196 protein-coding genes, 4 tRNA genes and 1 pseudogene (1 of these 201 running past the window's edge) are annotated in these 229,742 nt (G+C 65.0%); 112 read left to right on the top strand and 89 right to left on the bottom strand.

Annotated elements, in window-relative coordinates; all coding sequences use genetic code 11:
* From ASE39_RS19675 to nudB, 13 genes are all read left to right on the top strand, one after another.
* On the top strand, positions 1-2,142 hold the 3' portion of the coding sequence (locus tag ASE39_RS19675) for an FAD/FMN-binding oxidoreductase (RefSeq protein ID WP_057272330.1). It extends 1,785 nt beyond the left edge of the window; the window shows 2,142 of its 3,927 coding nt (coding positions 1,786-3,927); its start codon lies off the left edge, out of view; the stop codon is at positions 2,140-2,142.
* On the top strand, positions 2,142-2,573 hold the full coding sequence (locus ASE39_RS19670; protein WP_057272249.1) for an HIT family protein: 432 nt from the start codon (positions 2,142-2,144) through the stop codon (positions 2,571-2,573). The genes ASE39_RS19675 and ASE39_RS19670 overlap by 1 nt, the downstream gene beginning before the upstream one ends.
* Before the next feature lie 114 nt (positions 2,574-2,687).
* A complete protein-coding gene (locus ASE39_RS19665) occupies positions 2,688-3,110 on the top strand; it encodes a DUF971 domain-containing protein (protein ID WP_057228835.1) in 423 nt (140 codons plus the stop codon).
* Positions 3,111-3,324: 214 nt separating this feature from the next.
* Positions 3,325-4,056, top strand: coding sequence for a bifunctional demethylmenaquinone methyltransferase/2-methoxy-6-polyprenyl-1,4-benzoquinol methylase UbiE (ubiE, locus tag ASE39_RS19660; RefSeq protein WP_010461955.1), 732 nt, complete (start codon positions 3,325-3,327; stop codon positions 4,054-4,056).
* A 36-nt stretch (positions 4,057-4,092) separates the two neighbouring features.
* Entirely contained in the window at positions 4,093-5,124 is a 1,032-nt protein-coding gene (locus ASE39_RS19655; RefSeq protein WP_057272248.1) for a TIM44-like domain-containing protein, read from the top strand.
* 54 nt (positions 5,125-5,178) lie between these two features.
* Positions 5,179-5,790: a hypothetical protein gene (locus ASE39_RS19650; RefSeq protein ID WP_057228833.1), complete on the top strand. Its 612-nt coding sequence runs from the start codon at positions 5,179-5,181 to the stop codon at positions 5,788-5,790.
* The gene (ubiB, locus tag ASE39_RS19645) at positions 5,787-7,352 is read left to right on the top strand and encodes a ubiquinone biosynthesis regulatory protein kinase UbiB (RefSeq protein ID WP_010461949.1); all 1,566 of its coding nucleotides are present in this window, start codon (positions 5,787-5,789) and stop codon (positions 7,350-7,352) included. The genes ASE39_RS19650 and ubiB overlap by 4 nt, the downstream gene beginning before the upstream one ends.
* A gap of 97 nt (positions 7,353-7,449) precedes the next feature.
* Positions 7,450-8,895: a sodium:solute symporter family protein gene (locus ASE39_RS19640; protein ID WP_057272247.1), complete on the top strand. Its 1,446-nt coding sequence runs from the start codon at positions 7,450-7,452 to the stop codon at positions 8,893-8,895.
* Between the two features lie 63 nt (positions 8,896-8,958).
* On the top strand, positions 8,959-9,303 hold the full coding sequence (locus ASE39_RS19635) for an FmdB family zinc ribbon protein (RefSeq protein ID WP_057272246.1): 345 nt from the start codon (positions 8,959-8,961) through the stop codon (positions 9,301-9,303).
* 9 nt (positions 9,304-9,312) lie between these two features.
* On the top strand, positions 9,313-9,936 hold the full coding sequence (locus ASE39_RS19630) for a DUF502 domain-containing protein (RefSeq protein ID WP_010461944.1): 624 nt from the start codon (positions 9,313-9,315) through the stop codon (positions 9,934-9,936).
* 41 nt (positions 9,937-9,977) lie between these two features.
* Complete coding sequence (gene aspS / locus ASE39_RS19625; RefSeq protein ID WP_010461942.1) at positions 9,978-11,780, top strand: aspartate--tRNA ligase; 1,803 nt, start codon at positions 9,978-9,980, stop codon at positions 11,778-11,780.
* Positions 11,781-11,926: 146 nt separating this feature from the next.
* Positions 11,927-12,745 carry a CsgG/HfaB family protein gene (locus tag ASE39_RS19620; RefSeq protein ID WP_140426846.1) on the top strand — a complete coding sequence of 273 codons (819 nt, stop codon included), beginning with the start codon at positions 11,927-11,929 and terminating at the stop codon, positions 12,743-12,745.
* A gap of 7 nt (positions 12,746-12,752) precedes the next feature.
* Positions 12,753-13,217 (top strand): dihydroneopterin triphosphate diphosphatase, encoded by a 465-nt coding sequence (gene nudB / locus ASE39_RS19615; RefSeq protein WP_010461940.1) that lies wholly within the window; start codon positions 12,753-12,755, stop codon positions 13,215-13,217.
* Between the two features lie 48 nt (positions 13,218-13,265).
* Here nudB and ASE39_RS19610 read toward each other — a convergent pair whose 3' ends face one another.
* Positions 13,266-14,171, bottom strand: a complete 906-nt coding sequence (locus ASE39_RS19610; protein ID WP_057272245.1) for a LysR family transcriptional regulator — start codon at positions 14,169-14,171, stop codon at positions 13,266-13,268.
* A 155-nt stretch (positions 14,172-14,326) separates the two neighbouring features.
* On the opposite strand from ASE39_RS19610, the gene ASE39_RS19605 reads away from it, so the two are divergent.
* The 6 genes from ASE39_RS19605 to ASE39_RS19580 are packed head-to-tail and all read left to right on the top strand — an operon-like array spanning position 14,327 to position 20,374.
* Positions 14,327-15,802, top strand: coding sequence for an aldehyde dehydrogenase family protein (locus tag ASE39_RS19605; RefSeq protein WP_057272244.1), 1,476 nt, complete (start codon positions 14,327-14,329; stop codon positions 15,800-15,802).
* Between the two features lie 23 nt (positions 15,803-15,825).
* The gene (locus tag ASE39_RS19600; protein ID WP_057272243.1) at positions 15,826-16,725 is read left to right on the top strand and encodes an extradiol ring-cleavage dioxygenase; all 900 of its coding nucleotides are present in this window, start codon (positions 15,826-15,828) and stop codon (positions 16,723-16,725) included.
* Complete coding sequence (locus ASE39_RS19595) at positions 16,722-17,666, top strand: fumarylacetoacetate hydrolase family protein (RefSeq protein WP_057272242.1); 945 nt, start codon at positions 16,722-16,724, stop codon at positions 17,664-17,666. The genes ASE39_RS19600 and ASE39_RS19595 overlap by 4 nt, the downstream gene beginning before the upstream one ends.
* Before the next feature lie 27 nt (positions 17,667-17,693).
* On the top strand, positions 17,694-18,689 hold the full coding sequence (locus ASE39_RS19590; RefSeq protein WP_057272241.1) for a Bug family tripartite tricarboxylate transporter substrate binding protein: 996 nt from the start codon (positions 17,694-17,696) through the stop codon (positions 18,687-18,689).
* Between the two features lie 10 nt (positions 18,690-18,699).
* Entirely contained in the window at positions 18,700-19,515 is an 816-nt protein-coding gene (gene hpaH, locus ASE39_RS19585; RefSeq protein ID WP_057272240.1) for a 2-oxo-hept-4-ene-1,7-dioate hydratase, read from the top strand.
* 10 nt (positions 19,516-19,525) lie between these two features.
* Positions 19,526-20,374 carry an aldolase/citrate lyase family protein gene (locus ASE39_RS19580; RefSeq protein ID WP_057272239.1) on the top strand — a complete coding sequence of 283 codons (849 nt, stop codon included), beginning with the start codon at positions 19,526-19,528 and terminating at the stop codon, positions 20,372-20,374.
* A gap of 34 nt (positions 20,375-20,408) precedes the next feature.
* Here the strand turns inward: ASE39_RS19580 and ASE39_RS19575 are convergent, their stop codons facing one another.
* A complete protein-coding gene (locus ASE39_RS19575) occupies positions 20,409-22,160 on the bottom strand; it encodes a tetratricopeptide repeat-containing response regulator (RefSeq protein WP_057272238.1) in 1,752 nt (583 codons plus the stop codon).
* Positions 22,161-22,280: 120 nt separating this feature from the next.
* On the opposite strand from ASE39_RS19575, the gene ASE39_RS19570 reads away from it, so the two are divergent.
* The 11 genes from ASE39_RS19570 (at position 22,281) to ASE39_RS19520 (ending at position 33,231) form a co-directional block, all read left to right on the top strand.
* Positions 22,281-23,018, top strand: coding sequence for an endonuclease/exonuclease/phosphatase family protein (locus ASE39_RS19570; RefSeq protein WP_010461924.1), 738 nt, complete (start codon positions 22,281-22,283; stop codon positions 23,016-23,018).
* A gap of 142 nt (positions 23,019-23,160) precedes the next feature.
* A complete protein-coding gene (clsB, locus tag ASE39_RS19565) occupies positions 23,161-24,399 on the top strand; it encodes a cardiolipin synthase ClsB (protein WP_010461922.1) in 1,239 nt (412 codons plus the stop codon).
* A gap of 238 nt (positions 24,400-24,637) precedes the next feature.
* Positions 24,638-25,366 carry a GTP cyclohydrolase I gene (gene folE / locus ASE39_RS19560; RefSeq protein ID WP_057272237.1) on the top strand — a complete coding sequence of 243 codons (729 nt, stop codon included), beginning with the start codon at positions 24,638-24,640 and terminating at the stop codon, positions 25,364-25,366.
* Positions 25,367-25,369: 3 nt separating this feature from the next.
* Complete coding sequence (locus tag ASE39_RS19555; protein ID WP_010461918.1) at positions 25,370-25,792, top strand: BLUF domain-containing protein; 423 nt, start codon at positions 25,370-25,372, stop codon at positions 25,790-25,792.
* 208 nt (positions 25,793-26,000) lie between these two features.
* The gene (locus ASE39_RS19550) at positions 26,001-26,882 is read left to right on the top strand and encodes a DMT family transporter (RefSeq protein ID WP_057272236.1); all 882 of its coding nucleotides are present in this window, start codon (positions 26,001-26,003) and stop codon (positions 26,880-26,882) included.
* The gene (locus tag ASE39_RS19545; RefSeq protein ID WP_057272235.1) at positions 26,879-27,763 is read left to right on the top strand and encodes a DUF429 domain-containing protein; all 885 of its coding nucleotides are present in this window, start codon (positions 26,879-26,881) and stop codon (positions 27,761-27,763) included. Before ASE39_RS19550 ends, ASE39_RS19545 begins: the two co-directional genes overlap by 4 nt.
* A 36-nt stretch (positions 27,764-27,799) precedes the next feature.
* Complete coding sequence (locus tag ASE39_RS19540) at positions 27,800-28,024, top strand: hypothetical protein (protein WP_057272234.1); 225 nt, start codon at positions 27,800-27,802, stop codon at positions 28,022-28,024.
* 136 nt (positions 28,025-28,160) lie between these two features.
* Positions 28,161-28,832 carry a histidine phosphatase family protein gene (locus tag ASE39_RS19535; protein WP_010461910.1) on the top strand — a complete coding sequence of 224 codons (672 nt, stop codon included), beginning with the start codon at positions 28,161-28,163 and terminating at the stop codon, positions 28,830-28,832.
* 489 nt (positions 28,833-29,321) lie between these two features.
* Positions 29,322-30,095 carry a hypothetical protein gene (locus ASE39_RS19530; protein ID WP_140426840.1) on the top strand — a complete coding sequence of 258 codons (774 nt, stop codon included), beginning with the start codon at positions 29,322-29,324 and terminating at the stop codon, positions 30,093-30,095.
* Positions 30,095-31,858 (top strand): ABC transporter permease subunit, encoded by a 1,764-nt coding sequence (locus tag ASE39_RS19525; RefSeq protein ID WP_242421501.1) that lies wholly within the window; start codon positions 30,095-30,097, stop codon positions 31,856-31,858. Before ASE39_RS19530 ends, ASE39_RS19525 begins: the two co-directional genes overlap by 1 nt.
* A 5-nt stretch (positions 31,859-31,863) precedes the next feature.
* Positions 31,864-33,231, top strand: coding sequence for a nitrate/sulfonate/bicarbonate ABC transporter ATP-binding protein (locus tag ASE39_RS19520; RefSeq protein ID WP_140426839.1), 1,368 nt, complete (start codon positions 31,864-31,866; stop codon positions 33,229-33,231).
* Positions 33,232-33,907: 676 nt separating this feature from the next.
* Here ASE39_RS19520 and ASE39_RS19515 read toward each other — a convergent pair.
* The 8 genes from ASE39_RS19515 to ASE39_RS19480 form a co-directional block, all read right to left on the bottom strand.
* Positions 33,908-35,254, bottom strand: a complete 1,347-nt coding sequence (locus tag ASE39_RS19515; RefSeq protein WP_057272232.1) for a tetratricopeptide repeat protein — start codon at positions 35,252-35,254, stop codon at positions 33,908-33,910.
* Positions 35,255-35,277: 23 nt separating this feature from the next.
* Positions 35,278-35,886 (bottom strand): hypothetical protein, encoded by a 609-nt coding sequence (locus ASE39_RS19510; protein ID WP_010461896.1) that lies wholly within the window; start codon positions 35,884-35,886, stop codon positions 35,278-35,280.
* Positions 35,887-36,011: 125 nt separating this feature from the next.
* Positions 36,012-37,415: an amidase gene (locus ASE39_RS19505; RefSeq protein ID WP_057272231.1), complete on the bottom strand. Its 1,404-nt coding sequence runs from the start codon at positions 37,413-37,415 to the stop codon at positions 36,012-36,014.
* A gap of 263 nt (positions 37,416-37,678) precedes the next feature.
* On the bottom strand, positions 37,679-39,169 hold the full coding sequence (locus tag ASE39_RS19500; RefSeq protein WP_057272230.1) for an ABC transporter substrate-binding protein: 1,491 nt from the start codon (positions 39,167-39,169) through the stop codon (positions 37,679-37,681).
* Between the two features lie 108 nt (positions 39,170-39,277).
* Entirely contained in the window at positions 39,278-40,159 is an 882-nt protein-coding gene (locus ASE39_RS19495; protein ID WP_057272229.1) for an ATP-binding cassette domain-containing protein, read from the bottom strand.
* Entirely contained in the window at positions 40,156-41,193 is a 1,038-nt protein-coding gene (locus ASE39_RS19490; protein WP_057272228.1) for an ABC transporter ATP-binding protein, read from the bottom strand. Before ASE39_RS19490 ends, ASE39_RS19495 begins: the two co-directional genes overlap by 4 nt.
* 30 nt (positions 41,194-41,223) lie before the next feature.
* A complete protein-coding gene (locus tag ASE39_RS19485) occupies positions 41,224-42,096 on the bottom strand; it encodes an ABC transporter permease (RefSeq protein WP_057272227.1) in 873 nt (290 codons plus the stop codon).
* A gap of 142 nt (positions 42,097-42,238) precedes the next feature.
* Positions 42,239-43,201, bottom strand: a complete 963-nt coding sequence (locus ASE39_RS19480) for an ABC transporter permease (RefSeq protein ID WP_057272226.1) — start codon at positions 43,199-43,201, stop codon at positions 42,239-42,241.
* Positions 43,202-43,409: 208 nt separating this feature from the next.
* Between ASE39_RS19480 and ASE39_RS19475 the strand changes: the two genes are divergently transcribed.
* Entirely contained in the window at positions 43,410-43,667 is a 258-nt protein-coding gene (locus ASE39_RS19475; protein ID WP_057272225.1) for a YfhL family 4Fe-4S dicluster ferredoxin, read from the top strand.
* A 74-nt stretch (positions 43,668-43,741) separates the two neighbouring features.
* Here the strand turns inward: ASE39_RS19475 and pth are convergent, their stop codons facing one another.
* The 7 genes from pth to ASE39_RS19440 form a co-directional block, all read right to left on the bottom strand.
* Positions 43,742-44,350: an aminoacyl-tRNA hydrolase gene (gene pth, locus ASE39_RS19470; protein WP_057272224.1), complete on the bottom strand. Its 609-nt coding sequence runs from the start codon at positions 44,348-44,350 to the stop codon at positions 43,742-43,744.
* A 158-nt stretch (positions 44,351-44,508) separates the two neighbouring features.
* Positions 44,509-45,141: a 50S ribosomal protein L25/general stress protein Ctc gene (locus tag ASE39_RS19465; RefSeq protein ID WP_010461878.1), complete on the bottom strand. Its 633-nt coding sequence runs from the start codon at positions 45,139-45,141 to the stop codon at positions 44,509-44,511.
* 164 nt (positions 45,142-45,305) lie between these two features.
* On the bottom strand, positions 45,306-46,280 hold the full coding sequence (locus ASE39_RS19460; protein ID WP_010461875.1) for a ribose-phosphate pyrophosphokinase: 975 nt from the start codon (positions 46,278-46,280) through the stop codon (positions 45,306-45,308).
* A 56-nt stretch (positions 46,281-46,336) separates the two neighbouring features.
* Positions 46,337-46,413 (bottom strand) — tRNA-Gln (locus ASE39_RS19455).
* Between the two features lie 30 nt (positions 46,414-46,443).
* Positions 46,444-47,301: a 4-(cytidine 5'-diphospho)-2-C-methyl-D-erythritol kinase gene (gene ispE, locus ASE39_RS19450; RefSeq protein WP_057272223.1), complete on the bottom strand. Its 858-nt coding sequence runs from the start codon at positions 47,299-47,301 to the stop codon at positions 46,444-46,446.
* Positions 47,302-47,337: 36 nt separating this feature from the next.
* On the bottom strand, positions 47,338-47,856 hold the full coding sequence (locus ASE39_RS19445; protein WP_010461870.1) for a lipoprotein insertase outer membrane protein LolB: 519 nt from the start codon (positions 47,854-47,856) through the stop codon (positions 47,338-47,340).
* 17 nt (positions 47,857-47,873) lie between these two features.
* Positions 47,874-49,652 (bottom strand): tetratricopeptide repeat protein, encoded by a 1,779-nt coding sequence (locus ASE39_RS19440; protein WP_029413880.1) that lies wholly within the window; start codon positions 49,650-49,652, stop codon positions 47,874-47,876.
* A gap of 29 nt (positions 49,653-49,681) precedes the next feature.
* On the opposite strand from ASE39_RS19440, the gene mutM reads away from it, so the two are divergent.
* The 3 genes from mutM (at position 49,682) to mutY (ending at position 53,632) form a co-directional block, all read left to right on the top strand.
* Positions 49,682-50,497, top strand: a complete 816-nt coding sequence (gene mutM / locus ASE39_RS19435; protein ID WP_057228783.1) for a bifunctional DNA-formamidopyrimidine glycosylase/DNA-(apurinic or apyrimidinic site) lyase — start codon at positions 49,682-49,684, stop codon at positions 50,495-50,497.
* A 106-nt stretch (positions 50,498-50,603) separates the two neighbouring features.
* On the top strand, positions 50,604-52,565 hold the full coding sequence (locus tag ASE39_RS19430; protein ID WP_010461864.1) for a dynamin family protein: 1,962 nt from the start codon (positions 50,604-50,606) through the stop codon (positions 52,563-52,565).
* Entirely contained in the window at positions 52,562-53,632 is a 1,071-nt protein-coding gene (mutY, locus tag ASE39_RS19425) for an A/G-specific adenine glycosylase (protein WP_057272222.1), read from the top strand. The genes ASE39_RS19430 and mutY overlap by 4 nt, the downstream gene beginning before the upstream one ends.
* Before the next feature lie 21 nt (positions 53,633-53,653).
* Here the strand turns inward: mutY and rapZ are convergent, their stop codons facing one another.
* Genes rapZ through ASE39_RS19410 form a run of 3 tightly spaced genes read right to left on the bottom strand, consistent with a single transcriptional unit; the run spans position 53,654 to position 57,086 of the window.
* Positions 53,654-54,517, bottom strand: coding sequence for an RNase adapter RapZ (gene rapZ, locus ASE39_RS19420; RefSeq protein WP_010461862.1), 864 nt, complete (start codon positions 54,515-54,517; stop codon positions 53,654-53,656).
* Positions 54,517-56,187 (bottom strand): DNA repair protein RecN, encoded by a 1,671-nt coding sequence (gene recN, locus ASE39_RS19415; RefSeq protein ID WP_057228780.1) that lies wholly within the window; start codon positions 56,185-56,187, stop codon positions 54,517-54,519. Before recN ends, rapZ begins: the two co-directional genes overlap by 1 nt.
* A gap of 2 nt (positions 56,188-56,189) precedes the next feature.
* Entirely contained in the window at positions 56,190-57,086 is an 897-nt protein-coding gene (locus ASE39_RS19410) for an NAD kinase (RefSeq protein ID WP_057228779.1), read from the bottom strand.
* A gap of 28 nt (positions 57,087-57,114) precedes the next feature.
* On the opposite strand from ASE39_RS19410, the gene hrcA reads away from it, so the two are divergent.
* The 4 genes from hrcA to greB all read left to right on the top strand — a co-directional run bounded on the left by hrcA (position 57,115) and on the right by greB (position 59,172).
* Positions 57,115-58,119, top strand: a complete 1,005-nt coding sequence (gene hrcA / locus ASE39_RS19405) for a heat-inducible transcriptional repressor HrcA (RefSeq protein ID WP_010461859.1) — start codon at positions 57,115-57,117, stop codon at positions 58,117-58,119.
* Positions 58,120-58,171: 52 nt separating this feature from the next.
* Positions 58,172-58,248 (top strand) — tRNA-Ile (locus ASE39_RS19400).
* Between the two features lie 207 nt (positions 58,249-58,455).
* A tRNA-Arg gene (locus tag ASE39_RS19395) sits at positions 58,456-58,532 on the top strand.
* A gap of 79 nt (positions 58,533-58,611) precedes the next feature.
* Positions 58,612-59,172, top strand: a complete 561-nt coding sequence (gene greB / locus ASE39_RS19390) for a transcription elongation factor GreB (RefSeq protein WP_057272221.1) — start codon at positions 58,612-58,614, stop codon at positions 59,170-59,172.
* 66 nt (positions 59,173-59,238) lie between these two features.
* On the opposite strand, the gene ASE39_RS19385 is transcribed toward greB, so the two are convergent.
* From ASE39_RS19385 to ASE39_RS19370, 4 genes are all read right to left on the bottom strand, one after another.
* Positions 59,239-61,518 carry a bifunctional (p)ppGpp synthetase/guanosine-3',5'-bis(diphosphate) 3'-pyrophosphohydrolase gene (locus ASE39_RS19385; protein WP_029413878.1) on the bottom strand — a complete coding sequence of 760 codons (2,280 nt, stop codon included), beginning with the start codon at positions 61,516-61,518 and terminating at the stop codon, positions 59,239-59,241.
* Positions 61,519-61,614: 96 nt separating this feature from the next.
* Complete coding sequence (gene rpoZ, locus ASE39_RS19380) at positions 61,615-61,818, bottom strand: DNA-directed RNA polymerase subunit omega (RefSeq protein WP_005794722.1); 204 nt, start codon at positions 61,816-61,818, stop codon at positions 61,615-61,617.
* 16 nt (positions 61,819-61,834) lie between these two features.
* Positions 61,835-62,455, bottom strand: coding sequence for a guanylate kinase (gmk, locus tag ASE39_RS19375; protein ID WP_057272220.1), 621 nt, complete (start codon positions 62,453-62,455; stop codon positions 61,835-61,837).
* A 36-nt stretch (positions 62,456-62,491) separates the two neighbouring features.
* Complete coding sequence (locus ASE39_RS19370; protein ID WP_082615515.1) at positions 62,492-63,409, bottom strand: YicC/YloC family endoribonuclease; 918 nt, start codon at positions 63,407-63,409, stop codon at positions 62,492-62,494.
* A gap of 75 nt (positions 63,410-63,484) precedes the next feature.
* Between ASE39_RS19370 and ASE39_RS19365 the strand changes: the two genes are divergently transcribed.
* From ASE39_RS19365 to hemW, 5 genes are all read left to right on the top strand, one after another.
* Positions 63,485-64,501 (top strand): serine/threonine-protein kinase, encoded by a 1,017-nt coding sequence (locus ASE39_RS19365; protein WP_007855567.1) that lies wholly within the window; start codon positions 63,485-63,487, stop codon positions 64,499-64,501.
* Positions 64,502-64,583: 82 nt separating this feature from the next.
* On the top strand, positions 64,584-65,486 hold the full coding sequence (locus ASE39_RS19360; RefSeq protein WP_010461845.1) for a PP2C family serine/threonine-protein phosphatase: 903 nt from the start codon (positions 64,584-64,586) through the stop codon (positions 65,484-65,486).
* A gap of 277 nt (positions 65,487-65,763) precedes the next feature.
* Positions 65,764-66,498 (top strand): ribonuclease PH, encoded by a 735-nt coding sequence (gene rph, locus ASE39_RS19355; protein WP_057272218.1) that lies wholly within the window; start codon positions 65,764-65,766, stop codon positions 66,496-66,498.
* Between the two features lie 69 nt (positions 66,499-66,567).
* Positions 66,568-67,167, top strand: coding sequence for an RdgB/HAM1 family non-canonical purine NTP pyrophosphatase (rdgB, locus tag ASE39_RS19350; RefSeq protein WP_057272217.1), 600 nt, complete (start codon positions 66,568-66,570; stop codon positions 67,165-67,167).
* A gap of 13 nt (positions 67,168-67,180) precedes the next feature.
* Positions 67,181-68,437 carry a radical SAM family heme chaperone HemW gene (gene hemW / locus ASE39_RS19345; protein WP_057272216.1) on the top strand — a complete coding sequence of 419 codons (1,257 nt, stop codon included), beginning with the start codon at positions 67,181-67,183 and terminating at the stop codon, positions 68,435-68,437.
* 76 nt (positions 68,438-68,513) lie between these two features.
* On the opposite strand, the gene ASE39_RS19340 is transcribed toward hemW, so the two are convergent.
* On the bottom strand, positions 68,514-68,843 hold the full coding sequence (locus tag ASE39_RS19340; RefSeq protein WP_057272215.1) for an I78 family peptidase inhibitor: 330 nt from the start codon (positions 68,841-68,843) through the stop codon (positions 68,514-68,516).
* A gap of 307 nt (positions 68,844-69,150) precedes the next feature.
* On the opposite strand from ASE39_RS19340, the gene ASE39_RS27195 reads away from it, so the two are divergent.
* The 5 genes from ASE39_RS27195 (at position 69,151) to ASE39_RS27190 (ending at position 73,041) form a co-directional block, all read left to right on the top strand.
* Positions 69,151-69,537: a hypothetical protein gene (locus ASE39_RS27195; protein ID WP_242421500.1), complete on the top strand. Its 387-nt coding sequence runs from the start codon at positions 69,151-69,153 to the stop codon at positions 69,535-69,537.
* Complete coding sequence (locus ASE39_RS19335; protein WP_242421507.1) at positions 69,537-70,787, top strand: sensor domain-containing diguanylate cyclase; 1,251 nt, start codon at positions 69,537-69,539, stop codon at positions 70,785-70,787. The genes ASE39_RS27195 and ASE39_RS19335 overlap by 1 nt, the downstream gene beginning before the upstream one ends.
* 473 nt (positions 70,788-71,260) lie before the next feature.
* Complete coding sequence (locus tag ASE39_RS19330) at positions 71,261-71,944, top strand: IPTL-CTERM sorting domain-containing protein (protein ID WP_082615514.1); 684 nt, start codon at positions 71,261-71,263, stop codon at positions 71,942-71,944.
* A gap of 23 nt (positions 71,945-71,967) precedes the next feature.
* Positions 71,968-72,657: an IPTL-CTERM sorting domain-containing protein gene (locus ASE39_RS26050; RefSeq protein WP_242421499.1), complete on the top strand. Its 690-nt coding sequence runs from the start codon at positions 71,968-71,970 to the stop codon at positions 72,655-72,657.
* Between the two features lie 219 nt (positions 72,658-72,876).
* Complete coding sequence (locus ASE39_RS27190; protein WP_242421498.1) at positions 72,877-73,041, top strand: hypothetical protein; 165 nt, start codon at positions 72,877-72,879, stop codon at positions 73,039-73,041.
* A 245-nt stretch (positions 73,042-73,286) separates the two neighbouring features.
* Here ASE39_RS27190 and ASE39_RS19325 read toward each other — a convergent pair.
* From ASE39_RS19325 to ASE39_RS19285, 9 genes are all read right to left on the bottom strand, one after another.
* Positions 73,287-73,374: transfer RNA gene (locus ASE39_RS19325), tRNA-Ser, on the bottom strand.
* A 20-nt stretch (positions 73,375-73,394) separates the two neighbouring features.
* The gene (gene ureG / locus ASE39_RS19320; RefSeq protein WP_057272213.1) at positions 73,395-74,096 is read right to left on the bottom strand and encodes an urease accessory protein UreG; all 702 of its coding nucleotides are present in this window, start codon (positions 74,094-74,096) and stop codon (positions 73,395-73,397) included.
* Positions 74,093-74,812, bottom strand: coding sequence for an urease accessory UreF family protein (locus ASE39_RS19315; protein ID WP_057272212.1), 720 nt, complete (start codon positions 74,810-74,812; stop codon positions 74,093-74,095). Before ASE39_RS19315 ends, ureG begins: the two co-directional genes overlap by 4 nt.
* Positions 74,813-74,822: 10 nt before the next feature.
* Positions 74,823-75,485 carry an urease accessory protein UreE gene (gene ureE / locus ASE39_RS19310; protein ID WP_057272211.1) on the bottom strand — a complete coding sequence of 221 codons (663 nt, stop codon included), beginning with the start codon at positions 75,483-75,485 and terminating at the stop codon, positions 74,823-74,825.
* A 79-nt stretch (positions 75,486-75,564) separates the two neighbouring features.
* Positions 75,565-76,053: a GNAT family N-acetyltransferase gene (locus tag ASE39_RS19305; protein WP_057272210.1), complete on the bottom strand. Its 489-nt coding sequence runs from the start codon at positions 76,051-76,053 to the stop codon at positions 75,565-75,567.
* A gap of 7 nt (positions 76,054-76,060) precedes the next feature.
* A complete protein-coding gene (gene ureC / locus ASE39_RS19300) occupies positions 76,061-77,779 on the bottom strand; it encodes an urease subunit alpha (RefSeq protein WP_057272209.1) in 1,719 nt (572 codons plus the stop codon).
* Between the two features lie 90 nt (positions 77,780-77,869).
* Positions 77,870-78,175: an urease subunit beta gene (locus ASE39_RS19295; RefSeq protein WP_057228769.1), complete on the bottom strand. Its 306-nt coding sequence runs from the start codon at positions 78,173-78,175 to the stop codon at positions 77,870-77,872.
* 22 nt (positions 78,176-78,197) lie between these two features.
* Positions 78,198-78,812: a HupE/UreJ family protein gene (locus tag ASE39_RS19290; protein ID WP_057228768.1), complete on the bottom strand. Its 615-nt coding sequence runs from the start codon at positions 78,810-78,812 to the stop codon at positions 78,198-78,200.
* A gap of 47 nt (positions 78,813-78,859) precedes the next feature.
* Positions 78,860-79,162 carry an urease subunit gamma gene (locus ASE39_RS19285; RefSeq protein WP_055399013.1) on the bottom strand — a complete coding sequence of 101 codons (303 nt, stop codon included), beginning with the start codon at positions 79,160-79,162 and terminating at the stop codon, positions 78,860-78,862.
* Between the two features lie 276 nt (positions 79,163-79,438).
* Here ASE39_RS19285 and ASE39_RS19280 point away from each other — a divergent pair, with 276 nt between their 5' ends.
* Entirely contained in the window at positions 79,439-83,023 is a 3,585-nt protein-coding gene (locus ASE39_RS19280; RefSeq protein ID WP_242421506.1) for an ATP-binding protein, read from the top strand.
* Positions 83,023-84,093, top strand: coding sequence for a response regulator (locus ASE39_RS19275; RefSeq protein WP_057272207.1), 1,071 nt, complete (start codon positions 83,023-83,025; stop codon positions 84,091-84,093). Before ASE39_RS19280 ends, ASE39_RS19275 begins: the two co-directional genes overlap by 1 nt.
* A 136-nt stretch (positions 84,094-84,229) precedes the next feature.
* Here ASE39_RS19275 and ASE39_RS19270 read toward each other — a convergent pair whose 3' ends face one another.
* From ASE39_RS19270 to ASE39_RS19260, 3 genes are all read right to left on the bottom strand, one after another.
* A complete protein-coding gene (locus ASE39_RS19270; protein ID WP_057272206.1) occupies positions 84,230-84,556 on the bottom strand; it encodes a hypothetical protein in 327 nt (108 codons plus the stop codon).
* Between the two features lie 156 nt (positions 84,557-84,712).
* A complete protein-coding gene (locus ASE39_RS19265; protein WP_082615511.1) occupies positions 84,713-85,258 on the bottom strand; it encodes a DUF4184 family protein in 546 nt (181 codons plus the stop codon).
* 143 nt (positions 85,259-85,401) lie between these two features.
* The gene (locus tag ASE39_RS19260) at positions 85,402-86,088 is read right to left on the bottom strand and encodes a DUF3334 family protein (RefSeq protein ID WP_010461806.1); all 687 of its coding nucleotides are present in this window, start codon (positions 86,086-86,088) and stop codon (positions 85,402-85,404) included.
* A gap of 270 nt (positions 86,089-86,358) precedes the next feature.
* Here ASE39_RS19260 and ASE39_RS19255 point away from each other — a divergent pair, with 270 nt between their 5' ends.
* The 3 genes from ASE39_RS19255 (at position 86,359) to ASE39_RS19245 (ending at position 89,468) form a co-directional block, all read left to right on the top strand.
* On the top strand, positions 86,359-87,543 hold the full coding sequence (locus ASE39_RS19255; protein ID WP_057272204.1) for a DUF917 family protein: 1,185 nt from the start codon (positions 86,359-86,361) through the stop codon (positions 87,541-87,543).
* A 21-nt stretch (positions 87,544-87,564) separates the two neighbouring features.
* Positions 87,565-88,623 carry a sensor domain-containing diguanylate cyclase gene (locus ASE39_RS19250; protein ID WP_057272203.1) on the top strand — a complete coding sequence of 353 codons (1,059 nt, stop codon included), beginning with the start codon at positions 87,565-87,567 and terminating at the stop codon, positions 88,621-88,623.
* 353 nt (positions 88,624-88,976) lie between these two features.
* On the top strand, positions 88,977-89,468 hold the full coding sequence (locus ASE39_RS19245) for a nuclear transport factor 2 family protein (RefSeq protein ID WP_057272202.1): 492 nt from the start codon (positions 88,977-88,979) through the stop codon (positions 89,466-89,468).
* A 148-nt stretch (positions 89,469-89,616) separates the two neighbouring features.
* Here ASE39_RS19245 and ASE39_RS19240 read toward each other — a convergent pair whose 3' ends face one another.
* The 3 genes from ASE39_RS19240 to ASE39_RS19230 all read right to left on the bottom strand — a co-directional run bounded on the left by ASE39_RS19240 (position 89,617) and on the right by ASE39_RS19230 (position 93,873).
* A complete protein-coding gene (locus ASE39_RS19240) occupies positions 89,617-90,918 on the bottom strand; it encodes a UDP-N-acetylglucosamine 1-carboxyvinyltransferase (RefSeq protein ID WP_057272201.1) in 1,302 nt (433 codons plus the stop codon).
* Positions 90,919-91,117: 199 nt separating this feature from the next.
* On the bottom strand, positions 91,118-91,594 hold the full coding sequence (locus ASE39_RS19235) for a (2Fe-2S)-binding protein (RefSeq protein WP_010461796.1): 477 nt from the start codon (positions 91,592-91,594) through the stop codon (positions 91,118-91,120).
* 8 nt (positions 91,595-91,602) lie between these two features.
* On the bottom strand, positions 91,603-93,873 hold the full coding sequence (locus tag ASE39_RS19230) for a xanthine dehydrogenase family protein molybdopterin-binding subunit (RefSeq protein ID WP_057272200.1): 2,271 nt from the start codon (positions 93,871-93,873) through the stop codon (positions 91,603-91,605).
* 394 nt (positions 93,874-94,267) lie between these two features.
* Here ASE39_RS19230 and urtA point away from each other — a divergent pair, with 394 nt between their 5' ends.
* The 5 genes from urtA (at position 94,268) to urtE (ending at position 100,152) form a co-directional block, all read left to right on the top strand.
* The gene (gene urtA / locus ASE39_RS19225; RefSeq protein WP_057272199.1) at positions 94,268-95,539 is read left to right on the top strand and encodes an urea ABC transporter substrate-binding protein; all 1,272 of its coding nucleotides are present in this window, start codon (positions 94,268-94,270) and stop codon (positions 95,537-95,539) included.
* Between the two features lie 164 nt (positions 95,540-95,703).
* Positions 95,704-97,284 carry an urea ABC transporter permease subunit UrtB gene (gene urtB, locus ASE39_RS19220; RefSeq protein WP_057272198.1) on the top strand — a complete coding sequence of 527 codons (1,581 nt, stop codon included), beginning with the start codon at positions 95,704-95,706 and terminating at the stop codon, positions 97,282-97,284.
* A 7-nt stretch (positions 97,285-97,291) separates the two neighbouring features.
* Positions 97,292-98,419 (top strand): urea ABC transporter permease subunit UrtC, encoded by a 1,128-nt coding sequence (urtC, locus tag ASE39_RS19215; RefSeq protein WP_057272197.1) that lies wholly within the window; start codon positions 97,292-97,294, stop codon positions 98,417-98,419.
* A complete protein-coding gene (urtD, locus tag ASE39_RS19210) occupies positions 98,416-99,291 on the top strand; it encodes an urea ABC transporter ATP-binding protein UrtD (protein ID WP_010461788.1) in 876 nt (291 codons plus the stop codon). The genes urtC and urtD overlap by 4 nt, the downstream gene beginning before the upstream one ends.
* A gap of 168 nt (positions 99,292-99,459) precedes the next feature.
* Positions 99,460-100,152: an urea ABC transporter ATP-binding subunit UrtE gene (gene urtE / locus ASE39_RS19205; RefSeq protein ID WP_057228753.1), complete on the top strand. Its 693-nt coding sequence runs from the start codon at positions 99,460-99,462 to the stop codon at positions 100,150-100,152.
* A gap of 120 nt (positions 100,153-100,272) precedes the next feature.
* Here urtE and ASE39_RS19200 read toward each other — a convergent pair whose 3' ends face one another.
* Positions 100,273-101,193, bottom strand: coding sequence for a LysR family transcriptional regulator (locus ASE39_RS19200; RefSeq protein WP_057272196.1), 921 nt, complete (start codon positions 101,191-101,193; stop codon positions 100,273-100,275).
* 199 nt (positions 101,194-101,392) lie between these two features.
* Here ASE39_RS19200 and ASE39_RS19195 point away from each other — a divergent pair, with 199 nt between their 5' ends.
* Genes ASE39_RS19195 through ASE39_RS19185 form a run of 3 tightly spaced genes read left to right on the top strand, consistent with a single transcriptional unit; the run spans position 101,393 to position 105,320 of the window.
* Positions 101,393-102,406 (top strand): porin, encoded by a 1,014-nt coding sequence (locus ASE39_RS19195; protein WP_057272195.1) that lies wholly within the window; start codon positions 101,393-101,395, stop codon positions 102,404-102,406.
* Complete coding sequence (locus ASE39_RS19190; RefSeq protein WP_010461782.1) at positions 102,396-103,418, top strand: tripartite tricarboxylate transporter substrate binding protein; 1,023 nt, start codon at positions 102,396-102,398, stop codon at positions 103,416-103,418. The genes ASE39_RS19195 and ASE39_RS19190 overlap by 11 nt, the downstream gene beginning before the upstream one ends.
* Before the next feature lie 33 nt (positions 103,419-103,451).
* A complete protein-coding gene (locus ASE39_RS19185; RefSeq protein WP_057272194.1) occupies positions 103,452-105,320 on the top strand; it encodes a CocE/NonD family hydrolase in 1,869 nt (622 codons plus the stop codon).
* 135 nt (positions 105,321-105,455) lie between these two features.
* Here the strand turns inward: ASE39_RS19185 and ASE39_RS19180 are convergent, their stop codons facing one another.
* A complete protein-coding gene (locus ASE39_RS19180; RefSeq protein WP_057272193.1) occupies positions 105,456-106,283 on the bottom strand; it encodes a phosphatase PAP2 family protein in 828 nt (275 codons plus the stop codon).
* Between the two features lie 316 nt (positions 106,284-106,599).
* Here ASE39_RS19180 and ASE39_RS19175 point away from each other — a divergent pair, with 316 nt between their 5' ends.
* Both ASE39_RS19175 and ASE39_RS19170 read left to right on the top strand, forming a co-directional pair.
* Complete coding sequence (locus ASE39_RS19175; RefSeq protein WP_057272192.1) at positions 106,600-107,667, top strand: diacylglycerol kinase family protein; 1,068 nt, start codon at positions 106,600-106,602, stop codon at positions 107,665-107,667.
* Positions 107,668-107,699: 32 nt separating this feature from the next.
* Positions 107,700-108,494 carry a metallophosphoesterase gene (locus tag ASE39_RS19170; RefSeq protein ID WP_057228743.1) on the top strand — a complete coding sequence of 265 codons (795 nt, stop codon included), beginning with the start codon at positions 107,700-107,702 and terminating at the stop codon, positions 108,492-108,494.
* A gap of 67 nt (positions 108,495-108,561) precedes the next feature.
* Here the strand turns inward: ASE39_RS19170 and ASE39_RS19165 are convergent, their stop codons facing one another.
* From ASE39_RS19165 to ASE39_RS19160, 3 genes are all read right to left on the bottom strand, one after another.
* The gene (locus tag ASE39_RS19165) at positions 108,562-109,740 is read right to left on the bottom strand and encodes a porin (protein WP_242421497.1); all 1,179 of its coding nucleotides are present in this window, start codon (positions 109,738-109,740) and stop codon (positions 108,562-108,564) included.
* A gap of 134 nt (positions 109,741-109,874) precedes the next feature.
* A complete protein-coding gene (locus ASE39_RS27310; protein ID WP_010461771.1) occupies positions 109,875-110,000 on the bottom strand; it encodes a hypothetical protein in 126 nt (41 codons plus the stop codon).
* Between the two features lie 39 nt (positions 110,001-110,039).
* A complete protein-coding gene (locus tag ASE39_RS19160) occupies positions 110,040-110,777 on the bottom strand; it encodes a TetR family transcriptional regulator (protein WP_010461769.1) in 738 nt (245 codons plus the stop codon).
* A 170-nt stretch (positions 110,778-110,947) separates the two neighbouring features.
* On the opposite strand from ASE39_RS19160, the gene ASE39_RS19155 reads away from it, so the two are divergent.
* The 4 genes from ASE39_RS19155 (at position 110,948) to ASE39_RS19140 (ending at position 115,108) form a co-directional block, all read left to right on the top strand.
* A complete protein-coding gene (locus tag ASE39_RS19155) occupies positions 110,948-111,937 on the top strand; it encodes a tripartite tricarboxylate transporter substrate-binding protein (protein ID WP_057272190.1) in 990 nt (329 codons plus the stop codon).
* Positions 111,938-111,974: 37 nt separating this feature from the next.
* Entirely contained in the window at positions 111,975-112,799 is an 825-nt protein-coding gene (locus ASE39_RS19150) for a cyclase family protein (RefSeq protein WP_057228733.1), read from the top strand.
* Complete coding sequence (locus ASE39_RS19145) at positions 112,796-113,842, top strand: fumarylacetoacetate hydrolase family protein (RefSeq protein ID WP_057272189.1); 1,047 nt, start codon at positions 112,796-112,798, stop codon at positions 113,840-113,842. Before ASE39_RS19150 ends, ASE39_RS19145 begins: the two co-directional genes overlap by 4 nt.
* A 183-nt stretch (positions 113,843-114,025) precedes the next feature.
* Positions 114,026-115,108, top strand: a complete 1,083-nt coding sequence (locus tag ASE39_RS19140; protein ID WP_010461758.1) for an adenylate/guanylate cyclase domain-containing protein — start codon at positions 114,026-114,028, stop codon at positions 115,106-115,108.
* Positions 115,109-115,152: 44 nt separating this feature from the next.
* Here ASE39_RS19140 and ASE39_RS19135 read toward each other — a convergent pair whose 3' ends face one another.
* The gene (locus tag ASE39_RS19135; protein WP_057272188.1) at positions 115,153-115,881 is read right to left on the bottom strand and encodes a haloacid dehalogenase type II; all 729 of its coding nucleotides are present in this window, start codon (positions 115,879-115,881) and stop codon (positions 115,153-115,155) included.
* 221 nt (positions 115,882-116,102) lie between these two features.
* On the opposite strand from ASE39_RS19135, the gene ASE39_RS19130 reads away from it, so the two are divergent.
* Both ASE39_RS19130 and alaC read left to right on the top strand, forming a co-directional pair.
* Entirely contained in the window at positions 116,103-117,329 is a 1,227-nt protein-coding gene (locus ASE39_RS19130; RefSeq protein WP_057272187.1) for an MFS transporter, read from the top strand.
* A 134-nt stretch (positions 117,330-117,463) separates the two neighbouring features.
* Positions 117,464-118,690: an alanine transaminase gene (gene alaC, locus ASE39_RS19125; protein ID WP_057272186.1), complete on the top strand. Its 1,227-nt coding sequence runs from the start codon at positions 117,464-117,466 to the stop codon at positions 118,688-118,690.
* Positions 118,691-118,813: 123 nt separating this feature from the next.
* On the opposite strand, the gene ASE39_RS19120 is transcribed toward alaC, so the two are convergent.
* On the bottom strand, positions 118,814-119,281 hold the full coding sequence (locus ASE39_RS19120; protein WP_057272185.1) for an SRPBCC family protein: 468 nt from the start codon (positions 119,279-119,281) through the stop codon (positions 118,814-118,816).
* 65 nt (positions 119,282-119,346) lie between these two features.
* Here ASE39_RS19120 and ASE39_RS19115 point away from each other — a divergent pair, with 65 nt between their 5' ends.
* Positions 119,347-119,721, top strand: coding sequence for a MerR family transcriptional regulator (locus tag ASE39_RS19115; RefSeq protein WP_057272184.1), 375 nt, complete (start codon positions 119,347-119,349; stop codon positions 119,719-119,721).
* Between the two features lie 211 nt (positions 119,722-119,932).
* Here ASE39_RS19115 and ASE39_RS19110 read toward each other — a convergent pair whose 3' ends face one another.
* Positions 119,933-122,824: an IPTL-CTERM sorting domain-containing protein gene (locus tag ASE39_RS19110; protein WP_140426838.1), complete on the bottom strand. Its 2,892-nt coding sequence runs from the start codon at positions 122,822-122,824 to the stop codon at positions 119,933-119,935.
* Between the two features lie 418 nt (positions 122,825-123,242).
* On the opposite strand from ASE39_RS19110, the gene ASE39_RS19105 reads away from it, so the two are divergent.
* The 8 genes from ASE39_RS19105 (at position 123,243) to ASE39_RS19065 (ending at position 137,415) form a co-directional block, all read left to right on the top strand.
* Complete coding sequence (locus tag ASE39_RS19105) at positions 123,243-123,992, top strand: response regulator transcription factor (RefSeq protein WP_050812494.1); 750 nt, start codon at positions 123,243-123,245, stop codon at positions 123,990-123,992.
* The gene (locus tag ASE39_RS19100) at positions 123,982-125,961 is read left to right on the top strand and encodes an ATP-binding protein (RefSeq protein ID WP_057272182.1); all 1,980 of its coding nucleotides are present in this window, start codon (positions 123,982-123,984) and stop codon (positions 125,959-125,961) included. Before ASE39_RS19105 ends, ASE39_RS19100 begins: the two co-directional genes overlap by 11 nt.
* Positions 125,962-126,189: 228 nt before the next feature.
* A complete protein-coding gene (locus ASE39_RS19095; protein ID WP_057272181.1) occupies positions 126,190-126,717 on the top strand; it encodes a sigma-70 family RNA polymerase sigma factor in 528 nt (175 codons plus the stop codon).
* Positions 126,718-126,789: 72 nt separating this feature from the next.
* On the top strand, positions 126,790-127,998 hold the full coding sequence (locus tag ASE39_RS19085; protein WP_082615510.1) for a FecR domain-containing protein: 1,209 nt from the start codon (positions 126,790-126,792) through the stop codon (positions 127,996-127,998).
* Positions 127,999-128,181: 183 nt separating this feature from the next.
* Positions 128,182-130,581, top strand: a complete 2,400-nt coding sequence (locus ASE39_RS19080) for a TonB-dependent receptor (protein WP_140426837.1) — start codon at positions 128,182-128,184, stop codon at positions 130,579-130,581.
* Between the two features lie 115 nt (positions 130,582-130,696).
* On the top strand, positions 130,697-132,931 hold the full coding sequence (locus tag ASE39_RS19075; protein ID WP_140426836.1) for an ankyrin repeat domain-containing protein: 2,235 nt from the start codon (positions 130,697-130,699) through the stop codon (positions 132,929-132,931).
* 279 nt (positions 132,932-133,210) lie between these two features.
* The gene (locus tag ASE39_RS19070; protein WP_057272176.1) at positions 133,211-136,192 is read left to right on the top strand and encodes an MASE4 domain-containing protein; all 2,982 of its coding nucleotides are present in this window, start codon (positions 133,211-133,213) and stop codon (positions 136,190-136,192) included.
* Entirely contained in the window at positions 136,189-137,415 is a 1,227-nt protein-coding gene (locus ASE39_RS19065; protein ID WP_057272175.1) for an EAL domain-containing response regulator, read from the top strand. The genes ASE39_RS19070 and ASE39_RS19065 overlap by 4 nt, the downstream gene beginning before the upstream one ends.
* Before the next feature lie 131 nt (positions 137,416-137,546).
* On the opposite strand, the gene ASE39_RS19060 is transcribed toward ASE39_RS19065, so the two are convergent.
* The 3 genes from ASE39_RS19060 to ASE39_RS19050 form a co-directional block, all read right to left on the bottom strand.
* Positions 137,547-138,377 (bottom strand): urease accessory protein UreD, encoded by an 831-nt coding sequence (locus ASE39_RS19060; RefSeq protein ID WP_057272174.1) that lies wholly within the window; start codon positions 138,375-138,377, stop codon positions 137,547-137,549.
* 96 nt (positions 138,378-138,473) lie between these two features.
* Positions 138,474-139,010, bottom strand: coding sequence for a nucleoside deaminase (locus tag ASE39_RS19055; protein ID WP_057272173.1), 537 nt, complete (start codon positions 139,008-139,010; stop codon positions 138,474-138,476).
* 231 nt (positions 139,011-139,241) lie between these two features.
* A complete protein-coding gene (locus ASE39_RS19050; RefSeq protein WP_057272172.1) occupies positions 139,242-140,291 on the bottom strand; it encodes a patatin-like phospholipase family protein in 1,050 nt (349 codons plus the stop codon).
* A gap of 491 nt (positions 140,292-140,782) precedes the next feature.
* Between ASE39_RS19050 and ASE39_RS19045 the strand changes: the two genes are divergently transcribed.
* Entirely contained in the window at positions 140,783-141,766 is a 984-nt protein-coding gene (locus ASE39_RS19045; protein WP_057272171.1) for a hypothetical protein, read from the top strand.
* A gap of 91 nt (positions 141,767-141,857) precedes the next feature.
* Here the strand turns inward: ASE39_RS19045 and ASE39_RS19040 are convergent, their stop codons facing one another.
* The 9 genes from ASE39_RS19040 to ASE39_RS19000 form a co-directional block, all read right to left on the bottom strand.
* The gene (locus tag ASE39_RS19040; protein WP_010461728.1) at positions 141,858-142,625 is read right to left on the bottom strand and encodes an ABC transporter permease; all 768 of its coding nucleotides are present in this window, start codon (positions 142,623-142,625) and stop codon (positions 141,858-141,860) included.
* A 24-nt stretch (positions 142,626-142,649) separates the two neighbouring features.
* Complete coding sequence (locus ASE39_RS19035; protein ID WP_010461726.1) at positions 142,650-143,474, bottom strand: ABC transporter ATP-binding protein; 825 nt, start codon at positions 143,472-143,474, stop codon at positions 142,650-142,652.
* Positions 143,475-143,581: 107 nt separating this feature from the next.
* Positions 143,582-144,613, bottom strand: a complete 1,032-nt coding sequence (locus tag ASE39_RS19030) for an ABC transporter substrate-binding protein (protein WP_057272170.1) — start codon at positions 144,611-144,613, stop codon at positions 143,582-143,584.
* Positions 144,614-144,853: 240 nt separating this feature from the next.
* On the bottom strand, positions 144,854-147,160 hold the full coding sequence (locus ASE39_RS19025) for an NADP-dependent malic enzyme (RefSeq protein WP_057228694.1): 2,307 nt from the start codon (positions 147,158-147,160) through the stop codon (positions 144,854-144,856).
* 195 nt (positions 147,161-147,355) lie between these two features.
* Positions 147,356-148,843, bottom strand: coding sequence for a nucleobase:cation symporter-2 family protein (locus tag ASE39_RS19020; protein ID WP_057228692.1), 1,488 nt, complete (start codon positions 148,841-148,843; stop codon positions 147,356-147,358).
* A 204-nt stretch (positions 148,844-149,047) separates the two neighbouring features.
* Complete coding sequence (locus tag ASE39_RS19015; protein WP_057228691.1) at positions 149,048-149,752, bottom strand: GntR family transcriptional regulator; 705 nt, start codon at positions 149,750-149,752, stop codon at positions 149,048-149,050.
* Positions 149,753-149,765: 13 nt separating this feature from the next.
* Entirely contained in the window at positions 149,766-151,607 is a 1,842-nt protein-coding gene (locus ASE39_RS19010; protein WP_057228689.1) for a methyl-accepting chemotaxis protein, read from the bottom strand.
* Between the two features lie 84 nt (positions 151,608-151,691).
* Complete coding sequence (locus ASE39_RS19005) at positions 151,692-152,525, bottom strand: transporter substrate-binding domain-containing protein (protein ID WP_010461720.1); 834 nt, start codon at positions 152,523-152,525, stop codon at positions 151,692-151,694.
* Positions 152,526-152,576: 51 nt separating this feature from the next.
* Positions 152,577-153,857: a C4-dicarboxylate transporter DctA gene (locus tag ASE39_RS19000; protein ID WP_057272169.1), complete on the bottom strand. Its 1,281-nt coding sequence runs from the start codon at positions 153,855-153,857 to the stop codon at positions 152,577-152,579.
* A gap of 213 nt (positions 153,858-154,070) precedes the next feature.
* On the opposite strand from ASE39_RS19000, the gene ASE39_RS18995 reads away from it, so the two are divergent.
* On the top strand, positions 154,071-155,441 hold the full coding sequence (locus ASE39_RS18995) for a glycerate kinase (RefSeq protein ID WP_057228685.1): 1,371 nt from the start codon (positions 154,071-154,073) through the stop codon (positions 155,439-155,441).
* Between the two features lie 318 nt (positions 155,442-155,759).
* On the opposite strand, the gene ASE39_RS18990 is transcribed toward ASE39_RS18995, so the two are convergent.
* Positions 155,760-156,689: a LysR family transcriptional regulator gene (locus ASE39_RS18990; protein WP_057228683.1), complete on the bottom strand. Its 930-nt coding sequence runs from the start codon at positions 156,687-156,689 to the stop codon at positions 155,760-155,762.
* A gap of 153 nt (positions 156,690-156,842) precedes the next feature.
* Between ASE39_RS18990 and gcl the strand changes: the two genes are divergently transcribed.
* The 3 genes from gcl to glxR all read left to right on the top strand — a co-directional run bounded on the left by gcl (position 156,843) and on the right by glxR (position 160,531).
* A complete protein-coding gene (gcl, locus tag ASE39_RS18985) occupies positions 156,843-158,633 on the top strand; it encodes a glyoxylate carboligase (protein WP_057228680.1) in 1,791 nt (596 codons plus the stop codon).
* Positions 158,634-158,786: 153 nt separating this feature from the next.
* Entirely contained in the window at positions 158,787-159,566 is a 780-nt protein-coding gene (gene hyi / locus ASE39_RS18980; protein ID WP_057272168.1) for a hydroxypyruvate isomerase, read from the top strand.
* A gap of 50 nt (positions 159,567-159,616) precedes the next feature.
* Entirely contained in the window at positions 159,617-160,531 is a 915-nt protein-coding gene (gene glxR / locus ASE39_RS18975; RefSeq protein ID WP_057272326.1) for a 2-hydroxy-3-oxopropionate reductase, read from the top strand.
* 110 nt (positions 160,532-160,641) lie between these two features.
* Here the strand turns inward: glxR and ggt are convergent, their stop codons facing one another.
* Both ggt and ASE39_RS18965 read right to left on the bottom strand, forming a co-directional pair.
* The gene (ggt, locus tag ASE39_RS18970; protein ID WP_057272167.1) at positions 160,642-162,426 is read right to left on the bottom strand and encodes a gamma-glutamyltransferase; all 1,785 of its coding nucleotides are present in this window, start codon (positions 162,424-162,426) and stop codon (positions 160,642-160,644) included.
* Positions 162,427-162,630: 204 nt separating this feature from the next.
* A complete protein-coding gene (locus tag ASE39_RS18965) occupies positions 162,631-163,371 on the bottom strand; it encodes a GNAT family protein (RefSeq protein WP_057272166.1) in 741 nt (246 codons plus the stop codon).
* 142 nt (positions 163,372-163,513) lie between these two features.
* Between ASE39_RS18965 and ASE39_RS18960 the strand changes: the two genes are divergently transcribed.
* Positions 163,514-165,010 (top strand): PLP-dependent aminotransferase family protein, encoded by a 1,497-nt coding sequence (locus ASE39_RS18960; protein WP_057272325.1) that lies wholly within the window; start codon positions 163,514-163,516, stop codon positions 165,008-165,010.
* 13 nt (positions 165,011-165,023) lie between these two features.
* Here the strand turns inward: ASE39_RS18960 and ASE39_RS18955 are convergent, their stop codons facing one another.
* Genes ASE39_RS18955 through ASE39_RS18940 form a run of 4 tightly spaced genes read right to left on the bottom strand, consistent with a single transcriptional unit; the run spans position 165,024 to position 169,717 of the window.
* On the bottom strand, positions 165,024-166,262 hold the full coding sequence (locus ASE39_RS18955) for an ArgE/DapE family deacylase (protein ID WP_057272165.1): 1,239 nt from the start codon (positions 166,260-166,262) through the stop codon (positions 165,024-165,026).
* The gene (uraD, locus tag ASE39_RS18950; protein WP_057272324.1) at positions 166,259-168,037 is read right to left on the bottom strand and encodes a 2-oxo-4-hydroxy-4-carboxy-5-ureidoimidazoline decarboxylase; all 1,779 of its coding nucleotides are present in this window, start codon (positions 168,035-168,037) and stop codon (positions 166,259-166,261) included. The genes ASE39_RS18955 and uraD overlap by 4 nt, the downstream gene beginning before the upstream one ends.
* 10 nt (positions 168,038-168,047) lie before the next feature.
* Positions 168,048-169,007, bottom strand: coding sequence for an allantoinase PuuE (gene puuE / locus ASE39_RS18945; protein WP_057272323.1), 960 nt, complete (start codon positions 169,005-169,007; stop codon positions 168,048-168,050).
* A gap of 41 nt (positions 169,008-169,048) precedes the next feature.
* The gene (locus ASE39_RS18940; RefSeq protein WP_057228665.1) at positions 169,049-169,717 is read right to left on the bottom strand and encodes a GntR family transcriptional regulator; all 669 of its coding nucleotides are present in this window, start codon (positions 169,715-169,717) and stop codon (positions 169,049-169,051) included.
* A 108-nt stretch (positions 169,718-169,825) separates the two neighbouring features.
* Here ASE39_RS18940 and uraH point away from each other — a divergent pair, with 108 nt between their 5' ends.
* On the top strand, positions 169,826-170,176 hold the full coding sequence (gene uraH, locus ASE39_RS18935) for a hydroxyisourate hydrolase (RefSeq protein WP_057228663.1): 351 nt from the start codon (positions 169,826-169,828) through the stop codon (positions 170,174-170,176).
* A gap of 27 nt (positions 170,177-170,203) precedes the next feature.
* Here uraH and ASE39_RS18930 read toward each other — a convergent pair whose 3' ends face one another.
* On the bottom strand, positions 170,204-170,746 hold the full coding sequence (locus tag ASE39_RS18930; protein ID WP_082606960.1) for a hypothetical protein: 543 nt from the start codon (positions 170,744-170,746) through the stop codon (positions 170,204-170,206).
* 68 nt (positions 170,747-170,814) lie between these two features.
* Between ASE39_RS18930 and xdhC the strand changes: the two genes are divergently transcribed.
* On the top strand, positions 170,815-171,651 hold the full coding sequence (gene xdhC / locus ASE39_RS18925) for a xanthine dehydrogenase accessory protein XdhC (protein ID WP_057228661.1): 837 nt from the start codon (positions 170,815-170,817) through the stop codon (positions 171,649-171,651).
* A 470-nt stretch (positions 171,652-172,121) separates the two neighbouring features.
* On the top strand, positions 172,122-173,393 hold the full coding sequence (locus ASE39_RS18920) for a urate hydroxylase PuuD (protein WP_057228659.1): 1,272 nt from the start codon (positions 172,122-172,124) through the stop codon (positions 173,391-173,393).
* Positions 173,394-173,433: 40 nt separating this feature from the next.
* On the opposite strand, the gene ASE39_RS18915 is transcribed toward ASE39_RS18920, so the two are convergent.
* The 6 genes from ASE39_RS18915 to ASE39_RS18895 form a co-directional block, all read right to left on the bottom strand.
* Positions 173,434-173,817 carry a RidA family protein gene (locus tag ASE39_RS18915; protein ID WP_057272164.1) on the bottom strand — a complete coding sequence of 128 codons (384 nt, stop codon included), beginning with the start codon at positions 173,815-173,817 and terminating at the stop codon, positions 173,434-173,436.
* Between the two features lie 84 nt (positions 173,818-173,901).
* A complete protein-coding gene (locus ASE39_RS26820) occupies positions 173,902-174,390 on the bottom strand; it encodes a hypothetical protein (RefSeq protein ID WP_057228654.1) in 489 nt (162 codons plus the stop codon).
* A gap of 7 nt (positions 174,391-174,397) precedes the next feature.
* The gene (locus tag ASE39_RS18905) at positions 174,398-174,952 is read right to left on the bottom strand and encodes an AacA4 family aminoglycoside N(6')-acetyltransferase (RefSeq protein ID WP_057272322.1); all 555 of its coding nucleotides are present in this window, start codon (positions 174,950-174,952) and stop codon (positions 174,398-174,400) included.
* A 31-nt stretch (positions 174,953-174,983) separates the two neighbouring features.
* The gene (locus ASE39_RS18900) at positions 174,984-175,466 is read right to left on the bottom strand and encodes an ASCH domain-containing protein (RefSeq protein WP_057272163.1); all 483 of its coding nucleotides are present in this window, start codon (positions 175,464-175,466) and stop codon (positions 174,984-174,986) included.
* 97 nt (positions 175,467-175,563) lie between these two features.
* The gene (locus ASE39_RS26605; RefSeq protein ID WP_140426835.1) at positions 175,564-175,896 is read right to left on the bottom strand and encodes a hypothetical protein; all 333 of its coding nucleotides are present in this window, start codon (positions 175,894-175,896) and stop codon (positions 175,564-175,566) included.
* Between the two features lie 214 nt (positions 175,897-176,110).
* Positions 176,111-177,955, bottom strand: a complete 1,845-nt coding sequence (locus tag ASE39_RS18895) for a phosphodiesterase (protein WP_082615508.1) — start codon at positions 177,953-177,955, stop codon at positions 176,111-176,113.
* 268 nt (positions 177,956-178,223) lie between these two features.
* On the opposite strand from ASE39_RS18895, the gene ASE39_RS18890 reads away from it, so the two are divergent.
* Both ASE39_RS18890 and ASE39_RS18885 read left to right on the top strand, forming a co-directional pair.
* Positions 178,224-178,847 carry a Crp/Fnr family transcriptional regulator gene (locus tag ASE39_RS18890; RefSeq protein WP_010461669.1) on the top strand — a complete coding sequence of 208 codons (624 nt, stop codon included), beginning with the start codon at positions 178,224-178,226 and terminating at the stop codon, positions 178,845-178,847.
* 317 nt (positions 178,848-179,164) lie between these two features.
* Positions 179,165-181,273, top strand: coding sequence for a diguanylate cyclase (locus ASE39_RS18885; RefSeq protein ID WP_057272161.1), 2,109 nt, complete (start codon positions 179,165-179,167; stop codon positions 181,271-181,273).
* Between the two features lie 191 nt (positions 181,274-181,464).
* On the opposite strand, the gene xdhB is transcribed toward ASE39_RS18885, so the two are convergent.
* Positions 181,465-183,897: a xanthine dehydrogenase molybdopterin binding subunit gene (gene xdhB / locus ASE39_RS18880; RefSeq protein WP_057272160.1), complete on the bottom strand. Its 2,433-nt coding sequence runs from the start codon at positions 183,895-183,897 to the stop codon at positions 181,465-181,467.
* Positions 183,894-185,402 (bottom strand): xanthine dehydrogenase small subunit, encoded by a 1,509-nt coding sequence (gene xdhA / locus ASE39_RS18875; protein WP_057272159.1) that lies wholly within the window; start codon positions 185,400-185,402, stop codon positions 183,894-183,896. Before xdhA ends, xdhB begins: the two co-directional genes overlap by 4 nt.
* Positions 185,403-185,593: 191 nt before the next feature.
* On the opposite strand from xdhA, the gene ASE39_RS18870 reads away from it, so the two are divergent.
* The 12 genes from ASE39_RS18870 (at position 185,594) to ASE39_RS26925 (ending at position 199,235) form a co-directional block, all read left to right on the top strand.
* Entirely contained in the window at positions 185,594-186,526 is a 933-nt protein-coding gene (locus ASE39_RS18870) for a LysR family transcriptional regulator (protein ID WP_082615507.1), read from the top strand.
* A 79-nt stretch (positions 186,527-186,605) separates the two neighbouring features.
* Positions 186,606-188,204, top strand: a complete 1,599-nt coding sequence (locus ASE39_RS18865; protein ID WP_057272158.1) for an ABC transporter ATP-binding protein — start codon at positions 186,606-186,608, stop codon at positions 188,202-188,204.
* Complete coding sequence (locus ASE39_RS18860) at positions 188,197-189,270, top strand: ABC transporter permease (protein ID WP_010461650.1); 1,074 nt, start codon at positions 188,197-188,199, stop codon at positions 189,268-189,270. The genes ASE39_RS18865 and ASE39_RS18860 overlap by 8 nt, the downstream gene beginning before the upstream one ends.
* Complete coding sequence (locus tag ASE39_RS18855; RefSeq protein ID WP_057228637.1) at positions 189,270-190,190, top strand: ABC transporter permease; 921 nt, start codon at positions 189,270-189,272, stop codon at positions 190,188-190,190. Before ASE39_RS18860 ends, ASE39_RS18855 begins: the two co-directional genes overlap by 1 nt.
* 111 nt (positions 190,191-190,301) lie before the next feature.
* Entirely contained in the window at positions 190,302-191,468 is a 1,167-nt protein-coding gene (locus tag ASE39_RS18850; protein WP_010461648.1) for a BMP family ABC transporter substrate-binding protein, read from the top strand.
* A 98-nt stretch (positions 191,469-191,566) separates the two neighbouring features.
* On the top strand, positions 191,567-192,547 hold the full coding sequence (locus ASE39_RS18845; RefSeq protein WP_057272157.1) for an aromatic ring-hydroxylating dioxygenase subunit alpha: 981 nt from the start codon (positions 191,567-191,569) through the stop codon (positions 192,545-192,547).
* The gene (locus ASE39_RS18840) at positions 192,547-193,599 is read left to right on the top strand and encodes an adenosine deaminase (RefSeq protein ID WP_057272156.1); all 1,053 of its coding nucleotides are present in this window, start codon (positions 192,547-192,549) and stop codon (positions 193,597-193,599) included. Before ASE39_RS18845 ends, ASE39_RS18840 begins: the two co-directional genes overlap by 1 nt.
* 276 nt (positions 193,600-193,875) lie before the next feature.
* Positions 193,876-195,450 carry a methyl-accepting chemotaxis protein gene (locus ASE39_RS18835; protein WP_057272155.1) on the top strand — a complete coding sequence of 525 codons (1,575 nt, stop codon included), beginning with the start codon at positions 193,876-193,878 and terminating at the stop codon, positions 195,448-195,450.
* A 117-nt stretch (positions 195,451-195,567) separates the two neighbouring features.
* Positions 195,568-196,689: a BMP family ABC transporter substrate-binding protein gene (locus ASE39_RS18830; protein ID WP_057272154.1), complete on the top strand. Its 1,122-nt coding sequence runs from the start codon at positions 195,568-195,570 to the stop codon at positions 196,687-196,689.
* Positions 196,690-196,797: 108 nt separating this feature from the next.
* The gene (gene guaD, locus ASE39_RS18825; RefSeq protein WP_057272153.1) at positions 196,798-198,096 is read left to right on the top strand and encodes a guanine deaminase; all 1,299 of its coding nucleotides are present in this window, start codon (positions 196,798-196,800) and stop codon (positions 198,094-198,096) included.
* An 81-nt stretch (positions 198,097-198,177) separates the two neighbouring features.
* On the top strand, positions 198,178-198,750 hold the full coding sequence (gene dcd, locus ASE39_RS18820; protein WP_010461637.1) for a dCTP deaminase: 573 nt from the start codon (positions 198,178-198,180) through the stop codon (positions 198,748-198,750).
* Between the two features lie 116 nt (positions 198,751-198,866).
* On the top strand, positions 198,867-199,235 hold the full coding sequence (locus tag ASE39_RS26925; RefSeq protein WP_057272320.1) for a hypothetical protein: 369 nt from the start codon (positions 198,867-198,869) through the stop codon (positions 199,233-199,235).
* Between the two features lie 71 nt (positions 199,236-199,306).
* On the opposite strand, the gene ASE39_RS18810 is transcribed toward ASE39_RS26925, so the two are convergent.
* From ASE39_RS18810 to pcp, 3 genes are all read right to left on the bottom strand, one after another.
* Entirely contained in the window at positions 199,307-201,004 is a 1,698-nt protein-coding gene (locus ASE39_RS18810) for a diguanylate cyclase (RefSeq protein ID WP_057272152.1), read from the bottom strand.
* Positions 201,001-201,984 carry a delta(1)-pyrroline-2-carboxylate reductase family protein gene (locus ASE39_RS18805; protein WP_199864306.1) on the bottom strand — a complete coding sequence of 328 codons (984 nt, stop codon included), beginning with the start codon at positions 201,982-201,984 and terminating at the stop codon, positions 201,001-201,003. The genes ASE39_RS18810 and ASE39_RS18805 overlap by 4 nt, the downstream gene beginning before the upstream one ends.
* 67 nt (positions 201,985-202,051) lie before the next feature.
* Complete coding sequence (gene pcp, locus ASE39_RS18800; protein WP_057272318.1) at positions 202,052-202,729, bottom strand: pyroglutamyl-peptidase I; 678 nt, start codon at positions 202,727-202,729, stop codon at positions 202,052-202,054.
* A 148-nt stretch (positions 202,730-202,877) separates the two neighbouring features.
* Between pcp and ASE39_RS18795 the strand changes: the two genes are divergently transcribed.
* The 3 genes from ASE39_RS18795 to ASE39_RS18785 all read left to right on the top strand — a co-directional run bounded on the left by ASE39_RS18795 (position 202,878) and on the right by ASE39_RS18785 (position 207,714).
* Positions 202,878-203,750: a neutral zinc metallopeptidase gene (locus tag ASE39_RS18795; protein ID WP_010461628.1), complete on the top strand. Its 873-nt coding sequence runs from the start codon at positions 202,878-202,880 to the stop codon at positions 203,748-203,750.
* Positions 203,751-203,918: 168 nt separating this feature from the next.
* Complete coding sequence (locus tag ASE39_RS18790) at positions 203,919-206,054, top strand: SulP family inorganic anion transporter (protein WP_057228622.1); 2,136 nt, start codon at positions 203,919-203,921, stop codon at positions 206,052-206,054.
* A gap of 163 nt (positions 206,055-206,217) precedes the next feature.
* Positions 206,218-207,714, top strand: coding sequence for a DEAD/DEAH box helicase (locus tag ASE39_RS18785; protein WP_057272151.1), 1,497 nt, complete (start codon positions 206,218-206,220; stop codon positions 207,712-207,714).
* 81 nt (positions 207,715-207,795) lie between these two features.
* On the opposite strand, the gene ASE39_RS18780 is transcribed toward ASE39_RS18785, so the two are convergent.
* From ASE39_RS18780 to ASE39_RS18745, 8 genes are all read right to left on the bottom strand, one after another.
* On the bottom strand, positions 207,796-208,437 hold the full coding sequence (locus ASE39_RS18780; protein WP_242421495.1) for a nitrous oxide reductase accessory protein NosL: 642 nt from the start codon (positions 208,435-208,437) through the stop codon (positions 207,796-207,798).
* Positions 208,438-208,456: 19 nt separating this feature from the next.
* Positions 208,457-209,038: a nitrous oxide reductase accessory protein NosL gene (locus ASE39_RS18775; RefSeq protein ID WP_057272150.1), complete on the bottom strand. Its 582-nt coding sequence runs from the start codon at positions 209,036-209,038 to the stop codon at positions 208,457-208,459.
* Entirely contained in the window at positions 209,035-209,850 is an 816-nt protein-coding gene (locus tag ASE39_RS18770) for an ABC transporter permease subunit (RefSeq protein ID WP_057228618.1), read from the bottom strand. The genes ASE39_RS18775 and ASE39_RS18770 overlap by 4 nt, the downstream gene beginning before the upstream one ends.
* A 2-nt stretch (positions 209,851-209,852) precedes the next feature.
* A complete protein-coding gene (locus ASE39_RS18765; RefSeq protein WP_010461612.1) occupies positions 209,853-210,797 on the bottom strand; it encodes an ABC transporter ATP-binding protein in 945 nt (314 codons plus the stop codon).
* Complete coding sequence (locus ASE39_RS18760) at positions 210,772-212,049, bottom strand: nitrous oxide reductase family maturation protein NosD (protein WP_057272149.1); 1,278 nt, start codon at positions 212,047-212,049, stop codon at positions 210,772-210,774. Before ASE39_RS18760 ends, ASE39_RS18765 begins: the two co-directional genes overlap by 26 nt.
* Positions 212,049-214,670 (bottom strand): NosR/NirI family protein, encoded by a 2,622-nt coding sequence (locus tag ASE39_RS18755; protein WP_057272148.1) that lies wholly within the window; start codon positions 214,668-214,670, stop codon positions 212,049-212,051. Before ASE39_RS18755 ends, ASE39_RS18760 begins: the two co-directional genes overlap by 1 nt.
* 207 nt (positions 214,671-214,877) lie before the next feature.
* On the bottom strand, positions 214,878-216,803 hold the full coding sequence (nosZ, locus tag ASE39_RS18750) for a TAT-dependent nitrous-oxide reductase (RefSeq protein WP_057272147.1): 1,926 nt from the start codon (positions 216,801-216,803) through the stop codon (positions 214,878-214,880).
* 21 nt (positions 216,804-216,824) lie between these two features.
* Positions 216,825-217,187: a hypothetical protein gene (locus ASE39_RS18745; RefSeq protein WP_057272146.1), complete on the bottom strand. Its 363-nt coding sequence runs from the start codon at positions 217,185-217,187 to the stop codon at positions 216,825-216,827.
* Positions 217,188-217,426: 239 nt separating this feature from the next.
* On the opposite strand from ASE39_RS18745, the gene ASE39_RS18740 reads away from it, so the two are divergent.
* Both ASE39_RS18740 and ASE39_RS18735 read left to right on the top strand, forming a co-directional pair.
* Complete coding sequence (locus ASE39_RS18740) at positions 217,427-217,828, top strand: c-type cytochrome (protein ID WP_057272316.1); 402 nt, start codon at positions 217,427-217,429, stop codon at positions 217,826-217,828.
* A gap of 11 nt (positions 217,829-217,839) precedes the next feature.
* Positions 217,840-218,886 carry an FAD:protein FMN transferase gene (locus tag ASE39_RS18735; RefSeq protein ID WP_057272145.1) on the top strand — a complete coding sequence of 349 codons (1,047 nt, stop codon included), beginning with the start codon at positions 217,840-217,842 and terminating at the stop codon, positions 218,884-218,886.
* Positions 218,887-218,902: 16 nt separating this feature from the next.
* Here the strand turns inward: ASE39_RS18735 and ASE39_RS18730 are convergent, their stop codons facing one another.
* Complete coding sequence (locus ASE39_RS18730; protein ID WP_057272144.1) at positions 218,903-219,745, bottom strand: symmetrical bis(5'-nucleosyl)-tetraphosphatase; 843 nt, start codon at positions 219,743-219,745, stop codon at positions 218,903-218,905.
* A gap of 21 nt (positions 219,746-219,766) precedes the next feature.
* Between ASE39_RS18730 and ASE39_RS18725 the strand changes: the two genes are divergently transcribed.
* Positions 219,767-221,071 (top strand): hemolysin family protein, encoded by a 1,305-nt coding sequence (locus ASE39_RS18725; protein ID WP_057272143.1) that lies wholly within the window; start codon positions 219,767-219,769, stop codon positions 221,069-221,071.
* Positions 221,072-221,240: 169 nt separating this feature from the next.
* Entirely contained in the window at positions 221,241-221,543 is a 303-nt protein-coding gene (locus ASE39_RS18720) for an H-NS histone family protein (RefSeq protein WP_010461589.1), read from the top strand.
* Between the two features lie 279 nt (positions 221,544-221,822).
* Here the strand turns inward: ASE39_RS18720 and ASE39_RS18715 are convergent, their stop codons facing one another.
* Positions 221,823-222,704: a helix-turn-helix transcriptional regulator gene (locus tag ASE39_RS18715; protein ID WP_057272142.1), complete on the bottom strand. Its 882-nt coding sequence runs from the start codon at positions 222,702-222,704 to the stop codon at positions 221,823-221,825.
* 114 nt (positions 222,705-222,818) lie between these two features.
* Between ASE39_RS18715 and ASE39_RS18710 the strand changes: the two genes are divergently transcribed.
* The 4 genes and pseudogenes from ASE39_RS18710 to ASE39_RS27180 form a co-directional block, all read left to right on the top strand.
* Complete coding sequence (locus ASE39_RS18710; RefSeq protein ID WP_010461585.1) at positions 222,819-223,226, top strand: hypothetical protein; 408 nt, start codon at positions 222,819-222,821, stop codon at positions 223,224-223,226.
* Between the two features lie 215 nt (positions 223,227-223,441).
* A complete protein-coding gene (locus ASE39_RS18705; RefSeq protein WP_057272141.1) occupies positions 223,442-226,381 on the top strand; it encodes an aconitate hydratase in 2,940 nt (979 codons plus the stop codon).
* 281 nt (positions 226,382-226,662) lie between these two features.
* A pseudogene (locus ASE39_RS27185) lies at positions 226,663-228,695 on the top strand (PAS domain-containing protein); the annotation flags it as partial.
* Between the two features lies 1 nt (position 228,696).
* Positions 228,697-229,742, top strand: a 1,046-nt coding sequence (locus ASE39_RS27180; RefSeq protein WP_242421494.1) for a diguanylate cyclase, incomplete at both ends; no start/stop codon positions are given.

Below are 229,742 nucleotides of genomic sequence, written 5' to 3'. Positions count from 1 at the left end.
AAACACGACGCCGATGACGAGGTGCCCTCGCCGGAGCTGCTGCAGGAGCGCGTGGCCCAGGCCATCGGTTTGGTGGAGGAGGTCCGCGCGCTGTGGCAAGGCTGGCTGCACGGTGTGGAAACCCTGTTTCCCCAACTGCAGGACCACACGCTGCGCGCGAGCTGGAAGATCCAGCTGCGGGCGCCGCTGCAAGGCATCTTCACCGGCGCGGCGTTCAAGCCCATCCTGGACGAGGCTGTGGCCATCCACAAGCGCGTGCTCAAGGGCCGGGTGTGGGTGGCGCTGCACATGCATGCGGGCGACGGCAATGTGCACACCAACCTGCCCGTCAACAGCGACGACTATGAGATGCTGCAGACCGCGCACGAGGCCGTGGCGCGCATCATGGTGCTGGCGCGCAGCCTGGACGGCGTGATTTCGGGCGAACACGGCATTGGCATCACCAAGCTGGAGTTCTTGACCGACGAAGAGCTGCTGCCGTTTGCGCAGTACAAGCAGCGGGTGGACCCCGAGGGCCGCTTCAATAAGGGTAAGTTGCTCCGGAATCAGGAGCTACCAGCGGTTGATGGACAAGCGCTGGAGGCCAATTTGGCTTCAAATTCGGCGTCGAAGCCCGCCTTGCAGGCCGACCTGACGAATGCCTACACCCCCAGTTTCGGCCTCATGGGGCACGAGTCGCTGATCATGCAGCAGAGCGACATCGGCGCGATTGCCGATTCGGTCAAGGACTGCCTGCGCTGCGGCAAGTGCAAGCCCGTGTGCTCCACGCACGTGCCACGCGCCAATTTGCTCTACAGCCCGCGCAACAAGATCCTGGCCACCTCGCTGCTGGTCGAGGCGTTTTTGTACGAAGAGCAGACCCGCCGGGGTGTGAGCATCAAGCACTGGCAGGAGTTTGAGGACGTGGCCGACCATTGCACGGTGTGCCACAAGTGCGAAAGCCCCTGCCCGGTGAAGATCGACTTCGGCGACGTCACCATGAACATGCGCAACCTGCTGCGCAAGATGGGCAAGAAGACGTTCCGGCCTGGCAACGCGCTGGCGATGACCATGCTCAACGCCACCAACCCGGACACCATCAAGTTCATGCGTTCGGCCATGGTGGATGTGGGCTTCAAGGCTCAGCGCCTGGCCGTGGATCTGCTGCGCAAGGTGGGCCGCAAGCAGACGGCCAAGCCGCCGGCGACGGTGGGCACGGCTCCGATCAAGGAGCAGGTGATCCATTTCATCAACAAGAAGCTGCCGGGGGGATTGCCCAAGAAGACGGCGCGCGCACTGCTCGATATCGAGGACAAGGACTACGTGCCCATCATCCGCAACCCGGCCACCACCACGGCCGAGACGGAAGCGGTGTTCTATTTCCCGGGGTGTGGCTCGGAGCGCCTGTTCAGCCAGGTCGGCCTGGCCACGCAGGCCATGCTGTGGCACACCGGGGTGCAAACCGTGCTGCCCCCGGGCTACCTGTGCTGCGGCTACCCCCAGCGCGGCTCGGGCCAGTTCGACAAGGCCGAGAAGATGATCACCGACAACCGGGTGCTCTTCCACCGCGTGGCCAACACGCTCAACTACCTTGACATCAAGACCGTGGTGGTGAGCTGTGGCACCTGCTACGACCAGCTGCAGGGCTACGAATTCGACAAGATCTTCCCGGGCAGCCGGATCATCGACATCCACGAGTACCTGCTGGAGAAGGGTGTCAGCCTGCAGGGCAAGGGGGCGTACCTGTACCACGAGCCTTGCCACAACCCGATGAAGCTTCAGGACTCGATGAAGACCGTGAAGGCGCTGGTGGGCGAGCAGGTCCTGAAGAGCGAACGCTGCTGCGGAGAGTCCGGCACGCTGGGCGTGACGCGCCCGGATGTGTCCACGCAAGTGCGCTTTCGCAAGGAAGAAGAAATCAAGAAGGGCGAGGCCCAGCTGCGTGCCAGCGGCGCAGTGGGCGCGCAGGACAACGTGAAGATCCTCACCAGCTGCCCGAGCTGCCTGCAGGGCCTGAACCGCTACGAAGGCGACCTGAACAACGGTCTGCTCGAAGCCGACTACATCGTGGTCGAGATGGCGCGCGAAATCCTGGGCGAGAACTGGATGCCCGACTATGTCCAGCGCGCCAACCAGGGCGGCATTGAGCGGGTGCTGGTCTGATGGTCTGCCCTTTGTGCGCCGAAGACGGTGGCGCATTGGTCTGGCGCGGTGAGCGCCTGCGTGTCATCCGTGCGCAGGAGGCGGGGTTTCCTGCCTTCTACCGCGTGGTCTGGAATGCGCATGTGGCCGAGTTCTCGGACCTGGCTGCTACCGAACGCGCCCACTGCATGGAGGCCGTGACGGTGGTGGAGCAGGCCCTGCGCCAGCACCTGTCGCCCACCAAGGTCAACATTGCGGCACTGGGCAACATGGTGCCGCACCTGCACTGGCATGTGATTGCGCGGTTTGACTGGGATACGCACTTCCCCTCACCCGTGTGGGCGGCTGCGCAGCGGCCCAGCCCTGCGGCGCAAGAGGCTGCAGTGCAGGCGCTGCTGCCAGCGCTGGAAACCGCCTTGCGTCTACAGCTGGCGCCCCTGGCTGCTGCGTGACTGGCGCTCTGCCAGGTGATGGAGCGTCTCCCGGCCCTCTGGGTGGTGGGGTCTGCGGCGAGTGGGACAATCATGGCCGTCGTTTCTGACAACAGTTTTCTCACAGGTGAATCCATGGCAGGTTTGAAAGCGGGCGCGCCCACGCCGCAGGCAATCACGGTGCACGAGGCATCGCGGGTGCTCGAAGTGGGGTTCTCCGATGGCGCCACGTTCCGCATTCCGTTTGAGCTGATGCGCGTGTATTCACCGTCGGCCGAAGTGCAGGGCCATGGCCCGGGCCAGGAAGTGCTGCAGACGGGCAAGCGGGAGGTCACGCTGGTCCACCTGGAGCCCGTGGGCAACTACGCGGTCAAGCCCACGTTTTCCGACGGGCACGAGAGTGGCATCTTTAGCTGGGATTACCTCTACGAATTGGGCCAGCAGCAAGACGCGCTGTGGACCCAATACACCGAGCGGCTGGCCGCCGCAGGGGCCGACCGCGATGCGCCCATGGCGCCCAAGGGTGGTGCCGGGGGCCATGCCTGCGGCAGCCATTGAGGCGGAAAGCCGGGTGGTTTTCTGGCGGAGCACAGAACGCGGCGGAAGCCCTTGTCCGTCAAGGTGCTATTGAAATGATAGCTGTTGGCGCAATATAGATAAGCGCTAGCGGCTGATTTTTCTTCAATAGTGTTGTCTAAATTGCGACAGATGCCCCATTTCAGTGCGGGGTTGTCGCTGTACCTCTGGCGTTCACGCGCCTAGCATGATTCTTATGAGTACCACGCATTTTGGTTTTCAGTCGGTGGATGAGCAGGAAAAGGCACGCCGCGTGCGGGGTGTGTTCGACTCCGTGGCCTCCAAGTACGACGTGATGAACGACCTCATGTCGGCGGGCCTGCACCGCGCCTGGAAGGCCTACACAGTGATGGTGGCCAACCTGCGCGAAGGCAGCCAGGTGCTGGACATTGCAGGCGGCACGGGCGACCTGGCGCTGGCGTTCTCCAAGAAGGTGGGTGCCACCGGCCGCGTGGTGCATACCGACATCAACGAAGCCATGCTGCGCGTGGGGCGTGACCGCCTGATCGATGCGGGTGTGGTGTTGCCGACGACGGTTTGCGATGCCGAAAAGCTGCCGTTCCCGGACGGGCATTTCGATGTGGTGAGCGTGGCCTTCGGCCTGCGCAACATGACGCACAAGGACCAGGCGATTGCCGAGATGTGCCGTGTGCTCAAGCCCGGCGGCAAGCTGCTGGTGCTCGAGTTTTCCAAGGTGGCCAAGCCGCTGGAGAAAGCGTACGACTGGTATTCGTTCAAGGTGCTGCCCCAGCTGGGCAAGCTGGTGGCCGGTGACGACGCGAGTTACCGGTATCTGGCTGAATCGATCCGCATGCATCCGGGCCAGGAAGAACTCAAAAGCCTCATGCAAAAAAATGGCTTTGGGCATGTGGACTATCACAACATGACAGGGGGCATTGTGGCCTTGCATGTTGGAATCAAGTGCTGAGCGTTTCGCTTGGTCATTAACGGAGACGGAGAAGTCATGATGAAACTGTGGTCTGTGGTGTTGGTCGCGATGCTGGCGTTTGCGCACGCCGATGCCGACGCCCGGCGACTGGGTGGTGGAAAATCGACGGGTCAGCAGTCGAACAACGTAACGCAACGCGAGTCGGCAACGCCGCCCGCGACGCCAGGTGCTCCGGCCCAGAGCGCTACCAATGCGGCTGCCAAGCCCGCCGCTGCGGGTGCGGCAGCCCCTGCGGCCGCAGCCGCCAAGAAGCCTTGGGGTGCGATGCTGGGTGGCCTGGCCGCCGGTCTGGGCCTGGCGTGGCTGGCCCACTCCCTGGGGCTGGGCGCAGGGTTCGGCAATATTCTGATGATCGCGCTGCTGGCGCTGGCCGCGTTTGCCATCTTCAAGATGGTGATGCGTGCACGCAGTGGTGGTGGTGGCGGCAATGGCGGTGCTGCTGCCGGCGGTGCTCCGTTCGCTTTCCAGGGGGCGGGTGCTGCAACGCCTGCCGCCGCGCAGGTGCCTCCACAGTACAGCCCGAACAACGTGGGCAACGACGCCTCGGCGCGCCCCTGGGAGCGCAGCAGCATGGCGTTCGACGCCTCGCGAGCTGCGCAGGGCGGGGTGGGCACGGGTGTGGTCATTGGCTCGGGCCTGTCGGGTTCCCAGAACTGGGGCATCCCGGAAGGCTTTGATACCGAGGGCTTCCTGTCTGCTGCCAAGCGCAATTTCGTCACTCTGCAAGCCGCCTGGGACCGTTCGGACATCAACACGCTGCGGTCCATGATGACCGACAGCATGTTGGGCGAGATCCGCACCCAGCTGACAGAGCGCGAAGACCACCGTGGCGTGCAGCCCAACCACACCGATGTGGTCATGATCGAAGCCCAGTTGCTGGGCATTGAAGACCTGGGTGATGGCTACATGGCCAGCGTCGAGTTCTCCGGCATGATCCGCGAAGAGCCTTCGGCGGGCCCGAGCCCCTTCCGTGAGGTCTGGAACATGACCAAACCCAAGGCCGGCAGCAGCGGCTGGCTGGTGGCGGGTGTGCAGGCCCTGCAGTAATAAAGGAAATGCCCCGCAGTGGGGCTATCCCAGTTCAGGGAATAATCGGGGACTATGGCAACACCACAGTCCCCTTTTTCGTTTCTGGACGGCCTCTTTGAGCGCGTGGCCGCCGGCCCCCAGCCCCCCCAATGGCTCGTGCACGAGATGCAGCAGCGGATCGTGCTGTTCCTCAACCACGTGCTGATGCAGGAAAAAGAGGCGATGGACCGTCTGGTGCGCCAGAAGGGCAGCATCGCCCGCGTACAGTGGCGCGCCTATTCGATGGCCCTGGCCATCACACCGGCCGGGCTGTTCAATCTCGCGCCGGAGGCCGCCGTGGCCGATCTGCGGCTGGAAGTGACCGAGACCTCTCCCTTCGCGCTGGCCCAGACCGCGCTGCGGGGTGACAAGCCCTCCATCCGCATCGAAGGCGATGTGCAGTTGGCCGCCGAGATCAACTGGCTGGTCGACCATGTGCGTTGGGATGTCGAGGAAGACCTCGCACGCGTGATGGGCGACGCCCCTGCCCATACCGTGGCGCAGGTTGCGCGCCGCGCCGCGCAGGCGCTGCGCCAGTTTGTGGGCGCACGCGTGGCACCATCGTCGTCGGCCTTGGTGCCCGTGCCCCCCGAGCCTGCCACGCCAGCTGCGCCGAACGGCGGATCCGAGCGGGCGGGGGCATGAAGCAGTTCCTCCGGGGGGGCGCCATCCTTTGGGTGGTGTTCCGGTACGGCCTGGATGCCATGGTGCTGGACAGCTTCCAGAAACCCTGGCTGCGCTCGGCATCACGGGTCCTGTCGTTCGGGCGCAACCTGGATGCACCACGCGGCCAGCGGCTGCGCCTGGCGCTGGAGCGCCTGGGGCCCATCTTCGTCAAGTTCGGCCAGGTGCTTTCGACGCGCCGCGACCTCCTTCCACCAGATGTGGCCGACGAGCTGGCCCGGCTGCAGGACCGCGTGCCCCCGTTCGACCCGGAAATTGCGATGGCCACCATCGAGCGGGCATTCCGCCGTCCGGTGGATGAAGTCTTCACTTCCTTTGAACGTGTGCCGGTGGCCAGCGCGTCGATTGCACAGGTGCATTTCGCCACGCTGCGCGACCGCAACGGCATCGAGCGCGAGGTGGCGGTCAAGGTGCTGCGCCCGGGCATGCTGCCCGTGATCGAGAAAGACCTGGGCCTCATGCGCATGATGGCCGGGTGGGTGGAGAACCTGTCAGCCGATGGCAAGCGCCTCAAGCCCCGCGAAGTGGTCGCCGAGTTTGACAACTACCTGCACGACGAGCTGGACCTGGTGCGCGAGGCTGCCAACGCCGCCCAACTGCGCCGCAACATGCAGGGGCTGGACCTGGTGCTGATCCCGGAGATCCTGTGGGACTTCTGTCACCCGGAGGTCATGGTGATGCAGCGCATGAACGGTGTGCCCATCAGCCAGATGGACCGCTTGCGCGACGCGGGCGTGGACATCCCCAAGCTGGCGCGCGACGGTGTCACCATCTTCTTCACCCAGGTGTTCCGCGACGGCTTCTTTCATGCCGACATGCACCCCGGCAACATCCAGGTGAGCCTGGACCCCGCCACCTTCGGGCGCTATATCTCGCTGGACTTCGGCATCGTGGGCACGCTCACCGAGTCTGACAAAGAGTATCTGGCACAGAACTTCGTGGCGTTCTTCCGGCGCGACTACAAGCGCGTGGCCGAGCTGCACATCGAAAGCGGCTGGGTGCCGCCCGAAACGCGGGTGAACGACCTCGAATCGGCCATCCGCGCCGTGTGCGAACCGTACTTCGACCGGCCGTTGAAGGAAATTTCGCTCGGCATGGTGCTGATGCGCCTGTTCCAGACCTCGCGGCGCTTCCATGTGGAGATCCAGCCGCAGCTGGTACTGCTGCAAAAGACGCTGCTCAACATCGAAGGCCTGGGCCGCGAGCTGGACCCGGAGCTCGACTTGTGGAGCACGGCCAAGCCGTTCCTGGAGAAGTGGATGCTGGAGCAGATGGGGCCGCAGCGCCTGTGGCGTGAGCTGCGGGCGGAGGCTCCCCACTATGCCAAACTGATCCCCGAGCTGCCACGCCTGCTGTATGACGCGCTGCGGCAGCGCCCGGCCGACCACCAGCACGCTCTGCGCGAACTGCTGGATGCGCAAAAACGCACCAATCGCCTGTTGCAAGGCATCATTTTTGCTGGGGTCGGGTTTGTGCTGGGATTGCTGGTCATGCAGCTGCTGGTCAGAATCCGGCTGTTTTAGAAGTCTGCCGACCCAGCGTTCTTGAACAGGAACGCCAAACTGACAGATTTCATTTCTTCACACCAGATAAATTGAGACAAAGAGAGAGGAGCGCGCCGTGCTGTTGACCCTGGTTATCGTTTACCTCCTGATCACGATTGGTATCGGTCTGCTGGCAGCCCGGCGCGTGAAGAACGCGGCGGACTTCGCCATCGCCGGGCGGCATCTGCCGCTGTACATGATCATCACCACCACGTTTGCCACGTGGTTCGGTTCGGAAACGGTGCTGGGCATTCCGGCCAAGTTCATCGAGGGCGGCCTTGGCAATGTCGTGGAAGATCCATTCGGCGCCGGCTTCTGCCTGATCCTGGTGGGCCTGTTCTTTGCGGGCAAGCTTTACCGCATGACGCTGCTGACCATCAGCGATTACTACCGGGAGCGCTACGGCCGCACGGTGGAGGTCGTCTGCTCGCTCATCATCATGCTCAGCTATCTGGGCTGGGTCTCGGCCCAGGTCACTGCGCTGGGCCTGGTGTTCAACCTGCTTTCGGGCGGCTCTATCAGTATTCCCATGGGCATGACCATCGGTGTGGTGTCCATCCTGGCGTACACGTTGTTTGGCGGCATGTGGTCGGTGGCGGTGACGGACTTCATCCAGATGATCATTCTGGTGGTGGGGCTGGCTGTGATTGCCGTGTTCGCGGGCAGCATGGCCGGCGGCGCTGGCAAGGTCATCGAATTCGCATCCAGCCGCGAGTTGTTCCGCTTCCTGCCCGAGCCCAAGTTCCATGACGTGGTTTTCTTCATTGCAGCGGGCGTGACCATGATGTTTGGCTCCATCCCGCAGCAGGACGTATTCCAGCGTGTCATGTCGGCCAACAACATCCAGGCGGCCACGCGCGGCCCGGTGATTGGCGGCATCTGCTACATCCTGTTCGCCTTCGTGCCCATGTTCCTGGTGGCCAGTGCGCTCATCATCATGCCCACCGAGACAGCCGCGCTGCTCAAGGACGATCCGCAAAAGGTGCTGCCCACGTTGGTGCTGGAGAAGATGCCGTTTGTGATGCAGGTGCTGTTTTTTGGTGCACTGCTGTCGGCGCTCAAGTCCACGGCCTCGGCCACGCTGCTGGCGCCCAGCGTGACCTTCACGGAGAACATCTGGCGGCAGTTTCGCCCGCACAGCTCTGACAAGCAGCATCTGCGGACCATGCGCATCACCACCCTGGTGTTCAGCGCCTGCGTGTTGGCGTATGCCATCTACATGCAGGGCACGTCGATCTACGAACTGGTGTCAGGCGCCTACCAGGTGCCGCTCGTGGGCGCCTTTGTGCCCCTGGTTTTTGGTCTCTACTGGAAACGTGCCACCACCCAAGGGGCCATATTTGCCATCGTGCTGGGGCTGGTGACCTGGTTGCTGTTCCTGGCAACGCCTGCCGGTGTTGTCTTCCCCGCGCAGCTGGCAGGCCTGCTCGCGGCGCTGGCGGGCATGCTGATCGGCTCGTTGGGCCCGCAGGCCATCCGCAACAGCCACGCATCCCATCACAAGCTGGTCGGGACGGAGTAACGCTGTGGAGATGGGCGTGCCGCCTATAATTGAGGGTTTTGCACTTTCCCTCAACACTCTGACATGCCTATCTACGCCTACAAATGCGGCTCCTGCGGCCATGCCAAGGATGTGCTGCAAAAAATCTCCGACGCGCCCCTGACGGTGTGCCCCGCCTGCGGTGCGGAGGCATTTTCCAAGCAAGTCACTGCGGCGGGCTTCCAGCTCAAGGGCTCGGGCTGGTACGTGACCGATTTTCGCGGTGGCAGCAGCGGCAATTCTGCCCCCGCGACCGACAGCAAGGCAGAGCCGAAAGCCGACGCTGCGGCACCTGCCAGTTCTGGTGATGCTCCTAAAAAAGAAGCGCCTAGTGTCGGTGCATCAAGCGCTGGCGGCAGTTCTGCCTCTTCAACCCCCTCCGCGAGCTGAGTCACCCTCATGGCTGCCCTGCGCAAATGGCTGTTGACAGGTCTTCTGGTGATCGTGCCGGGAGTCATCACGGCGTGGGTGCTCAACTGGATTGTGAGCACCCTGGACCAGACCCTGCAAATCCTGCCGGGCGCATGGCATCCCGACAAGCTGCTGGGCGTCCACGTGCCCGGCTTTGGTGTGGTGCTCACTCTGCTGATCCTGCTGGTGGTGGGCGCCATCGCCAGCAACTTCGCCGGCCGCAAGCTGGTGCAGTGGGGCGATGCGGTGGTGCACCGCATCCCCGTGGTGCGCTCCATCTATTCCAGTGTCAAGCAGGTCTCCGATACGCTGTTCTCCGAAAGCGGCAACGCCTTTCGCAAGGCGGTGCTGGTGCAGTGGCCGCGCGAGGGTGTCTGGACCGTGGCCTTCGTCACCGGGGCGCCCAACGGCGAGGTGGCCGCCTATCTGCGTGACGAGTTCGTGAGTGTGTATGTGCCCACCACGCCCAACCCCACAGGCGGCTATTTCGTGATGCTGCGCAAGAGCGACTGCGTCGAGCTCGACATGAGCGTGGACTCAGCCCTCAAATACATCGTTTCGATGGGTGTGGTCGCTCCGGCGGACCCCACGCTCATTTCTCCGGGTAAGTGAATCCCTTTTAATGCGCCCCCCGGGCGCCGGAAGTTTCTGCCATGGCCATGCGTTCCCACTATTGCGGTCTTGTGACCGAAGCCCTGATGGGCCAAACCGTCACCCTGTCGGGCTGGGTGAACCGCCGCCGCGACCATGGCGGCGTGATCTTCATCGACCTGCGTGACCGCGAAGGCTATGTGCAGGTGGTGTGCGATCCGGACCGTGCCGAGATGTTCAAGACCGCCGAAGACGTGCGCAACGAGTTCTGCGTGCAGGTGGTGGGCCTGGTGCGCCCCCGTCCCGACGGCACCACCAACGACAAGCTCAAGAGCGGCCAGATCGAAGTGCTGTGCCACGAGCTGAACGTGCTTAACCCATCGGTCACGCCTCCGTTCCAGATGGACGACGAAAACCTGTCGGAAACCACGCGCCTCACGCACCGCGTGATGGACCTGCGCCGCCCGCACATGCAGCGCAACATGATGCTGCGCTACAAGACCTCCATCCAGGTGCGCAACTTCCTGGACAAGGAAGGCTTCATCGACATCGAGACGCCCATGCTGGGCAAGAGCACGCCCGAAGGCGCGCGGGACTACCTGGTGCCCAGCCGCGTGCACGACGGCCAGTTCTTCGCGCTGCCCCAGTCGCCCCAGCTGTACAAGCAGATGCTGATGGTGGCCGGCTACGACCGCTACTACCAGATCACCAAGTGCTTCCGCGACGAAGACCTGCGCGCCGACCGCCAGCCCGAGTTCACGCAGATCGACTGCGAGACCTCGTTCCTTGGTGAGGAAGAGATCCGCGCGATCTTCCAGCGCATGATCGCTGAGGTGTTCCAGCAGCAGTTGGGTGTCGACCTGGGCGAATTCCCCATCATGACGTACCAGGAAGCGGCTTTCCGCTTCGGCTCCGACAAGCCTGACCTGCGTGTGAAGCTCGAATTCACCGAGCTGACTGAAGTGATGAAGGACGTGGACTTCAAGGTCTTCTCCGCCCCCGCCACCACCAAGGGTGGCCGTGTGGTGGCCCTGCGCGTGCCCGGTGGCTCGCAGATCTCGCGCGGCGAGATCGATGCGTACACCGAGTTCGTGAAGATCTACGGCGCCAAGGGCCTGGCCTGGATCAAGGTCAACGAAGTGGCCAATGGCCGCGAGGGCCTGCAGTCGCCCATCGTGAAGAACCTGCACGACGCGGCCATCGCCGAGATTCTGAAGCGCACCGGCGCGCAAGACGGTGACCTGCTGTTCTTCGGTGCCGACAAGGAAAAGGTCGTCAACGATTCCATCGGCGCGCTGCGCCTGAAGGTCGGCCACAGCGAATTCGGCAAGAAAAACGGCCTGTTCGAAAGCCGCTGGGCGCCGCTGTGGGTGGTGGACTTCCCGATGTTCGAGCATGACGAAGAAAACGACCGCTGGGCCGCCGTGCACCACCCCTTCACGTCGCCAAAGGATGGCCACGAGGACCTGATGGACACAGACCCTGGCAAATGCATCGCCAAGGCCTACGACATGGTGCTCAACGGCTGGGAGCTGGGTGGCGGTTCGGTGCGTATCCACCGCGCCGATGTGCAAAAGAAGGTGTTCGATGCACTCAAGATCACGCCCGAAGACGCACAGGCCAAGTTCGGCTACCTGCTCGATGCCCTGCAGTACGGTGCGCCTCCACACGGTGGCCTGGCTTTCGGCCTAGACCGCCTGATCACGCTGATGACCGGTGCAGAGTCGATCCGCGATGTGATCGCGTTCCCCAAGACCCAGCGCGCCCAGGATCTGCTCACGCAGGCGCCTTCGCCCGTGGACGAAAAGCAGCTGCGCGAACTGCACATCCGCCTGCGCAACATCGACGCTGTCAAGGCAGCTTGATCCGGGGCTTTCCCCGAACCCGGCAGATGCACTCCTGTGGCATCGCACTACAAAGCGGCAAGGGCCTGGCGGCCCGCGCCGCTTTTTTCTTGGCGAGCTCTGGACTCCAGGGTGCAAGCGCTGAAAGGAAACTCTCCATGCTTTCAATGAAAACCCCTGTCTTGCTGATGGGTGTGGTGCTGCTGGCCCTTATGGGCTGCGGCGAGAAAAAAACCGAACTGGGTCAGGGCGGCTCCGTGGTGACGGGCTCGGCGGGACCGGCAGGCGCACACAACGCAGCGCGCGAACTGCTGCGCTGCGAGGCCCCGGTGGCCACGCTGGCGCTGGCCGAGAATCCCAATGGCTACACCATGGGCTCGGGCTACCAGTTGCCGGCGTCGCCGGTGCCCCTGGTCAAGCTGCTGGCCCAGCAAAGTGGGTGTTTTCGGGTGGTGGACCGTTCGGCCGGGCTGCGCGGAACCATTCAGGAACAAGACCTGAAGGAATCTGGCGTGCTGCGCAAGAACTCCACCGTGTCCAAGGGCAAGGGCTATGAGGCGCAGTACACGCTGACACCCAGCCTCACTTTCAGTGAGCAAGATGCCGGGCGCGGCCTGGCCGGGGTGATCGCCATGATCCCGGTACTGCGAGACGTTGCCGGTCTGGCGGGGCTGGTGGAGCAGGTCAAGTTCAAGGAAGCGCAGACGGCCTTGCTGCTGTCCGACAACGAAACGACTGAGCAGGTTGCGGCAGCCACTGGGGCGGCGCGCACCACCGACCTGGGCGTGGGTGGGCTTGTGTTCGGCAAGCTGGGGGGCGCCGCGGGGGCCGGGTGGAGCAATACCAACGAAGGCAAGGTCATCGCCGCAGCATTCCTGGATGCGCACAACCAGCTGGTGGCGCAGGTCAGGGCACTGCAGGCCAAGGAGTTGCCGCCGCCGGTTCCTGCCACCACGACGGCTGCCCCGCGTTCCAAGGGCGGGTAGCGGCGCCATGACGGCAGCCCAGCAGCGGCCCTACAAGCTTCCGGAGTCGGTGCTGGTGGTCATCCACACTCCGGCTCTGGAGGTGCTGCTGATCCGCCGCACAGGCGGGGACGGGCATTGGCAGTCCGTCACCGGCAGCAAGGACCGACTGGATGAAGCTTTTGAGGAAACCGCGCGCCGCGAAGTGGCTGAGGAAACCGGCATTGACGCGCAGGCTACCGGCTGCGTGCTGACCGACTGGGCGCTGGAGAATGTCTACGACATCTGGCCGCAATGGCTGCACCGTTATGCACCGGGGGTTGTGCGCAACCGCGAGCGGGTGTTTGGCTTGTGTGTGCCTGCAGGCACGCCCGTGGTGCTGAGTCCGCGCGAACACGATGATTTCGAATGGCTGCCTTGGCAGCGTGCGGCCGAGCGCTGTTTCTCGGCCTCCAATGCCGAGGCCTGCTTGCTGCTTCCCCGCTTTGTGTAGGACGACTTTCGTGTTTTTACCCAACTTCGCGCAACCCGGACCCGTTGCTCACGGGTTCTTGGTGAGGGTTTTGACAAGGTGGTCTGAAAAACCTTCCGCCGCGGGCGAGGTGGCGCGCCGCGCGGGGCTGTAAAGGCACACGTAGCGCATCACCTCCGGCGACAAGATGCGGCGGCGCACCAGCCCCAGTGGCTTGGCCAGTGCGCCCACATAGTCGGGCGCCAGCGTCGCAGCCACATCGGCGGCAGCCAGGCCCATGGCGGTGGAGATGTTGTCCACGATCTCCACCGGCGTCACCCGCTGCCCGCTGGGCAGGCCGGTATGCATCTGCGCCACGCTGCGTTCGTGGTCCCGGCCCGCGGCCACCAGCGGGTAGGCGTGCAGCTGGTCCCAGGTCACGCTGCGCTTGTGGGCCAGGGGATGGGTGGGTGCGCACCACAGCACCCAGGGGCTCTCGAACAGCTGGATGCGCGTGACATCGTCACCACAAGCGCGATCCGGGCCCAGGGCCAAATCGGCGTCGCCGCTGGCGACCGCATCGACGAGTTTTTCCACGGGTACGTCGCGGATATGGATGCGCACCTTGGGTCGTTTTTGCACATAGGCCTTGATGGCCTTGGGCAGGATCACGCTGGCCACGACCAGCGGTGCGGCAATCCGCACGATGCCTGCTGCGCGGTTGCGCACATCGCTGGCGGCCGTCTGCGCCATGCGCAGGTGCTTGAGCACGGACTCAGCCGAAGCGAGAAACTCCCGTCCGGCGCTGGTGATGTCCACCCGGCGTGTGCTGCGCTCGAACAGCTTGAAGCCGAGCGCGTCTTCCAGCTCACTCACGAGCTGGCTTACCGCCGAGGGGGTGAGTGCCACACGGTCTGCGGTGGCCGCGAAGCTGCGCAGTTCGGCCACGGTGACAAAGGCTTCGAGTTGGCGTGGCGTGAAGTGGGGCAGAGACATGGCTGGCGCAGTGGGGTCGCTGGGGTGGTTCCATTCATTAGACCATCTTCACAATCCGGAAGAAAGCATTGATTGTGGTCAAGGAAAGCGCTGCAGATACTTCGCGACGGAACGGGCAAGGCTGCCTCGCCCTGTTGTCTGATTGGAGAATCCCCTTGAGCACCGACACCCTGAACGTCGCCGGCATCGCCGTATCGCCCCACCACTACATCGACGGCCAGCGCGTGGCGTCGGACCTGCGCTTCGACCTGCACTCGCCCGTCGACCAGGCGCTGCTGGGCCGCATCAGCGAGGGCTCTCCCGCGCATGTGGATGCCGCTGTTACTGCCGCAGCGCGCGCCTTCCCGGCGTGGAGTGCGCTCACGGCTGCCGAGCGCAAGCCCTACCTCGACCGTTTCGCGGCCGAGATCGGCCAGCGTGCCGAGGCCTTCTGCACGCTCGAATCCAACGATGCGGGCGTGCTGCTCTCGCGCATGAAGCACGGCGTGGTGCCGCGCGCCATGCTCAACATCACCTGGTTCGCCGAGCACGCGCTCACGCTGCAGGACCGCCCGATCGAGACCGAGCAGGCGACCCACCTCGTGCGCCACGACCCGGCCGGCGTGGTGGCCATCATCACGCCCTGGAACGCACCGCTGATGCTGGCGACCTGGAAGCTCGGCCCCGCCCTGGCCGCGGGCAACTGCGTCATCGTCAAGCCGCCGGAATGGGCGCCGCTGACCAGCAGCCTGCTGGCCGATTGCGCGCACGCGGCCGGCCTGCCACCCGGGGTGTTCAACATCGTGCAGGGCGCTGGCGCCAGCACCGGTGCGCGCCTGGTCAGCGACCCGCGCCTGGCGCGTATCTCGTTCACCGGCTCGGTGCCCACGGCCAAGTGGATCGCGCAGTCTGCGGGCGCCAACCTCGTGCCCTGCAGCCTGGAGCTCGGCGGCAAATCGGCCTTCATCGTGCTGGAAGACGCCGACATCGACAACGCTGCCGCCACCGGCGCGCTGATGTACCGCAACGCTGGCCAGGTGTGCCTGGCGGGCACGCGTTTCCTGGTGCACCGCAAGGTGCACGATGCCTTCGTGGCGGCCCTGCGCGGCTATGTGGAAAAGCTCACCGTGGGCGATCCGCGCGAGGATGCCACCGAGGTAGGGCCCATCATCCACCCGCGCCAGGTCGAGCGCGTGCACGGTTTTGTGCAGCGCGCCGTGGCCGATGGCGCCACGCTGCTCTGGGGCGGGGCGCACCACCCCTTCGGCGCGCAGTATTACCAGCCCACGCTGCTCACCGATGTGCGCCAGGACAGCGAGATCGTGCAGAACGAGGTCTTCGGCCCGGTGCTCACGCTGCAAACCTTCGACAGCGACGAGGAGGCCATTGCCCTGGCCAATGGCACGGACTACGGCCTGGGTGGCGTCTGCTACGGCCAAGCGGAACACGCCAGCGCCGTGGCGCAGCAGGTGCGCACCGGCTTCATCTGGGTCAACAGCTTCGGCATCCGTGACCTGGCCGCGCCCTTCGGCGGCATCAAACGCAGCGGCGTGGGCCGCGAGGGCGGGGACTGGAGTTTCGAGTTCTTCTGCGACGTCAAGGATGTTGTCGTCCCCAAAAAGCCGTTCCGCGCGAGCTTCAGCCACCGCTAACAAGTTCACAGGAGACACACACCATGGGAAGCATCGTTGGCGCCGCCATCGTCTCGCACCACCCCGGCCTGATGCAGTGCGAAGAGTTTCGCGTGCTGCAGGGGGCGGGGGCCGACTCGGACCTGATCCCCGGCTACGCGCGCCTGCGCGAGCGCATCGAGAAAGCCCGGCCCGATGTGGCCATCATCTTCGACTCGCACTGGTTCACCACCGGCTACCACTTGGTGGACGGTGCTCCGCGCTACCAGGGCATGTTCATCTCGGACGAGATGCCCTGGTACCTGCACGGCGTTCCTTACGACTACCGCGGCCATCCCGACCTGGCGCTGGAGATCGAGGCGGTCTCGCGCGAGCACAAAGGCTACAACCGCGTCATCAACCACCCGGACCTGGGCAAGCAGTACGCCACCATCAACCTGGTCAAGCAGCTGCGCCTGGAGCGCAGCGACACGCCGGTGGTCACCGTGAGCTCGTGCCAGAACTGCGACTGGCGCCACTTCCTGAAGTCGGGCGAAGCGATTGCCGAGGCCGTGCGCCGCAGCGACCTGCGCGTGCTGCTGCTCGCATCGGGTGCCCTGAGCCACAAGTTCAACCCCATCGACTGGAAGCCCAAGCACCCGCGCATCTTCCACGAGAGCAATGTCTCGCGCCCCGAGAACATCGTGAGTGACAAGGGCGCCATCGCACTCATGGAGCAGGGTCGGCACGATAGGGTGCTCGACCGCTGGCAGGACGAGTACCGCAAGATGCCCTGGGAGGCCTTCGGCGCCCACTACCTGCAGATGCTGGGCGCCATGGGTGGGGCGGACTGCCGAGCGCGCGGCGTGGCCTTGTCGGCCTATGAGAACGCACGCGGCACGGGCAACGTGCATATGTGGTTCGATGGCGAAGAAGCGGCCCGGAGGCTGGAGGTGGCGGCATGAACTTCGAATTCCCGATCACCGAACTGCCCGCCGTGATGCGGGGCCCGCGCGTGGAGCGCCGCCGCGTGCTGGTGGGCGGCAGCGCCTGCTGGGGTACCCTCGTGGAAGAGGGCGCGCAGCAGGGGCAACTTCGCCTGGACGATGGCCGCGTGGTGGACCCGGCCACGGTGCAGCACCTGCCGCCGGTCTCGCCCAGCAAGGTCATCGCGGTGCACATCTCGTACAGCTCGCGCAGCTTCGAGACGCGCAACCAGCCCAAACCGACCGAGACACCGACCTATTTCACCAAGCCACCGACCTCGGTCAACGGCCATGGCTGCGAGATCCACAAGCCCGCCGACAGCCTGTACCTGAACTACGAGGGCGAATACGCCGTGGTCATCGGCAAGACCTGCCGCAACGTGCTGCCCGACGAGGCGTGGGACTACATCGAAGGCTTTTGCCCGGCGCTCGACATGGGCCTGCAAAACTACCGCGACACCGACCAGGGCAGCATGCTGCGCGTGAAGGGCGCGGATACGCTGCTGCCCATCGGCCCGGGCATCGTGCGCGGCGTGAACCTGTTCGAACAGACGCTGCGCACCTACCGCAACGGCCTGGTGGTGCAGGAGGCGCACATCGGCGACGAGACCATCTGGGGCCCGCACTACGTGGTGGCCGACATCGCGCGCCACATCACCCTGGTGCCGGGCGACGTGATCCTTATGGGCACGCCTTGCCACTCGCGCTCGGTGGATCCGGGCGACCTGGTGGAGTGCGAGATCACCGGCCTGGGCCGCCTGGCGGGCACCGTGGTCGCCATTGACGCGCCGCGGGCCTCGGCCCTGGGCGTGGGCCACCAGCCCACCGACAGCCCCGAGGTGCGGCGCGTGGCCTGCGGCTTCGACGAGCGCGTGCCCGAGCACCTCAAGGCCAACTACCGGCAGGCTGCGAAGAAGTAACTCACAACCACACACAGGAGACGAACCATGACCCTTTCCCCATCCCTGTCGCGCCGCGATGCTTTGCAATGGGCCATTGCCAGTGCGGCGGGCGGCATGCCCTTCCTGGCCCATGCCCAGGCACTCGACACCGTGAAGATCCTGGCCGGCTTTGCCGCCGGCGGCACGGTGGACACCCTGGCGCGCCGCGTGGCCACCCAGATCACGGGCGGCTACGCCAAATCGGCCGTGGTGGAGAACAAGACCGGCGCGGGCGGGCAGATCGCCATCACCACGCTCAAGGCCGCCCCGGCGGACGGCGCCACGCTGCTGGCCACGCCAATGTCCATGCTGGGCATCTACCCCCACACCTACAAGAAGCTGCCCTACGACCCGGTGGCCGACGTGACGCCCGTCTCGCTGGGCGTGGTGTTCGACATGGGCTTTGCCGTGGGCCCGCAGGTGCCGGCCTCGGTGAAGACCGTGCCCGAGTTCCTGGAGTGGTGCAAGGCCAACCCCACGGGCGCGAACTTCGGCTCGCCCGCACCGGGCTCGGTGCCGCACTTCGTGGGCGAACTCATCAGCCGCGCGGGCAAGGTGGACATGCGCCACGTGGGCTTTCGGGGCTCGCAGCCCGCCATCCTGGACCTGCTGGGCGGGCAGATCGCAGCCGTCTTGGCGCCGGTGGGCGAATTTTTGCCGCACCTTCAGGGCGGCAAGCTGCGCGTGCTCGCTACCTCGGGCGCCACGCGCAACAAGTTCGTGCCGGGCGTCAGCACTCTGGTCGAACAGGGCTTGCAGGACATGGTCTACGGTGAGTGGTTCGGCTTTTTCCTTCCGGGTAAGGCCCCGGCCGAGGTGGTGCAAAAGGCCAATGCCGCCATCCGCGCTGCGCTGGCCGACAAGGACGTGGTTGCCGGGCTGGCCGCCATGGGGCTGGAGGCGCGCTCGTCGAGCCCGGCCGAGCTGGCGGCGCTGCTCAAGGCCGACGGCGACAAGTGGGGCCCCATCGTGAAGGCCATCGGCTTCACCGCTGAATCCTGAGGCCCGCACGATGCTCGACGACGCATTGATCCAGCAACTGGCCCGTGAACTGCACCAGGCCGAGAAGACCCGTGTGCAGGTGGAGCATTTCTCCAGGCGCCACCCCGGCATGACGGTGCAGGACGGCTATGCCATCTCGCGCGCCTGGGTGGCGATGAAGATCGCCGAAGGGCGCACGGTGCGCGGCCACAAGATCGGCCTGACCTCTCGCGCCATGCAGGTCGCCAGCCAGATCACCGAGCCCGACTTCGGCACGCTGCTGGATGACATGTTTTTTGCCGAGGGCGGCGACATCCCCGTGCAGCGCTTCATCCTGCCGCGCGTGGAGGTGGAGCTGGCCTTCGTGCTCAACAAGCCGCTGCGCGGCGAGCCGGGGCGCCCCCCGGTGAACATCTTCGACGTGCTGGCCGCCACCGAGTACGTGGTGCCCGCCATCGAGATCATCGACGCGCGCATCGAGCAGCACGACCGCCACACCGGCGTGATGCGCAAGGTCTTCGACACCATCTCGGACAACGCGGCCAATGCTGGCATCGTCACCGGCGGGCGCCCCGTGCGGCCCGATGCCGTGGACCTGCGCTGGTGCGGTGCGCTGCTTTACAAGAACGGGGTGATCGAGGAGTCGGGCCTGGCGGCCGCCGTGCTCAACCACCCGGCCACGGGGGTGGCCTGGCTGGCCAACAAGCTCGCGCCCTATGGCGAGGGGCTGAAGGCGGGCGAGGTGGTGCTGGGCGGCTCGTTCACGCGGCCCGTGGCGGCTGCTGCGGGCGACACCTTCCATGCGGACTATGGGCCGCTGGGCAACATCGCGTTCCGTTTCGTCTGAGGGAGGGGCTGTGCAGACACCGGTGAACACTTTCAAGCAGGCCCTGGCCGCGCGCACGCCGCAGATCGGCCTGTGGTTTGGCCTGGCCAGCGGCTATGCGGCCGAGCTGGTGGCGGGCGCGGGCTTCGACTGGCTGCTGCTGGACGGGGAGCATGCGCCCAACGACGTCCCGCGCATGCTGGAGCAGCTGCAGGGCATCGCCAGCGCCCGCGCCATGCTGGGCTCCGGCCCGCACCCAGTGGCTCGGGTGCCGGTGGGCGACACGGCGCTGATCAAGCAGTACCTGGACATCGGCGCGCAGACCCTGCTGGTGCCCATGGTGGACACTCCCGAACAGGCGGCTCAGCTGGTGCGCGCCATGCGCTATCCGCAGGATGACGGGCAGGGCGGCATCCGTGGCATGGGTGCCGGGCTGGCGCGCGCCTCGCAGTGGATGCGCTACCCCGGCTACCCGAAGGAGGCCAATGCCCAGGTGTGCCTGCTGGTGCAGGCCGAAAGCACCCTCGCCATCGAGAACCTGGATGCGATCGCCCGCACGCCGGGCGTGGATGGCGTCTTCTTCGGCCCGGCCGACCTGTCGGCCAGCATGGGTCATGTGGGCAACCCGGGCCACCCCGCGGTGCAGGCCGCCATCGAGGACGGCATCCGCCGCGTGCTGGCCGCAGGCAAGGCGCCCGGTATCCTGATGGCCGATGAAAAGCTCGCACGCCGTTACCTGGAGCTGGGCGCCGTCTTCGTGGCCGTAGGGGTGGACACGAGCGTGCTGGTGGCCGCCACGCGCGACCTGGCGGCGCGCTATGGCAGGCCGGTGTGCCTGGGTCCGTCCGTTGCCGCGCCATCGCCGCCAGCCGTGTACTGAAAGCGGCAGTGGGCAGGCGATGGAGGCGGAGTGCCTATCCCAATGGCCGCAGCCTGAGCCTGTCCATCGGATCGTCAGGCTCCGTGCTGTCAGTCTCACTGGGGTCGTCATCGCTCAACGCCCTGGTGGCGGGGCCCGTCTCGGCCGCGTTGCGTGAACGGATGACCACGCCGCCGGGCCTCCGTTCGCTGTCTTGCCCCAGGATGGCGCGCACCGGCGTGCTGCCCACACGGGCGCGCAAGGCGTCGATGGCTTCCTGCAGCGGTTCCGGCGACGCCATGCGTGCCCGGTGGCGCAGCAGTACCTGCTGGGACATGTCCACCAATTTGGAATTGAGTGTTTTCTCGGCCTGGGCCAGCAGATGATGGACTGCGCCTGTCGGGTCTCCGTGCAGGCTTTGGGCCATCGCGGCCTCGGCGGTTTTGTTGATGTGGAGCAGGCACTCGCGCACCAGGTCGCCGTAGGGCGTGTGCAGGTTGCAGGCATTGGCCAGCAGTTCGGTCAGGCCGCGCGTGTTGGCATAGCGCATGCCGAGCGCACGCACCCAACCCTCGCTGTCCGACAGATCGATCGACGTGACGGCCAGCACCGCCAGCAGACTGCCCAGGTTGCACGCGGCCTCGAAATCAAAGCTGCTGGACGTGATCTCGCGTGCCATGCTGCGCACCGACTCCACCGCCTGCGAGAACTGCCGCTGCTGGATGAGCTGCAGCGTGCGCGCCACCTCGGCAAAGCGCTGCACGCGGGCGCTACCCTGGTGCCGCTCCAGAATGCGGCCAAAGTCGGCCATGCAGCGCTCGATGCCCTTGCGATCGCTCTCGGCAAAGTACGAGAACGTGAGCAGCACCAGCGACTGGAAGTCAAACAGCTTGGAGTCGATGCCCAGGATGGCGGCCCGTGCCAGCACCTTGGTGGCGGTTTCGCGGTCGCCCATGTAGTACGACATCATTCCCAGCTTCTGCAGGCGCACCACCGAATCCGGCGTCAGGCCACTGGCCGTCCGGTAGGTTTCGATGGCCTGCGAGAAATTGCCCAGCTCCACCTGCGCCCGGCCCAGCACGTCGTAGGCATCGGCAAACGAGGCATCTTCGCCAATCAGCTCCTGCAAGGTGGTCACGGCGCGTGCCGCCTGGCCCGATTCGATCTGCGCGCGCGCCACGCCCAGTTTGGCCCAGGGCAGCGCGCGGGCGGCGATCACGGCCTCGAACAGCGTGCGGGCCTCGTCGTGGCGGCCCAGGCGCAGCAGCAACTCGGAGCCAATGCGCGCGGCGTACAGCCAATAGGGTTGGCGCGACTCGAAGCGGGCCACGCACAGGCGGGCAGCCCGCTCGAAATCTTCGGCCTCGATGGCGTCAAAAATTGGGCGCAGATGGATCTTGCGCAGACGTGCCAGGCTCAGGCGCTCGAACAGCGCGCTGGGCGTGAACGGCTTGAGCAGGTAGCCATCGAGTGCGGATTCGGCGGCTTCGGCCACGGCGGCATACGAAGCCTCGGACGTGACCATGAAAAACACGGTGGAAAACGGCAGGAGCTGTGCGCGCCGCAGGTCGTCCAGCAAGGTCTGGCCTGAGTAGCCGCCTTCGCCAAAGTATTGCTCGCACAACACATAGTCGAACACGGTGTGCTCCAGCCGGTTGCGTGCGTCCTGCACACGGCTGCATTGCACGATGCGGGTCACGCCGTACTCGCGCAGCTGGCCCACGAGGATGCTGCGTGAGGTGGCGTTGCTGTCGACAATGAGCGCCAGCACCGCAGGGGCGGCAGATGGAACGGTCTCGGTAGCCATTCAGGGTGTGTACCGGTCTCGCTGGAGCGGGGGAGTGGATGTAACCCAGTGTAAGGCGCTGGTGCCCCTGGCAGCGTCGTACAAACCCGCAGCCAGTGCGGCTTGCGACACAATCAGACCATGCAACACGACGACATTCTGCGGGTGGCCACCTACAACATCCACAAAGGCGTACAAGGCATCGGCCCGGCGCGCAGGCTGGAGATCCACAACCTGGGGCTGGCGGTAGAGCAACTCGACGCCGACATCGTCTGCCTGCAGGAAGTGCGCAAGCTCCACCGGCGGGAACAGGCGTATTTTCAGCGCTGGCCCGAGCTGCCCCAGGCCGAATTCCTGGCCCCCGAGGGCTATGAGGCCGTGTACCGCACCAACGCCATCACCAAACATGGCGAGCACGGCAATGCCCTGCTGTCACGCTGGCCCGTGATCGGCCACCAGCACGAGGACATCTCGGACCACCGCTTCGAGCAGCGCGGGCTGCTGCATGTGGAGGTGGACGCCCATGGCCGCCGCATCCATGTGATCGTGGTGCACCTGGGGCTGATCCCGGGCAGCCGCATCCGCCAGATCGAGCGCCTGCAGCGCTTCATTGAACGCGAGGTGCCGCCCGGTGCGCCCCTGGTGGTGGCCGGCGACTTCAACGACTGGGGCTTGCAGATCAAGCGCATGCTGGCCGGTTTTGCACTGCATGAGTTTGATGCGCCCCGTGCCTTCACGTACCCCGCGCGGCTGCCGCTGGCCCAGTTGGACCATGTGTATGTGCGTGGCCTCACGCCACTGTCGCTGCACGTGCCGCGCGGTCGCATCTGGTGGCGCATGTCGGACCATTTGCCGCTGATTGCGGAGTTCAGGCTTTGAACGCCCCCCTGAGTCGCTTCGCGCCTTCCCCCGCGGGGGGACGCCACCCATGGCCTGGCAAAGCCAGTTCCACGGTGGCACTGGCCTTGTGCGCGCCCGTTTCCACATTCGCTGGCGGTGCGCTGCACGGTGGATGGGCGCGATGAGCAAGAAGTCGCTGTTCCGGGCTCACAGGGCTGAGTTTTCGGACGACCACCGGGTGCGACTGCTGCAAGGGGCCGAGGAGCTGTTTCCCGCCCTGATCGAGGCCATGGATGCGGCGCTGTCGGACATCCAGTTTGAAACCTACATTTTTGATTTCACCGGTGCCGGCGCGGCGGTGGCCGAGGCGCTGATGCGGGCCGCCGAGCGCGGCGTGCGCACCCAGTTGGTGGTGGATGGGGTGGGCACGGGCACCTTGCCGCACAGCTGGGCAGAACGCTTGCAGGCCTCGGGCGTGCAGTACCGCGTGTATTCCCCCTTGGGGCCGTTGGGCCTGCTGTTGCCCCACCGGTGGCGCCGGCTGCACCGCAAGCTGTGCGTGGTGGATGGATGCATGCTGTTCTGCGGCGGCATCAATGTGCTGGACGACTTTCACGACCCCAACTACGGCACGCTGGATGCGCCGCGCTTTGACTTTGCCGTGCAGGCCACCGGCAGCCTGGTCGCGCCGGCCAGCGAAACCATGGACCAGCTGTGGTGGCGCATGCAGGCAGTGCGCGACGCGCGCCAGCGCCGCCTGCCCGAAGCCCTGCAGGCCCTGCGCGCCGCTAGCGCGGCCCGGCATGCCGTGCGGACTGCGGAGGCAGGCCCGCCCATGCGGGCCGCGCTGGTGCTGCGCGACAACGTGCGCAACCGCAGCCGCATCGAGAAAGCCTACCGCCGGGCCATCGGCGCGGCACGGCACGAAGTCATCATCGCCAACGCCTACTTCATGCCCGGCGGCAAGCTGCGCCGCGCGTTGGTGATGGCCGCGCGCCGGGGCGTGCGCGTGCGCTTGCTGCTGCAGGGGCGCTACGAGTACTTCATGCAGTACCACGCGGCGCGGCCGGTGTATGGCGCGCTGCTGGAGGCCGGAGTGGAGATCCACGAATACGCGCCCAGCTTCCTGCACGCCAAGGTGGCGGTCATCGACGCGCTGGGCGAAAACCCCTGGGCCACCGTGGGCTCGTCCAACCTGGATCCCCTGAGCCTGCTGCTGGCGCGCGAGGCCAACGTGGTGGTGGAAGACGCCGCCTTTGCCACCGACCTGCGCCAGCGCCTGGTGCACGCCATGCAGCATGCTGGCCGGCGCATGGACCCGGCGCGTTACGCGAACCGCCCCCTGCGCCAGCGCGTCCTGGATCGCATCGCCTTCGGCCTCATGCGGCTGGCGCTGTGGGTCACTGGAAACCGGTATTGAAGACCCCTCTGACCCGCAGCCCGCAGGGGTCGCCACCGGGCGAAGCCGGTTCCACGGCGGCACTTGCTGAGGGTGCGCCGCTTGCCTGCGCCCCGGGGGCTGATTCGCGCCAGGGACGACGGAATCCTGCAAGATTGTTTGCTATTATTTTGGTAGCTGTTTGCGCTTGTCCAACAAGCGCTAGGGGCCTAAAACCCTTGGAATCCATGCCCTGGCATTCGCTGTTACGATTCTGGCCATGTCCAGCCAACCCGCCGCCGATATGACGCCCACCCCGCCGGATGATGAAGGCACGCCCGTCTCCGTGAAGATTCGCGAGCGCCTTGCCGCTGCCCGCAAGCGCTTTCATGCCAACGACAACATTGCAGAGTTCATCGAGCCCGGTGAGCTGGAGAAGCTGCTCGATGAGGTCGAGGTCAAGATGCAGGGTGTGCTCGACAGCATGGTGATCAACACCGTGGGCGACCACAACACTAACAACACCGCGCGCCGCGTGGCCAAGATGTACCTCAACGAGGTGTTCAAGGGCCGCTACGTGGCCCAGCCGCCGATTACCGAATTCCCCAACGCCGAGCACTTGAATGAGCTCATGATCGTCGGCCCCATCACCGTGCGCAGTGCCTGCAGCCACCATTTCTGCCCGGTCATCGGCAAGATCTGGATCGGCGTGATGCCCAACGAACACACCAACGTGATCGGCCTGTCCAAGTACGCGCGCCTGGTCGACTGGGTCATGGGCCGGCCCCAGATCCAGGAAGAAGCCGTGGTGCAGCTGGCGGACCTGATCATGGAAAAGACCCAGCCCGACGGCCTGGCCATCGTGATGGAGGCGAGCCACTTCTGCATGTCCTGGCGCGGTGTGCGCGAGATGGACAGCAAGATGATCAACTCGGTGATGCGCGGCGTGTTCCTCAAGGACAGCGCCCTGCGTCGCGAATTTTTGTCACTCATCCCGGGAAGGAACTAACCCATGTTGGTACGCCTGCTTTACGCCAGCCGCGCTGTCGATACCTCGCCCGCCGCCATTGAGGCCATCCTGACCCAGTCGCGCCAGCACAACCCGGGCTGCGGCATCACGGGCGTGCTTTGTTACGGCGGCGGGGTCTTCCTGCAAGCCATCGAGGGTGGCCGCTCCGCCGTGAGCGACCTGTATGGCCACATCCAGAAGGATCCGCGCCACAAGAACGTGGAATTGCTGCACTACGAGGAAATCGCCGAGCGCCGCTTTGGCGGCTGGACGATGGGGCAGGTCAACCTGTCCAAGATCAACCATTCGATCCTGCTCAAGTATTCCGAAAAGCCCGAGCTGGACCCGTATGCGGTCTCGGGCAAGGTGTCGTTTGCGTTGCTGGAAGAGTTGATGGCCACGGCCTCCATCATCGGCCGGGCCTGAAAAGCGGGGCGCTTTGCTACTGCGCCAGCCGATTCCGGGCCTGCTGTGCTCGCCGTACGAGAGTACGGCTGCGCGCATCGACCCAGACTAGGCTGGCTCGCTACGCAAATCGCCCCACTTTTCTTCGCAGCCGTCCATCACGTTTTGCAGCCGCAGCCGCCCAGAAGGCGCTGCGGCTTTTCTGTTCAGGCCGTTCTTTTCCCCGCCCGTGACCTTTACCGCCTTCGCCCTCATCATCCTCGCCGGCCTCATCCACGCGTGCTGGAACATCGTGGCCAAGAAGGCCGGGGGGGACTCGCGGTTTGCGTTCTTCACCTCGGTGATCATGATGGTCGTCTGGGCGCCGCTGGGCTGGTACCTGGGGCGCGACGCCGTGCCGCAGTGGGGCGCGGTGGAGTGGGGTTTTGTCGCCGCCAGCGGGCTGCTGCATGTGGCGTACTTCGTCATCCTGCTGCGCGGCTACCGTGTGGCGGACCTCACCGTGGTCTACCCGCTGGCGCGCGGCTCGGGGCCGCTGTTGTCGTCGCTGGTGGCCATCACGCTGCTGGGTGAGCAGATCTCGGCGCTGGGTGCCTTGGGCATCGTGGGCGTGGTGGGGGGCGTGTTCCTGATTGCGGGCGGCCCGGGCCTGCTGCGCGCCGCGCACGACCCTGCCGCACGGGCGCGGGTGCACAAAGGCATGTTGTACGGCCTGCTCACGGGGGCCTTCATTGCCAGCTACACGGTGGTCGACGGCTATGCGGTCAAGTTTCTGCTGATGTCGCCCATTCTGGTGGACTACATGGGCAACTTTGTGCGTGTGGGCCTGCTGGCGCCGGTAGTGCTGCGCGACCTGCCCACGGCCCGCACGCTGTGGCTGGCGCAGTGGCGTTTTGCGCTGGCCGTGGCGGTGGTCAGCCCCGTGGCCTATGTGCTGGTGCTGTATGCCATGCAGCAGGCACCCCTGTCGCACGTGGCCCCGGCGCGCGAGGTGTCCATGCTGTTTGCCGCCCTCATCGGCGGGCACCTGCTGGGCGAGGGTGACCGCATGGCGCGCATTTTTGGCGCGCTGTGCATTGCGGCAGGCGTCACGGCGTTGGCCTTGGGATGACGGCCGCCGCACCACAAACCCTGCTGCTGGGCTGCGACTTCTCCAGCAGCCCCACGCGGCGCAAGCCCATCGTGTTGGCGCTGGGCCAACGCCGGGGCGCACGCGTGCAGCTCGCTGCGCTGGAGCGGTTCGATACCCTGGCCGCGTTCGGCCGATGGCTGTCTCAGCCCGGCGACTGGGTGGGCGGCTTTGACCTGCCCTTTGGCCTGCCGCGCGAGCTGGTGCAGGCGTTGGGTTGGCCCACAGACTGGCTGGCGTGCATGCAACACTACCGCAGCCTCAGCCGCGCGCAGATCCGCGACCAGTTCGCAGCGTTCTGCGATGCCCGCCCGGTGGGTGGAAAATTTGCCCACCGCGGCACCGACGGCCCCGCAGGCTCCAGCCCCTCGATGAAATGGGTGAACCCGCCCGTGGCGTACATGCTGCACGCGGGTGTGCCATTGCTGCTGGACGCCGGTGTGCATGTGCCGGGCCTGCACGATGGCGACCCCCGCCGCGTGGGGCTGGAGGCCTACCCCGGTCTTTTGGCGCGTGAGGTGCTGCAGCGGCGCAGCTACAAGAGCGATGACCGTGCCAAGCAGACCCCCGAGCGACTCATCGCCCGCAAGGACCTTCTCACTGCGCTGGAGGTCGGCCAGACCCGGCTGGGCCTGCGCCTGGCGCTCAGCCACGCCCAGCGCGATGCCCTCGTGGACGACGCCAGCGGCGACAGCCTGGATGCCGTGTTGTGCCTGGTGCAAGCTGCCTGGGCCGAGCGGCGCCATGCCGAGGGCGGCGACGCGCTGTATGGCCTGCCACCGGGGCTGGACCCGCTGGAGGGCTGGATCGTGACGGCCAATGCCCCCGCTTTTCAAGGCATCGGCCCGGCACACGGTGCGTAGCATGGCCGGGACACGCTGGATGTTTCCCCCACCGCCATGCCCGTTGTTTCCCGTTTCCTGTTCGCCCTGGCCCTGCTGAACCCGCAGACGCCGCTGGTGCAGGCCGCCCCCGCGCCCTGGTACTACTGGCGCAGCACGGTGGACGGTGCGCGGGTCTGTGCACAAACCTCCCCCGGCCAGGGCTGGCAGCGCGACAGCGCCGCGCACGAAGGCCCCGGCTGCCGGCCGCGCCGCAAAGTGCTCATCGTGCCCATGCGGTAGCAGAGAGCGCCCGGCACCACGTGCCTGTCTGCCTGCGTTCGGTTGTTATAAAAATCATAGCTATAAGCGCTTTGTACGTAAGCGCTAGCAAGCAAAAAGTCTTGCAATAGTGTGTATACATTCGATAATGGAGCGCATGACCGAACTGATCCTGATCCGCCACGGAGAGACCGACTGGAACCGCGAACTGCGCTTTCAAGGCCATGTGGACGTGCCCCTCAACGCCACAGGCCACGAACAGGCCCGCCGCCTGGCCGAACGCCTGGCCGCCGACCAGCTGGTGGTGGACCACCTGGTCTGCAGCGACCTCATCCGCACGCAGCAGACCGCAAGCCCCAGCCTGCAGGTGCTGTTCCCGCAACTGCATATCGACACCCTCACCGACAGCAGCCTGCGCGAGCAAAACTTCGGCATCGTGGACGGCAAGCGGGTGGACGACGTCAAGGCGGACCACGCCGATGCGTGGGAGCGATGGCTGCGCTTTGAAGCCGACTACGGCATGCCCGGGGGCGAAACCACCCGCCAGTTCCACACCCGCGTGATGGACGCCGTGCGCCGCATCGCGCAGCAGTACCAGGGCCAGAAGGTCATGGTCGTGACCCACGGCGGCGTGCTCGACATGATCTGGCGCACAGCCCGTGGCACGGGCCTGGATGGCCCCCGCCAGAGCGACATCCCCAACGCTGGCCTGAACCGCGTGCGGGTGGATGGCGATGCCGTGGAGGTGCTGGACTGGGCCGATGTGCGGCACCTGGCCGATCTGCCGGCGCAGCCGGTGTACGACCAGACGAAGCTGCTGGTGCGGTGAAACCGGGGCAGCGTGGCTTGACGGCGCTTTTGCTTGGCAGGTTCCGTCGCTGCCCTGCCCCGCGCATCGAAAAAATGGGAACTGCCTCGCTCCGTATATAGATTTCGTAAAGATTGCAGAGGCTGGCTTGACGCTCGGTTTTGTGCGGTGCAATATTCGCCCCGTCGTCACTTCGGAGCCGCGCGCGTGGACAGTGCCAGTTGTAGATCAGGTGTGAAGAGCGCCCTTGCGGGTGCGGCACATTCGGCTGCGTAGCGCCCTGAGTCCGCGCTGTGCGCCACATGGCCGCAGCGATGTGTTTGCCCCTCCGTGGCAAGCCATTTCTTAACGTTTCACCACAAACCGGGCCGCATTGCCGCGTGCTCGTCACACCCCATCTTTCCAATGCAGAAGCTTGCGGGCCGCAACAGCGGCGCGTTGCTGCGCCACGCCCGGCTGTTTTCAAAGCCCCCCGAAAGCCACAAGGCCAAGGAAGCCAGAAAGAGTCCCATGAGCCGAAAAGAACCCACACGCCGTGTGCCCGCAGCAGGCTGCACGCGCGGCCCGTTCCTCCCCACGATGCGCGCAGTGCGATCCGTGCGCCCTGGCCTGCCAGCGCGCCAGCGCCTGGGCGCTGCAGCTGCCGTGCTGGGTTTTGCCTTGCAGGAAGCCCATGCAGCGGGCGGTCACCACGCGGTGGACGACGCCGCCATCCTGGAGCCCGGCCAGTGCCAGGTTGAAACCTGGGCAGACCGGGAGCGGGGGGGCGGCCGCACGCTGGTGCACCTGGGCTCAGCCTGCCGGATCGGCCCGCTGGAGCTGGGCCTGAATCTGGACCGCACGCGCTGGTCTGGCAGTGATGCAGCAGTGAGCGGAGGCCCGCAGGTCAAATGGGCCGCGCCGCTGACCGAATCGCTCAGTGTGGGTGTCGTGGTCTCGGCCGCCTGGCAGGACGCCCGGCCACGGTTTGCTGGCAGCGCGGTGGTGTTCCCCGTGACCTGGCAACCGGCCGAGCGCCTGGCAGTCCATATGAACCTGGGCCGTGATTTCCGCCGCCAAGGGCCCGATCTCCCGCGCAGCAGCGCAGCCCTGGAGTGGGCCGCCACGCCGCACTGGTCGCTGGTGGCAGAACGCTTCCGTGAGAGCGACGCCAGCTTCTGGCGCCTGGGCGCGCGCTACGCGGTGACCGACGCGCTCAGCGTGGACCTGAGCCAGGCGCGGGGTGTTACAGGCGGTGCGCCCGCCTGGTGGACGGTGGGGCTCAACTGGGCCTTCCAGCGGTGATGTCGGCCATGCACCGCAACCTGAAAAACACCACGCCCCAACTGGCCGTCAACGAAAGCCCCCGTGGTTTTGGCTGGGTGGACGGCCTGGTTCTGCTGGCATTGATGGGCCTGCTGTGGAGCGCCTTGCACTTTGGCAAGGGCATGCTGGTGCACTTCGATGCGGCGAGCACGCCCCCGCTCGACATGTCGCCCGGCCAGATTCCCTACTACGCCGGGCGCACGCTGCTGCGCATGTGGATCGCCTTCGGCTTTTCGCTGTTCTTCGCGATTGCCGTCGGTTACCTGGCGGCCAAGAGCCGCGCGGCCCGCGCTGTCATCCTGCCCGCGCTGGACGTGCTGCAGTCGGTGCCCGTGCTGGGCTTTTTGTCGGCCACCGTGGCGGGGTTCATGGCGCTGTTTCCCGGCAGCCTGCTGGGGGTGGAGTGCGCGGCCATCTTCGCGATCTTCACGGGGCAGGTGTGGAACATGGCCTTTGGTTTCTACCACTCGATGGTCACGATCCCGGGCGACATGCAGGAGGCCGCGTCGAACTACGGCCTGAGCCGCTGGCAGCGATTTCGCTCCCTGGAACTGCCGGCCTCCACGCACAGCCTGATCTGGAACTCGATGATGTCCTTCGGTGGCGGGTGGTTCTTTGTGGCGCAGAGCGAAGCCATCAGCGTGATGAACAAGGACATCCAGCTGCCAGGCCTGGGCTCGTACATGGCGCAGGCCATCGAGCTGGGCGACCGCCAGGCCGCGCTCTGGGCGGTGCTGGCCATGCTGTTGTTGATCCTGGTCAGCGACCAGCTGGTGTGGCGCCCCCTGCTGGCCTGGGCCGACAAGTTCAAGGTGGAGTTGACGGAATCTGCCGCGCCTGCGACGTCTTGGGTGTACGGCCTGCTGCGCCGGGCTTATGTGTTCAGCTGGCTCGGCCGGGCGGTGTGGCGGCCACTCACAGACGCGTTGCAGGGCCTGTTCCTGCGCCAGCGGCCTGGCAGGGGCAGCGCTGCACGAAAAGGCAACCCATGGCCCCTGCGCGCCCTGGGCCTGGCTGCCGCAGCGTGGCTGGGCTTCGAGGTATTGCGGGGCCTGATCGCTGCCATCTCTGCGCTGCACGGTGCGGTCACGCTGGGCATGGTCGCCCACATCGTGGGGCTGGGCTTTTTGACGCTGCTGCGCGTGCTGGCCATGACCGTGCTCGCCACGCTGGTCTGGACCCCGGTGGGCGTGTGGATCGGGTTCCACCCACGGGTGGCGAAGTGGGCGCAGCCCCTCGCGCAGATTGGCGCGTCGTTCCCCGTGAACATGACGTTTCCCATCGTGGTGGGCTTCTTTGTCGCCACGCAGACCCCGATGAACTGGGGCAGCATCCTGCTGATTGCCATGGGCACGCAGTGGTACATCCTGTTCAACGTGATCGCGGGCGCCATGGCCATCCCCAACGACCTGAAGGAGGCCGCGCGCGTGTATGGCCTGCGCAACTGGGCGCTGTGGCGCACCCTGATCCTGCCTGCGATCTTTCCTTTCTGGGTCACCGGGGCGTGCACGGCCGCAGGCGGTGCGTGGAACGCCAGCATCGTCGCCGAACTCGCCACCTGGGGCGACACGACCTTGCAGGCCGATGGCTTGGGTGCCTTCATTGCGCAGGCCACGAAGTTGGGCAACACGCCGCTCATCATCGCCAGCATCGCGGTGATGTCGGTCTTCGTTTTGCTGATGAACAAACTGATCTGGCGGCGCCTGTATGCGTTTGCAGAACGCCGCTTTCGCCTGGACTGAACATGATGATGACGAACTCCGTGCCCACCCACAACGCCGCAGCACCCATCGCCCAGCTGTGTGCGGTCAACAAGTCCTTCACCATCGCGGGGGGCCACGAGCTCAAGGTGCTCGACAACATCGACCTCGACATCCACGAGGGCGAAATGCTGGCCCTGCTGGGGCAGTCGGGTTCGGGTAAGTCCACCATCCTGCGCTGCCTCACAGGGCTGATCGAGCCCAGCTCTGGCCGCGTGCTGGCCGATGGCCGGCCCCTGCACGGCGTCAACCCCGATGCCTCGGTGGTGTTCCAGACCTTTGCGCTGTACCCCTGGCTCACGGTGGCGCAGAACGTGGCGGTGGGCCTGATGGCGCACCGCACAAGCCGGGCCGAGCGCGATGCGGCGGTGGGGCGGGCCATCGAGTTGATTGGCCTGGGCAACCACCACGCGGCCTATCCGCGTGAACTTTCGGGCGGCATGCGCCAGCGTGTGGGCATTGCCCGTGCGCTGGTGTCTCAGCCCCGGCTGCTGTGCCTGGACGAGGCGTTCAGCGCCCTGGACGTGCTCACCGCAGAGAACCTGCGCCAGGAGCTGATAACACTGTGGCGGGGCCGGGGAACGGGCCCGAGTTCGGTCTTCATGGTCACCCACAACATCGAGGAAGCGGTGGAGATGGCCACGCGCATCGTGGTGCTGTTCCCACACCCTGGCAGGCTGGGCCTGGTGCTGGAGAACCCGCTGCCTTACCCGCGCGACAGCCGGGACCCGGAGTTCCAGCGCCTGGTGAAGGTCATCCACGAAACCATCACCACCATGACGCTGCCCGACCTGCCAGCCGAAGCCCCCGTGGCGGGCCACCCCATCTCACGCGCACGCGGCCGCATGGAGTCCATCCCGCTGGTGCCGGTGGCGCAGATCCTGGGCCTCTTGAGCATTCTTCACGACACGCCGGAGCTGTCGAACATCTACGACATCTCGGACGAGATCGGCAAAGAGTTCGGCGAGACCATCGCACTGGTCAAAGCCGCGGAAATCCTGGAGCTGATCGACACGCCCAAGGACGAGGTCCGCTTCACAGAGCTGGGCCGGCGTTTTGTGGCCGCCGACCGCCAGGGACGGCGCGCCATCTTCGCCGAGCAGGTGTTCAAGCTGCGCATCTTCCACATCATCATTGCCCTGCTCAAGGAGTATGAGGAAGTGGACGCCTCCCGGGTGATCAAGGACATCGGCAGCGCGCTGCCCTATGACAACCCGGAGAAAACCTTCCAGACCATGATCGCCTGGGGGCGCTACGCGGGGCTGATGGATTGCAATCCGAATACGCAGAAGGTGTTTGTGCCCAAGGACGAGGAGCGTGCGGTCGGCGCTGACGCGGGGGTCGCAGACCGGTAGAGCTGATGGACGCCGTGCACCGCATTGCGCAGCAGCATCGGAGCCAGAAGGTCATGGACGTGACCCACGGTGGCGTGCTCGACGTGATCTAGCGCACCGCGCGCGGCATGGGCTTGAGGGCTTTCTATGGCAAGAGAAGATTAGCCGTCCAGAGCGCGCCAACAACTGACATCTGGTGATTCGGCGCCTTCTGAGCACCAGCGAGCACCATATTCCATAGAAGACTAACGTCGCTAACCAAGGCAGGATTCTGTTTCAGAAGGTCAATGGCTACTAATGCGTATTCTTTGTTCTTCTTCGACCGTGTGTAGGTTCCGGCTGGTACGCCTTTCACCCGACCACTTTCGCAGAGGCCTAGGAATGCGTTGCGAGGACAACCTTTTTCCTGCGAGGACTTGCTGTGTGGGAAAGCTTCTGTGACCGCGATATCCCACGCACGGGCCGGTGATTGCTCATCGCCCTGACGAACCAGCGCAACCGCTCTTACAGCGGCATCTCCATAGCGAGCCATATTTTTTATCCCAAGAAAATTTGGCAACTAGCAATGATGTGCGAAGTGACCGGGTCACCAGCATTCGCATTTACAGGCGGTTGTCGCTAAGCCTGCAGAATTCTCTCGAGCAAACGTTGAGGCGCCACAGCATGCCTTGGAACGTCATTGAACGGCGCATTCTCCTCAACCCACCGCCAACCCCAACACCCCATTAACCACCCCCACCTGCCTGGCCAACCGCACCGACTCCGGCTGCGCATTGACCAACGGCTGCAACAAATTCTGCACCGCCGCCCACTGTCCATTGCGCTGCAGCGCATCCAGCCAGATCTGGTGAAACAGATCGCGCTGCGCATGGCTGCCACCAATCTCCACCAGGCGGGGCAAGGCCACACCCAGTTTCTCTGCCGCCGTGGCCCAGTCGCCTTGGGCGTGCGCGAGCAGACCCTGGGCGGCGGGCACACACACCTGCTGCCACACCGTGCGCTCGTGCGTCTCTGTGCGGGTGGCGGCATGGGCCTCGATGTTGCGCAGCAGGGTGCGCGAAGCTTCGGTGCACCCCGCGCGGGCCAGGCCGTAGAGGTATTGCAGGTCCAGAAAGGGCAGCACGTGGTCAGACAGGCGCAGTGCGAGGTGGCCAGCCACGTCGGCCCATCGGGGGCCCACATCCACGCCGGCCAGTTCCAGCCGCGCCAGCAGCGACACGGCGTTGATCTGGTCCTGCGTGTATTCCTTGACCACGCCCCAGACCTGCTGGTCGTACAGCGCCAGCACGTCGGAATGGCGGTCCTGCTCCAGCAGGAAGAGGGCCTGGTGCCACCAGTTGTGCGTGACCATGAAGGAGTTCAGGCCCGTCCAGGTGTCGCTCACGCTGGCCATGAAGTCTGTGCCTTCGCGGATGCGGCCCTGGGTCAGCATCACATGCGCGAGCGCGTGGTGGGCCCAGGGTTCCTTGCGGCACAGCGCGATGGCGTGGCGCGCGGACGCCTCGGCGTGGTCCAGCAGGTGGCATTGTTCCCAGCCAAAGGCGAGCATGCCGTGCAGGTAGGGCACGTCGGCAGCGGCGGGCACGGCCTGCAGGGCCAGGCGCAGCATGCCGGGCGAGTCGCCACGGTTGAACAGGTGGTACTGGCCGAGCTTGAGCGATGCGAGGTCGCGCGGGTGCAGGCGGGCCTGTTCTTCGTGCAGTGCGATGGCGCGGGGCAGGTCACCATCCACCCAGGCGGCCACGGCGGCCACAAAACGCTGTTCGCGCTCGCTGGCCTGGTGGGCGTGGGCCAGCGCCTGGTCGATGAAGGGGCGGGCGTTGCGGGGGGCGTCGGCCGATTCGGCAAACATGTGCAGCGCCGCGCAGCTGGCTTGCACGGTGGGGCTGGTGTCTGCTGCCGCGTTCAGCACATTCACCGCGCGGGCCTCGCACGCAATGAAGCCTTCCACAAAGTCGTTCAGGGCGGCCGCGCTGGCCGGGTCGTGCAACGTGACGGGGTTACCCAGGCTATCGGTCATGCGGGTGTGCGTGGAGGATGGCATGGGGCATTGTTGGAGGCGGTGGGTCAACCGCCTTTGATGAGGGTCAGATACGCGTTGCGAGTCTCGGCGGACACCGAGGCCACGAGCTGTTCGTGCGGCGTCTGGTGGCGCGCCAGCATGCGGGCCGTGGCAATGGTCTTGGACTTGCAGAACCAATGGCAGGTGTGCTGCATGAGGAACAGCTCGGCAGTCATCATGAAGGCCCGGTCCTTGGGTGAGAGGTGGCTGGTGTTTTGCACCACATGGGCAATGCCCCGCGCGTGGATCGCCAACGCCTTGCGCATGTCGAAAGTCATGGCGGGGAGCAGCTTTTCGGCAAATGGGATGGCCATGGAAAGGCGGCTGACCCGCGCGTCCGCCTCGTTCACCTTGGCGAAGTCGGCGGCAAAGCGGTTGAACTGCTCGGTCAGCTGTGATTCGGTGGTGCTCAGCAGGCTCCAGATCTGGTTGCGGCGCTCGTCCGTGCTCTCGCCCAGGGCACGCAGGTAGCCGTCGGTGAGTGCCTCCATGAGCTTCTCGATCTGGTAGTTGGCCAGGTGGCTGCCCAGGAGCGCGATGCGCTTGCGCTGCTCCTTGGCGTTGAGCATGTAGGTGCCGGTGGCGATGAGAATCGCCAGGATAAGGATGTCCATGCGGTGGTTGCGTAAGGTGTTGTAGGGGTGGGGTCCAGGGCATTTGCCCGCTATCGAATGGCGGGGCAGCACACCCAGAGCATGCCCTCAAGGTTACCAACAACAGCGCATCGGCCTGCCAAGGGTTAAGCCGCAGGCGGCTGGGGCCAGGCCCGCTGTGGCTCGCGGATCAGCTCGAATGCGTGCGCCACCTGCAGCACCCCAAGGTCGTCAAAACGGGCGCCTGCAATCTGCAGGCCGATGGGCAGACCACTGCGGGTGTAGCCGCAGTTGACCGAAGCCGCAGGCTGCTCAGACATGTTGAAGGGCACGGTAAACCCGATGTGCTCCAGCGGGCGCAGCGGGTCGTTGGTGGGCGAGGGCAGCTCGGCCTGGAAGGCGGGCATGGGTGCCACGGGCGAGATCACATAGTCAAAGGCGCTGCAGGCTTTGACGGTGTTCACGCGGGTCAGGTGGAACTGGTGGCTGGCGTTGAAAACTTCGGTGCCGCTCATGCCTGCGGCGCTGTCGGCCCAGGTGCGAATGTAGGGCAGCACCTTGTCGCGCTGCTGCGCTGGAAGGGCTTTCAGGTCGGTGTGCGAACGCATGCGCCAGAAATGGTCCATGCCGTCGAGCATGGCCTGGGTCATGAAGGGCACCATGGGCACGATGGTGGCGCCAGCTGCCTCCATGAGTTTGGCTGCACGTTCCACGGCGGCCTTCACCTCGGGCTCCACCGGCAGTCCACAGCCGGCGTCCAGCAGCAAGCCGATGCGCAGGCCGCGCAGGCGCTCGGCACCCTTGTTGAACTGGCTCCAGGCGATATCCTGCGCGGGCAGGCTCATGCTGTCGCGCGCGTCGGGCTGGCTCAGCACCTGCATCATCAGCGCGGCGTCTGCCACGGTGCGGGTCATGGGGCCTGCGGCACGGCCGGTGTAGGGCGGGTCGATGGGGATGCGGCCCAGGCTGGGTTTCAGGCTGAAGATGCCGCACCAGCTGGCGGGCAGGCGCAGCGAGCCACCGATGTCCGTGCCGATGTGCAGCGGGCCGTAGCCTGCGGCGGCTGCCGCACCACCGCCGGCGCTGGAGCCGCCGGGGCCTTTGCGGGTGTCCCACGGGTTGCGCGAGAGCGGGTGGAAGGTGGACAGGCCTGAGGACAACATGCCGTAGTCGGGCATGGTGGTCTTGGCCACGATGACGGCACCGGCCTCGCGCATGCGGGCGGCGGGCGGCGCATCGGCAGCGGCAGGCACCAGCTCCACGGCTGCAGTGCCCAGAGGTGTCGGGTCGCCTTGCGTGGCGATGTTTTCCTTGATGGTGCTGGGCACGCCGTCCAGCGCGCCCATGGGCTCGCCCCGCAGCCAGCGCGCTTCGGACGCACGGGCTTGCGCCAGGGCTGCTTCGGGACGCAGCAGGTAGGTGGCGCGGATGTGTGGTTCCCAGCGCTCGATGTGGGCCAGCACGGCCTGCGTGACCTCGACGGGCGACAGCGTGCGCTGGCGGTAGGCGACCAGGAGGTCGTGGGCGGGCAGGTCGTGCAAGGCAGTCATGTCGGGAGTTTTACAAGTAAAAAAGGCTGCTACCGCTTATTGGTAAAGCGCTAACAGCTATTGTTTTAGGAGCAATCTGCTCCCGCAGGTTTTAGTGATCCATGGCGCCGCGCGCTACCCGCAGCCCCTGAAACTGGCGCGGCCCAAGCGCGGGCAGCCGAGCAAGGGCCGCCCCGCAGCGAGGGCTGCGTCCCCCTGCCCACATCGCGCAGCGATGTGAGAGCGGGGGGAAGGCCCGCAGGGCCTCAGGGGGGTGTCCCATCTCAGGACCAGGACAGCGATGAGATGTCGTTCACGAACACGGGCATGTCTTTCCACAGGCCCTTGAGGTTCTTGTTGGCCACCGTGATCCACTGGTTGGAGTACAGGAACGCGTGCACTGCATCGTTGGCCAGCAGGCGTTGTGCGTCACCCAGCAGGCGGGCACGGTCGGCGGGGCGGGCGGCGTTCTTGATCTGGTTGAACAGCTCGCTGAACTTGGGCGAGTTGTAGGCCCAGTAGTAGTCGGGCTTGGCGAAGTTGCCCAGATCGAACGGCTCCACGTGGCTGATGATGGTCAGGTCGTAGTTCTTGCTGCCATAGGTGCCGCTGAGCCACTGCGCCCATTCCACGTTCTGGATCTTGGCGATGATGCCGACCTTGGCCAGTTGTGCTGCGACCACCTCGCCGCCCTGGCGGGCGTAGGGAGTGGGCGGCAACGTCAGGGTCAGTTCCAGCGGTGTCTTGACACCAGCCTCGGCCAGCAGCTTCTTGGCTTTCTCGGGGTCGTAGGGGTTCACGCCCGTGGTGTCCACATAGCCGAACGCGCCGGGCACGTAGTGGCTGCCGATGGGCGCGCCGTAGCCATCGCCCGCGCCTTCGATCACGGCCTTGCGGTCCACGGCGGCGGCGATGGCGCGGCGCACGCGCACGTCGTCCAGCGGCTTCTTGCCGTTGTTGATCGCCAGGATGGTCTTGGCGCGCGAGCCGCTGACCACCACCTGGAACTTGGGGTTGCCCTTGAATTGCGGCACGCTGCGGGGCGTGACGCGGGGGAATGCATCCACGTCGCCGGCCAGCAGGGCGGCCACCTGGGCGGCGGGGTCGGAGATGAAGCGGAACGTGGCGCGCTTGATCTTGAGCGCCTTGGCGTCGCGGAAACCGTCCCACGCCGTCAGCACCACCGAGGAGCCCTTGTTCCAGGCCTGGAGCTGGTAGGGGCCCGTGCCCACGGGCTTGTTGGCGTTGGTGTCGGCGCTCTTGGGCTCGACAATGATCGACGTGGCCTGGCCCAGGATGAACAGCAGGTCGGGGTCGATGTCCTTGTTGAGCAGCACGACGGTGTAGTCGTCCACCACCTGGGTGGTCAGGCCCGCAAAGGTGCGCTTGTCTTTGTTGGTGCTCTTTTCGCCGCCAGCGCGGTCGTAGGAGAACTTCACGGCGGCGGCATTGAAGGGCTCACCATTCTGGAACTTCACGCCCCGGCGCAGCTTGAAGGTGTAGGTCTTGAGGTCGGGTGAGACCTCCCAGCTCTCGGCCAACAGGGGCGAGACGCTGCCATCGGCGTTGATCTTGGTGAGTGTCTCGAAGATGTTGTACTGCACGATTTCGGCAATGGCCGAGGCGGCACCGGCCGTGGGGTCCAGGCCTGGTGGCTCCAGTGTCATCGCGAGCGTCACCGCATCTTTGCGGCCTTGCGCCAGGGCGCCAAGCGGGGTGGACAAGGGCACGGCGGCAATGGCGCCAGTGGCAAGGACGGTACGGCGGTTCAGCATGTTCGGACTCTCCAGACAAAAAACCAGACAAAAACCAGAGGAAGGCCCCGGTGCAATTTGTTACCGAGGGCGCACGAAAGCTTTGTACACCATCACGTGTGCATTTGGTTATGCGATTTTTGCCGCTGCAGCAGCGGCGGCTGCTGCACGGCGCGCCCGCGCGCGGCCTGGCAGCACCTGCGGCACGGCACCCACCAGCGACTGGGTGTAGGGGTGCTGTGCGTTGCGAAACAGCTCGGCGGGCGAGCCACGCTCCACGATACGGCCCTGGTACAGCACCACCACTTCGTCGCACAGGTGGTTCACCACGGCCAGGTCGTGGCTGATGAGCATGTAGGTGATGCCGAACTCCTGCTGCAGGTCCTGCATCAGGTTCAGCACCTGGGCCTGCACCGACACATCCAGCGCGCTCACTGGCTCGTCGGCCACGATGAGGCGGGGGCGTGTGATGAGGGCGCGTGCAATCGCAATGCGCTGGCGTTGGCCGCCGGAAAACTCGTGCGGGTACTTGCCCAGGTCGTTGGCGCGCAGGCCCACCTGCGACAGCACCTGGCCGGCCTGCTCGCGCTGGGCGGCGCGGCTGGTCTCACCTTGAGCCTGCAGTGGCTCGGTGACGATGCGCTCCACGGTCTGGCGTGGGTCGAGTGAGCCATAGGGGTCCTGGAACACCATCTGAAAATCGCGGCGTGCGTGTCGCAGTTCCGTGGGGGGCAACTGGTGCAGGTTGCGCCCCAGAAGGTGCACGGTGCCGGAGGTGGGGGCATCCAGGGCCATGACGAGCCGCGCCAGCGTGGACTTGCCCGACCCTGATTCGCCGACGATGCCCAGGCTGCGGCCCGAGGCAATCGAAAAGCCCACGCCGTTGAGCGCATGCACCTTGCCCGGGGGCTGAAACAGGTGTTCTCGCGGCAGCGTGTATTCGCGCACCAGATCTTTCACCTGGAGCAGGGGAGCGTGGACCGATGTGGTGGCATGGGTTGCCTGGGTCATGCGGTCACCTCGACGATGTTCACCACCTGGGCGCTCTGGGCTTCGGCAATGGCCTCGCGGCGCAGGCAGCGCACGTGGTGGTCGCCATCGGCATCCGTGGCCACCAGCGTGGCTTCGGGCTGATCGTGGTGGCAGGCATCCACGGTGTAGCTGCAGCGCCCGGCAAAGGGGCAGCCGGCGGGCAGGTCCACCAGCTCGGGTACCGTGCCGGGGATGGTGGACAGGCGAGGGCGCTGGCCGGGCGTGTGCACCGCGCCCAGATGGGGGCGTGCGGCGAACAGCCCGCGCGTGTAGGGGTGTGCCATGGCGGAGAAGACGGAGGCCGTGGAGCCGCTCTCGACCACGCTGCCGCCGTACATCACCATCATGCGGTCCACGTTCTGCGAGATCACTCCGAGGTCGTGCGAGATCAGGATCAGCGCCATGTTGCGTTCGGCCACCAAGTCGCTGATGAGGTCCAGGATCTGCTGCTGGATGGTCACATCGAGCGCGGTGGTGGGCTCATCGGCAATCAGCAAATCGGGGCCGCAGGCCAAGGCCATCGCAATGGTGATGCGCTGGCGCTGCCCGCCCGAGAACTGGTGGGGGTAGGCATCGAAGCGCTGCGCGGCGTTGGGGATGCCCACGCGGTCCAGCAGCGCCAGGGCTTCCGTGCGCGCGGCGGAGGCATTCATGCCACGGTGCAGGCGCAAGGGCTCGGCCACCTGGCGGCCGATGGTGTGCACGGGGTTCAGGGCCGTCATCGGCTCCTGGAACACCATGCCGATGCGGTTGCCGCGCATCTTGCACATCTGCGCGTCGGTGCGGCCCACGAGCTCTTCGCCGTCGAAGCGAATACTGCCGGTGACCTGTGCACTGTCGGGCAGCAGGCCCATGAGCGACATGGCGGTGATGGATTTTCCGCAGCCTGATTCACCGATCAGGCCCAGGGTTTCGCCCCGTGCCAGCGAAAAGCTCACGCCGCGCACGGCGTCGGCCGGGCCCCGGTGGGTCTGCAGGCGGATGCGGAGGTTGGAGACTTCTAACAGAGACATCGTGGGGTTCTGGTGGTCTTCTTAGCGGGATCAACGCTTGCGCGAGAGCCGGGGGTCGAGCAAATCACGCAGTCCGTCGCCCAGCAGGTTCAGGCCCAGCACAGCCAGTGCAATCGCCACACCGGGCCACACGGCCAGCAGCGGGGCCTGGAACATCAGCGTCTGGGCCTCGCTGAGCATGCGGCCCCAGGAGGGCTGGGGCGGCTGGGTGCCCAGGCCCAGGTACGACAGGGCGGCCTCGGCCAGGATTGCGATGGCGAACTGGATGGTGGCCTGCACGATGAGCACCGACAGGATGTTGGGCAGCACATGCTCGAGGGTGATGCGCCAGCTGCCCTTGCCGCAGGCACGCGAGGCAAGGATGTATTCGCGCGACCACACCGCATTGGCCGAGGCTCGGGTGACGCGGGCAAAGGTCGGGATGTTGAAAATGCCGATGGCGATGATGGAGTTGACGATGCCTGCACCGAACACCGCCGTCATCATGATCGCCGAGAGGATGGCGGGGAAGGCGAAGGTGAAGTCCGCCAGCCGCATGATGAGCTCCTCGACCCAGCCGCGCTTGGCCGCGGCCAGCAGGCCCAGCGCCGTGCCAATGGACAGGCCGATACCGACCGCGATCACGCCCACCAGGATGGAGTTGCGCGCGCCCACCAGCAGCAGCGAGGCCACATCGCGGCCGAAGGCGTCGGTGCCCAGCCAGTGCTTGCCGCTGGGTGGCTGCAGTTTCGCAGCCAGGTCCATCTCGTAGGGGGACCAGGGCGTCCAGGCCAGCGACAAGGCTGCGGCCAGGATCAGCAGCAGCGACAGCACAGCGCCGATGACAAAACTGCGATGGCGCAGCGCGCGGTGCAGCCAGCTGGGGGGCGACAAAGGAACGGGCGGTGAAATCGCGGTACTCATGGAAGGGTTCGAAGTTGCGCGTGGAGCCCAGAGCGGTTGCAACCGGCTCGGCCAAAGGCCAGTGCCACCGCGGAACTGCCTTTGCCAGGCCACTGGTGGCGTCCCCCTGGGAGGAAGGCGCGGAGCGACTCAGGGGGGTACTTCATATATCGCTGGCTTTGACGCGGGGGTCGATCACGGCATAGAGGATGTCCACGACGAAGTTGACGATGACCACCATGGCGGCGAGCAGCATCACGCAGTTGCGCACCACGATCAGATCGCGATTGGAAATCGACTGGAAGATCAGGCGGCCGAGGCCCGGCAGGTAAAACACGTTTTCCACCACGATGGTGCCGGCCAGCAGGTTGGCAAACTGCAGCCCCATCACGGTGATCACGGGGATCATGGCGTTGCGCAGCACGTGGCCCCAGAGCGCGGCGCGCTGCGACAGCCCCTTGGCGCGTGCGGTGCGCACGAAGTCCTCGCGCAGCACCTCAAGCACGGCCGAGCGCGTGATGCGCGCCAGGATGGCGGCTTGCACCACGGCCAGTGCGATGGCAGGCAGGAGCAGGGCCTTGAGGGCTTCGAACGGGCTGCCACCGGCGTCTTCCGTCCAGCCCGGAAAACCACCGGCCGAGAACCACTGCAGCTTCACCGAAAACAGCAGGATCAGCAGGATCGCGAACCAGAAATTGGGAATGGCAATACCGATCTGTGCCAGCCCCATCACACCGACATCACCCAGCTTGTTGTGGCGGGATGCCGCATACACGCCTGCCGCCAGTGCCAGCACGGTGGTGATGACCATGGCCATGAGGGCCAGTGGCACCGTGAGGGCCAGGCGCTCCAGCACCAGGTCGAGGACGGGTGAGCTGTAGGCATAGCTGTCGCCCATGTTGCCCACCACCAGCCCACTGACCCATTGCCAGTAGCGCAGGCTCGCCGGTTGGTCCAGCCCCAGTTTGCTGGCCAATGCGGCAACGGCCTCTGGCGAGGCATCGGGGCCCATCAGGATCTGGGCGGCATTGCCCGGCAGGATTTCGAGCACCAGGAACACGACGATGGACGCGCCAATCAGCGTGGCCAGGAGGGTGGTAAACCGCTTGAGAAAAAACAGGCCCATGGGTGAGGTGGGTGAGGAGAGGGGTAGGGCGCGCGGGCGTCAAAATTAATGTGTATACACAGCATAACGGTAAAAACATCCCCGTCAGCGGTGGTGGGTTGCAGTGTGGCATGCAAGGCACATGCCACCAGCGCGGGATAATACGGAGCATGAACTGCGCTGCGTACCCCCTTGCCATTGTTTTTGGCCCCGTGCCCAAGGAGGCCGTATGGCGCTGATGATCACCGACGAATGCATCAACTGCGATGTGTGCGAGCCCGAGTGCCCCAACCAGGCGATCTACCTGGGGCAGGAGATCTACGAGATCGACCCCAGCAAGTGCACGGAATGTGTGGGGCATTTTGACGAACCCCAGTGCGTGCAGGTCTGCCCCGTCGCCTGCATTCCCGTGAACCCACAGCATGTCGAGAACCGCGAAACCCTGTGGCAGAAGTTCCAGCGGCTGCAGGTGCCTGCGGCCAGCTGATCTTCTGGTATTTTTAGGCCCTGGCGCTTACCTATGAAGCGCTGATAGCTATCAAAATAATAGTATTTCCGTGCTCAGTCTTCCACCGGGCGGGGTGGCTTGGGGCGGGGTGGTTTGGTGGTGTGGATGAGCAAGGTGGCCTTGTCCATCTCGCCCGCCAGCATGGCCGGGTAGGCTTTCAGCGAATGGACGATGCTGTCTTCGATCAGTATGCGCTGGTCAGGGGAGGGCTTCTTGAGCACCCAGTTGGCGACTTCGCTTTTCACGCCTGGGTGGCCGATGCCTACGCGCAGGCGCCAATAGTCGGGTGAGCCCAGCTGGCCGTGGATGTCTCGCAAGCCGTTGTGGCCTGCGTGGCTGCCACCGCGCTTGAGTTTGACCTGGCCCGGTGGAATGTCCAGTTCGTCATGCACCACCAGGATTTCTTCGGGCTGGATCTTGAAGAAGCGCGCCAGCGAAGCGACGGACTTGCCCGAGAGGTTCATGAAGGTCTGGGGCTCCAGCAGCCACACGCTCTGTCCGTGCACCGTGGTGCGTGCGACGAGCCCGTGGTAGCTGCGCTCGGGCACCAATGTGGCCTTGAGTTCACGCGCCAGCGCATCAATCCACCAGAAACCAGCGTTGTGGCGGGTGGACTCGTAGTCTGGCCCCGGGTTTCCAAGGCCTACAAACAGCTTGATCATCTGCGCGATTATCCGTGGGGGTTGTGGATGGACGTGGGGCCTGTCCATGCCGGGCGCCGTTGCCAATGAGAACGGCCCACACAGGTGGGCCGTTTTCATTGGCCAGCACCGCCAAGGCGGGCTGACCGGCACGCAGGAAAAAACCTGCGGCTTGAAGATTACTTCTTGCCCTTGCCCTTCTTGGCATCGGCGGCAGGAGCGGCTTCGACGGGGGTTTCGACCACGACCACAGGAGGAACCACAGACACCAGCACGGGGTTGTTGTTCTGGCCACCACGGATCTTGGCGGTCACGCCCTTTGGCAGCTTGATGCTCTTGAGGTGCAGTGACGAGCCCTTTTCGAGGGTGGACAGGTCCACAGCGATGAACTCTGGCAGGTCCGAAGGCATGCAGGTCACATCGAGTTCGTTCACGATCGGGTTGACCATGCACTTGTCGACCTTGACGGCAGGCGATTCTTCAGCACCGGAGAAGTGCAGTGGCACCTTCATGTGCAGCTTGGTCTTTTCGTCCACGCGCTGGAAGTCGATGTGCAGCACGAGTTGCTTGTAAGGGTGGTACTGCACGTCGCGCAGCAGAACCTTGGCGGTCGTGCCGGCAACTTCCATGTCCAGCACGCTGGAGTGGAACGCTTCCTTCTTGAGGGCGTGCCACAGTGCGTTGTGGTCCACCTCGATGAGTTGGGGTTCGGTGGTGCCACCGTAGACGATGCCAGGCGTCTTGCCCGAATTGCGCAGACGGCGGCTCGCACCCGTACCTTGCTTGGCGCGCTCAAAAGCGACGAAGTTCATAGTTAGCTCCTGAAAGGACAGACCGCGACCAGTCTTGCCCTGTTGTAAAAAGGCCTGTTGTGCCACTGTTTGGCAGCAGGCCCACGCAATGTCCTCGAACAGACAAGCCTCCCGAAGGAGGCCTGCGTGCAATCCAGTCTGCAACGCTCCCGAAGGGAAGCGCGTCAGAACAGGTTGTCTTGGTCCGAGAACAGACTCATCACCGACTCACCCTTGGCAATGCGCTGGATCGTCTCTGCGATCAGCGGGGCCACGGAGAGTTGGCGAATCTTGGTACATCCCCGGGCGTTGTCGCTCAATGGGATGGTATTGGTCACCACCACTTCGTCGAGGGCCGAGCCCTGGGCGATGCGTTCGATGGCAGGACCCGAAAAAATGGGATGCGTGCAATAGGCGTACACCTTTTTGGCGCCGCGCTCCTTGAGCACTTCTGCCGCCTTCACCAGCGTGCCGGCAGTGTCGATCATGTCGTCCATGATCACGCAGTTGCGACCTTCGATCTCGCCGATCACATGCATCACTTCCGACACATTGGCCTTGGGGCGGCGCTTGTCGATGATGGCCAGATCACAATTGAGCTGCTTGGCCAAAGCGCGGGCGCGCACCACGCCGCCCACGTCAGGAGAGACCACGATCAGGTCTTCGTAATTCTTCTGGCGCAGGTCACCGAGCAACACGGGCGATGCGTAGATGTTATCCACCGGAATGTCGAAGAAACCCTGGATCTGGTCGGCATGCAGGTCCATGGTCAGCACGCGGGCCACACCCACGGCCTGCAGCATGTTGGCCACTACCTTGGCGGTGATGGGCACGCGCGAAGAGCGGGGACGACGGTCCTGGCGGGCATAGCCGAAGTAGGGGATCACGGCGCTGATGCGTTCTGCCGATGCACGCTTGAGCGCATCGACCATGATCAGCAGTTCCATGAGGTTTTCGTTCGTCGGAGCGCAGGTGGACTGCACCACGAACACATCCCGCGCACGAACGTTTTGCTTGATCTCGACGGTGACCTCGCCGTCCGAGAAGCGACCGACATCGGCAGCTCCGAGGGTGGTTCCGAGGTGTTGGGCAATTTCAGCTGCCATGCCAGGATTGGCATTGCCGGTGAAAACCATGAAGTCGGGTTGATTGCCTTGCATGAGCGTCCCAGCGGTCTGAAAAAAAAGCCCGTACTGCGCGTGAGCGAGAAGAAATTTGGCAGGGGAAGAAGGATTCGAACCTTCGCATGCCGGAATCAAAATCCGGTGCCTTAACCAGCTTGGCGACTCCCCTACACAGGTCAACTGCCGAGGGCAGCTAACCTTAATTCTTGTCTGATGCCCAGCCTGCCAGAGGATGAACCATCAGATTTTCACATTCTTTGACTTGCCAGCCCTGTGGAGCTCCACTCAAATCAACCGCATGTGACATCTGCGCAAACACTGCACTGCCTGAACCTGTCATCCGGCCTTGCAATCCTCGGACCCTGAGCCAATCAATGGCTTCGGTGACCTCGGGGCAAAGTGCCTGGGCAACTGGCTGCAGGTCGTTTCGACCGAAGTCAAAATGTGTTGCAGCAAAGCCTAAGATTGTAGCACTATCTGAATCACGTTTCAAACTTGGCGACGAAAAAATTGCTTTTGTCTCCAAACCTGCTGCGGGCTTCACGATAGCGAAACGCGCTTGCGGTAGTTGCTGGGCTTTCTCAAGCGGCGTGATTGTCTCACCAATTCCTTCGACCCAGGCGTTGTGGCCACGTAAAAAAAATGGAATGTCGGCTCCGAGCTTCAGCCCAATGGTTTCCAGTGCTGATCGCGACAGGTTCAGGCCCCACAGCCGGTTGAGGGCGAGCAAGGTCGTGGCCGCATCTGAAGAGCCGCCTCCCATGCCGGCTTGCGAGGGGATGCTTTTCAGGACGCGAATGTGCGCGCCAAGCGCGCAACCGGTGGCTTGCTGCAATGCAAGCGCCGCTTTGATGGAGAGATCTATCTCCGGCAGTGGAGTGCCCAAGTCTTCGCGGGTGATCCCGCTTCCTGCGCGGCGCTCGAAATGAAGGGTGTCGCACCAGTCGATCAGCATAAACACCGACTGAAGCAGGTGGTACCCGTCGGCGCGTTGCCCCGTGATGTGGAGGAAAAGGTTGAGCTTTGCCGGAGCCGGCACGTCATACAGGGATTGCATGGCAACGAACAGTGCGCGATGAAGGTGTCAGGAAGGTCAGCGAGTCAGGGCGAGGCGCAACGTGGCCTGTGGCGCGGGGTCGTCGCGATGCGCCACCAGCCGTCCCTGTTCGAGGGCTGAAAGGTCGGCCCTCCAGCCTGGCGCGGTAGTTTGTAGGCCCTTGAGCCAGTCGAACAACGCGGCGACGGGGATGCTTGTACCGGTCACTTCTTGCAGCAGTGCATCGAGTGAATCAGAAGAGCGCGTCTCTTGAGCGCTGATCAGTTGTGCGTGGCCATCTTTCCATTCCAGCTGCGCAAGACGGTTGCCCAGCGGGCTGATCAGTGCGAGTCCGCCTCTCTGGGCATTGCCTCGGAGTTCAAACATCGCCGAGAACGACTGGGATGCCTGTCCTTCCACTTGCAGGGCGATTCGTCCGCTCCATGCGTCTTCCTCGCCTGCCGGGCTCGGTGGCGGCTGCGCGCAGCCAGCCAGCCACAGCGCGCATACGGCCCACAAAAACAGCCCCATGAGGCGTTGAGCGAGCAACTGGCGGGCCAGCCGGTGGAAGGGCATTCTTTGCCCGCCCTCCATCAAAAGTTCACCCCGAGGCGCGTCAGCGTTTCTTTCAGGGTTTCGTTGTCAGGACTCGCGCGCCGACCTTCTTTCCAGACTTTGACCGCAGCGTCCTTGTCCCCGAGGCTCCAGAGTACCTCGCCGAGATGTGCTGCAATTTCTACGTCCGGGCGGGCTTTATAGGCGGTTTCAAGGTGTCGCCGAGCTTCTGCCTTGTTGCCCATGCGAAATTCCACCCAGCCCAGGCTGTCCGTAATGAACGGATCTGCGGGTACGAATTCCAGCGCCTTGAGAATCAGCTGTTTGGCTTCTTCCAATCGCACGCCTCGGTCTGCCAGCGAATAGCCGAGGGCGTTGTAGGCATGGTGGTACTGGGGCTTCTGGGCAATCACCTGCCTCAGAAGTTGCTCCATTTTTTCGGGCTGGCCGGCCTTTTCGGCCAGCATGGCTTGGTCGTAGACCAATTCCGCGTCATCCGGCGCGAACGCAACAAGTTCGCTCTGGACTTTGTAGGCATCCTGGTAGAGCCGCAGGTCGCGCAGCAGCTGCACTTCGGCCAGCAGCTTCATCCGGATTTCGTCGGGCGAAGTCCCCGGCAGATTGCGCAAGAGCGCCCTTGCCTGGGCGACTTTGCCCTGCCGTGCCAACAGGGATGCGCGGCGGCTTTGCGCGCCGAATACTTCGTCCACGTTGTCGATGCGACCGAGCCAGGCCTCTGCGGCTGCAAAATCCTGCTTCTTCTCCGCGATCTGTGCGTACAGTAAATAGGCCTGCGTCAGACCTTTTTGGCGCACTTCTGCATCGGTAGAGGCAGAAACTAGTTCCATGAAGCGCCGCAACGCGTTTTCCGCAGCTGGCAGCTGGTTGTCCTGCAATTGCAGAGTGGCCAGCACCAACCAGGCCTCCACCAGTTCCGGTTTCTCCTTGGTGACATATTCCAATTGGCGGCTGGCGTCTGGATAGCGCTGCAAGCCCAGAAGAACCCGCGCATAGGCCATGCGCAATTCCGGCACCGGCTGTTTGGCCAGTGCTTGCGCCACCAGGGTTTCAGCCTCAGGCGTGTTCTCCTCCATCAGTTCAAGCGCCAGCCTGGCTGCGTCTTCATTGGCGCTGTCCAGTACCTGTGCTCGCTGCGCTGCATTCAATGCGCCCGATTTGTCACCTGCCGCTAGACGAAGGCGCCCCAGGGAGACCCAGGCCACAGGTCCTGTTGCGGGGTGTGCGAGCTCGTCCACTAGGGCTGCCTCCACCACTTTGGCCGCCAGGGCCTTGTCGCTCGCACGTCCGTACATTTGAGGGAGTGCGGAAAGTGTCGAGGCCTTCGCACGCGGAGGGGACTGGGCGAGTTCCTGGCGCAATAGATCGGGCGTTTCACCGATCCTGTTCAGTGCAACCAGAATTTGCAGTACATAGCGGTTTGCTTCGCGCGATTGGGGTAGCGCTTCCTTCCATGCCTTGGCTGCTGCCAATGCATATTCGCCCGACCGCGACTGCAAAGCGATATCAGCGGCCCTTTGGTAGAGCTGACCGTCAACGCTGCGGCGTGCCGCCTCCAGCATGAAGGCATAGCCAGCCCCCGGGTCACCTGTCCGGGCGCTGATTTCGCCCAGAAAAATCTCATAGAACAATTCCGCATCCAGCGCCGGATTGGATGTCACTGCAGAGTCGTTTGTGGCGGGGGGGCTGTCACCGCCCGTTGGTTGTGCCCATGCTGAGTGGGCGGATACTGCAAAAACGGTAGTCAATGCGGCAATCCGAAAGCTGTGAAATAGCACCATCGGGTCATAATAATCCATGCCTGTTAACCCATTGCCGGGGTCTTTGTATGCCTGAGTTGCCCGAAGTGGAAGTGACACGCCGCAGTTTGGTCTCGGCCATCACGGGCGCGCGCATTGAGGCGGTCAACCTCGGAAAACCTTTGCGCTGGCCTTTGGGTTGTGTTCCGCAGGCTTTGGTGGGGCAGCACGTGGTTGGTTTGCGTCGGCGCGGTAAATACCTGCTGGCTGACATCAGCAATGGGGTCCTGCTTTTGCACCTGGGAATGTCTGGAAGCCTGCGCTTCAGCCAGGGTTTGCCTGCGGCGGGAGTTCACGACCACTTTGACATGCTGACCAGCGAGGGGACCCTGAGACTGCATGATCCGCGTCGGTTTGGTGCTGTGGTTTACGTTCAAGGAGAACACGACCCTGTTGCGGTCAAGCTGCTGGGTGGGTTGGGAATGGAGCCACTGTCAGATGCGTTTTCACTCGCAGCTTTTCGGATCGGACTGAAAAAGAGCCAGATGCCCATCAAGCAATTGCTTCTGGCTGGCCGGCTGGTGGTGGGGGTCGGCAATATCTATGCATCGGAAGTGCTTTTTTTGGCTGGAATCCGCCCGACGACCCGCGCTGCACGCATCGGGGTGGAGCGGGTGCACAAGCTGCACTCCGCCATTCGCACTGTGCTGACACGGGCCGTGGAGATGGGGGGCAGCACGTTGCGCGATTTTTCGAATGCAGACGGAATGGCCGGCCACTTCCAGACCCAAACCAATGTTTACGGGCGCGATGGAGCACCATGCCATGTCTGTGGCACTCCGATACGGGTGCTTCGCCAGGGGCAGCGGAGTACCTATTTTTGCCCTGTGTGCCAGCGACCCTGAACCAGACTGACCGCAAATTCCTGGTTCTATTACGGCCCGCGGGCGGTCGATGCTATATTTTGTGTATGCCTGCCTTGTAGGCCATTCTTAGATCTCTGGGAGCAAAGTGGGACCTTCATTCAACGAACAGTTCGACCAGCATGGTGCGTGGCGGCGTGAGTTCGCCCAGCAACTCAAGCGGCTGGCCGAGTGGATGTCCTCGCACGAGCTCATGGACGCTGCTGTCCATGAGCGGTTGCACCGTCTGGAGGAACAGGTTCGCAGTGACAAGGTCATGGTGGCTTTTGTTGCCGAATTTTCGCGCGGCAAGTCCGAGCTGATCAACGCAATCTTTTTTGCGGACTATGGTCGCCGCATCATGCCTGCGAGTGCAGGGCGCACCACCATGTGCCCTACCGAACTTGGCTACGACGCGAGTTTGGCCCCCAGCCTTCGATTGCTGCCAATTGAAACCCGACTGCAGATGCAGAGCTTGGCCGAGTGGCGGGTCAAAACCGAACGATGGCAGGAGATTCCCCTGGATGTTGGAAACGCGGACCAGATTGCCAAGGCGCTCGAAAAGGTGGCCGAAGTGCGAAAGGTCAGCCTGGAAAACGCGCGCGCGTTGGGCTTCTGGCACGATGACCTGACAGATGAAAACCCCGTGCCTGATGCTCAGGGCCTGGTGGAGGTGCCCATGTGGCGCCACGCCCTTATCAATATTCCCCATCCGTTGCTCAAGCAGGGGCTGGTGATTCTGGATACGCCAGGGTTGAATGCGGTTGGGGCGGAACCGGAGCTCACGGTCAATCTCATTCCGCAAGCGCATGCGGTTGTTTTCATTCTGAGTGCCGACACCGGGGTTACCCGTTCCGATCTGTCCATCTGGCGAGAGCACTTGGCCATTTCCGCAGACAGCATGGATGCCCGATTGGTGGTGCTCAACAAGATCGACACGCTGTGGGACACGCTCAACTCCGCTGAACAGGTGCAGGCGCAGATGGAGCGCCAATGCCGTACGTCTGCAGAGATGCTCGGGGTTCCGTTGGACAGGGTTGTGCCCGTGTCTGCGCAGAAAGGCTTGGTCGCCAAGATCACGGCCGATGACCTTTTGCTGGAGACCAGCGGACTCCCTGTTCTGGAAGAGGCATTGGCCAAAGGCATCATGGGCCGGCGGCAGTCTATTTTGCGGGCAGCCGTGGCCAACGGAGTCGCCAGTTTGCGCACCGAGACATCACGGGTCATCAATATCCGGCGCAGGGATCTCGATGACCAGATGGCCGAGTTGCGAAGCTTGCGGGGCAAGAACGCGTCGGTGATCGAATCTATGCGCCATCGCATCGAACAGGAGCAGCGGGAGTTCGATCTGAGCACTTCCAAAATCCAGGCGGTGCGCGCGGTTCATCTGAAACTTCTTCGAGATGTGTTTCAGCAGTTGGGTGCCAAGGCGCTCAAGGCCGAGCTTGCAGAGTTGGCTCAGACGCTGCAACAAAAGGGACTCAAGCTGGGGGTGAAGAAAATCTATCTCCAGACTTTCGACAAACTGCGCGGCACGCTGGACAAGGCACAAGCGTCGGGAACCGAGATCCAGGCCATGCTGGGCGGGACATTCAGGCAACTCAATGCCGAGTTTGGATTTTCTTTGCAAGTGCCGTCGCCGCCGCAACTGGAACACTTCACGCACGATCTGAATCAGATCGAACAAAGCCATCTCCAGTACCTTGGCATGGGGAACGCATTAAAGCTCGCTCAGCCCGAGTTTGCGGAGCGTCTGGTCCGGGCTTTGGCCATGCGCTTGCGGACAGTGTATGAGTCGGCTGCAAACGATCTGGAACTGTGGAGCAAATCTGCTACGGCCCAACTGGATGCGCAGCTGAGGGAGCGTCGCCGCAGTTTCGCACGTCGCATCGAAGCCGTAGATCGCATTCAGCAGGCTGCCAGTGGCTTGGTGGAGCGTATTGCGGAAATCGAGGCGAGTGAGGATGAGTTGGTCCAACTGGAGCACAGGTTGCAGGAACTGACATCCCAGCTCGTCGCTTTGCCCGGCCTTGACGCCATGAACCCGGATAGCCATCTGGTATCTGCATGAGTGCCCTGGATCGGGACGGCGTAGCTGAGCTTGTAGTTGCCTGGCAGGGGTCACACGGTCGCAACCATCTGCCCTGGCAGCAGACGCGTGATCCATACAGGGTTTGGCTGTCCGAGATCATGCTGCAGCAAACGCAGGTGACCACGGTGCTCGACTACTACGCGCGTTTTCTTGTTCGCTTTCCTGACGTGGCTGCCTTGGCACGAGCAGACCAGGACGAGGTGATGGGCCTCTGGAGCGGGCTGGGCTACTACACCCGAGCCCGCAATCTGCACCGCTGCGCCCAGCAGGTCGTTGCGGAACACGGAGGCTCTTTTCCCCGTACTGCCGAGATGCTGGCTGCGTTGCCGGGCATTGGCCGTTCTACAGCTGGGGCGATTGCCGCTTTCTGTTTTTCTGAGCGTGTTCCTATTCTGGATGCCAACGTGCGCAGGGTGTTGACGCGCTTTCTCGGTTTTGAGAAAGACCTTGCATCGTCGGGAAATGAACGTCTGCTCTGGAATGAAGCGGAGTCCCTGCTCCCTCAGAGAAATTTGCTCACGGCCATGCCCCGGTACACCCAGGGGCTCATGGATCTTGGCGCGTCGATTTGCACGCCACGAGCGCCACGTTGCGGACAGTGTCCGTTGACAAACCGTTGCGTGGCAGCCAAAGGCGGAGACCCCGAGCGCTACCCCGTCAAGATCCGCCGGTTGGCACGCCGATCAGAATCTTGGCAACTCCTCGTTCTCCTGAGTTCCGGAGGGCGGGTGTGGTTGCAGCGTCGCCCTTCGGTGGGCATATGGGCTGGCATGCACTGCGTCCCGGTCTTTGCCGATAGCACCTCATTGCGCGGATATGTTGCATCTTTGGGAGATGCATCCCGCATTTCCTGCAACGAACTTCAGCCTTTCCTCCACGTGCTGACGCACAGAGACTTGCATCTTCACCCCGTCGTGGTATCTGGCAGCATTCCCAACCAACCCACGGAAGAGGGTGCGTGGTTTGGTGTTGACGAATGGGCCTCTATTGGCCTGCCTGCGCCCATCCGCAAGCTGCTTGATTCGATGCAGGCGCAGTTGTGGTGAACGGAGCTGGGGTCGTGTGCACTAACGCCCATCCAACTCGCGGTGCCTTTTCAGAGTGGTCCAGCGATTGCTCAAAACCTCGGCGAGTTGCTCTACCAAATAGACGGAGCGATGCTGGCCGCCGGTGCAACCAACGGCTACCGTCACGTAGCTGCGGTGGTTCCGATCAAGCATTTCCAGCCAGTGCGCCAGGAATTGCTCAATGTGCGCTTGCATAAGTGATACGTCCGGTTGCTGGCTGAGGAAGTGTGCAACAGGTTCGTCCAGCCCGGTCAAATCGCGCAGCGCAGGCTCATAGTGTGGATTGGGTAGCATCCGTACGTCAAAGACGTAGTCCGCATCCATCGGTATGCCACGCTTGAATGCAAAAGACTGGAATACCAAGGTCATCTGTCCCCGCGTGGTGACAAGCAAACTCTTCACATAGCTTTGGAGTTGCGACGCCCGTATTGTGCTTGTGTCGATGACATGCGACTGCTCACGCAGTTCGGCCAAGAGTTCCCGCTCCAGCTCAATAATCTGGACTAGCGCCCTACGCCCCTGCTGAAGGTCATCGTGCGACAGGGGGTGGCGTCTGCGCGTTTCTGAAAAGCGTCGAACCAGCGTATCAATGGTTGCATCCAGGAAAACCGATTGCACCGACACCCCCTGGTTTCTTAGTCGGCTCAATTCCTGCGGAACCTGATGCAGCGAGGTAGCGCTGCGAACGTCCATCGCGATGGCCACGCGGTTCGCATGGTGGCGGTGCTCCAGCGCCACAAAAGCTGGCAGCAGTTCCGGGGGGAGGTTGTCCACGCAGTAGTACCCGGCATCTTCCAGGGCGTGCAGCGCAACGGACTTCCCTGAGCCTGACATACCCGTGATCAGGACAATTTCAAGCGCCATCAGCTACGTCCTTCCGGTGCCGCGACGGCGAGATCCAGCATCTCCCGTGCGTGCGCAAGCGTAGTGCCGGTGGAGCGCTCACCGCCTAGCATGCGCGCAATTTCCGTGACGCGGTGCTCGCCTTGCACCATCGATACCGTGCTGGTGGTACCTTTAGGGCTCTTGTGTTTGGAGACCTTCAGATGGTGGTGTGCGCAGGCTGCCACCTGTGGCAGGTGGGTCACCGCGAGCACTTGGCGATCTCTGCCGAGTTGCTGCATCAGGCGCCCCACCGTTTCTGCCACCGCGCCCCCTACGCCAGAGTCCACTTCGTCAAATATGAGGGTGGGGGCCATGCCCAATTCACTGGTTGTCACCGAGATGGCCAGCGAAATGCGAGATAACTCACCGCCCGAGGCGACTTTGCCAATGGGTTTGGGCGTCATGCCAGGGTGACCTGCCACGAGAAATACCACGTCATCGATACCATGGGACGAAGGCTCCTGTGCCTTCGCAATAGATACCTCGAACTTGCCACCTTCCATGCCCATGCCCTGCATGGCTTGCGTAATGGCATTGGACAGTTTCGGCGCTGCTTTTGCACGTCTCAGGGAGAGTGCCCGTGCCGATACGTGGTAAGCCGTGGCACTGGAGGCCTCCGCAGCCTCCAGTTGTTCCAAGTCTGTAGCAGCGTCCAGCCGACGCATCTCTTCTTTCCAATTCTGGTGCAGTGCGGGCAGCTCTGCGGGCGTGCGTTTGTACCTGCGCGCCAGCGTCATCCAGAGCGAGATGCGGGTGTCGAGTTCAGCCAGGCGTTGTGGATCGATTTCGGCATGCCTCAGGTACAGCTGCAGCGAGTGGAGGACATCGCCGGCTTGCGCGAGGCTAGAGGCAAGGATGTCTGCGAGATTGGCGAACTCAGGCTCAATGTGCTCATGGCTTTGCAGGAGATCGTGTGCGCGTGTGAGCCCTGTAAGTGACCCTGTCTCTTCATCTTGAAGGGCTTGGATGGCCCCCTCGGCTCCATCCAGCAGCGCTTGCGCATGCGAGAGGCGTCTGTGCTGTGCATCGAGGTCTTCCCATTCGCCCTCCGCAGGCGCCAGCTTGCCCACCTCATTGATTTGCCACTGCAGGCGCTCACGCTCCTGTTGCAAAGTAGCTTGAGCCAGGCGCGCTTGCTCCAACGCCTTTTGGTCCGAGCGCCATTGGGTCCAGCGCACTGCAGTTTCTGCGGTGCGCACACCTGCAAATGCGTCCAGCAGACCTCGCACCGATTCTGGTTTTGTGAGGCTTTGCCATGCATGTTGGCCATGGATGTCCAGCAGGCTGTCCCCGACGGTTCGAAGCTGAGTTGCAGTGGCTGGCGTGCCGTTGATCCACGCCCGGCTTTTGCCCTGGGAGTCCACCGTACGGCGTAGAAGCAACAGCTCGTCAATGTCGAAACCCGCCTCGTCAAGCCATGGGTGCAGATGGGCAGGGCAGTCGAATTCTGCACAAAGGTCTGCTTTATCAGCACCCTCGCGAACAACGCCCGCATCCGAGCGTGCCCCCAGCACAAGCTGAAGTGCATCAATCAGGATGGATTTTCCAGCGCCAGTTTCTCCGGTCAGCACGGTGAAACCAGAAGTTAGTTCAAGCTCCAGTGCCTGAACAATCACAAAATCACGCAGGGTAATCCGCCTGAGCGCCATGGTCAGGAGCCTCCTTCATTCCAGCGCAATTTTTTGCGCAGAGTGGCAAAGTAGTTCCACCCTTGCGGGTGAAGAAACCGCACGCAGTGCTCCGACCTTTTGACCAGAATGCGGTCGCCATGCAGCAGAGAGGCCAGCGACTGCATATCAAAATTAGCACTGACATCCCGACCGCTCACAACCTCGACAGCCACTTCGGCGGCATCCGACAGCACAATGGGGCGGTTGGAGAGCGTGTGGGGGGCGATGGGCACCAGCACCCATCCAGGAATGGAGGGGTGAAGCATAGGCCCCCCTGCAGACAAGGAGTACGCCGTTGACCCCGTTGGTGATGCAATGATGAGCCCGTCTGCGCGCTGGTTGGCCACAAAGCGTCCATCAACCTCGACTCGCAATTCCACCATGCCCGAAGTCGCGCCACGGTTCACAACAACGTCGTTCATCGCAAGGGCTTCAAAGACGATGCGCTCGTCGCGCACAACTGTCGCGTGCATGAGCGGCCTCAGGTCTTCTTCGTATTCGCCTTGAAGCATGGGTGGCAGTGTGGCTTGGTACGTGTCAAAAGGAATGTCGGTGATGAAGCCTAAACGCCCCTGATTGATCCCAATCAGGGGCGTGCCAAACCGCGCCAGCCGTCGGCCTATGCCCAGCATGGTGCCGTCACCACCTACCACAAGGCCCAGGTCGCACCGGCGGCCTATCTCGTCTACATTCAGGACTGGGTATTGTGTGATTCCGGTGTTGCTTGCGGTTTCTGCTTCCAGCACCACTTCGCAACATTCGCGTTCAAGAAAATGGGCGATGTCTTCCAGGGCGTGGCGGGAACTGTCACTGAGGGCGCCTGCCGACGAAGCTTGGTATTTGCCTATGAGTGCGACACGGCGGAAATTGGACGTCATCGCGAAATTACATCATTAAAATCATTCCATGCTCGATGACCGTGCCAAGTTGTTGCTTAAAGCGCTGGTCGAGCGCTACATCGCCGATGGACAGCCCATTGGGTCGCGGACTCTGTCGCGCGCGTCGGGGCTGGATCTATCCCCCGCCACCATTCGCAACGTCATGGCAGATCTGGAGGAGTTGGGGCTGATCGCGAGTCCCCATACTTCTGCAGGGCGCATCCCTACTGCTCGGGGCTATCGGCTATTTGTAGACACCATGCTGACAGTGCAGCGGGACCCATTGACCCCTCCGCAGCTTGCGCCCGAACAGCCGCAGAAGGTGATCGCGAACGCAGCACAGTTGTTGTCCAATCTATCGCAGTTCGTTGGTGTTGTGATGGCGCCCAGGAGGACCTCTGTGTTTCGCCACATCGAGTTCCTGAGATTGTCCGAGCGACGATTTCTGGTGATCATCGTCTCGCCGGAGGGCGACGTTCAAAACAGGGTGATCTTCACGGATGTGGACTACACCCAGTCACAACTCATTGAAGCTTCCAACTTTCTGAACGCGCACTATGCAGGGCTCGAGATGGAGCAGGTGCGTGAGCGCCTGAAATCGGAGGTGGATGTGCTGCGGGGCGAGATCGCTTCGCTCATGCAGGCTGCGGTGAACGTGGGTTCTGAGGCTCTGTCACAAGCGCAGGACGAGGTAGTGATTTCTGGTGAGCGCAACCTTCTGGCTGTGAGCGATTTTTCCAGTGACATGGGAAACCTCCGGCGCGCCTTCGATCTGTTCGAGCAGAAAACGCAGATTCTGCGGCTGCTCGATATCTCTAGCCAGGCAGAGGGAGTGCGCATCTACATTGGCGGGGAAAGCCACGTGGTGCCGTTTGAGGAGCTTTCTATCGTGAGTGCGCCGTATGAGGTCGATGGCAAGGTAGTCGGTACTTTGGGTGTGATCGGTCCTACGCGCATGCCTTATGACCGGATGATTCAGATCGTGGACATCACATCAAAACTGGTGTCCAACGCACTCAGCTATCGCAAGTAAAGCCCCCTACAATACGGCGCTTGCCCCGTTGTATAGCGCTGGAGCATGGCTTGGGGCGTTAGCTCAGTTGGTTAGAGCAGAGGACTCATAATCCTTTGGTCGTTGGTTCAAGTCCAACACGCCCTACCACCCATCATTCGAGTGGGCGATCATCACGGTCACAGCCAGTTTTCTTGTCGCAATGTGCGCCATTCCTCTTTTGGAGTCTCTGGAGTGCATTACAATCTTGGCTTGTATTGAGTTGAGCTTTTACTGAACAGGCCCATGCGGCATGGAGCTGGTAAAAAAAGTTGATTTCAAGGGTCGCCAAGAAATCATGCTATAATTCAAAGCTTAGCGGCTGTAGCTCAGCTGGATAGAGTACTTGGCTACGAACCAAGGGGTCGTGGGTTCGATTCCTGCCAGCCGCACCAATGTTTAAAGCCTGCAATCGCAAGATTGCAGGCTTTTTCATTTGTCCAAGCGCTTTGCGCTTGTCGGGGAGATCTGGCGATGAGCAAGGCTTTTACCAAAGAGGCAGATGGCGGTGACGACGACGAGTTGGCACTACCCCCATTGCCTGCGGGCGGCAAAAACTACATCACCCCTGTGGGCTATGCGCGCCTGCGGGATGAGCTGTTTGATTTGATTGACAACGAGCGGCCCAAGATGGTGGATGTTGTGCATTGGGCTGCCAGCAACGGTGATCGGTCCGAAAATGGCGATTACCTGTATGGCAAGAAGCGCCTGCGCGAGATCGACCGCCGCATACGGTTCTTGACCAAACGGCTGGAGATTGCCGAAGTCGTAGACCCCAGTCTGCATGCGGGAAGTGATCAGGTGTTTTTTGGGGCTACCGTGACTTATCGGGATGATGAGGATGTGGAGCGCACGATCACCATCATGGGAATTGATGAGGCAGACAGCCGAGAATCGCAGGTGAGTTGGATTTCACCGGTCGCCCGCGCACTGTTGAAAGCTCGTGTGGGTGATGAGGTGCCACTGCCAACCCCGGGCGGCGCTCGCAATCTGGAAGTGATGGAAGTGCGGTACCCGCAGCCGCGCACAGCGTAGCAGCCACCCTCGGGTGGGGGCGAGGCGCTATGAAACAGGCGCTGCTTTCCTTGCGGGAAGCGCCTGTCAGGCCTGTGGTGTGATTCTGGCGACGCGGATGACTGCCTGAGTGCGGCGCAGATTTTTTAGTGCCAGTTCAAGGTGGGCCTGATCACGCACGGCCACGATAAAGCGCAGATCGGTGGTGTCAAGTGCGGCTTCGTCATCCATGTCAACGTGGGTGATGTCAGCCTCTGAATTGGCCAGCTCCGCAGCCACTCGGGCCAGCACCCCCTTGCCATTGGTCACGGTGACAACAACACCGGTCTCGAACATGCGCGTGGGCTCGTCAGACCAGTCCACGGCGATGAAACGCTCGCTGTCCTTGTGCTGGAGGCGCTTTGCCACTGTGCAGTGCACGTTGTGCACCACCAGCCCCTCTCCCCGTCCGAGGTAGCCCACAATACTGTCGCCGGGCACCGGGCGGCAGCATGATGCGTACTGTACCGATGCGTTCTCGCTGCCGTCCAGGGTGACTGCTCCTTGGGACAGCGTTTCATGGGACGTATAGCGCTCCCGCGTCATGAGCAGTGCATCGGGGCGATGGCCATGTTCGGACATCAGCACCATGAGCCGCTTGGCCACGATGCTGGCGATCCGCTTGCCCAGGCCCAGGTCCGTCATCAGCTCGCTGCGGGTGCGGTTCCCTGTAAAACGCAGCAGCTTGTCCCACATGGGTTGGGTCTCTGCATCCAGGGGGGGCAACTGCTCCAGGCCTTCCGCTCGGATGGCTTGGGTCAGCAGTTTTTCGCCCAGTCCTTCAGATTCAGTCTGCGCCAAGGTCTTCAGGTAGTGCCGGATCTTGGAGCGCGCGCGGCCTGTGCGCACAAAACCCAGCCAGGCCGGGTTGGGGGTGGACACGGGCGCCGTGATGATTTCCACGACGTCGCCATTCTTGAGTTCAGTGCGCAGGGGCACCTGCTCGTTGTTGATCTTGGCCGCCGTTGTGCGGTCGCCGACGTTGCTGTGGATGGCGTAAGCAAAGTCCACCACAGTAGCCCCGCGAGGGAGCGCCATGATCTGGCTCTTGGGGGTGAAGACATAGACCGCATCCGGGAAAAGGTCCACCTTCACATGGTCCCAAAACTCTGCGGCATCGCGGGTCTCGTTCTGGATGTCGAGCAGGGACTGCAGCCACTTGGTCCCCAGCCGTTCGGCCGAAGTGCCATCGCCGTCCTGTGCTTTGTACAACCAGTGCGCTGCCACACCGGCCTCGGCAATGACGTGCATCTCGTCCGTGCGCATCTGGAATTCAATGTTCACACCGGAGGGCCCCACCAAGGTGGTGTGCAAGGATTGGTAGCCATTGAGCTTGGCGATGGCGATGTGGTCCTTGAACTTGCCAGGAACCGGTTTGTACATCTGGTGGAGCACGCCCATCGCGGTGTAGCAGTCCGTCACAGTGGGCACGATCACCCTAAAACCGTAGATGTCCGTGACCTGGGCAAAACTCAGGTGCTTGAGATCCATCTTTTGGTAGATGGCGTACAAAGTCTTTTCGCGGCCTGCGAGGCGCACCTTCATGCCAATCTTTGAGAAGGCGGCATCCACTTCGGTTTGCACCTTCTGCACCAGGTCGCGCCTGCGGTTGCGAGACTTGTTGACAGCCTTGGAGAGGGTGGCATAGCGCCAGGGGTGCAGGTGACGGAAGGCCAGGTCCTGCAATTCCCGGTAAGTCTGGTTGAGGCCCAGGCGGTGGGCGATGGGGGCGTAGATTTCCAGCGTCTCCGAGGAGATGCGGCCCCACTTGCTACGTGGCATGTCCGACAGCGTGCGCATGTTGTGCGTGCGGTCCGCCAGCTTGATGAGAATCACGCGCACATCGCGTGCCATGGCCAGCAGCATCTTGCGGAAAGACTCGGCCTGGTTCTCTTCGCGGGTGTTGAACTGCAGCTTGTCCAGCTTGGTCAGCCCGTCCACCAGTTCGGCCACGGGGGCACCAAAGCGGTCGATCAGGTCGGCCTTGGTGACGCCACAGTCTTCCATGGCATCGTGCAGCAGTGCCGCCATGAGCGCCTGGGCGTCGAGCTTCCAGGTGGCACATTGTGCTGCTACGGCAATGGGGTGCGTGATGTAGGGCTCGCCGCTGTTGCGCAACTGGCCCAGATGGGCCTCATCAGCGAAACGGTAGGCTTGGCGCACCTGTTCTATGCTGATCGCGTCCAGGTAGTCAAGACTATCTGTCAGCGCAGCAAAGCTGGCCGCCGCCGCATTGGCGGCCGCTGCGGCTGCTGACAAGGTTCCCGCCGTTGGCACTTCACCGGGTCGGGCTTGCGTTGCAGAAGGTGAATTGAGCACCGCGTTCATGCCTTAAATGTAGCGCGGGAGCGCATCAGACGACTTCGGGGCAAAAAAAAGCACCGCTGTCGCGGTGCTCTTTGCGGGCTGCGCCCAGGAAAAAATTCAACCGGGAACCTTCTTGAGCATTTCCAGGCCGACCTTGCCTTCGGCGATCTCGCGCAGGGCGGTCACGGCGGGCTTGTTGCGGCTTTCGATGCGGGGGGCATGGCCCTGGCTCAGCATGCGGGCACGGTACGTGGCGGCCAACACGAGCTGGAAGCGGTTGGGGATCTTTTCCAGACAGTCTTCTACAGTGATGCGTGCCATCGTTTTACTCCGGGATTCAGGTGATATTGAGCGACTGGAAGGTGTCAGCACGGGCGCGGCGCTGGGCGGCGTACTTGAGTCGCTGGGCGTGAACTACGGCTTTCAGGTCGAAAAGCGCGCGCTCAAACAACTCATTGATTATAACGAAGTCGAATTTGCTCACCTGCGCCATCTCTGTAGCCGCATTTTTGAGGCGGATTTCGATCACTTCCGGGGAGTCTTCGCCCCGGCGTTCCAGACGCGAGCGTAGCTCTTCCCAACTCGGCGGGAGGATGAAGACCAGAAGGGCATTCGCAAAGGCCTCCTTGATCTGTAGTGCGCCCTGGAAGTCGATTTCCAGGATCACATCCGAGCCCTGAGCGATGCGCTCCTCGATGGCTTTTTTGGAGGTTCCGTAGCGGTTCCCGTGGACGTGTGCCCACTCCACGAAGGCATTGCCCTCCACCATGGCGTCAAATTCGGACTGCGATGCAAAGTAGTAGTCGCGGCCATGCTTTTCCTGACCACGTGGCGCGCGGGTGGTGTGGGAGATCGACAGGTGGACATGGGAGTCCAACTCCAGCAAGGCTTTGACCAAGCTGGATTTGCCGGCACCACTGGGAGCCGCAACTACGATGAGATTTCCGGGATAGTCCATAGTTGATGTGCGCTAGGCGCTATCAAAAAATGAGTATTACTCGATATTTTGCACTTGCTCGCGCATCTGTTCGATCAGCACTTTCATGTCCACGCTGATGCGGGTCAGGTCGAGTGCGGCAGATTTGGAGCCCAGCGTATTGGCTTCGCGGTGCAGTTCCTGGATCAGGAAATCCAGGCGCTTCCCCACTTCGCCGCCCTTCTTGAGCAGGCGTTCGATCTCATCCAGGTGGGAGTCCAGCCGGGTGATCTCCTCGGCCACGTCGATGCGGATGGCAAAGGCCGTGGCTTCTGTCAGGGCACGGTCGCGCGCTGCTTCGGGCAGGGTCGCGCCGTCGGTCAGGGCCATGGCTTCCTTCCAGCGCTCCATGAAGCGCAGCCGCTGCTGCTCGACCAGCAGGGGAACCATGGGGACAGCCTGCTCTGCCAGGGCGCGCAATTGCTTGACCCTGTCCAGCAGCATGGCAGCCAGGCGCTTCCCCTCTCTTTCACGGGAGGCCATCAGGGCTGTCAGGGCTTCTTCCGCCAAAGCAGGCACGGCTTCACTCCAGTCTTCAGAGCCCGATGGCGCATTGGCGCAAAGGCGCAGGGCGTCGGCCACCGTGAGGGGCGCCGCTGTCGGCAGCCAGGCCTTGACGGAATCCTGCAAAGAGTTGAGCCGCTGCAGCAGCCGCGCTGGCGGGTCTTGCAAGGTGTTGCTGTCCTCGTTCTCCAGGGCAGCGCGGACTTCGACTTTGCCGCGCTTGAGGCGGGCCGTCAGCAGGCTGCGCAGTGCGGGCTCCATGGCACGCAGTTCATCGGGGAGGCGGAACGAAAGGTCCAGGAAGCGGCTGTTGACCGAGCGGATTTCCAGCCCCAGCCGGCGCGACTGGGGCGCGCGGGCGTCGGTTTCAGCGCCAGTGGCAGATGCGCCATGCTGTGCGCTGGCGTATCCGGTCATGCTGTAAACTGGCATTGGACTTTTTGATGGTTGCTTGCGATCCGGCGATTATCCGGGTTCCGCTCCACCCCCGAGTCATCTTCGCAAAATATGTCAAAAATCAAGCCGGCTCCTCTGCCGCCCGATACCGCAATAGGCGGCTACCGCGTGGTGCGCCGGTTGTCTTCTGGCGGCTTTGGTGTGGTCTATCTGGCCCTCGATACCGAGGGGCAGCAGGTCGCCATCAAGGAATACCTTCCCTCTTCGCTGGCCACGCGTGCGCCGGGCGAGTTGTTGCCCAAGGTGCAGTCTGAAAAGCTGTCGCTTTATCGGCTGGGCCTCAAGAGCTTCTTTGAAGAAGGTCGCGCGCTGGCGCAGATTTCGCACGCCTCCGTGGTGAGCGTGCTCAACTTCTTCCGTGAGAACGAAACCGTCTACATGGTGATGAACTATCTGGAGGGCGCCACCCTGCAGGACTTCATCATCACCGCACGCGATCTCAAGACGCAGAAGGTGTTCCGCGAATCCACCATTCGCTCGCTTTTTGACGAAGTGCTGCGCGGCCTGCGCATCGTGCACCAGCACAAGATGCTGCACCTCGACATCAAGCCTGCCAACATTTTCATCACCGACGACAACAAGGCCGTGATGATCGACTTTGGCGCGGCGCGCGAGGTGCTTTCCAAGGAAGGCAACTTCATTCGCCCCATGTACACCCCCGGCTTTGCCGCGCCCGAGATGTACCGCCGCGATTCGTCCATGGGCCCCTGGACCGACATCTACGCCATTGGTGCCTGCATCTATGCCTGCATGCAGGGCTTTCCGCCCAACGAGGCGCCCCAGCGCATCGAGAAAGACCGCTTGTCGCTGGCGCTGACCAAGCTGCGCGGCGTTTACTCCGACAACCTCATCGAGGTGGTGGAGTGGTGCATGGCACTTGATCCGCTGTCGCGCCCACAATCCGTGTTCGCCCTGCAAAAGGAGCTGAGCCGCGAGGGCGAGCGCCGCTACACCAAGCTCACGGTGGCCGAGAAAATGCGCCTGCAGCTTGACACCTTGGTGTCCGACACCAAGAAAAATGTGCAAAAGGTGGGTGAAGCCACCGGTATCGGGGCCAAGCCCAAATGAACACGGCTCACGCAAAGCGGGTTCGGGCAAGGCACATGTTCATTGACGATGCCTTGGTGCATCCTTGCCTGCGTGGGTCCCTATGAAGTTCTCGGTATTCCAGATCAGCCGCCGCGGTGGCCGCGAGAAGAACGAAGACCGCATGGGCTATTGCTACACGCGCGAATCGTGCCTGTTTGTGCTGGCCGACGGCATGGGGGGGCACCCCGAAGGCGAGGTGGCTGCGCAGATTGCGCTGCAGACCATCTCGGCGCTGTTCCAGCGCCAGGCCAAGCCCCAGCTCAAGGATGTGCAGGAATTTCTGTCGGGCGCGCTGCTGGCGGCACACCACCAGATCCTGCGCTATGCCACTGACAAGGGCATGCTCGACACCCCCCGTACCACGCTGGTGGCAGCGGTGCTGCAGGCTGGCACCGCCACCTGGATCCATTGCGGCGATTCGCGCCTGTACATGGTGCGCGATGGTGATTTGCTGACCCGCACACGCGACCACTCCTATATGGAGCTGCGCAACTCCCCGCCGCCAGGCCTGGAGCGCATCAACCGCAATGTGCTGTTCACCTGCCTGGGCTCGCCCACCAAACCCATTTACGACATCACCGGCCCCGTGTACCTGGAGCAGGGCGACCGCATCCTGCTGTGTTCGGATGGCCTGTGGGGCACACTCAGCGACGAAGACATCGCCAAGCAACTGGCCCGCAACACGGTGTCGCACGCGGTGCCTGAACTGGTGGAAGATGCCCTGCGCAAGGCGGGTGACAGCAGCGACAACGTCACGGTGATTGCCATGGAGTGGGAGACGCCCGATGCGTTCGAGTCCACGCAAGGCGTCTCGACCGACAGCATCAGCGACGACGTGTTTGCGTCCACCATCCAGGCCGGGCCACTCGATGGCCTCGTGGACGACCTGGACGACGCCGCCATCGAGCGGTCCATCGCCGAGATCAACGAAGCGATTCGACGCTCAGCTGCCCGAAAGGCATGACAACCCCCTGAGTTGCTTCGCGCCTTCCGCCTTCGTCCGAATTGCGGTGCAATTCGGGATAGAGACACAGCCAGCGCTCGTACGGCTGATATGGGCGGTCCTTGGGTGGCGGTCCTGGTTTGGGCAACGCATGTTGTACGGGCCTCGGGCAGAGAGCCTGCGAGATGGGCCGCCAGTGCCGCGGCCCATTGCAGATGTATCGAACTGACGGACTGGCTTGTTGGCATGCGCCCTGGGCCGTGCGGGAGGCCCGCGTATTTTTGACACCGGAAACCACATGACCACTTTTACCCGTACCGGCGCTCGTGCCGCCCACCAGCTGCGTCCCGTGCGCATCACCCGCCACTACACCATGCACGCCGAGGGTTCGGTGCTGATCGAGTTTGGCAACACCAAGGTGCTTTGCACGGCATCGGTGGAAGAACGTGTGCCACCCCACAAGCGCGGCAGTGGCGAAGGCTGGGTCACGGCCGAATACGGCATGTTGCCGCGCGCCACCCACAGCCGCAGCGACCGCGAGGCCGCGCGTGGCAAACAAACCGGCCGCACGCAGGAGATTCAGCGCCTCATTGGCCGATCGCTGCGTGCCGTGTTTGACCTCAAACTCCTGGGCGAGCGCACCATCCAGCTCGACTGCGACGTGATCCAGGCCGATGGTGGCACCCGCACCGCTGCCATCACCGGCGCCTGGGTGGCTGCGCAGGATGCGGTCAACCAGTTGCTGGCCAGCGGCAAGATCACGCAGTCGCCGTTGATGCAGCCAGTGGCTGCCATTTCCGTGGGCATGGTTCAGGGTACGCCGCTGCTGGACCTGGAATACGTGGAAGACGTGGGTTGCGATACCGACATGAACGTCGTGATGACCGGAGCGGGCCATTTTGTGGAAGTGCAGGGCACGGCCGAAGGCGTGGCGTTTACCCGGACGGAGATGGACCAATTGCTGGCGCTGGCTGAAAAAGGCATCGCAGAGTTGGTGCAGTTGCAGCAGCGGGCCCTTCTTGATACTGAATAAATGTGAGAATGCTCATAAATTGATAGCTATTTGCGCTTGATGGATAAGCGCTAGATGCCATTTAGACCCATGAAAATTGTTCTTGCATCCAACAACCGTGGCAAGCTGGCCGAGCTACAGGCCATGTTCGCGCCGTTGGGCGTCGAACTGGTGCGCCAGGCGGACCTTGGCGTAGGCGAGGCCGAAGAGCCTTTTCGCACCTTTGTGGAGAACGCCCTCGCCAAGGCCCGGTTCGCCTCGGCACACACCGGGCTTCCCGCGCTGGCCGACGACGCCGGAATGTGTGTAGACGCCTTTGGTGGCCTGCCCGGTGTCGATACCGCCTACTACTGCACCCAGTTCGACTACGAGAAAAGCGACGACAACAACGTGCGTGCCCTGCTGGAGCAATTGCAGGGCGTGGCCAACCGCCGCGCCGCCATGGTCAGCACCCTGGTCGCGGTGCGCAGCCCGCAAGACCCCGAGCCGCTGATTGCCGTGGGCCGCGTGGTGGGCGAGATCACCACGGCGCCCCGGGGTAGCAACGGCTTTGGCTTTGACCCCGTGATGTTCATCCCGGAATTTGGCAAGACCTTTGCCGAGCTGCCTGTGGAAGTGAAGAACGCCCACAGCCATCGGGGGCGCTCTGCCGCACAGATGCTCGCGCTGATGCGCGAGCGCTGGCTGTAAAGGGACACAGAAGGTGGCCCACATTCCGATCACGCCGCAGAGCGACATCGAGCCCGCGCCAGCACGCGACATCCAGCACTACATGCGCCCAGGGCTGCTGCAGCTGCCCAGCCTGCCGCCGCTGTCGCTGTATGTCCACCTGCCCTGGTGCCTCAAAAAATGCCCGTACTGCGACTTCAACTCGCATGAGTACCGCGAGGGCGTTGGCGATGCAGGCGGCAACGGCGTTCCCGAACAGCGCTACATCGATGCACTGATGGCCGACCTGGAGGCCGCGCTGCCGCTCATTTGGGGCCGCACAGTGCACAGCATCTTTATCGGTGGGGGCACCCCCAGCCTGTTCTCCCCGGCGGCGATTGACCGGCTGCTTGGCGACATCCGCGCCCGCCTGCGTCTGGAGCCTGATTGCGAGATCACCTTGGAGGCCAACCCCGGCACGTTCGAAAAAGATCGCTTTCGCGCCTTCCGCTCTGCGGGCGTTACGCGCCTGTCGGTGGGGGTGCAAAGCTTCAACGACCAGCACCTCAAGGCCCTGGGCCGCGTGCATGACCGCAGCCAGGCCTTGGCGGCCGTGGAGGAGGCCGCCGCGTCGTTTGACACCTATAACCTCGACATCATGTACGCCCTGCCGGGCCAGACGCCCCAGCAGTTGGAGCAGGACATGGTGACCGCGTTGGCCTTCAAACCACCACACATCTCCATCTACCACCTCACCATCGAGCCCAACACCTACTTCGCCAAGTTTCCCCCCGCCATCCCCGAGGACGACCAGGCCTATGCCATGCTCGACCGCATCACTGCCCTGACGGGGCAGGCCGGAATGGCGCGCTACGAGATCTCGGCCTATGCGCAGCCGGGCCACCAGTGTTTTCACAACACCAACTATTGGCAATTTGGCGACTACCTGGGCATTGGCGCGGGTGCGCACAGCAAGCTGAGTTTTGCGCACCGGGTGGTGCGCCAAGTGCGCTTTCGCGATCCTGGCCGCTACATGGACAACGCCCTGGCCGGCCGCGCCGTAGCGCAAGATGACGACGTGCGCCGGGCCGACCTGCCGTTTGAGTTCATGCTCAATGCCCTGCGCCTGCGTGACGGTTTTGCGCTGCAGGACTTCATGGCCCGCACGGGCCTGCCCCTCACCGCCATCGCCAAGGGCCTGGAGGCCGCCGAACGCAAGGGCCTGATCGAGCGCGACATGGCGCGCGTGCGACCCACGGAGCGGGGTTTTGACTTTCTGAATGACCTGCAGGAGCTGTTCCTGGCGGATTGAGCGTGGCGGCGCAGGAGCTGGCAGCGCCCTAGCCGCTCCCACTGGCACCGCGCACACCGCACAGCGCCTGGAAGGATCAGCCGCAGCGCACTGCCAGGATTCGGCCGTTGCCATCCACTTCCAGGTTGAGCCGCTGCGCGTCGAACTCCTTGGTGATGATCTGGCCGGGGCGCAGGATGCGGGCCATCTGCGCGCCCGACCGTACACGGGCGGATTCCACCACCGACGCCGTGCTGTTTTGCCCCACCGCAGACTGGGCCGGCTGGGCGTTACACAGCCCGCCAGGCGCGGAGGGCGCAGCCGCCGGGCCACCAGAGGGTGCAGGGGGCTGCCCCTGGCTTGCGCAACCAGTCAGCAACGCCGCAACCACCAGGCCGCCAGCGGCGGCAAAAGGGATATTCGTCATGGTCAAGGCTCCTGAAAACGAGACCCTCACCATACCGGAAGGCCCGAAAGCACGGGTGTCCACCCGTAACGTGGTTGGTGGCCCTTCCTTTGGCTGTCCCTGGCTTGATTGCGGTCAAGGCAATGTTGGCCGTCCGCAACAGCTAGCCACACGCCTTGCGTGGCAGACGCATGGCGATGGTTTGCCGTAAGGCCTGCTCTGCACAATGGGGCAGCGATGGTCTGCCCGCACGGGAGCGGCCAGAACACAGGAGGCCGGTGTGGCACACGGGCTTTTTGGCAACCGTTTTGTGCAGCCCCGATACGCCATGTCCGACGATCCTATTCTCAGCCTCATCCGCTCTCTCGGTGACACCCTGGATGGGCTGGACGTCGCCCTGTGTGCGTTTGACGAAGGCGACCACGCCCTCGCCTGGAACCGTACATTCTTCAAATTCTTCCCGGAGCACGAGGGGCATGTTTACGCAGGCGAGCCCTACCATGCCAATCTGCGGCGGTTCTACACCGAACGGCTGGACGCGCAAGAGTTGCCCAATATCGACCGCTACATTGCGGCTGGCGTGGAGCGGCACCGCGCGCAGACGCGTTGCCACAGCCGGAAGAGCCCGGCGACGCCAACATCCATGAACCTGGCTACCTGCGCAGCCCCTTTATCGAAAGTACCGAGCTTTTTGACCGCATCCCCGACGGTTTGATGATTTGTGGCGAGGACCACCGCATTCAGTGGGTCAACGAGCCATTCATGCAGATGTATCGCCTCACCGACCGCGCTGCTGCGACCGGGCTCAGCTTTGATGACATCTACCGTGGAGCCTGGGCTGCCGGTGGGCCGGGCGACATGGCGCCTTTCTACGGGGGGCTATCCATCCTGCAGGAACACATGCGGTTTGCCGGAGCGCCGTTTGAGGTGCCCTTGCCCCACAACCGCTGGAGCCGGGTGATTGCCAAGCAGGGCTCGGACGGTACCGTGTTTTATGCGCACGTGGACATCACCGAGTTCAAGCGCCAGCAACACCGGCTTGCGCAGGCCGAACGCAGCGCCCGCGACAACGAGGCGCAATTGCGAGAGAAGTCCATCCTGCTGGAGGCCACGCTGGAGAGCATGGACCAGGGCGTTGCCAGAATCAGCGCCACGGGCATTGTGGAGCTGTGCAATCGCCGGGCGCTGGAACTGCTGGAGCTGCCCGAGGAGTTGATGGCCTCCAAACCCTCCCTGGCGCATGTGCTGGCATTTCTGCGTGCACGCGGCGAATTTGACCTCGCTTCGCAGGAGGTTCAATCGATGCTGCTCCACAACGGCGGGCTCGATCAACTGAATGTGTACGACCGACCCCGGCCCGACGGTCGCATTGTGGAAGTCCAGACCGTGCCCATCAAAGGTGGGGGCGCACTGCGCACTTTCACCGACGTGACACAACGCAAGGAGGCCGAGCAAAGAATCCGGCATGTCGCTGAACATGACGGGCTCACCGCGCTGTTGAATCGCTCTGCGTTCCTGCAAGCACTTCAGGCAGCCGTGGCCGACGTGCGGCGCCAGGGCCGCGGTTTTGCTGTGTTGTATGTGGACCTCGACGGTTTCAAACCCATCAATGACCGCTTCGGGCATGCCGTGGGCGACCAATTGCTGGCCTGGGTTGCCAGCCAGCTTGCGCAGGCTGCGCGCGAAGACGATGTGGTGGCGCGGCTGGGTGGCGATGAGTTTGCCTTGCTGCAGCGCGGCGTCTCTGACCGCGACAGCGCGTACCGCCTGGGCGAACGCCTGGTGCAGGCCATCGGCCAGCCGACGGAGATTGAATCGCATTTCATCCAGATCGGGGCCTCGGTGGGCGTCGTGATGTCGTCCCCAGACGCGCTGGACGCCGAAGAGCTTCTGCGCAAGGCCGACTCCGCGATGTACCTTGCAAAAGCCTCCGGGCGCGGCTGTGTGCGAATTTACGGCACGTGAAGATCCCATGCACCTCTGCTGTGGCCATCCTCCCCATCGGGCACGCGCAGCGTGTGAGCGTGCCTTCTGGTGAATATCCCGGCCTTGAGGGTGTCCCGCAGAAAATCGGCGATGTCCTACACACCGGGGCAAAAGAGCGACCTAATATCTGGCTGTCGATACCCCTTCGACATCCCTCCCGCTTGCACAAGCAAGTGTTCAGCCCGCACTCTGCGGGCTTTTTTTTGGGCGATGCCTACCCTGTTAGGCAAAAACATGCGGAATGCACATTGGCCCACAGTGGTGAGGTGTGTCGGCCGCAGAAACTGGCCTTGTCGTACCCACGGCTACCCACCGGAAACCGCCGCAGCCCAGGTGAATAAGGTGCGCGAGATGGTATCGATTCGACCCATCCCATGCACGCGTCGCAGACAGAGGCATTGTGTTGTGCCGGTGTCCCTTTATTATTCGGCGTTACAAAAGAGGGGTGATTGATGCCGTCGAATGTGAGAAATTGGCTTGCAGCTATCGCGGTTTTGTTCACCGCAAGCTGGGCCCATGCGCAGGCCACCGTCTATACGGTCACCCCACCGAGTGCCTACGCAGGCGTGAATAACTTCACCGCACCGTGTGGTGCGGGCACCTGTCAGAACTTCACCCTGGCAATGGCAGCATCGGGTTCTTTCACGACGTCCAGCCCGATGGCGGGCAGCCTGGTCGCCGCGAATATATTCCCTTTGATCACGGCCTTCAGTTTCAGTGACGGTCTCAATACCTACTCCAGCGCAGATGCCGCCGTGCGCGTGGTCAGGTTCAACGTGTCAACCGACGCGGGGGGGGCCATCACCTCGGTGCTGATCGCGGTGGAGCGTTGGCAGACCGGGACTTCGCCGCATACCGCGGGTGACCGGCTTTCCGTTCTGCAGTTTGGAGGCGGCGCAACCTTTGCTGCCCACAACACAGGCTGTTCGAGTGTCGGTATTTCCCTGGTGGGTATGGCCGATACGTGCCTTGCGACTCCCTCCGATGCCTCCCGGTCGGAAGCCAACGGCCCCGCCGCAGTATGGTTTGCAGCCGCTGCGCCAGGCCCAACTTCCATCCCGACCTTGTCGGAGTGGAGCCTCATCGTCCTCGCTGGATGTATGGGCTTGACCGTTATCCGTCGCCGACGGGTCTAAGACAACCAACAACTTATTGCTCTATGACAATCCACTTCAGACACTGGATGGCTGCCTTGGCGCTGCTGCTCGCCGCAGGATGGGCCCACGCTCAGGCCACCATCTATTCCGCGACATCGACGAGCCCCTACACATCCAAATCGGATTTCTCGCTGTGCGGCGCGGGCCCCTGCCAAAACTTCACATTGACGATGGGACCGTCAGGGTCATTCACCACATCCAGCCCGTTGCCTGGGGGATTGATCAGCGCAAACATTTTTCCGTTGATCACCGCCTTCAGCCTCAGCGACGGTATCAACACCTATTCCAGCGCCGACCCTGCAGTCCGTGTAGTGCAGGTGCTGGTCACCACAGATCCGAGTGGCGTTGTCGTGAACACCAATATCTTCATTGCGCGCTGGCTGACCGGGACTTCCCCGCATGTGGTCAATGACCGCGTATCCCGGATACAGATTGCAGGGGGGATCGGTTCGGCCCTGCACAATATTCGCTGCGGGGCTGTGGCAGTGGCGCCCAGTGGCGTGCCCGATGCCTGTACCGCCAGTTTTCCAGACACGTCCGCATCAGGGGCTGGGTTGGCTGCTGTTGCCTGGGCTGCAGCCCCTGCACCAAGCCCCGCATCCATTCCGACCTTGTCAGAGTGGGGACTGATCCTCATGGCGGGCTTGCTGGTCTTGGCGAGTCTCGCGGCGCTTCGCCGTCTGGGCTTCTAAAAAACCCCCACAGGAAAGCCGCAGCTTAAAGGCTGTGGTTTTGTGTGTAGCTTGGTCCAGCGAGGTGCGCGGTGAAGCCCATGGCCGCCGAGGAGACGCCTGTGCCACGCAACGCGGAACTTGCACGCTGCGTGGGGTCTGGGCAGGGGCAGCGCAATTGCTCCTTGTCACACCCGTCGGTGCAGTTGCCCTGCAGCCCACATCGCAAGCAAGGCCGCTATGGCCATCAACGCCCATTCGGAAAGTGTTGGAACGGATGAGGCTGCCAACGCAGAAGACCAAAGCAACGAGATCGGGTTGGCTGAGGAGCTGTTGGTGTCAGAGCCTGAAAAAAAGCATGAATCTGCTGCGCCCTTTGGCACGGTGGTGTGCCACACCGCGTGAAGTTTGTGAACACTGTGTAGTTGCTCGCGTGCGCGGGCAGCGGGCCATATCGCGCATTCATGCAGCGTGTCGTAGAAATTCAGGTAGTACGAGAAGGGCGCTCGCCGGCCGTTCTCTGCAGTCGCTTGGGTTGTGCAAGAGGATTGCCAGGACGTGCTCCCCGCGGTCCTTTACGGAGCGAAATTTTCCCGGTGCGCAGACCCTATGGCGGGTAAAAAAGCACGCCCTGTATTGAGGTGCCGTTTTGGCGGAGACGGTGAGATTCGAACTCACGGACGGTTGCCCGTCGGCAGTTTTCAAGACTGCTGGTTTAAACCGCTCACCCACGTCTCCGGGCACGGAAGCTGCGAATTCTAGCCCACGGCGGGTGCAGATTTTTGCAGCATGCCCCGGGTCTCGATGAACTTGACCACGTCGGCCACGCCTGCCAGGGTTTTGAGGTTGGTCATCACGAACGGCTTGAGCGCGCCCTGCGCGTTGGTGCGCATGCGGGTGGTGTCGGCGTGCATCACATCCAGGTTGGCGCCCACGTGGGGGGCCAGGTCGGTCTTGTTGATGATGAACAGGTCGCTCTTGGTGATGCCGGGGCCGCCCTTGCGGGGGATCTTCTCGCCGGCGGCGACGTCGATGACGTAGATGGTCAGGTCGCTGAGTTCGGGACTGAAGGTGGCGGCCAGGTTGTCGCCGCCGCTTTCCACGAAGACGATGTCGGCGTTGGGATGCTCGCCCAGCATGCGGTCGATGGCTTCGAGGTTGATGGAGCAGTCTTCGCGGATGGCGGTGTGGGGGCAGCCGCCGGTCTCCACGCCCAGGATGCGCTCGGCGGGCAGGGCGCCGCTCACTGTGAGCAGGCGCTGGTCTTCCTTGGTGTAGATGTCGTTGGTGATGGCGATCAGGTCGTAGTCGTCGCGCATGGCCTTGCAGAGCATCTCCAGCAGGGTGGTCTTGCCGGAGCCCACCGGGCCGCCGATGCCCACGCGCAGGGGCGGCAGTTGCTTGGTGCGGTTCGCGATGTGGTGCAGGGCGGAGGTGGCGGTGCTGGTGCTGTTGGTCATGATCGGAAGAGGCGTGAGTACTGGGTTTCGTGCTGGGCCGACAGGATGGCGAGCATGGGGGAAAAGGCCTGGCGTTCGCTGTCCATCAGGCCGATGGCGTGGTCTGCGGCGGCAGGGATGGCGTCGGCCAGGCGGGCCAGGATGCGCTGGCCGGCGCTTTGGCCCAGCTGCATGGATTTGAGCGCGGCCTGCACCATGTTCTCGGCCCAGCCGAAGGCATAGGCCAGCAGCACGTCGCGCGCGAGGGCTTGGGTGATGGATGCAGCCAGTGCAAAGGCCACGGGGTAGGTGGGAGGGAGGGCCGCCAGATACTGCACGGCGGGCATGACCTGGTCATCGCCCTGGTGCTGGTTGCGCAGCCAGTCGGCCATGGAGCGGCCCATCTGCTCGGTCTGCAGGCGCAGCTCGCTCGTCTCGCGGGTGTGCAGCACCCAGTCGTTGAGCTCGCGCACATTGGCCAGGTCGCCGCCGTCGCCACGCCGCCAGGCGCCCACCGCCTTGGCGATCAGGGCCATGTCACCGCGGGCCTGGGTGATGTGCAGCTGGTCCAGCAGCCATTCTCCGACGGCGCCTTCGCTGTCGATGCCGGCGTTTTCAATGGCGCTTTCCAGCCCTTCGGAGTATGAAAAACCGCCCACGGGTAGCGCGGGGGAGGCCAGCCACATCAGCTGCAGGAAGCTGGCGGCGGGCAGGGGCGCGGGGCGGTCCAGGCGCATGGAGCGGGGCTCAGTGGTCGTGGTTGCAGTCCGGGCCGTGCACATGGCCCTGGGCGACCACGGGGATGGCCACGGTGCGGCCACGGGTGGGCGCTGGAGCCGCGGCAGCCGCTGGCGCCTGTGTGTGCGAATGCCCGTGTTCGTGGCTGTGATCGTGCCCATGGTCATGTCCGTGGTCATGCCCATGCCCACCATGGTGGTGGTGCCCGCCGCCGTGCCCCGCCGCATAGGCACCGCCTTCGGGTTCAAAGGCCAGGTTCTGCTCGGTCACGATCAGGTGCATCGCGTGCAGCATGTCGGCCAGGACGTGGTCGGGCTCGATCTTGAGGTGGTCGGGTTGCAGCTCGATGGGCACGTGCCGGTTGCCCAGGTGGTAGGCGGCGCGGGTCAGATCGAACGGGGTGCCGTGCTGCGTGCAGTGCGTGATGACCAGCACGGGCTGCGGCGCGGCGATGACGCGGACCATGGAGCCGTCTTCGGCCACCAGCACATCGCCGCCGCGTACCAGCGTGCCGCGCGGCAGGAAGATGCCCAGCTCGCGCCCGGTGGAGTCGGTGGCGGCAAAGCGGCTTTTCTGGCGCACGTCCCAGTCGAGTTCGATGGTGGTGGCGCGCTTGATGAGGACCGGGGCCAGGCCTTTGCCCTGGGGGATGAGTTTGGAGGCTTGGATCATGGAAGGGGTGTCGTTGTGGCGTGCGGCAAACCGCGCATTGTGGCCCGGCTGGACGGTGGCGGGGCGCAGTGCGTAGCCACTACAGCGGGCGGGTCATGAAGAAGCTGTACGGGTCCAGGCGGTAGTCGGCAAACGGCCCGCATTCGACAAAGCCGTGCTGAAAGTACAGCTTGCGCGCGGGGGCGAAGAAGGGCTGCGGCCCGGTCTCCAGGCTCACCTGGGTGTGGCCGCGCGTGCGGGCCTCTTGCAGCAGGTGGTTCAGCAAGTGGCGGGCGATGCCCCGGCCCCGGTGGTGGGCGCTGGTGCGCATGGATTTGAGTTCGGCATGTGCGGCATCAAGCCGCTTGAGCGCGCCGGTGCCAACCAGCATGTCGCCATCCGCCCCCGGCAGCCAGGCGGACCAGAAGGCGATGTCGGGCTGGCGCAGCTGGTCCATGTCCAGCGCGTGCACGCTTTCGGGCGGCGACACCGCATACATATCCTGCAGGTGTTCCTGCATGAAGGCTTCGATGCGCGGGTCGCTCAGGTCGTCCAGGCGGATCTGCAGCGTAGTTGGAATGGCGGCCATGCGTTGCTCAGAACAGGAAGTAGCGCTGCGCCATGGGCAGCACGGTGGCGGGCTCGCAGGTGAGCAACTGGCCGTCGGCGCGCACGGTGTAGGTCTGTGCGTCCACTTCCATCTTCGGGGTGTAGCTGTTGTGCACCATGTCGCGCTTGCGGATGCCGCGGATGTTGTGCACGGCGGACAGCGTCTTGCGCAGGCCGAAGCGCTCGCCGATGCCGGCAGCCAAGCCCGCTTGCGACACGAAGGTGAGTGAGGTCTTTGCGATCGCCCCGCCGAAAGCACCGAACATCGGCCGGTAGTGCACGGGCTGCGGCGTGGGGATGGAGGCGTTGGGGTCGCCCATCGCAGCCATGGCGATCATGCCGCCCTTCAGGATGAGTGCGGGCTTCACGCCGAAGAAGGCGGGCTTCCAGATCACGATGTCGGCCCATTTGCCCACTTCGAGCGAGCCCACTTCGTGGCTGATGCCGTGGGCAATGGCGGGGTTCATGGTGTACTTGGCCACGTAGCGCTTGATGCGCGTGTTGTCGTTGCGGCCGGTGTCGCCCTGCAGGCTGCCGCGCTGCACCTTCATCTTGTGCGCGGTCTGCCAGGTGCGCAGGATGACTTCGCCCACGCGGCCCATGGCCTGGCTGTCGCTGGACATCATGCTGATGGCGCCCAGGTCGTGCAGGATGTCTTCGGCGGCGATGGTTTCCTTGCGGATGCGGCTTTCGGCAAAGGCCAGGTCCTCGGCAATGCTGGCATCGAGGTGGTGGCACACCATGAGCATGTCCACATGCTCGTCCAGCGTGTTGTGGGTGTACGGCATGGTGGGGTTGGTGGACGATGGCAAGAAGTTCTCTTCGCCCACCACGCGCAGGATGTCGGGGGCATGGCCGCCGCCCGCGCCTTCGGTGTGAAAGGCGCAGATGCCGCGCCCGCCCACGGCCGCGATGGTGTTCTCCACAAAGCCTGATTCGTTGAGCGTGTCGCTGTGGATGGCGACCTGCGTGTCGGTGGCCTCGGCCACATCCAGGCAGTTGCTGATGGCCGCAGGGGTGGTGCCCCAGTCTTCGTGCAGCTTGAGACCGATGGCGCCCGCGCTGATCTGCTCGTGCAGCGCGTCGGGCAGGCTGGCGTTGCCCTTGCCAAGGAAGCCCAGGTTCATGGGGAAGGCGTCGGCCGCCTGCAGCATGCGCTCCAGGTTGAAGGGGCCGGAGGTGCAGGTGGTGGCCAGCGTGCCGGTGGCAGGGCCGGTGCCGCCGCCCAGCATGGTGGTCACGCCGCTGGCCAGGGCCTCTTCGATCTGCTGCGGGCAGATGAAGTGGATGTGGCTGTCGATGCCGCCCGCGGTGACGATGTTGCCCTCGCAGCTGATGACCTCGGTGCCAGGGCCGATGATGATGTCCACGCCGGGCTGCACATCGGGGTTGCCGGCCTTGCCGATGGAGGCGATGCGGCCTGCGCGCAGGCCAATGTCGGCCTTGAAGATGCCGGTGTGGTCAATGACGAGGGCGTTGGTCAGCACCGTATCCACCGCCCCTTGTGCGTTGGTGCGCTGGCTTTGCGCCATGCCGTCGCGGATGGTCTTGCCGCCGCCAAACTTCACTTCTTCGCCATAGCTGCCTGCGCGCAGGGTGTGGTCGGCCTCGACTTCGATAAGGAGTTCGGTGTCGGCCAGGCGCACGCGGTCGCCCACCGTGGGGCCGAACATTTCGGCGTAGGCGCGTCGTCCAATGGTTGCCATGGGGTGTGCTCCGCGAGAACTGTTAACTATACTTTTGATAGCTGCTAGCGCTTATATGTAAAGCGCTAGAGGTCGTTTTTCTTGAAATCCCTATAGCGCGCCGTGCGTCAGGCCCTGAAAGCCGTACACCCGGCGATCGCCCGCGTAGTCCACCAGCTCTACCGTGCGCTCCTGGCCAGGCTCAAAGCGCACGGCGGTACCTGACGCGATGTTCAACCGCATGCCACGCGCGGCGGCGCGGTCAAAGCCCAGGGCGTTGTTGGTCTCGGCAAAGTGGTAGTGCGAGCCGACCTGGATGGGGCGGTCGCCCGTGTTGCGCACGACGATGGTGAGCGTGCGGCGGCCGGTGTTGAGCGCGTGCTCGCCGGGTTCGGTGATGAGTTCGCCGGGGATCATGAAGGCTCCTTGGAGGGAAGGCTTAGGCCATTTGCGCCAGCAGCACGCCACCGAACGCGGCCACGCCAGCGCCCGCTGCGCGCGCCAGCCACACCTGGCGGTGGCGCAGCACCAAGCCCGCCGCAAGCCCAGCGCCATGCAGCAGCACGGTGGCGGCCAGCATGCCCGCCAGGGTCTGCCAGACGCTGTTGCTGCCCGCCAGCTCAACGCCATGGGCCACGCCATGGAACACGGCGAACACTCCCACGCCCAGCGCCGCCACGATGCCCGGCACCCGCAGGCGCGACACCACGAGAAGGCCGGTGGCCAGCAGCGACGCGGCGATCATGGACTCCACCGCAGGCAGTGCCACGCCTTGCAGACCCAGCACGGCACCGGCCAGCAGCATGGCCGCAAAGCCCACGGGGCCCCACAGCAGATCGCGTCCTGCACTGCGCGCGGCAAGGGCGCTCCACAGGCCCACGGCCACCATGGCGGCCAGATGGTCCATGCCGAACAAGGGATGGGCAAAGCCGCTCAGAAAGCTGCTGTGCATATGCGGTTCAGCACCGGTATGAGCGCTGGCGCCTGTGCTGATTGCGCTGAAAGCTATGAAAAAAAGAGCGGCTGTGTGGCGGTGTGAGAGTGCGATGCGCATGAGGGCTCCACAGAGAGAAGAGGCAAAGAGGCAAAGAGAGAAGAGGGTCAGACGATCGGCTGATGGACGGTGACGAGCTTGGTGCCGTCGGGGAACGTGGCTTCGACCTGGATGTCCGGGATCATCTCGGCGATGCCGTCCATCACGTCCGCGCGTGTCAGCACGGTGCGGCCTTCGCTCATGAGCTGCGCCACGGTCTTGCCGTCGCGGGCACCTTCCATCACGGCGGCGCTGATCAGGGCCATGGCCTCGGGGTAGTTGAGCTTCAGCCCCCGGGCCTTGCGGCGCTCGGCCAGCAGGGCGGCGGTGAAGATCAGCAGCTTGTCTTTTTCGCGAGGAGTCAGTTCCATGTCGTTGTACTCAATGCTGGTGTTGTTGGCTCGCGCGTCAGCCGATGCGGGGTGACCACGAGGAGCGTGCTATGGCGCACGGGGGTGATCTGGCGAGAGCCGTTCCATCATAGGCAGCAAGCCCCGTGCCCGCCATACGTCATCTGGCGCACGTCCCCAAGTGCAATGGCATGGAAACTGCACCTGAAGGGGTGACCGCCGCCATTGCCCATGCCTTCCCACACTGCCTCCATCGCCCCTGCTGACGCCACCCCGCTGCAGCCGACAGAGCCCGGCATGGCTGCACACGAGCCCCAGCAAGCCCCGCAGCAGGTCGTCAAAGTCCGGCGCGACTACAACAGCTGGGTGGCCACCGAGACCATGGAGGACTACGCGCTGCGCTACACCCCCCAGCGCTTTCGCAAATGGTCCGAATGGCGGGTGGCCAACACCGCATTCGGGGCGGCGTCGTTCCTGATCCTGGAGGCCGTGGGCGCCACGCTGCTGGTGCAGTACGGCTTCATCAACGCCTTCTGGGCCATCGTGGCCACGGGGCTGATCATCTTTCTGGCGGGGCTGCCCATCAGCGTGTACGCCGCCCGCTATGGGGTGGATATGGACCTGCTCACGCGCGGCGCGGGTTTTGGCTACATCGGCTCCACACTCACCTCGCTGATCTACGCGAGCTTCACCTTCATCTTCTTCGCACTGGAGGCCGCCGTGATGGCCTACGCGCTGGAGCTGGCGCTGGACATCCCGCCCACCTGGGGCTACCTGATCTGCGCCATTGTGGTGATTCCGCTGGTCACGCATGGCGTGTCGGCCATCAGCCGCCTGCAGGTGTGGACGCAGCCGCTGTGGCTGGTGATGCTGGTGGTGCCGTTTGCCTATGTGTTGGTGCGCGATCCTGGTGCGTTTTCTGGCGTTGTGCACTACGGTGGTGAATTGATGCGCGGCGCCACGTTCCAATTGCCCTTGTTTGGTGCAGCGCTCACGGTGGGCATTGCACTCATCACCCAGATGGGGGAGCAGGCCGACTACCTGCGCTTCATGCCCGCCAGCACGCCTGCCACACGCGGACGCTGGTGGCTGGGGGTGCTGGTGGGCGGGCCGGGCTGGGTGGTGCTGGGGGTGCTCAAGATGCTGGGCGGCGCGCTGCTCGCCTATCTGGCGCTCACCCACATGGTGCCGGCCGAGCGCGCGGTGGACCCGAACCAGATGTACCTGGCCGCGTATGAATATGTGTTCCCCAACTATGGCTGGGCGGTGGCGGCCACGGCGCTGTTCGTGGTGATCTCGCAGCTCAAGATCAACGTGACGAATGCCTATGCGGGCTCGCTGGCCTGGTCCAACTTCTTCTCGCGCCTCACGCACAGCCACCCGGGGCGGGTGGTGTGGGTGGTGTTCAACACACTGATCGCCTTCATGCTGATGGAGATGAACGTGTTCCGCGCCATGGGCGAGGTGCTGGGGCTGTATTCCAACATCGCCATCGCCTGGATCATGTCGGTGGTGGCCGACCTCGTCATCAACAAGCCGCTGGGCCTGTCGCCCAAGGGCATCGAGTTCAAGCGCGCTCATCTGTACGACATCAACCCGGTGGGCGTGGGCTCGATGGCGCTGGCGTCCATCCTGTCCATCAGCGCGCACCTGGGGTTGTTCGGCCCGCTGCCGCAGGCGTTCTCGGCCGTGATCGCGATGGCGGTGGCCTTTGTCACTGCGCCGCTCATTGCCTGGGCCACCGGGGGGCGCTACTACATCGCGCGCCAGTCGGAGCCCGCTGCGCTGGCCGACGTGGTGGCGGTGCCCCTGCATGGCCCGCTGCGCCGCAATGCCGAAGGGGGGCTGGGCACAGAGGTGGGCAGCTACCGGCGCACCACCGTGCAGCGCTGCGTGATCTGCGAGCGCGAGTACGAAGCGCCCGACATGGCGCAGTGCCCCGCGTACCGGGGTGCCATCTGCTCGCTGTGCTGCACGCTGGACGCGCGCTGCGGCGACCTGTGCAAGCCCCACGCGAGCATGGCGGTGCAGTGGTCGGCCGCCCTGCGCTGGGTGTTGCCGCGCGCCATGTGGCGCTACCTGGACACGGGCCTGGGCCACTTCCTGCTGCTGATGCTGGTGATTGCGCCGCTGCTGGCCTCGGTGATGGGGCTGCTGTACCACCAGGAACTCAACACCATTGCGCAGGCTGCCACGGACACCGAGGTGATGGCGGCACCCGAAGTGGCGCTGCGCTCGGGGCTGCTCAAGGCGTATTTGGCGCTGCTGGTGATCTCGGGCATCGTGGCCTGGTGGCTGGTGCTGGCGCACAAGAGCCGCCAGGTGGCGCAGGAGGAATCCAACCGCCAGACCGGCCTGCTGGTGCGCGAGATCGAGCTGCACCGCCAGACCGACGAGGCCCTGCAGACCGCGCGCAGCGTGGCCGAGCAGGCGCGCCAGGTGGCCGAGGCAGCCCAGCGCGCGGCCGACCAGGCCAACCAGGCCAAGAGCCGCTACATCAGCGCCATCAGCCACGAGATCCGCACGCCGCTCAACTCCATCCTGGGCTACGCGCAGCTGATGGGCGAGGACGCGGGCGTGCCCCCGCACCGCAAGCAGGCGGTGCATGTGATCCGCCGCGGCGGCGAGCACTTGCTGTCGCTCATCGAAGGCACGCTCGACATCGCGCGCATCGAGTCGGGCAAGCTCACGCTTGACGTGGCGCCCATGCGCTTTGCGGACGGGCTGCACGAGATGGCCAGCCTGTTCGAACTGCAAGCTGCCGCCAAGGGCCTGGCGTTCACTTTCGATGTGCAAGGCGTGATTCCGGAAGTGGTGCGCGCCGACGACAAGCGCCTGCGCCAGATCCTCATCAACCTGCTGGGCAACGCCGTCAAGTTCACGGCGCACGGCACCGTCACGCTGCGCGTGCGCCATGCGCGCGAGATGGCACGCATCGAGGTGCAGGACACGGGGCCGGGCCTCGCGACCGAGGAAATCGAGCGCATCTTCGAACCCTTTGCGCGCGGCGGCTCGGGCGGTGGCAGCACCGCGGCCGCACCGGGCGCGGGCCTGGGCCTGACCATTGCCAAGATGCTCACAGCGCTGATGGGCGGTGAACTGACGGTGAGCAGCACGCCGGGCGTAGGCTCGGTGTTCCACGTCAAGCTGTTCCTGCCCGAGGTGCATGGGGATGTGCTGGGCAAGGCGGCGGCGCCCGTGGCGGCGCAAGCCCAGCGCGCCCGCAAGGGGTATGCAGGCGAGCGCCGTCGCATCCTGGTGGTGGACAACGAGGAGCCCGACCGCGAACTGCTGCTGCAACTGCTGGAACCCCTGGGCTTTGAGCTGCGCCAGGCGGCCAGCGGCCACGATGCGCTGGACCTGCTGGCCACCGGGTACCGGCCCCATGCCATCTTCATGGACCTGGCCATGCCCGGGATTGACGGCTGGGAGACGTTGCGACGTGTGCGGCAGATGCGGTTACCGGACGTGCAATGTGCCATCGTCTCCGCCAATGCCTTCGACAAGGCGCTCGACAATGACGTGGAGATCAGCCCCGAAGACTTCATCGTCAAACCTGTGCGCCACAGCGAGCTGCTGGACTGGCTGGAGCGCCGCCTGGGCCTGCAATGGCAATACGACGAGGCTGCCGAGGCACCCACCGGGCCAGCGCCCACAGCGGCCTCTGCGGCGCCCGCACCCCTCACGTACCCCGATACCACTGCGCTGGCGGCTTTGGCGCAGGCAGTGTCTTTGGGCTACTACCGGGGCATTCTCAACACCCTGGACGACATTGAACGCAGCCAGCCCGCGCACAGCGCTTTTGTGGGCACCATGCGGCAGCTGGCCAAGCAGTTCCAGTTCGATGCCATGGGCCAGATCCTGGAACAGGCACCCTCGTGATGACCACCGCCAACCCACCTCCCTTCCAGGCCCCGGGCGCGCCGGGTGCCGCGCTGGACCGCACCGACAGCGATGTGGTCCTGATCGTGGACGACGTGCCGGACAACCTGGCCGTGCTGCACGACGCGCTCGATGAGTCGGGCTACACCGTGCTGGTGGCCACGCATGGCGAGGCCGCCCTGCAGCGCGCCGCGCAGGCCCTGCCCGACATCGTGTTGCTGGACGCGATGATGCCCGGCATGGACGGCTTTGAAGTGGCCCGGCGCTTGAAGGCATCGCCCGCCACGGCACACATTCCCATCATCTTCATGACCGGCCTGACCGAGACCGAACACCTGGTCGCCGCGCTGGAGGCGGGTGGCGTGGACTACGTCACCAAGCCCATCAAGCCGCGCGAGGTGATGGCCCGCATGGGCGTGCACCTGGGCGCGGCGCGCAAGGCCCGGCAGGACGCGCGCCAGGCCCGCGAGGCGCGCAACGCGCTGGATGCGTTTGGCTACGCCAGCATCACCGTGCGCGCGGTGGACGGCCGCATCGTGTGGCAGACCCCGCTGGCGCGCGAGCTGCTGCAAAGCTACTTCGGCGAGGTGGGCCCGGACGGCACGCCCACCGCCTTCGGTCAATGGGCGCCCGAGCCGGTGCAGGCCTGGCTGCGCCGCCACGTGCTGGCCGACAACGCCGCAGAACTGCTGGCCGCATCGCTGGCCGAGCCCCCGCGCCTGGCCGTGGAGCAGGGCGCCCGCAGGCTCACCTTCCGCCTGCACCAGCAGGCCGGCGACAGCGCGGGCGGCGGCGACTGGCTCATCGTGATGCGCGAGGTGTCGGATGCGAAGATCATCGAATCCATGAGCCTGTCGTTCAAGCTCACTGCGCGCGAGGCCGAGGTGCTGTACTGGGTGGTCAAGGGCAAGATCAACCGCGACATCGGCGACATCCTGGGCGCCAGCCCCGCCACGGTGAAGAAGCACCTGGAGCGCGTGTTCGCCAAGCTCGGCGTGGAGACGCGCACCGCAGCGGCCGGCATGGCGATGAACCGCATCCGGCAATTGCATCCGCAGTTTGAGGGGTAAATCTTCAAGTGTTTTTGGCCGCTAGCGCTAGAGGATAAAGCGCTGAAAGCTATCAATTTAGGAATGCTCTGCAGCAGGTTCTTTTCGCCGCCTTCTGCGCCCCCCGTCACGCAGCTGTTGGCATCCATGCATGCCTTCAGCGCCCGACGGCTTCCTCCAACTGCTGCTTGTTCATGCGGGACCGCCCCTTGATCCCCCGGCGCTTTGCGTCCTCGTAGAGCTGAACCCGGGTGCGGCCCTGCGGGCCCCGGTGCGAGTTCCTTCCCCCGCGAACGGGCGCGGGCGTGGCGCGCAAGGTCTGGGGGTTGGCGGTTTTGCTTTCGCCGTGCTGTGCCCGTTCCTTGTTGACCGTGCGGGCCGCGATTTCCTCGGCCGTGCCTTCGTCTTTGCCGCGTTCGAGCAGACTGTCCTTGATGTGTTGGTACTGACGTTCGCGTTTGGCGCTCCATAGGGCTTGGGGCATGGCGGGCTCCTTGGTGGGGGCTGGAGAGGAGGGTGGGCGCGCCAGCACAGGGCGCTGGTAGCCAATCTACCCAGTGCGCGTTCCCTGTGCGTAGGCAGCATCGGTGCGCGCCTGTAGGACGCCAGGCAGGGGAATAACGGCGCGGTGCCTGCCGTATCAGGTGTTGTGGCGTTGCCGCTGCACAGCGCGGCGGCTACGGAGCCACTGCAATGCCACCCAGCCCAGAGCGCCGCCCGCCATGCCTGCCACACACAGCAGGTGCAGTGCAGACAGCGAGATGGCCGCGTACAGGCCGTTGGTGTCCGACCACGGCGCCCAAGGCCGGATGTCGAGGTGCATCACGCTGTCAAGCAACACGTGCGAAAAGGTTCCGGCCAGCGCGCTGGCGAGGACAACCTGTGGGCTCCAGCGTTCGCTCTCCTGCAGCCAGGGCATCCGATAGTGCAGCACTTCCTGGTTCCAGCGCCGCAGCAGCGGGCGGCACAGCCAGGGCGCCAGCGCTGCGGTCACGCACGCTATGGGCACGGCGCCGAGGTAGGTGTGGGTGGGGCCATGCAGCACGGGGGCGCCGCGCAGCATGCCGACCAGGGGTTCGATGTCCATGGCCAACTGGGCGATGCCGAAAGTCAGCACGCTGAAATGGCGCCCGGCCAGTGCCTTGGCTGCCAGGCCTGCGCCCATGTGAAACGGGGTGAAGGGCATGAGGCGTCGAGGGCTATGGCGCTGGTGCAGCGCGTTGAGTTTATGCCCAGGGGGCTAAAGACCTTTAGTCAAAAACAGCTTTGGCGCTTGATAGACAAGCGCAGTCAGCTATCTTTTTTGACAAATCGCGCAGCTCCTGCCGCTCACATCCCCAGCGACTTCAGCAGCGCATCCGTGTCATCCTGCCCCGCAGGTGGCGGCGCGGGCACGGGGGGCGCTTCTTGCGACTGGGCCATCAGCGCGTCGGCGTCCGGCACTTCCTGTGCCTCGAAGTCGTAAAGCTTGATGAACTCGGTGCGGTCGATCGCCAGTTCCAGGTAGAAGATGTTGTTGTTGCTGGTGTAGAAGGTCACGCGCCGGGCTTCGGGCTTGTCCAGGTTGGCGTCCACGCTCAGCATCACCTGCTTGTTCAGCACCAGCATCTTGGGCTGGTTCTGCGTGATGTGGGTCTGCAGCTCGCGGCGCACCTTGCCGGTGAAGTCGCCCACCACCTGGTTCATGAGCTCGCCCATCACGTTGCTCACTTCGTCCGACGTGTAGGAGCTGACCAGGTCGTCCTTGGACATGCCCATGTTCAGCAGGTAGTTGGCATACAGCTCCATCGCGGCCTGGGCCGAGAAGTTGATGATGACCAAGCCCGAGAAGCCGCCATCGAACAGCACAAAACAGCCGATGTCGGGCTTCAGGCAGGTCTTGCTGATGCGCTGCACCATGCCGGAGTAATGGATCTGGCTGTGGGTGGCCACGTTCAGCACCCGGGTGACGGAGTTGCACAGGCTGATCAGCAGGTCTTCGGTGCCGTAGACGGTGGATTTATCGGGGAGGCTCATGGTGTGTGTAGGCATCTGCCAGGAAAAACAACAACAAAACTGCAACGTAGGCAGAGCATAGGCGATGGCGCACCGCGAGACCAGAGTGCTTTCCGCCCTGGGGCACCCCAGCAACGGGTGTTGGAAGGGTGGTTTGTGGGCGCAGAACTTGCGAGCCGATTGGCCAAGTGCGTACCACGTTTGCGCCTTGGCACCGCATGGGATGCAGCGGATTGACAACCCACCGGGCAGGCGTATCGTGCCTTCCATACCAAAAGAGAGGGGCGTCAGATGGGTGTTGTCTATAACTATGGGCTGGCCGATTTCCAATCGATTGCGGCGGGTGCTGCCGTGCTGGCCAGCGGAGGGGGCGGCAGTTACCGCGACGCCTGTTCGATTCTTCAGGAGCTGGCCGGCCAGGGCTGGAGCGGCACCGTCACGGTGCAGGACTATGACGGCGCCACCAATGCCTGTGTGCTGGCCATCATGGGCTCGCCCGATGCGGCCGACAGCCTCACGCTGTCGGCGGTGCAAAACTCGGTCAGCAACACCGTGGCCGTGATGGAGGCCAGCACGGGGGCCCTGCTGGGCGCCTTGATCCCCGTGGAGATCGGGCCCATCAACTCCCTGGTGCCGCTCATTGGCGCGGCCATGTCGCAGGGCGCGGTCTGGGTGGTGAACGGCGATGGCGCTGGCCGTGCCGTGCCCGAACTGCCCCAGACCACCTACACCGGCGGTGCACAACTGGCGCCGTGCCCCGCCGCACTGGCCAGTGATGCCTCCACCCTGGTGGATCTGGAATCCGCCGTGCTGGGCGCCTCCACCGCAGCGCGCGTGGAAACCCTGGCGGGTGGGGTGGTGGCCGGGTTTGGCGGGTATTCGGGCATTGCCATGTGGCCCTCCAACGCGGGCAACGGTTTTGCGTTGTCGGGCAGCTACATTCCGGGCACGCTGGAGCAGGCGCGGGGGCTGGGGCAGTTTCTGCTGCAGGCCGCCACGCCGCCCGCCACTGCGGCCGTGGCAGATGCCATTGCCCTCATCACTGGCCGCACTGCCCGCGCGGTGGTGACCAATTTTTTCATCACCTCGGTCACGCAGTCCACGTCCAGTGCGTCGCTCGATTCGGGCATCATTCGCCTGGACAACGCGCAGGACCCGAGCCTGAGCACAGAGACCCACTATCTGTACAACCTGAACGAAAATCTCATCATGTACTCGTCTGCGAGCATGACCCCCGACATCATTGCCCCCGACTCCATCTGCTACTACTCGGAAAGCACGGGGCGCGGCTTCTCCAACGCCAGCGACGACCTGGCCCTGTACTTTGATGCCGCCACCGGCAAAAGCACGGGCCAGATGGTGAGCGTGATCGCCGTGCAAACGGCGCCCCAGCTTTACAACACCCCGGGTGTCGTGGCGTCGTTTGCCGCGTTGCTGCGCAATATGGGCTATGCCGGGGCCATGCCGTCGGCCTGAAGAATCAAGGGTTTCGCCGCCATGGGTGATGAAGCAGACCTGAACAAGGAGCGGCTGGAGCTGGTGCTGGAAGCCGCCGGTCTGGACCTGTGGGAGAACGACCTCGTGAGCGGCCAAGTCACCCACAAGGCCACAAAGACGTTCCTGGAGCTGGGCTTTACCCAGGATGAAATTGTGTCGGGCGTGCAGGACATCTTTGGCCTGTTTCACCCCGGTGATTTCGACAGGGTCAAGCAGGCGGTGGCCGACCATGTGGCAGGTATCACGCCGCAGTACCGCGCCGAGTTCCGGCTGCGCTCCAAGGCGGGCGAATGGATCTGGTTTGCCAACTACGGCCGCATCATGGATCGCAACAGCGCTACCCCTGGCAAGCGGCTGATTGGCGTCACCTTCAACATCCATGACCGCAAGCAAAAAGAAGACGAGATCGCCCAGATCAACCAGCAGTTGCTGGAGCAGAACAAGCTGCTGCAAGAACTGAATACCGCCCTGGAGCTGCTGGCCGCCAATGACTCCCTGACCGGTCTGGCCAACCGGCGCACGCTCATGGAGCTGGGCGCCAACGAATGCAAACGCACCGAGCGCTTTGACCACCCGCTGTCGCTGATGGTGGTGGACATTGACCTGTTCAAGGCGGTCAACGACGCCTGGGGGCACCTTGCGGGCGACCGTGTGATCTGCGCCGTGGCCGAGGCATGCGCCGCGCGCAAGCGCAGCGGCGTGGACATCGTGGCGCGCTTTGGGGGTGAGGAATTTGTCATCGTCCTGCCCGAAACCGATGGCGTCAGCGCGTTGCGCGTGGCCGAATCACTGCGCCGCGAAGTGGCCGCGTTGAGCGTGCCCGTCAATGACGAGGGGGCGAGCGTTTCTGTCACGGTGAGCGTCGGCGTGGCCACGCTGCACAAGGGCTCGGGGCTTGGCTTTGATGAGCTGGTGAACCGGGCCGACAAGGCGCTTTACCGTGCCAAGGACACAGGGCGCAACGCCGTGTACTGCGCCGATGTGCAGCAGGGTGGCGCCGCGGCGGTGCATGTGCTGATCGACCCTGATGAAACCGCTGGTGGCGTGCTGGTGGCGTGATTCCGCTCCCTGGTCCATTCCTCCGTTCGTCCCGCTTCGCGAACCAGCCCTTCTAGTGCATCAGTGGATGCGCGACCCTGGGCGGCTGCAGCGTGTCATATGGGTGTTGCGGAGGGCTCCTGTACCAGCGGCAGCACGGAAGCTCTTTGGCATGGAGCTGTATGTGGACAGTGCGATGGTGCGTGAGGCGCTGAAGGCCGACTAACCTGGGGTGGAACTTCGGCCCGAGACCCGATCTCCGACATGGACCCGGCGCGTGGTTGGAGAGACCGGTCGGGCCGGATGGTGAATAACCCGCCCCCGACTTTCATGCTGCCACTTTTTTGAATCCCATCTTTTTAAAGGCTCTACCGATGTCCACCTCCAGCGTATTGGCCGGTGCCGCACTGGCCCTCAGCTGCTTCATGCCCGCCTTCGCCCAGACACCCGTCAGCGCCAACCCGGACCACGCGCCCATGCTGGCCAGCAGTGACCCGCAGTTGGCCGCCAACAAGCGCCTGGTGTATGACTTCTGGCGCGAGGTGTTTGAGTCCGGCAATGTGGCCTTGGCAGAAAAGTATGTGGCCGAGTCGTATATCCAGCACAACCCCAATGTGCCCAATGGCCGGGGTGCCCTGGTGGGGTTTGTCTCCCGCAGGATTCCTGCACCGCTCCCTGCGCAGGACCGCGTCAAGGCACCCTTGGTCTCCATCACGGCAGAGCGTGATCTGGTGATGTTGAGCTTTGTGCGCGAATACACCGACCCGAAGGACGCCTCGCTCAAATACACCACCACCTGGTTCGACATGTTCCGCATCGAAAACGGCAAGATCGTGGAGCACTGGGATTCGGCGCTGAAGCAGTGACAGGACCGAGCCGGCAGGATCGCCGCTGACAAGCTGCGGCCCTGCGCGTCAGGCGTTTTCCACCCAGCGTTCGGCGTATCCCGCTCTTTCTGGAGCGTGCCCTTGGCGCGGCAGCACCTCGCCGCCCCGAGGCAGCGGACTCCGCCGTTCACTCCTCGCTGGTCCACTCCACCTGCACGCCCAGGCTGCGCAGGTTTTCCACGAAGTGCGGGTGGGCACGGCGGATCGGCGTGGCGTTGCGGATCTCAGAGCGCCCAGGCGTGCTCGCCGCCACCATGAAGAGCGCAATCGCGACGCGGATGATGTAGGGGCTCTCGACCACGGCCGGGCTCAGGGGGTTGCCGCCAAAGGTGACCAGGCGGTGCGGGTCGGACTGGAACACGTGTGCGCCAAACTTCGACAGCTCGCCCGCCCAGCCCAGCGCCCCGTCGTACACCTTGTTCCAGAACAGCGCGTTGCCCTCGGCGCGCACGCCCAGGGCGATGAAGATGGGCAGCAGGTCCACCGGAAAGTACGGCCAGGGCGCAGCCTCTACTTTGGTCAGCACATTGCTGGTGAATGGCGTTTGCACCTTGAGCGGGCCGTCGCAATGCGCGCGCGACCATCCGTCCTTGTGGGTGATCGTGACGCCGAACTTGGCAAACGTGCGGTCGATGAGCGGAAAGTTCTCGGGCGCGCTGTTCTTCACCACCACATCGCCGCCCGTGATCGCGCCCAAGGCGAGGAAGGTCGTGATCTCGTGGAAGTCTTCGTCGAAACGGAACTCCCCGCCACGCAGGGCCGTGCCGCCATGCACTGTGATGCGCGAGGTGCCGATGCCCTCGATGTGCACGCCGATCATGGCCATGAAGCGGCAGAACTCCTGCACATGGGGCTCCGACGCCGCGTTGGTCAGCACCGATGTACCCTCGGCCGTGGCCGCGCATAGTACGAAGTTTTCGGTGGTGGTCACCGATGCATAGTCCAGCCAATGGTGGTTCGCCTGCAGCCGGCCCGCGCTGCGGATCAGCAGCGAGCCCTCGGCCCGTTCCACCGTGCCGCCAAAGCGGCGGAACACCTCCACATGCGGATCAATCTCCCGCACGCCCAGCGTGCAGCCTTTCACGTTGTCCTCCAGCCGCGCCACGCCAAAGCGCGCCAGCAGCGGCGGCACCAGCATGATGGACGAGCGCATCTCTTCGGGCAGTCGGTGGTGGGCGGCGTCGAAGGTGGTGGCGTGGTGGTGCAGGTCGAGTGTGCCGGTGGCGTGGTCCATCAGCACCTCGCTGCCCAGGGTGCGGAAGATGTCGAGGATCTTGCGCACATCGGTGATGTCGGGCACGCCGAGCAGTCTGAGCGGTTCGTTGGTGAGCAGCGTGGCGCACAGCACGGGCAGCACCGCGTTCTTGTTGGCAGAAGGGGTGATGCGGCCCCGAAGCGGGGTGCCGCCGTGGACGACGAGGTTGGACATGGGTGTATGGGGAAATGAGGGGCCGGCGGGCAAGGCCGCTACTCTAACGGGCCTGCGTGGAGGGCTGGGTGTAGACCGGGCTGCAGGCCGGGGCAGAGGCCGCCCTGCGGCTGTCAAGCGCCCGGAAATTCAAGTGAAAACGGGTTGCAGCGCTTTACTTATATTTGCTGATTGCTATAAAAAACAGAGCATATGGGGATCAGCTCGCTGGGCTTTTTCCCGTGCCCGTCCCCGCCGCCTGATGGATCGCCGCCCGGATTCGCGGGTAGGTGCCACACCGGCACGCGTTGCCGCCCATCGCGGCATCGATGTCGGCATCGCTGGGCTTGGGTGTTTTCTTCAGCAGCGCGCAGGCCGACATGAGTTGCCCGCTCTGGCAGTAGCCGCACTGCGCCACATCCAGCACCGTCCACGCGGTGCGCAGGGCCGTGGCTTCGGGGCCTTGCAGGCCTTCAATGGTGGTGATGTCGGCATCGCCCACGGCCGACAGGGGCGTGATGCAGGCTCGCACGGGCTCGCCGTTCAGGTGCACGGTGCAGGCGCCGCACAGGGCCATGCCGCAGCCGAACTTGGTGCCGTTCAGATGCAACTCGCCGCGCAGCACCCACAGCAGCGGGGTGTCGGGTTCGGCGTTGATGGAGATGGCTTTGCCGTTGATGCGCAGGGTAGTGGGCATGGGGTTCCTTAGGCCAGTTTCAGGGGCAGGGCGCGCAGGCGCTGCCCGGTCAGGGCAAACAGCGCATTCGCCACCGCAGGCGCAATTGGCGGCACGCCGGGCTCGCCCACGCCCTCGGGCGGCTCGGCGCTGTCGATGATGTGGGTCTCCACACGCGGGCAGTCAGCCATGCGCAGCAGCGGCAGGTCGTGAAAATTGCTTTGCTGCACCTGTCCATCCTTCAGGGTGATCTCGCCATACAGCGCCGCCGTCAGGCCAAACACCACGGCGCTTTCCATCTGCTGCGTGATCAGGTTGGGGTTGATGGCGGCGCCGCAGTCGATCACGCACACCACGCGGTGCACGCGGATGGCCTTGTCGGCACCTACCGACACCTCGGCCACCTGCGCCACGATGGAGCCGAACGACTGGTGCAGCGCCACACCGCGCGCACGCTTCTCGCCTGCCTCGCCCGGTGCCAGTGGTTTGCCCCAGCCCGCCAGTTCGGCCGCCTTTTTCAGCACTGTCAGGTGGCGTGGGTGTTTTTGCAGCAGCGCTGCGCGGAAGGCCACGGGGTCTTGTTTGGCCGCGTGGGCGGCCTCATCCACAAAACCTTCCTTGAAAAACGCCTGGTGCGAATGCCCTACCGAGCGCCAGAAGCCCACGGGCAGCGGTAAATCGATGATCTCGTGCGCAATGCGCGCATGGGGCCATTCGTAGGGCTGGTCGAAGGCACCTTCGGACGTGGTCTTGTCGGGGCCAGCGCCCGCCAGGCCAAAGGTGCGCACCAGCACCTGCGGCACGATGGCCTGGCCCACGGAGATGTTGTGCCACGCCACCAGTTGTCCCTGTGCATCAAACCCGGCCTTGAAGCGGGCCATGCAGGCAGGGCGGTAAAAGTCGTGCTGCGTGTCCTGCTCGCGGGTCCACAGGGTCTGCACGGGCGCACCACCGGCTACCTTGGCAATGGCGGCGGCCTGGCCCACGTAGTCCACCTCCAGCCGCCGCCCAAAGCCGCCTCCCAGCAGCAGCTGGTGCACGGTCACTTTCTCTTCGTCGATGCCCAGTGCCTTGGCGGCTGCCATGCGGGCCAGGCCCGGCACCTGGGTGGATGTCCACACGGTGGCGGCCCCGTCCTTGAATTGCACCGTGCAGTTGATGGGCTCCAGCGCAGCGTGTGCCAGGTAGGGTGCGCGGTAGTCGGCGGTGAGGGTGGTGGCCGCGCCCTGCATGGCCACGTCCACATCGCCCGCGCTGTGGTAGCCAAAGCCCTTGGCTTCGTCCAGCGCCTGGGCCAGGCGCGCCACCACGGTCTCGCTCGACAGCGTGGCGGCGGGGCCGTGGTCCCATTCCACGGTGACAGCGGCGGCGGCCTTTTTGGCATGCCAGGGTGTGTCGGCAATGACCGCCACGCCACCGGTGCCCCCGTGGTGAGGCGCCACGGCCAGCACGTGTTTCACGCCCGGCAGCTTCTGGGCGGCGGCTGCATCAAAGCGGGTCACCTTCCCGCCACGGGTGGGGCACATCACCACGCTGGCGTGCAGCAGGCCGGGCGGGTGGGCGTCGATGCCGAACACGGCCGTGCCATCCAGTTTGGACGGCGCCTCGATGCGCGTCAGCGGCTTGCCGATCAGCTTGAACTGCGCGGGTTCTTTCAGCGTGACCTTGCCCGGCATGGGCTGCTGCGCGGCCAGAGCGGCCAGCTCGCCAAACGTGGCGCGCTGGCCGGCCACATGTTCCACCACGCCCGCGTTGGCCGTGCACTCTGCAGCTTGCACGTTCCACTGCGCGGCGGCGGCACGGATCAGCAGGGCGCGCGCGTGGGCACCGGCCTCACGCATGGGCAGCCACAGGTCTTTGATGCTGCTCGATCCGCCTGTCATCATCACGCCCACCTCGCGCATGGTCTTGGCTGTCAGCCAGCCCGCCACAGCTTTGATCGATCCGTCGTTGTCGGGGTGGAACGGCAAGCCGTCCACCACGGTGGCCAGGTTGTTGTAGATGTCGTCGATGGGCGCCATCTCCAGCCGCACCTGCGCCCAGTCGGCATCCAGCTCTTCCGTCAGGATGGCGGCCAGACCCGTGTGTGCGCCCTGGCCCATTTCGGACTTGGCCATCATTACCGTCACTGTGTTGTCGGCGCCCACCTTGAGCCAGCCGTTCAGCGCTGCCTGCCCGCTGGCACTGGGCACGGGGGCGGCCGGGTGCAGGCGCTGGCGCGGCGGCATCACGCCCCAGCCAATGACCAGCGCGCCCGCTGCTGCGGCGCCACCGAGGAGCACTGTGCGTCGTTTCACCATGGGGTCATTTCCTTCGTGGCGTAGGTTGGCTGGTTGGAGGGCATGCGGGCCCGGTGCAGAGGGCGATGGTTCAAACATCGTAAACCCGCGGCCGGGATTCCACCGGCACTCCAGGGACTTGATATTTTGGGTATTTTTTGCCGCCAGCGCTTATCCATAGTGCGCTAAAAGCTATTAAATGCATAGCGTTTCGCCTACCCGACACAGCTTCGGTGTGCAGACCCCGGCTGTCTGCAGCCGGGCCGCGGTGTACGCCACCCGGCGTATTTCCCAAGCCGGCCCCGCTCTCCAGAATCCATTCCATCGCCCGATCCGCCACGGCTCCACCACGGAGCCCGCCGGGCGAAGCGGTTTGATTGATTCACTGATTGAAACCACCACCGGAGAAGCACACATGCAACGTCGTTATTCCCTCAAGGCCCTCGCGGCCGTCGCTACGCTCGCTGGCCTGTCTGCGCTGCCAGCCCATGCCCAGGACACGATCAAGGTCGGCATCCTGCACAGCCTGTCGGGCACCATGGCCATCTCTGAAACCGTGTTGAAAGACACCGTGCTCATGGCCATCGACGAGATCAACGCCAAGGGCGGCGTGCTGGGCAAGAAGCTCGAACCCGTGGTGGTGGACCCGGCCTCCAACTGGCCCCTGTTCGCCGAAAAGACCAAGCAGCTGCTGGGCCAGGACAAGGTCTCGGTCATCTTCGGCTGCTGGACCAGCGTGAGCCGCAAGTCGGTGCTGCCCGTGGTCGAGGAAATGAACGGCCTGCTGTTCTACCCCGTGCAGTACGAGGGTGAGGAACTCTCCAAGAACGTGTTCTACACCGGCGCCGCGCCCAACCAGCAGGCCATCCCTGCGGTGGACTACCTGATGAGCAAGGACGGCGGCAGCGCCAAGCGCTGGGTGCTGCTGGGCACCGACTACGTCTACCCCCGCACCACTAACAAGATCCTGCGCGCCTACCTCAAGAGCAAGGGCGTGAAGGACAGCGACATCGACGAGAAGTACACCCCCTTCGGCCACTCTGACTACCAGACCATCGTGGCCGACATCAAGAAGTTCAGCCAGGGCGGCAAGACGGCCGTGGTCTCCACCATCAACGGTGACTCCAACGTGCCCTTCTACAAGGAACTGGGCAACGCGGGCCTGAAGGCCAAGGACGTGCCGGTCGTCGCCTTCTCCGTGGGCGAGGAAGAACTGCGTGGCGTGGACACCAAGCCACTGGTGGGCCACCTGGCCGCCTGGAACTACTTCCAATCCATCAAGAGCCCCGAAAACACGGCCTTCATGAAGAAGTGGGCGGACTACGCCAAGGCCAAGAACATCGCCGGCCACAAGGACAAGCCACTGACCAACGACCCGATGGAAGCCACCTACATCGGCATCAACATGTGGAAGCAGGCGGTCGAGAAGGCCAAGAGCACCGACGTGGACAAGGTGATCGCCGCCATGGCCGGCCAGACCTTCAAGGCACCGAGCGGCATCGTCAGCAAGATGGATGAGAAGAACCACCACCTGCACAAGAGCGTGTTCATCGGCGAGATCAAGGCCGATGGCCAGTTCAACGTGGTGTGGAAGACGCCCGGCCCCGTCAAGGCCAAGCCATGGTCTCCTTACATCGAAGGCAACGACAAGAAGAAGGACGAGCCGGACGGCAAGTCGAAGCTGTGATTCGGTACACCCCCCTGAGGCGCTTGCGCGCCTTCACCCCCTCTCTCACGCTTGCGCGTGGGAGGGGGGACGCCGCCAGCGCGGCGGGGCGGCCCTTGCGCGGCGGCCCTCGCTTCTAGATCGCGCGTGCTTTGCGGCCCACTGCTTTTCACACAGCTCTCGTCATGCTTGCTTCCATCTTTTCTCGCTTGATCGCCTGCCTGCTGTTGTGCACAGCGGTGCAGGCGCACGCGCTCACGGCCGAGGCGGCGCGGGCCATGGCGGCGGGTGATACCGATGACCGGATCGCCGCACTGCAGGCCGCCATTGCCACGCCCGACGACGCCACTGTGGCCTTCATCCGTGCCATGGGCGACGATGCGGTGAAGATCGCGGGCGACAAGGCCATCGTCGTCAAGGATGGCAAGGGGCTGGACCCCGTGACCGGCGCCGAGGTGCCCGTGCCCGACGATGCCGAAGACATCGTCAACAACAACCGCATGCGCGGCGAGTTCGACACGGCGCTGGCCTCGCTGCAGCTCATGTCCACGGATGTGGCCCAGCGCCGCAAGGCCATCGACGCGCTGCGCGAAGAGACTGACGAGGCCCGCCTGCCGCTCGTCGAAAAGGCGCTGGCCGCCGAGCAGGATGTGGCCCTGAAGGGACGCCTCACCAGCATCCGCGCGCGCATCCTCCTGAGCAGCAGCGATGCCGCCAAGCGCCTGGAGGCTGCACAGCACCTCGCGACCAGCGGGAACCCCGCCACGCGCACCGTGCTGCTGGAGCAGCTGCGCAGCGAAGAAGACCCCAAGGTCAAGGCCGCCCTGCAGGCGGCACTCAAGACGGTGGAAGACAGCCTGCAATGGGGCGAGCGACTGGCGGCGATGTTCACGGGCATCAGCCTGGGCTCCATCCTGCTGCTGGTGGCGCTGGGCCTGGCCATCACCTATGGCCTGATGGGCGTGATCAACATGGCCCATGGCGAGTTGATGATGATCGGCGCCTACGCCACGTATGTGATGCAGGGCATCTTCCAGAAGTATTTCCCTGGTGCCTTCGACTGGTACCTGGTCGCCGCCGTGCCCGCTGCCTTCATGGCGTCAGCGCTGATGGGCGCGGTGCTGGAGCGCAGCGTGATCCGCTTTCTGTACGGCCGGCCGCTCGAGACCTTGCTGGCCACCTGGGGCATCAGCCTGATGCTGCAGCAGCTGGTGCGCACCGTGTTCGGCGCGCAGAACGTGGGCGTGGAGAACCCCTCGTGGATGAGCGGCGGCGTGCAGCTCATGGAGAACCTGCAGCTGCCCTGGAACCGCGTGATCATCGTGGCCTTTGCACTGGCGGTGCTGGGCGGCGTGGCCTTTCTCATCAGCAAGACGCGCCTTGGTTTGTTCGTGCGCGGCGTCACGCAAAACCGGCCCATCGCCTCGTGCATGGGCGTGAACACGGCGCGTGTCGATACCTACGCCTTCGCGCTGGGCTCGGGCATTGCGGGTCTGGCGGGCTGCGCGCTCAGCCAGGTGGGCAACGTGGGGCCGGACCTGGGCCAGGGCTACATCGTCGATTCGTTCATGGTCGTGGTGCTCGGCGGCGTGGGCCAGCTGGCTGGCACCGTGTATGCCGCGCTGGGCCTGGGCGTTCTCAACAAGTTCCTGGAAGGCTGGACGGGCGCCGTGCTGGCCAAGATCGCCGTGCTGGTGTTCATCATCATCTTCATCCAGAAGCGGCCGCAGGGCATCTTCGCGGTGAAGGGCCGTACGGCGGATTGAGACCGTTATGACTACCCCTGCTATCCAACTCCCCGCACCCGCTCCGCTGCTCACCCGCAGCGGCTGGTCTGCCTTCATCGTCGCGCTCATCGTGGTGTGCGCCGTGGCACCCGTGCTCAACCTGTGGGTGTCGGCCGGCAGCCCGCTGCACCTGTCGGACTACGCCGTGGCGCTGCTCGGCAAGATCATGTGCTACGCCATCTGCGCGCTCGCCATGGACCTGATCTGGGGCTACACCGGCATCCTGAGCCTGGGCCACGGCCTGTTCTTCGCGTTGGGCGGCTACGTGATGGGCATGTACCTCATGCGCCAGATCGGCCGTGACGGTAATTACAAAAGCGACCTGCCCGACTTCATGGTGTTCCTCGACTGGAAGGAGCTGCCCTGGCACTGGATGCTGTCCGACAGCTTCGTCGCCACGCTGTTTCTCATTGTGGCGGTACCGGGCGTGATCGCGTTTGTGTTCGGCTACTTCGCGTTCCGCTCGCGCATCAAGGGTGTGTACTTTTCCATCATCACACAGGCCATGACCTACGCCGCCATGCTGCTGTTCTTTCGCAACGAGACGGGCTTTGGCGGCAACAACGGGTTTACCGATTTCAAGCGCATCCTGGGCCAGCCGATTGCCACGCAGAACATGCGCATGCTGCTGTTCGTGATGACGGGCGTCACGCTGCTGGTGTTCTTCCTGCTGGCGCGCTGGCTGGTGCGCAGCAAGTTCGGCCGCGTGTTGCAGGCGGTGCGCGACGCGGAGACGCGCGTCATGTTCTCGGGCTACTCACCGCTGCCCTACAAGCTCACCATCTGGACCATCAGCGCCATGATGTGCGGCGTGGCGGGCGCGCTGTACGTGCCCCAGGTCGGCATCATCAACCCCGGCGAGATGAGCGCCGCCAACTCCATCGAGATCGCGGTCTGGGCCGCAGTGGGCGGCCGCGCCACGCTGATCGGCCCCATCGTCGGCGCCTTCATCGTCAATGGTGCCAAGAGCTGGCTCACTGTCACGGCGCCGGAGTTCTGGCTGTACTTCCTGGGGGCGTTGTTCATCGCGGTCACGCTGTTCCTGCCCGATGGCGTGGTGGGCCTGGTGAAGAAGCTGAAGAAAAACAAGAAGACTGAAGGAGCCGCGCCATGACGCCCGATCTGATGGACGAAGGCGCAAGGCGCATTCAGGCCAAGCTGGCACCCGCTGCGCTGGGCCAGACCGAATCCGGTGGCCGCGCTGCAGGCTTCTCGCGCATCGCCACGCCCGGCGAGGTGGACATCACCCACGGCCGCATCCTGTACCTCGAAGACGTGAACGTGAGCTTTGACGGCTTCAAGGCCATCAACAACCTGAGCCTGGACATCGCACCCGGCGAGCTGCGCTGCATCATCGGCCCCAACGGTGCGGGCAAGACGACGATGATGGACATCATCACTGGCAAGACGCGGCCGGACAGCGGCACGGTGTACTTCGGCTCGACCATCGACCTGTTGCGCCACAACGAGCCGGAGATCGCGAGCTTGGGCATAGGCCGCAAGTTCCAGAAGCCCACGGTGTTCGAGCAGCTCAGCGTGTTCGAGAACCTGGAGCTGGCCTTGAAGACGCACAAGGGCGTGAAGTCGAGCATGTTCTTCCGGCTGGACTCCGCGCAGTCGGACCGGCTGGCGGAGATCCTGCACACCATTCACCTGGCCGACAGCGTGGCGCGCATGGCAGGGAACCTGAGCCATGGGCAAAAGCAGTGGCTCGAGATTGGGATGCTGTTGATGCAGGACCCCAAGTTGCTCTTGCTGGACGAGCCCGTGGCGGGGATGACGGATGAGGAAACGGCGCGCACGGCAGAGCTGTTTCTGACGCTCAAGGGCAAGCATTCGCTGATGGTGGTGGAGCACGACATGTCGTTCATCCGCACCATTTCGGAGATCGTGACGGTGTTGTGCGATGGGGCCGTGCTGGCGCAGGGCACGCTGGACCAGGTGCAGGCGGATGAGCGGGTGATTGAGGTGTATCTGGGGCGGTGATGGATGCTGCCTGCTCTCTTTTCTTTGCGGGCGGTGCGCTGTTGCGAAGGGTGGGGCCGGGACGACTCTCGGAATCCGAACTCAGTACAGGCGCACCAAATGCTTCTAAATTAATAGCTGCTAGCGCTTGATGGATAAGCGCCAGAGGCCAAAAAGGCTCCAAATACCATGCTCACCGTCCAAAACATCAACCAGTACTACGGCGGCTCCCACATCCTGCGTGATGTGAGCCTCTCCGCGCAGGCCGGCAAGGTCACCGTCCTGCTCGGGCGCAACGGCGTCGGCAAAACTACGCTGCTCAAAAGCCTCATGGGCCTGGTTCCTATCAAGAGCGGGGGCATCACGTTCGACGGCAAGCCCATCGACAAGACCACGCCGTACGACCGTGCCCGCGCAGGCATCGGCTTTGTCCCCCAGGGCCGCGAGATTTTTGGCCGCCTCACGGTGGAAGAAAACCTGCGCATGGGCCTGGCCTACAAAAGCGGTTCCACCCCCGTGCCGCCGCACCTCTACGAGCTGTTCCCTGTGCTCAAGCAGATGCTCAAACGCCGTGGCGGCGATCTTTCCGGTGGGCAGCAGCAGCAGCTGGCGATTGCCCGGGCGCTGGCGCCAGGGCCGCGCCTGTTGATCCTGGACGAACCCACCGAAGGCATCCAGCCGAGCATCATCAAGGACATCGGCCGCGTCATCCGCATGCTGGCCGACAAGGGCGAGATGGCCATCCTGCTGTGCGAGCAGTACTACGACTTTGCGCAGGAACTGGCCGATGAGTACCTGGTGATGGAGCGCGGCGAGGTCATCGCCCGCGGGCCAGGTAGCGAGATGGAGGCCAAGGGCATTCGCAACCTCGTGGCGATTTAAGAGCGCGCGCCCTGAGTCGCCTGCGGCGCCTTCCCCCTCTCTCGCTGCGCGGGAGGGGGACGTACCCGGCGGCCTGGAGAAGCCAGTTCCACGGGTGCACTGGCGAGGGGCGTGCCAGTTTCAGGGAGCTGAAGGCAATGCGACGGCGGGGGAAGGTGCTTCCATCGCCTCCACCAGCAGCCGGGTGAAGGTGTCCTGCAGCGGCGAGTTCGTCGCGTTGGCCACCGTCGCGATGCCCAGCTGGTAGGCGATGCGGGGCCTGAACGGGCGCGACGTGATCGCCTCGTACGGGCAGTGCTGCGCCAGCAAGGCGTTCACGATCGAAACCCCCAGCCCCTGGGCCACGTGAGCGCAGGCCTCGCTGATGGAGTGCACCTCCAGCGCCACGCGCGGCTGCACGCGCCGTTGGCGAAAGGCCATGTCGATGTCGTGGCGGATCTGCCGCTGGCGCCCCAGCAGGATCAGGCTGACGTCGATCAGGTCGGTGGGGCTGACCTCTGCCAGGCCTTCGAGTGCATGGCCCCGGGGCATGATGCACACGGCTTCGGAGTCCAGGCTGGCGCGGGTGCTCAGTCCCTGCATCTCCATGGGCAGGCGCACGAGGCCGATGTCCGCATCGCGGCTCAGCAGTGCGCGCTCGGTGTCGTTGTACGAGCCTGACAGCACCTCCAGCACCACGTCCGGATGGGCCTGCATGAAGCGCTTGGCCAGCAGCGGCATCAGCGTGGTGGCCAGCGTGCTGGGCACCGCCACCTTCAGCAGGCGCCGCTTGAAGCCGCCCAGGCGCAACTGCTCGGCATGGCGGCGAAAGCACTGCGCCGAATCCATCAGCACCTGGGCGTCGTGCAGCAGCGCATGGGCTTCGGCCGTGGGACTCAGGCGACCCTTTTCGCGCACGAACAGACGCAGGGCCAGGTCTTCCTCCAGCTGCGCCAGCAAACGGCTGATGGCGGGCTGCGACAGCCCCATGCGCTCGGCCGCGCCGGTGGTGGAGCCGCTGAGCATGATGGCCTGGAAGGCCTCGAGTTGCTTGAAGTTCATGGGGTGGAAAAGGGGCAGACGTTCGGGTATGCAGGCAGCCGGCCTGCATCTTTGCACTGCTGCAACGCCAGCGCAAACCTGCGGTCTATTGCATAGGGTCATCAGCGTTCGTCATAGCGTTGTGGCCGAGCACCTCGCTCCACAGAATCGGCGGCGTCATCAGCCAACCTGGCACCACCCCTTCAAGGAGCAAGATTTCATGAGGCGCTCATTTCCCTTCGCGCTGGCCGCCTGCGGCCTTTCCGTTTCGGCGGCGGTGCCCGCTGCCGCACAGGACCTGCAGGTCTATGGCCAGGTGCGGCTCACCGTCAACAATGTCAAGACCGGCAACGCCGGTTCCGTGACGGAAGAGCGCGACAACGCATCCCGCCTGGGCTTTCGCGGCAAGGAGGACCTGGGCGATGGCCTGGCCGCCCTGTTCGGCCTGGAGATGGGGCTCGAAGCTGACTCCGGCGCCGCCACCACGCCAGCGTTTCGCAACAGCTATGCCGCCTTGCGCGGCGGCCTGGGCACAGTGGCGCTGGGGCGGCTCGACTCGGCCAACCCGACCGGCTCGCCCCTGTATTCGCAGGTGACGCGCATCACATCCTTCGCTGCCAACGATGCCGGGGCCACGGCCATCGGCACCTCCATCCTGAATGCGCGCAACCGCACGTCCAACGCCATCGGCTACCAAAGCCCCACCTGGGGCGGCGTCAACCTGCGGGCGCGCTACTACCTGCGCGGCGACGCCAAGACGCCCGAGCAGGAAAACGGCGCCAAGTCGCTGGACCTGGGTCTTAACTATGCCGAGGGGCCCTGGTCGGCAGGCATCGGCTACGGCAAGGACACGCGCCCGGGCGGCCTGCTGGCCAACGAGTTCTCCAGCAAATGGCAGGCCGGCATGCGCTACGACTTCGGCGCGATCGAGCCCTATGTGCTGCTGGGCCGCGATACGTACGCCAGGACGTCGGCGACCACGCGCGCCGATGTGGACTACTGGCTGGTTGGCACGCGCTTTTCGGCCGGCCAGCACGCCATCGTGGTCAACGTGATGCAGCGCGATGTGCAGGCGTCGCTGCGCGGCCTGCGCAAGCGCCAGCAGGTAGCCTATACCTATGCCCTGTCCAAACGCACCGAGCTGCAGGCCTTCATCGACCGCGACGGCATCGATTCGAGCCGCAGCAATGTGTCCGTGCGCGCCATCGGCGCAGGAGTTCGCCATGATTTCTAGAACGACCACCAACCCTGCAGCCCCGCGCCGCCGCTTCGTGCTGTGCACGCACCACCGGCTGGTGGCCGGCCTGGCGTGGTTGGCACTGATGCTGGCGGCGCCGCAAGCCGCCCATGCCGCCGAGTTCCCCGAGAAGCCCGTGCGCATCGTGATTCCGTTTCCGGCAGGGGCAGCTGCGGATACGGCCATGCGTGTGGTGGCACGCAAGATGTCGGACCTGTGGCGGCAACCTGTCGTCATTGACAACCGGCCCGGTGCGCACGGCTTTCAGGCGGTCACTTCGGCGCCCGCAGACGGGTACACGCTGCTGATGGGGGCTGGTTCGGGCATGGTGACGGCGCCGCTGCTGTCCAGCAAGCTCTCGTACAACCCGTCGCGTGATTTTGTGCCCGTGGGACGGGTGGTGATCAACGTGCCCATCCTGACCACACATCCGAGTCTGCAGGTCCGCACGGTCCAGGAACTCATTGACCTGGCCCGCAAGAGCCCGGGCACGTTGAACTACAGCACCAGCGGCAATGGCAGCCCCGGGCACCTGTCGATGGAGATGTTCCAGGCCGCCACGGGCACGCGCATGGTGCAGATTCCCTACAAGGGAGGCGGCCCCGCCGTGAACGAACTGGCGGGGGGCCACGTGCAGCTGGGCATCAACGCCGTGCCCAGTGTGGCGGCGCACATCCGGTCTGCCAAGCTCGTGCCCCTGGCGGTGGCAAGCGCCAAGCGCTCGCGGGCATTCCCCCAGGTGCCAACGATGGCCGAGGCGGGCCTGAAGGATTTCGAGTACGACATCTGGTACGCCCTGTTCGCCCCCACGGGCACTCCCTCGGATCTGGTCCACAAGATCAGCAAGGTGCTCAAAAGCGCGTTGGTCGATGCCGAGGTGGCCAGCCTGCTCGTGGCCCAAGGAGCGGAGCCTGCGCCCACCACACCGCAGGAGCTTGCACGCTTCATGCAGGACGACACTGCGCGCTGGGCCAAGCTGGTCAAGGAACGCAACCTCAAGCTCGATTGAGTGGGCCAGTCCATGAACACAATGACGATTTCAATGGCTGCCCAGTCAATGGCTACACAGAGCGGCGTGACCCGGCACACCCATGGGGTGGCCATGCGCGACGGGGTTCGCCTTGCCACCGACGTGTACCTGCCCACGGCCACTGCACACACACTGCCCGTGCTGCTGGAACGAACGCCCTATGGCAAGGATGCCGAGACCCGGCGCGAGCGCACGGCGGCCAACCCTGCTCCCATGCGGCGCGGCGAGGTGGCCGCCCGCTTTGCCCAGGAAGGCTACGCCGTGGTGGTGCAGGACTGCCGTGGGCGCTTTGACTCGGAGGGCCAGTTCACCAAGTACCTGGGCGAGGCCCACGACGGTGCCGATACGATGGAATGGATCATGGCGCAGCCCTGGTGCAACGGCCAGGTTGGCACCTATGGCCTTTCGTATGCCGCCCATACACAGACCGCACTGGCCAGCCAGCGGCCCACTGGGTTGAAAGCCATGTTTCTTGAATGCGGCGGCTTTGCCAATGCCTACCGAGGGGGCATCCGCCATGGCGGGGCTTTCGAGCTCAAGCAGGCGGTTTGGGCGCTGCGCAATGCGCGCAGTGGTAGCAACCACATCAGCGAGTCCGCTCGAAGGGCGCTGGATGAGGCTGACATTGGAGCCTGGTTTCAGCGGCTGCCCTGGTCCCGGGGAGATTCGCCGCTGCAATGGGCACCCGAGTATGAGGACTATCTCTTCGGGCAATGGGAGCGTGGCACCTTCAGCGACTACTGGCGCCAGCCCGAGCTGTATGCGGCCGGTCGCTACGAAGCGTTTGACGGCCTGGCCGTCATGCTGATGTGTGGCTGGTGGGACCCCTATGCGCAGACCACGACCGACAACTATCTGGGCCTTTCACAGCGCCCGGATTGCAAGGCGCGCATGGTGCTGGGCCCCTGGACACATGGCGAGCGCAGCGTCCCTTACGCCGGCGACGTGGATTTTGGGAACGCCGCGGTGCTCGATGGCACGCTGGCCGATGACTACGTGGGAATGCGGCTGGCGTGGTTCAACCATTGGCTCCGGGGACAGCCGTTGCCCAAGGGGCAGGAAGATGCCGTGCGTTACTTTCGCATGGGCGGGGGCTCTGGGCTGCGCACGCCCGAGGGCCGGTTGGACCATGGTGGAGCCTGGCGCAGTGCCACCGGTTGGCCGGTGCCAGGTACCAGCTTCACCCCCTGGTACCTGTGCCCGCAGGGAGTGTTGTCCGAGGTGGTGCCCGAGCAGGAAAGCAAGGCCACCTTCGAGTTCGACCCGGAGCGCCCGGTGCCCACCATCGGCGGTTCCATCACGTCGGGAGAACCCTTGATGGTGGCTGGCGCGTACGACCAGCGCACCGGCGAGGGCATTTTTGGCACGCAGGAACCCTTTGGGCCGCTGGCTGACCGGGACGACGTGCTGGTGTTTCAAACGCCGCCACTCGATCAGGATGTGGAGGTGACAGGTCCCATCACGATCGAACTGTGGGTGTCGTCCACTGCGCCAGACACCGATTTCACAGCCAAGCTGATCGACCAGTACCCGCCCAGCCACGACTACCCGCTGGGGTACGCGATGAACCTGACCGACGGAATCCTGCGCTGCCGCTACCGGCATTCTTGGGAGCAGCCCGGGATGATGGAGCCAGGGACGGTGGTGGAAATCACGATCGAGCCCATGCCCACCTCCAACCTGTTTCGCAAAGGCCACCGTATCCGGCTTGACGTCTCCAGCAGCAACTTCCCTCGGTTTGATGTCAACCCCAATACCGGGGCTCCCGAGGGCAGTGCCGGGCCTCGAAAGCTTGCGCGCAACAGTGTTCACATGGGGCCAGGCTGTCCGTCCCGCGTGATGTTGCCGGTGCTGGTGGTGCCCGAGTGTCCAGCCTGGTAACGAGGGTCTTGGGGCAGGGATGGCCTGAGCGGAGCATTGCTTGCTTTGGCCGCCCAGGGGCAAGCTCCGCAGGCAGCGCAGGTAGCTCCGTGATCCCGCAACACGCCCTGCGGAGTCGTGCGTGGGCCGGGCTGCTCACCTGCTGGCAAGCGAGGGGGCTGCACCACGCCAGCGCGACACACTCTCCACGATCAGCACCGTGCACAGCACCCATGTACCGGCGAGCAACCAGCCTGCCAGCACATCGCTGGCGTAGTGCACCTGCAGCACCACGCGGCTCCATCCCGTGGTGAAGATCAGGGCGCCCGCGGCCATCGCGGCGGGCAGGTGCCAGGCGCGCGGCAGCAGCCGCGTGGCCAGATAGGCCAGCAGGGTGTAGGCCGTCATGGACGCGCTGCTGTGCCCGCTGGGAAAACTGAATCCATCCTCCTGCGCGATGCCGTGAACATGTTCGGGTCGCACGCGTTCAAACAGCGCTTTGAGGATCTTGGTCAGTGCACCGTTCCCTGCCAGGGCCACCAGCCAGCCGGTGGCCAGCAGCCGGTGCTGGCGCACCCATAGCGCCACCGCCACCACCACCGCAGCCCCTGTGAGCACCCATGAGTCACCCATGTGGGTCAGGGCTGCAAACCAATTCAGCATGGCCGTGTCCGCCTGGGCGCGCAGGCCAGCGGCAATGGCGTCGTCCAGCGCACCCCAGTGGCCCCCCGTGCGCCCGCTTTCGGCCAGCTCGGCCATCGTGGCGCCCGCCAGTACCAGCGCGCCAGCGCTGGCGCCCACGGCGGCCACCACCACCCCGTGCGCCCGCGCTGGCAAAAAACGGCGCAGCGGCGGGCTGTGGCGCCGCACCGTGCGCAAGCCGCTCAGTGCCAGCGCACCCCACAGGGCCGCAGCCACCATGCCTGCAAGCCACCATTCCAGGGGGTGGCTCGCCAGCAGCGCTCCCAGCTCGGGAAGTTCCATTGTTGTCATCGGCATCGGTTGTCAGCGGCTTTCATCGTCCAGATTGTCTGGACCCTTAAGGGAATCGGGCGTTGTACCGGAGTTCCCTACATCCCGCCAAAGCACAGGTGTATGGCGCCCCTGTGCGACGGGGCGCCACGGGGACGTCTGTCGGCAACCTCTGACAGGGCAAGGGCGCAGCTGCTGGCTGCGGTACGAGGTCAGTTGGGCGACCATTCAGTCCATTGCATTACAAAAATCAGGACGGCGAGAGGGTCTGCCGGGTGCAACCCGTTCCCGGCAATTTCCCGCCGCTTCCTGACACCGCTACCGAACCATGACCCCTTCCGAGCATCCCCATCCCGTCCGTCCCCACGGTCCCATCCATCTGGTGGTGCCCAAACGCCCGGGTGCCGATCTGGATCTGCTGCGTGCGAAATTGGAGGGTGTGCCCGCCCTGCAAGAGCACAACGTGGTCTGGCATGTACCCGACCAGCGGGGCGACATCGTGCAGCTGGCGCGCGACGCTGCGCAGGCGGCCCTGGCCGATTGTGGCCTGGTGGTGGCGGCCGGGGGCGACGGAACGATCAATGCGGTGGCCTCGGCGGCGCTGTGGGCGGGCGTGCCGCTGGGCGTGGTGCCGATGGGCACGTTCAACTACTTCAGCCGTGAACATGGCCTGGCCCTGGATCCTGAAACCGCTGTGCAAGACATGCTGCAGGCGCTGCGCGATGGAGACCTGCGCCCGGTGCAGGTAGGCTTTGTCAACCGGCGCATGTTTGTCGTCAATGCCAGTGTGGGCCTGTACCCCAAGCTGCTGGCCGACCGCGAAATGGCGTCGCGCCGTTTTGGCCGTTCGCGCTGGGTGGCCGTGGCGGCTGCGGTGTGGAGCATGTTCCGCCCCTCGGCAGGCCGCCGCTGGCGGGTGGTGATGAAGACACACCGTGGTGCCCAGGCCCAGCAGGAAGAGCATCTTGTCACGACACTGTTTGTGGGCAACAACCCGTTGCAGCTCGACCGCATGGGTTTGCCACAGGCACAAATGGTGGCCGACGGTGGAAAGCTCGCTGTGGTGATGCTCAAGCCGCAAGGCCGATGGGCCATTGCGCGCACGGTGTGGAATGCGGCCACGGGGCAGCTGCACAAAGACAATGCCGTGGTCAGCATGGCCTGTACCGAGCTGACCGTGACCCCAGCCAGCTGGCGCCCACCCCAGGTCAAGCTGGCGTTTGACGGGGAGCGTGAATGGATGGCCCCACCCCTGCATTTCCGCCTGAGCGAGCGGCCGCTGTGGCTGGTGGCACCCACGTTGCTGATGCGTGATGATGCGCCCCAGGCGCAGTCCGATGAGGCACGAGCCCATGCGTTTGTGCCCGCTCCGGCAGAAGGCCTGCTGCCCGCTTGACGCAGTATTTTCAACCCTCGCAGAGAGCACCGATGACCGTTTTGATGCACCTGTCGGATCTGCACTTCGGTGCACACGATCCAGCGGTGTGTGCGGCCGCACAGCGGCTTGCGCAGCGGCTGGGGGTGGCGATGGTGGTGGTGTCGGGGGACCTTACCCAGCGCGCCACGGCCCTGCAATTTGAGCAGGCCGCGCGGTTTGTGCAGGGCCTGCATGCCCGCTCCAATCTGGTGCTGGCGGGCAATCACGACCTGCCTTTGTTTGCCTGGTGGATGCGCTGGGGCAGGGCCTATGAGCGGTATGCGCAACAGTTCGGCATCGACCAGGAGCCCGTGCGGCAAATGGGCGCCTTTTACGTGGTGGGCGTCAACACCACCCGCGCCTGGCGGCACGAGCGGGGTAGCCTTTCGTCGGCACAGATCGATCATGTGGCCATGCTGCTGGCGCGTGCGCCGCCGGACGCCTGGCGCATTGTGGCCAGCCACCACCCCCTGGTGTCCCGTGACCCCACCGACCGCGCACACCGACCCCACCGGGCGGATGAAGCGGTGCAGCGCTGGCGCACGGCGGGCGCCCAGATGCTGCTGTCGGGCCACGTGCATGAGCCGGGCGTGCTGCAGCCGTTGCCGGGCCTGTGGGCCTGCCGCGCCGGCACGGCGGTATCGCACCGACTGCGCCACGGCAGCCCCAACAGCCTGGTGGTGTTGACCGTGGAGGCATCGGGCACTGCGGTGGGAGGCTGGGCCCGTTATGCCGCGCGCTGGGACTACGACCAAGCGGCGGGAGAGTTTATGTGTGTGTTGCGGCAGGCGGTGGGAGCACTGTGACTCAAAAAAGGGGCGCCCGAAGGCGCCCCAACCTTGGGACTCTCAGCAGATTTTTCCGAAAAACAGCTCAGAAGCGGTGGCGCACCCCCACGGCAAAGCTGGTGCCCTGCGCGCTCACCACCGAGGGCGGCGCGGGCAGCGTGCGGGTTTGGGTGCTGTCGCGCATCACCATGGCATACAGGTCGGTGCGTTTGGACAGGAAATAGTCGTACCCCACGGTGAATACCCTGCGCTCCACATTGCCACCTGCCAGCGTGGCGGGTACGGGGCCCACGGTGTCTCCCGTGCGGCGGGCGGCGTAGCCCGCCAGCACGCGGCCAGCGCCCACGGGCATAGAGGCGCTGACGTCCCACACGCGGTACGACACGTTGAGCGGCGTGGTGGCCGTGCCCCGGTTCTCGATGCGGCCCACGTGGGCGAACAGCTTGACCACCTCGAAGTCGTACGACGCCGCCAGTTGCCACGCGCGCGTGTTGTTGGCCGAGGTGCCGTCCGCAAAAGTGGTGGGATTTTTCTGAACGCTCTGCCATGCCATTGACGCTGCCATGGGCCCTTGGGCGTAGGCCAGACGCGCAGCGCTGTTGCCGCCGCCCTGGCCTTCCGAGATGGAATGCGCCACCGACCCGTTGAAGCCCGCGAAGTGGGGGCTGTCGTACACCAGGGAGTTGGCCCAGGCGGTGCCACCGGTCAAAGGGCCACCGATGAACGTGGTGAGGTTGAGCGGCCCGAACACGGTGGAGTCGCCAAACGCGTTGGACGTGATGGCGTTGAGGAACAGCAGCGACGTGACGTTGCCTGCGCGCACGCGTCCCCAGCGGGGGTGGGCCAGACCCACCCAGGCGGCGCGGGAGAACACCGGGTCTGCGGCCACGCTCACGGGCGCTGGCAGGGCATCACTGCGCCCGGTGGCTCCAGAGTCATTGCGCACAAAGGAGGAGAGTTCGAACTGGGCCGACAGTCCGTCCCCCAGGTCTTCATTGCCACGCACGCCCCAGTGGCTGGTGGACATGCCGCCGCCGTCCAGCTTGGTCACGGCGCGGTCCTGTGCATTCACGCCGCCTGCGGGGCTGGCGAAGCGGCCCACCGCAGCGTCCACCAGGCCATAGAGCTGCAGGCCGGGCCCCTGGGCGGGCTGGGCATGTGCGGCCAGGGCTGCGGTGGACAGTGTGGCAGTGCCCAGGGTGCGCGCCCACAGGCGGTGGCGGGCCACAGGTCGGGAAAGAAGGGAGAAATGGCGGGGCGTCATGGTGTCTTTCGGTTCGTAGGTCGGGAAAGCGGGCGCGAACGGGCCCACGGCGCAGCCGCAGGCGGCTGTTCCGAAACGGGCGGGTTCGGCAGGGCGGGGCTATTCAGCGTCTTGTGAACGCTGCAAGGGGGCGGCTAGGGTGCGCCGGTCTGGCGTGCCGATTCCGCTGGGGTGGCGGTGGTGCGCTGGCCTTTGCGCACCCGGGGGCGGGTGGCTGGGGCGTGGATACGGGCGATGTGGGTCATGCGGGGCTGGCGCATGGGGCGAATGCGGGAGGGGCGGGCGGCCGTGGAGCCGAGTCAGTGCACCGCACCGCCACAGGCACCACGCATGCCCTGCGCCACAAAGCGCACCAGCAGCGGGCCGGCTGCGGCCTCGTCGCCGGGCTGGTTCTGGCCGTAGGACAGGCGTTCGATGCGCTGGTCGTTCACGTGGTGCAGCAAGGCCCCCAGTGCGAACTGGTAGCACCAGGCGGCCTGGCTGCGGGTGGCCTGGGGCAGGGCGGCGGCAATGGCGTCGATGAACGCATGGGCCAGTGGGTCGAACAGCTCGCGGATGATGGGCTCGTCTTCTTCCAGGTGGTCGTTCATGCCACGCGACAGCAGGCGCAGAAAGTGGTGGCCCGCAGGCTGGCGTGCCACCTCCAGCACGGGCAGCACGAAGGCCTTGACGATTTCCTCCAGCAGCTGACCGGGTGGGGCCGCCTGCTGGGCTTGGGCCAGTGACTGCAGCCGCACGTCGATGTAGCCGGCGTGGGCGCGGAAGATGGCGTGGTACAGCGAGAGCTTGGGCCCGTAGTAGTAGCCCACCAGGGCCAGCGGCACACCGGCTTCGTCGGCAATGTCGCGGATTGACACCCCGTGGAAGCCGCGCGTGGCAAACAGCCGCTCGGCGGCCTGCAGGATGTTGGCCTGGCGATTGGGCGCCAGCGTCTCGTCACTGGCGGCGCTGCGGCTGGCGGCCCGCTTGCGGGCTGGGGCTGCGTCGGCGGGGGACGGCGTGACGGAGGTTTTTGGGGCAGATTTTGGTCGTGGCATAGGCTGGTTTATACGTTTGTATAAATTTATTGAACACTCGTACAAACCCCAGTTGATGGCGATTTGTACGTTCGTATAATTTTTTGCATGGACGCGTTGAAAGCCTTGCTGCACAAGGCCGGCGCGGACACCGGGCAGTTTGCCCATCTTGCCAATCAGGAGACAACGCCATGATCACCCGCCGCCAGTTCACCCAGTTTTCTGCCACCCTGTTGTCCGCCGCCTGGGCCGGCAACACCTGGGCGCAAGCGCCCAAGGCCCCGCTGCCCGATGTGGCAAAAATCATCACCGGCTTTCCGGCCGGTGGCACCCTGGATGCCTTGGCCCGCCGCGTGGCCGACCGCATGCGCGACAAATACGCCGCAGCGGTGCTGGTGGACAACAAACCCGGCGCGGGTGGCCAGATCGGCATCCTCACGCTGCGCGACAGCCCGGCCGATGGCTCCAGCCTGCTCGTCACGCCGTCGTCCATGTTGTCCATCTACCCGTATACCTACCCCAAGCTGCGCTACACGATGGAGGACGTGGCGCCCGTGTCGCTGGGCGCGATGATGGACCACGGCCTGGCGGTGGGCCCAGGCACCCCCGAGAGCGTGCGCACGCTGGCGGACTACCTGGCGTGGATCAAGGCCAACCCGAACAGCGCCAGCTACGGCAGCCCCGGCGCGGGGTCCATGCCCCACATGGTGGGTGTGCTGCTGAGCCAGTTCGCCAAGCAAGACATGCTGCACATCGCTTACCGGGGCACCGTGCCCGGCATGCAGGATCTGCTGGGCGGGCAGATCCCCGCGTTTTGGGGGCCGATTGGCGACTACCTGCAGCACGCCAAGGGCGGCAAGCTGCGTGTGCTGGCCATCGCCGGGGCCAAGCGGTCGCCCTTCCTGCCCCAGGTGCCCACGCTGCAGGAGCTGGGTTACCCCCTCAAGGTCAGCGAGTGGTATGGATTCTTCCTGCCTGGCAAGGCGACGCCCGAGACCGTGCTGCGTGCGTCCGATGCGCTCAGGGTGGCGCTGGCACATCCCGAGGTGATCGAGCACGGCAAGCAATACGGGCTGGAGGTCAAGTCGTCCACCGCCGCCGAGTTGGCCAGCATGCTCAAGGCCGATGCCAACCAGTGGCGCGGCCTGATCAAGCAAACGGGTTTCACGGCCGAGTCGTGATGCGTAGACCCATTTCTCCCTTGCACGGTTGCACTCCATGACTTCTTCCTCCCCCCGCCGCATCGTCGATATCTCCATGCACCTGGAGAACGATGTCGTTTCCGACCCGCCGGGACTGGGCCCGCGCATTCGCTACATCGACCACCAGATGAGTTTTGACGACCTGGCGCAGTTCTTTCCAGGCCTCAAGAAGGAAGACCTGCCCGACGGCGAATCCTGGGCGGTGGAGGACGTGCAGCTCAACACCCACAACGGCACCCACCTGGACGCGCCCTACCACTTTGCCTCCACCATGGACGGCGGCCAGCGCGCGCTGTCCATCGACGAGGTGGACCTCAACTGGTGCTTTCAGCCCGGCGTGAAGCTTGATTTTCGGCACCGGCCCGACGGCTACGTGGTGCAGGCTGCCGACGTGCAGGCCGAGCTGGCCCGCATCGGCCACACGCTGCAGCCACTGGAGATCGTGGTCGTCAACACCCGCGCCGGCAGCGCCTACGGCACGGCGGGCTACACGCGTGCAGGCTGCGGCATGGGCTACGAGGCCACGATGTACCTGCTGGAGCGCGGTGTGCGCCTCACGGGCACCGACGCCTGGAGCTGGGACGCACCGTTCGCCTACACCGCGCAGCGCTATGCAGAGAGTGGTGACGCCTCGTTGATCTGGGAAGGCCACAAGGCCGGGCGCGACATCGGCTACTGCCACCTCGAAAAGCTGCACAACCTGGAAGCCCTGCCTGCCAGCGGCTTCTATATCTCGTGCTTTCCGGTCAAGGTGCGCGGCGCCTCGGCGGGCTGGACGCGGGCCGTGGCGATCTTCGACCCGGTGCTGCCGCTGCAGCAGGCGCAAGGGGCGCTGTCATGAAACTCGCCACCCTGCGCAATGGCCAGCGTGACGGCCGCCTGGTGGTGGTGTCGGCCGATGCCCGCCGCTGCATCGATGCGTGCACCGTGGCGCCCACACTGCTCGATGCCCTGGAGCGCTGGGGCACGGTGGAGCCTATGCTGCAGGCGCTGTCCCGGACGGTCAATGCGCCCGCCGCCCTGGGTTCCATGCCCTTCGACGCCCGTGAATGCTCAGCCCCGCTGCCACGCACCTGGCAGTGGCTGGATGGCTCTGCCTTTCTGAACCACGGCCACCTCATGGAGCGCGCTTTCAAGGTGCCGCCCGTGGCCGACTTCGAGACCATTCCACTCATGTACCAGGGTGCAGCCGACGACTTTCTGGGTCCGCACGACGATGTGCCCCTGCCGTCCGAGGCCGACCAGATCGACTTTGAGGGCGAGTTTGGCGTGGTGCTGGACGAAACCCCCATGGGCGTCACCGCAGAAGATGCGCTGCAGCATGTGCGCCTCATCGTGCTCATCAACGACTGGAGCCTGCGCGCCTTTGGCCCGCGCGAGGCCAAAAGCGGATTTGGTTTTCTGCAGGCCAAGCCCTCCACCGCCTTTGCGCCCGTGGCCGTCACCCCCGACGAGCTGGGCCTGGGCTGGCGCGGTGGCCGGGTGCACCTGCGGCTGCAGACGCAGCGCAACGGCGAGTGGTTTGGCCACCCGTACGGCGGCGCCATGCACTTTCACTTTGGCCAACTCATCGCGCATGCGGCCCGCACGCGCAAGCTGTCGGCCGGAACCCTCATCGGCTCGGGCACCGTGTCGAACGCGGAGGTGGATGTGGGGTCGTCCTGCGTGGCCGAGCGCCGCATGGTCGAGGCCCTGGCCGAAGGCGCGCCGCACACGCCCTTCCTGCGCTTTGGCGAGCGGGTGCGCATGGTGGCGCTGGACGACCAGGGCCATCCCGGGCCGTTTGGCGTGATCGACCAGACCGTGGCGTTGGCCCGAGCGGTTGGCCCCGAGGGTGAGGTGGCTGCGGTAGCTCCTATTTTGATAGCTGTTGGCGCTTTCTAGTCAAGCGCTGGGTGCCAAAAAACATCGGATTTTCTGCATCACCCAGGTCCTTCGGCGTTGGGGCAGGGGCCCGGAGTGTTTTCACCGGTTGACCGGCTGGGGGACGCCGCCTATTCTGGGTGGCGGAGGGCAGGCGATGCCCTCCTGCACAGAACAATCCGCCGCCCCACCTCCCTTGCATCCATGCACAAAGAATTCCACCACGATGCCGTGCGCCGCCTGCAGGCGCTGATCGAGCGCGAGACTGGTACGCCCCTTTCCGAAGCGGCGCAGGCCGAGATGGCGGCCATCCTGCATGGCATGGAAAGCCCGGATGGCGCGGCCACCGACGGCCTGGCCGTGGCGCCGCGCGAGGTCACCATCCTGCTGGCCGACCTGCGCGGGTTCACCGCGCTGTCGGGGTCGCAGCCCGCAGCGGTGGTGATTGCGGCGCTCAACCGCTGCCTGTCGCGGCTCTCCGAAGTGGTGTTCAAGTACCAGGGCAGCATCGACAAGTTCATGGGCGATTCGATCATGGTGCTGTTTGGCGCGCCCGTGGCCCGCGACGACGATGTGGACCGGGCGCTGCTCTGCGCCGTGGAGATGCAGATCGCCATGCGCGAGCTCAACCTCGCACACCTGCGCGAGCGGCTGCCGGAGGTCTTTCTGGGCATCGGTGTGAACACAGGCACGGTGATGGCCGGGCGCTTTGGCTCCGACGTGTATTCCGAATACACCGTGATCGGCGAAGCGGTCAACCTGGCCTCGCGCATCGAGGCGCTGAGCCTGCGTGGCCAGGTGCTCATCAGTGATGCGACCTACCAGCGGTGCTGGGGCCTGGTGTCGGCGTCCGCACCGATGCAGGTCTATGTCAAAGGCCGCACGCAGCCGGTGAGCCTGCGCGAGCTGATCGCCATTCCTTCGCAAAAACTCAAGGTGCCGCGCCAGGAGTTTCGCCGCAGCCACCGTGTGGATGCGCGCCTGCCCTGCCTGTGCCAGCGCATGCAGGACAAGATCGTGGTGCCCCACATCGTGCACGGTGCCATCCGCGACATCGGCTACCACGGCCTGCTGGTGGAGCTGATCGAGCCGCTGGAGCCCCACAGCGAGATCAAGCTGGAGTTTGAGCTGCCTTTGGTGGACTACCGCGTGGCCGATGTGTATGCGCGGGTCATCACGCTCAAGCAGGAAGGCGACGAGTGGGTGGCGGGGCTGGAGTTCACCTCCATCAGCGCCGAATGCCACGCCAAGGTGCAGATGTTCGTGCAGTTGCTGGTGGTGCACTGAACCTCGCCCGCCGCGAGGATGCTCAGCGGCTCGACAGGCCTGCTTCAACAGCCCAGCATCCGCGCCAGATCGATGAGGTCGGTGGCGTGCAGGTCGTTGCCGGGCTGCGGCGTTCCGTCCTTGGGGCGGGCCGCGCCCAGCTCGTGGGGGCGCTCGATGTAGGCCGTGCGCAGGCCGCAGTCGCGCGCGGCGGCCAGGTCGTCGTGGTGGGTGGCCACCAGTGCCACCTGGGACGGTGACGCATCAAACACACGGGCCACGCCCAGGTACGTGTCAGGGTCCGGCTTGTAGGCGCGGAACACCTCGGCGCTCAGCACACAGTCCCAGGGCAGGCCGGCGCGTTTGGCCATGTGGGTCAACAGGCCGATGTTGCCGTTGGACAGTGTGGTGATGGTGAAGCGCGTCTTGAGCCGCGTGAGGCCCTCCACGCTGTCGGGCCAGGCGTCCAGCCGGTGCCACACGCGGTTGAGGTGGCGGCGCTCGGCCTCGGGCAGGTGCGCCAGGCCAAAGCGCGGCAGGATCTCGTCAAGGATGCCGCGGTGCAGGTCGTCCACCAAGGTCCATGGCCGCTCACCCCGCATCACACGGGCCATGGCGGGCTGGTAGCCGCTGCGCCACGCCAGCGCAAACGCGTCGCCATCCACGGCCGGGTACAGGGCCTGCATCTCGCGCACGATGCTGCCGTGCCAGTCCACCACGGTGCCAAAGATGTCGAACGCCAGCACCTGGACGGTGCTGGCAATGGTCTCTGCAGTGCTCAGGGTCGTTGTCATTGCGGTCCTTGAGGGGGAGGGGGATAGGGTGCCAGCGTAGCCGCCTTGCGTGTCCGGTTTGTTCACGAAGGTGACCCATGCCCCCGCGCCAGCAGGGCCGCTCAGGGCATGTTATGGTTACAAAAATAGGGTTTACCCCTGTAACTGCGTTTCTTCTTTATCCCCGTCGACCTCCTGCGCCGTACTGTTGCCTGCCGGTGCAGCGCCCCTTTGTTGTTGCCATGACCGCGTCCCTGTCCCCCACGTCCATCGCCCACACCCCCACCGACGACCGCACCCTGGTGCGCGCCGTGCTGGCCCTGGGGGTGGGCGGCTTCTCCATCGGCACGGGCGAGTTCGTCATCATGGGCCTGCTGCCCGAGGTGGCGCGCGACATCGGCGTGAGCATTCCTCAGGCGGGCCACGTCATCAGCGCCTATGCACTGGGCGTGGTGGTGGGCGCGCCCGTGCTGGCCGTGCTGGCAGCCAATTGGGGGCGGCGTGCGTTGCTGATGGCGCTGATGGTGGTGTATGCGCTGGGCAATTTCGCATCGGCCCTGGCGCCGGGCTATGGCTCGCTCACTGCCATGCGGCTGTTTACCGGCCTTCCCCATGGCACCTACTTTGGTGTGGCCGCGCTGGTGGCTGCTGCTCTGGCGCCGCCCGGCCGCCGCGCACGCGCCGTGGGCTGGGTCATGCTGGGGCTGACCACCGCCACGCTGGTGGGGGTGCCCATAGCCGCCGCGCTGGGCGAGGCGTTTGGCTGGCGCGCGGCCTTTGTGTTTGTGGGGCTCATTGCCGTGGCCGCCGTCGTCATGGTGCGCCTGTGGGTGCCCGCCATGCCCGCATCGCACGGCGCCAGCCCGCTGCGCGAGTTGGGCGCGCTGGCGCGCAAGCAGGTGTGGTTCACGTTGGGCATTGGCGCCATCGGCTTTGGCGGCATGTTTGCGGTGTTCAGCTACATCAAGCCCACCTTGCTGGAGGTGGCAGGCATGCCACCCGCACTCATGCCCTTCGTGCTGTCGCTGTTTGGCCTGGGCATGGTGGCAGGCAACATCGTCGGCTCGCGCATGGCCGACAAGGCGCTCATGCCCGCCATCGGCAAGGTGCTGCTGTGGTCCATCGTCGTCATGGCGCTGTTCGTGCCTGCTGCGCACCACCCCGTCAGTGCGGCGCTGGCGACCTTTCTGCTCGGCACGGTGGTCGCCATCGGCCCGGCCTTGCAGATCCGGCTCATGGATGTGGCCGGCGATGCGCAGACCCTGGCCGCGGCGCTCAACCACTCGGCCTTCAACGCCGCCAATGCGCTGGGCGCGTGGCTGGGCGGTGTGTCCATCGCGGCCGGCCTGGGTTGGACGTCCACCGGCTGGGTGGGCGTGGTGCTGGGACTGTGTGGCGTGGGCATCTTTGCCTTGGCGCTGTCGTCCGAACGGAATACGCAGCGCGCTACCGCAGACCTCAACGCCTGAGCGTAGCGGCGGTGCGACACCGCCGCGTCGGGCGCGGCGAACGCCGCTTTCTGCAGTACAGTGAACGCGGGCCAACCCCATTGTTGGCCACGTCGCTCGGACGGTTCCGGGCGCTTACGTGAAAGTTCACCAGCATGTCTGCATCGCAGGGCAAGCGCCGTTTTGCGCGCATCGATCGCCTCCCTCCCTACGTCTTCAACATCACGGCCGAGCTGAAGCTCGCCGCCCGCCGTCGGGGTGAAGACATCATCGACATGAGCATGGGCAACCCCGATGGGGCCACACCACCGCACATCGTCGCCAAGCTCACCGAAGTGGCCCAACGGCCCGACACCCACGGCTACTCCGCCAGCAAGGGCATCCCGCGCCTGCGCCGCGCCATCAGCCACTGGTACAAGGATCGGTACGCGGTGGACATCGACCCCGATACCGAAGCCATCGTCACCATCGGCTCCAAGGAAGGGCTGGCCCACCTGATGCTGGCCACGCTGGACCGGGGCGACACCGTGCTCGTGCCCGACCCGAGCTACCCCATCCACATCTACGGCGCCGTCATCGCCGGGGCCGACATCCGCAGCGTGCCCGTGGCGCCTGATGTCGATTTTTTTGCCGAGCTCGAAAAAGCCATCCGCGGCAGCTACCCCAAGCCCAAGATGATGATCTTCGGCTTTCCCAGCAACCCGACCGCGCAGTGCGTGGAGCTGTCTTTCTTCGAACGCGTCATCGCCCTGGCCAAGAAGCACGACATCCTGGTGGTGCACGACCTGGCGTACGCCGACATCGTGTACGACGGCTACCGCGCCCCCAGCATCATGGAAGTGCCCGGCGCCAAGGACGTGGCGGTGGAGTTCTTTACCCTCTCCAAAAGCTACAACATGGCCGGCTGGCGCGTGGGCTTCATGGTGGGCAACCCCGACCTCGTGGCCGCGCTCGCGCGCATCAAGAGCTACCACGACTACGGCACCTTCACCCCCCTGCAGGTCGCAGCCATTGCCGCGCTCGAGGGCGACCAGCAGTGCGTCAAAGACATCGCCGCCCAGTACCAGCGCCGCCGCGACGTGCTGTTCAAGGGTCTGACCGAAGCGGGCTGGGCGGTGGACTGCCCCAAGGCCAGCATGTACATCTGGGCCCGCATTCCCGAGCCCTACCGCGCCCTGGGCTCGCTCGAGTTCGCGCGCCAGCTGCTCGACAAGGCCAAGGTGTGTGTATCGCCCGGCATCGGCTTCGGCGACCAGGGCGACGAATACGTGCGCTTCGCCCTCATCGAGAACGAGGCCCGCATCCGCCAGGCTGTGCGCGGTATCCGTGCGATGTTCAAGGCCGATGGGCTGTTGAAGGTGCCAACGGCTGTCGGGGTCTGAGGGCCGTCGGCAATGGCGTCGGGTAGGGTGGCATCGACCGGCTGAATCCGCCGTCCACCCCACACGTCCCACGCTATGGGTGTGCGTACCTGGGTTGTCCGATCCCCGTGGCGTACCCGCTCCCTAGCTATGCGCCGTACCAGCCCCCTCCATCCACCCCTTCAATGCAGCGACGCCCAAGGTCGCCCGCTTGTCCATCACCCGCCTGGCCAGCGGAAGCAAAAGGTATCTGACGACGGGGTTGCTGTTTCTGCTGAAGATCCGCCAGGTGAGTTCGCACGCATTCGCCGCGGTTTCATCCAGCGTGATCTCCATGCGCGGCAGGAGGGGTGGAAACCGGCCCTCTGTCGCAAAAAACTGGTGGCCCCTGACTTCCCGCACCTGCAGGGTGATTTTCTGGCGTCCCCGCAGTGGTACGAACACGGTTTCAAGGTACTCCTTCCCCAGCTGCCCGTGGGGGAGTGTGTTGAGTGATTCGATGGAGATAACGCCGGGGAACCACTCTCCAAATTTCTCCATGTTCGACACGTACGCAAAAACCTCCCGCGCAGGCCGGTGGAGATAGACCGTTTTTTCAGCAAGCAAGTGCATGGTGTGCTTTCTTCAAAAAGGCCATGCTAATCTGTAGAGTTGGGTCTACAGTCAAGAGGATTTTCATGCGAATTGCCGAACTGGAAAGCCGCACCGGGCTGGGGCGCCACGCGCTGCGCTTTTATGAACGTGAGGGGCTTCTGGTCGGCGTATGCCGAGGCTCCAACAACTACCGGGACTATCCGGAGTCCGCCGTCAAGGACGCAATCCTGCTTCAGCAGCTGCAGTCGCTGGGGTTTTCGCTGCTGGAGATCCGTGAAGTGCTGGACGCGATGCGCGCCAGCAGCATCGATTGCGCGCAAGGTGCCCGCTTGATGGCGGAGAAACGCACGGCGGTCGAGGCGCAAATTGCGAACCTGCGCAAAGTGAGCAAGGTCTTGATGCGGGAACAACAGCGCCTCGAAGACCGCGCCGCGCGGCAAAATCTTCCCAAGCCATGACGCGTTGCTCCGCAGTCGGACGCGATGTTGGAGTGAACCTGGTGTTCAACGCCCGCTGGGCGTGGCCCCTCCAAGTTGCCGACCAGCGCTTTTCGCCAATGGGCAAAAAAGGGGGCAGACGCGATGTGCATCGTGATCGCCGTCAACGAGGCGCATCTTTGTCTCCTTTCTGCTCTGGCGTCTGTCCGTTGAGCGCTCAGTCCGGCTCTTTTCAGCCCTGGCGGCGGCGCAAGCCTGGCAGGGCCATGGCGGCCAGGGCAGCGGTCGCCAGCAACAGGACCCATTCGTTCAGCGTGGGAATGGCCGTGGCCAAAGCGGCAGCAGCCAGCGGCATCACGGGGTCCACCATCACGCCGTTGGGCGCCCAATCGTCGTCACCCAGCTGGCCGTCGGTCAAGTCAAAACTCACGGTGTGGCCGTTGATGGCGAGGTTTTTGGGGGCGAAGAAGCTGGCGCTGGAGGCGCCGCTGCTGGCCTTGCCGTACTTGGTGAAACCGGCAACCGGTTGTGGCCAGGTGGTGGTGATACGGACCGTGGCACCGGGGGTGCAGTCCACCAGCTTGAAGCGGAAAGCGCCCTGCGGCGCCACCCGGCCCGGTGGTAGGGCGCTGGCGGCCATGAAGCCGGTGGCGGAATGGTCAAACCGGCAAGTTGCGCCCCCGCCTGTGAAGCTCGCGCTGGCCGCGCCGCCTGCACCCCCCGTGGGGACGGTGGTGCCGGTGTAGGTGACGGGGATGACGAATGTCTGCTGCACCTGGGCTGCAGTGGCGTAGGTCGCATTGCCCGCCTGGTTGGCGTTGATGGTGCAGGTGCCAGCGCCGGCAAACGTCACCACGCTGCCTGTGACCGTGCAGGCACCAGCCGTCGAGGCTGCATCAATAGTGAACACGACCGGATTGCCCGAGTCGCCACCGGCGGCGGTCACCGTGTACGTGCCCCCCACGGCGGGGAGCACCGGGGGCGTGGAAGTGAAGGTGATCACCTGGCTGGTCAAGGCGGTCTGCTGGACGACAACGCCCATCGTCGACGTGATCGTGTTGTCACCCTTGCTGGTTGCCGTGACCGTACGCGAGCCAGGCCCGAAAAACGTCACTGCGAAAGCTGCGCTGCCATCGCTTTGCTGGATCTCACCCGGCATCGTGTCGTTCGGGTTGCTGCTCGTGATGATCCACCGCGTCGTGTCGTCTATGTTCGCATTGACCGGGTCTTCCACGCTCAACCGGAACGGCGTTGGCGCGTCGGCCGACACCACCACGGATGTGGCACCGGGCGCCATGCTGATGGCCGTCGGTCCATTCAGCGAAGGCGCGGGCAGCGGCAGGTTTTCGAACTGGATGACGGCGCGCAGGTTGTGCCCCGGCATGCTGATGATGCCCTGGTACTGGCCCGCGATGCGGTTGGCCTTGGCGTCGTGGATGAAGTAGCCGGTACCGCCGAAGCCCCCTCCGAAACCCTGGTTTTCCGGATTGGGGTCGGTCACCATGACCACGCTGGCGCCCGTGGTGGGCACTGCGATATTGATGGGCGTCACATACGGCAAGTAGCCGCCCCCAGGAATTGTGGCGCGCGGATCAATGATGATAGGGTTTCCGGAGCGCGCGAAAGCCTGCCCCAGGCGTGCGCGCATCGACAACGATGCGTTGCACGAATCGTCTACTCGGTAAAGGCAGTAGTTGTGGGTGTGCACGCTGTCCCCACGGTCGAAGTTGAAGGGGCTCTCCCACAAATCTCCCGCATCCGGTTTGAACACGGTGACGAATCTCGGAACGCGCCCGGTCTTTGTGTTGTCATCGCTGTCCAGCGTCACCGGCACCTGCAGATTCGTCGATGCGGCCACCGCGAGATCTTGCGTGCGGTTGGCCGTGTAGGCATCTGCCAGTGTGGTGACATAGTGCGACCCCATGTCGATGAACAAGGTCTGGTTCTGTGCGCCACGGTCCAGTGGCACATTGGCGATCAAGGCGGAGCCCGGCGGTTCGGCCCAACCATCATTCCAAGAGTTCACCACCTGGCCGACCACGTTGAATTTGCGCCTTCTATAGAACTGCGCCTCCGGTTGCGCGGTGGCCTGGTCTGCCACCCGCTCATTCACGAACACCACCATCGTCTGCTTGCCCGCCACCGAGCCCATCTGATTCAGCGCAAAACGCAGTGAGAACGGACCCGTGGGCGGCGGCGGTAGTCCTATCAACGCATAGGCGCGGTTGCCTGAGGCGCCGTTCATCCACAGATTCTCGTCCCGTGAAAAATTCTGGTTGGCGACCACTGGATCGGTCGACGACTGGCGCACGCTGGTCGCGGCGGGGGCGTTGGTGTTAACGCCGGCCACGTCGCTGAGCGTGATCAGCAACTGCGGCTGGTGCAGTACGTGGGCCTGCCCTGTTTGCTGTTCCTTGCTCGCAAACTCGAAACTGCCTGTTGCAGTGCCAGGGTCAAGGAAGGGGGCCACAACCACCATCGATTCGACACCGTTGGCCAGCCTGTGTTTCACCAGCTTGGTGACGTCGAAGCTGTAGAAGCCTGGATCGGTGATGCGCAGGGGCTGTGCAGGGTTGTCCGCGTTGGTGGCGGCCCCTCCATTGGTGCTGTCAACGAGATGGCCACAGGCGGGCGCCAAGTCTTCGCGCCCGAAGCAATCGGTGCCCGTCTGGTGAGCGCTGACTATCCTGAGGTAGCCGGGTGTTATCACCTTGTCCACGTACAACACGAGGCGGGCGCTCGCGACCTTGCCGGCATCCAGCGTGTAGCTTTCCTCATCAACGGTGACCCTTGTGTTGGCCTCATCGACGAGAAGCTTGCTCAATACGCCATTGGGCAGGGTGGCATAGGAAAACTTCAATTGCGCATTCGCGTCACTGTTCACGAGGAGCTTGGGCTCGTAAGGGAAGTAGTCGGAATCGTTGCTGTAGGCGTCGGCGACGAGTGGTGCCTCGATCCACGATGATTGGGTGGTTTGCCCGCAAGCCTGCAGCAAGAACGCTACCCCGGCGAACGCAACCCACCGAATCGCCTGAGACGCACGCCCGGCCGCGTTGCTCCCTTGCCGGGCACATTGGCGCAGCATCGTGCCGGACCGCGTCGCGGCCTTCTTCGTTTGAATCATGTATCCCTCGCTCTGATGTGCGTTCGAGAAGAAGCCGCACTGGCTTTTTCTAGGTAGGCAGGTGCTGGCAACTGTGTTTTTGCAGCTTCGTGGTGCAGAGGTCCTTGCCTTTGCCGGACTGAAAGTTACTGGATGGGCATCGTTTTGTATGTCCCCCTTTTGGGCGACATGACAGCGGGCTCGCGTGGTGGCAGTATGGGTATGCTTCGCATGAATGCTACAAAAATAATAGCTATCTGCGCTTTTTAAATAAGCGCTGGCGGCTGTTTCGATGCAAAAACCGATCACCCCTGCTCCACCGAAGAACCATCCATGACCCGCCTCTTTCTGCCGTGCCAGTGGGTGTTGCCGACCTGCTGGGCGCTGGAGCCTCGTCGGCCTCCGCGCTTTTGATCAAGGCCTGTGGCAGCATCAACCCATGGTTTCACCGTCCCGCACATTCCCTTTGGCGCCCGATGCGGCCCCTGCGCCCCCGGCCGTCCGCGTGGCGGTGGTGGAGGACGACTTCGTCTGCCGCAACGCGATGGCGCATGCCTTGCAAGGCGCGCCCGACATGCATCTGCAGTGGGTGGCCGCCAGCCGCGCCGAGGCACTGGCGGCGCTGCAGGCGGACGATGCACCGCTGGACGTGCTGTTGTTGGACCTGGGGCTGCCCGACGGTAGCGGGCTTGACGTGTTGGCTGTGCTGCGCGTGCGCTGGCCCCGCGCCGCAGCGATGGTGAGCACGATCTTTGGCGATGAGGTGCACGTTCTGGGTGCCATCGAAGCCGGGGCGATGGGCTACCTGCTCAAGGATCTGCCACCCAGCGCGGTGGTGGACGAAGTGCGCAGCCTGCATGCGGGGGGCAGCCCCATCAATCCGATGGTGGCGCGCAAGCTGCTGCTGCGCCGAGCGCAGTCATCCGTGGCCGCCAAATCGCCAGTGGGTCCGGAGCCGGGTTTGGCCGAGGCGGCAGAGATCACGGAGGTGGGGCCGTCGGCACGCGAGGCCGAGCTGCTGCGGATGGTGGCACGTGGCTACACGCTGGACGAGGTGGCGCGGGCGATGGGGGTATCGCGCCACACGGTGCGTACTTTTGTGCGACGCGTGTACGCCAAGCTGCAGGTGACGACCCAGGCCGAGGCGGTGAGCGCTGCGGCGCGCAAAGGGTGGATCGATGTGGCTTGAGCTCGCGCGCCTGGCGCTGCGGCTGTTGCTGGCCGGGGCCGCCGCCTGGGGCGTGGCGCTGGCAGACGTACCGTCCCCCGCACACCTGATGCAGGCAGAGGCTTGGGGTTCCACCAGCGGGGGCTGGGCGCCGCCACCCTCGCTGCACGAATCACCCGATGCAGTGCTTTCGAGCGCCACGCCGTGGAGCACGGTGGATCTGCCACATGCCCGCGCGCGCAGCACGGTTTCGACAGCCGCGCAGGCCGATGCGCCCCCCGAGGTGTGGTGGTATCGCCTGCGGGTGCCGGCCGAGGCGCTGGCGGCCACACCGCAGGGCTCGCGCCTGTACATCCCGCGCTGGCAGACAGTGGGCACGGTGGCGGTGTATGCCAATGGGCGCCTAGTCTGGCAGACGCACGGCAGCCGCGTATGGAACAGCTTCAATCGCCCGGTTTGGGTGGACTTGGCGGGCCATGCCGCGCCCGGCGCTGCGCTGGAGGTGCACGTGCGCATGGCCAACCTGCCGGGCGTGGGTGGGGCCCTGTCCACGGTCTGGGCGGGGCCGGCCGAGGCGCTCTGGCCAGGGTGGCGGCTGCGCAGGCTGCTGCAGACCGAACTGGTGGCGTACCTGCGCGGGGCCTACCTGGTGCTGGGTGTGCTGGCGCTGGCGGTGTGGCTGGGGCTGCGCGGCCGGGGTGAAAGGGGCTATCTGCTGTTCTTTCTCCTGTCGGTGGGGCACCTGCTGGCCACGCTGTTCTATTTGGTGGATACGGAGGGCTTTGATGTGCCCGATGCCTGGTTCTCGTGGCTCACGCTGGCGGGCTCACTCGGATCGTCGGTGTGCTCCTTCTTGCTGCTGCGGTTGATGCAGGGCCTGCACTACCCCCGGCTGGCGCGGGTGCTGCTGACCTATTGTGGTGTGGTGGCGCTGGCGGCACTGCCCCTGTGGAACGTGCGACACGAGGCAATGCTGCCGCTGCTGCGCCTGGCGCTGTTTCCGCCAGGGATGGTGGTGCTGTGTGTGGCACTGTGGGGCGCGTGGTCTGATCGATCGTGGCCCAGCGTGCTGCTGGGGAGTGCAGTGGCGCTGTCGTTTCCGCTGGCTTTTCATGACCTGGCGATGCAGCGCTACCTCATCAGCATCGAACACGTCTACCTCACGCCCTATGCCTACATGGGGGTTTTCACGATGTTCATGTGGGTTGCGTTCACACGCTACCAGCGCGCCCTGGGCGGCGCCGAGCGGGCCAATGCGGTGCAGGCCGAGCGCCTGGCCGCACAGGAGCAGCAGTTGCGAGAAACGCACGAGCTGCTGCGGGTTGCCGAGCGCGAACAAACGCTGCTGCACGAGCGCCAGCGCCTGATGAGGGAGATGCACGATGGCGTGGGATCGTCGCTGATGAGCGCACTGCGGCTGGTGGAGACCGAGCCGTCGACACCTGTGGACGTGGCGCAGGTGCTGCGGGAATGCATCGACGACCTGAAGATCTCCATCGACTCGCTGGAGCCCGTGGACGCGGACCTGCTGGTGTTGCTCGCAGGCCTGCGCTACCGGCTGGGACTGCGGCTGGAGGGGGCGGGTCTGGTCATGCACTGGCAGGTGGACGACCTGCCGCCGCTGCCTTGGCTGGACGCGCAAAGCGCCCTGCATGTGCTGCGCATCCTGCAGGAGGTACTCACCAACATCCTCAAGCACAGCGGCGCAACGGAGATCACGCTGAGCACCGCCGAAGCACCCCGGCCTTCGCCGGATGGCGCCGGCACCCGCAACGACGACACGCCCGGCGTGCAGGTGCGCGTGCGAGACAACGGCCGCCCGTTCACACCGCCCGCGCCGCAAGCACTGGCGCCGGCCCGCCGGGGCCTGGCCAACGTGCACAGCCGCGCGCTGGCACTGGGCGCACACTGCTCCTGGAGCCGTGCTGACGAGGCTGGCGCACAAGGCTCGGCGTTCACCCTGTGGCTGCCTCTGCACAAACAGGGTTGATCGCCTGCCCGTTGCTGCTCTCTCAACCTGCAGCGCTGGTTCCTCGAACGCATGCTTTGAGAGGTTCAACATCCCCGTCAGCGTAGGACTCGGGTCGTACGGATAGAAGCCGAGAAATCTGCAATAATGAGAATGATTCTTATATGCAGTGCATCCGTAAGTTAACTCCCACCAAGTTGCGACCACATCCAGCCCAGAGGAATCGCCTTCCGTGGCTTGGGTTGATCTGTGCTTGAGCGTTACTACCGGGAACTGCTGAACTTCTGTTCCCGCACGGTCAGGGACCGGGATGCGGCGGCCGATGTCGTGCAAGAGAGTTACGCGCGTGTGCTGGCCGTGCAGCAGTCGGGGCAAACGATTCACGAGCCGCGTGCCCTGCTGCATCAGACAGCGCGGCGCTTGATGATCGACCAGCATCGGCGCTTTTTGGTTCGCCAGCACGAGGACATCGACGACCTGGCGGAATGGGAGCAGCCGACCGCCCCGCGCCACCTTGAGCCTGATGCGATCTACGCGCAGGAGCAGCATGCACTTGCCATCGTCGCAGCCATAGAGTCGCTGCCGCCACGTTGCCGCGAAGCCTTTGTCCTCAACCGTTTCGAGGGCCTGTCCCACCAGGAGGTGGCCGACCACATGGGTATCTCCAAAAACATGGTGGCGCAGCACATCGTTCGTGGCGTACTGGCGTGCAAGGCCTGTGAAGACCGTTTGAACGGTGTACCTCCGCAATCCCCGTCTGTTGAGAGGAAAAAATAGGAATGGCTTTACACGCTGTGACCTCCAGTCTTTCAACTTTCGTGCGTCTACACCCCTAAGTGCTCTCACGACATGAACCCGCCCAGCCCAGCGCATCTCAGCTCATCGCCTTCTCCGGCACCCGTTGGTGCCGATGTGGATGCGCGAGAGTTCGCGGACTTCTTGTCCGGTCAGAATCTGCTGGATGTTGAAGCTGCGAGCTGGCAAGTGCGCCGACAGGACGGACTGACGGTTGACGAAGAAGCAGAGTTTCAGCAGTGGCTGGCCCGAGATCCTTTGCATCAGGACAGCTTTGACAGGCTTGACGGGGTGTGGGACCGGCTGGATAGACTTTCCTCCGAAGGTATCGTCCGGCTGAAGGCTGGCCTGACGGCAGAGGAAGGCAACTTCGCTGACGGTCCGAGCACTCCGCACACGCGCCCCCAAGCCACCCAGCCCTCTCGTCCCGTCGCCCGCCCCATGGCCCCTGGCCGAAGTGCCTGGCTTTTCGGCATCGGGCGTTGGGTGCCCCAGATTGCTGCAGGTGGTGTCGCCTTTGCCGTGATGGGCGGCGGCTGGCTCGGTTGGGACCATTGGCAGCAACAGCCGGTATTTACCAAAACCTACGTGACCGCCCGTGGCCAGCAGCTCGATGTGCAACTGCCCGACGGCAGCAGGCTCAGCCTCGACACCGCGACCCGTGCAGAAGTCACGCTGTATCGGGAGCGGCGCGAAGTGCGCCTGCCTGAGGGACAGGCCCTGTTCAATGTCCAAGCAGATGCCCGCCGTCCATTCGATGTGCTGGCCGGGCCGCTGCGCGTCAGTGTGGTCGGCACACGCTTCGTGGTGCGCAATACGAAGACGGGGCTGAGTCTCGGCGGCGCCAGCGTGGCGGTGGAAGAGGGGCGGGTGCGGGTGGAGGCCGCGCAAGCTGGGGCACATCCGCACAGTGGGAAGTCGGTCGACCCCACCGGTGCCGTGGAATTGGCTGCGGGGCAAGCCATCCACGCCGATGCAGCGGGTCGCATTGGGCAAATCACGCAGCAGGCAGCGGCTGGCGCAATGCTGTGGCGCGAGGGCCGGGTGAACTTCGAGCGCACGCCATTGATCCAGGCCCTGGCCGAGTTCGAGCGCTACGGGTCCACGCGGCTGGTGGTGAACGATCCGGCCGTGGGCGCGATGCAGGTTCATGGCAGTTTTGATTTGCGCCAGTTGGGGGCCTTCACCAAGGCGCTGCCCCAGGTGTTGCCGGTGCGCCTGGAAATCCATGACGGCGTGACCGAAGTGCTTGCAGCCCACTGAAGATTCAAAACCTCGTCGGTAGCGCCGTCTGCGCGCAGGACGGGAGAACCCCGTTCTCAACGGGGCCGAAAGGGGCCGAAAAATATTCAAAAACCTTGCACATCGACCTCAAGCGTTTTGAATGTGACGCGTCTTCATTGGTAGTGATTCTTGTTTTCAGCTACTGTTTTGGAGATCTATTTCATGCTGCACCCGCGCTTTCACCCCGCGCCCTTGGCCTTGGCTGTTGCCTTGGTGATCGTCTCTTTGGGGACTTCTGTCGGCCATGCTCAATCGGCGGCGGCATCGCCCATGGGTACGGCGTTCAATATCGAGTTGACGGCACAGCCCCTCGGCACCGCACTCAATGAACTGGCACGCCAGGCCAAGCTGCAGCTGATGGTGCGTCCCGATCTGGTGGCAGGGAAGTCAGCGCCAGCGCTCTCCGGTAAGCTCACCGCGCGGCAAGCACTGGACCGGATGCTGGCAGGTAGCGGGTTGACCGCTGAAATCGACGGTAGCGCAGTCGTCGTCAAACCGGTGCCTGGAGAAATGCGCGGCTCGACGCTGCCGTCCGTTACGGTCACTGCCAGTGCGGATGCGCCAGGCGATCTTCCAAAGCTGTATGCAGGCCAACAGGTCGCGCGTGGGGGGCGCCTCGGCCTGCTCGGGAACACGGACTTCATGGACGCGCCCTTCAGCATGACCGCTTACACCTCCGAGCTGGTGGAGAATCAGCAGGCCCGCAGCATCGTGGATGTTCTGGCCAACGATCCGTCGGCCCAGGCAGCTGCGCCGCGCACTTTCGACAACTTCTACATTCGCGGCTTCTCCATCCACCGCGAGGAGATCGGTTTTGACGGGCTGTATGGAATTTCAAGCGCTGAAGGCAATTTGCTCGAAGGCATCGAGCGCGTGGAAGTACTCAAGGGCCCCAGCACACTTCTGAATGGCAGCGCGCCCCGAGGAACGCCCGGCGGCGCGATCAACCTGGTGCCCAAGCGTGCGAGCGACACGCCGTTGACGCGCGTTACGACAAGCTATGTTGGCGATGGCAACCTGGGCAGTCACCTGGATCTTGGACGGCGCTTCGGCCCAGACAATGAGGTCGGCTTCCGGGTCAATGCAGCCTACCGGGATGGCGATACCGCCGCCGACCATGAGTCGGAGCGCGTGCGCAATCTGGTGGTGGGACTTGATTTTCGTGGGGAGCGCATGCGCTTGAGCGCCGACTTTGGCAACAGTGCACAACGTGTCGATGGAGCCAGGAGCAACTTCTTCGTGACCTCGCCGGTTTTGCCCGCAGCCCCCTCGGGCAGCACCAATGTCTGGCCTGCCTGGACCTACCAGGATAAGAAACACCACTTTGGCGTGCTGCGCGGCGAGTTCGACGTGTCTGACAACGTCACTGCCAGTGTGGCCTACGGCAGCTCCACCTCGCAGCGGAAAGTGATTGAGGCCTATTCCATCCTGACCGATGCAAAAGGCAGCCTCAATGCCTCCACCTATGGTTTGGATTCACAGACCCAACGCAAAAGTGCGGACGCCAGCCTGCGCTGGCGTTTCGCCACAGGGCCAGTAAAGCACCAGCTTGTGGTGGCGGGAACCCACGTCAATTCCGACATCAAGGAAAGCCAGCCGACGATCGATCACAGCTTCGACTCGAATTTGTACAACCCCGTTGCAGCGCCCTCACCAGGGTCGGGCCTGCTCAATCAGCCCCGTGTGCAGGCTTCAGAAATGCTGATGGACAGCCTGGCGCTGACCGACACGCTGTCCCTGCTGAATGACCGCTTGCGGTTTACCCTGGGGCTGCGCCGACAAAAAATCCGTGCGGAAGCCTTCCGCTACGCGACAGGCGTTTTCGAGTCGCGCTATGAACGCAGCAAGACCACGCCCGCCGCTGCCGTGGTGTTCAAGCAGACCGACCAGCTCGCGTTTTATGCCAACTACGTCGAGGCGCTCTCCCAGGGGGGGGCGGCGCCGATCAATGCGGTCAACGCCAACGAGGTCTTTCCCCCGTTTGTCTCCAAGCAAGGGGAAGTGGGGGTGAAGGTGGATGGAGGAAAGGTCGCGACGACTTTGAGCGCCTTCCAGATCCGCCGGCCCAGCGGCCTCCTTGATGCCCACAACCGCTATGCCATCGATGGCGAGCAGCGCAACCGGGGCTTCGAGGTGCAGACCTTCGGCGAAGTGCTGCCCCACCTGCGGTTGCTCGGCGGCGTCACCTGGACCCAGGCCAGGCTCAACAAGACTCAGGGCGGTGCCAACGATGGCAAGCAGGCCGCAGGAGCGCCGGAATGGGTGGTCAAACTTGGCAGCGAATGGGACATTCCAGGTGTCCCGGGCCTTGCGGCAACCGGCCGCGTCATCCATTCTTCGTCTCAGCCGCTGACGGTAAACAACACCATCCGATTGCCCGGGTGGACGCGCTTTGACCTTGGAGCGCGCTATGCGACAAAGATCGGAGAGCGCCAGGTGGTCTTGCGCGGCAGCGTTGAAAACGTGGCGAACCTGCGCTACTGGGATTCTGTCCCTGCCTTCCAGGTGGTCACCTACGCGGCACCGCGCACTTTCTTTTTGTCCGTGTCCGTGGACTTCTGATGGGTCTTCTATGCTCGCAGTACGGGGGAATCACTGGCAAGCGGGCAAAGCCCTATTTGCCGCAACCCCCGCGTAGACGCAGGCAAGCAGCCCACGACGTCAGTTCCCCTGGAGAGTGACACCGGTGGCGTATCGTACGCATCGGCTTTGGTGTGGCTGCTCCCACTGCCTTTGCCTCGACAGGAGCTCTCCAGCAACGCAGTGGCTGCATGCAGAACGCCCGCCCGGGTCTTGCCATTCACCACGTTTTTCCCCCGCATCACCCTGTGACCTCAGAGCGGCGGCCTTTCCGCCGCCACGTTATCGAATGCAACAGTCCACTATTCTCCAGATCCTGTTTTTTTGTTGGTTCTCTGTGTTTTCCCAAGCGGCAGCAGCCCTTGACTGCGCCGAGACTTTGCTGGGTGACTATGCCCTCGAAGAAAACGGCACCGCCGTGCTTCGCGTGGAGAGAGCCAACGGCCGTATCCATACGCGGCACAAGGACGACAACGGCCAATGGAGCACGAGGTTTTTTGAAGGCCCGGTATTGCCGCCGGATCAAGTGCGCAGGGTCATGGACGTGGACCCTGCGGACCGTTCGGCGCCGCTGTGCGGTCTGGGGATGGACAGTGGTGTGTTGCTCCAGCTTCCGGTCGGCCATGAATACGCCGTCAGCAGCGCCACCGAGAAATCCACTGTCCCTAGAAAGGTCCTGAGCGGCTATCTGTACTACGAGGCCAGCGGGTTTGCCATGGGGGCCACCGACTTGTTCCCGGTGGCCCGCGTGGGTGTGTCGCCCCCGGTGCCCCCTGCGCCCGCAGCAGCGGTCAGCGGCCGTGAGGTTCCGGTTTCGGCCACTTGCCCGGGGCAAATTGCGCCCGACATGGACCAGGCGGCTTTCGACGCCCTGCCATCCGGGCAGAAGAACTGGTTTCACCGGCTGGACACCAAAGCCCAAACGAGATTCGTCTGCGGGCAATACCTGAACGATCTGATGAGCCTGAGCACGCACCTGAGCGCTGCACTGGATGCACCGAGAGGCGACACCCTCACGAAGATTTCCGCCTTGCTGCGCGCTGGGCAAGTCCCCCGCAATGCCGACGGAAAGGCCTCCTGGAGCTCGGCGTCGCAAAGCTTGCTGGCCAGCAACCAGGGCACGCGGGGCGAAAAGATTCCTTTCCAGGACGAGTTCAACGCGCTGTTTGCCAAAGAAATCCTGCCTCGGCTCGATGATGGGGAAGGCAGCGAACATGACCTCCACCAGCGGATCTACCTCTTGAAGGAAGTGATTCTGATGCCACCGGACCTGGGGGTTGCGGCGCTGAGGACATTGAACCGGAGAGGCCTTCTGCGCCGCTCACCGCCCCGTTCGTCGCAAAGCGTCGCACTTCAGCTCTTGCAGTTCAGTACCCCGCGCATTCCCGCGGAAACCTTCGACTACCTGCTGGCAGAGGCTGGGCCCAGCGCCGCCAACGACGATGGCGTGATGACGACCTTGATTGATACCAATGGCATCGAAGGTGTGCGGCGAATGCTCCATGCCGGGGCCAGCCCGGCCCAACGCGGCTGGTTGGCCAGGGCCCGCATGAACCCCGCTGCCGCATCCGGCATCTACCCCTTGCTCCTGGATGCCGCCGTGGCCGCTGCAAAGGCAAACCCGGCCCAGGCCCGTCTTCTTGCTGACCAAACGACGCTGGTGCTCGGCAAACTTCTGGCCCAGTGCTCCAGCGATCCCGCGCGCTGGAAAGAGATGGATTTTCTGGTGGCGCAAGGCGCCAGGGTGCAGGGGGTATTTGACAACCAGGAGTTTTCCGAAACCAACCTCGGTGTTTTTGCACGAAGGTGCCCGGAAGGGTTCAAGGGCTTGCTCCAGCGGGGTTTGCCCCTGAACGTCAACTACCCCTACCCCAAGTACGCAGGGCAACGGCAGGACACGCCATTGCTGATGTACCTGACCGTGGGGATGGAGGACCACCCCCCGCAAGCGCAGATCCTGGTGGAGATGCTCCGCCGGCACAACAACGCCAACGTGCGCCCTGATTGCCCGGGCTGCAACCCCCTGAACCCCCTGGAGATGGCGATCTTCTTCGGCGATGTCGCCACGGTGAAAGCGCTTCTCGATTTTGGGGCGGACCCTAACGATCCGAACTCCGATGGCAGGCCGCCGTTCATACGGGCCGTCATAGAGAACAGCGTCGAGAAGCTGGAGGTGATGAACGCCAAGACCCCACTCGACGTCCACCGGCTGGACAAGAAAAACATCTCCCTGCTGGCCTGGGCGAATTGTGCGGGGGCCAAGGATGCGGCGGCCTGGCTCAGCGGCCGGGGCGTGGTCAGCAGCGGCGAGGCGCTGTGCCAAAAGCGGTAGCGAGTCCGTCTCGGACGGAAGGACCCTAGAAGGTTTCAGGGCAATGGCTGCCGCCACGGGTGCTGCGCCGACCGTGCGTGATTTCTGAGTCTGCAGGTGCTTTCGGCTTCATAGACGGGGTAACGCATGACCATTGCCGCTGCATCGATTTCCCTTGCCCCCATCCGGTAGTTGCACTAAGCTGATTCCGTACGATGGGATGAACCCACATGGCGCCTGCCAATGCCCACTCAGAGGCACCTGCGGCGTCGGAAACGATGGCAGAGGGAGGGGGCTGCGTTGGACACCACGCATTCTTTGGGTAATTCTTCCGGCAACAACCGCTCGGAATTCCTGTCCACGCTGGCGGCTGACACACGCCACCGGCGCATGGCATGCATAGCGCTGTGTGCGTCCTTCCTGATCTTTGTGGCGGCGGCGCCTTTCGCGCGCGTGGCCTTGCCGCAAGTCAGCGCATTCATTCCGATTTACCAGACTGCGCTGGTTACCAATGACCTGATCACTGCCGTTCTGCTGCTCGGGCAATACAGCTTCCTGCGATCCCGTGCACTGCTGGTGCTGGGGACTGGCTACCTCTTCTGTGCATGCATGGCGGTGGCACATGCACTGAGCTTTCCCGGGCTTTTTGCCCCTACCGGCGTATTGGGTGCGGGGCCGCAAACCACGGCGTGGTTGTACTTTCTATGGCATGGCGGCTTTCCACTGTTTGTCGTCGCCTATGTCTGGTTGAAGGAGCCTGCGGCCCACGATGCGACCCGTCAGGTGCGGGCAGCAGGGTCGGCGCACCGCGCCATTGCTTGGGCCATTGTGGGCGCCATGGCGCTGGCGATGGCGCTGGTGCTGCTGACCACGGTCGGCCACGATGCCCTGCCGCTGCTGATGCGCGGTAACCAGGACGATTCGGGCAAGCTTCTGGTGGCTTTCTGCACGTGGACCTTGTCGCTGGCGGCGCTGCTGTACCTGTGGCGCAAGGCCCTCAGTGTGTTGGACCTGTGGCTGATGGTGACGCTGGTGGCATGGCTGCTGGACATTGCTCTCGCGTCGGTATTGAACGGCGCGCGTTTCGACCTGGGCTTCTATGGCGGGCGCGTCTATGGGCTGCTGGCATCGTCTTTTGTGCTGGTTGTCTTGCTGCTGGAAAACAGCCGTCTGTACGGCGATCTGGCCAACGCCAATGTGCGTGAACGCCAGCGCAGTGCAGAACTGGAACAGGCGCGCAACGAAGCAAATGCGGCTGCCCAGGCAAAGTCCAACTTTCTGGCGGCCATGAGCCACGAAATCCGCACGCCCATGAACGGCGTCATTGGCATGATCGACGTGCTTGCGCGCTCCAGCCTGAAGAGCCCGCAGGTTGCCATGGTGGACCTGATCCGGGAGTCCGCGTTTTCGCTTTTGAGCATCATTGAAGACATTCTTGATTTCTCAAAGATCGAGGCGGGCCACCTCGATGTGGAGAGCGAGCCCATGGCCGTGGGGGAGGTGGTCGAAAAAGTCTGCGCCATGCTCAACCGCCTGGCCGAAAAGCAGGGTGTGGAGCTGACACTGTTTACCGATCCCGAGATTCCCCACAGCGTATTGGGCGATGCCTTGCGTCTGCGCCAGATACTGATCAATCTGGTCAACAACGCCATCAAATTTTCTGCGGGTGGACGCACTGCCGGGCGGGTGGCGGTGCGCGCGGTGCTGGTGCAGCAACAGCCCCAGAGCGTCACGCTCGAATTCCAGGTCATCGACAACGGTATCGGCATGGGGGAAGCCACGCTGGCCACGCTGTTCACGGCCTTTACCCAGGCCGACGTATCCACGACCCGGCGCTTTGGCGGCACGGGGTTGGGCCTGGTCATTTCCGGCAACCTGGCGCAGCGCATGGGGGGCTGCATCTCCGTGGTTAGTGCGCCGGGCGCCGGCTCCACCTTCACCCTGCGTTTGCCTTTTACCTGTGTTTCGCCGGCGGGCGGCGAAGTGCAACCTGCACCATCGTTGGTGGCAGGCCTGTCCTGTCTCATCATTGGCAATGGCAAGACGCGCACCGGCGATCTGGTGACGTATCTGGCCAATGCCGGGGCGCAAACCCAGCAGGTGGTGAATCTGGACGCGGCCGGTCAACTGGCGCCCAGCCTGGCGCCCGGCCCCTGGGTCTGGGTGGTCAATACCGAAGCCGACAAGCCCCCCTCGCTGGACAGCCTGCGCGCCATCGCGCGCGCCAACCCGGGTCTGGCGCCCCATTTTGTGGTCATAGGCCACGGGCCCCACCGCTATCCGCAGCAGTTCGACGCAGACAGCGTCTCAGTGGACGGCAACGTGCTGACCCGCAGCGCGCTGCTGCGTGCGGTGGCCGTCGCGGCGGGCCGTGTCCCGTACCAGGACGAACAGAACGCGCTGGCGCCTGCGCGTTACGCGGCCGTGCCGATAGCGCTGTCGCGCGAAGAAGCGCGGCGCCAGCGTCGCCTGATCCTGGTGGTGGAGGACAACGACATCAACCAGAAGGTCATCATGCAACAGCTGTCGTTGCTGGGGCTGACCGCAGACCTGACGGGCGATGGGCTGCAAGCGCTGATCCGCTGGCGCAGCGGTGACTATGCCCTGATCGTGACCGATCTGCACATGCCCGGCATGGATGGCTACCAGCTCGCTTCCGTCATCCGCGCCGAGGAACAAGAGCGTGCCAATGCCCTCGTCCGTGCCGGGAAAGCGGTGGAGCCCCCGGTGCGCATCCTCGCGTTGACCGCCAATGCACTCAAGACCGAAGCCCAGCGTTGCAAGGATGCGGGCATGGACGACTACATGAGCAAGCCCGCTCCGCTGTCGGAGCTGCAGGACTTGCTGGAGCGCTGGTTGCCCAAGCCTGCGTCCGCTGTGCCTGTGGCGGAGGGGGTGGCCAGCGATATGCAATCCCCGCCCACAGGGCCTGTGGACATCCAGATCCTGCGCAGCCTGGTGGGAGACGACCCACAGCTCATCCGCGAGTTCCTGCAGACCTTTCGCATCAGTGCTGCGCGCATTGCGCAGGAGGTAAGCCAAGCCTACTGCGCTGGCAGCGCGGCCAAGACCGTGGCCGCAGTGCACAAGCTCAAGTCGGCCGCACGCTCGGTGGGGGCCATGGCGCTGGGTGACCTTTGTGCGGACATGGAGCAGGTTGGCGCGGCCGGTCAAATCGACGCGCTGGCGCTGGCGTTTGAGCACTTCAAGCTGGAGATGAGCGCCGTTGATCGGCACCTGGCCGAGCTTTTGTCCAACGACAGGCAGGACGGTGCACCATGAGCGCCAAGTCGGACATCCACATCCTGGTGCTCGATGACGAGCCCTTCATGCTCAAGCTGCTGGCCCGGTTGCTGATGAATCTGGGTTTCACCCGTGTCGCGACTTGCGACAACGGTCAGACCGCCCTGGAGCGGGTGGACGATGCCGCGCTTGCACCCCAAATCATCCTGTGCGACCTGAATATGCCCGGCATGGACGGCATTGAGTTCGTGCGCAAGTTGGTGGAACACGGGTATGCGGGCAGCCTGATCCTGGTCAGCGGTGAGGACGAACGCACCCTGCAGTCGGCCCGCACGCTGGTGCAGGCCCATCACATTGAAGTGCTGGGCAGCCTGCAAAAACCGGTGTCGCCGCAGGCGTTGCACCAACTGGTCGAGAGATGGGTGCCGCCGGCAAGGGTGACCCAACACCTGCAAGGCAAGGGCTATGCCGTCGAGCGCCTGGCCCAGGGCATCGAGGCGGGAGAACTGGTCAACTACTACCAGCCCAAAGTCTCGGTCTCCACCGGCGCTGTGGTGGGCGTGGAGACCCTGGTGCGGTGGCGCCATCCGCAGGACGGTTTGGTGTTTCCAGACCAGTTCATCGGCATGGCCGAAGCCCACGGCTTGATCGACGCACTCACCCAGGTGGTGTTGGCGCAGGCGCTGCGAGACAGCGCCTCATGGGCGCTTCAAGGCTTGAAGATCAAGGTGGCCGTCAATGTGTCCATGGACAACCTGCATGCACTGGAATTCCCCGAGCAGATCACGGCTGCAGCTGCCGCTGCCGGGGTCGCACCACAGTCCATCGTTCTGGAGGTGACGGAAAGCCAGTTGATGAAGGACCTGCGGGCGCCCCTGGAGATCCTGACGCGCCTGCGCTTGCGCCGGTTCAAGCTTTCGATAGACGATTTCGGCACGGGCCATTCGTCGCTGGTGCAGTTGCGCGATGTGCCGTTTGACCAACTCAAGATTGACCGGAGTTTTGTCCATGGGGCCCACCACAACGAAACCTTGCGGGCCATTTTTTATGCCAGCCTGGGCCTTGCCAAGGAACTGGGCATGGAGGTGGTGGCGGAAGGTGTGGAAGACGCCGCCGACTGGGAATTCTTGAAAGATACGGGATGCGACCTGGCCCAGGGCTACTTCATTGCTCGGCCTATGCCGGCAGACCAGGTTCTGGTGTGGGTCGCGGGTTGGCAGCAGCGCTGGGCTGCGGGGTATCCTGGTACTCCGTTTGCGTGATGACGGGGCTTGGCGATGCGTCCGGGATGAGGAGGACCTTGGAGGCCCTCTGAAGGGTATTGAGACGGCACTTCCGTCTTCCTGCAGGTCCGTGTCGAAAGGATGGACTGCAAAGCGCCTGAGCTCTTGCGCTACATCGCCCAAATCCGTGGCGCCTCGCCAGCCAGTTCCCACAGCGCCTGCCGCCATGCCGTTCGCACGGCCTTGAGCAACTGCATCGCTGGCTCCACCTGCGGCGCCAGCACGCGGACCACGACCATCTGCGCATTGGGGCTGGTGGCCCCTGCGGTCGCCTTGAGCGCATGGGTGTCCATCACGGCGCGGGCGGCGTCCAGCGCGGTGTCGCGCCGCGCCCGGTCCAGCGGAGCGCCCGCCGCAAAAAACAGGCTGGCCACACAGCGGTGCCCAGCCAGTCCCAATGGGCTGTGCATCAGCCGGTGGTCGGCAGCGTGGATGGCGCCGCGTTCCAGCCACAGGCCGGGCACTTCAAGGTGCTGCACGAACCGGCCGGTTTCAAAGGGTTGGTCGGCGTGGGGCAGGCCCAGGGCCGTCACGTCCCAGCCCATGCATTCGGCGCCGGGTGCAAGGTTCAGCGTGAGGTGGTTCTCGGCATTGCAGGCGTTGTAGCAAAGCGCCTCCAGTGGCAACCATTCCAGCCGCGCACCTTCGGCGAGCGTGAGGTGGCTGCGCTGCAGCGCCAGCGGGCCGGTGGATCGGTAAAAGCGTGTGGCGCCGGGGGTGGTGACCAGGCCATGGGCGCCCGGGCCCACGGTGGCGGTGATGTCCAGCGTGTCGCCACCCACCAGGCCACCGGGTGGGTGCACCAGCACGTTGTGGCACACCGCATCGCCCTCCGGGTACAGGCTTTGCAGAATGCGCAGTGGCCCGTTGTGCTCGTAGCGCGCGACGGTGCGGGCGTTTTCTACCGAGTAGTTCAACTGCAGGCGCGCGTGCCAAGGCATGATTTGGGTGGTTTGCTATTAAATAAGTAGCTAATTATGCCCTGCAGATAAGCGGTAGCGGCCAAAATCACTTGAAAATTGGCAACACCTGCCCGCTCAGGAAGACCAGAACCCCACGTGCGGTGCGCTGGCTTCGGCCACCAGGGCGGGGCCGATGCATTCGATGAAGCGGGGCGATGCCGCCAGCACGTCGCGCCCCGAAAGGGCCGCTGCAGCCGTACCGTCCCGTTGGGCGCGCGTGCCCTGCATGGCTCGCAGGCGCGCCGCGTCGATGCCAAACACCACACGGCCGATGCCCGACCAGAAGATGGCGCCCGCACACATCACACAGGGCTCGGCCGACGTGTAGAGCGTGGCCTGGGCCAGCGTGTCGCGGTCCACACGCGCGCTGATCTGGCGCACGGCATTGGTCTCGGCGTGGCCGGTGCAGTCCCCCGTCTCGACGGTGTTGCAATACGCCTCGGACAGCAGCTCGCCCCGCGCGCTGATCACCACCGCACCAAACGGCGGGTTGCCGCGCGCGCGGGCCCGGCACGACCATGCGATGGCCTGGCGCAGGTAGATGCCGTCGTTGGCGGCAATGGCCGAGGGGGCATCGGGCTGAGGGGGCGCTGCGGGCATGAGGGCAGGCATGGCGTGTCTCCGGGCTGTGGGATGTTGTGCCCAGTCGCATGCATGGGGCATGCCAAGAACATTGTGTGACATGCATGCATGCTTTTCTACGGCGCCGCCTGAACTGCAGGCTTGTGGGCTGAGCCCGCAGCATTCGCAGCAGCCGTTTCCGCCAAGCGGTGGAAGTCGAAAGCCTGGCGCTGCGCCGTGCGCTTCACGTCACTTCGCTTCGCTTCGCCAAGCCGTCCTGGCCTACCTGGTGGCTGGCGCAGGGCACCCCTCGCCCATTCCCGCCAAGCCCGCCAACCGCTGCAGGCGTGAGCGGTTGTCCAAACACGCCTTGTGCTCCGCCTCTTGCGCCTTCTGCTGGGTCAGTTGTGCGGCGCGGGCGCGTTCGGCCTGCAGTTGCGCAATGCGTTCGCGGATCTGCGGCATCACGGCCAGGGCCGCCTTTTCGCCTTCCACGATGGCGCTGGCGCGCTGGCTGAAATCGGCCGGGCCGATGTCCAGCACTTTGGGGCGGATGACCACGTCGGCGCGCGCCAGTTCTGCCTCGCCCAGCTTCTGGCCCATGATGGCAATCGACTGGTTCAGCGCGCCCAGCATGTTGCCCGGCGTCTGGCCCCGGGCCTTGTTGGAGATGTCCACGGCAATCACGATGTCGGCACCCAGCTGGCGCGCGGCGTCCACAGGTACGGGGCTCACGATGCCGCCGTCCACAAAATGGTATTTGCCGATGGAGACGGGCTGGAACACGCCGGGCACGCTGCTCGATGCACGCACCGCCTGCCCCGTGTTGCCGCGTGCGAAAACGGTGCGCTCGCCGTCTTCGAGCCGTGTGGCCACCACCACGAAGGGCTTGGCCATCTGCTCCAGCGGCTTGCGGCGCACCTGCTCGTTCACATAGTCTTCCAGCTTCTGGCCCAGCACCAGGCCGCCCGAGGAAAGCTGAAGGTCGCGGATCTTGGCTTCGTCCAGCGCCACGGCCTTCTCCTGCATCTCGAACGCGTTCATGCCGCTGGCGTACAGCGCGCCCACCACGCTGCCTGCGCTGGTGCCGGAGACGACGGCGGGCGCGAAGCCATTGGCTTCCAGCATCTTGATCACACCGATGTGTGCAAAACCCTTGGCTGCGCCGCCGCCCAAGGCGATGCCCACCTTGATGGGGCCGCCTGCGGGTGCCACAGCGGTCGTGGTGGCCGGTGCGGTCGCTGCGGGCTGGGTGGGTTGTGTGCCACCGCACGCCGCAAGGCCTGCGCAACCCAGAAGCGCCCAAGGCCGCAAGAAGATGTCCAACCGCATGTGCAGGATCCTGTTGTCAACGGAGGCGGCGAGTGTAGCGGCAGGGGGGAGGCCCGGGTACTGGTAGTGTAAAATGCTCCTGAAAGTGGAGCAATAAATCATTTGCAGATAAGCGGTAGGCGGTACTTAGGCCGCAGAACGGTAGAGCCGGTGCGCCAGTGCTTCATTCACCCCTGCGCCATTCCGTTTCAGCGCGCCGTATCCCGGCTGACTTGCTTGGCATTCCGCGCGCGTCCAGCCGGTGGCGCGCCTTTCGATGAGGCTGAGCAGTCCATGCAAAGACGTCGGCCTTCTGCTGATCAGTGCAGTTCGTACACGCTGGGTACCAACGAACGCCCGCGTGATGGCTGGGTGAGCCCTCGCTACAAGCTCAAGCGAACGAAACGCACCGTGCTTACCGGCAATTTTTGAACAAATTGTCACAAGCCACGGTATCGCCGTTACCTACACTGCCACGTCCTTTTTCGGGCTGCCTTCCATCACCATCCAACATGGCCAAACCTGTCGTCGCTGTCATCCACGGCACCATCATCGCCGGCGGCCAGCTGAGCCAAGCCATCATCCTGGCTGTCAACCAGGCGGCCACCAAGGCGTGGGCGCAATGGCGCCGGTTCGTGGCGTATGCCGGCTGGGTCGAGGCTGGTGGCTCGCTGGCCGGGCGCGCCAGCAATCCGGGCAACGTGCGCGACTCGCCGCTCAAGATCGACAACGTCGCCAAACGATCTCGGGGAGTGGGAGAAAGCGGGCGTCTGCCGGGACAAGGACGTCAACCCGCAGATCGACGTGCTGGTGCCTGTGGTGGCGGCCAGCGAGGGCGTCATTGCGGGTATCGAGGTGCCTCGGTCATGAAGCGCCTGGGGCTTGTGGCTTTGCTCGTTGCGGCCCACACACTGGTGCACGCTGGAGATCAGGCCGCTGTGGGTTGCCAGAGCGTCAAGCTGGTGCTTGACAAGCGGGTCACCCCCCGTGAACTGGCCCGTTTTTGGGCCAGCGGCGAGCAGGCCACCGGCGCGCCGGCTGTGTTGCAGCTGCAAGGTTGCAACGGCGAATTGCTGGACAGCATGACGCTGGAGGCGCCTCAGGCCAAGCTGGACTCCGCTCTTTTGCGTGGCGTGCGCAGCCCCACTGTTCTGGTGACGGTGGATCTGACGGCACCTGTGGGCAGCTACAGTGGACCGCAGACCAAGCTGGTCCAGGTCGAAGGAAACCGACTGACCTACGCGCAGGCCCGCGCTGCGGATGGCCACCTGCAGCCCATCGTACTGGCCCAGACGGGCAAAGCGGCGTGGAAGAAAGTGCGGGTGGGAGCGGTAGACCAGCTTCTGGCGGTCCGCAGCGAGCCCCGGGACGGGAAGTTCACGACCAGCTATCGCAGCTATGTCCACGGAAAGCGGGGCTGGACCGTGCGTGTACGGTCACGGCCCGGACTGTGGGAGTCGGATGGCGAATTCCCTTCGCGGCGGTCCTTCCCCTGAGCAGCCGGCCGCAGGCCGGTCAACGGCCGTGTGCTGTCACGACGGCTGGGTGTGCGGGTACCGCGCGCCCTGGGTGTCCGCGCCGAGGGCTTCACTCGCCTTGCGACCCCCGGTGCGCCCATCCGGTGGTGCGCTTCTCGATGGCGCTGAACAGTTCGTACATGGCCATGGCCATGGCGCCCACCACCATCAGACCCGCAAATGCCAGGCCCATCTGCATGGACGAGCCCGCGCTGATGAGCAGGTAGCCAATGCCTTCGTTCGCGGCGGTCATCTCCGACACCGTCGTGCCCACAAAGGCGAGCGTGATCGCCACCTTGAGCGAGCCGTAGAAGTACGGCATGGAGCGCGGCAGGCCGACCTTGGTCAGCACGTCCCAGCGCTTGGCGCCCAGCACGCGCAACACGTCTTCCAGCTCGGGTTCCAGGGTGGCCAGCCCCGTGGCGATGTTGACCATGATGGGGAAGAAGCTGATGAGAAACGCCGTGAGGATGGCCGGCCCCACGCCAATGCCGAACCACACCACCAGGATGGGCACGAAGGCCGCCTTGGGCAGCGCGTTGAAGGCCGTCATCAGCGGGTACACGGCGGCATAGGCCAGGCGTGAGCTGCCGATCACAAAACCCAGCAGCACGCCCACCACGATGGCGATTCCAAAGCCCGCCATGGTGACCCAGTAGGTGCGCCAGGCGTGGGCGGCGATCACGCCCCCGAACTCGACCAGCTGCGTGCCGATGGCCCAGGGGCTGGGGAAAATGAATTCAGAGACATTGAAGGCCGAGCAGATGATCTGCCACAGCAGGATGATCGCGACCAACAGGATCCAGGGCGACCAGCGTTCTACGGTTTTCTTGTGCATGGTGGTGATGAACGCGGTCGGCGTCTATTGGGCGATGGGCGCGCCGCTTTGGCGCAGCGCACCGATGTGGCCGCGCAGCTCGTGCACGATGTCGGTGAACTCTTTGGTGTAGGTGATTTCCAGGTCGCGCGGGCGGGGCAGATCGATCTCCTTTTTCACCACAAAACGGCCCGGGCTCTTGCTCATCACATACACCGTGTCGGCCAGGAAGACCGACTCGCGCAGGTCGTGGGTGACCAGGATCACGTTGAATTTTTGCTCGGCCCACAGGTCGCGCAGGATGCACCACAGCTCCTCGCGCGTGAACGCATCGAGCGCGCCAAAGGGCTCGTCGAGCAGCAGCATCTTGGGCTCGTGGATCAGCGCGCGGCAGATGCTGGCGCGTTGCTGCATGCCCCCCGACAGCTGCCAGGGGAACTTGTCTTCGTAGCCGCCCAAGCCCACCTTCTGGAGCAGCTTGCGGGCACGCTCTTCGTACTCCTTGCGCTTTTGCTTGAAATGGCTGCGGTAGGGCTCGACGATCTCCAGCGGCAGCAGCACGTTGTCCACCGTGGTGCGCCAGGGCAGCAGCGAGGGCGCCTGAAACGCCATGCCTGAGACCTTGAGCGGCCCCGTCACGGGCTGGCCGTCGATGAGGATCTTGCCCATCGAAGGCATCTTCAGCCCCGTGGCCAGTTTCATGAAGGTGGACTTGCCGCAACCCGAAGGGCCGACGATGGCGATGAACTCGCCCTGCCGCACCTGCAGGTCGATGGCCTCCACCGCAAACTGGTTCTTCGCGCGCAACTCGTCGTTGTAGGCGAGCCAGACATCACGGAAGTCCACAAAATAGGAGTCGGCAGCCTGCATGGGTAGAGGATTTTTAATGGAAATGGCCGCTGGCGCTTGATGGATAAGCGCAAGAAGCTATTAAATTGATAGTAAAAAGGCAGTGCTTGACGAACTTGCTTGCTTGTTTACTTCTTCGGCAGGATGTTCAACTCGGCCGCGCTGGGCAGAAAGCTGGCGTTCCACACATCGTCGGCGTTCACGCGCGTCTTGGTGTTGAACGCGTCCGACACCTGGGAGGCCATCAGCGACAGGCGGCCGGGTTTGGCCTGGCCAAAACCTTCGGCGCGTGCATCGGGGCTGTTGATGACGGTGTCGATGGCCAGTTGCAGGCGGCGGGTTTCGAGCGGCACGTTCACGATGCCGTCGCGCGCCTTCACGTGTTCGATGGCGGCTGCCGGGTTGGCGATGACGTCCTTGGCGCCCTTGGTGAAGGCCGAGAGGAAGGCCTTGACGGCGGCCGGGTTCTCCTTGATGAGCTTGGGGCTGGCGATGATCACGTTGCCATACAGCTTCACGCCAAAGTCGGCATAGGGCAGCACCACCACGTCGGCGGCCTTGGCGCCGCGGGCTTCCAGGTTCAGCAGCGAGGTGAAGGTGAAGCCGGTGATGGCGTCCACGTCGCCGCGCACCAGCATGGTTTCGCGCAGCGGTGGGTCCATGGCGGTCCACTGCACAGCGCCGATGCCGTTGGCCTTCTGGAAGATGGGGAACGCGCGGCGGCCGGCGTCGAACACGGGGGCTCCCAGCTTCTTGCCGGCCAGGTCGGCGGGTTTGGTGATGCCGCTCTTCTTGAGCGCCATGACCGAGGCGGGTGTGTTGTTGTAGACCACCATCACCGCCACGGGCTTGTTCTGCGCGTCAGGGTTGTTGGCGTGGAACTCCATCACAGCGGCCAGGTCGGCAAAGCCGATGTCGTAGGTGCCTGAGGCCACGCGCTGCACCGCGCCGCCCGAGCCGTTGCCCGCATCCACCGTCACATCCAGCCCGGCGGCCTTGAAATAGCCCTTGGCCACCGGCTGCAGGAACAGCGCAGCAGGGCCTTCAAAACGCCAGTCGAGCTGGAACTTGATAGGGGTGAGCGTTTGCGCTTGCGCCAGCGAGAACGTGCTGGCAGCGGCCAGCAGTGCGGCGGATTGCAGGAACGATCGTTTTTTCATGGGGGGCTCCTGTCGGGGAAGGGCTGGGGAAGGTGCCGTCAACACGGCTGGATAGCCATGGACTCAGCAAAATCGATGCCTGATTTCGCGGTAGCGCAACCAGGCATGCAGCCATTGTTCCCTGAAGTGGTGCGTGCGGGCATGCAGGGTTTCCCCGCATGGTGCAAGCGCCCGCTGGTTTGCACCGCCCAGGGGCTATGCCCTGGGGGCGAAGGGCTCCGCAGGCCCTTCGGTGTGCCCTTATTTGGGGCGTGCGGCCGCGCTGGCCACGGCCAGCGCCGTCATGTTGAGCACCCGGCGCACGGTGGCGGCCGGGGTCAGGATGTAGGCCGTGGCGGCGGCGCCCATCAGGATGGGGCCCACGGTCACGCCACCGCTGGTGGTGGTCTTGAGCACGTTGTAGAGGATGTTGGCGGCATCCAGGTTGGGGCAGATCAGCAGGTTGGCCGAGTCCGTCAGGGTCGAGTCCGCCATGTAGGCATTGCGGATGTTCGGCTCCAGTGCGGCATCGCCGTGCAGCTCGCCATCGCATTCGATGTCGGGGTGGGCGGCCACGAACAGGTCGCGGGCCAGCCGCATCTTCTTGGCCGATGCGCGCTTGGACGAGCCATAGCTCGAATGCGACAGGAAAGCCACCTTGGGTGGCAGGCCAAAACGCTGCACTTCCTGCACGGACATCCAGGCGATGTCGGCCAGCTGCTGGGCGGTGGGGTCTTCGTTCACGTAGGTGTCGGCAATGAAGAGCGTGCCCCGGTTGGTCATCAGCGCGTTGAGCGCGGCATAGTCGTTCACGCTCTCCTGGCGGCCGATGATGCTGTGGATGCGCTCCAGGTGTGTCTCGTACGTGCCCACCAGACCGCAGATCATGGCGTCCGCATCGCCCAGCTTGACCATCAGCGAGGCGATGATGGTGTTGGAGCGGCGCACGGCCGCCTTGGCCACTTCGGGCGTGGCGCCGTTGCGCTTCATGAGCTGGTGGTAGTGCTCCCAGTACTGGCGGAAACGGGGGTCGTCCTCGGGGTTGCACACCTCCACATCCTTGCCCAGCTGCATGCGCAGGCCGGCCTTGGCAATGCGGGCGGCGATCACGGCGGGGCGGCCGATGAGGATGGGCTGGGCGATCTTGTCGTCAATCGCCATCTGCGCGGCGCGCAGGGCACGCTCGTCCTCGCCGTCGGCGTAGGCCACGCGCTTTTGCGCGTCAGGCAGGGCCTTGGCCGCGTTGATCACGGGGCGCATCAGCATGCCGGTCTGGTAGACGAAACGCGACAGGGTCTCCTTGTAGGCCTCCATGTCTTCAATGGGGCGCGTGGCCACACCCGACTCCGCTGCGGCTTTGGCCACGGCGGGCGCGATCTTGAGGATCAGGCGCGAGTCGAACGGTGTGGGGATGAGGTAGTCGGGGCCAAAGGTGAGTTCCTTGCCCGCGTAGGCGCTGGCCACTTCTTCGCTGATGTCGGCCTTGGCCAGGTCGGCAATCTGGCGCACGCAGGCCAGCTTCATCGCTTCGGTGATCTTGGTGGCGCCGCAGTCGAGTGCACCCCGGAAGATGTAGGGGAAGCACAGGACGTTGTTGACCTGGTTGGGGTAGTCCGAGCGGCCCGTGGCAATGATGCAGTCGGGGCGGATGGCCTTGGCGAGTTCGGGGCGGATCTCGGGCTCGGGGTTGGCCAGCGCCAGGATGATGGGCTTCGGAGCCATGGTCTTGACCATCTCGGCGGTGAGCACGCCCGGGGCCGAGCAGCCCAGGAACACATCGGCGCCATCCACCGCATCGGCCAGCGTGCGCGCGTCGGTCTTCTGGGCATAGCGCGCCTTGGACTCGTCGTAGCCACCGGGGCGGCCTTGGTAGATCACGCCCTTGGAGTCGCACATGAAGATGTTCTCTACCTTCACGCCCAGGCCCACCATCACGTTCACGCAGGCAATGGCAGCAGCGCCAGCGCCCGAGACAGCGATCTTGACAGCTCCAATCTCCTTGTCCACCAGCTCCAGGCCGTTGAGCAGCGCTGCGCTGGAGATGATGGCCGTGCCGTGCTGGTCGTCATGGAACACCGGGATGTTCATGCGCTTGCTCAGCTCTTGCTCGATGTAGAAACACTCGGGCGCCTTGATGTCTTCGAGGTTGATGCCGCCCAGCGTGGGCTCGAGCGCCGCAATGATCTCGATGAGCTTGTCGGGGTCGCGCTCGGCCAGTTCGATGTCGAACACGTCCACGCCTGCAAACTTCTTGAACAGGCAGCCTTTGCCCTCCATCACCGGCTTGCTGGCCAGGGGGCCGATGTCGCCCAGGCCCAGCACGGCCGTGCCGTTCGTGATCACCGCCACCAGGTTGCCGCGCGAGGTGTAGTCAAACGCCTTGGACGGGTCGGCCGCGATGTCTAGGCAAGGGTAGGCCACGCCCGGCGAGTAGGCCAGCGACAGGTCGCGCTGGTTGGACAGGGGCTTGGTGGGGGTGACCGAAATCTTGCCCCGGGTGGGGTTGCGGTGGTATTCGCGCGCAGCGTCGCGCAAGGCCTGTTCGGCGGCGGAAATGTTCTGTGTCATACGGAAATCCTGGAAGTCCTCGGCGGAATGCAAAACAAGGGTACCCGATGGCGCGGCTGGCTGGCATGCAGGTTTATGCGTATGCCGCATGAATCCAAAACCCCCTGGCAGCCGGTGCGGTCAGGGGGTGGGGCCAGCAGGCTGTGGCCAGTTCTTGGATGGTGAGCATTTTCCGGGCAGCGGGCAGGCGGGACGCTAGTGGGCGTCGGCCTGGCGTGCGGCGTTCACAGCGGCGGAGGTGTCGCGGCTGGCGCCATTGAAGAAAACGTTCAGGGCCACGGCCGCGATCGAGGCCAGCAGGATACCGGATTCGATCAGGGGGTGGATGGCATGCGGCATCCACTGGCGGAAGTTGGGCGCGATGAGCGGGATCATGCCCACGCCGATCGACACGGCCACGATCATGGCGTTGAAGCGGTTGTGCTTGAAATCCACCCCGCCCAGGATGCGGATGCCGGTGGCCGCCACCATGCCGAACATCACCAGCCCGGCGCCCCCCAGCACCATGGTGGGCAGCGATTCGACCAGCGCCGCCATCTTGGGCAGCACGCCCAGCACGATCAGGATCACGCCGCCGGCCACGCAGACAAAGCGGCTCTTGACGCCGGTGACGGCCACCAGCCCCACGTTCTGCGAGAAGCTGGTGTACGGAAAGGTGTTGAAGATTCCGCCCAGCAGCGTGCCCAGGCCATCCGTGCGCAGGCCGCGCGTCAGAGCGGCCTGGTCCACCTTGCGGTCGGTCATCTCGCCCAGGGCCAGGAACATGCCGGTGGATTCGATCATCACCACGATCATCACCAGCGTCATGGTCAGGATCAGGATGGGGTCGAACACGGGGCCGGCGATCTCGAACGGCAGCACCAGGTCAAACCACTGCGCCTTGGCCACCTTGTCGAAGTTCATCATGCCCAGCGCCACGGCCACCACCGCACCAATGACGATACCCAGCAGCACCGAGATGTTGGCGATGAAGCCCTTGGCAAACTTGGCGATCAGCAGGATGGACAGCAGCACCAGGCCCGAGATGCCCACGCCGGTCAGGTCGGCGTATTTGGGGTTGGGCACCGTGGGCACCACCGCAAAGCCCTTGGGCACGGGGGGCAGGGACGAGCCGGGTGCCCCGGCGACGGACTGCATCTCGCTGAGCCACTTGATGTGCTCGGGGTTCACCACATTGGGCGCCGTGGGGCCCACTGGATTGCCAAAGATCCAGTTGATGCCTACGCGCATCAGACTGATGCCGATGACCGCAATGATGGTGCCGGTGACCACGGGCGGAAAAAACCGCAGCATGCGGCTCACCAGTGGCGCGATCAGGATGGAGATGACGCCCGCCCCGATCACCGATCCAAAGATCAGTCCGGCTCCGGCCGTGCCTCCCGTGCTTTGTGCCATCGAGATCATCGGGGCCACCGAGGCAAAGGTCACGCCCATCATCACGGGCAGCTGGATGCCGAACCAGCGCGACGCCCCCAGTGCCTGGATCAGCGTGACCAGCCCACAGACGAACAGGTCGGCAGAGATCAGCTTGGCCACCTGGTCGGGTGTGAGGTTGAGCGCACGCCCCACGATGAGTGGCACGGCCACCGCGCCAGCGTACATCACCAGCACATGCTGAAGGCCCAGCGCCGTAAGTCGCCCCAGGGGCAGGTGTTCGTCCACGGGGTGTACGGGTGGGTTCATGGCGTGTCCTTAGGGTGGATCAGTGTGAATACGAGATGGGTACTGGTGCGAAATGGTGCACAACAGTCCATACAAAAATCGTATACAAAATGACCGGACGCGCTTATCCCGGTAAACCCTTAGAACGGGCAGCCGCAAACCGCTGCCCCAAACGTGGGCTGCTGGGGGCGTTGGGGTAGGGGCGTGCAACGCCTGCGGCTGGACCTAGCCCCGGTGCGTGGATGCTGCCTTGGCGCGTTGGCCGGTCAGCGGTGCCAGGGATTCACGCAGCCGGTCCCGCACCAGCGGCTGGTCGGAGTTCAGTGCGCCTTCCACATGGCCGATGTGGGCCAGCATGCGTTCGCGGGCCAGCACGGTGTCGCCGGCCTCCAGGGCCTCCACGATGGCAGCGTGTTCGGCGCAGGACTGGCTGGCCGCGTGCTGTGACTGGTACAGCGAGGCCGCCAGCGTGGTGCGCGCGGTGAGGTCGCGCAGGATGTCACTGAGGCTGCGGTGGCCCATTGCCTCTGCCAGGCAGACATGGAAATCCGCCAGCAGGAAGGCGCGTGTGGCCGCGTCGGCGCCTTCGATGGCCTGCTGCTCATCGGCAATGTGTGCACGCAGGCGGCGGGTCACTGTCTGTAGCGGCTTGCCTGCGTCGGCCAGGATGCCCGATTCGATGATGCGCCGTGCCGAGAAGGCGTCGCGCGCATCCTCCACCGAAGGCTCCACCACGTACCAACCCCGGCGCGAGCGCACTTCGACAAAGCCGCGTGCCTGCAGCTGCATCAGCGCCTCGCGCACCAGCGTGCGGCTTACGCCGAAGAGGTCGGCCAATTCCTGCTCGCCCAGGCGTTCGCCGGGGGCGAGCTTCTGCGCAAGGATGGATTCCACCACCTGTTGGGCGATCTGGGTCTGGCTCAGGCTCATGGGGTCGATTGTGTCAGCGGGGCAGGGCTGGCAAGCCAGCGTGGATGGGCGCACGCGAGGCCTCCAGCTGGAAGCCGGCGACGGTGCGTGCGAGGTGGTGGGCCTGGTCGTTGAGCACGCCCGATGCGGCGGTGGACTCTTCAACCAACGCTGCATTTTGCTGCGTGGCGCGGTCCATCTCGGCCACGGCCTGGTTGATCTGGCCGATGCCGGCACTTTGCTCGGTCATGGAGCCATTGATTTCCCCCACGATCTGCGCCACGCGCTGGATGCCGTGCACGATCTCGTTCATGGTCTCGCCAACCGCGCGCACGCGCTGGGTGCCCGTGGCCACGCTGGCGCCCGAGGCGTCTATGAGCGCCCGCACCTCCCGGGCGGCCGTGGCGCTGCGGTGCGCCAGGCTGCGCACCTCGCTGGCCACCACCGCGAAGCCCCGGCCGTTCTCCCCCGCACGGGCAGCCTCCACGGCTGCGTTCAGTGCCAGGATGTTGGTCTGGAAGGCGATGGAGTCGATCACGCCGATGATCTCCCCGATGCGTGCCGAGGCGCTGGAAATCTCGTCCATGGTGCTCGCGGCGTCCGCCACCACCTCGCCGCCCCGGGTGGCGGTGGCGCTGGCCGAGCGGGCCAGTTGTGCGGCCTGCGCTGCGGCATCTGCAGACTGCTGCACGGTGGCTGTGAGCTGCGACAGCGAGGCAGAGGTTTCCTGTAGGTTGCTGGCCGATGTCTCGGTGCGGTGGGACAGGTCGTGGTTGCCAGCCTTGATCTCGTCGGTGGCCGTTTTCATGGATTCGACGCCCTGGCGCACGTCCTGCAGCACGGTGCTGATCTTGTCCACGAAGGCGTTGAACGAGGACGCGATCTGCGCCACCTCGTCGTGCCCGGTGACGGGCAACCGGTGCGTCAGGTCGCCGCTGCCCGATCCGATCTCATCCATCGCATCGCGCACCTGCGACAGCCGGCGGAAGGACTGCGCCGTGAGCAGTGCGCTGACACCCGCAGCGGCCAGCGCCAGCAGCACGATGGCGATGGCCGAGGTGCGCAGCACGCCTGCCAGGCCGGCGGTGGCCTCGGCCTTGTCCAGCGCGACGACCAGGTACCAGTCGGTGCCTGCCACGGGCAGTGCGCGCAGCAGCTTGGCAGAGCCTGCCAGTGTGGCCTCCAGCGCGTGGGTGGCAACGGGCAGCGCTGCGAGCACGGCGGGAGTGAGCGCGGGCGAGAGTTCTGAGGCGGGCTTGAGCATGCGCTGCGCATCGGGGTGCGCCAGCACCAGCCCGTCCTTGTCCACCACGAAGCCCAGGCTGCTGGGCGTGGGGTGCACTGCGGCCACCACTTCCTGCACGCCCTTGAGCGGAACCGCACCGCTCACTGCGCCTTGTGCCGCTCCGTCGCGCAGGATGGGCGCGGCGAACGACACAAAAGGCTCGCCCGTGGACGCGTCGCCGTAGGGCTTGGTGACCAGCAGCTTGCCGGTCTTCACCGCGCTTTGGTACCAGGGGCGCGCCGTGGGGTCATAGGTGGGTGGTGTGGTGGGGCTGCTCGATACCCAGCGCTTGTCCTGCCAGCCCACCGTGGTAACGGGAAAGCCATTGGCCTTGTTCATGTGCAGGACGATGCCCTGCGGGTCGCCATGCTCCACGGCGGCAGCGGCTGCCTGCACGGCCAGGGATTTGCTCGACACCCATTTTTCGATGGCCAGCGCGTTGCCCGAGGCGATGGCCGTGAGGTTGTCCTCGATGGTCTGCAGGGTTGCCGACCGCACGATGGCGTAGGTGGCGGCGCCCGTCAGTGCGAGGGCGGCGGTGACCGCTGCCGTGGTGATGAGCAGGATGCGGGTGCGGAGCGAAGTCATCATGGTGGGAGAGTTCTCGTGCCGGTGGCGGGGAACGCGCCTGCAGGCGGGGGAGGGCGGGGACCGCGCGGCGTGTGGAGCGCCTGCTCAGCCCTTGCCATCGCGGAACATCTCTGGCGACAGGCTGTGTTTGAACCAGTGCATGGCATTGACCATGAGCGCTTGCGATGACCGGGCCTGGGCCAGAAAGGCATCGACCCGCGCCAGCAGGCGAGGCTCGTGCTTGCGCACGCCGATGTGGCAGGGGCTTTGCCGCAGCACGGCCACCCGTTTGATACGCTCGCGCAGGGCGGTATCCGGGATGGATTCAGCCACCACATTGCCCGCCGCAAAGGCGTCGATGCTGCGGCGCACGTACGCATCAAGCATGGGGGCCGAGCTGTCGAATGCCACGGCTGTGGCGTGCGGTGCCTGGGCCTTGAACTCGGTCTCTTCCAGGCTGCCGCGCACCACGCCCACACGGCGGCCCTTGAGCGCGGCGAGGTCCGCCGGGCCCGCGCCGGAGTCACTGAAGATGCCCATGTAGGTCGGTGCGTAAGCGGTGGAAAAATCGATCTCGCGCTCGCGCTCCGCGGTCTTGCCCAGGCTGGCGATGATCAGGTCCACCCGGTCTTCGAGCAGGGCGGCCAGGCGGTCGCCGCTGGCCACGGGCAGGATCTTGAGCGACACCCGCAGGTCGCTGGCCAGCATGCGCGCCACCGCAATGTCAAAGCCATCGACCACGCCGTTGCGCGTGAAGCCGAACGGCGGAAACTCTTGCGGCACTGCCACGCGCAGCACCCGGCTGCGCAGGATGCGGTCCAGCTGGTCGGGCTCGCCCTTGCCCTGGGCGGCGGCGAGGCCCCAGCCGAAGGGAAGGGCGCACAGGCCCGCAGCGCCTGCGATGGCGCGGCGGCGGGTCAGAACGGTAGAAGGGGGCATGGGGTGGGCCGTGGTGTTGTGGGTTGTTATGGCTTGGCTTGTCGCATGCGGTCACTGCTGCTGCGGCGGCACGGCCTGGCCGTCTAGCACGGCGTGGGCGCGCTCGCGGTCGATATCGCCTTCCCACGCGGCAATGGCCACGGTGGCCACGCAGTTGCCGATCAGGTTGCCCAGCGCGCGGGCAATGCCCATGAACCAGTCCACCGACAGCACCAGCACCAGCCCGATGGCCGGGATGGCCGGAATGGCATGCAGCGTGGCCGCCAGCACCACGATGGCCGAGCCCGGCACGCCATGCGCGCCCTTGGACGTGACCAGCGAGATCGCCAGGATGGTCAGCAGGTCGGCCATGGAGATCGGCGTGTTCGTGGCCTGGGCGATGAACACGGCGGCCAGCGTGATGTAGATCGAGAACGCGTCCAGGTTGAACGAGTAGCCCGTGGGGATCACCAGGCCCACGGTCGAGTCGCGAATGCCCATGTGCTTGAGCTTGGCCATGATCTGGGGCAGCACGCTGTCCGACGAGGTGGTGGCGAACACCACGGCCAGCTCCTCGCGCAGGTAGCGCAGCAGCTTGAACAGGCTGAAGCCCGAGACCCGCATGATCAGGCCCAGCACCACCGCCACGAACAGGAACACCGCCGCATAGAACAGCACCACCAGCATGCCCAGCTGCTTGAGCGAGCCGATGCCGTACTTGCCCACCGTGAACGCCATGGCACCCAGCACGCCCAGCGGCGCCAGCTTGATGATCAGGCCCATGGTCTTGAAGAGCACGTGCGACAGGTCTTCGATCAGACTGGTGACCCGCGCACCGCGCTCGCCCAGCAGCGCCAGCGCGCAGCCAAAGATGATGGAGAACAGCAGCACCTGCAGCACGTCGCCATTGGCGAATGCGCTCACGGCGGTGGTGGGGATGAGCTTGAGCAAAAAGTCGCTGAAGCCGCCACCCGTGAGTTTGCTGGCGTTTTCCGCATAGGCGCCCATGGCCTTGGGGTCCAGCGCACTCGGGTCCACGTTCATGCCCACACCGGGCTCGAACCAAAATGCGAGCGCCAGGCCCAACACCAGCGCGATGGACGTGACCACCTCGAAGTAGATCAGCGACTTGATGCCCACCCGGCCGACCCGCTTGAGGTCGCCCGTGCCGGCAATGCCATGCACCACCACGCAAAAGACGATGAGCGGAATCAGCATCTTGATGAGCTTGATGAAGCCGTCGCCCAGAGGCTTGAGCTGTACGGCCGTATCGGGCCAGAACAGCCCGACGGCCACGCCGGCAATCAGGGCCAGGATCACCCGGCCGAACAAGGAGTTGAGGAAGCGGAGCATGGGAACCCTTTGACGAAAGAAAGGAGACGGTGGCACTGTGATCAATCTTGCATACAAGAACTGTAGACAAGTGTTGCGAGCCAGAACATGGGGTTATCCCGTGTTGGGCCCTGCCGTTGGGGGCCCGCCGGCGCGGTGGTGGTTGAAGCACTTTTGACTTTCACGCGCGGTTACCTTGGAGTTACTGCTCCACAATCGCCCGCGGAGACCACCATGACCAACAACGACAACGTGCCCGATCCCGTCTTCCAGCCCGCCGAGTTCCTCGAATACCTGTACCGGGTGGCCGTGCGCCGTGCGCTGCCGCTGCACAACACCGCCGCCTTTCTGCCCGCGCCGCCCAGCCGTGAGAGCGGAGGCCGCACCCTGGTGCTGGGTGCGGGCAAGGCCGGTGGCGCCATGGCGCAGGCGGTGGAGGCGCTGTGGCCGGTTGATGCGCCGCTGTCGGGCCTGGTCGTCACGCGCTACCACCACACGCCGCCGCGTGAGGCGGCGTTCCTGGGACTGCCGCCCCGGCCCGAGGGCTACCCGCAGCGCATCGAGGTGGTCGAAGCCGCGCACCCCGTGCCCGATGCGGCCGGCTTGGCCGCCGCGCAGCGCATCCTGGCGCTGACGCAGGGCCTTACCGAAAACGACCTGGTGCTGTGCCTGATCTCGGGCGGCGGCTCGGCCCTGCTCACGCTCCCGGCGGACGGCCTCACGCTCGAAGACAAGCAGCGCATCAACAAGGCGCTGCTCGAGAGCGGCGCCGCCATCGACGAGATGAACTGCGTGCGCAAGCACCTCTCGCGCATCAAAGGCGGGCGCCTGGCGGCGGCCTGCGCACCCGCGCGGGTGGTCACGCTCACCATCAGCGACGTGCCGGGCGACGACCCCTCGGTCATCGCCAGCGGCCCCACCGTGCCCGACGCCACCACCTGCGCCGATGCGCTGACCATCCTGGCGCGCTATGGCATCGACGTGCCCCCCGCAGTGCGCGTTGCACTGGAAGCAGGCGCGCTGGAAACCCCCAAGCCCGGCGACGCCGTGTTTGCGAACCATGTGGTGCACATGACGGCCACGCCCCAGCAGTCGCTGCAGGCCGCTGCCGAGGCCGCGCGTGCGGCCGGTGTGGCTGCGTACATCCTCTCCGACGAAATCGAAGGCGAATCGCGCGAGGTGGGCAAGGTGCACGCTGCGCTGGCCCGCGCTGTGGCAAGGCATGGCCAGCCGTTTGCGCGGCCCTGCGTGATCCTCTCGGGCGGCGAGACCACCGTCACCATCCGCCCGCGCGCACCCGACGCTGCCAAGGGCCGGGGCGGCCGGGCGGGCGAGTTCTGCATGGGGCTCGCGCAGGCGCTACAGGGCCAGCCTGGTGTGTGGGCGTTGGCTGCGGACACCGACGGTATCGACGGCGTGGAAGACAACGCCGGCGCGCGTGTGGTGCCCGACACCCTGGCGCGTGCCACCTCGCACGGCCTGTCCATCGCGGACCATCTGGACCGCAACGATGCGTATGGTTATTTCGATGCGCTGGGCGATCTGGTTGTCACGGGGCCCACGCACACCAACGTCAATGACTTCCGGGCGATCCTGATTTTGTAGCGGTTGGCGGTGGCTGTGCCTGGGCTGCAGGGCGATAAGGTCCAGGGTTTTTGCTGGCGCTGTGCCTGATCATTACCCCTCTCCCCAGCCCTCTCCCGCAAGGGGAGAGGGAGCTTGATGGGCGTCACGACGGCCAGGATGTTTGCAACGGCTGCGCCTGCGGCCATGCTTGAAGGCTGCAGCAAAAGCGGCTGACTCGGCCAAGACCGTACAACCACCACCGGCGTACCTTTCTTAACCCCCTCTCCCCTCGCGGGAGAGGGTTGGGGAGAGAGGGCCTCCAATTAGGGCGCAACCTCGTCATCTCCCAGCCATCCTTTACTTCCTCGCAGCCCCCTCACGCGGCAAAGCGTCAACCCAGTCCTTGCCAAACCGCCCCTGCAAAAACGCGACGAACGCCTGCACCTTCTGCGGCACCAGCCGCGGTGACGGGTATACCGCATGGATCTCCTGCTCGGGCAGGCGGCAGGTCTTGAGCACCTCTACCACGCGCCCTGCCGCCAGCGATTCCACCGCCACGTAGTGCGGCAGCGCCGCGATGCCCATGTGCGCGCGCGCCGCCGCCAGCAGCGCAGAGAGGTTGTTGGACCGCAGCCGCCCCGTGACCGGCACCGACACCGCCTCGCCGCTCGCATTGCGCAGCCGCCACAGGTCGTTGCCCTGCACGCTGCTGTAGATCAGCGTCGAATGGTCCTTCAGGTCCGACGGCCGGCGCGGCGTGCCGTGGCGGCGCAGGTAGGTGAGCGAAGCCACCAGCACCCAGGGGTTCATGCCCAGCGTGCGCGCGCCCAGGGCCGAGTCGGCCAGCTTGCCCAGGCGGATCGCCACGTCGATGCCGTGGGCCACCAGGTCGGTGTAGCGGTCCTCGAAGCTCAGGTCCAGCTGCACCTGCGGGTTCTGCGCCATGAACTCCAGCGCCAGCGGCACCACCACGCGCCGCCCGAACGCCACCGAGCTGCCCACCCGCAGCTGGCCCTGCACCTGCGTCTGGCGCACGCGCACCACGCTCTCGGCATCGGCCACGTCGGTCACGATGGCCTTGCACTTTTCGTAGTACAGCGCACCGGGCTCGGTCAGGCTCACGCCGCGCGTGTTGCGGTTGAGCAGCCGCACCTTCAGGTGTGCCTCCATGGCGGCCACCTGCTTGGTCACCGTGGGCTGTGTGGTGACGAACTCGCGGGCCACCTTGGTGAAGCTGCCGGTCTCCACCACCCGCACGAACATTTGCATGGCATCGAGCCTGTCCATCGTTTTTGCCTCCTTGCAGCGCATGGTGCAGCGCCTGTGCGCTGCGGCTTATTCCTGTGTGGAATAAATTTTATGGTCTGCCGCCACCTTCCGCCACAGCGGGTGCTTGCCTAGAGTTGCCACATCAACGACCCCAACCGAAGGAGATGTGCAATGCCAAGAATGAAGGCCATCGAGGCCGCCGTGAAGGTGATGGAGAAAGAGGGCGTGAGCGTTGCGTTCGGCGTGCCCGGCGCGGCCATCAACCCGCTGTATGCGGCGCTCAAGGCGCACGGCGGCATTGGCCACATCCTGGCGCGCCATGTGGAGGGCGCCAGCCACATGGCCGAGGGCTACACGCGTGCCGTGGCTGGCAACATCGGCGTGTGCATCGGCACCAGCGGCCCCGCCGGCACCGACATGATCACCGGCCTGTACTCGGCCAGTGCGGACTCCATCCCCATCCTGTGCATTACCGGCCAGGCGCCGCGCGCCCGCCTGCACAAGGAAGACTTCCAGGCGGTGGACATCGCCACCATTGCCAAGAGCGTGACCAAGTGGGCCACCACCGTGCTGGAGCCCGCGCAGGTGCCGCAGGCGTTCCAGCAGGCGTTCCACCTCATGCGCTCCGGCCGGCCCGGGCCCGTGCTCATCGACCTTCCCATCGACGTGCAACTGGCCGAGATCGAGTTCGACCTCGACACGTATGAACCCCTGGTGCCCTACAAGCCCGCCGCCACGCGTGCGCAGATCGAGAAAGCGCTCTCCATGCTCAACGGCGCCGAGCGCCCGCTCATCGTGGCGGGCGGCGGCATCATCAATGCCGATGCGTCGGACCTGCTGGTGCAGTTGGCCGAGCTGCTGGGCGTGCCGGTGATTCCCACGCTGATGGGCTGGGGCAGCATCCCCGACGACCACCCGCTCATGGCCGGCATGTGCGGCCTGCAGACCAGCCAGCGCTATGGCAATGCCACGCTGCTCGCCAGCGACTTCGTGCTGGGTATCGGCAACCGCTGGGCCAACCGGCACACGGGCTCGGTCGATGTGTACACCCGGGGCCGGAAGTTTGTGCACGTGGACATCGAGCCCACGCAGATCGGCCGCGTGTTCGCGCCGGACTTCGGCATCGTCTCCGATGCGGGCGCCGCACTCCGGCTCTTTGTCGACGTGGCACTCGAATGGCAGGCCGCGGGGCGCCTGAAGGACCACAGCAGCTGGGCCGCCGAATGCCTGGGCCGCAAGCACAGCGTGGACTACCTGCGCAAGACCCACTTCGATAGCGTGCCCATGAAGCCGCAGCGCGTGTATCAGTGCATGAACCGCGCGCTGGGCAAGGACGTGTGTTATGTCTCCACCATCGGTCTGTCGCAAATAGCGGGCGCGCAGTTTTTGCACGTGTACCAGCCGCGCCACTGGATCAACTGCGGCCAGGCCGGCCCGCTGGGCTGGACGGTGCCTGCCGCCCTGGGCGTGCGCGTGGCCGACCCGGCGCGCAAGATCGTGGCGCTGTCGGGCGACTACGACTTCCAGTTCATGATCGAGGAGCTGGCCGTGGGCGCGCAGTTCAAGCTGCCCTACATCCACGTGCTGGTCAACAACAGCTACCTGGGCCTGATCCGCCAGGCGCAGCGCAGCTTCAGCATCGACTACTGCGTGCAGCTCGCGTTCGACAACGTGAACATGGCCGAGGGCGAGGTGGCGCGCGGCTATGGCGTGGACCACGTGAAGGTGGTCGAAGGCCTGGGCTGCAAGGCCATCCGCGTGCACCGCCCCGAGGAGTTCGCGCCCGCCATCGCCCAGGCCGAGGCCTGGATGGCCGAGCACGCAACGCCCGTGGTCATCGAGGTGATCCTGGAGCGCGTGACCAACATCGCCATGGGCACGGAGATCGACAACGTCGTCGAGTTCGAGGAGCTGGCCACGCAGGTGGCGGATGTGCCGAGCGCGCTGGCGGTGCTGGACTGAGGCGACCCCCACCGTTCAGCCTGAGCTTGTCGAATGCCGCCTCAGTGCCCCGGCTTCGACAGGCTCAGCCCGAACGGTAGGGGCAGAGAGCCAGGCCGTCCTACAGCAGCCCCAGCTCCTCTTTTTTTGATTCACCTTCACGGAGACTTCCCCATGCCCCGCTTTGCTGCCAACCTCAGCATGCTGTTCACCGAGGTGCCTTTCCTCGACCGCTTCGAGCGCGCTGCCCGCGCCGGATTCGAAGCCGTGGAATTCCTCTTCCCCTACGTCCACACTCCTGAGGAACTGCGCGCACAGATTGACGCACACCACCTGCAGATCGTGCTGCACAACCTGCCCGCCGGCGACTGGGACGCGGGCGAGCGCGGCATTGCCTGCCACCCGGATCGCGTTGCCGAGTTCCGCGCGGGAGTGGCCCGCGCCATCACCTATGCGAAGGCGCTGGGCGTGCCGCAGCTCAACTGCCTGGCGGGCAAGGCACCTGCAGGGGTGGATGCTGCGGTGCTGCGCCGCACCCTGGTCGAGAACCTGCGCTTTGCTGCCACCGAACTGAGGGCAGCCGGCCTGCGCCTGCTGATCGAGCCCATCAACCCCTTCGATATCCCGGGCTTCTACCTCACCCGCACGGACCAGGCGCTGGCCATCCTGGACGAAGTGGATGCCAGCAACGCCTATGTGCAGTACGACATCTACCACGCGCAGCGCACCGAAGGCGAAATCGCGGCCACGCTGCAAAAGCACCTGCCACGCATCGGCCACGTGCAGCTGGCCGACAACCCCGGCCGCAACGAGCCGGGCACGGGCGAGATCAACTACCGCTACCTGTTCGCGCACCTGGACCGCATCGGATACGACGGCTGGGTGGGTTGCGAGTACCGGCCTGCACGCACCACGGAAATCGGCCTGGGGTGGCGCACGGCGCTGACCGCATGAGCCACAACCCACGGATCGACGAATCACCACCACACAAGGAGAACAAGAACATGACCGACACCCCCCTCAAACTCGGTTTCATCGGCCTGGGCATCATGGGCGCGCCCCTATGCGGCCACCTCATCGCTGCGGGCCACCAGCTGTATGTGCACACCCGGGGCCGTGTGGCGCCACAGATTGCCGAGAGCAGCGCCACGCAGTGCACCACCGCGCGCGGCGTGGCCGAGCGGGCCGACATCATCTTCCTGATGCTGCCCGACACGCCCGATGTGGAGAAGGTGCTGTTCGGCGCCGACGGTGTGGCCCAGGGCCTCAAAGGCAACGTGGGCAAGGTGGTGGTGGACATGAGTTCCATTTCGCCCGTGGCCACCAAGGACTTTGCGGCGCGCATCGAGGCCCTGGGCGCGCAGTACCTGGACGCCCCCGTTTCGGGCGGCGAACTGGGCGCGAAGAACGCCACGCTGTCCATCATGGTCGGCGGCCCCGAAGCGGTGTTCGACCGCATCCGGCCGCTGTTCGAGCGCCTGGGCAAGAACATCACCCTGGTGGGCGGCAACGGCGACGGGCAGACCGCCAAGGTGGCCAACCAGATCATCGTCGCCCTGAACATCGAAGCCGTGGCCGAGGCGCTGCTCTTTGCCGCCCGCGCGGGCGCCGACCCCGCCCGTGTGCGCCAGGCGCTGCTGGGCGGTTTCGCATCGTCGAAGATCCTGGAAGTGCATGCCGAGCGCATGATCCAGCGCAGGTTCGAGCCGGGCTTTCGCATCGGGCTGCACCAGAAGGATCTGAACCTTGCGTTGTCGAGTGCGCGGGCTCTGGGAGTGCCGCTGCCCAACACGGCGATGGCGCAGGAGCTGTTCAACGCCTGCGTGGCGCATGGTGGTCAGGGGTGGGACCACTCGGCGATGGTGCGGGCGCTGGAGAAGATGGCGAATTTCGAGATCGGGCAGGCATCGCCAGCCTGACGCCGACGGGCGTGAAAAATCCCGCTGGCCTTTCGGCGAGCGGGATTTTGGGTTTAATGGGCTTCTACCGCTTATCTATCAAGCGCTAGAAGCTATCAAATAAGTAGCAATCAATACCCCAGTGTCTTCCCATCCGGATTGCGCGGGTCCGAGTACCCATACAGCGCACCGCCCCGGATCTGGATGGTCTGCGTGCGGCCCATTGAGGGCTTCACGGCGATGTTGTGGCCGCGTTGCTTGAGCAGGGCCAGTGTGTCGGGCGAGAGGCCCTTTTCCACGCGCAGTTCGTCGGGCGTCCACTGGTGGTGCACACGCGGTGCTGCTGCGGCTTCCGCAGGGTTCATGCCGAAGTCGATGGTGTTGACCACCGTCTGCAGCACCGTGGTGATGATGCGCGCGCCGCCGGGGCTGCCGGTTACCAGGGTGGGCTTGCCGTCCTTCAGCACCAGGGTAGGCGTCATGGACGACAGGGGGCGCTTCTTGGCGGCCACGGCGTTGGCGTCGCCACCGACCAGGCCGTAGGCATTGGCCACGCCGGGCTTGGCCGAGAAGTCGTCCATCTCGTTGTTGAGCAGGATGCCCGTGCCCTTGGCCACGATGCCGCTGCCGAAGTTGGTGTTCAGCGTGTACGTCACGGCCACGGCGTTGCCGGCCTTGTCCACCACCGAGTAGTGGGTGGTCTGGTCGCTCTCAAACGGCTGGGGCTGGCCGGGCTTGATGCTCTTGCCGCTGCGTGCGGTGTTGGCGTCGATGCCCTTGGCCAGCGACTCGGCGTAGCGCTTGGAGGTCAGGCCCTTGAGCGGGATCTTCACGAAATCCGGATCGCCCAGGTACTCGGCGCGGTCGGCGTACGCGAGCTTCATGCTCTCGGCCATGTAGTGGATGGTCTGCGCGCTGTTGGGGCCCCACTGGGCCAGGGGCAGGGGCTCCAGCATGTTCAGGATCTGCACCAGGTGCGGGCCGCCGGAGGAGGGTGGCGGCATGGTCACGATCTCGTAGCCACGGTAGGTACCGCGCGTGGGCACGCGCTCGGCCACCTTGTACTCGCGCAGGTCCTGCAGGCTGATGGCGCCCGCGTGCGGTGCCATCTCGGCGGCGATCTTCTGGGCGATCTCGCCTTCGTAGAAAGCCTTGGCGCCTTGCTGGCCGATCAGGCGCATGGACTGGGCCAGGTCTTTCTGCACCAGCGGGTCGCCCACCTTCAGGGGTTCGCCGTTCTTCCAGAAGATGGCCTGGGTGGCGGGCCATTTGCCCATGTTCTTCTTTTCCTGCTGCAGGATCTTGGCCAGCGTCTCGCTGACCGGGAATCCCTTGTCCGCCAACTCGATGGCGGGGGCAATCACACGCGACAGGGGCAGGGTGCCCCAGGTCTTGAGCGCATGCTCCATGCCGGCCACGGTGCCGGGCACGCCCACGGCGTAGTGGGTGTACAGCGACTTGCCGTCCACCACATTGCCCTTGGCATCGAGGTACATGTCGCGCGTGGCCTTGATGGGCGCCACTTCGCGGAAGTCCAGCGCCACGCTCTTGCCGGTCTTGGCGTCGTGCACCACCATGAAACCGCCGCCGCCCAGGTTGCCCGCATTGGGCAGGGCCACGGCCAGCGCAAAGCCGATGCCCACGGCCGCATCCACCGCGTTGCCGCCGGCCTTGAGGATGTCCAGGCCGATCTGCGAGGCCAGCTCCTGCTCGGTGGCGACCATGCCGTTGCGCGCCACCACGGGGTGGAACACGTCCATGTCGAAGTCGTACGCGGCGCTGGCAGCCTGGGCCGATGCGGTCTGCTGTACGGCGGGCGCGGGCGCTGCTGCCGTGGTGGGTGTGCTGCCGCAGGCCGTGAGGCTGGCCAGCGCCAGCGCCAGGCTGGAGGCCAGCAGCGTGTGTCGTATGTTCATGGGTGATGCTCCTGAGATGGTTTTTTGCTCTGTAGGAAGGGGAGGGCGGGTGGGCCCTGCGAAGGGCGCCCGCGGCAAGTGTAGGGTGGGCACGCGCTGCGTGCGGGCAGCGGGTTATGCCGATTGAGTATGTACCCAGTGCACGCCCGTTATTCCTGCTTTTTGTGCAGGAGGTGCTGCACGGCGCCGCACTCCTCGATGCCTTCAGCGCGGTGGTTGTGAAGCCCCTGGGCCCCGTGATTCGCGCACCTGCGTCAGCGAGCGCCGCTGGCGCCCCTGTGCATCCTGGTTGTCGTCCGACAGCCAGGCCTCGAACACCTGCCGCAACCCGGGCCATTCGGTGTCGATGATGGAAAACCAGGCGGTGTCGCGGTTGCGGCCCTTGTAGACCACGGCCTGGCGGAAGATGCCCTCAAACTGGAAACCCAGGCGCGCGGCCGTGCGCCGCGAAGGGGCGTTGAGGCTGTCGCACTTCCACTCGTAGCGGCGGTAGCCCAGCGTGTCGAACACATACGCCATGAGCAGGAACTGCGCCTCGGTGGAGGCGGGGGTCTGCTGGAGCAGGGGGGAGAACATCACGTTTCCGACCTCGATGGCGCCATGGGTGGGATCAATGCGCATCAGCGCCAGGGTGCCCACGGCCTTGCCTGTGGCCTTGTCCACCACGGCGAAGTGGCGAGGGTCGGTACTCTGTGCAGCGCTCTGTGCATAGCGGTGGTAGTCCTCGGGCGTGTCGAATGGGCCGATGAACATGTAGGTCCAGGCGCGCGGGTCCGGCGCGAGCCGGTAGGCCGTGTCCAGGTCGGCCGCGTGGCGGTCGGCCTGAAGCGGCTCCAGCCGGCAGTGGCGGCCCACCAGGGTGACGCCGGCGGGTTGGGGGCGGGGTGTCCAGCCGGGCGCGGGGGCACCGATGGGCTGGGCGAAATCATTCATGAAGGTGGACATGGAATTGCGCGGTCGAAGGGGCAAAAGAGAGAGAGGTCGAGCGTGTGACTTTAGGATTCTTGTGGACCGTTAAAAAGATCCACTCATGCACAATCTGATGGTGCCACCGGGGTTGCTATCTGGTGGCTTTTCACAGGCCACCATGATCCAACGCCTCCCTGCCATCGACCCCGTCCGCCATGTCCTGCTGGAAGCCCCGCTGGTACGCGACCGGCAGGGCGACTCGCTGCAGCGCCAGCTCCTGGCCCGCATCCGCAATGCCATCCTGGATGGGCGCTTCCCCTCGGGCTGCCGCCTGCCGGGGTCGCGGGATCTGGCGACGGACCTGGGCGTTTCGCGCAATAGCGTGACAGCGGTCTATGAGCAGCTGGGGGCCGAGGGCTACATCGAGCTGAGCCGCCGGGGCACCAAGGTGTCCGCGCTGGACCGCAGCCGTGCCCGGGGCCATGCGGACCCCGCACGCGCTGTGCCGCCGCGCCTGTCCGAACGCAGCGCGCAGGTGGTCAGCCGTTTTGCCGATGCGGGCGAGACACTGGCCTTCAGGCCCGGTGTGCCAGCGCTGGCGCGGTTCCCCTTGAGTGCCTGGAAGAGCTGTTTTGACCGCGCCTTCAAGGCATCTGGCGTGTCGGCCCTGGGCTATGGCAATCCGGCGGGCGAAGCCGCCTTGCGGGGCGCCATCATGCGGCACCTGGCGGTGGCGCGCGGGGTGCGCTGCGAGGAAGGGCAGGTGGTCATCACCGAAGGTGCGCAGGAGGCGCTGAACCTGTGTGTGCGGCTGGTGGCCAACCCGGGTGACACGGCCTGGGTGGAGGACCCGGGCTACCGGGGGGCGCAGACCGCCTTCCAGTGCGGGGACCTCAAGGTCGAAGCCCTGCGGGTGGATGGCGCGGGCCTGGTGGTGCCTGCCGATGCCTGGACGGCAGCGCCGCCCCGGCTCATCTACACCACGCCGTCGCACCAGTACCCCACGGGCGGGGTGCTGCCCGTGGCCCGCAGGCTGGCGCTGATCCGCCAGGCGCAGGCCTGTGGCGCCTGGATCATCGAGGATGACTACGACAGTGAGTTTCGCCATGCGGGCGAGTTGATCGGTGCCATGCAGGGCCTGGTGCCTGAAGCGCAGGTGATGTACGTGGGCACGTTCAGCAAGACGCTGTTCCCGTCATTGCGGCTCGGGTTTGTGGTGCTGCCACAGGCCCTGGCGGCCGTGGCCGCACCACTGCTCAGGGAGACGCTGCGCGGCGGGCATCGCCACGAACAGCTGGCGCTGGCGGAGTTCATCGAGAGCGGGCAGTTCAGTCGGCACTTGGGGCGCATGCGGCGCCTGTACCGCAGCCGACAGGCGCTGTTGCGCGACGCATTGGCGCAGCACCTGGCCGTGCCACATGGGGTGCTGGGCGGTGACAGCGGCATGCACCTCACGGTGCGCCTGCCGCCCGAATACCCCGACCAGGCGATTGCTGAGGCGGCCCGCGCCTACGACATGGCCCCCGCGCCGCTGTCACGCTTTGCCCTGCGCGCACGGCCCGAAGACAACGGCCTGGTGCTGGGCTACGGCAATACGTCCGAATCGCAGTACCCGGCCCTGGTGCAGCGGCTTTCGCGGTTGACGCAGGCGCAGCGGGCACGCCGCAGCGCCTGAGCGCGAAACCGCATCAGGCGAGCAGGTCGCTCAGCGAGCGCGCAATCACCTTGGTGGCGCGGCGCAGGTCTTCGAGCTGCAGGCGCTCGTCGGCGCGCTTGGCGTGCGATTCGAGCACGGTGCGTGGGCCCGCGCCGTAGATCACGCCGGGGATGCCGCGCTCCACATACAGGCGCACATCGGTGTACAGCGGCGTGCCCACGGCGGGCACGGGCTCACCGATCACGGCCTGCGCATGCTTCTGGATGGCGTCCACCAGCGGCTGGTTGCCCGCCAGCGGTGTCATCGCATTGGCTAGCAGCAGGCGCTTGATCTCCACGCTGATGCCGTCGCGCTCGCCCGCCGCCTGCTCGATGATGCGGCGGATGGCGGTTTCCACCTCCACCGGGTTCTCCTCGGGGATCATGCGGCGGTCGAGCTTGAACATCACCTTGCCGGGCACGACGTTGGTGTTGGTGCCGCCCTCGATGCGGCCGACGTTCAGGTACGGGTGCTTGATGCCCGCCACGTTGGACGTAACCTTCTTGTACTCGTCGTTCTGCGCATACAGCGCGTTCAGGATGTGCACCGCGCCCTGCAGTGCGTCCACGCCAGTGTGGGGCACGGCGGCGTGGGCCATCTTGCCGTGCACGGTCACTTCCATCTGCAGGCAGCCGTTGTGGGCGGTGACCACTTCATAGCTGAAGCCGGCGGCGATCATCAGGTCGGGCTTGGTCAAGCCCTTCTGCAGCAGCCAGCCGGGGCCGAGTTCGCCGCCGAATTCCTCGTCGTAGGTGAAGTGCAGTTCCACCGCGCCCCGCGCGGGCTTGGCGACGGCTTCCAGCGCGCGCACCGCGAAGGTGAAGCTTGCAAAGTCGCTCTTGCTCACGGCGGTGGCGCGCCCATACATGGCGCCATCGACGATCTCGGCGCCGTAGGGGTCGTGCGTCCAGCCTTCGCCGGGGGGCACCACGTCGCCGTGGGCGTTCAGGGCGATGGTCTTGCCGCCGTCGCCGTACCGTCTGCGCACGATGAGGTTGGTGATGGACTCCATGCCGTAGGCCAACACGTCGGCGGCGGGCACGGCATGCTTCTCGGCGGTGTAGCCGAACTCGGTCAGCAGCTCGGCCGTGCGCTCGGCGTGGGGGGCGTTGTTGCCGGGTGGCGTGTCGGTGGGTACGCGCACCAGGGCCTGCAGAAAGCGCACTTCCTCGTCGAAGTGCTGGTCGATCCAGGCGTCCAGCGCTGCGTAGTTGTTGTTGTGGGTGGTCATGGTTGTTGTTCCTCTGCAAGTTGGCGCAGCACCTGGGTGAAGGCGTCCACGGCCAGCTGCATGTCGTTGTTGGTGGTGGATTCGAGCGGGTTATGGCTGATGCCGGAGTTCAGCCCGCGCACGAAGAGCATGGCTTGGGGCATGATTTCATGGAGCTTCATCGCATCGTGTCCCGCCCCGCTGGGCATGCGGAACACGGGCACGCCCAGCGTGTCCACAGCGCGCTCCCAGTGGTGCCGCCAGGCGGGCGCGCTGGGCGCAGCGGCGGCGCGCATGGATTCTTCCAGCGTGTAGCGTAGGCCGCGGCGGGCGGCGATTTTGGCAAGCTGCTCCTTCACGTCGCTCACCAGCGCATCACGCTGCGCATCGGTGGGCGCGCGCAGGTCGAGGCTGAATTGGCAGCGGCCGGGCACCACGTTGATGGAGCCTGCAGGCACCTGCAGCTGGCCGATGGTGCCCACCGAGTCGCCGTCCTGCGCCGCACGCTGCTCCACATACAGCGCCAGTTCCGCCACGGCCACGGCTGCGTCGCGGCGCCGGTCCATGGGGGTGGTGCCCGCGTGGCTGGCCGTGCCAATCATCTCGCACAGAAACCGCACGCTGCCGTTGATGGAGGTGACCACGCCCAGGGGCAGGTCCAGCTCATTGAGCACCGGGCCCTGCTCGATGTGCACCTCGATGAAGCCCAGGTACTGCGCGGGGTCACGCTGCAGTTTGGGAATGTCGTCGATGCACAAGCCCGCATGCTGCATGGCCGCGCGCATGGTCACGCCGTCCACGTCCTTCTGGTCGAGCCAGGCGGGGTTGAAGTCGCCAATGAGCGCGCCCGAGCCCAGAAAGGTGGCCTTGTAGCGCTGGCCTTCTTCTTCGGCAAAACCCACCACCTCGATGCCGAAAGGCAGACGTTTGCCGGCGCGGTGCAGCTCGCGCACGCAGGCCATGGGCACGAAGATGCCCAGTCGGCCGTCGTACTTGCCGCCGTTGCGCACGGTGTCGTAGTGGCTGCCGGTCATGAGGTAACGCGCGCCTTCTGTGGCAGGGTGGTAGCGCCCCACCACATTGCCTACGGCGTCGATCTCCACCTCGTCAAAGCCGCAGTCGCGCATCCAGTGGCTGATGCGCTGGGCGCACGCGCGGTGCGCGTCGGTGAGGTAGGTGACGGTGAGCTGGCCTTTTTCGGCAAAGCCGGGGTCGGAGTGCTCGGCAAGCTTTTCCTGCCAGTCCCACACGTCGTTGCCCAGCACGGGCTCGGCGGCGAACTTGTCGTTCAGGCGGATCTCGGCGATGCGGTGGATATTGCGCAGGGCTTCGGCCAGCTCGAACTCGGGGTGGTTGTCCAGGCGCCGGGCAAAGGTGTCGATGATTTCCTGCTTGGCCAGGCCCGTGCCACGCGGACCGCGCACCGCCAGGATGAAGGGGAAGCCGAAGCGCTCGTTGTATGCGGCGTTGAGCGCCTGGATGCGTGCGAACTCCTCGGGCGTGCACTGCGTGAGGCCCGCCTTGCTCTGCTCGTTGGTGGATTCGGCCGTGAGATTCTTCGCCACCATGGCCTTGCCCGCGAGTTCGGGGTGGGCGCGGATCAGCCCGAGCTGCGCGTCCTGGCCCGCCGAGCGCACCACCTGGGCCAGCGCATGCTGCAGGTGAGCCTGCGAGCGGAAGGGGCGCTGGGCCAGCGCCTGCTCGGCGATCCAGGGCGAGTGTTCGTACAGGCCGTCCAGCAGCTGCAGGGCCTCGGCAGGGCTGGCGGTGTTGAGTTGTTCCAGGGTCAGGGCGATGGCCATGGTGTCAGCCTGCTTTCTGAGAAGGGTAGGGGTGCGCCTGTTTCCAGTGGCGCGCGATGTCGATGCGGCGGCACACCCACACGTCGCTGTGCTGCTGGATATGGTCCAGGAAACGCTGCAGCGCTGTGATGCGGCCAGGGCGGCCCAGCAGGCGGCAGTGCATGCCAATGCTCATCATCTTGGGTGCGTTGTCGCCCGCAGGGTCACCTTCGGCGTACAGCGCGTCGAAGGTGTCTTTCATGTACTGATAGAACGGGTCGGCGTGCGAGTAGCCCTGCGGCAGCGCAAAGCGCATGTCGTTGCAGTCCAGCGTGTACGGAACGATGAGCTGGGGCACGGTGGCTCCGTTGCTCTTTTTCACGTCCATCCAGAACGGCAGGTCGTCGCCGTAGTAGTCGCTGTCGTATTCGAAGCCGCCAAAGTCGGCCACCAGGCGGCGGGTGTTGGGGCTGTCACGGCCGGTGTACCAGCCCAAGGCCCGGTGCCCGGTCATGTGTTCGATGATCTCCATCGCCTCGGCCATATGGGCGCGCTCGACCTCTTCGGGGATGTGCTGGTAGTGGATCCACTTGAGGCCGTGGCAGGCGATCTCGTGACCCAGCTGCACGAAGGCCTGGGTCAGCTCGGGGTGGCGCTGCAGTGCGCTCGACACACCGAACACCGTGAGCGGCAGCTTGCGCTTTTCGAACTCGCGCAGGATGCGCCACACGCCAGCGCGCGAGCCGTATTCGTAGATGCCTTCCATGCTCATGTGCCGCTCGGGGTAGCTCGCGGGGTTGAACATTTCGGACAGGAACTGCTCGCTGCCCGCATCGCCGTGCAGCACGGCGTTCTCGCCGCCTTCTTCGTAGTTGAGCACGAACTGCACGGCAATGCGCGCGCCGCCCGGCCACTGCGCGTGGGGCGGGGTCTTGCCGTAGCCGATAAGGTCGCGGGGGTAGGGCTGGGTGGAGTCGTAGATCATGGGCATCGGGGATTCAAGGGGTCATGTCACGGACGGGGATGTCACGCGCTGAGCGCGGCGGCCAGGTCGCTGGCCGGGCGCTTACGGTCGAAGGTCAGGCTGGCTTCCACATGTTCGAGGTGGGCCTGCATGAGGGAGACGGCCAGGGCCTCGTCGCGCGCGGCCAGGGCGGCCACGATGTCGCCATGCTCCTCGTGGGAATGCTCGGCGGCGCTGGCCGACTGGTACATCAGCGTGATGAGCGCGCAGCGCGAGATCAGGTCGCCCAGCATCTGCGCCAGTACCTCATTGCCCATGAGTTCGGCCATGCGCACGTGAAAGTCGCCGAGCAGCTCGGTGCGGCTGCTCGCGTCGGCCGTGCCCATGGCGGCCTTCTCACTGGCCACATGGGCGCGCAGGGCCTTGATCTTGGCAGGGGTCACGGTTTGCACAAAGGCGCGCGTCATTTCGGTTTCGAGCATGCGGCGCACGGCAAACACCTGGCGGGCTTCTTCCACCGACGGGGTGGACACGAACGCGCCGCGCGCGGGCTCCAGCGTCACGAGCCGGTTCTGCGCCAGCTGGAACAGCGCCTGGCGCACCAGCGTGCGCGACACGCCGAAATGGTCGGCGAGCTTCTGCTCGGCCAGCTTGGTGCCCGGCTGCAGGCGGTGCTCTACGATGGCACGCGTCAACGCGTCGACAATTGCACTGGTGGATGAGGATTCCATGGTGTCATGATACGTTGGAATGGCGAAAAGTGTATACACTTTTGGTCTACACGCTGCGGTCTGGCAATCCTCGCCGATCGGCTGTAAACCCGTTTCAGGAGATTCCCTATGGGATTGAGCACCCACGTTCTCGACACCATGAACGGCTGCCCCGCCGCTGGCATGGAGGTGACGCTGTACTCCACCGAGGGTGACAGCGCCACGCTGATCAAGCGCCTGGTGTTGAACCACGACGGCCGCACCGATGCGCCGCTGTTCGACAACGTCAGCCTGCGCACCGGCACCTACCGGCTGCGTTTTGATGTGGCGGGCTACTTCAAGGCCCGGGGCGTGCAACTGCCCGAGCCCAATTTTCTGAACCAGGTGAGCCTGGACTTCGGCATTGCGCATGCCGACCAGCACTACCACGTGCCGTTGCTGGTGAGCCCTTGGAGCTATTCGACCTACCGCGGCTCGTAGGGCGCGAAGCGTCTCAGGGGGATGTACTTAAAGCTGCCCTTCGGTGAGCGTGTCGAGCTGAAAATGCCCACTTTTGTCCCACAGCCAAGTGTCGGTGTAGGTGACCTTGCCCATGCGCGTGGGCGCCGGGAAGGGCGCTGCAGCGCGCACGGTGCGCTCGATTTCGGCCACCACCTCGGGCGCATGGCGCGGGGCACGCATCCAGCGCAGGCGCGTGACCTTGCCGGTGCGATCGATATCGACCTCCAGCACGCCGATGGCATACAGCATGGGCGGCAGCTTGCCCTTGAACACGCGCTGCGCGTTCAGGCCGTACAGGTGGGTGGCTGCATCCTGCCGGTAGGCGCGTGCGGTGCTGGCTGCAGACGCGCGGGCCGAGCCTGCGGTGGCGGGCACAGGCCCCTTGACGCTTGGGGGTTCCGTGCTGGGCATGGTGCTGTCCTGCACAGGGGCCGGGGGCTCGGGGGCCGACTTGCAGGCCGCCACCAGCGCTGCAACGGCGGCCATGAGTCCGGCAAGCAGCCAGTGGCTGCGGTGGCTGGAAGAGCGCTCGGTGGGGGTGGGCGGCATGGTGGCTTCTGTGGACTGGAACGAGGCCCCGCAGGGCGGACGACCCTTGATGGCGTGAAGGATCTGGATTGACTGATGTACTTTTACTGCTGGACGGCCTTGCAGCCGCCCCTGCCTGTCTGGTAAGGGTGGAGTCTACCGAAGGCTCGGCCCCGCGTGAACCCGGCGCGTGGATGGCGGTGTTCGCGGACCGCATTGTGGGCACCATTGGCGGTGGCCATCTGGAGCTGCAGGCCATTGCCGAAGCCCGCCGCCGCCTGGGTGGTGGGTCGGGCCCGGCGCAGGTCCGGTCGCCGATGCGTTTTGCGCTGGGCCCGGCACTGGGGCAGTGCTGCGGCGGTGTGGTGCACCTGGGGTTTGAGCGCCTCACGGCGGCCGACCTGGCCCCCGCCGCTGGTTTGCGCGCGCGGCTGACCCCGCGCCAACACCCCGTGGCGCTGTTTGGTGGTGGCCATGTGGGCCATGCGCTGGCGCGGGTGCTGGCGCCCTTGCCCTTTGCGCTGACCTGGATCGACAGCCGGGACGGCATCTTCCCGAGCCCGGCGCCCCAAGGCGTGGTCTGCGAACATTCCGACCCGGTGCAGTTGGCCGTGCCCCGCCTGGCCCCCGGCAGCCGCGTGCTGATTATGAGTTTCAGCCACGCGGAAGACCTGGACGTGGTGGCTGCCTGCCTGCGCCGCCAGCGCGAGCAGGCCGACCTGCCTTTCATTGGGTTGATTGGCAGCAAGACCAAGTGGGCGACTTTTTCCAACCGCTTGCATGGGCGCGGCTTTGCACCGGACGAGCTGGCGCAGGTCACTTGCCCCATCGGCATCCCCGGCATTGAAGGCAAGGAGCCTGACGTGATCGCAGTGGCGGTTGCGGCGCAGCTGCTGCAGACACTGAAGGAGGCAGACCGAGGGTAATTCCGGCCCTTTCTTCCCAAGATCGGGGCTGGAATCTGGAACAAATCCTGCATACACTTTTCAACGATTCATGGGTCGCAGCGGTGCCCCGGCCAGAAACGTTCTTTCTGGCCAAGGTGCGCGACCTCAATTTCTGCTCAGAGCGCCCGCAGTGGTGAGCAGGTTGTAAGAACGTGTTTGTGATCTCTCAGGGGTCGCGCAGCGGTCTGTGCGGGATGGAATGCAAGGCGCGGTGCGCAGTGGATAGCCCGGCTATCCACAAGCGCTGCAACGCCGCAGACCACCCGCAAAGACCACTGCCCGAAGGGTTGAAGCGAAATCGGGCGATTGGACGCCCCGGCTGCTTGCATGGGCATGAGCCCATGCGGCGCATCCGAAGCGTCCACTCATCCCGATTGCGCTCCAACGCGATCCCCTGCGAGATCGCAAACACGTCCAATGCAGCGCGCCCGCGCTGCCAAGGTTGAGATATGGAAAGCTACTTTCTCGACTGGGCCAACCTGCTTTTGCGCTGGGTCCACGTCATCACCGCCATCGCCTGGATTGGCTCGTCGTTCTACTTCGTCTTTTTGGACAGCAGCCTCACGCCGCCCGAGGACGAAGACTTGAAGAAACAAGGCGTGAGCGGCGAGCTCTGGGCCGTGCACGGCGGCGGCTTCTATCACCCGGTGAAATTCGCCGTCTCGCCGCCCAAGCTGCCCGGCCACCTGCATTGGTTCTTCTGGGAGAGCTACAGCACCTGGATCAGCGGCTTCGCGTTGTTCACCGTGTCGTACCTCTACAGCGCCAGCACCTACCTCATCGACAAGTCGCGCATGGACTGGGCGCCCGCCACAGCCATCGTGGTGGCGCTCGCATTCTTCGTCGTGTTCTGGCTGCTCTACGACGCGATCTGCCGCATTTTTGGACAGAAGAAAAACGGCGACGCCATCGTGGGCGCGCTGGTGCTGGTGCTGGTGTGCATCGCCTCGTGGTTGGCCTGCCACTGGTTCGCCGGGCGCGCGGCCTTCCTGCTGGTGGGTGCCATGATCGCCACCGCCATGAGCGCCAACGTGTTCTTCTGGATCATCCCCGGCCAGCGCACCGTGATCGCGCAGATCAAGGCGGGCGAGCCCGTGGACCCGATCCACGGCAAACGCGGCAAGCAGCGCAGCGTGCACAACACCTACTTCACGCTGCCCGTGCTGTTTGCGATGCTCAGCAACCACTACAGCTTCACCTGGAGCCATCCGCAGAATTGGCTGGTGCTGATCCTGATGATGTTCGCGGGCGCCGCCATCCGCCAGTTCTTCGTGATGCGCCATGGCTACAAGCTGGGCCGCAACGGCAACCCGCTGCCCTATGCGCTGGTGGGCGTAGCGGTGATCGTGGGCGCCATCGCCTGGATGCGCCCGGCACCCGTCGCCGCTGTTGCAGCCGTGGCCACCCCTGCGCCAGCTACCGGTGTTGCTCCTGTTTCAGGAGCTACCGGGGCAGGCGCAGCGGGCGCAGGCGGCCAAATTGACTTCAAATCGGTGCAGGCTGTGCTGGAGCAGCGCTGCTACATGTGCCACGGCGAGCAGGTGCAGATGAAGAACCTGCGGCTCGATTCGCCCGCGCTGGCCCAGCAGCATGCCCAGGCCGTCTACCAGCAGGTGGTGGTGCAAAAGCTCATGCCCATGAACAACGCCACGGGCATGACGGATGCCGAGCGTGCGCTGGTCAAGCGCTGGTTCGAGGCAGGGGCGCCCACGGGGCCTTGAGGGTTACGGAGTGCAGCGTCACTCTGCGCTCAAGCGAAACCTAGCCCTTGACGACGGTAGCGTCGATCTCCACCACCTGCCCCGGGAATCCCAGGCGGGCGACACCCAGGAGCGTTGCCGGAGGCACTTGCCCGCCAAAATGCGCGGTCACGGCGCCCCAAGCCGCTGAGAGGTCGGCCTGCTCGCCGACGACGTAGACAACAAGGCGGCGAATGTCTGGCGTGGCAAACCCGTGAACCGCCAGCACCTTGCTCAGATTCGCCAGGCACTGTGATGCCTGGGCGAACGGATCACCGGGCGCCACGATCGAGCCATCGGAGGCTTGCGGCACCTGGCCTGCAAGGAAGAGCTGGCTTCCTACGCACTGCGCGTACTGATAGTGTGGTGTGACCGGCAGGCCTGAGGCGATTTCGGCTTCGTTCATGGGTGGTGCAGCGTGAGAAGTTGCGGGGTTCTTTTGTGACGCCTGGCGTTTGACATGAGGCTTGGGCCTCGTCAGTGCAGGTGCTCAGTCATGGGCCTGATGCTCAAGTTGGTACCACTGCTCACCCCCTGGCGCCCGGTTGGACACCGCCCTGACAGAGAACTTTGCAGCTGAACGGAGTATCGGTTGGGGCCGCGGACTCGCCTGCGAACTGAAGTCACCATTCCACCTCCGATGGTGCTCCACGTGCACGACTTTGGAGCTTGATCGGAAGACCAGGACGAATTCGCCTTCATTCACTTCGGCAGGCAGCGTCATGCGGCATTGGAGCCAGCCAAGTTGCAACGTCTGGCAGTTGCTCTCGCGGGTTGAGTACGGGCCAAAGGCGAACAGTTCATCCCAGTCCAGTGGGAGTACGTTTGCCAGATCTACCTCATGGACTGTCTCGGATCGAACCAGCTTGCCGAGGGCTGTGCTGAACTCACCTGCTGGCTCGGCCGTGGTACAGGCGACCAGGTTTGCGAGGACGCTCGCAAGCGCGATGGCTTTTGCGAAATTCAGGATGGGTCGCATTGGGGGGTTAGACAGCACCGCGCGCCAGCTCGAATGCCCGCCGTGTTTGAACCATGTACACAGCCGGCCCATCTGGGGTGTCTATCGTCTGCTGCGGCATGAACCCCGCCTTCTCGTAGCAGCGGATTGCTCGAAGGTTGTCCGGAGAAGGGTCGGTCTGAATCTTGGTTACCTCAGGGTCTTTGAACAGCATCTCAACAAGCGCCCGAACCAGCTTGGTTCCAATGCCTTTCCCCAGCTGCGATGGATCTGCCAGGGATTGGTCTATTCCACGGACTCCAGGATCGGTTTCATCTTCCCACCACCCGCTACCACTTCCGAGTGCGACATATGACTGCGCGTACCCCATCGGTTCGTTGTCCAGCATGGCGATGTATGGCGTGACAGACTCTTTCGCCAGAGCGCTTGGCAGGTACTCCTGCTGCACTTCAGCGAGTGTCGGCCGTGCTTCTTCTCCGCCCCACCACTCCACGATGTGAGGCCGGTTCAGCCAGTCATGGAGCATGGGAAGGTCCTGCTCGGTCATGAGGCGCAGTGTGACTGAGCCATGGTTGGTATGCATGAAAACGGACTCCGTGTTGCCCAACGGCGGGTCAGGCCGTACTTGGCCGAAGTTGATAGATGACTTTGAATTTCTCACAGGCGAGCAACATCCTCTCGTCAAACTGTCGCCCGGCGCTGGTGCACTCCTGCTCGAAGTACCGTCGATGGCCTTCAAGCCAGTAGGCGAGAGACCCGTCGCCTTCACCTTCAACGGCGGCGAATTCTGCGGTGACTTCGTTGTAGGGCACGACATCGACGGCTTGCGTCTCGATGATGCAGAGCGGCTGGCCTGACCAGGCTGTGACTATGCTGAGGTCTCCCGGCCTTGGGGGCCGTATCCCCTGATCTTCATAGGACCACAACGAGCCTGCGGTTGCACGCTTGACGCCGCGCAGCACCAGGTCGGCCAGTTCGTTGGCAAGCTTCTCGCTGTCGCCAAAGATGCAGACGTCGTAGTAGCGGCCGTGATCGGCGGTCCCTGTGGCAAGCAGGAACTCGTTCCAGAATGGGAGAAGGTGTGGGGGGACAGACATAGGTTGGTTTGCGGCCTAATGTGGAAGTGAGGGGCAGCCGGAGCGAAGGGGAGGGAACCACAAGCGCAGCTGGTGGCTGTCCCGCCCGACTGCAGGGTCAGACGCTTTCTTCACGACGGATTTCCGAAGTAACACGCTGAATCGAATACGCCTCCAATCGCGCAGGCCAGAAACCATAGGGACCAAAGCCGCCGTGATGATGGAACTCACGGGATGCGATGGGCATGGTGTTTGTGGTTTGAGCTATTCCCTGCTCTCGGACCCGTTTTCCAATCCAACGCTCAAGAGCAGCTTGGTGGGGCTGGATGCTGCCATTTCCGAAGGCTAGCCAAACGCTGGATTGATAGATGGGGCCTTCAATTTCATCATCACCTCTGCGTTCAGATTTGGGGTCGTGGAGGAGCTCGTAGCCTTCGGGCTTTGCGTTCAAAAATTCTGCGAAACACGCTTGCTGCAGCCGGACAAACTATAGCTTGCGAAGCTGAGAGGCAAAGTGACCGCACCTCCAATTCGAGCCGCGCACAGAACCCATGAACAGATGGGGCGGCGCTCCTAGGCGCGCTTGGGGCCGAGGCGAACTGGCTTGCAGCGTGGATCGCCCAGCCCCTGTACCTGACTGAACCTAGGCCACTCCCTCCACCCCCTTACGCCGCCAGCACATCCTGCAACGCCCGCGTAGCAGCCAGTGCGCCCAGGGCGGATTCAGTAAACCCACCGTGCAGCACCACCCCGGTCGCTGCCTGCTTGGCCTCGTGTTTAGCCACGGCGGCCAGGTTGGCCACTTCTTCGGCGTGCCGGAAGCGCCCGGGCGTGATGCGCACGGCACCGACGGCCAACGTGGTGCATGGAAAGAACCGCCGCACGCCATGCCGGTCTTCAGCGTGAATGCCGCCCGCCAGCCGGGCGCCGTCGTCAAACAGCGTGACGGCCTCGCGTGCGAATTCATCCACGATGTTCTTGCAGCGCTGCAGCCAGTTGCTGCTCTGGAAGACCAGCATGAAATCATCGCCCCCCACATGGCCCACGAAGTCGCGCCGCGCGTCGCAGTGCGCCGTGGCCAGGCGGGCCACCAGTCGGATCATTTGGTCGCCGCGCCAGTAGCCGTAGTGGTCGTTGAAGGGCTTGAAGTTGTTCAGGTCGGCATAGCAGGCCACAAACTCGGTGCCGCTTTCCAGCAGGCGCTGCATGTGCAGGCTGATGGGAATGTTGCCGGGCAGAAAGGTCAGCGGGTTGGCGTGCCGCGCGGCTTCGATGCGGGTCTCGGTCACGGCGCGCACCAGCTGGTCGCCCGTGCCCAGGCCCAGGTAGCGGCCGTTGTCGGTGACGATGTAGCCGTCGTTCAGGTAGCGCTGGTCCTGCGAGGTGAGGATGCCCACGAGCTGGTCCACATCGCAGTCCAGCTCGACCACGCGCGGTGCATGGTTGGCAAATGCCAGGCACGATTTGCGGCCGTGCACTTCGCGGAAGTACAGCGTGGCGTAGTGGTTCATGAACTGCTGGCGGTTGATGAGCGCCACGGGGCGGGTGCCATCGACCACGGCCAGTGCATGCAGGTCGGTGTGCTGGTGGAAGATCGCGGCCACCGCATCGTTGCTGGTGGCGGGCGCGGCCGTGGGGGCTTGCACCACCAGCAGGCTGCGCAGAATGCCGGGGCGTGCCGTCTGGCCCAGGTAGGGCAGCACGGCCACGCGGCGGTCCTGCATCACGTCCAGCGCGGGGCCATCGACGGCCTCGCGCGGCGCCCTGGCCGGGCGGCCCAGCAGCCATCCCTGGCCGTAAGGAACGTCCAGGTCGCGCAGTGCGCGCAGGTCGTCGCGCGTCTCGATGCCTTCGGCAATCAGCTTGGTGCCAAACACATGGGCGATGCCCTTGATCGCCTGCAGCATCTGCAGGTTCTCGGGCTGGTTGCTGATGTCGCGGATGAAATACTTGTCGATCTTCACGAAGTCGGGCTTGACCTCGGACCACAGTCGCAGGCTGGAGCGGCCGTCGCCAAAGTCATCGAGCGCCATGCGCGCGCCGCAGGCGTGCACGGCCTTGATGGCCTGGCGCAGCTGGGGCATGTCGGTCACGCGTTCGTGTTCGGTGATCTCCAGCACCAGCATGCGGGCGCTCACGCCAAAGCTGCGCACCGTCTCCCCCAGCATCGGTGCGCCCACCAGGGCCACGCCGTGCACCAGCGCGTCGGCGCTGATATTCACGAACACGCGGCCTGGGGCCTCCTGCTCGCCCCACTGCTGCAGGGCGGTGAACACGCACAGCAGCTCGAAGTCCTGCAGGATGTGTTCGCTCCGGGCCAGCTCCAGCAAGGCATCGGGGGTATGTAAAGGGGTGTCCTGCGGTCCCCGGATCAGGGCTTCATGGGCGTACACACTGCCTTCGCGCAGATCGGCGAGGGGCTGAAAAACGCAGTGCAATCCCCCTGCGCGCATGAGTTGTGCCAGGGGCCCCGTGCCATGGCGCGCAGCCGGGGACAACAAGGCCATCATGGCCTCCAGTCGGCTCCAAGGGGGGTTGTGCGTCACGGTGGGTCGGTGGTCTCTGGGCAAGGTGTCCACCATACCGGCGGGGTGTGACAACCTGGTTACATACTGTTTCGAATGGCTGCTCCATCCTTTTGCTGGGTTGGGGGTGAAGAGGGCGCTCCTGCGGCTTTCTGTGCGTTGGCGCAATCCCCGGGCGGTGCGGCGCTGCCGTGAGGGCGCGGTTTGATCTTGCTCAATGCCCGGCGTGCCGGGGCGCGGCACAGTCCGTTCCATGCTGCCCTCTACCTATTTCTCACTGCCCGCCGAAACCGAGGTCCTTGCCGCCGGTGAAGTGCTGCGCAGGCGCAACGAGGTGCTGACATCCGTGCTGCACCTGGAAAGTGGCCGCGTGCTGCGCGGCGTGCTGGACGATGGCTACCTGCGCCACCAATTGGGGGCCGTGGAAGGGCCGTTCTGGCTGGACGCCGCGTCGGCCCTGATGGGCATGCCGCTGCCGGTGGACATGGTGGCCGACACCCGCGTGCAGGTGCGTCGCCTGCCGATTGAGGAGTTCCGCCGCAGCCTCGCAGAAATGCCGGCGGGTGCCCGGGGCCTGTTGCTCGACATGGCGCAGGGTTACCGCCAGCAGTCCGAGCTGGCGGTGAGCCGCCTTGCGCAGGATGCCGAATCGCGCTGCGCGCAGTGGCTTCTCAAACATGCCGAGCCCGACCACAGCGGCACCATGCAGGTCACGCTGCACCAGCGCAAGCGCCTGATTGCGGCGCAACTCGGCATCGCCCCCGAGACCTTCTCGCGCGTGCTGCGCCATCTGCGGGAGCTGGGCCTCATCCACGGGACGGGCAACGTCCTGAACCTGCCCCAGCCCCGGGCGCTGCAGTCCATGGCCGGTTGCTGAACTGAACCCAGCGTGGATGGCTTCGGCGCCGCGCGAAAAATAGCGCGCACCGCCCTCGCTACTGGCGCGCTGCCCGCCAGCGCACCCGTGGAACTGGCTTTGCCAGGCCACTGGGTGCGTCCCCCTCAGGGAGAAGCCGCGCAGCGGCTCAGGGGGGCGTCCTTGTCAGGGTTTGTCCTTGGGTTTCACTGAGGGTTCCACCCAAGCCCCGGGCTGCAGGGGCTGCGTATATTTGTTGGGACCTGTCCGGTTTGACCTGTCCCCATGCCCAACGCCACCTTACTGCGCCCGCTTGGCGCCCCCCGCGCGGAGTGTCCATGACGCCCCCGACCCACCCCGTGCCGCCACAGGACGCACCGGGCTGGTGGATGCCTGGGGCGTTGGTGCTGCGGCTGGTGCTGGTGGCGGTGCTGGCCGTGGGGTTGTCCGGGGCGGTGTCGGCGTGGTTGGTCACGCGCGCTTCGGGGCAGGAGGCCATGCGGCGCGTCGTCAGCCAGCAGACGGATGAGGTGGAGGTGGTCGCCCGCCTGCTCGCCAGCAAGATCGAACAGAGCCAGAAGGTGCTGCGCACCGTGGCCGCTGGCATCACACCGGGCATGCTCGAATCTCCCTCCACCCTGGAATGGCTGCTGCAGCAGGGCCTGCCTGCCGTGCAATTCTTTGATGCGATGCAGGTGGCCCGCGACAACGGCGAACTGCGGTTGAACCTGCGGGGGGGGCGACTGGACAAGGCCTCCAACCTGGACCCGGCCGAGCGCGATGCGTTGCGCCGCACCCTCATCGACGGCAAGCCGCTGGTGTCCGAACTGATCGCAGGGCGCACCAGCGATGCACGTGTGATGTTCACCATGCCACTGCACCGCGAAGATGGCACCGTGCTGGGCGTGGTGGCCGGCGCGTTGCGCCTGCAGTCGCAGGGGCTGCTGCCGCCGTCCATGACGCTGCCGGCGCGCGATGATTCGCGGCTTCTCGTTTTCACGCGCGACGGCACCATCCTGTCGCATTCGGACCCGGCGCGCATCATGGGCAAGGTGAGCGATGAGGCGGGGCTTGCGCCCGTTTACAGCCGCTGGTTGGACCAGGCACAGCCCGTGGTGGGGCGGGGGACGACCCATCTGGAGGCCCAGCACATCGTCAGCATGGCGGGCATGCCGCTGCCGCAGTGGATCGTGGCGCGGGTCAGCCCCTCGCAGGCGCTGCTAGCGCCGCTGCAGGGAGCGCAACGTGAAGCCTGGTGGCTGGCTGCTGCCAGCATGGCGCTGTGCATGCTGCTCGTGGCCGTGCTCATGGCCTGGATGGCGCAGCCGTTGGCACAGCTCACCCACAGTGCCCGCCAGATGCTGCGGCGTGGCGCGCGGCCTGGCCCGCTGCAGGACCACATCGCTTGGCCACGTGCGGGCGGCGAGGTGGGCGAACTGGTGCGCATGTTCCAGGGCATGGTGCAGCAGGGCAGCCTGCAGCAACAGCACAAGGCCACGCTGGATGGGCAGTTCCAGGCCGTGCTGGACAGCGCCTCCGTGGGCATCGTCATCTCGCGCCATGGCATCCTGGAGGTGGTGAGCCGCCAGGCCTGCCTGATGCTGGGCTACACCGAGGGCGAGTTGCAAGGCCACCCCGCCCGCGCCCTGTATGCCAACGATGCCGAATACGACCGCATCGGCGAGCGTGTGCAGGCCGAGTTTGCCGCACATGGCGTCTTCGATGGCGATGTCTGCTTCATGCGCAAGGACGGCTCGCCCGTGTGGGCCCGTGTGCAGGGCCGTGGCGTCCGGCGCGACGAGATGGAGGGCGGCACCGTCTGGATCCTGGAGGACATCACCGCAGCGCGCGAGGCGCAGATGCAGCAGGCGTGGGAGCGCACGCACGATGCGCTGACGCGGCTCTACAACCGCAATGCCTTTGACGAGCGCCTGGGCCTGCTGCTGGCCGAACGCTCGGCGCGCCCGCGTGCGCCGGATGCACAGAGCAGCGAAATTGCCGGGGACGGCGTGGTGCTGTTTCTGGACCTGGACCATTTCACCGTGGTCAATGACATCGCCGGCCATGACGCCGGCGACGATGTGCTGCGCCACGTGGCCCGCTTGCTCGAATCCCAGGTGCGCCAGATCGGCTGGGCCGCGCGGCTGGGCGGCGACGAGTTTGCGGTGGTGCTGCCCGGCTGCGCGCTGGCACGCGGCCAGGCCGTGGCCGAGCAATTGCGCGCGTCGGTCCAGGCCTGGGAGCCGTCGTACCAGGGGCGCAGCTTCACGCTGGGGGTGAGCATCGGGCTTGTGGTGCTCGATGCGAGTCTGCAGGACGTGCCCTCGGTGCTGTATGCGGCCGACATGGCGTGCTACGACGCCAAGCGCGCAGGGCGCAACCGGGTGGAGACACGCCATGCGAGCCAGGCCACGGCTTCAGGGCGCATGGCGCTGGGGCCTGCTTGAGGAGTTTTTTGCCGCTAGCGCTTGTTGGATATGCGTTGGTAGCTATTGTTTTTGTAGTGAATGGCGTGCCTGTCGGGATGGCGGGCGCTGGGGGCAAATCCCAGGCTCCGTCACTTCAGCCAGGGACTGTGATTGCTGCAAAAAATATAGCTAATGGCGCTTTCCCAATAGGCGACAGGGCCTGAAAAGTCTCAATTTTCCAAACGGCCCAAGGCCTTCAGCACATTCTCCGCAGTCGCCGGCGCCGTCAACACCACCGGCGCCGCCGCATTCGCACCCAAGCGCCCCGCCGCCACGGCATTGCGCAGGGCCTCATACACGCTGATCGCCAACATGAACGGTGGTTCGCCCACCGCCTTGCTGCCGCCCACGTTGTCCTCCCGGTTGGCCTCGGGCCACAGTTCCACCTTGAAGTGTTGGGGGATGTCCCCCGTCGCCGGGATCTTGTAGGTGCTCGGTGCGTGCGTTGTCAGGGTGCCCTTGTCGTTCCACACCAGCTGCTCGGTGGTCAGCCAGCCCATGCCTTGGATAAAACCGCCTTCGATCTGACCGATGTCGATGGCCGGGTTGATGCTGTGGCCCACGTCGTGCAGGATGTCCACGCGGGTCACGCGGCTTTCGCCGGTGAGCGTGTCGATGACCACCTCGGAACACGCCGCACCATAGGCAAAGTAGTAAAACGGCCGGCCCGTGAGCGTGGCCTTGTCGTAGTGGATCTTGGGCGTGCGGTAGAAACCGTCGCTCCACAGCTGGATGCGGTTGGCGTAGGCCTCTTTCACCACATCGTCGAACTGCCGCACTTTTTTGGGCGAGATCACCTGTCCGCCCGCGAACTGGATCGCACCCGCGCCGCAGCCATCGAGCCCGCAGACATAGGCCGCCAGGTTGTCGCGCACATGGCGCGCGGCGAACTGCGCGGCACGGCCGTTCAGGTCGGTGCCGCTCGATGCTGCGGTGGCGCTGGCGTTGGGCACCTTGCTGGTGTCGCTGGCGGTGACGAGCACGCGGGAGAGCGGAACGCCCAGCTCGTCGGCCACGATCTGCGCCACCTTGGTGTGCAGGCCCTGGCCCATTTCGGTGCCGCCGTGGTTCACCTGCACGCTGCCGTCGGTGTACACATGCACCAGCGCGCCAGCCTGGTTGAACAGCGTGGCGGTGAAGCTGATGCCGAACTTGACGGGCGTGATGGCCAGCCCGCGTTTGAGCACGGGCTGCTGCGCGTTCCACGCGGCGATTCGGGCCTGGCGCTGGCGGTAGTCGGCGTCGCGTTCCAGCTGGGGCATCAGCGCATGCAGGATGTTGTCCTCCACCGTCATCTGGTAGTGCGTCACATTGCGGCCGTCGGATGCATCCTTGCCGTACAGGTTGGCCAAACGCACGTCCTGCGCATCGCGGCCCAGCGCGCGGGCGATGTCGCCCAGGATGGCCTCGATCACGATCACGCCCTGTGGCCCGCCAAAGCCCCGGAACGCGGTGTGGCTCTGCGTGTTGGTCTTGCAGCGGTACGAGGCGATTTCCACATCGCTGAGGTAGTAGGCGTTGTCGCTGTGGAACACGGCGCGGTCGGCCACGGGGCCCGACAGATCCGCGCTGAAGCCGCAGTTGGCCGCCATCTGGAGCTTGAGGCCCGTGATGCGGCCGGTGTCGTCAAAACCCACGTCGTACTCGTACGCGAAGGGATGGCGTTTGCCGGTGACCATGAAGTCTTCATCGCGGTCCAGCCGCAGCTTGACGGCGCGGCCGAACTTGTTCGCAGCCACGGCGGCCCACACGGCCAGGTGGCCGGCCTGGGTCTCCTTGCCGCCAAAGCCGCCGCCCATGCGCCGGCATTCCACACGCACGGCGTGGTTGTCCAGCCCCAAGGCGTGCGCCACCCAGTGCTGCACTTCGCCGGGGTGCTGGGTGCTGGAATAGATCCACCACTGCTTTTGCTCCAGCGGCAGCGCGTAGGCGATCTGGCCTTCCAGATAGAAGTGTTCTTGCCCGCCCACCTCGAACGCGCCCTGCAGGCGGTGCGCCGATTGGGCAAGGCCCGTGGCGGCGTCGCCCCGGCGCACGAACACGGGGGGCAGCACGTAGCTCTTGGCCTTCAGCGCGTCGTGCACCGAGAGCACGGCGGGCAGTGGGGTGATGTCGAGCTGCACGGCGCGCACGGCGCGGCGCGCCTGCATCACCGAATCGGCCACCACCAGGCCGATCACCTGTCCGATGTGCTGCACGGTGTCGTGCGCAAACACGGGCTCGTCGTGCGCAAAGGCGGCCAGCAGCTTGTCGCCAGGCACGTCTGCCGCCAGCACCACGCCGCGCACGCCGGGCAGGGCCAGGGCGGCACTGGCGTCGACGCCGTTCAAGGTGCCGTGGGCCACGGTGGAGAGGATGGGCGCGGCGTACAACGTGCCCTTCACCTCCGGCAGGTCGTCGATGTAGTGGGCCGCACCGGCTACCTGGGCGCGGGCGCTTTCGTGGACGTGCGACTGGCCCATGGCGCGGGTGCTGGCAGGCGCGCTGGGCTGCGGGGCTGCCAGGGGTTCGGCAGCGTGGGCATCGGCGGCAGCAGCCACGGGGCTGTCCACGGCATCGCGGCTCACGGGCAGGCCGCCGGGCAGGGTTTCGCGCTGGTTCATACGGCTTCCTCCAGGCGGAAGTTCTCCACGCTCACCGCCTCTTCGCCCTGGCTCTCCAGCCAGAAGCGCTGCAACAGGCTGGCCAGCACCGTGCGGCGGTAGGCACCGCTGGCACGCATGTCCGAGATGGGGTTGAACTCGCCCTGCAGCGCTTGCGCGGCGCGGGCAATGGTGTCGGCGTTCCACGGCTGGCCGGTCAGCGCGGCTTCGGTCTGGCGGGCGCGGGCCGGGGTGGCGGCCACGCCACCCGCGCCGATACTGGCGCGGCGCACCACGTCGGCTTCGATATCGAGGTTGATGACAAGGCAGACGGCAGAAATATCGTCGTCGAAGCGCTTGGAAATCTTGTAAGCCCGAAGCACTTCCGTGACACCCGGCCTGGGCACCACGATGCGCGCCAGCAGCTCGTCGGGCGCCATCACGTTTTGCCGGTAGCCGGTGTACAGGTCTTCCAGCGCCATGGCGCGTTCGCCGCGCACGCTGGCCAGCACCACCTGGGCGCGCAGGGCGATCAAGAGCGGCATCGAGTCGCCAATGGGCGAGCCGTTGGCCACATTGCCCCCCAGCGTGCCCGAGTTGCGCACGGGCAGGCCCGCAAAGCGCGTGGCAAAGGTGTGCAGCTGCGGCCACTGCGCCGTCAGCGCCGCGAAGGCGTCGGTCAGGGTGACGGCGGCGCCGAGGGTGATGTGGTGCGCGTCCTGCTGAACCTGTCGCAGCTCGGCCACGCGGGTCACGTCCAGGATGCGTTCGTACTGCTTGTGTTGCTTGGTCACCCACAGGCCCACGTCGGTGCAGCCTGCCACCACCTGCGCCGCAGGGTGTGTCGCCCGCGCGGCCAGCAGATCAGGCAGTGTGGTGGGTGAAATATAAGAAGAATTGGCCTCTGGCGCTGGATGGTGAAGCGCGAGTAGCTCCAATTTTTGTAGCAAAAGAGGTTCATTCACCACCATCGCGGGCAAGGCGGCCATGTGCTGCGCGGCGTCCAGGATGGGGCGGTAGCCAGTGCAGCGGCACAGGTTGCCGGAGAGTTCTTCCTGCGCCAGTTCGCGGGTGATGGGTTGGCCGTGGCAGACATGCTTCTGGTACATGCCAAAGAGGCTCATGACGAAACCGGGGGTGCAGAAGCCGCATTGGGAGCCATGGCACTGGACCATCGCTTCCTGAGCGGGATGCAAGGTGATGGATTGCCTAGCAGCGGGGGCTGCATCGCCCACCGGCTGGATCAACGGGTCTTCCGCCAGGTCCTCCACCGTCCACAGCGCCATGCCGTGGACCGAATGTGCCAGCCGGATGCAGCTGTTCACCGCGCTGTAGTGCACCTTGCCGTCCCGCGCCTCGCCCAGCACCACGGTGCAGGCGCCGCAGTCGCCTTCGCCGCAGCCTTCCTTGGTGCCGGTGTGGCCCAGGTCTTCGCGCAGCACCTCCAGCAGCGTGCGGTCGGGTGGTACATTGCCCAGCGCCACGGGCTGGCCGCGGCGCAGGAATTGCAAGGTTTGGGTGGTCATGACGGAGGCCGCTTCTTCGATTGCTATCAATTCATGAGGACTTACGCACATCGGGATGCAACGGCTGCATTGCCTTGGAGCGATGCGGCTTGCCTGAGCCCTGTTTTGCGCAAGTCGTGTTCATCAGAGGGTAGGGCGCCCAATGGCCGCCAGCATAAGTACAAGCTTATGACATCAATGCACGCACTGCTATGAGAGACCACGCCCTTTTCGACAAGATAGACCTCCATCTCATAAGGGTCTTGCACACCGTGCTCACTGAACGCAGCGTATCGAGGGCCGCCGTCCGCCTGGGCATGCACCAGCCGGCGGTGTCGGCTGCGCTCAAACGGCTGCGCGACCTGTCGGGCGACCCGCTCTTGGTGCGTTCGGGCGCCAGCATGATGCCCACCGATGCCGCGCTGCGCATGGTGGAGCCCGCCGGTGCCATCCTGCGATCGGCCGAGGCGCTGTTCTCGGATGCGCGCGGGTTCGACCCCCGTACCTCTACCCGCACCTTCCGCGTGGCCGCCAGCGACTATCTGGACCCGCTCTTCCTGCCCCAGCTGGTCGCACGCCTCAAGGTCGAGGCCCCTTTGTGCCCCATCGAAATCCTGCCCCTGTCGGCCGACACGCACTACCACGCGCACCTGGCGCAGGGCGAGGTGGATGTGGTGATCGGCAACTGGCCCCAGCCGCCGGACGACCTGCACATGGGCCGCCTGTTTGGCGACGAGGTGGTGTGCCTGGTCGGCAAGGACCACCCCGCCGTGCGGCGTGGCTGGGACGTGGAAAGCTGGCTGGCGGTCGAGCACATTGCCCCCACCCCCACCCATCCCGGCGCACGCGGCGTGATCGACGCGCACCTGGACAGCCTGGGCATGCAGCGCCACATCACGGCGCGCTGCGCGCATTTCAGCCTGATCCCCAGCATCGTGGCATCGAGCTTGCTTGTGCTGACCACGGGCCGCCAATATTGCGAACGTTATGTAGACCAATTGCCGCTGGCCATCCTGCCGTGCCCGGTGCCGTTTCCCCGGCTCATGTACTACCAGCTCTGGCATGCGCGCACGCACCACTCGGCGGCGGCGGCCTGGCTGCGTGACTGTGTGAAGAATGTGGCTGCTTCGCTACGAAAAGAATAGCTGCTGGCGCATGCTGAACAAGCGCAAGAAGGTGTTTTCATTCTTATAACAAGTTGTAAAACTGAGAGACAATCCCCGCATGAGTTCACCTCCTACTTCTCCCGCTCCGGGGGCGCCACCACCCCGGTTGCAGCTGACGGGCATTACCAAGCGCTACCCGGCCGTGGTGGCCAACAGCGGTGTGTCGCTCACGGTGCTGCCCGGCGAGATCCACGCCGTGCTGGGCGAGAACGGCGCGGGCAAGTCCACGCTGATGAAGATCATCTACGGCTCGGTCAAGCCCGACGAAGGCAGCGTGTTCTTCAACGGCCAGGCCGTGCAGGTGCGCAACCCGCAGGAGGCGCGGGCGCTGGGCATTGCCATGGTGTTCCAGCACTTCAGTTTGTTCGACACGCTCACCGTGGCCGAGAACGTCTGGCTGGGCCTGGACAAGAGCCTGACGCTGGCCGAGGTCACGCAGCGCATCACCGCCAAGGCGGCTGAATACGGCCTCGACATTGACCCGTTGCGCCCCGTGCACACGCTGAGCGTGGGCGAAATGCAGCGTGTGGAAATCATCCGCGCGCTGCTCACCAACCCCAAGGTGCTGATCCTGGACGAACCCACGTCGGTGCTCACGCCGCAGGCAGTCGAAAAGCTCTTCGTGGTGCTGCGAAAGCTGGCCAGTGAGGGCTGCAGCATCCTTTACATCAGCCACAAGCTGCACGAGATCCGTGCGCTGTGCACCGCCTGCACCGTGCTGCGTGGTGGCAAGGTGACGGGTGTGTGCAACCCGGCGGAAGAATCGAATGCGTCCTTGTCGCGCCTGATGATCGGCGCCGAGCCGCCCGCGCTGGAGCACCGTGCCGTACAGACTGGCGCCACGGTGCTGCGCGTGCAGGGCCTGTCGCTGCCGCGCGCAGACCAGTTTGGGGTGGACTTGATCGACCTGCAGTTCGAGGTGAAGGCGGGCGAAGTAGTGGGCATTGCCGGTGTCTCGGGCAATGGCCAGAAAGAATTGCTCTATGCCCTGTCGGGCGAAGATCAGCGGGCCGAGCCGACCAGCATCCAGGTCTCGGGCCAGAACGCAGGCCGCATGGCTCCCAACCAGCGCCGGGCGCTGGGCTTGCATTTTGTGCCCGAAGAGCGCCTGGGGCGCGGTGCCGTGCCCACCATGGGCCTGGCGCACAACCTGCTGCTCACGCGCACCAATTCGGTCAGCGGCAGTGGCTGGATCAAGGTGGGCGCGCTGCAAAAGCATGCAGAGGACATCATCCAGCGCTTCAACGTCAAGGCCGGTGGCCCCCATGCAGCGGCCAAGTCGCTGTCGGGGGGCAACCTGCAAAAGTTCATCGTGGGGCGCGAGATCGACGCCAACCCGAAACTGCTCATCGTCTCGCAACCCACCTGGGGCGTGGACGTGGGCGCTGCCGCGCAGATTCGCGGATCGATCCTGGCATTGCGCGATGCGGGCTGCGCGGTGCTGGTGGTCAGTGAGGAGCTGGACGAATTGTTTGAAATCTGCGACCGGCTGCATGTGGTGGCCAAGGGGCGCCTGTCGCCGCAGGTGGCACGCGCGGACGCCACGGTGGAACGCATAGGCGAATGGATGAGCGGCCTGTGGCATGCCGATGTGCAGGCCCACCTGGCCCAGCAGCATCAACAACAGGCGCAGGCCGGGGAGGCGCAGCATGCTTAAGCTGGAACCCCGTCCCCAGGCTTCTGGCTGGTGGACCTATGGCTCSCCGCTGCTGGCGCTGGCGGTCACCGTGCTGATTGGTGTGGCCTTGTTCGTGGCGCTGGGCAAGGACCCGGTGCGCGGGCTGCAGGTGTTCTTTTGGGAGCCGGTCAGGACGCCGTATGCCATCGGTGAACTCATGGTCAAGGCCACGCCGCTGCTACTCATTGCACTGGGGCTGGCGGTCTGTTTTCGCTCCAATGTGTGGAACATCGGCGCAGAGGGTCAGTTTGTGATCGGCGCGGTCACGGCGGGGGGCATGGCCCTGTTGGCCGACAAGACCACCGGCCCCTGGATCGTGCCCGCCATCCTGCTCGCCGGCGTGCTGGGCGGCATGGTCTGGGCAGGGCTCACGGCGCTGCTGCGCGACAAGTTCAACGCCAATGAAATCCTGGTGAGCCTGATGCTGGTCTATGTGGCCACACTGGTGCTGGGCTACCTGGTCTACGGCCCGTGGAAAGACCCCATGGGCTACAACTTTCCGCAGACCAAGACCTTCGAAAAAGTGACGCAGATCCCGCGCCTGATGCAGGGCTCGCGGGTGTCCATCGGCCTTTTGCTGGCGCTGGCTGGCGCGGCGGCGCTGTGGGTGTTTCTGTTTCGCACCCGTGCGGGCTTTGCCCAGCAGGTGGGCGGCCTGGCCCCGGCGGCGGCGCGGTATGCCGGTTTCTCGTCGCGCAAGGCGTTGTGGACGGCACTGTTGATATCCGGTGGCGCGGCAGGCCTGGCAGGCGCACTGGAGGTGGCAGGGCCGATTGGCCAGCTCACGCCCTACGTGCCGGCAGGCTACGGCTTTGCAGCCATCATCGTCGCCTTTGTGGGGCGGTTGCACCCGGTGGGCATGATTCTTTCGGCCATCCTCATGAGCATGTTCTACATCGGTGGCGAGCTGGCGCAGTCGCGCATGGGGTTGCCCAAGTCGCTCACGGGCGTGTTCCAGGGGCTGCTGCTGTTCACGCTGCTGGCGTGCGACACATTGATTGCCTACCGCGTGCGCTGGGTCGGCAGCAAGAAAGGAGGTGTCTGATGGAGTCTTATGCACTGCTCATTGGCGCCACGCTCAGCGCAGGCACCGTGTTGGCCATTGCAGCCCTGGGCCTCCTGATCAATGAGAAGGCAGGCATCGTCAACCTCGGTGCCGAGGGCATGATGCTTTGCGCGGCCATTGCGGGTTTCGCCACCGTGGTGCACACCGGCAACACCTGGCTCGGGTTTGCGGCGGGCATGGCAGCCGGGGCGATTCTTGCCGCCATCTTTGGCGTGCTCGTGATCTGGCTCAACACCAACCAGTACGCCACGGGGCTGGCGCTCAGCCTGTTCGGGGTGGGCTTCTCGGCGTTTGCAGGCATCAGCTATGTGCAGGCCAAGCTGCCGGAGCTGCCCAAGTACGCGATCCCCGTGCTGGGCGATGTGCCGCTGCTCGGCCCCGCGCTGTTCCAGCAGCATCCTCTGGTGTACATCACCATGCTGCTGGTGGCGGGGCTGATCTGGTTCCTGTACCGCTCGCGCGCCGGTCTCGTGCTGCGCTCGGTGGGCGAGTCGCCTGAGTCCGCCCATGCGCTGGGATACCCGGTGCGGCGCATCCGGCTGGCGGCCGTGGTGGTGGGCGGTGCCTTGTGCGGGCTGGCGGGTGCGTACATCTCCACCGTCTACACCCCGCTGTGGGTCGAGGGCATGGTGGCCGGGCGCGGCTGGATTGCGCTGGCGCTCACCACCTTTGCCACCTGGCGCCCGGCACGGGTGTTGCTTGGTGCCTACCTGTTTGGCGGCGTGACCATGCTGCAGTTCCACTTGCAGGCCACGGGCGTGCAGGTGGCCAGCCAGTTGCTGAGCATGCTGCCGTATGTGGCCACCATCGTGGTGCTGGCGCTGATCTCGCGCAATCCGGCGTGGATCCGCATCAACATGCCTGCCTCGCTGGGCAAGCCGTTTTATCCGGGCAGCTGAAATGGAAGGCCGCTGCCACAAATGCTGGTTACCCAGCGGTAGATCGCCCCATAATTAATGTTTTCGTCCCGCAACCTTTGCAAGTCTTACCTCTTCAATAAGGAAACCGACATGACTGATCTGCAGAAACGCTCCATGCTCAAGGTGGCAGCGCTGTCCGCCGTGGCCGCAGCCGCCCTCGTGGGCTGTGGCAAGAAGGAAGAACCGGCACCCGCCCCTGCGCCTGCACCGGCCCCCGTGGTGGAAGCCCCGGCGCCCAAGCCCGAGCCACTGAAGATCGCTTTTGCCTATGTCGGCCCCGTGGGTGACGGTGGCTGGTCGTTCGCCCACGACAACGGTCGCAAGGCCATCGAGAAGGAATTTGGCGACAAGGTCGTCACGAGCTTCGTCGAAAGCGTGCCCGAATCGGCCGACGCCGAGCGCGTGCTGCGCGATCTGGCGGGCCAGGGCAACAAGCTGATCTTCGGCACCACCTTCGGCTACATGGAGTCGATGCTCAAGGTCGCGGAAGACAACAAGGGTGTGAAGTTCGAGCATGCCACCGGCTACAAGACCGCCGAAAACATGCGCACCTATGACAGCCGCACCTACGAAGGCGCCTACATGGCCGGTGTGATCGCCGGCGCCATGACCAAGTCCAACACGCTGGGCGTGGTCGGCTCGGTGCCAATCCCTGAAGTGATCCGCAACATCAACAGCTTCACGCTGGGTGCGCAGTCGGTCAACCCCAAGATCAAGACCAAGGTGGTGTGGGTGAACGAATGGTTCAGCCCACCGAAGGAAACCGAAGCGGCCACCTCGCTGATCAACGGCGGCGCCGACGTGCTGTTCCAGAACACCGACTCCCCTGCCGTGCTGAAGACGGCGCAAGAGAAGGGCAAACGCGCCTTCGGCTGGGATTCGGACATGACTGCCTACGGCCCCAAGGCCCACCTGGCATCGGCCATCATCAATTGGGGCCCCTACTACGTCAAGGCTACCAAGGACGCACTGGAAGGCAAGTGGGCCACGGGCCAAAGCTGGTGGGGTGTGAAGGAAGGTGCGATTGACATCGTCTCCATCGCCGAAGACGTGCCTGCCGACACCAAGGCCAAGGTCGAGTCCATCAAGAAGGGCCTGGCCGATGGCTCGTTCCAGATCTGGAAGGGCCCCATCGTGGGCCAGGACGGCAAGCCCGTGCTGGAAAAGGACGCAGTGGCCGATGACAAGTTCCTGGGGGGCGTGAACTTCTACGTCAAGGGCGTGGAAGGCAAGATCCCTGGCGGCGACAAGAAGTAAATCAACCAACCGGCCTGCGGCCTGGTTGGACACGGAGAGGGCCGCCTGCGGGTGGCCCTTTTTTCATGGGTGTGCTTTCTTTTTCGAGGAGCCGGAAGATGCTCGAACCGAGCCTGTGGCATCCGGTGGCTTTGGTGGGCGATGTGGCGCAGACACCCGTCGCCGTGCAGTTGCTGGAGCAACCGGTGGTGGTGTGGCGCGATGCTGCGGGCGTGGTGCAGGCATTTGCCGACCAGTGCCCGCACCGGGGTGCCCGGCTGTCGCTGGGCCGCGTGACGCCGGACGGCCGGTTGGAGTGCCCGTACCACGGCTGGCAGTTTGCGGCGGGGGGGCGATGCACCCAGGTGCCCGCATTGCCCACGTTTGTGCCTCCGCCTGCGCATTGCGCTCGGGCTTTTGTGGCCCGTGAGGCCTATGGCCTGGTATGGGTGTGCATGGATGGGGCGGGGACGGCGTTGCCCGTATTTGCGGCCGAAGACGACGCGCGCCTGCGCAAGCTCAACTGCGGACCCTACGACGTGGCGGCCAGTGCACCGCGCATCATCGAGAACTTTCTGGACATGTCGCACTTTGGCTTTGTGCACGAAGGCTGGCTGGGCAGCCGTGAAGCCACCGCCATCGACGACTACCGCGTGGAGCCAACGCCCACGGGCCTGCTGGCCACCGGCTGCAAGGCTTGGCAGCCCCAGTCCAATCTGCATTCGACCGCCCCGGCGCAGGTGGAGTACACCTACGAAGTCACGGCGCCCTATGCGGCTGTGCTGACCAAGGTGCCCGAGGCGGGCACCACGGCGGTGGATGGCTGGCGCGAGTCCATTGCGCTGTTCATCTGTCCGGTGACGCCGGTGCGCAGCCGCGTGTGGTTTCGCCTGGCCGTGGCAGATTTCGATTCGCCTGACGAAAAGCTGCAGGCCTTTCAGCACACCATCTTCACGCAGGACCAACCCGTGCTGGAGTCGCAGATGCCACAGTGCCTGCCGCTTGACCTGCGGGCGGAGTTGCATACCGCTGCCGACAAGGCATCATCTGCCTACCGCCGTTTTTTGCGCCAAAGCGGCATCACCTTTGGAGTCTGCTGATGTTTAAAGTGCCCCCCATTTCTGCCGAGCGCCTGCCCGGTCTGCTGCGCGCCATGCCCAAGGCCGAGCTGCACATCCATATCGAGGGCTCGCTGGAGCCCGAGCTGATCTTTGCCCTGGCACAGCGCAACGAGCTGGTGTTGCCCTATGCCAGCGTGGAAGACTTGCGCAGCGCCTACGCGTTCACCAGCCTGCAGAGTTTTCTGGACATCTACTACGCCGGTGCCAGCGTGCTGCTGCACGAGCAGGACTTTTATGACATGGCGCGCGCCTACCTGGGGCGCGCGGCGCGCGACAACGTGCTGCACGCCGAAATTTTCTTCGACCCGCAGACCCACACCGCACGCGGCGTTGCCATGGAGACGGTCATCAACGGCCTGTACCGGGCTTGTGAAGATGCACGCAGGGAACTGGGCATCAGTGCCACGCTGATCCTGTGTTTCCTGCGCCACCTCAGTGAGGAGTCTGCCTTCGAAACCCTGGAGCAGGCACAGCCGCTGCTCGACAAGATCGTTGGCGTGGGGCTGGATTCGAGTGAGTTGGGCCACCCGCCCGAAAAGTTTGCCCGCGTGTTTGCGCGCTGCCGCGAGCTGGGCCTGCATCTGGTGGCGCATGCGGGCGAGGAGGGCCCTCCTGCCTACATCTGGAGCGCGCTGGATGTCCTCAAGGTGGAGCGTATTGACCACGGGGTGCAGGCGGTGCATGACGCCGCCCTGATGCAGCGGCTGGCGCAGGACCGCATCGCACTCACCGTGTGCCCCTTGTCCAACCAGAAGCTGTGCGTGTTTCCCAATCTGGCGGACCACAATCTGGGCAAGCTGCTGGATGCAGGGCTGGCAGCCACGGTCAACTCGGACGACCCCGCCTACTTTGGCGGCTACCTCAACGAGAACTTCACCCAGGTGTTCGCCGCCACGGGCCTCACTGCGAAGCATGCCTACCAACTGGCGTTCAACAGCTTCGAGGCGAGTTTTGCGGGCAATGCCGACAAGCGGATCTGGGAACACAAGCTCAAAGAAACCTTTGAGCGGTGTGTGGAACACGACTATTGAGCGGGCCGCGCTGCGGCGCTGGCGGTGGGCGCCGGGCGCGGTGAGCCCTTAGCCCGGCTACGTTGAGGGTGTTGCTCTTCATGGGTGAGCGCGATGGCTTGGGGCTGCTGTCGCTGCCGGGTTGTCCAAGGTTTCGGGTAAACCCTTAAAATAATAAGTATTCATTCGAATAGCCTAGGGCCGTTGCCCCTGAGGCAAGTCTTCGCCACAGCCCCCTTGTCTTTTGCACCATCGCCCTGCGCGATGGCTGCCCTCACCCGTTTTCGGAGTCGTTCCATGTTTCTCAGTCGATTTTCCATTGGCAAGCGCCTGACCCTCGTGCTTGGCCTGATCCTGGCGCTGTTCTTTGCGAGCAGCGTGGTGGCCGTGGTCAAGTTGGGCCAATTGGGCAAAGAGATCAGTGCCATGGTCGACGACAACATCAAGACCGAGCGCGCTGGCTCTGACTGGCTGCGCCACACCACGTCCGGCGTGCAGCGCGCAGCCGCCATTGCCAAGAGCAGTGATGCCAGCCTGATTCCGTATTTCGCCCCTGCCACGGCAGCGTCGATCCGCGACACCAACGAACTTCAGAAGTTCATCGAGTCCAAGATGGACAGCGCGGAAAAGAAACAGTTGTTCGCCAAGGTGGGTGAGCTGCGCAAGGACTATCTTGCTGCCCGGGAAGAGGTGAGCAAGCTCAAGCAGGCCGGCGATGCAGAGAGTGCCAACAAGGTCTTTACCGAGCGGTTTGAACCCACTTCGCGCAGCTACCTGGCCGGTGTGCAGCAAATGGTGGATGGCCAGCGCGTCGAGCTGGATGCAGCTGGCAAGCGCAGCGAAGAACTGCGGGCCCAGACCACCTTGCTGCTGCAGATCTGCACCGGTGTTTCGCTGCTGCTGGGCGCCCTGCTGGCTTGGCTGCTGACCACCAGCATCACTCGCCCGCTGCGCCAGGCCGAGGCGATTGCCGAAGCCATTGCCGACATGGACCTGACCGGTGCGCCCCAGACCAGCTACGCCAACGACGAGACAGGTCACCTGTTGCGCGCGCTGGATGTCATGCGCAGCGCGCTGCACCGCTCGCTGCAGCAGGTGCGGGGTGTGGTGGACAGCATTTCCACGGCGAGCACGCAAATCGCCATGGGCAACCAGGACCTGAGCGCGCGCACCGAGCAGACGGCCAGCAGCCTGCAGGAGACCGCCAGTTCGATGGAGGAACTGACCAGCACCGTGCGCCAGAGCGCGGATTCCGCCGTGCAGGCCAACCAGCTGGCGGTGTCGGCCGCGCAGGTGGCGCAGCGCGGTGGCGAGGTGGTGGCCCAGGTGGTGACCACCATGGACGAGATCAACTCCAGCAGCAAGAAGATCGCCGACATCATCGGCACCATCGACGGCATCGCCTTCCAGACCAATATCCTGGCGCTCAATGCTGCGGTGGAAGCCGCCCGAGCGGGGGAGCAGGGGCGTGGTTTTGCCGTGGTGGCCAACGAGGTGCGCTCGCTGGCCCAACGATCGGCCAACGCCGCTAAGGAGATCAAGACGCTGATCGGTGTGTCGGTGGAAAAGGTCGAATCGGGCGCTGCGCTGGTGCAGAACGCCGGGACCACCATGGGGGAGATCGTCAGCTCCGTGCGCCGCGTGACCGACATCATTGGCGAAATCAGCGCGGCCGCCTCGGAGCAAAGCCTGGGCATTGGCCAGGTGAACGTGGCGGTGGCGCAGTTGGACCAGATGACGCAGCAGAACGCTGCGCTGGTGGAGGAGTCCACGGCCGCTGCCGAGAGCCTCAAGGACCAGGCGGCACGCCTGGCCGACGTGGTCGGAGCCTTCCGCCTGGGTGCGCCATCGAACACGCTGAGACTGCACTGAGCACAGCGCCAACGCTGGCGCTGGCGCAGACCCACTGAGTACAATACCGCCCTTGCAAAGGCTGCTGTCCCGGCAGCCTTTTGCTTTTCTGCCATCGGGACCATGTAGAGGACTACCATGTATAAAAACCTCGCCACCGCACTGCGTGCGGTCTGTGTGAGTGCGCTGTTTGGCGCCGTTTCCATCCCCACCGCTTTCTCCCAGCCAACGGCCGCAGCGCCCGGCACCGGGCCCGTCAAGGCCGGTTTCGTCTATGTTTCTCCCATCACCGAGGCGGGCTGGACGAAGCAGCACGACGATGGCCGCAAGGCCGTGGAGGCGGCCCTGGGCAAAGACGTCAAAACCACCTTTGTCGAGAACGTGGCCGAGGGCGCCGATGCCGAGCGCGTGATCCGCGACCTGGCTGCCACCGGCCACCAGATCATCTTCACGCCCAGCTTTGGCTACATGGAGCCCACGCTCAAGGTGGCGCAGGATTATCCGAATGTGAAATTCGAGTCCATCACGGGCTACAAGACCGCGCCCAACGTGGCCACGGCCAACGCGCGGTATTACGAGGGCCGCTATCTGGCCGGTATTGCCGCAGGGCGCATGAGCAAGACCGGCGTGGCTGGTTTCGTGGCGGGCTTTCCCATCCCTGAAGTGCTGCAGGGCATCAACGCATTCACGCTGGGCATGCGCTCGGTCAACCCGCAGGCCACCGTCAAAGTGGTGTGGCTCAACGTGTGGTTCGACCCACCCAAGGAGCGCGATGCGGCCATGGCGCTTTTCAACCAGGATGTGGACGTGATCGCGTTCCACACCGGCTCTACGGCCGTGATGGGGGCCGCACAGGAGCGGGGCAAAATGGCCGTGGCCTACCACTCGGACATGCGCCGCACCGGGCCGGATGCCCAGATCGTGGCCGTGACGCACCAGTGGGGCGGCTACTACACCGAACGTGTGCGCGCGGTGCAAAACGGCACCTGGAAGAGCGCCAACCTCTGGGGTGGCGTGCGGGAGGGTATGGTGCGCGTGGGTGACTTTGGCAGCAAGGTGCCCGTGGCCGTGCAGCGGGAGGTGCTGGCGGCGCAGAAGGCAATTGGCGCGGGCAAGCTGCAGCCGTTCCGCGCGGGCAAGGCCGCGGTGCGGGACAACGAAGGGCACGAGGTGATTGCCGCCGGCCAGGCGCTGGCCGATGCGCAGATCCTGCAGATGAACTGGCTGGTGGAGGGGGTGGTGGGCAAGCTGGCGCGTTGAGGGCTGGCTTGGCGTTGCCTCCGGGTGCTGGACTGCCGTGGCGCTGCCATAGTATTTATCTGCCCGGGCGTATGCCTGTAGCCCGTGGCCCCCGCTAAGCTAGCGCCCATGCCTGTATACCGTTCCGCCCTTTTGCGCTTTGCCGACGATGGCCGCGCCCTGTATGACGAAGATGGTTTGCTGGCCATAGGCCCGGATGCCCAGGGCCGCCAGCGGGTGCTGGCGGCAGGTTCGTGGCAGGCACTGGGCTCGCAGTATGCCGGCCAACCCGTCACGCAGCTTCCCGGCCGCATTCTGGCGCCGGGGTTTGTGGACATGCACATCCACTTTCCCCAGACCGATGTGATCGGTTCGCCCGCCGACGGCCTCTTGCCCTGGCTGGAGAACTACACCTTTCCCCATGAGTCGCGGTTTGTCGAATCCGGCTACAGCGAGCAGGTGGCCACGTTCTTCCTGGCTGAGCTGCTGCGCAATGGCGTGACGACGGCGCTGGCGTTTGCCACCTCGCACCCCACGTCGGTGGATGCGCTGTTTGGCGAGGCTCAGCGCCAGCAGATGCGCCTGATCACCGGCAAGGTGCTGCAGGACCGCCACTCACCCGACGGTGTGCGCGACGACACCGAACAAAGCCTCATCGATACCGAAGCGCTGATCCAGCGCTGGCATGGCGTGGACCGCCTGGGCTATGCGATCACGCCGCGTTTTGCGCCCACCAGCACGCCTGCGCAGCTGCGCGGAGCGGGCGAGCTGGCGGCGCGCTACCCCGATGTGTGGGTTCAGTCTCACGTGGCAGAGAACCTCGACGAGATCCGATGGGCTCGCGAGCTGTTTCCCGCCTCGCGCAGCTATCTGGGTGTGTATGACGACTTTGGCCTGATGCGCAACCGGGCGGTGTACGCGCATTGCATCCACTTCGATGATGACGACCGCGCCCTGATGCGCGACACCGGCGCGGTGGCCGCCGTCAGCCCCACCAGCAACCTGTTCCTGGGCAGCGGCTTTTTTGACTACGCGGGTGCTGACCGCGTGGGCTTTGGCTACGGGCTGGCGAGTGATGTGGGCGGCGGCACCAGCTTCAGCCCGTTCCACACCATGCTGGCGGCGTACTACGTGGGGCGCGAAGGGCAGAGCAAGCAGGGCCTGAGCCTGTCGCCCCAGCAGCTGTGGTGGCAACACACCGCAGGGGCGGCCAAGGCACTGGGCCTGGCCGGGGTGGTGGGCAATCTGCAGCCCGGCTGCGAGGCCGATTTTGTGGTGCTGAACCCGCAGGCGACGCCCCTGCTGGCGCGCAAGACTGGCCAGGCGCGCAGCCTTGATGAGCTTTTGTTTGCGCTGATCGTGCTGGGGGATGACCGTGTGGTGGAGCAAACCGTGATTTCTCAAGCAAAATACGGCTCCAGCGCTTGATCATCAAGCGCTACCAGCTACGTATTTAATAGCGCCCGGTGGTTTGCCAACCGCCTGGGCCACAGCGCAGGGAGTTCTGCTATGAGCATCAAGAGCGACAAATGGATCCGCCGCATGGCGGCCGAGCACGGAATGATCGAGCCCTTCGAGCCCGGCCAGGTGCGCGAGGCCGAGGGCAAGAAGATCATCAGCTATGGCACCAGCAGCTACGGCTACGACATTCGCTGCGCGCCCGAATTCAAGGTGTTCACCAACATCCATAGCACGGTGGTGGACCCGAAGAATTTCGATGAAAAGAGCTTTGTGGATTTCGAGGGCGACAGCTGCATCATCCCGCCCAACAGCTTTGCGCTGGCCCGCACGATGGAGTACTTCCGCATTCCGCGCAATGTGCTCACCATCTGCCTGGGCAAGAGTACCTATGCCCGCTGCGGCATCATCGTCAACGTCACCCCGTTCGAGCCCGAATGGGAAGGCTATGTGACGCTGGAGTTCTCCAACACCACGCCGCTGCCGGCCCGCATCTACGCGGGCGAGGGTTGTGCCCAGGTGCTGTTTTTCGAGAGCGACAAGGACGACGTGTGCGAGGTCAGCTACCGCGACCGGGGTGGCAAATACCAGGGCCAGGTGGGCGTCACCTTGCCCAAGGCGTGAGCACCGGCCCGGCTGCGTCCTACAGCGCCTCAGCCCGTTGGCTGAAATGCAAGCGCAGGTAAGGTTCTTAGCATGGTGTCATGCCACCGGGGGTTCCGGTGGCCCCGGAGTCCACCATGCTGACCTTTGCTGCGATGACTGCACCCGCCAAGGCCCGGGGTGCTGCGCTTCCTCTACATGCCCCTGGGGAGGCCACAGGCGACCTGGCTTCGGCCCACGGCGCATTGCACCCCGCCGCCGTGTCCCACGCCCACTATTGGCCCTGTGAGCTGCTCAACGCCTTCATCCTCAAGATGGCCGCCACGGGCCACTGCGTGAACACCGCCATGATGCTGGGACACCGGCCCTACGCGCTCGAACAGCTGGCCGTGGCGCGGGCCGTGCAGGACCACAGCCTGAATGCGCTGGCTTTGCGACTGCAGGCCTATTTTGACGCTGCGGCGCCTCAGGGCTGTGCCGTGGTGGCCGAGATCAGCGAGGTTTAGAGCCGGTTCTTGGCGCGGCTCCTGCACGCCGCTGGCCCTGGTGTGCGCTGACCGCCGTTCACGGACTGCGGTCACGCCTCCACGCAGACCCTGTTGCGGCCCTGGCCCTTGGCCTCGTAGAGCGCCGCATCGCCCCGGCGCAGGATGTCCATGCTGCTGTCTTGCAGGCCGCGCATGCTGGCCACACCAGCGCTCACGGTGATGCGTCCCACCACGGGGTCGAGCTGTTCGGCCATGGCTTCGACCAGCGCCTGAGCGATGGCCTGGGCGCCCACGAGGTCGGTGTCGGGCAACAGGGCCACAAATTCTTCTCCCCCCAGCCGTGCGATCACGTCCGAGTTCCGCAGCCGCATCTCCAGCGTGCGGGCCAGCCGGCGCAGCACCTCGTCCCCGGCTTCGTGGCCATAGGTGTCGTTCACGCGCTTGAAGTGGTCCACATCGACCGTGATCAGGCTCAAAGGCCTGCTGCTGCGCCGTGCCAGCGCCAGGGCAAACGCCATCTGCGTTTCGAAACCACGGCGGTTGAGCAGGCCGGTCAGTGCATCGGTGCGGGCCTGCAGGTCCAACGCGCGGTTGGCGGCCTCCAGTTCCAGCGTGCGCAGGCGCACTTTTTCCTCCATGGCTTCGTGGGATGCCAGAAGCCGGTGTGTCATGCGGCCCAGTGCCCTGGACAGTTTGCGCACTTCGCGGCTGCTGTGCGCCTGGGGAATGCGGGTGCCGGGCTTGTCGGCTTCCACGGCGCTGGCGGCATCTGCCAGTGCGTACAGGTCTTCGCTCAGGCGGCGTGCCGCCAGCCACGCCAGCGCCGAGGCCAGGAGTGCTGCAGTCAGTCCGATGACCAGCGCGGTGCGCACGGTGCGGTGGGCCTCGGCGAAAGCGAGTTCCACGGGCTCGCGGGCAACAATGCGCCACCCGAGGTCGCTGGCGCTGTTGCGTGCCTGCAGCGCGACGGTGGCCGTGAGGTAGCTGCGACCGTCCATCCACCGCGCCACGGTGGCCGGGCTCGCGGTACGGTCGGCAGTCGGCGGTCTGCCCAGCTCGACCGGCAGGCGCTGCCCGGCTTCCTGCAGGGCCCGGGTCTTGCCATCGGGGGCGTAGATCAGCGCATCCTTGTGGTCAAAGACGAACAGTTCCACGGCCTGGTCGTCGGTGCGCGGTGGGGTCAGGCTCTCCATGACCTCCCGGGTCCATTCCCAGCTGCCATGGATACCCACCACGCCAATGGTGGTCGGGCCCAGGCGGATGGGCGCTGCAAAGTCGACGAAACGGTAGGGCTCGCCCGAAGGTGGCGGGGCCAGTAGCTGCTCCAGCAGCTTGGCCGGGTGGATATCCCCCACATGCAGTTTTTGCAGGCCTTCCCTGAACCAAGGGCGCTCTGCAACGCTCTGGCCCACCAGCAGGCCGCCCGTGGCAGTGCGCACTATGCCCTGGGCATCGGCCACGCCGATCCACACGCTGTGGGGCTGGGTGGCCTGGCTGCGCGCCAGCATGTGGTGGGCTTCGGGGCTGTCGAGCCCTTTGGTCCAGACGGCCTCGGCGGCGGCCAGAACCTCGGCCTCGCGGCTGCGCTCCAGCAGGCCGTTGGCCAGCAGCTTGCCCGCGTTTTCGGCAATCACCTGCAGGGCGGACCCGGCATCGCGTTCGATGCGCAGCTTGAGCAGTTCGCCAAAGGCAAGCGACAGCAGCACCGCAAGGCCAACCACCAACGTGCCGAACACCAGCGCGATCTGCGAGCGCAGGCTGTGGTCCGAGAACCGGAGCGGTCTCATGGTGTGGCCTGTGGGGGTGGGGTGGGTTGCCCGGGCGGCGCCGCGCCCGTGCCCAGGCGCATCGCCAGGCGGGCGGCAGCCAGGTCCCAGCCTGCCCAGCCGCAGCTTTTGAACAGCACCGGCCCAGCGGGCGGGGCACGCTCGCCCTGCAGAACATCCCGCAGCGTGGGCAGCGTGCCCACGTCGAGACCCGCCTGCAGCAGATCGCCCGCCTCGTGGCGCGCATCTTCACTGTCCACCACGATATGCCCGTGCGCTGCCACATGGCGGCAGAAGGCGGGCGCCAGTTCCGCCATGGCCGGGGTGAAGGCCCCCACCGCTGCCACAAAGGCGTCCGGCCGTGGCGGGGCGCTCAGCACCACGCTGTGCGCCGGGGTGCACACAGCGATCAGCGGGCAATGTGGCAGGGCGGCGTCGGCATCTGCCACCGTGCGTGCCTGAACGCCCAGCGCGTGGGCCCGCCGGACCAGGGCCTCGGCGCCGGCTGCGCTGCGCGAGGCCACCCACACGTCGCGCACCCCCAGGCCCAGAACAAAGGCCTCCAGGTGGGCCAGGCCCTGCACGCCGGCACCCACGATGAGCAGCGGGCCCTGCCGATCCCGCGCAAGATGCCGCGCGGCCAGCAGCGACACAGCCGCCGTGCGCCGTGCGGTGATGGTGGGGCCGTCAAGTACCAGGCGGCGTTCGCCCGTGGCAACGTCAAACACCACGACATCGCCCTGGATTGCGGGGCGGCCGGTGCCCGTGTTGGCAGGGGTCAGCGTGATGAGCTTGGCCATGGCCACACGGCTGTCGTTGGCGGGCATGACAAACAGGTTGCCCCCCTGGGGCAGCGACAGCACTGTGCGGGCAGGCACCGAGACCGTGTTGTCCTGCAGCAAAGTTGCGATCTCGTCGGCCAGCGCATCCCACGGCAGACACGCCGCAGTGGCTGCAGCGTTCAGCGCACCCGGGGCCTGTGAAGAAGGGGTGATAGGCATTCGCCGACTTTACACAGCGGTGGCGGGGCGTGGGGAGCGGGCAAGCCCCGGGTACCGGGCGGTGTATTCAGTGCGTAGCACCTGCACCGAGGGCTATGTCGCTCTGGTGGAGCACAGCGGCCCACAGGGCGGCGTGGATGCCGCGCACCATGTCCCGCAGCGCCAGATGGGGCGTGCCTTGCCCGGGCAGCCAGGGCACGTGCACAAACCCGCCACGGGCGCCCGCCGGGCCCACACCTTGCGCCTGCAACATCTGCATCAGCCCGTACAGCACATGGTTGCAGACAAAGGTGCCCGCTGTTTGCGATACCTCGCAGGGCACACCAGCTTGCTGCACGGCACGTAGCATGGCTTTGAGGGGCAGGCTCGCAAAGTAGGCGGCAGGCCCGCCGGGCACCACCGGCGTGTCGATGGGCTGGGCACCTACATTGTCGGGAATGCGGGCGTCATTGATATTGATGCCCACCCTCTCCAGCGACAGCGCACTGCGCCCACCAGCCTGGCCCAGGCAGACGGTCAGCGCGGGCCGGTGGGCAATGGCCAATGCCCGCAGTTGATGCAGCGATTCGCCAAAGACGGTCGGCAGTTGCGCCGCCACCACGCGGTGGCCAGCGATGCGTTGTCCGTCCAGCGCCTCGGCGACCAGCCAGCTGGGGTTCAGGGCGTCGCCGCCAAAGGGGTCGAAGCCCGTGAGCAGGATCACCTTGTCGCCGGTGGGGGTGTAGTGGGAGGCATCGTGGAGCATGGGGCGGCCGAGGTTGGGGTCCATTGTGCAAATCCAAATCCGCCTGCGGGCACGGGCAGGCGGGCCATCGTAAACGGCCCACCAGGTTCCCGTGCCGCGTAACATGGCGGCCATGCCCTCCACACTGCGAGGGCGCTGGAGACACAGTATGAAATGGGAAGGCAATCGGGAATCGGACAATGTGGAAGACCGGCGCAGTGGTGGCGGCGGTTCGCCTGTTTTCGGGGGGCGCAACATTGGCATCGGCACCATCGTCATCGCCCTGGTGGGTGGATGGGTGCTGGGCATCAATCCGCTCACGATCCTGGGGCTGCTCAGCGGTGGGGGGCCGCCCGCACAGGTGCAGTCGCAAGGGCCGGCCCAGCGCCCGCCGGCCGACGACACCATGGCCCGCTTTGTCTCGACCGTGCTGGCCGATACCGAAGATGTGTGGCAGGCCGTGTTCCGCCAGGGCGGTGGCACCTACCAGGAGCCGCGCCTGGTGTTGTTTCGTGGCGCCACGCCCACGGCCTGTGGCACCGGGCAGGCGGCGATGGGCCCGTTCTACTGCCCGGCGGACCAGAAGGTCTACATCGACCTGGGCTTTTATGAAACCCTCAAGAACCGCCTGGGGGCGCCGGGCGACTTTGCCCAGGCCTATGTGATTGCCCATGAGGTGGGTCACCATGTGCAAAACCAGCTGGGCATCAGCGGCAAGGTGGACCAGATGCGCGGCCGTGTGGGCAAGGCGGAATACAACGCGCTCTCGGTGCGGCTGGAGCTGCAGGCGGATTGCTTTGCCGGGGTGTGGGCGCACCATGCGCAGAACGCGCGCAAGATCCTGGAGCAGGGTGATGTGGAAGAGGCCATGAACGCAGCGGCCAAGATCGGCGACGACGCCCTGCAGCGGTCCAGCGGCGGGGCCGTGGTGCCCGAAAGTTTTACCCACGGCACCAGCGCACAGCGGCAGCGCTGGTTCAACAACGGCCTGCAGAACGGCAGCGTCAAAGCCTGCGATACCTTCGCAGCGCGGAGTCTTTGAAACACCCCCCTGAGCCGCTTCGCGGCTTCCCCCCGCTCTCGCAACGCTGCGCGTTGCGGGCAGGGGGACGCAGCCAGCGCGGCGGGGCGGCCCTTGCGCGGCTGCCCGGGCATGGGCCACGCCGGTTTTGTGGGGTGTGGGTGACCTACGGCGCTATGGAGAACTGAGATGTCCCCTGCTGAGTCCCTGCAGCCTCTCCGGTCGCCGGGCATGGCCGCCGCGTGGTCGGCTGCGGCGGTCACGGTGCCCCACGCGGTGGGCCTGGGCCTGCTGGCCTTTGCGCCCCTGGCGGGCGAGCATTCCCTTGCCGCGTTGGCGTTGTGGTCGGCGGCCTTGCCGGGCCTGTTGCTGACGCTGGTGGTGCCGCGTGCGGGTGTCGTCTACGCCCCCACGACCGTGGTGGCGCTGCTGTTTGCGGCCGTGCTGGCCACCGCCCATGGTGCGGCCCCTGCGCTGGGCCTGAGTGCGCGCCAGGTGCTGGCCGTGAGCGGGGCCACGGTGGCCCTGGCGTTTGTTTTCCAGTGGCTGCTGGGTGTGCTGCGGCTGGCCTCGGTGGCGCGGTTCCTGCCCGTTTCGGTCACGCATGGCTTCGCGGCCGGGGTGGGGTTGTCGATGGTGGTGGGGCAGGTGCGCAACGGCTTCGGTGCGGGGGCCGACGCCCTGTGGGACGCCCGTACCGGCTGGCACCTGCTGGCGGCGGCGGCCGTGGTGGGGCTGGCCTGGGGGCTGCGCTGGCGCTGGCCCCGGATGCCGGGGCTGCTGTCGGCCGTGGTCCTGGTGGCGCTGGCCGTGGCGGTGGCGGGGCTGTGGGGTGGTGGGCTGGGGGATGTGTTCGCTGCCGCCGTGCAGCCCAGCCAGTTTGCCGGCCCGCTGTGGCCGGACTGGACGGGCGTTCCCTGGATGGCACTGGCGCAGCAGCACGGGTCGGACCTGGTGGTGCTGGCGCTGTTGATGGCGCTGGTCAACAGCCTTGAGATTCTGGTTTTCAACCAGGAACTGGAGCTGGACCATGGCCTGCGCAGCAACGCCAACCTGACCTTGCGCCGCGAGAGCCTGCTGGGCGTGTTGTGCGGGCTGGCGGGGATGATTCCCGCATCGACCAGTGCATCGCGCTCGCGCATCGTGCTGGCGCAGGCGGGCCCGTCTCGCGATGCACCGCGCTGGCATGCCGGCATCATGCTCGGCGTGGCGGTCACGGGCGCCTGGTGGCTGCACTGGGTGCCCATGGCCTGCCTGGCGGGTGGGCTGGTGCTGGCAGGGCTCATGCAGGTACCGGGCCTCATGTGGTCGCTGCGCTACGCGCAACGCTCGCGGGTGACCTGGGCGCAGAGCTGGCTGGTGGCGCTGGTGTTTGCCGTGATGGGCGGCGTGGGGGCTCTGGTGGCGGGTCTGGTGGTGGCCACCTTTGTGTTGCTGCACGACTCCGCCGCCAAGGTGCTGCGCCATGTGCGGCTGGATGGCGAACTGCGCTCACGCCGGCTGCGCCGGGCGGGGTCGGACACCTGGCTGGTGCCGCGCATGAACCAGGTGGCGGTGTTTGAGCTGCAGGGCGTGATGTCGTTCGGCGTGGCGGCCCATCTGGCCGAGCAGGTGCGTTTGCTGCTGCAGCCGCGCCACCGCTGGGTGATTCTGGATGCGGGCCGCGTGCCCGCCTGGGACAGCACGGCATTGGCGCAGTTGCGAGCGCTGGTGCGCGACCTGGGCCAGCAGGGCATTGCTGCTGCCGTGGCGGCGCTTGACCCGATGGCCGCCGAGCATGCGGGCGACCACGTGCGCGCCTTTGCCGACCTGGACCGTGCCTTGGAGTGGGCCGAGGCCGGCATCCTCTCGCAGCGCCCCATTGAGCAACGCCCCGCCCGGCCAGAAAGGGACCTGCTCGGTGAGATTGGCGAGGGCGTGCCCCGGGCGGCGGCCGAGGCCCTGATGGCCGTGCTGGAACCCCTGGCCGTGCCACCCCACGGGGTGGTGTTCCGGGCGGGTGACACCGACCACGACCTGCTGGTGGTGAAGTCGGGCCACGTCACGCTGGTGACCCAGTGGCCGCCCGACAAGGGGCTGCGCCTGGCCACGGTCGGGCCGGGCATGGCGTTTGGCGAGATGGCGTTCCTCAACGGCGCTGCGCGCAGCGCCTGTGCGGGTTCTGAACGGGGGTCTGCGCACTTGGTCCGCCTGTCGCGGGCGCACTTTGATGCCTGGGCCCGGCAATACCCCGAGGCGGCGCTCACGGTGATGAATAACCTCGCCCAGATCGGGGCGAGGCGCCTGGCCGTGACCACACGCCAATTGCGGGCTGTGCTGGAGTAAGTTTTGCATAAAAATTGCACCTGGCGCTTGATGGGTAAGCGCTGATAGCTATAAAAATAATAGTTTCTGGTGGAAGTGTGTTGGTCAAAAAGACGCGCCATGTACCACGCCCAAACTGCAAAAAATCGCTTTTTGGGCCACCGGTGCGACAATAGAGGGCTAAATGACAAGTTCCTTTTCCAATCTATCGCTGGCTGAACCGCTCGCGCGCGCCGTAGCCGAAATGGGCTACGAGTCCATGACGCCCATCCAGGAGCAGGCCATTCCGGTGGTGCTCACAGGGCAAGACGTGATGGGCGCAGCCCAGACGGGCACCGGCAAGACGGCGGCTTTCTCGCTGCCTCTGCTGCAACGCCTGCTCAAGCACGAAAGCAGCTCCACATCCCCGGCCCGCCACCCCGTGCGTGCCCTGGTGCTGTTGCCCACGCGGGAGCTGGCCGACCAGGTCGCCCAGCAGATCGCGCTGTACGCCAAGTACACCAAGCTGCGCAGCACCGTGGTGTTTGGCGGCATGGACATGAAGCCCCAGACCATCGAGCTGAAAAAAGGCGTCGAAGTGCTGGTGGCCACCCCAGGCCGGTTGCTGGACCACATCGAAGCCAAGAACGCGGTGCTCAACCAGGTCGAGTACGTGGTGCTCGACGAGGCCGACCGCATGCTGGACATCGGTTTTCTGCCCGATCTGCAGCGCATCCTGAGCTACCTGCCCAAGCAGCGCACCACGCTCTTGTTCAGTGCCACGTTTTCGCCCGAGATCAAGCGCCTGGCCAGCAGCTACCTGCAAAACCCCATCACCATCGAGGTGGCCCGCCCGAACGAAACGGCCTCCACGGTGGAGCAGCGCTTCTACAGCGCCAACGATGACGACAAGCGCCGTGCCATCCACCAGGTGCTCAAGACCCGGGGTTTGAAGCAGGCGTTCATCTTCGTGAACAGCAAGCTCGGTTGTGCACGCCTGGCGCGCAGCCTGGAGCGTGAGGGCCTCAAGACCACCGCGCTGCATGGCGACAAGAGCCAGGACGAGCGCCTGAAGGCGCTCGAGGCCTTCAAGAGCGGCGAGGTCGATCTGCTGGTGTGTACCGATGTGGCCGCGCGTGGCCTCGACATCAAGGACGTTCCGGCCGTGTTCAACTTCGACGTGCCGTTCAACGCCGAAGACTATGTGCACCGCATCGGCCGCACGGGCCGTGCGGGCGCGTCGGGCCTGGCGGTCACGCTGGTGTCGGGCAGCGATGCCCGCCTGGTGGCCGACATCGAGAAGCTGATCAAGAAGAAGATCGAACTCGAAGCCATCGAATACGAAGAAGACCAGCCCCGTGGCCGCATCAACGACGGCCGCCGCGCCTGGCGCGAAGCCGGCGAGACGGGCGATGGACGCGATGCCATCTCGGCGGCCCCGCGCCGCGAACGTGAACGCGAACACCGTGGTGGCCGCGAATCCCGCGAGCCGCGTGAACAGCACCGTGGCTTCCGCCCGGCCGTTGCCTCGCGCGATCCCTTCTTTGAGAAACCGTATGAGGCCAGCGCCGCTGCAGATGCAGCGCCTGCCTGGGAGTCTGCCAAGTCTGCACAACGCAGCAGCATCTCCGCCAACATCAAACCCAAGCGCAAGGTGGCCGCACTGTTCAAGGCCGCCCAGCCAGAAACCTCGGTGCAATAGTCAAAATCAGGCCTTTTCAGGCCTGTAGCGCTTGATGGATAAGCGCTGATAGCTATATTTTTGGTAGCAATTGAATCACCCTCAGCCTGAATGCTGACGGTGGTCGGCCCGGAGGTTCGGGGCCAGCCCGCGCAGCAGGGGTGCGTCGATGGCGCCGAAGGGCACGGACCGCCCCCCACGCTGCTGCGCAAACCGCTGCGCAGCCTCCGCATCGGCAAAGGCGGGCAGGTTGCCCGCCCGCATCGGCCCCATGGCCGAAGACCCTGTCACATACACCGCCTCCTGCGCGTTCAGCCAAACACCCGTACCGGTATCGGTCACATACCGGGCCACGATGGCTTCGGCCGTGCGGCCCCGCGTGTAGTGGCCCACGTTGCCCAGGTACAGCATGAGGCTGAGCGGCGAGTCGAAAAAGTAGGCGTCCCCGTCCGCAAAAATGACCTGCGCCGCCCACGCCCGTGCGCGTGCCGGGTACATGCCACACACCGGGCAGCGCGCGTCGGCGGGCACCTCGCGCGCAGCGGCCAGGGGCTGGCCCAGTGCAGGGTCGTAGGGCGTGGGTGGCGCCACCACACACACATCGTCGCCAATCCCCTCCAGGGCCGCGTTGCCGGAGGGGCGGGGCGGGGTGTGCTGGGGCCATTGCCATGCCACCAGGCCTGCCGGGCCCAGCAGCAGGGCTGCGAGCGCGGTGCGCCGGGTGGTGGTGTGTGGGCGGGGCATCAGCGCGGGCATGGGTTGCTTACATCCGCGTGTCGTGCAGTGCCCCGCCGCTCAGGTCCACCATGGCGGGCGTGATCTCGGCAAAGCGCAGCACCTTGCCGCCGTATTCGGCGGCGAACTTCTTCGCGTCGGCCTCTTGCGCAAAGCTGCCGATGGTGGGGCCCATGGAGCCGTGGCGCTTGCCGCCCACCACGTAGAGGGCAGTCTTGCCTTCGATCCAGTGGCCCTGTGGTGTATTCCAGTCGGCTTTGCCCATGTCCTGCACATACACGGCCTGCACGGCGCGCACCTGCTCGCCGGCCAGCAGGGTGCTGAACAGCTCCACCGTGTCGCAAAAGAACGAGGGCTTGTCCTGCCCCGCGAAACGCACCTGCGCCTTGGGGCCGGGGTAGTCGGCCAGCAGCATGCCGTCGAGTTCGCAGCTGGTGGTGCGGTCGATCTCCACGGGTTTCAGGGACTGCGCGCTGTTGTCCGCCTGGCTGCAGCCGGTCAGGCCCGTGAGGCCGGTGAGCGTGCCCAGCGATGTGAGGGCCGCCCAGCCCAGCAGTTGGCGCCGTGTGGCGCACGCGCATTGGTATTGGTTGTGGGATTTTTTCGTCATGGCTTGAATCTCCAGCTCGCCAGGCCCAGGGGCACCACGATCCAGCCCGCCATCACCGCGCCCATCAGCCATGGCTTGGCCAGGGCAGGGGGTACGATGCTGGTCAGGCCGTACAGGGTACGCACGTCGTCGAGCGAGAACACGTTGAGGATGCGGAAAACGTCGGCCGGGTTGAGCAGTAGCAGGTAGGCCATGGCCTCGCCGCCCACACTGCCGCCCGTGGCCACCAGGGCGCCCAGCAGCAGCAGGTCAAACACCAGCACAAAAAAGAACCAGGCGGCAATCGCCAGGCCCGAGGCGCGTGTGCGCTCGTGCGTGAGCACCGAGAGCAGCACCGCCATGCTCAGGAACGCCAGCCCCAGCAGCACCGAGCTGAGCATGAAGCCGCCGTAGTGGAACAGCGCAGCCCCGCTGAACTGCCGGACCAGCAACACCGCCACCAGGCCAAACCCCGCCAGCGTCGAGAGCGTGAGCGCCGCCGCCAGCCCCAGGTACTTGCCCAGCAGCAGCTCCAGCCGCGTGATGGGCAATGACAGCAGCAGATCGAGCGAGCCGCGCTCGCGCTCGCCCACGATGGCGTCAAAGCCCAGCAGCAGCGCGATCAGCGGGATGAGGTAGATCACCAGGCTGACCAGGCTGGCGATGGTGAACTCGATGGAGCGAAAACCCACCGTGCCCTGCTGTGCGCCGCCAAAGTAGGCGATGGCCAGCGAGAACACGGTGAACACGAGCGCCACGGCCAGCACCCAGCGGTTGCGCATGCGGTCGCGGAACTCTTTGCCCGCGATGGTGAAGATTTGTTGGAATTCCATGGCTAGCCCTTGCGCAGGTCGAAGTACACATCCTCAAGCGAGGGTTCCTGGATCTGCAGGTCCTGCAGCGCGGTGCCCAGCGGTGCCAGCGCACCCAGCACGGCCATCTTGCTGCCGCGCGGGCAGTCCACATGCAGGCCTTCCGGCGTTTCCGTCCCGGTGACGCCGGGCACGGCAGAGAGCAGCCCCAGCGCGGCAGGCCGGTCGGCCGCGGCCAGCGTGAGGTGGATGGTCAGCGGCATGTGCGCCTGCTCGCGCAGTGCCTGCACGCTGCCCAGGGCCTGCAGCTTGCCGGAGGCCAGGATGGCCAGGCGGTCCACGCGCTCCTGCAGTTCGGCCAGGATGTGCGAGGTGATGACGATGGTCACGCCACCCGCCTGCAGCTCGCGCAGTGTGGCGTAGAAGTCACGGATGGCCTGCGGGTCCAGGCCGTTGGTGGGCTCGTCGAGCAGCAGCACCTGGGGCTCGCCCAGCAGGGCCTGTGCAAACCCCAGGCGCTGGCGCATGCCCTTGGAGTATTCGCGCACGGCGCGGTTGCCCGCGTGGGCCAGGCCCACGCGTTCCAGCAGCGCGGGGCATTGCGTGAGGGGCGCACCCTTGAGGCGGGCAAAAAAGCGCAGTGTCTCCAGCCCGTTCAGGTTGTCGTAGAGCACCACGTTCTCGGGCAGGTAGCCCAGGTGGCGGCGGGCGGCACGAAAATCGCGGCCCTGCACCGTGGCCCCGCCCACCCGGATCTCGCCCGAGGTGGCGGGTGTGAGGCCCAGGATCATCTTGAACAGCGTGCTCTTGCCCGCGCCGTTGTGGCCGATGAGGCCAAAGATCTCGCCGCGCGCGATGCGCAGGTCGATGCCGTCCACGGCGTGCAGTGCGCCGTAGTGCTTGTGCGCGCCCCGCACCTCGATGGCGGGGGGCTCGCTCAGGTCAATGGGGGGAGGGTTGCGTGTCACGCTGAAAATTCCGTTGGGGTTGGTTCGGTTGCATGCGGGGCTTGGGGTCCACCACGGTGGGCACGCGCAGCACCGGAAACTGCTGGCCCACCAGGCGCAGTGCCTGCACGGCAGGGCTGGCCAGCAGCAGCTTGATGGCGGGGTGGCGCCAGGTCAGGCGGTCCACCATGTCGTTGGCCTCGTAGGGCACGTCGCCCACGCCGTTGCCGTCGCGGTCCCAGCCCAGGTAGTTGCTCCAGTGGTTTCCGCCTTCGGTGCCCCAGCGCTCGTCGCGGGCGCCCACATAGCGCACCTGCTCGCGGTTGCCGATGAAGTCGTTGCCTTCAACCTTGTTGCGGGTGGAGCCTGCGGACAGGTGCACGCCCACGGTGTTGCGTGTGACGAGGTTGCCGCGCAGGGTGACGTACTCCACGTCGTAGATGAAGAAGCCCCGGTTGTTCTCGGCCACCACGTTGTTCTCGATCACCGAGTCCTGCATGGTGCGCAGCATGATGCCGTGGTCGCTGTTGCCCCACGCGCGGTTGTTGCGCACCACCTGGTCGCGCACTTCCATCAGCGCCAGGCCGCCCCGGTTGTAGTAGGTGTCGTTGTCTTCCCACAGGTTGTAGTAGGAGTTCATGTAGTGCGTTCCGTAGCGGCTGTGGTGCAGCCGGTTGCCGCGAAAGACCGCGTGGTGCGAAACGTCCACATACAGCGCGTCGCGCACAAAGCTGATGTGGTTGCCCTCGATGCGCGCGCCCGTGGTGTTGTACAGCTGCACCCCGTTGCCACGCTGCGACGAGCCCACGTCGCGCAGGCCGGTGATGGTGTTGTGCAGCACTTGCACGTCGTTGGCCTTCTCGATCCACAGGCCGAACAGGTTATAGGTGAGGTCGTTGTGGCGGACCACGGCGCGGTGCGCGCCAGGGAAGATGTAGATGCCCGCGTTCTGGTCCTTGAGGCTGGTGCCCGAGTCGCGCACGATCAGGCCTTCGATCACCACGTCGGGCGCGGTGACGCGGATGGTGTCGCCCGCCTGGCTGCCGCTGAGCGTGGGGCGGTCGATGCCGCGCAGGGTCAGGGCCTTGTCGATGCGCAGGTTCACGCGGTAAAAGCCCCGCTGCACCTCCACCGTGTCGCCCGGCGCGGCGGCCGTGATGGTGGCCTGCAGGTCCTGCCCCGGGCGAACCTGCACGGTGGCAGCTGCGGCAGGAAGCGCGGTCCACAGTGCCAGGGCCGTGGCAACCGCAGCGAGTGCAAGGGGGGACTTCATCACGCCAGTCCCACCACGGCCTTGATGGCCAGGAAGAGTGCTGCGCCGATCAGCAGGTTCTTGAAGCCCACATAGCTCAGCATGTCCATCACGCCCGCCCGGCGGTACTGGTCGCGCCACCAGGGGCCGTCCTTCACATAGCGCTTGCCTGACAGGCGGATCAGCACCTCGTACACGCTCCAGCCAAACCACCAGCCGATGATGGCGCCCGAAGACAATGTGCCCAGGGCTGTCATCACCCAGGCCACGCTGGCTGCCACGGCGAGCGAGAAGCCCGCGATCTGCAGCGCGCGCCGCGACGCCCAGCCTTCGCGGCTCCAGGGCCACAGGTGGTCCACCAGCTCCAGCCAGATCCAGCGCAGGCCTTGGCTTCCAGCCTTGTGGGCGGGGTGTGCAGGCGTTGTGGGCATGCGTGGGTCGGGCCCCTTGGCGGCCTTGGCCGAAATCTGGTCCTGCACCGTGGCTGGGTGGATCGGGATGAAATAGCCGTTCTTGCCGATGGGCGTGATTTCCAGACCATCTTTCTCGCGGCGCTTGCGTTCCTTGGCCAGGGGCGGGCAGCCCTTGGTGTCGGTGTAGAGAATCATGCAGTCCAGGCAGTGCAGGCATTCGCGGTGGTCGATGCGGCCATCGGCGTCAATCGCCTGTGCACCGCAGCCCACGGCGCAGGCCTTGCAGCTGTTGCAGTCCTGCTTGCGCTTGAGGCCAAACCAGCGGAACGTGCTGGGCATGGCCAGCGAGGCGCCCAGTGGGCAGATGTATTTGCAATAGGGCCGCTCAATGAAGATCGAAACGCCCAGGATGGCCGCCACAAACAGGCTGTAGGGCCAGGCGCGGTTCAGCACACCGACGAGAAAGGTGGTCTTGAACGGCTCCACCTCGGCCAGCTTCTCAGCCAGTCCCATCGAGAACATCGAAACCACCAGCAACCCGAAGAACACCGCGTACTTGATCCACTTGAGCCGGTCGTGCCACTTTTGCGGCAGCTGGGTCTGAAAGCGTTTGAGGCCCAGGGCGCGTGCGATCTTGTAGATGCCCTCCTGCAGCGAGCCGAACGGGCACATCCAGCCGCAGAACAGCCCGCGCCCGAACAGGAACACGGTGACGATGATGAAGATCCAGAACAGGAAGATGAACGGGTCGGACAGGAACAGCGACCAGGTCCACTGGAACAGCAGCGAATGGAACCAGGTCAGCACCTGCGTGATGGAGGGCTGCGCCATGGCGCCAAAACCGATCCAGCCGATGCTGAGTGCCCAGAAGCTGTACTTGAAGCCGTTGACCGGCCACTTGTTCTTGTGGGTGGACAGGCGGGTGAGCTTTTCGCGCAGGGCGTAGACCACGCTCACGGCGACCAGCAGCAGTGCGAACAGTGCAATCTCCAGCGCACGCGACTTCCACACGCGCACCCAGGGGGCGTCGGGCTCGTTGATGGTGGGACGCCCGCCTTGCAGCATGGCGGCGGGCAGCCAGTAGGGCGTGTCAAAGCTGGTGAAGCTGCGCGTGCCCGTGGCACGGTCCACGCGGTTGCCCAGAAAGCTCAGCTTCCACGGATAGGCGGCCGAGAAGGCGGGTGAGCGGATGATGAAGATGACCGATTCGTTGTAGCTGGGTGCGCCTGCGGCCTCGATGCCATACAGGTTGAGCGCGTCCAGGTCGCGGAAGGTGAATGAATCCGCCCCCTGGCGCACTTGCACACGGTCGTAGATGCCGCCGCGCACAAAGCCCGACCCCTTGAACGATTCCTTGCCGCCGGTGCGGATGATGAAGAAGGCGTGTTCGCCCTCCTTGAGCTGCAGGCGCAGGTTGTTCCAGCCGTTGTCGCCCAGCACGCTTTTGCCAATGTCGGGGTGGTTCAGGTCGCCAAACCACAGCTCGATGAACGGGTCGGGGCCCTTGTCCAGGCCCACCTGTTCGGGCAGCACCCGCAGGCGCTGCACAGTGCCTTGTTGCACCAGCTCGGCCCAGCTCAGGCGCCTGCCGGTTTCGGCATAGCGTGCGGGCTCGCGCACCGTGGGTGCGAGGATGCCCACCTGCCGCGCCACGGCCGAGCCCGAGGCCATCATGACCTGGTTCTGCGCGATGACGGTGACGGTGGCGCCCGAGATGGCGTCGAGACCCAGCACGTTTTCATCAGGGCGCGACTGGCCCACCTCGATCTTGTCGGCCACCGACTTGCCCAGGTACTGGGCGTTGAACTTCAGCAGCGCAGATTCAGGGATGCCCAGCAGCAGGATGGGCTCGGAATGCTTGAGCACCTTCACGCCCACAAAGCGGCCTTGCGTGTCCATGCCGATCAGCGTGACCACGGGTTTGCCGGAGTAAGCGGGGGTGTCTGTGATGTCGGTGGACAGCATCACATAGCCCAGCAGCTTCTTTTGCGCGCTGTCGTTGTCGTAAGCCTCTACGTAGGGCGGCTGGCCCTTGCGTTCAGAGAAATGGCTGGCGCCGGGAAACACGTCCTTGCACGGCACCAGCGCGCACATGTCGCGCGCGGTAGAGAGTTCCGCAGGCAGTTCGGCCTCGTAGGCGCCTGCCGCAGCATGCGCGCGCGGCGCCAGCCAAAGTGCTGCCAACAAGACCAGAAGAAGCGTGGCGAACTTCCGACGGAGGGAAATCATGGGACTATCTTTTTGATAGCTGCTAGCGCTTATTCATCAAGCGCTAGCGGCCAATATGATGCGAAGTGGAGCGCAGTCGTCGCAACTGGCGCGCCCCAGGCCAGGGATGCAGAGCAAGGGCCGCCCCGCAGCGAGTGCATCGTCCCCCTTCCCGGCGAAGCCGAGAGAAGGGGGAAGGCGCGCAGCGCCTCAGAGGGATCGCCCTGGTTAACCCTCCACGATCATCCGAGTGCGCATTTCCAAATGCAGCGCATGGCAGAAGTGCGTGCAGTAGCACCAGAACACACCGGGCTTGTCGGCCACGAAGCTCACCGACTTGGTCTCCAGCGGATTCACGATGAAGTTCACGTTGTAGTGCGGGATCGCGAAGCCATGGGTCAGGTCTTCGATCTTGTCCAGGTTGGTCAGGATCAGCGTGACCTCGTCACCCTTCTTGAGCTTGAACTCGCGCAGGCTGAAGGCCGGGGCCTGCGAGGTCATCTTTACGGTGACCTTCTTGCCGTTCCTGAATACGCCGGATTCCTTCGGGTCCTTGATTGCCAGCGGGAACTCGTCGAGAGCGTAGACCTGCTTGGGGCGCACCAGGTCGCGCTTGAAGATGATGAAGTCATGGGGCTCGCCACGCACGGGGTGATCGGCCATCAGCACCATCTTCTCGCCCGAGATGTCGATGAGCTGTTCGTTCTCAGGGTGCAGCGGACCCACGGGCAGGAAGCGGTCCTTCGAGAACTTGCAGCCCACGGCCAAGTACTTGCCGTCAGCGGCTTTTGTTTCTGACTGCGAGGCGTTCAAGTGACCTGGCTGGTACTGCACATCCAGGCGGTCCACCACGTACTTGGCGCTCTTGTCGCCAGCGTGGAACTTGATGGCTGCCTCCACGTTCCACTTCACGACCTGGCTGTCCAGGAAGAGCGTGGTGTAGGCGTTGCCACGGCCGTCGAATGCGGTGTGCAGCGGGCCCAGGCCCAGCTCCACTTCGGCCACGATGGCGGCGTCGAGCTTCTCGAGCTTGCCATCAAAGTAGTCGAGTACCTTGGCCAGCTCGATCACGGTGCCTGTGGGCGAGAGCTTGCCGGCGCAGATGAAGTACTTGCCATCGGGGCTGGCGTTCACGCCGTGCGGGTTCTTGGGCACCGACACATAAGCGGTGAGGGCCGTCTTGGGGTCCTTGTTGGCTTCGTGCGTGCCGTCCACCACGGGCACCTTGCTGGTGCCGATGGTCTTGAACTTGCCAGCCTTCACGGCGGCCTCGATGCGGCCCACGTTGAAGAACAGGCAGGCATCGCGTTCGGCGGACATCATGTCCTCGTACTTCGCGCCCATCTCCACGTTGTACTGGTTGGTGGCGGCCAGCTTGCCGTCGTACGACGTGGCGACCAGGTCGCAGTTGCCGTCGATCAGCACCTGCCAGCGCACTTCCATCGTTTCTGCATCGACGCAGCTGAACATCGAACGGTATTTGCCCGAGTCTTCTGTGCCCGTGTTGGGCAGGGGGATGGCGAATTCACCGCCGCAGAACACGCGCGTGGTGTAGTTGATGGCAGGGTCCACCGGGTCGGCCTTGTCCGGGAAGATGCCGTGGAAGCCCTGCACGTTGGGCAGTTCGGTGATCTTGTCGCAGATGAAATAGTCGAGGCGGATGCGCGCGATGCGGCTGTTGATCTTGTCGTTGATCCAGGCGTAGCGGCCGTCGTAGTTGCCGTCCTTGTACGAGGCATGGGTGTGGTGGGTGTCGGCCACCGTGTACTTCAGGCTGCCATCGGGCTTGGTGCCCATGATGGCCTTGGACTCGTTGGTGATGCCCCAGCCCACCAGTGCGTCGGGCACAAAGCAGGGGATGCGTGTGATCTCGCGGCCCGACGGCAGGCCCAGCACGCGCATGTCGCCCGTGTGGCCACCGCTCCAGAGGCCGTAGTAGGTGTCCAGCTCGCCGGGCTTGAGGTGCGGGTTGGCGCCCGTGCCGGAATGGCCGGCCGCAGGGGCTGCCGGTGCCGGGGCCGCTGGTGTGGCGGCGCTGGGCTTTTCGTTGCAGGCGGCGACGCCTGCGGTCAGCCCGACCAGGGCGGCCGTGTTGATGAAACTGCGTCGGCCCAGGCCAGCAGTGGGAAGGGAACTGTCTTTTCTCTCGGTCATGGTTTTCCTCTTTGGGATCGCTCAGTTGAAAAGGGGTGGTGCGCGTGCAGGGGGGCTGAGCGCCACCTCTGTGCGTGCGGAAAGTGGTGTGTGAAAACGGGGCTGGAAGGTGGGGGCTGCGGCAGTGGTGGTTGCTGCGAGCGGGGTGGTGGGTGGCGTGTCGGCTGCCAGGCACAAAGGGCAATCGAGGCCGATGGCATCTGCCGCCACCAGGCCTTCGGCGGTCTTCACCACCAGCCGGACACCACCGTTGCCAGAGCCGGAGCAGACCAGCTCCATGCCCCGTGGCGCTACCAGCGGCGAAGCCACCGCTGCACCCAGCGCCATCACAAACCACGCCAGCACCCAAAGGCGCAGTGTTCGCAGGGTGTGATGGTTTTGCATGGCATGGATAATAGATTCACGTAATATGAATCAATTTGATCTGGATCATGCTTTGGAGGGGGCCGCATCTGCCCAAAAGTGCCTCTTGCACCTACAGTCAATGCACCGGTCTGAAGCAGTGCCTGTGCAGTGCCCCTAGGGTTTCTCCAGGCCAGGTCCTGGACGCATTTCTCCGTATTTCGCGCGCAGTCGCAGGCCCTCTCAGATATTTGTTAATCCCCGAGAACAGGATGTATGCGATGCAAAAGAAAACCGTGATGGTCGCCGTAGCGATCTTGGCCGCACTGCTGGCCGGTTGTGGCGACAAGAAGTCGGAGCCCACACCGGCTGCTGCACCCGCTGCGGTGACGGCCCCTGCGCCCGCAGCGGCCCCGGCTGCCGCAGAAAATGAACTGGGCAAGAGCGTGTTTGGCAAGACCTGCGCCATGTGCCATGCCGCTGGCGTGGCCGGTGCCCCCAAGCCGGGCGACAAGGCCGATTGGGGCCCGCGCATCGCCCAGGGAAAGGACACGATGTACAAGCACGCGATCGAGGGCTTTACCGGGGCCAAGGGCATGATGCCCGCCAAGGGGGGCTCTGCCAACCTGACCGACGCCGAGGTCAAGGCCGCCGTGGATTACATGGCCGACAAGTCGCTCTGAGCGGAGGCGCCATGCAGCAAGCTTCTCTGCCCCCCCACGGTCTGTCGCGCCGTCGCATGGTGATGGCGTTGCCCTTGCTGGGTGGTGTGGTCTGGGGTGTTGGCGCGTCAGCGGGCGCACGGGTGGTGTCTGAACGCAGCTCGCGTCCCCTGATGGGAACGCAGGTGGATATGGCGGTGGAGGGCGTTGATGGCCCGCAGCTGCGCCGCGCCATGGACCGGGCCTATGCAGAGATGCAGAGGCTGGAGGCGCTCATGAGCCGCTACCAGCCCCGCAGCGTGGTCAGTCGCATCAACCTGGCTGCGGGCGTGACGCCGGTGATGGTTCCGGCCGAGGTCATGGCGGTGCTGCAGAGCGCGCAGCGTGTGTCGGCAACAAGCCGTGGGGCCTTTGATGTGACCGTGGGGGCGTTCAAGTCCTGGAACTTTGGGCCTGGCGAAAAGGTGGTGCCCGAGGCCAGCGAGATCGCGCGGCAACTCCCGCTGGTGGATGCGCGCGGCCTGGTGCTGGATGTGGCAGCAGGCACTGCCTTCCTGGCCCGCCAGGGTATGGCGCTGGACCTGGGCGGCATCGCCAAACTACCGATCCTGGAAGCCGGCATGAACATGTTGCGCTCCGAGGGTGTCGAGAACGCCATGATCAATGGCGGTGGCGACGTGCTGACCCACGGGCTGTGGCAAGGCAGGCCCTGGCGTGTGGGGCTGCGCGACCCGCGTTCCCCCGAGCGCCTGCTGGGTGTGGTGGCCGTGGCGGGCGCCGGTGTGGTGGCCTCGTCGGGCGACTATGAACGCTTCTTCTTCCACCAAGGCCAGCGCCAGCACCATGTGCTCAATCCGCGAACAGGGCGCCCGGCATCGGGCGTGCATGGCGTGAGCCTGGTGGCGCGCGACGTGGCGGCCGTCAACGGACTGGGCGCCGCGCTGATGGTGCAGGGCCCGCAGGCGGGCAGGGCACTGGCGCAGCGCATGCCGGGGCTGGCCGTGCTGATCGCCGGGCAGGACGGTGGTGTCTGGCAGTCCACCGCCATGTCGGCGTTGCTGGAGCCAGAGCCGTCCTGAACCTGCTGCGGTTTAGTCAGCCCGGGGCCTGGGCCTGCTCGCAATGCACCTGCAGCAGCTCACGCTCGGCCAGTGTCGCGCCAAAACGCACGGCGCTCAGGCAGCCGCCCCACACGCAGCCTGTGTCCAGCCCGAGCAGATCGCTGCGGTTGAGCCAGCCCAGCGTGGACCAGTGACCGAAAGCCATCAACGTGCCCGCTGTGCGCCGCCCCGGCACATCGAACCAGGGCATGAGGCCGGGAGGGGCGGCGCTGGCGCTTTCGGTGCTTTCAAAATCCATCACGCCGTCGGCCGAGCAAAAGCGCAGCCGGGTGAGCGCATTCACGATCACCCGCAGGCGATCCGTGCCGGTCAGATCGTCACTCCAGTGGTCGGGGATGTTGCCGTACATGGCGTGCAGAAAATCGGGCAGGTCTGGGCCGCGCAGTACTGCATGGACTTCGTCCGCGTACGCGAGAGTCTCTGCGGCCGTCCAGGTGGGCAGCACACCGGCATGCACCATGAGCAGCGTCTGCCCGGCATGCGTGTGGGCGCGGGCCAGGGTCTGTTGGCACACCCAGTCAAGCAGCGCAGCGCGGTCAGGGGCATCCAGCACCGTGCCCAGCGTGTCGCGCCGCGAGGGCTTGCGCGCGCCGTGTGCGGCGGCCAGCAGGTGCAGGTCGTGGTTGCCCAGCAGGCATCGGATGGTGTCGCCATGGCGCATGCAGCGGCGCAGCACGGCGGCCGAGTCGGGTCCCCGGTTGACGAGGTCGCCCAGCAGGTAGACCGTGTCGCGGCTAGCAGAAAAGCCGATGGTGTCCAGCAGGCGGCCCAGTGCGGCGTCGCAGCCCTGGATGTCGCCGATACAGTAAAGTGCCATGGTGATCTTATTGAGTGAAGCATGGATTTTCTGCTGATCGCGCTGCTGACCCTGCTCAACGGCGTGTTTGCAATGTCCGAGCTTGCCCTGGCGTCGAGCCGCAAGTCGCGCCTGGTCACCATGGCCGAGGCAGGGGACAAAGGGGCGCAGGCTTCTCTGGCGCTGCTCGACAACCCCACGCAGTTCCTCTCCTCCGTTCAGGTGGGCATCACGTCCATCGGTATGCTCAACGGCATCATCGGCGAGGCCGCGTTCAGCGATGACCTGGGTTTCTGGCTGCAGCTGATGGGCATGCCGGACCGCGCCGCCAGCATCACGGCGACGGCGCTGGTGGTCACCCTCATCACCTTTGTCACCATCGTGTTTGGCGAACTGGTGCCCAAGCGCATTGGCCAGCTCTATCCCGAGCCCGTGGCCCGGTTGGTCGCGCGCCCCATGACGTGGGTGGCCAGGGTGGCAAGGCCGTTCGTGCGCTTGCTCTCGCTCTCGACCCAGGGCGTACTCACCCTGCTGCGGGTGGACAACCAGGCGGGGCGTTCGGTGACGGAAGAGGAGATCGTGGCCAGCCTGGAAGAAGGGCGCGATGCGGGGGTGATCGAACACCATGAGCACCAGATGGTGAAAAACGTGTTCCGCCTGGATGACCGGCCCCTGACCTCGCTCATGGTGCCGCGCACCGACGTTCGCTGGCTGGATGCCAGTCTTTCGGTGGCCGAGGGGCTGCGCAATGCGGGCAGTGGCGGGGTGCGCGGGGCGCATTCCTGGTACCCCGTGTGCCGCGGGTCACTGGATGATGTGGTGGGCCTCCTCAGCGTGGCGCGCTTGCTGGAACTGGGCGCCGAGGCCGAAGGCACCCTGGACCAGCATGCGCAGGCAGCCGCGTTCCTGCCTGAGACCCTCAGTGGCATGGAGCTGCTGGAGCAGTTTCGGGCGCGCTCCGGGCGCATGGTGTTTGTGGTGGATGAATATGGCGTGGTGCAGGGCATCATGACCCCGCGCGATTTACTGGAAGCCATTACCGGTGAATTGCAGCCCGGGGCCGACGCCGACGCCTGGGCCTTGCAGCGTGACGACGGGGGTTGGCTGCTGGACGGCCTGATGCCGGTGACGGAACTCAAGGCGCGCCTGGATATTCGCGATTTACCCGGCGAGGACCGGGGCCGCTATAACACGCTGGCGGGCCTTTTGATGGCTGAAACGGGGCATTTGCCCGAAGTGGGCGAGCGCATTGGGTGCGCGGATTGGATATTTGAAGTGCTGGCACTGGACGGCAAGCGCATCGACAAGGTATTGGCCCAGCCAGAAGGCGGAACCCCTGCTGCCTGAAGCAAGCATCAATACCCGGGTACCCAGCCAGACAGAAACCCTGCATCAATATGGTGCCTTGGGGTTAATGCAAAGAATTTTGAATGAAATTCTGAAAGCGCTTGCACAAAAACGGCACATTATTCTTATAATTCGGCTGTCTTTCACCCTTATCTAAAATCCAGACACCATGACCAGCTACAAAGAACTGTTGAAGCAGCGCGAAGCCCTTGAGCAACAAATCAGCGAAGCCCGGCGCCGGGAACTGTCGGACGCTGTGTCGCAGGTCCGTTCACTGGTGGCCGAATATGGTCTGACCGCACAGGACGTGTTCCCTGCTGGTAAGGCGGCTGGCAAGACGGGGCGCAGTTCCACGGCGGGCACCAAGGTGGCTCCCAAGTACCGCAATCCCGCCACTGGTGAAACCTGGACGGGCCGTGGCAAGGCGCCCAAGTGGATTCAAAACGAAAACCGCGAAAAATTTGTGATTTAAGCGCTTTCGCCCCGTACCCTCAAAAAACCCGCTTCTGCGGGTTTTTTATTGCCTGGCTATTGGGGCAAGGCGAGACGAAAAGATAGAAAGCCGAACGGCCTCATTTGCTGCACAGGTTGCATGCAAGGGGGCGACGAGGGCCTGCGCGGTGGGTTCATGTGCAGTCCCGGGATTTATCGGTACTGCAGTGCGCTTCAAGGAATCCGTTGTCCGGCATGTGCAACCCTTGGTTTTGCACGGCGGGCAATGCATGCACTTCGACAGCGCATGGGATTGTGCTCAGCCTTCTGCACTCTGAGTGTTTTCGAGGGCGATCTTGCGCAATACCTGCGCCGTGAAATCGTCGGCCGGAAAGAATGACTCCACGGCCAGTTCCTGCAGGGTCACATCCACCGGCGTTCCGAATATCGTGGTGGTGCTGATGAGCGAGAGCATTCCGTGCACGCTCTCAAAACAGAACGGCATTACCACACCCAGCATTTCACCCGCCAATACCAGGGCATCGGATTCAGCCGGGGCGGGGTATTGCTGCAGTTCCGCCTGCAGTGCGATCAGTGCGGGGTCGGCCGTGGCCTGTATCTGCTGGCGCAGGCGTTCAAACAGGTGCGCCCGCCACTGCGCCAGATTCGCGATGCGCGGCGCCAGCCCCTGGGGGTGCAGGCTCAGCCGGAACACGTTGACAGGGGGCGCCAGCAGTTCTGGACTGACGTGGGCAGACAGCAGGGCCAGCGCGGCGCGGTTGGTGGCCACCACGTTCCAGCAGCGGTCGATGGCAATGGCGGGGCAGGGTTCGTGGCCCTTGAGCACCAGTTCCACCGCCTGGCGCGCCGCGGCCAGCGCAGGGTCGTCCAGCGCGCGTTCGCGGTACATGGGGGCGTAGCCGGCGGCCACCAGCAGGGCGTTGCGCTCACGCAGCGGGATGGCCAGGCGTTCGCACAGGCGCAGCACCATGTCGCGGCTGGGGTTGGTGCGGCCGGTTTCCATGAAGCTCACATGGCGCGTGGAGATGTCCGCCTCGTCGGCCAGCTCCAGCTGGCTCAGGTGCCGCTGCTGGCGCCAGGTGCGCAGGTGGTCGCCAAACGAGGTGGGCCCCGCCGGTGCCACGCGGTGCGGCAAGGGATGGCGCGGGGAGCGGTGCGATGAAGGGGCGGTGGAGGTCATGGCTGCCATCCTAGGCGCAAACTGCGCACGGGCCATTACCTGGCAGGTCATCGACGCGGTGCGCCAGGGCGGGAACGATGGAGCCTTCTTTCTTCCTCAACCAAGGAGCTTTCCATGTTCAAGCTGATGTCCTCCCCCCGATTCCTGCGTGCCGTGGTCTGGTTCGATGCCTCCACGGGGGTTCTGCTCGGCGCCCTGCACCTGCTGCTGACAGCGCCCCTGGCCGAGTGGCTGGGCCTGCCGCCCGGGCTGCTGCAGGTGACGGGCGCCATGCTGCTGGGCTACGCCGCCTTGGCCATTGCGATTGCGCGGTCCGAGCCCATGCCCCGAGGCTGGCTGTGGGTGCTGATCGTGGGCAACTTTGCCTGGGCGCTGGCCAGCCTGGCGCTGCTGCTGGGCTCCACGCTCACGCCCACCTTGCTGGGTCAGGCCTATCTGTTGGTGCATGTGGTGTCGGTGGCCATGCTGGCAGAACTGCAGTGGATGGGGGTGCGCCGCCTGCCAACGTGGGCTGCGGCTTGAGGGGCATCGATTATTTGCTCCTGAAAATATAGCTTAATACGCTTGTCCATCAAGCGCCAGGGGCATTTTTGATGCAGATATCGGACACGAGCGGCGTGGATCGGACACCCCGACCACGCCGCAGGGGCCTGAGGGCAGGGCTCGCATAGCCCCACGATTGCACCGTCATGCAGGACTGCCAGAATAGGCCTTGTTGCCTTTCACAGGAGTTCGCCATGGCCGTATCACGCAAGTTGTCGCCCAAGCCCGCCCGCCACGCGTTTGCCAACACCCTCAAGAGTTTCAAGACAGCGTCTGGCAAAGAAGGCCAGTTCTACTCGCTGCCCGCGTTGGCCAAACAATTCCCCCAGATCCGCCGCTTGCCCGTATCGATCCGCATCGTGCTCGAATCGGTGCTGCGCAACTGCGATGGCCGCAAGGTGACGGCCGAGCATGTCAAGGAGTTGGCCCATTGGGCGCCCAATGCAGACCGCAAGGACGAGATCCCGTTCGTGGTCTCGCGCGTGGTGCTGCAAGACTTTACCGGCGTGCCGCTGCTGGCCGACCTGGCCGCCATGCGCAGCGTGGCCGTGAAGCTGGGCAAGAACCCCAAGAAGATCGAGCCGCTGGTGCCCGTGGACCTGGTGGTGGACCACTCGATCATGGTCGACCACTACGGCAAGAAGAATTCGCTCGACCTGAACATGAAGCTTGAATTCCAGCGCAACCGCGAGCGCTACGAGTTCATGAAGTGGGGCATGCAGGCCTTTGACACCTTTGGCGTGGTGCCCCCGGGCTTCGGCATCGTGCACCAGGTCAACCTCGAATACCTGGCGCGTGGCGTGCACAAGCGCAAGGACAACGTTTACTACCCCGACACCCTGGTGGGCACCGACAGCCACACCACCATGATCAACGGCATCGGCGTGGTGGGCTGGGGCGTGGGCGGCATCGAGGCCGAGGCCGCCATGCTGGGCCAGCCTGTGTACTTCCTCACCCCCGATGTGGTGGGCTTTGAGATGACCGGCCAGCTGCGCGAAGGCGTGACGGCCACCGACCTGGTGCTCACCGTGACCGAGCTGCTGCGCCAGCACAAGGTGGTGGGCAAGTTCGTCGAGTTTTTTGGTGAGGGCACCCGCACCCTGGCGCTGCCCGACCGGGCCACCATTGGCAACATGGCGCCCGAGTACGGCGCCACCATGGGATTCTTCCCGGTGGACGAGAAGACCATCGACTACTTCCAGGGCACGGGCCGCACCAAGGGCGAGATCGAAGCGTTTGAGGCCTACTTCAAGGCCCAAGGCCTGTTCGGTGTGCCGCTGGCGGGCGAGGTGGACTATTCGCAGGTCGTCAAACTCGACCTCGGCAGCGTCACCCCCAGCCTGGCAGGCCCCAAGCGCCCGCAGGACCGCATCGAGCTGGGCAAGGTCAGCAGCCAGTTTGCCGACCTGTTCAGCAAGCCCAATGCACAAAATGGATTCAACCGCCCGGCCGAACTGCTGCACACCCGCCACCATATTCACCGGGGCCAGGACGTGGTGCAGCGCGCAGCGCCCAAGGACAAGCCCGCTCCTGCCGGTGCACCGCGCTCCCTGGCCGAGATGGAGAGCAACAAGCCCGCTTTGGCCACAGCCCACGCCGACGCCACGGCCGTCATGCCCACCAAAGGTGCCGACCCCACGGTGGGCAACGGTGACGTGCTGATTGCCGCCATCACCAGCTGCACCAACACCAGCAACCCCAGCGTGCTGCTGGCCGCCGGCTTGCTGGCCAAGAAGGCGGTGGAGGCCGGGCTCAAGGTGCAGCCGCACATCAAGACATCGCTCGCGCCCGGCTCGCGCATCGTCACCGAATACCTCACGCAGACGGGCCTGCTGCCCTACCTGGAAAAGCTGGGCTTTGCGCTGGCGGGCTACGGCTGCACCACCTGCATCGGCAATGCGGGCGACCTCACGCCCGAGCTGAACGAGGCCATCACCAGCAACGACCTGATCTGCGCGGCCGTGCTGTCGGGCAACCGCAATTTCGAGGCGCGCATCCACCCCAACCTCAAGGCCAACTTCCTGGCCAGCCCGCCGCTGGTGGTGGCCTATGCCATCGCGGGCACGGTGCTCAAGGACCTGATGACCGAGCCGGTCGGCAAGGGCAAGGGCGGCAAGGACATCTACCTGGGCGACATCTGGCCCACCAGCGACGAAGTCCACGCCCTGCTCAAGTTCGCCATGAACGGCAAGGCCTTCCGCGAAAACTACGCCAAGGTTGCCACCGACCCCGGCAAGCTGTGGGAGAAGATTTTGGGCGTGAGCGGCACCGCCTACACCTGGCCCGCCAGCACCTACATTGCCGAGCCACCGTTTTTTGCCCAGTTTGCTCTTGAAAAAGGAGCTGCTAGCGCAGACCCATCAAGCGCTGGAGGCCAAAATGATGCCAAACTTCCGTCGGTGATCGGCGCGCGCATCATGGCGCTGTTTGGCGACTCCATCACCACCGACCACATCTCGCCCGCAGGCTCCATCAAGGAAAGCTCGCCCGCCGGCCAGTGGCTGCGGCAGCATGGCGTGATGAAGGCCGACTTCAACAGCTACGGCGCGCGCCGGGGCAACCACGACGTGATGGTGCGCGGCACCTTTGCCAACGTGCGCATCAAGAACCTCATGATCCCGCCCACGGCCGATGGCTCGCGCGAAGAGGGGGGGGTGACCGTGTTCCAGAACGAAGGCGCGCTGCAGGGCGAGAAGATGTTCATCTTCGATGCCGCCATGCAGTACATGGCGCAAAAGACGCCCACGGTGATCTTTGCGGGTGAGGAATATGGCACCGGCTCCAGCCGCGACTGGGCCGCCAAGGGCACGCAGCTCTTGGGCATCAAGGCCGTGGTGGCGCGCAGCTTTGAGCGCATCCACCGCTCCAACCTGGTGGGCATGGGTGTGCTGCCGCTGCAGTTCAAGGCGGGCGAATCGTGGGAGACATTGGGCCTCACGGGCAACGAGGTGATCGATGTGGTGCCCGACCCGGCGCTCACACCACAAAGCGATGCGCAACTCGTCATCCGCCGCGCGGACGGCTCGCGCCAGGAAGTCACCGTCACACTGCGCATCGACACGCCGATCGAGGTGGACTACTACCAGGCGGGTGGCATCCTGCCGTTTGTGCTGCGCCAGTTGTTGCAGGGCTGAGGGTGCCCCCGCCCGCGGTGCACTGGCAGGGCACCGCCATCGTTGGCAACGGGGCTTCGGCCCCGTTTTGCATGGGGCTGCCAGCACAGGTGCCGGGCACGAATGTAAAAAAGTGGGCAGAAAGGCTTGGCATGCCGAAACAGTGGGCAGGCAAAGGCGGGCCGAGACCCGGTCCGCGTGCCATACACGTGCGCCTTACTCGTCGATACACTTGTGACGCTATGTAGAACTCGGTAGAAATAGTCCCCACCCGCTTGCGCCGTCCATTGTTCTTTGAGTCCATGCCGCCCCTGCCTTCTCCCCACCGCTCCCCGCCTGCGCGTTCGTCGCTGGCGGATGCGCCCGCCGTCACGGTGGTGCTGGTGGTGGCTGCGTTGGCGCTGGTCATCGTGCCACTGGCCCAGATGCTGGGGGAAGGGGCAGGTTCCCAGCACGGACTGGAGCCCTTCATGGAGCTGGTGGCGGTGCTGCTGGGGTTGCTGGTGGTGTCGGTGTCCCTGCATACGCTCGAAATGTCCGAGCAGGCGCGGGCCAACGTGCTGGTGGCGGGTTTTGGTGTGGCTGCGGCGTTCAATTTCCTGCACGGCATGCTGGCGCATTCCACACCGGTGCACCTGCCCCCGGGCACGGCCCACATCTCGCTGTGGCTCAGCAGCTGGGCGCGCGTGGCCGAAGTCGTGACCTTGTTGCTCACGGCCGCGAAGCTGATGATGCCAGGCCCGGCCAAGGTTTGGCTGGCGGCGTCTGGTGCGCTGGCGCTGCTGCTGGTGGGCTCGGCCATGGGGCCCTTGCCTGGCTGGTTTGCCACGGCGGCTGGCGGCGCGTTGCGGCAGTACCTGGCGTTCGTGCTGGTGGTGGCGCTGGGCGTCGCCGCTGTCTGGCTCTACCGCAGCCCGGGTCGGCGCGAGCGGTTGTTTGCATGGGCGGCGGGGGCCTTTCTGGGGGGCGAGTTGACGGTGGGCCTGCTGGGTGGGCATTCGCCTGTGGGCGGGCCTTTGGCACACGCGCTGCGGGTGGTGGCGTATGCGCTGCTGTACCAGGCGGTGTTCAATGCGGGCATCCGCATGCCGTTCGCCCGCGTGCAGGAGGCCGAGCGTCGCTTGCGCGAGAGTGAGGGGCGCCTGTCGATGCTGGGGCGCAACCTGCCCTACAGCGTGTTGTTCCAGGTGGTGCGGGAGCTGGATGGTCGCTCGCATTTCGTGCACATGGGTGATGCCATCGAGCGGCTCAACGGGGTGACGGTGCAAGAAGTCATGGACGACTTCCGGGTGTTGTATCGCCAGGTGCTGGCCGAAGACATCGATCGGCTGCGCGAGGCCGAGCGGCAGTCCTATCTGACCATGACCAGCCTGGAGGCCGTTTTCCGCGTGCGCCGTACCGATGGCCAGGTGCGCTGGATGCACCTGAGCTCGTCGCCCCGCCTGCTGGAAGATGGGCGCGTGCTGTGGGATGGCGTGCAGACCGACATTACTGCCCACCGCCTGGCCGAAGAAGCGGCCCACGCCCACGAAGCCCTGATGGCCAATATGCTGAGGCAGGTGCCCGGCGGGGTCGCGCGCCTGGACCGCGATCTGCGGGTGCTGTATGTCAATGAACAGCAGGCCCGCTGGCTGCACCGCGAACCTGCGCAGTTGCAGGGGCAGCTGCTTCGGGAGGTGCTGGCGCCCGAAGTGATGCTGCGGATGCAGCCCCACTTCGACAAGGCGTTCGCGGGCGAGAAAGCCGTGTTTGAAAACCGCATTGACGGACCCGATGGCGCCCAATACCGCCATACCACCATTGCACCCGAATCCGTGACGGACCAGGGCGTGCCTGCGGTGGTGCTGTTCGCCTATGACCTCACCGACCTCAAGCGCATCGAGCAGGAACTGGCCCACCAGAAGGCACACCTTGCACGCGTGGTCAATGCCATGCCCGACATGGTGTTCCTCAAGGATGCCGAGGGTGTCTACCTGTCTGTGAACCCCGTGTTTGAGCGTTTTGCGGGCCGGCCGGAGCGGCAGATTGTGGGCTGCAACGATTTTGATCTGGTCGCACCATCTGAGGCCGAACGCTTTCGCAAATACGATCAACGCGCCATGCAGGCTTGGCAGCCTCTGGTGTACGAGGAGGCGCTCACTTTTGCCGAAGACGGCTACCAGGGCCAGTTCGAAACCATCAAGACCCCCATCCGCGACCTGCATGGCCGCGTGACAGGTGTGCTGGGCGTGTGCCGCGACATCACGGACCGAAAGCGAGCAGAACAAGAGATCGAACGCCTGGCCTTCTTTGACGCCTTGACGGGCCTGCCCAACCGCCGCCTGCTGCTCGATCGNGACATCACGGACCGAAAGCGAGCAGAACAAGAGATCGAACGCCTGGCCTTCTTTGACGCCTTGACGGGCCTGCCCAACCGCCGCCTGCTGCTCGATCGCCTGCAGCGCTCCATCGCCGCCTGCCAGCGCACCAGAAACCTCGGCGCCCTGCTGTTCATCGACCTCGATAACTTCAAGGACCTCAACGACACCCTGGGCCACGACATGGGCGACCAGCTCCTGGCCCAGGTCGCCACCCGCCTGGTGGGCAGCGTGCGCGAAGCCGACACCGTCGCCCGCTTTGGCGGCGACGAATTCGTCGTCATGCTCGAAGCCCTGGCCCCCGACCTGCAAGACGCAGCCACCCAGGCAGAAACCGTCGCAGAAAAACTCCTGGCCAGCCTGAACCAGCCCTTCGAACTGGACGGCGCCCAGCACTACAGCACCCCCAGCATCGGCATCACCCTCTTTGGCGACGAACGCCTGACGGTGGACGAACTCCTCAAACGCGCCGACCTGGCCATGTACCAGGCCAAGGCCGCAGGGCGCAACACCCAGCGCTTCTTCGACCCCGACATGCAGGCCGCAGTCAACGCCCGCTCCAACCTGGAAGCCGACCTGCGCCAGGGCCTGGCCCGGGGTGAACTGCTCGTGCACTACCAGCCCGTCGTGGACCACCAGTCCCAGCTCATGGGGGCAGAAGCCCTGGTGCGCTGGCGCCACCCTCAGCGCGGCATGATCAGCCCCGGCGACTTCATCCCCCTGGCCGAACAGACCGGCCTCATCCTCCCTTTAGGCCAATACGTACTGCAGACCGCCTGCGAACAACTGCAGCGCTGGGGCCAGCACGAAGCCACCGCCCACCTGTCCATCTCGGTCAACGTCAGCGCCCGGCAGTTCCGGCAACCGGGCTTCGTGGCAGAAGTGCTGCAGACCCTCAAGAGCCACAACGCCGACCCCCGCAAACTCAAACTCGAACTCACCGAAAGCCTGCTGCTGGGAGACATCGAAGACACCATCGCCCGCATGGTGCAGCTCAAAAGCGAAGGCGTGGGGTTTGCGCTGGA

This window comes from Acidovorax sp. Root267 (assembly GCF_001429215.1).
Lineage (GTDB): Bacteria > Pseudomonadota > Gammaproteobacteria > Burkholderiales > Burkholderiaceae_C > Acidovorax > Acidovorax radicis.
This window is presented reverse-complemented; position numbering and strand designations above follow the sequence as displayed.

Coding starts and splice junctions, on each gene's coding strand:
- ASE39_RS19670 (WP_057272249.1), top strand. CDS start 2,142: ATGGTCTGCCCTTTGTGCGCCGAAGACGGTGGCGCATTGGTCTGGCGC.
- ASE39_RS19665 (WP_057228835.1), top strand. CDS start 2,688: ATGGCAGGTTTGAAAGCGGGCGCGCCCACGCCGCAGGCAATCACGGTG.
- ubiE (WP_010461955.1), top strand. CDS start 3,325: ATGAGTACCACGCATTTTGGTTTTCAGTCGGTGGATGAGCAGGAAAAG.
- ASE39_RS19655 (WP_057272248.1), top strand. CDS start 4,093: ATGATGAAACTGTGGTCTGTGGTGTTGGTCGCGATGCTGGCGTTTGCG.
- ASE39_RS19650 (WP_057228833.1), top strand. CDS start 5,179: ATGGCAACACCACAGTCCCCTTTTTCGTTTCTGGACGGCCTCTTTGAG.
- ubiB (WP_010461949.1), top strand. CDS start 5,787: ATGAAGCAGTTCCTCCGGGGGGGCGCCATCCTTTGGGTGGTGTTCCGG.
- ASE39_RS19635 (WP_057272246.1), top strand. CDS start 8,959: ATGCCTATCTACGCCTACAAATGCGGCTCCTGCGGCCATGCCAAGGAT.
- ASE39_RS19630 (WP_010461944.1), top strand. CDS start 9,313: ATGGCTGCCCTGCGCAAATGGCTGTTGACAGGTCTTCTGGTGATCGTG.
- aspS (WP_010461942.1), top strand. CDS start 9,978: ATGGCCATGCGTTCCCACTATTGCGGTCTTGTGACCGAAGCCCTGATG.
- ASE39_RS19620 (WP_140426846.1), top strand. CDS start 11,927: ATGAAAACCCCTGTCTTGCTGATGGGTGTGGTGCTGCTGGCCCTTATG.
- nudB (WP_010461940.1), top strand. CDS start 12,753: ATGACGGCAGCCCAGCAGCGGCCCTACAAGCTTCCGGAGTCGGTGCTG.
- ASE39_RS19610 (WP_057272245.1), bottom strand. CDS start 14,171: ATGTCTCTGCCCCACTTCACGCCACGCCAACTCGAAGCCTTTGTCACC.
- ASE39_RS19600 (WP_057272243.1), top strand. CDS start 15,826: ATGGGAAGCATCGTTGGCGCCGCCATCGTCTCGCACCACCCCGGCCTG.
- ASE39_RS19595 (WP_057272242.1), top strand. CDS start 16,722: ATGAACTTCGAATTCCCGATCACCGAACTGCCCGCCGTGATGCGGGGC.
- ASE39_RS19590 (WP_057272241.1), top strand. CDS start 17,694: ATGACCCTTTCCCCATCCCTGTCGCGCCGCGATGCTTTGCAATGGGCC.
- hpaH (WP_057272240.1), top strand. CDS start 18,700: ATGCTCGACGACGCATTGATCCAGCAACTGGCCCGTGAACTGCACCAG.
- ASE39_RS19575 (WP_057272238.1), bottom strand. CDS start 22,160: ATGGCTACCGAGACCGTTCCATCTGCCGCCCCTGCGGTGCTGGCGCTC.
- ASE39_RS19570 (WP_010461924.1), top strand. CDS start 22,281: ATGCAACACGACGACATTCTGCGGGTGGCCACCTACAACATCCACAAA.
- clsB (WP_010461922.1), top strand. CDS start 23,161: ATGAGCAAGAAGTCGCTGTTCCGGGCTCACAGGGCTGAGTTTTCGGAC.
- folE (WP_057272237.1), top strand. CDS start 24,638: ATGTCCAGCCAACCCGCCGCCGATATGACGCCCACCCCGCCGGATGAT.
- ASE39_RS19555 (WP_010461918.1), top strand. CDS start 25,370: ATGTTGGTACGCCTGCTTTACGCCAGCCGCGCTGTCGATACCTCGCCC.
- ASE39_RS19545 (WP_057272235.1), top strand. CDS start 26,879: ATGACGGCCGCCGCACCACAAACCCTGCTGCTGGGCTGCGACTTCTCC.
- ASE39_RS19540 (WP_057272234.1), top strand. CDS start 27,800: ATGCCCGTTGTTTCCCGTTTCCTGTTCGCCCTGGCCCTGCTGAACCCG.
- ASE39_RS19535 (WP_010461910.1), top strand. CDS start 28,161: ATGACCGAACTGATCCTGATCCGCCACGGAGAGACCGACTGGAACCGC.
- ASE39_RS19530 (WP_140426840.1), top strand. CDS start 29,322: ATGAGCCGAAAAGAACCCACACGCCGTGTGCCCGCAGCAGGCTGCACG.
- ASE39_RS19525 (WP_242421501.1), top strand. CDS start 30,095: ATGTCGGCCATGCACCGCAACCTGAAAAACACCACGCCCCAACTGGCC.
- ASE39_RS19520 (WP_140426839.1), top strand. CDS start 31,864: ATGATGACGAACTCCGTGCCCACCCACAACGCCGCAGCACCCATCGCC.
- ASE39_RS19515 (WP_057272232.1), bottom strand. CDS start 35,254: ATGCCATCCTCCACGCACACCCGCATGACCGATAGCCTGGGTAACCCC.
- ASE39_RS19510 (WP_010461896.1), bottom strand. CDS start 35,886: ATGGACATCCTTATCCTGGCGATTCTCATCGCCACCGGCACCTACATG.
- ASE39_RS19505 (WP_057272231.1), bottom strand. CDS start 37,415: ATGACTGCCTTGCACGACCTGCCCGCCCACGACCTCCTGGTCGCCTAC.
- ASE39_RS19500 (WP_057272230.1), bottom strand. CDS start 39,169: ATGCTGAACCGCCGTACCGTCCTTGCCACTGGCGCCATTGCCGCCGTG.
- ASE39_RS19495 (WP_057272229.1), bottom strand. CDS start 40,159: ATGACCCAGGCAACCCATGCCACCACATCGGTCCACGCTCCCCTGCTC.
- ASE39_RS19490 (WP_057272228.1), bottom strand. CDS start 41,193: ATGTCTCTGTTAGAAGTCTCCAACCTCCGCATCCGCCTGCAGACCCAC.
- ASE39_RS19485 (WP_057272227.1), bottom strand. CDS start 42,096: ATGAGTACCGCGATTTCACCGCCCGTTCCTTTGTCGCCCCCCAGCTGG.
- ASE39_RS19480 (WP_057272226.1), bottom strand. CDS start 43,201: ATGGGCCTGTTTTTTCTCAAGCGGTTTACCACCCTCCTGGCCACGCTG.
- ASE39_RS19475 (WP_057272225.1), top strand. CDS start 43,410: ATGGCGCTGATGATCACCGACGAATGCATCAACTGCGATGTGTGCGAG.
- pth (WP_057272224.1), bottom strand. CDS start 44,350: ATGATCAAGCTGTTTGTAGGCCTTGGAAACCCGGGGCCAGACTACGAG.
- ASE39_RS19465 (WP_010461878.1), bottom strand. CDS start 45,141: ATGAACTTCGTCGCTTTTGAGCGCGCCAAGCAAGGTACGGGTGCGAGC.
- ASE39_RS19460 (WP_010461875.1), bottom strand. CDS start 46,280: ATGCAAGGCAATCAACCCGACTTCATGGTTTTCACCGGCAATGCCAAT.
- ispE (WP_057272223.1), bottom strand. CDS start 47,301: ATGCAATCCCTGTATGACGTGCCGGCTCCGGCAAAGCTCAACCTTTTC.
- ASE39_RS19445 (WP_010461870.1), bottom strand. CDS start 47,856: ATGCCCTTCCACCGGCTGGCCCGCCAGTTGCTCGCTCAACGCCTCATG.
- ASE39_RS19440 (WP_029413880.1), bottom strand. CDS start 49,652: ATGGATTATTATGACCCGATGGTGCTATTTCACAGCTTTCGGATTGCC.
- mutM (WP_057228783.1), top strand. CDS start 49,682: ATGCCTGAGTTGCCCGAAGTGGAAGTGACACGCCGCAGTTTGGTCTCG.
- mutY (WP_057272222.1), top strand. CDS start 52,562: ATGAGTGCCCTGGATCGGGACGGCGTAGCTGAGCTTGTAGTTGCCTGG.
- rapZ (WP_010461862.1), bottom strand. CDS start 54,517: ATGGCGCTTGAAATTGTCCTGATCACGGGTATGTCAGGCTCAGGGAAG.
- recN (WP_057228780.1), bottom strand. CDS start 56,187: ATGGCGCTCAGGCGGATTACCCTGCGTGATTTTGTGATTGTTCAGGCA.
- ASE39_RS19410 (WP_057228779.1), bottom strand. CDS start 57,086: ATGACGTCCAATTTCCGCCGTGTCGCACTCATAGGCAAATACCAAGCT.
- hrcA (WP_010461859.1), top strand. CDS start 57,115: ATGCTCGATGACCGTGCCAAGTTGTTGCTTAAAGCGCTGGTCGAGCGC.
- greB (WP_057272221.1), top strand. CDS start 58,612: ATGAGCAAGGCTTTTACCAAAGAGGCAGATGGCGGTGACGACGACGAG.
- ASE39_RS19385 (WP_029413878.1), bottom strand. CDS start 61,518: ATGAACGCGGTGCTCAATTCACCTTCTGCAACGCAAGCCCGACCCGGT.
- rpoZ (WP_005794722.1), bottom strand. CDS start 61,818: ATGGCACGCATCACTGTAGAAGACTGTCTGGAAAAGATCCCCAACCGC.
- gmk (WP_057272220.1), bottom strand. CDS start 62,455: ATGGACTATCCCGGAAATCTCATCGTAGTTGCGGCTCCCAGTGGTGCC.
- ASE39_RS19370 (WP_082615515.1), bottom strand. CDS start 63,409: ATGCCAGTTTACAGCATGACCGGATACGCCAGCGCACAGCATGGCGCA.
- ASE39_RS19365 (WP_007855567.1), top strand. CDS start 63,485: ATGTCAAAAATCAAGCCGGCTCCTCTGCCGCCCGATACCGCAATAGGC.
- ASE39_RS19360 (WP_010461845.1), top strand. CDS start 64,584: ATGAAGTTCTCGGTATTCCAGATCAGCCGCCGCGGTGGCCGCGAGAAG.
- rph (WP_057272218.1), top strand. CDS start 65,764: ATGACCACTTTTACCCGTACCGGCGCTCGTGCCGCCCACCAGCTGCGT.
- rdgB (WP_057272217.1), top strand. CDS start 66,568: ATGAAAATTGTTCTTGCATCCAACAACCGTGGCAAGCTGGCCGAGCTA.
- ASE39_RS19340 (WP_057272215.1), bottom strand. CDS start 68,843: ATGACGAATATCCCTTTTGCCGCCGCTGGCGGCCTGGTGGTTGCGGCG.
- ASE39_RS27195 (WP_242421500.1), top strand. CDS start 69,151: ATGTCCGACGATCCTATTCTCAGCCTCATCCGCTCTCTCGGTGACACC.
- ASE39_RS19335 (WP_242421507.1), top strand. CDS start 69,537: ATGATTTGTGGCGAGGACCACCGCATTCAGTGGGTCAACGAGCCATTC.
- ASE39_RS19330 (WP_082615514.1), top strand. CDS start 71,261: ATGCCGTCGAATGTGAGAAATTGGCTTGCAGCTATCGCGGTTTTGTTC.
- ASE39_RS26050 (WP_242421499.1), top strand. CDS start 71,968: ATGACAATCCACTTCAGACACTGGATGGCTGCCTTGGCGCTGCTGCTC.
- ASE39_RS27190 (WP_242421498.1), top strand. CDS start 72,877: ATGGCCATCAACGCCCATTCGGAAAGTGTTGGAACGGATGAGGCTGCC.
- ureG (WP_057272213.1), bottom strand. CDS start 74,096: ATGACCAACAGCACCAGCACCGCCACCTCCGCCCTGCACCACATCGCG.
- ASE39_RS19315 (WP_057272212.1), bottom strand. CDS start 74,812: ATGCGCCTGGACCGCCCCGCGCCCCTGCCCGCCGCCAGCTTCCTGCAG.
- ureE (WP_057272211.1), bottom strand. CDS start 75,485: ATGATCCAAGCCTCCAAACTCATCCCCCAGGGCAAAGGCCTGGCCCCG.
- ASE39_RS19305 (WP_057272210.1), bottom strand. CDS start 76,053: ATGGCCGCCATTCCAACTACGCTGCAGATCCGCCTGGACGACCTGAGC.
- ureC (WP_057272209.1), bottom strand. CDS start 77,779: ATGGCAACCATTGGACGACGCGCCTACGCCGAAATGTTCGGCCCCACG.
- ASE39_RS19295 (WP_057228769.1), bottom strand. CDS start 78,175: ATGATCCCCGGCGAACTCATCACCGAACCCGGCGAGCACGCGCTCAAC.
- ASE39_RS19290 (WP_057228768.1), bottom strand. CDS start 78,812: ATGCGCATCGCACTCTCACACCGCCACACAGCCGCTCTTTTTTTCATA.
- ASE39_RS19285 (WP_055399013.1), bottom strand. CDS start 79,162: ATGGAACTGACTCCTCGCGAAAAAGACAAGCTGCTGATCTTCACCGCC.
- ASE39_RS19280 (WP_242421506.1), top strand. CDS start 79,439: ATGGCTGCACACGAGCCCCAGCAAGCCCCGCAGCAGGTCGTCAAAGTC.
- ASE39_RS19275 (WP_057272207.1), top strand. CDS start 83,023: ATGACCACCGCCAACCCACCTCCCTTCCAGGCCCCGGGCGCGCCGGGT.
- ASE39_RS19270 (WP_057272206.1), bottom strand. CDS start 84,556: ATGCCCCAAGCCCTATGGAGCGCCAAACGCGAACGTCAGTACCAACAC.
- ASE39_RS19265 (WP_082615511.1), bottom strand. CDS start 85,258: ATGCCCTTCACCCCGTTTCACATGGGCGCAGGCCTGGCAGCCAAGGCA.
- ASE39_RS19260 (WP_010461806.1), bottom strand. CDS start 86,088: ATGAGCCTCCCCGATAAATCCACCGTCTACGGCACCGAAGACCTGCTG.
- ASE39_RS19255 (WP_057272204.1), top strand. CDS start 86,359: ATGGGTGTTGTCTATAACTATGGGCTGGCCGATTTCCAATCGATTGCG.
- ASE39_RS19250 (WP_057272203.1), top strand. CDS start 87,565: ATGGGTGATGAAGCAGACCTGAACAAGGAGCGGCTGGAGCTGGTGCTG.
- ASE39_RS19245 (WP_057272202.1), top strand. CDS start 88,977: ATGTCCACCTCCAGCGTATTGGCCGGTGCCGCACTGGCCCTCAGCTGC.
- ASE39_RS19240 (WP_057272201.1), bottom strand. CDS start 90,918: ATGTCCAACCTCGTCGTCCACGGCGGCACCCCGCTTCGGGGCCGCATC.
- ASE39_RS19235 (WP_010461796.1), bottom strand. CDS start 91,594: ATGCCCACTACCCTGCGCATCAACGGCAAAGCCATCTCCATCAACGCC.
- ASE39_RS19230 (WP_057272200.1), bottom strand. CDS start 93,873: ATGGTGAAACGACGCACAGTGCTCCTCGGTGGCGCCGCAGCAGCGGGC.
- urtA (WP_057272199.1), top strand. CDS start 94,268: ATGCAACGTCGTTATTCCCTCAAGGCCCTCGCGGCCGTCGCTACGCTC.
- urtB (WP_057272198.1), top strand. CDS start 95,704: ATGCTTGCTTCCATCTTTTCTCGCTTGATCGCCTGCCTGCTGTTGTGC.
- urtC (WP_057272197.1), top strand. CDS start 97,292: ATGACTACCCCTGCTATCCAACTCCCCGCACCCGCTCCGCTGCTCACC.
- urtD (WP_010461788.1), top strand. CDS start 98,416: ATGACGCCCGATCTGATGGACGAAGGCGCAAGGCGCATTCAGGCCAAG.
- urtE (WP_057228753.1), top strand. CDS start 99,460: ATGCTCACCGTCCAAAACATCAACCAGTACTACGGCGGCTCCCACATC.
- ASE39_RS19200 (WP_057272196.1), bottom strand. CDS start 101,193: ATGAACTTCAAGCAACTCGAGGCCTTCCAGGCCATCATGCTCAGCGGC.
- ASE39_RS19195 (WP_057272195.1), top strand. CDS start 101,393: ATGAGGCGCTCATTTCCCTTCGCGCTGGCCGCCTGCGGCCTTTCCGTT.
- ASE39_RS19190 (WP_010461782.1), top strand. CDS start 102,396: ATGATTTCTAGAACGACCACCAACCCTGCAGCCCCGCGCCGCCGCTTC.
- ASE39_RS19185 (WP_057272194.1), top strand. CDS start 103,452: ATGGCTGCCCAGTCAATGGCTACACAGAGCGGCGTGACCCGGCACACC.
- ASE39_RS19180 (WP_057272193.1), bottom strand. CDS start 106,283: ATGGAACTTCCCGAGCTGGGAGCGCTGCTGGCGAGCCACCCCCTGGAA.
- ASE39_RS19175 (WP_057272192.1), top strand. CDS start 106,600: ATGACCCCTTCCGAGCATCCCCATCCCGTCCGTCCCCACGGTCCCATC.
- ASE39_RS19170 (WP_057228743.1), top strand. CDS start 107,700: ATGACCGTTTTGATGCACCTGTCGGATCTGCACTTCGGTGCACACGAT.
- ASE39_RS19165 (WP_242421497.1), bottom strand. CDS start 109,740: ATGACGCCCCGCCATTTCTCCCTTCTTTCCCGACCTGTGGCCCGCCAC.
- ASE39_RS27310 (WP_010461771.1), bottom strand. CDS start 110,000: ATGCGCCAGCCCCGCATGACCCACATCGCCCGTATCCACGCCCCAGCC.
- ASE39_RS19160 (WP_010461769.1), bottom strand. CDS start 110,777: ATGCCACGACCAAAATCTGCCCCAAAAACCTCCGTCACGCCGTCCCCC.
- ASE39_RS19155 (WP_057272190.1), top strand. CDS start 110,948: ATGATCACCCGCCGCCAGTTCACCCAGTTTTCTGCCACCCTGTTGTCC.
- ASE39_RS19150 (WP_057228733.1), top strand. CDS start 111,975: ATGACTTCTTCCTCCCCCCGCCGCATCGTCGATATCTCCATGCACCTG.
- ASE39_RS19145 (WP_057272189.1), top strand. CDS start 112,796: ATGAAACTCGCCACCCTGCGCAATGGCCAGCGTGACGGCCGCCTGGTG.
- ASE39_RS19140 (WP_010461758.1), top strand. CDS start 114,026: ATGCACAAAGAATTCCACCACGATGCCGTGCGCCGCCTGCAGGCGCTG.
- ASE39_RS19135 (WP_057272188.1), bottom strand. CDS start 115,881: ATGACAACGACCCTGAGCACTGCAGAGACCATTGCCAGCACCGTCCAG.
- ASE39_RS19130 (WP_057272187.1), top strand. CDS start 116,103: ATGACCGCGTCCCTGTCCCCCACGTCCATCGCCCACACCCCCACCGAC.
- alaC (WP_057272186.1), top strand. CDS start 117,464: ATGTCTGCATCGCAGGGCAAGCGCCGTTTTGCGCGCATCGATCGCCTC.
- ASE39_RS19120 (WP_057272185.1), bottom strand. CDS start 119,281: ATGCACTTGCTTGCTGAAAAAACGGTCTATCTCCACCGGCCTGCGCGG.
- ASE39_RS19115 (WP_057272184.1), top strand. CDS start 119,347: ATGCGAATTGCCGAACTGGAAAGCCGCACCGGGCTGGGGCGCCACGCG.
- ASE39_RS19110 (WP_140426838.1), bottom strand. CDS start 122,824: ATGATTCAAACGAAGAAGGCCGCGACGCGGTCCGGCACGATGCTGCGC.
- ASE39_RS19105 (WP_050812494.1), top strand. CDS start 123,243: ATGGTTTCACCGTCCCGCACATTCCCTTTGGCGCCCGATGCGGCCCCT.
- ASE39_RS19100 (WP_057272182.1), top strand. CDS start 123,982: ATGTGGCTTGAGCTCGCGCGCCTGGCGCTGCGGCTGTTGCTGGCCGGG.
- ASE39_RS19085 (WP_082615510.1), top strand. CDS start 126,790: ATGAACCCGCCCAGCCCAGCGCATCTCAGCTCATCGCCTTCTCCGGCA.
- ASE39_RS19080 (WP_140426837.1), top strand. CDS start 128,182: ATGCTGCACCCGCGCTTTCACCCCGCGCCCTTGGCCTTGGCTGTTGCC.
- ASE39_RS19065 (WP_057272175.1), top strand. CDS start 136,189: ATGAGCGCCAAGTCGGACATCCACATCCTGGTGCTCGATGACGAGCCC.
- ASE39_RS19060 (WP_057272174.1), bottom strand. CDS start 138,377: ATGCCTTGGCACGCGCGCCTGCAGTTGAACTACTCGGTAGAAAACGCC.
- ASE39_RS19055 (WP_057272173.1), bottom strand. CDS start 139,010: ATGCCTGCCCTCATGCCCGCAGCGCCCCCTCAGCCCGATGCCCCCTCG.
- ASE39_RS19050 (WP_057272172.1), bottom strand. CDS start 140,291: ATGCGGTTGGACATCTTCTTGCGGCCTTGGGCGCTTCTGGGTTGCGCA.
- ASE39_RS19045 (WP_057272171.1), top strand. CDS start 140,783: ATGGCCAAACCTGTCGTCGCTGTCATCCACGGCACCATCATCGCCGGC.
- ASE39_RS19040 (WP_010461728.1), bottom strand. CDS start 142,625: ATGCACAAGAAAACCGTAGAACGCTGGTCGCCCTGGATCCTGTTGGTC.
- ASE39_RS19035 (WP_010461726.1), bottom strand. CDS start 143,474: ATGCAGGCTGCCGACTCCTATTTTGTGGACTTCCGTGATGTCTGGCTC.
- ASE39_RS19030 (WP_057272170.1), bottom strand. CDS start 144,613: ATGAAAAAACGATCGTTCCTGCAATCCGCCGCACTGCTGGCCGCTGCC.
- ASE39_RS19025 (WP_057228694.1), bottom strand. CDS start 147,160: ATGACACAGAACATTTCCGCCGCCGAACAGGCCTTGCGCGACGCTGCG.
- ASE39_RS19020 (WP_057228692.1), bottom strand. CDS start 148,843: ATGAACCCACCCGTACACCCCGTGGACGAACACCTGCCCCTGGGGCGA.
- ASE39_RS19015 (WP_057228691.1), bottom strand. CDS start 149,752: ATGAGCCTGAGCCAGACCCAGATCGCCCAACAGGTGGTGGAATCCATC.
- ASE39_RS19010 (WP_057228689.1), bottom strand. CDS start 151,607: ATGATGACTTCGCTCCGCACCCGCATCCTGCTCATCACCACGGCAGCG.
- ASE39_RS19005 (WP_010461720.1), bottom strand. CDS start 152,525: ATGCCCCCTTCTACCGTTCTGACCCGCCGCCGCGCCATCGCAGGCGCT.
- ASE39_RS19000 (WP_057272169.1), bottom strand. CDS start 153,857: ATGCTCCGCTTCCTCAACTCCTTGTTCGGCCGGGTGATCCTGGCCCTG.
- ASE39_RS18995 (WP_057228685.1), top strand. CDS start 154,071: ATGACCAACAACGACAACGTGCCCGATCCCGTCTTCCAGCCCGCCGAG.
- ASE39_RS18990 (WP_057228683.1), bottom strand. CDS start 156,689: ATGGACAGGCTCGATGCCATGCAAATGTTCGTGCGGGTGGTGGAGACC.
- gcl (WP_057228680.1), top strand. CDS start 156,843: ATGCCAAGAATGAAGGCCATCGAGGCCGCCGTGAAGGTGATGGAGAAA.
- hyi (WP_057272168.1), top strand. CDS start 158,787: ATGCCCCGCTTTGCTGCCAACCTCAGCATGCTGTTCACCGAGGTGCCT.
- glxR (WP_057272326.1), top strand. CDS start 159,617: ATGACCGACACCCCCCTCAAACTCGGTTTCATCGGCCTGGGCATCATG.
- ggt (WP_057272167.1), bottom strand. CDS start 162,426: ATGAACATACGACACACGCTGCTGGCCTCCAGCCTGGCGCTGGCGCTG.
- ASE39_RS18965 (WP_057272166.1), bottom strand. CDS start 163,371: ATGTCCACCTTCATGAATGATTTCGCCCAGCCCATCGGTGCCCCCGCG.
- ASE39_RS18960 (WP_057272325.1), top strand. CDS start 163,514: ATGATCCAACGCCTCCCTGCCATCGACCCCGTCCGCCATGTCCTGCTG.
- ASE39_RS18955 (WP_057272165.1), bottom strand. CDS start 166,262: ATGACCACCCACAACAACAACTACGCAGCGCTGGACGCCTGGATCGAC.
- puuE (WP_057272323.1), bottom strand. CDS start 169,007: ATGATCTACGACTCCACCCAGCCCTACCCCCGCGACCTTATCGGCTAC.
- ASE39_RS18940 (WP_057228665.1), bottom strand. CDS start 169,717: ATGGAATCCTCATCCACCAGTGCAATTGTCGACGCGTTGACGCGTGCC.
- uraH (WP_057228663.1), top strand. CDS start 169,826: ATGGGATTGAGCACCCACGTTCTCGACACCATGAACGGCTGCCCCGCC.
- ASE39_RS18930 (WP_082606960.1), bottom strand. CDS start 170,746: ATGCCGCCCACCCCCACCGAGCGCTCTTCCAGCCACCGCAGCCACTGG.
- ASE39_RS18920 (WP_057228659.1), top strand. CDS start 172,122: ATGGAAAGCTACTTTCTCGACTGGGCCAACCTGCTTTTGCGCTGGGTC.
- ASE39_RS18915 (WP_057272164.1), bottom strand. CDS start 173,817: ATGAACGAAGCCGAAATCGCCTCAGGCCTGCCGGTCACACCACACTAT.
- ASE39_RS26820 (WP_057228654.1), bottom strand. CDS start 174,390: ATGCGACCCATCCTGAATTTCGCAAAAGCCATCGCGCTTGCGAGCGTC.
- ASE39_RS18905 (WP_057272322.1), bottom strand. CDS start 174,952: ATGCATACCAACCATGGCTCAGTCACACTGCGCCTCATGACCGAGCAG.
- ASE39_RS18900 (WP_057272163.1), bottom strand. CDS start 175,466: ATGTCTGTCCCCCCACACCTTCTCCCATTCTGGAACGAGTTCCTGCTT.
- ASE39_RS18895 (WP_082615508.1), bottom strand. CDS start 177,955: ATGATGGCCTTGTTGTCCCCGGCTGCGCGCCATGGCACGGGGCCCCTG.
- ASE39_RS18890 (WP_010461669.1), top strand. CDS start 178,224: ATGCTGCCCTCTACCTATTTCTCACTGCCCGCCGAAACCGAGGTCCTT.
- ASE39_RS18885 (WP_057272161.1), top strand. CDS start 179,165: ATGACGCCCCCGACCCACCCCGTGCCGCCACAGGACGCACCGGGCTGG.
- xdhB (WP_057272160.1), bottom strand. CDS start 183,897: ATGAACCAGCGCGAAACCCTGCCCGGCGGCCTGCCCGTGAGCCGCGAT.
- xdhA (WP_057272159.1), bottom strand. CDS start 185,402: ATGACCACCCAAACCTTGCAATTCCTGCGCCGCGGCCAGCCCGTGGCG.
- ASE39_RS18870 (WP_082615507.1), top strand. CDS start 185,594: ATGAGAGACCACGCCCTTTTCGACAAGATAGACCTCCATCTCATAAGG.
- ASE39_RS18865 (WP_057272158.1), top strand. CDS start 186,606: ATGAGTTCACCTCCTACTTCTCCCGCTCCGGGGGCGCCACCACCCCGG.
- ASE39_RS18855 (WP_057228637.1), top strand. CDS start 189,270: ATGGAGTCTTATGCACTGCTCATTGGCGCCACGCTCAGCGCAGGCACC.
- ASE39_RS18850 (WP_010461648.1), top strand. CDS start 190,302: ATGACTGATCTGCAGAAACGCTCCATGCTCAAGGTGGCAGCGCTGTCC.
- ASE39_RS18845 (WP_057272157.1), top strand. CDS start 191,567: ATGCTCGAACCGAGCCTGTGGCATCCGGTGGCTTTGGTGGGCGATGTG.
- ASE39_RS18840 (WP_057272156.1), top strand. CDS start 192,547: ATGTTTAAAGTGCCCCCCATTTCTGCCGAGCGCCTGCCCGGTCTGCTG.
- ASE39_RS18835 (WP_057272155.1), top strand. CDS start 193,876: ATGTTTCTCAGTCGATTTTCCATTGGCAAGCGCCTGACCCTCGTGCTT.
- ASE39_RS18830 (WP_057272154.1), top strand. CDS start 195,568: ATGTATAAAAACCTCGCCACCGCACTGCGTGCGGTCTGTGTGAGTGCG.
- guaD (WP_057272153.1), top strand. CDS start 196,798: ATGCCTGTATACCGTTCCGCCCTTTTGCGCTTTGCCGACGATGGCCGC.
- dcd (WP_010461637.1), top strand. CDS start 198,178: ATGAGCATCAAGAGCGACAAATGGATCCGCCGCATGGCGGCCGAGCAC.
- ASE39_RS26925 (WP_057272320.1), top strand. CDS start 198,867: ATGCTGACCTTTGCTGCGATGACTGCACCCGCCAAGGCCCGGGGTGCT.
- ASE39_RS18810 (WP_057272152.1), bottom strand. CDS start 201,004: ATGAGACCGCTCCGGTTCTCGGACCACAGCCTGCGCTCGCAGATCGCG.
- ASE39_RS18805 (WP_199864306.1), bottom strand. CDS start 201,984: ATGCCTATCACCCCTTCTTCACAGGCCCCGGGTGCGCTGAACGCTGCA.
- pcp (WP_057272318.1), bottom strand. CDS start 202,729: ATGCTCCACGATGCCTCCCACTACACCCCCACCGGCGACAAGGTGATC.
- ASE39_RS18795 (WP_010461628.1), top strand. CDS start 202,878: ATGAAATGGGAAGGCAATCGGGAATCGGACAATGTGGAAGACCGGCGC.
- ASE39_RS18790 (WP_057228622.1), top strand. CDS start 203,919: ATGTCCCCTGCTGAGTCCCTGCAGCCTCTCCGGTCGCCGGGCATGGCC.
- ASE39_RS18785 (WP_057272151.1), top strand. CDS start 206,218: ATGACAAGTTCCTTTTCCAATCTATCGCTGGCTGAACCGCTCGCGCGC.
- ASE39_RS18780 (WP_242421495.1), bottom strand. CDS start 208,437: ATGCCCCGCCCACACACCACCACCCGGCGCACCGCGCTCGCAGCCCTG.
- ASE39_RS18775 (WP_057272150.1), bottom strand. CDS start 209,038: ATGACGAAAAAATCCCACAACCAATACCAATGCGCGTGCGCCACACGG.
- ASE39_RS18770 (WP_057228618.1), bottom strand. CDS start 209,850: ATGGAATTCCAACAAATCTTCACCATCGCGGGCAAAGAGTTCCGCGAC.
- ASE39_RS18760 (WP_057272149.1), bottom strand. CDS start 212,049: ATGAAGTCCCCCCTTGCACTCGCTGCGGTTGCCACGGCCCTGGCACTG.
- ASE39_RS18755 (WP_057272148.1), bottom strand. CDS start 214,670: ATGATTTCCCTCCGTCGGAAGTTCGCCACGCTTCTTCTGGTCTTGTTG.
- nosZ (WP_057272147.1), bottom strand. CDS start 216,803: ATGACCGAGAGAAAAGACAGTTCCCTTCCCACTGCTGGCCTGGGCCGA.
- ASE39_RS18745 (WP_057272146.1), bottom strand. CDS start 217,187: ATGCAAAACCATCACACCCTGCGAACACTGCGCCTTTGGGTGCTGGCG.
- ASE39_RS18740 (WP_057272316.1), top strand. CDS start 217,427: ATGCAAAAGAAAACCGTGATGGTCGCCGTAGCGATCTTGGCCGCACTG.
- ASE39_RS18735 (WP_057272145.1), top strand. CDS start 217,840: ATGCAGCAAGCTTCTCTGCCCCCCCACGGTCTGTCGCGCCGTCGCATG.
- ASE39_RS18730 (WP_057272144.1), bottom strand. CDS start 219,745: ATGGCACTTTACTGTATCGGCGACATCCAGGGCTGCGACGCCGCACTG.
- ASE39_RS18725 (WP_057272143.1), top strand. CDS start 219,767: ATGGATTTTCTGCTGATCGCGCTGCTGACCCTGCTCAACGGCGTGTTT.
- ASE39_RS18720 (WP_010461589.1), top strand. CDS start 221,241: ATGACCAGCTACAAAGAACTGTTGAAGCAGCGCGAAGCCCTTGAGCAA.
- ASE39_RS18715 (WP_057272142.1), bottom strand. CDS start 222,704: ATGACCTCCACCGCCCCTTCATCGCACCGCTCCCCGCGCCATCCCTTG.
- ASE39_RS18710 (WP_010461585.1), top strand. CDS start 222,819: ATGTTCAAGCTGATGTCCTCCCCCCGATTCCTGCGTGCCGTGGTCTGG.
- ASE39_RS18705 (WP_057272141.1), top strand. CDS start 223,442: ATGGCCGTATCACGCAAGTTGTCGCCCAAGCCCGCCCGCCACGCGTTT.